The organism is Actinomadura mexicana (genome assembly GCF_900188105.1).
Classification (GTDB): domain Bacteria; phylum Actinomycetota; class Actinomycetes; order Streptosporangiales; family Streptosporangiaceae; genus Spirillospora; species Spirillospora mexicana.
The window spans coordinates 225,461-451,521 of sequence record NZ_FZNP01000005.1; the positions used below are offsets into that span (position 1 = coordinate 225,461).

General features: G+C 72.8%; 204 protein-coding genes, 2 pseudogenes and 4 riboswitches (1 of these 210 cut by a window edge). Of the genes and pseudogenes, 71 read left to right on the top strand and 135 right to left on the bottom strand.

All coding sequences use genetic code 11. The features are described 5' to 3' along the window. Positions 1 to 391, top strand: the 3' portion of a protein-coding gene (locus CHC11_RS14995; protein ID WP_089312322.1) for a TetR/AcrR family transcriptional regulator. It extends 185 nt beyond the left edge of the window; only the last 391 of its 576 coding nucleotides appear in the window; its start codon lies off the left edge, out of view; its stop codon occupies positions 389 to 391. 174 nt (positions 392 to 565) lie between these two features. Here CHC11_RS14995 and aroQ read toward each other — a convergent pair whose 3' ends face one another. The 4 genes from aroQ to aroC are packed head-to-tail and all read right to left on the bottom strand — an operon-like array spanning position 566 to position 3,772. Next, positions 566 to 1,009: a type II 3-dehydroquinate dehydratase gene (gene aroQ / locus CHC11_RS15000; protein ID WP_089312323.1), complete on the bottom strand. Its 444-nt coding sequence runs from the start codon at positions 1,007 to 1,009 to the stop codon at positions 566 to 568. Continuing rightward, entirely contained in the window at positions 1,006 to 2,079 is a 1,074-nt protein-coding gene (aroB, locus tag CHC11_RS15005) for a 3-dehydroquinate synthase (protein ID WP_089312324.1), read from the bottom strand. Before aroB ends, aroQ begins: the two co-directional genes overlap by 4 nt. Then, positions 2,076 to 2,585 carry a shikimate kinase gene (locus CHC11_RS15010; protein ID WP_089312325.1) on the bottom strand — a complete coding sequence of 170 codons (510 nt, stop codon included), beginning with the start codon at positions 2,583 to 2,585 and terminating at the stop codon, positions 2,076 to 2,078. The genes aroB and CHC11_RS15010 overlap by 4 nt, the downstream gene beginning before the upstream one ends. Positions 2,586 to 2,593: 8 nt before the next feature. Further along, the gene (gene aroC / locus CHC11_RS15015; protein WP_089312326.1) at positions 2,594 to 3,772 is read right to left on the bottom strand and encodes a chorismate synthase; all 1,179 of its coding nucleotides are present in this window, start codon (positions 3,770 to 3,772) and stop codon (positions 2,594 to 2,596) included. A 76-nt stretch (positions 3,773 to 3,848) separates the two neighbouring features. Here aroC and CHC11_RS15020 point away from each other — a divergent pair, with 76 nt between their 5' ends. Next, entirely contained in the window at positions 3,849 to 4,910 is a 1,062-nt protein-coding gene (locus CHC11_RS15020) for a DUF2332 domain-containing protein (RefSeq protein WP_089312327.1), read from the top strand. Between the two features lie 22 nt (positions 4,911 to 4,932). On the opposite strand, the gene CHC11_RS15025 is transcribed toward CHC11_RS15020, so the two are convergent. The 10 genes from CHC11_RS15025 to CHC11_RS15070 form a co-directional block, all read right to left on the bottom strand. Then, on the bottom strand, positions 4,933 to 5,685 hold the full coding sequence (locus tag CHC11_RS15025) for a phytanoyl-CoA dioxygenase family protein (protein WP_089312328.1): 753 nt from the start codon (positions 5,683 to 5,685) through the stop codon (positions 4,933 to 4,935). Between the two features lie 73 nt (positions 5,686 to 5,758). Next, on the bottom strand, positions 5,759 to 6,454 hold the full coding sequence (locus CHC11_RS15030; protein ID WP_089312329.1) for an SseB family protein: 696 nt from the start codon (positions 6,452 to 6,454) through the stop codon (positions 5,759 to 5,761). A gap of 71 nt (positions 6,455 to 6,525) precedes the next feature. Beyond that, on the bottom strand, positions 6,526 to 7,638 hold the full coding sequence (gene bar, locus CHC11_RS15035; RefSeq protein ID WP_245919235.1) for a barbiturase: 1,113 nt from the start codon (positions 7,636 to 7,638) through the stop codon (positions 6,526 to 6,528). 159 nt (positions 7,639 to 7,797) lie between these two features. After that, positions 7,798 to 8,961: a pyridoxal phosphate-dependent aminotransferase gene (locus CHC11_RS15040; RefSeq protein WP_089312330.1), complete on the bottom strand. Its 1,164-nt coding sequence runs from the start codon at positions 8,959 to 8,961 to the stop codon at positions 7,798 to 7,800. Positions 8,962 to 9,079: 118 nt separating this feature from the next. Continuing rightward, on the bottom strand, positions 9,080 to 9,685 hold the full coding sequence (locus CHC11_RS15045) for a response regulator transcription factor (protein WP_089312331.1): 606 nt from the start codon (positions 9,683 to 9,685) through the stop codon (positions 9,080 to 9,082). Further along, the gene (locus CHC11_RS15050; RefSeq protein WP_089312332.1) at positions 9,682 to 10,995 is read right to left on the bottom strand and encodes a sensor histidine kinase; all 1,314 of its coding nucleotides are present in this window, start codon (positions 10,993 to 10,995) and stop codon (positions 9,682 to 9,684) included. The genes CHC11_RS15045 and CHC11_RS15050 overlap by 4 nt, the downstream gene beginning before the upstream one ends. Before the next feature lie 48 nt (positions 10,996 to 11,043). Further along, entirely contained in the window at positions 11,044 to 11,838 is a 795-nt protein-coding gene (locus CHC11_RS15055; RefSeq protein ID WP_089312333.1) for an ABC transporter permease, read from the bottom strand. Further along, positions 11,835 to 12,779 carry an ABC transporter ATP-binding protein gene (locus tag CHC11_RS15060; RefSeq protein WP_089312334.1) on the bottom strand — a complete coding sequence of 315 codons (945 nt, stop codon included), beginning with the start codon at positions 12,777 to 12,779 and terminating at the stop codon, positions 11,835 to 11,837. The genes CHC11_RS15055 and CHC11_RS15060 overlap by 4 nt, the downstream gene beginning before the upstream one ends. A gap of 142 nt (positions 12,780 to 12,921) precedes the next feature. After that, positions 12,922 to 14,319 carry an acyl-CoA synthetase gene (locus CHC11_RS15065; RefSeq protein ID WP_089312335.1) on the bottom strand — a complete coding sequence of 466 codons (1,398 nt, stop codon included), beginning with the start codon at positions 14,317 to 14,319 and terminating at the stop codon, positions 12,922 to 12,924. Continuing rightward, positions 14,319 to 15,485, bottom strand: a complete 1,167-nt coding sequence (locus CHC11_RS15070; protein WP_089312336.1) for a CaiB/BaiF CoA transferase family protein — start codon at positions 15,483 to 15,485, stop codon at positions 14,319 to 14,321. The genes CHC11_RS15065 and CHC11_RS15070 overlap by 1 nt, the downstream gene beginning before the upstream one ends. An 86-nt stretch (positions 15,486 to 15,571) precedes the next feature. On the opposite strand from CHC11_RS15070, the gene CHC11_RS15075 reads away from it, so the two are divergent. After that, the gene (locus tag CHC11_RS15075) at positions 15,572 to 16,216 is read left to right on the top strand and encodes a uridine kinase family protein (RefSeq protein WP_179278857.1); all 645 of its coding nucleotides are present in this window, start codon (positions 15,572 to 15,574) and stop codon (positions 16,214 to 16,216) included. Here the strand turns inward: CHC11_RS15075 and CHC11_RS15080 are convergent. After that, the gene (locus tag CHC11_RS15080; protein ID WP_089312337.1) at positions 16,213 to 17,427 is read right to left on the bottom strand and encodes a phospholipase D-like domain-containing protein; all 1,215 of its coding nucleotides are present in this window, start codon (positions 17,425 to 17,427) and stop codon (positions 16,213 to 16,215) included. The two genes, CHC11_RS15075 and CHC11_RS15080, sit on opposite strands and share 4 nt — an antisense overlap. Positions 17,428 to 17,748: 321 nt before the next feature. Beyond that, the gene (locus CHC11_RS43430) at positions 17,749 to 17,877 is read right to left on the bottom strand and encodes a hypothetical protein (RefSeq protein WP_281258322.1); all 129 of its coding nucleotides are present in this window, start codon (positions 17,875 to 17,877) and stop codon (positions 17,749 to 17,751) included. A 174-nt stretch (positions 17,878 to 18,051) separates the two neighbouring features. On the opposite strand from CHC11_RS43430, the gene CHC11_RS15085 reads away from it, so the two are divergent. Next, entirely contained in the window at positions 18,052 to 21,966 is a 3,915-nt protein-coding gene (locus tag CHC11_RS15085) for a CHAT domain-containing protein (RefSeq protein WP_143227071.1), read from the top strand. 109 nt (positions 21,967 to 22,075) lie between these two features. Here CHC11_RS15085 and CHC11_RS15090 read toward each other — a convergent pair whose 3' ends face one another. Both CHC11_RS15090 and CHC11_RS15095 read right to left on the bottom strand, forming a co-directional pair. Next, entirely contained in the window at positions 22,076 to 22,261 is a 186-nt protein-coding gene (locus tag CHC11_RS15090) for a DUF397 domain-containing protein (protein ID WP_089312339.1), read from the bottom strand. After that, positions 22,258 to 23,073: a helix-turn-helix domain-containing protein gene (locus tag CHC11_RS15095; protein WP_179278858.1), complete on the bottom strand. Its 816-nt coding sequence runs from the start codon at positions 23,071 to 23,073 to the stop codon at positions 22,258 to 22,260. Before CHC11_RS15095 ends, CHC11_RS15090 begins: the two co-directional genes overlap by 4 nt. A 103-nt stretch (positions 23,074 to 23,176) precedes the next feature. Between CHC11_RS15095 and CHC11_RS15100 the strand changes: the two genes are divergently transcribed. Next, positions 23,177 to 23,602 (top strand): ATP-binding protein, encoded by a 426-nt coding sequence (locus CHC11_RS15100; RefSeq protein ID WP_179278859.1) that lies wholly within the window; start codon positions 23,177 to 23,179, stop codon positions 23,600 to 23,602. A gap of 138 nt (positions 23,603 to 23,740) precedes the next feature. On the opposite strand, the gene CHC11_RS15105 is transcribed toward CHC11_RS15100, so the two are convergent. Continuing rightward, the gene (locus CHC11_RS15105; protein ID WP_089312342.1) at positions 23,741 to 24,214 is read right to left on the bottom strand and encodes a hypothetical protein; all 474 of its coding nucleotides are present in this window, start codon (positions 24,212 to 24,214) and stop codon (positions 23,741 to 23,743) included. Positions 24,215 to 24,333: 119 nt separating this feature from the next. On the opposite strand from CHC11_RS15105, the gene CHC11_RS15110 reads away from it, so the two are divergent. Next, positions 24,334 to 24,693 carry a hypothetical protein gene (locus tag CHC11_RS15110; RefSeq protein WP_143227073.1) on the top strand — a complete coding sequence of 120 codons (360 nt, stop codon included), beginning with the start codon at positions 24,334 to 24,336 and terminating at the stop codon, positions 24,691 to 24,693. Between the two features lie 7 nt (positions 24,694 to 24,700). Here the strand turns inward: CHC11_RS15110 and CHC11_RS15115 are convergent, their stop codons facing one another. Together CHC11_RS15115 and CHC11_RS15120 are read right to left on the bottom strand one after the other, a co-directional pair. Then, positions 24,701 to 26,548 carry a hydantoinase B/oxoprolinase family protein gene (locus CHC11_RS15115; RefSeq protein WP_089312344.1) on the bottom strand — a complete coding sequence of 616 codons (1,848 nt, stop codon included), beginning with the start codon at positions 26,546 to 26,548 and terminating at the stop codon, positions 24,701 to 24,703. Beyond that, a complete protein-coding gene (locus CHC11_RS15120; RefSeq protein ID WP_089312345.1) occupies positions 26,545 to 28,584 on the bottom strand; it encodes a hydantoinase/oxoprolinase family protein in 2,040 nt (679 codons plus the stop codon). Before CHC11_RS15120 ends, CHC11_RS15115 begins: the two co-directional genes overlap by 4 nt. A 143-nt stretch (positions 28,585 to 28,727) precedes the next feature. Between CHC11_RS15120 and CHC11_RS15125 the strand changes: the two genes are divergently transcribed. Then, positions 28,728 to 29,102: an FKBP-type peptidyl-prolyl cis-trans isomerase gene (locus CHC11_RS15125; RefSeq protein ID WP_089312346.1), complete on the top strand. Its 375-nt coding sequence runs from the start codon at positions 28,728 to 28,730 to the stop codon at positions 29,100 to 29,102. Between the two features lie 84 nt (positions 29,103 to 29,186). Here CHC11_RS15125 and CHC11_RS15130 read toward each other — a convergent pair whose 3' ends face one another. Beyond that, complete coding sequence (locus tag CHC11_RS15130; protein WP_089312347.1) at positions 29,187 to 29,822, bottom strand: SRPBCC family protein; 636 nt, start codon at positions 29,820 to 29,822, stop codon at positions 29,187 to 29,189. Positions 29,823 to 30,058: 236 nt separating this feature from the next. Here CHC11_RS15130 and CHC11_RS15135 point away from each other — a divergent pair, with 236 nt between their 5' ends. Continuing rightward, positions 30,059 to 30,904 carry a polysaccharide deacetylase family protein gene (locus CHC11_RS15135; RefSeq protein ID WP_089312348.1) on the top strand — a complete coding sequence of 282 codons (846 nt, stop codon included), beginning with the start codon at positions 30,059 to 30,061 and terminating at the stop codon, positions 30,902 to 30,904. Positions 30,905 to 31,053: 149 nt separating this feature from the next. On the opposite strand, the gene cutA is transcribed toward CHC11_RS15135, so the two are convergent. The 5 genes from cutA to CHC11_RS15160 form a co-directional block, all read right to left on the bottom strand. Then, a complete protein-coding gene (gene cutA, locus CHC11_RS15140) occupies positions 31,054 to 33,468 on the bottom strand; it encodes an aerobic carbon-monoxide dehydrogenase large subunit (RefSeq protein WP_089312349.1) in 2,415 nt (804 codons plus the stop codon). Beyond that, complete coding sequence (locus CHC11_RS15145) at positions 33,469 to 34,089, bottom strand: (2Fe-2S)-binding protein (protein ID WP_089312350.1); 621 nt, start codon at positions 34,087 to 34,089, stop codon at positions 33,469 to 33,471. Continuing rightward, on the bottom strand, positions 34,089 to 34,952 hold the full coding sequence (locus tag CHC11_RS15150; RefSeq protein WP_089312351.1) for an FAD binding domain-containing protein: 864 nt from the start codon (positions 34,950 to 34,952) through the stop codon (positions 34,089 to 34,091). The genes CHC11_RS15145 and CHC11_RS15150 overlap by 1 nt, the downstream gene beginning before the upstream one ends. Positions 34,953 to 34,964: 12 nt before the next feature. Continuing rightward, on the bottom strand, positions 34,965 to 36,443 hold the full coding sequence (locus tag CHC11_RS15155; RefSeq protein ID WP_089312352.1) for a uracil-xanthine permease family protein: 1,479 nt from the start codon (positions 36,441 to 36,443) through the stop codon (positions 34,965 to 34,967). Positions 36,444 to 36,655: 212 nt separating this feature from the next. Next, positions 36,656 to 38,419, bottom strand: a complete 1,764-nt coding sequence (locus CHC11_RS15160) for a PucR family transcriptional regulator (RefSeq protein WP_089312353.1) — start codon at positions 38,417 to 38,419, stop codon at positions 36,656 to 36,658. Positions 38,420 to 38,631: 212 nt separating this feature from the next. Between CHC11_RS15160 and CHC11_RS15165 the strand changes: the two genes are divergently transcribed. From CHC11_RS15165 to CHC11_RS15185, 5 genes are all read left to right on the top strand, one after another. After that, the gene (locus CHC11_RS15165) at positions 38,632 to 39,552 is read left to right on the top strand and encodes an oxamate carbamoyltransferase subunit AllH family protein (protein WP_245919237.1); all 921 of its coding nucleotides are present in this window, start codon (positions 38,632 to 38,634) and stop codon (positions 39,550 to 39,552) included. Then, on the top strand, positions 39,549 to 41,018 hold the full coding sequence (locus CHC11_RS15170) for an AllF/FdrA family protein (RefSeq protein ID WP_089312355.1): 1,470 nt from the start codon (positions 39,549 to 39,551) through the stop codon (positions 41,016 to 41,018). Before CHC11_RS15165 ends, CHC11_RS15170 begins: the two co-directional genes overlap by 4 nt. Then, the gene (locus CHC11_RS15175) at positions 41,015 to 42,442 is read left to right on the top strand and encodes a YlbE family protein (protein ID WP_089312356.1); all 1,428 of its coding nucleotides are present in this window, start codon (positions 41,015 to 41,017) and stop codon (positions 42,440 to 42,442) included. The genes CHC11_RS15170 and CHC11_RS15175 overlap by 4 nt, the downstream gene beginning before the upstream one ends. Positions 42,443 to 42,512: 70 nt before the next feature. Further along, on the top strand, positions 42,513 to 43,436 hold the full coding sequence (locus CHC11_RS15180) for an aldose 1-epimerase family protein (protein WP_089312357.1): 924 nt from the start codon (positions 42,513 to 42,515) through the stop codon (positions 43,434 to 43,436). Positions 43,437 to 43,485: 49 nt separating this feature from the next. Beyond that, positions 43,486 to 44,709: a DUF6986 family protein gene (locus CHC11_RS15185; protein WP_089312358.1), complete on the top strand. Its 1,224-nt coding sequence runs from the start codon at positions 43,486 to 43,488 to the stop codon at positions 44,707 to 44,709. Here the strand turns inward: CHC11_RS15185 and CHC11_RS15190 are convergent. Genes CHC11_RS15190 through CHC11_RS15205 form a run of 4 tightly spaced genes read right to left on the bottom strand, consistent with a single transcriptional unit; the run spans position 44,639 to position 48,451 of the window. Next, positions 44,639 to 45,280, bottom strand: coding sequence for a nucleotidyltransferase family protein (locus CHC11_RS15190; protein WP_089312359.1), 642 nt, complete (start codon positions 45,278 to 45,280; stop codon positions 44,639 to 44,641). The genes CHC11_RS15185 and CHC11_RS15190 overlap by 71 nt on opposite strands. Before the next feature lie 18 nt (positions 45,281 to 45,298). Further along, positions 45,299 to 46,423, bottom strand: a complete 1,125-nt coding sequence (locus CHC11_RS15195) for an XdhC family protein (protein WP_089312360.1) — start codon at positions 46,421 to 46,423, stop codon at positions 45,299 to 45,301. Continuing rightward, on the bottom strand, positions 46,416 to 47,534 hold the full coding sequence (locus CHC11_RS15200) for a vWA domain-containing protein (RefSeq protein ID WP_342749985.1): 1,119 nt from the start codon (positions 47,532 to 47,534) through the stop codon (positions 46,416 to 46,418). The genes CHC11_RS15195 and CHC11_RS15200 overlap by 8 nt, the downstream gene beginning before the upstream one ends. A gap of 2 nt (positions 47,535 to 47,536) precedes the next feature. Beyond that, positions 47,537 to 48,451, bottom strand: coding sequence for an AAA family ATPase (locus tag CHC11_RS15205; protein ID WP_425427314.1), 915 nt, complete (start codon positions 48,449 to 48,451; stop codon positions 47,537 to 47,539). A 170-nt stretch (positions 48,452 to 48,621) separates the two neighbouring features. Here CHC11_RS15205 and CHC11_RS15210 point away from each other — a divergent pair, with 170 nt between their 5' ends. From CHC11_RS15210 to CHC11_RS15220, 3 genes are read left to right on the top strand one after another with little or no spacing between them, the layout of a single operon-like run. Continuing rightward, positions 48,622 to 49,884, top strand: coding sequence for a sulfite oxidase (locus CHC11_RS15210; protein ID WP_089312362.1), 1,263 nt, complete (start codon positions 48,622 to 48,624; stop codon positions 49,882 to 49,884). Between the two features lie 10 nt (positions 49,885 to 49,894). Beyond that, complete coding sequence (locus CHC11_RS15215; protein ID WP_089312363.1) at positions 49,895 to 51,295, top strand: selenium-binding protein SBP56-related protein; 1,401 nt, start codon at positions 49,895 to 49,897, stop codon at positions 51,293 to 51,295. After that, positions 51,292 to 51,930: a hypothetical protein gene (locus tag CHC11_RS15220; RefSeq protein WP_089312364.1), complete on the top strand. Its 639-nt coding sequence runs from the start codon at positions 51,292 to 51,294 to the stop codon at positions 51,928 to 51,930. The genes CHC11_RS15215 and CHC11_RS15220 overlap by 4 nt, the downstream gene beginning before the upstream one ends. Positions 51,931 to 51,965: 35 nt before the next feature. Here the strand turns inward: CHC11_RS15220 and CHC11_RS15225 are convergent, their stop codons facing one another. The 10 genes from CHC11_RS15225 to CHC11_RS15265 form a co-directional block, all read right to left on the bottom strand. Then, positions 51,966 to 52,412: a PH domain-containing protein gene (locus tag CHC11_RS15225; protein ID WP_245919239.1), complete on the bottom strand. Its 447-nt coding sequence runs from the start codon at positions 52,410 to 52,412 to the stop codon at positions 51,966 to 51,968. Beyond that, positions 52,405 to 53,280 (bottom strand): ATP phosphoribosyltransferase, encoded by an 876-nt coding sequence (gene hisG, locus CHC11_RS15230; protein WP_089312365.1) that lies wholly within the window; start codon positions 53,278 to 53,280, stop codon positions 52,405 to 52,407. The genes CHC11_RS15225 and hisG overlap by 8 nt, the downstream gene beginning before the upstream one ends. Positions 53,281 to 53,345: 65 nt before the next feature. Next, positions 53,346 to 53,858, bottom strand: coding sequence for a 6,7-dimethyl-8-ribityllumazine synthase (ribH, locus tag CHC11_RS15235; RefSeq protein WP_089312366.1), 513 nt, complete (start codon positions 53,856 to 53,858; stop codon positions 53,346 to 53,348). Next, positions 53,855 to 55,159, bottom strand: a complete 1,305-nt coding sequence (locus tag CHC11_RS15240) for a bifunctional 3,4-dihydroxy-2-butanone-4-phosphate synthase/GTP cyclohydrolase II (RefSeq protein ID WP_089312367.1) — start codon at positions 55,157 to 55,159, stop codon at positions 53,855 to 53,857. The genes ribH and CHC11_RS15240 overlap by 4 nt, the downstream gene beginning before the upstream one ends. Continuing rightward, a complete protein-coding gene (pnuC, locus tag CHC11_RS15245; protein WP_089312368.1) occupies positions 55,156 to 55,797 on the bottom strand; it encodes a nicotinamide riboside transporter PnuC in 642 nt (213 codons plus the stop codon). The genes CHC11_RS15240 and pnuC overlap by 4 nt, the downstream gene beginning before the upstream one ends. Then, positions 55,794 to 56,387: a riboflavin synthase gene (locus tag CHC11_RS15250; protein WP_089312369.1), complete on the bottom strand. Its 594-nt coding sequence runs from the start codon at positions 56,385 to 56,387 to the stop codon at positions 55,794 to 55,796. Before CHC11_RS15250 ends, pnuC begins: the two co-directional genes overlap by 4 nt. A gap of 72 nt (positions 56,388 to 56,459) precedes the next feature. Further along, positions 56,460 to 56,590, bottom strand: a riboswitch (FMN riboswitch). Between the two features lie 149 nt (positions 56,591 to 56,739). Beyond that, positions 56,740 to 58,284, bottom strand: a complete 1,545-nt coding sequence (locus CHC11_RS15255; protein WP_089312370.1) for a serine/threonine-protein kinase — start codon at positions 58,282 to 58,284, stop codon at positions 56,740 to 56,742. A gap of 76 nt (positions 58,285 to 58,360) precedes the next feature. Next, positions 58,361 to 58,564, bottom strand: a complete 204-nt coding sequence (locus CHC11_RS15260; RefSeq protein WP_281258324.1) for a helix-turn-helix domain-containing protein — start codon at positions 58,562 to 58,564, stop codon at positions 58,361 to 58,363. Further along, on the bottom strand, positions 58,543 to 58,956 hold the full coding sequence (locus tag CHC11_RS40330; protein ID WP_143227074.1) for a hypothetical protein: 414 nt from the start codon (positions 58,954 to 58,956) through the stop codon (positions 58,543 to 58,545). Before CHC11_RS40330 ends, CHC11_RS15260 begins: the two co-directional genes overlap by 22 nt. Before the next feature lie 250 nt (positions 58,957 to 59,206). Then, entirely contained in the window at positions 59,207 to 59,989 is a 783-nt protein-coding gene (locus tag CHC11_RS15265) for an ATP-binding protein (protein WP_143227075.1), read from the bottom strand. Positions 59,990 to 60,169: 180 nt separating this feature from the next. Here CHC11_RS15265 and CHC11_RS15270 point away from each other — a divergent pair, with 180 nt between their 5' ends. Together CHC11_RS15270 and CHC11_RS15275 are read left to right on the top strand one after the other, a co-directional pair. Then, a complete protein-coding gene (locus tag CHC11_RS15270) occupies positions 60,170 to 61,027 on the top strand; it encodes a helix-turn-helix domain-containing protein (protein WP_089312373.1) in 858 nt (285 codons plus the stop codon). 21 nt (positions 61,028 to 61,048) lie between these two features. Then, positions 61,049 to 61,291 (top strand): DUF397 domain-containing protein, encoded by a 243-nt coding sequence (locus CHC11_RS15275; protein ID WP_218826101.1) that lies wholly within the window; start codon positions 61,049 to 61,051, stop codon positions 61,289 to 61,291. 95 nt (positions 61,292 to 61,386) lie between these two features. On the opposite strand, the gene CHC11_RS15280 is transcribed toward CHC11_RS15275, so the two are convergent. From CHC11_RS15280 to CHC11_RS15300, 6 genes are all read right to left on the bottom strand, one after another. Then, positions 61,387 to 61,896: an NUDIX domain-containing protein gene (locus CHC11_RS15280; RefSeq protein ID WP_089312375.1), complete on the bottom strand. Its 510-nt coding sequence runs from the start codon at positions 61,894 to 61,896 to the stop codon at positions 61,387 to 61,389. Then, a complete protein-coding gene (locus tag CHC11_RS15285) occupies positions 61,893 to 62,822 on the bottom strand; it encodes a hypothetical protein (protein ID WP_089312376.1) in 930 nt (309 codons plus the stop codon). The genes CHC11_RS15280 and CHC11_RS15285 overlap by 4 nt, the downstream gene beginning before the upstream one ends. A 140-nt stretch (positions 62,823 to 62,962) precedes the next feature. After that, positions 62,963 to 66,169, bottom strand: coding sequence for a type I restriction endonuclease subunit R (locus tag CHC11_RS15290; protein WP_089312377.1), 3,207 nt, complete (start codon positions 66,167 to 66,169; stop codon positions 62,963 to 62,965). Next, positions 66,166 to 67,380 carry a restriction endonuclease subunit S domain-containing protein gene (locus CHC11_RS40335; protein ID WP_143227076.1) on the bottom strand — a complete coding sequence of 405 codons (1,215 nt, stop codon included), beginning with the start codon at positions 67,378 to 67,380 and terminating at the stop codon, positions 66,166 to 66,168. The genes CHC11_RS15290 and CHC11_RS40335 overlap by 4 nt, the downstream gene beginning before the upstream one ends. Then, positions 67,377 to 69,371, bottom strand: coding sequence for a type I restriction-modification system subunit M (locus CHC11_RS15295; RefSeq protein WP_089312601.1), 1,995 nt, complete (start codon positions 69,369 to 69,371; stop codon positions 67,377 to 67,379). Before CHC11_RS15295 ends, CHC11_RS40335 begins: the two co-directional genes overlap by 4 nt. Before the next feature lie 2 nt (positions 69,372 to 69,373). After that, entirely contained in the window at positions 69,374 to 71,365 is a 1,992-nt protein-coding gene (locus tag CHC11_RS15300) for an N-6 DNA methylase (RefSeq protein ID WP_245919299.1), read from the bottom strand. A gap of 244 nt (positions 71,366 to 71,609) precedes the next feature. Here CHC11_RS15300 and CHC11_RS15305 point away from each other — a divergent pair, with 244 nt between their 5' ends. Together CHC11_RS15305 and CHC11_RS15310 are read left to right on the top strand one after the other, a co-directional pair. Then, complete coding sequence (locus tag CHC11_RS15305; protein WP_089312379.1) at positions 71,610 to 74,450, top strand: TrlF family AAA-like ATPase; 2,841 nt, start codon at positions 71,610 to 71,612, stop codon at positions 74,448 to 74,450. A gap of 144 nt (positions 74,451 to 74,594) precedes the next feature. After that, positions 74,595 to 76,103 carry a P-loop ATPase, Sll1717 family gene (locus CHC11_RS15310; protein WP_218826102.1) on the top strand — a complete coding sequence of 503 codons (1,509 nt, stop codon included), beginning with the start codon at positions 74,595 to 74,597 and terminating at the stop codon, positions 76,101 to 76,103. A 10-nt stretch (positions 76,104 to 76,113) separates the two neighbouring features. On the opposite strand, the gene CHC11_RS15315 is transcribed toward CHC11_RS15310, so the two are convergent. The 8 genes from CHC11_RS15315 to CHC11_RS15350 all read right to left on the bottom strand — a co-directional run bounded on the left by CHC11_RS15315 (position 76,114) and on the right by CHC11_RS15350 (position 85,585). Then, positions 76,114 to 76,752, bottom strand: coding sequence for an HAD-IA family hydrolase (locus CHC11_RS15315; protein ID WP_089312380.1), 639 nt, complete (start codon positions 76,750 to 76,752; stop codon positions 76,114 to 76,116). Positions 76,753 to 76,850: 98 nt separating this feature from the next. Next, positions 76,851 to 77,528 (bottom strand): ribulose-phosphate 3-epimerase, encoded by a 678-nt coding sequence (gene rpe, locus CHC11_RS15320; protein ID WP_089312381.1) that lies wholly within the window; start codon positions 77,526 to 77,528, stop codon positions 76,851 to 76,853. Positions 77,529 to 77,540: 12 nt separating this feature from the next. Beyond that, positions 77,541 to 78,455, bottom strand: a complete 915-nt coding sequence (locus CHC11_RS15325; RefSeq protein WP_179278860.1) for a phosphatase PAP2 family protein — start codon at positions 78,453 to 78,455, stop codon at positions 77,541 to 77,543. 52 nt (positions 78,456 to 78,507) lie between these two features. Then, positions 78,508 to 79,914, bottom strand: a complete 1,407-nt coding sequence (locus CHC11_RS15330; protein ID WP_089312383.1) for an RsmB/NOP family class I SAM-dependent RNA methyltransferase — start codon at positions 79,912 to 79,914, stop codon at positions 78,508 to 78,510. Next, positions 79,914 to 80,840: a methionyl-tRNA formyltransferase gene (fmt, locus tag CHC11_RS15335; RefSeq protein WP_089312384.1), complete on the bottom strand. Its 927-nt coding sequence runs from the start codon at positions 80,838 to 80,840 to the stop codon at positions 79,914 to 79,916. The genes CHC11_RS15330 and fmt overlap by 1 nt, the downstream gene beginning before the upstream one ends. Then, positions 80,841 to 81,386, bottom strand: a complete 546-nt coding sequence (gene def, locus CHC11_RS15340; RefSeq protein WP_089312385.1) for a peptide deformylase — start codon at positions 81,384 to 81,386, stop codon at positions 80,841 to 80,843. A 128-nt stretch (positions 81,387 to 81,514) separates the two neighbouring features. Continuing rightward, positions 81,515 to 83,323: a hypothetical protein gene (locus CHC11_RS15345; protein WP_089312386.1), complete on the bottom strand. Its 1,809-nt coding sequence runs from the start codon at positions 83,321 to 83,323 to the stop codon at positions 81,515 to 81,517. Between the two features lie 192 nt (positions 83,324 to 83,515). After that, positions 83,516 to 85,585 carry a primosomal protein N' gene (locus tag CHC11_RS15350; RefSeq protein ID WP_089312387.1) on the bottom strand — a complete coding sequence of 690 codons (2,070 nt, stop codon included), beginning with the start codon at positions 85,583 to 85,585 and terminating at the stop codon, positions 83,516 to 83,518. A 248-nt stretch (positions 85,586 to 85,833) separates the two neighbouring features. On the opposite strand from CHC11_RS15350, the gene CHC11_RS15355 reads away from it, so the two are divergent. Next, positions 85,834 to 87,387: a hypothetical protein gene (locus CHC11_RS15355; RefSeq protein WP_089312388.1), complete on the top strand. Its 1,554-nt coding sequence runs from the start codon at positions 85,834 to 85,836 to the stop codon at positions 87,385 to 87,387. A gap of 250 nt (positions 87,388 to 87,637) precedes the next feature. Here CHC11_RS15355 and metK read toward each other — a convergent pair whose 3' ends face one another. The 13 genes and pseudogenes from metK to pyrR form a co-directional block, all read right to left on the bottom strand. Beyond that, on the bottom strand, positions 87,638 to 88,831 hold the full coding sequence (metK, locus tag CHC11_RS15360) for a methionine adenosyltransferase (RefSeq protein WP_089312389.1): 1,194 nt from the start codon (positions 88,829 to 88,831) through the stop codon (positions 87,638 to 87,640). Positions 88,832 to 88,956: 125 nt separating this feature from the next. Further along, positions 88,957 to 90,198 carry a bifunctional phosphopantothenoylcysteine decarboxylase/phosphopantothenate--cysteine ligase CoaBC gene (gene coaBC, locus CHC11_RS15365; RefSeq protein WP_089312390.1) on the bottom strand — a complete coding sequence of 414 codons (1,242 nt, stop codon included), beginning with the start codon at positions 90,196 to 90,198 and terminating at the stop codon, positions 88,957 to 88,959. A gap of 157 nt (positions 90,199 to 90,355) precedes the next feature. Beyond that, on the bottom strand, positions 90,356 to 90,610 hold the full coding sequence (gene rpoZ, locus CHC11_RS15370; protein ID WP_089312391.1) for a DNA-directed RNA polymerase subunit omega: 255 nt from the start codon (positions 90,608 to 90,610) through the stop codon (positions 90,356 to 90,358). 27 nt (positions 90,611 to 90,637) lie between these two features. After that, a complete protein-coding gene (gene gmk / locus CHC11_RS15375) occupies positions 90,638 to 91,204 on the bottom strand; it encodes a guanylate kinase (protein ID WP_089312392.1) in 567 nt (188 codons plus the stop codon). 115 nt (positions 91,205 to 91,319) lie between these two features. Further along, positions 91,320 to 91,647 (bottom strand): annotated as a pseudogene (gene mihF, locus CHC11_RS15380) (integration host factor, actinobacterial type). A 771-nt stretch (positions 91,648 to 92,418) separates the two neighbouring features. Beyond that, the gene (pyrF, locus tag CHC11_RS15385) at positions 92,419 to 93,120 is read right to left on the bottom strand and encodes an orotidine-5'-phosphate decarboxylase (protein ID WP_089312393.1); all 702 of its coding nucleotides are present in this window, start codon (positions 93,118 to 93,120) and stop codon (positions 92,419 to 92,421) included. Next, the gene (locus CHC11_RS15390; RefSeq protein WP_089312394.1) at positions 93,117 to 94,097 is read right to left on the bottom strand and encodes a dihydroorotate dehydrogenase; all 981 of its coding nucleotides are present in this window, start codon (positions 94,095 to 94,097) and stop codon (positions 93,117 to 93,119) included. Before CHC11_RS15390 ends, pyrF begins: the two co-directional genes overlap by 4 nt. Next, positions 94,094 to 94,981, bottom strand: a complete 888-nt coding sequence (locus CHC11_RS15395; RefSeq protein WP_089312395.1) for an iron-sulfur cluster-binding protein — start codon at positions 94,979 to 94,981, stop codon at positions 94,094 to 94,096. The genes CHC11_RS15390 and CHC11_RS15395 overlap by 4 nt, the downstream gene beginning before the upstream one ends. A 166-nt stretch (positions 94,982 to 95,147) precedes the next feature. Further along, positions 95,148 to 98,456: pseudogene (gene carB, locus CHC11_RS15400) on the bottom strand (carbamoyl-phosphate synthase large subunit); the annotation flags it as partial. Continuing rightward, positions 98,456 to 99,574 (bottom strand): glutamine-hydrolyzing carbamoyl-phosphate synthase small subunit, encoded by a 1,119-nt coding sequence (gene carA, locus CHC11_RS15405; protein ID WP_089312396.1) that lies wholly within the window; start codon positions 99,572 to 99,574, stop codon positions 98,456 to 98,458. The pseudogene carB and the gene carA, both read right to left, overlap by 1 nt. Continuing rightward, entirely contained in the window at positions 99,571 to 100,857 is a 1,287-nt protein-coding gene (locus tag CHC11_RS15410; protein WP_089312397.1) for a dihydroorotase, read from the bottom strand. The genes carA and CHC11_RS15410 overlap by 4 nt, the downstream gene beginning before the upstream one ends. Further along, positions 100,854 to 101,795, bottom strand: coding sequence for an aspartate carbamoyltransferase catalytic subunit (locus tag CHC11_RS15415; protein ID WP_089312398.1), 942 nt, complete (start codon positions 101,793 to 101,795; stop codon positions 100,854 to 100,856). Before CHC11_RS15415 ends, CHC11_RS15410 begins: the two co-directional genes overlap by 4 nt. Continuing rightward, on the bottom strand, positions 101,792 to 102,382 hold the full coding sequence (pyrR, locus tag CHC11_RS15420; RefSeq protein ID WP_089312399.1) for a bifunctional pyr operon transcriptional regulator/uracil phosphoribosyltransferase PyrR: 591 nt from the start codon (positions 102,380 to 102,382) through the stop codon (positions 101,792 to 101,794). Before pyrR ends, CHC11_RS15415 begins: the two co-directional genes overlap by 4 nt. 406 nt (positions 102,383 to 102,788) lie before the next feature. On the opposite strand from pyrR, the gene bldD reads away from it, so the two are divergent. Then, positions 102,789 to 103,283, top strand: coding sequence for a transcriptional regulator BldD (gene bldD / locus CHC11_RS15425; protein WP_021597992.1), 495 nt, complete (start codon positions 102,789 to 102,791; stop codon positions 103,281 to 103,283). Between the two features lie 72 nt (positions 103,284 to 103,355). Here the strand turns inward: bldD and CHC11_RS15430 are convergent, their stop codons facing one another. From CHC11_RS15430 to CHC11_RS15445, 4 genes are all read right to left on the bottom strand, one after another. Next, positions 103,356 to 104,777 carry an MFS transporter gene (locus tag CHC11_RS15430; protein ID WP_245919244.1) on the bottom strand — a complete coding sequence of 474 codons (1,422 nt, stop codon included), beginning with the start codon at positions 104,775 to 104,777 and terminating at the stop codon, positions 103,356 to 103,358. Between the two features lie 216 nt (positions 104,778 to 104,993). Next, complete coding sequence (locus tag CHC11_RS15435) at positions 104,994 to 106,181, bottom strand: CoA transferase (RefSeq protein WP_089312400.1); 1,188 nt, start codon at positions 106,179 to 106,181, stop codon at positions 104,994 to 104,996. A 200-nt stretch (positions 106,182 to 106,381) separates the two neighbouring features. Then, complete coding sequence (locus CHC11_RS15440; protein WP_089312401.1) at positions 106,382 to 106,885, bottom strand: SAV_6107 family HEPN domain-containing protein; 504 nt, start codon at positions 106,883 to 106,885, stop codon at positions 106,382 to 106,384. A 260-nt stretch (positions 106,886 to 107,145) separates the two neighbouring features. Beyond that, positions 107,146 to 107,934, bottom strand: a complete 789-nt coding sequence (locus tag CHC11_RS15445) for a L,D-transpeptidase family protein (protein WP_089312402.1) — start codon at positions 107,932 to 107,934, stop codon at positions 107,146 to 107,148. 23 nt (positions 107,935 to 107,957) lie between these two features. Here CHC11_RS15445 and CHC11_RS15450 point away from each other — a divergent pair, with 23 nt between their 5' ends. From CHC11_RS15450 to CHC11_RS15470, 5 genes are read left to right on the top strand one after another with little or no spacing between them, the layout of a single operon-like run. After that, positions 107,958 to 108,422, top strand: coding sequence for a YbaK/EbsC family protein (locus CHC11_RS15450; protein WP_089312403.1), 465 nt, complete (start codon positions 107,958 to 107,960; stop codon positions 108,420 to 108,422). Continuing rightward, on the top strand, positions 108,422 to 108,772 hold the full coding sequence (locus tag CHC11_RS15455) for an arsenate reductase family protein (protein WP_089312404.1): 351 nt from the start codon (positions 108,422 to 108,424) through the stop codon (positions 108,770 to 108,772). Before CHC11_RS15450 ends, CHC11_RS15455 begins: the two co-directional genes overlap by 1 nt. A gap of 55 nt (positions 108,773 to 108,827) precedes the next feature. After that, on the top strand, positions 108,828 to 109,670 hold the full coding sequence (locus tag CHC11_RS15460; RefSeq protein WP_089312405.1) for a hypothetical protein: 843 nt from the start codon (positions 108,828 to 108,830) through the stop codon (positions 109,668 to 109,670). A gap of 9 nt (positions 109,671 to 109,679) precedes the next feature. Then, positions 109,680 to 110,012 (top strand): hypothetical protein, encoded by a 333-nt coding sequence (locus CHC11_RS15465; protein WP_089312406.1) that lies wholly within the window; start codon positions 109,680 to 109,682, stop codon positions 110,010 to 110,012. Between the two features lie 10 nt (positions 110,013 to 110,022). Continuing rightward, positions 110,023 to 110,625, top strand: coding sequence for a GNAT family N-acetyltransferase (locus CHC11_RS15470; protein WP_089312407.1), 603 nt, complete (start codon positions 110,023 to 110,025; stop codon positions 110,623 to 110,625). Here CHC11_RS15470 and metF read toward each other — a convergent pair. Continuing rightward, positions 110,562 to 111,497: a methylenetetrahydrofolate reductase [NAD(P)H] gene (gene metF / locus CHC11_RS15475; protein WP_089312408.1), complete on the bottom strand. Its 936-nt coding sequence runs from the start codon at positions 111,495 to 111,497 to the stop codon at positions 110,562 to 110,564. The two genes, CHC11_RS15470 and metF, sit on opposite strands and share 64 nt — an antisense overlap. A gap of 199 nt (positions 111,498 to 111,696) precedes the next feature. Here metF and CHC11_RS15480 point away from each other — a divergent pair, with 199 nt between their 5' ends. From CHC11_RS15480 to CHC11_RS15495, 4 genes are all read left to right on the top strand, one after another. Continuing rightward, positions 111,697 to 112,749 carry a polyprenyl synthetase family protein gene (locus CHC11_RS15480; protein ID WP_089312409.1) on the top strand — a complete coding sequence of 351 codons (1,053 nt, stop codon included), beginning with the start codon at positions 111,697 to 111,699 and terminating at the stop codon, positions 112,747 to 112,749. A gap of 93 nt (positions 112,750 to 112,842) precedes the next feature. After that, positions 112,843 to 113,427: a carboxymuconolactone decarboxylase family protein gene (locus CHC11_RS15485; RefSeq protein ID WP_089312410.1), complete on the top strand. Its 585-nt coding sequence runs from the start codon at positions 112,843 to 112,845 to the stop codon at positions 113,425 to 113,427. Then, entirely contained in the window at positions 113,424 to 115,577 is a 2,154-nt protein-coding gene (locus tag CHC11_RS15490; protein ID WP_089312411.1) for a beta-glucosidase family protein, read from the top strand. The genes CHC11_RS15485 and CHC11_RS15490 overlap by 4 nt, the downstream gene beginning before the upstream one ends. A 91-nt stretch (positions 115,578 to 115,668) precedes the next feature. After that, the gene (locus CHC11_RS15495; protein ID WP_245919245.1) at positions 115,669 to 116,757 is read left to right on the top strand and encodes a serine/threonine-protein kinase; all 1,089 of its coding nucleotides are present in this window, start codon (positions 115,669 to 115,671) and stop codon (positions 116,755 to 116,757) included. 13 nt (positions 116,758 to 116,770) lie between these two features. On the opposite strand, the gene CHC11_RS41325 is transcribed toward CHC11_RS15495, so the two are convergent. From CHC11_RS41325 to CHC11_RS15510, 4 genes are all read right to left on the bottom strand, one after another. Then, a complete protein-coding gene (locus CHC11_RS41325) occupies positions 116,771 to 116,929 on the bottom strand; it encodes a hypothetical protein (RefSeq protein ID WP_179278861.1) in 159 nt (52 codons plus the stop codon). Positions 116,930 to 116,990: 61 nt separating this feature from the next. Then, positions 116,991 to 117,677 (bottom strand): thiamine phosphate synthase, encoded by a 687-nt coding sequence (gene thiE, locus CHC11_RS15500; protein ID WP_089312413.1) that lies wholly within the window; start codon positions 117,675 to 117,677, stop codon positions 116,991 to 116,993. A gap of 108 nt (positions 117,678 to 117,785) precedes the next feature. Next, positions 117,786 to 118,160, bottom strand: coding sequence for an Rv2175c family DNA-binding protein (locus CHC11_RS15505; RefSeq protein WP_089312604.1), 375 nt, complete (start codon positions 118,158 to 118,160; stop codon positions 117,786 to 117,788). Between the two features lie 58 nt (positions 118,161 to 118,218). Then, positions 118,219 to 119,454, bottom strand: a complete 1,236-nt coding sequence (locus tag CHC11_RS15510) for an NAD(P)/FAD-dependent oxidoreductase (RefSeq protein WP_089312605.1) — start codon at positions 119,452 to 119,454, stop codon at positions 118,219 to 118,221. Positions 119,455 to 119,546: 92 nt separating this feature from the next. Beyond that, positions 119,547 to 119,660, top strand: a riboswitch (TPP riboswitch). Between CHC11_RS15510 and thiO the strand changes: the two genes are divergently transcribed. The 6 genes from thiO (at position 119,650) to CHC11_RS15540 (ending at position 125,714) form a co-directional block, all read left to right on the top strand. After that, on the top strand, positions 119,650 to 120,777 hold the full coding sequence (gene thiO, locus CHC11_RS15515; RefSeq protein WP_089312414.1) for a glycine oxidase ThiO: 1,128 nt from the start codon (positions 119,650 to 119,652) through the stop codon (positions 120,775 to 120,777). It overlaps the preceding riboswitch by 11 nt. Continuing rightward, positions 120,774 to 120,974, top strand: a complete 201-nt coding sequence (gene thiS, locus CHC11_RS15520; RefSeq protein WP_089312415.1) for a sulfur carrier protein ThiS — start codon at positions 120,774 to 120,776, stop codon at positions 120,972 to 120,974. The genes thiO and thiS overlap by 4 nt, the downstream gene beginning before the upstream one ends. Positions 120,975 to 120,976: 2 nt before the next feature. Then, a complete protein-coding gene (locus CHC11_RS15525; RefSeq protein ID WP_281258325.1) occupies positions 120,977 to 121,774 on the top strand; it encodes a thiazole synthase in 798 nt (265 codons plus the stop codon). A 137-nt stretch (positions 121,775 to 121,911) separates the two neighbouring features. Further along, entirely contained in the window at positions 121,912 to 122,883 is a 972-nt protein-coding gene (locus CHC11_RS15530) for a DMT family transporter (RefSeq protein ID WP_089312416.1), read from the top strand. A 36-nt stretch (positions 122,884 to 122,919) separates the two neighbouring features. Further along, complete coding sequence (gene pknB / locus CHC11_RS15535) at positions 122,920 to 124,842, top strand: Stk1 family PASTA domain-containing Ser/Thr kinase (RefSeq protein ID WP_089312417.1); 1,923 nt, start codon at positions 122,920 to 122,922, stop codon at positions 124,840 to 124,842. Positions 124,843 to 124,862: 20 nt separating this feature from the next. Then, the gene (locus CHC11_RS15540; RefSeq protein ID WP_089312418.1) at positions 124,863 to 125,714 is read left to right on the top strand and encodes a deoxyribonuclease IV; all 852 of its coding nucleotides are present in this window, start codon (positions 124,863 to 124,865) and stop codon (positions 125,712 to 125,714) included. Positions 125,715 to 126,599: 885 nt separating this feature from the next. Here CHC11_RS15540 and CHC11_RS15545 read toward each other — a convergent pair. From CHC11_RS15545 to CHC11_RS15565, 5 genes are all read right to left on the bottom strand, one after another. After that, on the bottom strand, positions 126,600 to 128,303 hold the full coding sequence (locus CHC11_RS15545) for a sodium:solute symporter family transporter (protein WP_089312419.1): 1,704 nt from the start codon (positions 128,301 to 128,303) through the stop codon (positions 126,600 to 126,602). Further along, positions 128,300 to 128,755, bottom strand: a complete 456-nt coding sequence (locus CHC11_RS15550) for a hypothetical protein (RefSeq protein ID WP_089312420.1) — start codon at positions 128,753 to 128,755, stop codon at positions 128,300 to 128,302. The genes CHC11_RS15545 and CHC11_RS15550 overlap by 4 nt, the downstream gene beginning before the upstream one ends. Then, positions 128,745 to 129,542: a LytR/AlgR family response regulator transcription factor gene (locus CHC11_RS15555; protein ID WP_089312421.1), complete on the bottom strand. Its 798-nt coding sequence runs from the start codon at positions 129,540 to 129,542 to the stop codon at positions 128,745 to 128,747. The genes CHC11_RS15550 and CHC11_RS15555 overlap by 11 nt, the downstream gene beginning before the upstream one ends. A gap of 77 nt (positions 129,543 to 129,619) precedes the next feature. Then, complete coding sequence (locus CHC11_RS15560; protein ID WP_089312422.1) at positions 129,620 to 130,975, bottom strand: histidine kinase; 1,356 nt, start codon at positions 130,973 to 130,975, stop codon at positions 129,620 to 129,622. A gap of 124 nt (positions 130,976 to 131,099) precedes the next feature. Next, the gene (locus tag CHC11_RS15565) at positions 131,100 to 131,723 is read right to left on the bottom strand and encodes a sulfite oxidase-like oxidoreductase (RefSeq protein WP_089312423.1); all 624 of its coding nucleotides are present in this window, start codon (positions 131,721 to 131,723) and stop codon (positions 131,100 to 131,102) included. Positions 131,724 to 131,978: 255 nt separating this feature from the next. Here CHC11_RS15565 and aroF point away from each other — a divergent pair, with 255 nt between their 5' ends. From aroF to CHC11_RS15580, 3 genes are all read left to right on the top strand, one after another. Continuing rightward, the gene (gene aroF / locus CHC11_RS15570) at positions 131,979 to 133,025 is read left to right on the top strand and encodes a 3-deoxy-7-phosphoheptulonate synthase (RefSeq protein WP_089312424.1); all 1,047 of its coding nucleotides are present in this window, start codon (positions 131,979 to 131,981) and stop codon (positions 133,023 to 133,025) included. A gap of 222 nt (positions 133,026 to 133,247) precedes the next feature. Beyond that, on the top strand, positions 133,248 to 134,237 hold the full coding sequence (locus CHC11_RS15575; RefSeq protein ID WP_089312425.1) for a DMT family transporter: 990 nt from the start codon (positions 133,248 to 133,250) through the stop codon (positions 134,235 to 134,237). Between the two features lie 40 nt (positions 134,238 to 134,277). Beyond that, positions 134,278 to 135,180, top strand: a complete 903-nt coding sequence (locus CHC11_RS15580; RefSeq protein WP_143227077.1) for a DUF5954 family protein — start codon at positions 134,278 to 134,280, stop codon at positions 135,178 to 135,180. A 54-nt stretch (positions 135,181 to 135,234) separates the two neighbouring features. Here CHC11_RS15580 and thiI read toward each other — a convergent pair whose 3' ends face one another. From thiI to CHC11_RS15620, 8 genes are all read right to left on the bottom strand, one after another. After that, the gene (gene thiI / locus CHC11_RS15585; RefSeq protein WP_089312427.1) at positions 135,235 to 136,476 is read right to left on the bottom strand and encodes a tRNA uracil 4-sulfurtransferase ThiI; all 1,242 of its coding nucleotides are present in this window, start codon (positions 136,474 to 136,476) and stop codon (positions 135,235 to 135,237) included. A 102-nt stretch (positions 136,477 to 136,578) separates the two neighbouring features. Further along, positions 136,579 to 137,604, bottom strand: a complete 1,026-nt coding sequence (locus CHC11_RS15590) for a 6-phosphofructokinase (protein ID WP_089312428.1) — start codon at positions 137,602 to 137,604, stop codon at positions 136,579 to 136,581. Between the two features lie 168 nt (positions 137,605 to 137,772). Beyond that, on the bottom strand, positions 137,773 to 138,222 hold the full coding sequence (locus CHC11_RS15595) for an SCO6045 C-terminal-like domain-containing protein (RefSeq protein ID WP_089312429.1): 450 nt from the start codon (positions 138,220 to 138,222) through the stop codon (positions 137,773 to 137,775). A gap of 13 nt (positions 138,223 to 138,235) precedes the next feature. Further along, a complete protein-coding gene (locus tag CHC11_RS15600; RefSeq protein ID WP_089312430.1) occupies positions 138,236 to 139,045 on the bottom strand; it encodes an MbnB/TglH/ChrH family RiPP precursor modification enzyme in 810 nt (269 codons plus the stop codon). A gap of 1 nt (position 139,046) precedes the next feature. Further along, positions 139,047 to 140,060: a TIGR04222 domain-containing membrane protein gene (locus tag CHC11_RS41330; protein ID WP_089312431.1), complete on the bottom strand. Its 1,014-nt coding sequence runs from the start codon at positions 140,058 to 140,060 to the stop codon at positions 139,047 to 139,049. 70 nt (positions 140,061 to 140,130) lie between these two features. Beyond that, positions 140,131 to 140,769, bottom strand: a complete 639-nt coding sequence (locus CHC11_RS15610) for a response regulator (RefSeq protein WP_089312607.1) — start codon at positions 140,767 to 140,769, stop codon at positions 140,131 to 140,133. Positions 140,770 to 140,804: 35 nt separating this feature from the next. Further along, positions 140,805 to 141,989, bottom strand: a complete 1,185-nt coding sequence (macS, locus tag CHC11_RS15615) for a MacS family sensor histidine kinase (RefSeq protein WP_245919246.1) — start codon at positions 141,987 to 141,989, stop codon at positions 140,805 to 140,807. Then, positions 141,976 to 142,710 carry a lysophospholipid acyltransferase family protein gene (locus tag CHC11_RS15620; RefSeq protein WP_089312432.1) on the bottom strand — a complete coding sequence of 245 codons (735 nt, stop codon included), beginning with the start codon at positions 142,708 to 142,710 and terminating at the stop codon, positions 141,976 to 141,978. The genes macS and CHC11_RS15620 overlap by 14 nt, the downstream gene beginning before the upstream one ends. A 369-nt stretch (positions 142,711 to 143,079) precedes the next feature. Between CHC11_RS15620 and CHC11_RS15625 the strand changes: the two genes are divergently transcribed. Continuing rightward, positions 143,080 to 143,940: a hypothetical protein gene (locus CHC11_RS15625; RefSeq protein WP_089312433.1), complete on the top strand. Its 861-nt coding sequence runs from the start codon at positions 143,080 to 143,082 to the stop codon at positions 143,938 to 143,940. Here CHC11_RS15625 and CHC11_RS15630 read toward each other — a convergent pair. From CHC11_RS15630 to CHC11_RS15655, 6 genes are all read right to left on the bottom strand, one after another. Then, the gene (locus CHC11_RS15630) at positions 143,937 to 144,632 is read right to left on the bottom strand and encodes an endonuclease/exonuclease/phosphatase family protein (protein ID WP_089312434.1); all 696 of its coding nucleotides are present in this window, start codon (positions 144,630 to 144,632) and stop codon (positions 143,937 to 143,939) included. The two genes, CHC11_RS15625 and CHC11_RS15630, sit on opposite strands and share 4 nt — an antisense overlap. A 2-nt stretch (positions 144,633 to 144,634) precedes the next feature. Then, a complete protein-coding gene (locus tag CHC11_RS15635) occupies positions 144,635 to 145,603 on the bottom strand; it encodes an ROK family glucokinase (protein WP_089312435.1) in 969 nt (322 codons plus the stop codon). A gap of 49 nt (positions 145,604 to 145,652) precedes the next feature. Further along, positions 145,653 to 146,162: a hypothetical protein gene (locus tag CHC11_RS15640; RefSeq protein ID WP_089312436.1), complete on the bottom strand. Its 510-nt coding sequence runs from the start codon at positions 146,160 to 146,162 to the stop codon at positions 145,653 to 145,655. 77 nt (positions 146,163 to 146,239) lie between these two features. Further along, complete coding sequence (locus CHC11_RS15645) at positions 146,240 to 146,674, bottom strand: SRPBCC family protein (RefSeq protein ID WP_089312437.1); 435 nt, start codon at positions 146,672 to 146,674, stop codon at positions 146,240 to 146,242. A gap of 62 nt (positions 146,675 to 146,736) precedes the next feature. Next, positions 146,737 to 147,504 (bottom strand): metallophosphoesterase family protein, encoded by a 768-nt coding sequence (locus tag CHC11_RS15650; RefSeq protein WP_089312438.1) that lies wholly within the window; start codon positions 147,502 to 147,504, stop codon positions 146,737 to 146,739. A 96-nt stretch (positions 147,505 to 147,600) separates the two neighbouring features. Next, on the bottom strand, positions 147,601 to 148,296 hold the full coding sequence (locus CHC11_RS15655; protein WP_089312439.1) for a copper homeostasis protein CutC: 696 nt from the start codon (positions 148,294 to 148,296) through the stop codon (positions 147,601 to 147,603). Positions 148,297 to 148,531: 235 nt separating this feature from the next. Here CHC11_RS15655 and CHC11_RS15660 point away from each other — a divergent pair, with 235 nt between their 5' ends. Continuing rightward, complete coding sequence (locus CHC11_RS15660) at positions 148,532 to 150,322, top strand: AMP-dependent synthetase/ligase (RefSeq protein ID WP_089312440.1); 1,791 nt, start codon at positions 148,532 to 148,534, stop codon at positions 150,320 to 150,322. A 19-nt stretch (positions 150,323 to 150,341) separates the two neighbouring features. Here the strand turns inward: CHC11_RS15660 and CHC11_RS15665 are convergent, their stop codons facing one another. From CHC11_RS15665 to ctaE, 11 genes are all read right to left on the bottom strand, one after another. Next, positions 150,342 to 151,028 (bottom strand): NAD(P)H-binding protein, encoded by a 687-nt coding sequence (locus CHC11_RS15665; RefSeq protein WP_089312441.1) that lies wholly within the window; start codon positions 151,026 to 151,028, stop codon positions 150,342 to 150,344. A 69-nt stretch (positions 151,029 to 151,097) separates the two neighbouring features. Then, complete coding sequence (locus CHC11_RS15670) at positions 151,098 to 152,474, bottom strand: DUF1996 domain-containing protein (RefSeq protein WP_089312442.1); 1,377 nt, start codon at positions 152,472 to 152,474, stop codon at positions 151,098 to 151,100. Positions 152,475 to 152,504: 30 nt separating this feature from the next. Further along, entirely contained in the window at positions 152,505 to 153,137 is a 633-nt protein-coding gene (locus tag CHC11_RS15675) for a DUF4142 domain-containing protein (protein ID WP_245919248.1), read from the bottom strand. Positions 153,138 to 153,265: 128 nt separating this feature from the next. Further along, positions 153,266 to 154,777, bottom strand: coding sequence for an NADH-quinone oxidoreductase subunit NuoF family protein (locus CHC11_RS15680; RefSeq protein ID WP_089312443.1), 1,512 nt, complete (start codon positions 154,775 to 154,777; stop codon positions 153,266 to 153,268). After that, entirely contained in the window at positions 154,774 to 155,760 is a 987-nt protein-coding gene (locus CHC11_RS15685; RefSeq protein WP_143227078.1) for a ferric reductase-like transmembrane domain-containing protein, read from the bottom strand. Before CHC11_RS15685 ends, CHC11_RS15680 begins: the two co-directional genes overlap by 4 nt. A 16-nt stretch (positions 155,761 to 155,776) precedes the next feature. Continuing rightward, positions 155,777 to 157,780 carry a peptidoglycan DD-metalloendopeptidase family protein gene (locus tag CHC11_RS15690; protein ID WP_089312445.1) on the bottom strand — a complete coding sequence of 668 codons (2,004 nt, stop codon included), beginning with the start codon at positions 157,778 to 157,780 and terminating at the stop codon, positions 155,777 to 155,779. 921 nt (positions 157,781 to 158,701) lie between these two features. Then, complete coding sequence (locus CHC11_RS15695) at positions 158,702 to 159,829, bottom strand: glycosyltransferase family 4 protein (protein WP_089312446.1); 1,128 nt, start codon at positions 159,827 to 159,829, stop codon at positions 158,702 to 158,704. A gap of 70 nt (positions 159,830 to 159,899) precedes the next feature. After that, positions 159,900 to 161,534 carry a cytochrome bc1 complex cytochrome b subunit gene (qcrB, locus tag CHC11_RS15700; protein ID WP_089312447.1) on the bottom strand — a complete coding sequence of 545 codons (1,635 nt, stop codon included), beginning with the start codon at positions 161,532 to 161,534 and terminating at the stop codon, positions 159,900 to 159,902. After that, positions 161,531 to 162,628: a cytochrome bc1 complex Rieske iron-sulfur subunit gene (gene qcrA, locus CHC11_RS15705; protein WP_089312448.1), complete on the bottom strand. Its 1,098-nt coding sequence runs from the start codon at positions 162,626 to 162,628 to the stop codon at positions 161,531 to 161,533. The genes qcrB and qcrA overlap by 4 nt, the downstream gene beginning before the upstream one ends. After that, complete coding sequence (gene qcrC, locus CHC11_RS15710; protein ID WP_089312449.1) at positions 162,625 to 163,536, bottom strand: cytochrome bc1 complex diheme cytochrome c subunit; 912 nt, start codon at positions 163,534 to 163,536, stop codon at positions 162,625 to 162,627. Before qcrC ends, qcrA begins: the two co-directional genes overlap by 4 nt. 44 nt (positions 163,537 to 163,580) lie before the next feature. Further along, positions 163,581 to 164,228 carry an aa3-type cytochrome oxidase subunit III gene (ctaE, locus tag CHC11_RS15715; RefSeq protein ID WP_089312450.1) on the bottom strand — a complete coding sequence of 216 codons (648 nt, stop codon included), beginning with the start codon at positions 164,226 to 164,228 and terminating at the stop codon, positions 163,581 to 163,583. Between the two features lie 100 nt (positions 164,229 to 164,328). Here ctaE and CHC11_RS15720 point away from each other — a divergent pair, with 100 nt between their 5' ends. Then, positions 164,329 to 164,751: a response regulator transcription factor gene (locus CHC11_RS15720; RefSeq protein WP_089312451.1), complete on the top strand. Its 423-nt coding sequence runs from the start codon at positions 164,329 to 164,331 to the stop codon at positions 164,749 to 164,751. A gap of 87 nt (positions 164,752 to 164,838) precedes the next feature. Further along, positions 164,839 to 165,888 (top strand): anthranilate phosphoribosyltransferase, encoded by a 1,050-nt coding sequence (gene trpD, locus CHC11_RS15725; RefSeq protein ID WP_089312452.1) that lies wholly within the window; start codon positions 164,839 to 164,841, stop codon positions 165,886 to 165,888. A gap of 34 nt (positions 165,889 to 165,922) precedes the next feature. On the opposite strand, the gene CHC11_RS15730 is transcribed toward trpD, so the two are convergent. The 4 genes from CHC11_RS15730 to CHC11_RS15745 are packed head-to-tail and all read right to left on the bottom strand — an operon-like array spanning position 165,923 to position 169,935. Continuing rightward, complete coding sequence (locus CHC11_RS15730) at positions 165,923 to 166,732, bottom strand: ABC transporter permease (protein WP_089312453.1); 810 nt, start codon at positions 166,730 to 166,732, stop codon at positions 165,923 to 165,925. Continuing rightward, positions 166,732 to 167,664 carry an ABC transporter permease gene (locus CHC11_RS15735; protein ID WP_218826104.1) on the bottom strand — a complete coding sequence of 311 codons (933 nt, stop codon included), beginning with the start codon at positions 167,662 to 167,664 and terminating at the stop codon, positions 166,732 to 166,734. Before CHC11_RS15735 ends, CHC11_RS15730 begins: the two co-directional genes overlap by 1 nt. Then, positions 167,643 to 168,851 carry an ABC transporter substrate-binding protein gene (locus tag CHC11_RS15740; protein WP_218826105.1) on the bottom strand — a complete coding sequence of 403 codons (1,209 nt, stop codon included), beginning with the start codon at positions 168,849 to 168,851 and terminating at the stop codon, positions 167,643 to 167,645. Before CHC11_RS15740 ends, CHC11_RS15735 begins: the two co-directional genes overlap by 22 nt. Before the next feature lie 49 nt (positions 168,852 to 168,900). Beyond that, the gene (locus CHC11_RS15745) at positions 168,901 to 169,935 is read right to left on the bottom strand and encodes an ABC transporter ATP-binding protein (protein ID WP_089312455.1); all 1,035 of its coding nucleotides are present in this window, start codon (positions 169,933 to 169,935) and stop codon (positions 168,901 to 168,903) included. Positions 169,936 to 170,013: 78 nt separating this feature from the next. On the opposite strand from CHC11_RS15745, the gene CHC11_RS15750 reads away from it, so the two are divergent. Continuing rightward, positions 170,014 to 170,733 carry a FadR/GntR family transcriptional regulator gene (locus CHC11_RS15750; RefSeq protein ID WP_089312456.1) on the top strand — a complete coding sequence of 240 codons (720 nt, stop codon included), beginning with the start codon at positions 170,014 to 170,016 and terminating at the stop codon, positions 170,731 to 170,733. Between the two features lie 18 nt (positions 170,734 to 170,751). Further along, positions 170,752 to 171,453, top strand: coding sequence for a PDC sensor domain-containing protein (locus tag CHC11_RS15755; RefSeq protein ID WP_089312457.1), 702 nt, complete (start codon positions 170,752 to 170,754; stop codon positions 171,451 to 171,453). 27 nt (positions 171,454 to 171,480) lie between these two features. Here CHC11_RS15755 and CHC11_RS15760 read toward each other — a convergent pair whose 3' ends face one another. From CHC11_RS15760 to CHC11_RS15770, 3 genes are all read right to left on the bottom strand, one after another. Continuing rightward, entirely contained in the window at positions 171,481 to 171,768 is a 288-nt protein-coding gene (locus tag CHC11_RS15760) for an Lrp/AsnC family transcriptional regulator (protein ID WP_089312458.1), read from the bottom strand. A 111-nt stretch (positions 171,769 to 171,879) separates the two neighbouring features. Further along, a complete protein-coding gene (locus tag CHC11_RS15765) occupies positions 171,880 to 172,629 on the bottom strand; it encodes a rhomboid family intramembrane serine protease (protein WP_089312459.1) in 750 nt (249 codons plus the stop codon). A 34-nt stretch (positions 172,630 to 172,663) separates the two neighbouring features. After that, complete coding sequence (locus CHC11_RS15770; RefSeq protein ID WP_089312460.1) at positions 172,664 to 174,499, bottom strand: DEDD exonuclease domain-containing protein; 1,836 nt, start codon at positions 174,497 to 174,499, stop codon at positions 172,664 to 172,666. A gap of 303 nt (positions 174,500 to 174,802) precedes the next feature. On the opposite strand from CHC11_RS15770, the gene CHC11_RS15775 reads away from it, so the two are divergent. The 5 genes from CHC11_RS15775 (at position 174,803) to CHC11_RS15795 (ending at position 181,915) form a co-directional block, all read left to right on the top strand. Next, entirely contained in the window at positions 174,803 to 176,068 is a 1,266-nt protein-coding gene (locus CHC11_RS15775; protein ID WP_245919250.1) for an NYN domain-containing protein, read from the top strand. Between the two features lie 276 nt (positions 176,069 to 176,344). Further along, positions 176,345 to 177,292, top strand: a complete 948-nt coding sequence (locus CHC11_RS43435) for a C40 family peptidase (RefSeq protein ID WP_281258327.1) — start codon at positions 176,345 to 176,347, stop codon at positions 177,290 to 177,292. Positions 177,293 to 177,787: 495 nt separating this feature from the next. Continuing rightward, positions 177,788 to 177,986: riboswitch (cyclic di-AMP (ydaO/yuaA leader) on the top strand. Between the two features lie 133 nt (positions 177,987 to 178,119). Continuing rightward, positions 178,120 to 178,274: riboswitch (cyclic di-AMP (ydaO/yuaA leader) on the top strand. A gap of 9 nt (positions 178,275 to 178,283) precedes the next feature. Then, on the top strand, positions 178,284 to 179,150 hold the full coding sequence (locus CHC11_RS15785; RefSeq protein ID WP_089312461.1) for a CHAP domain-containing protein: 867 nt from the start codon (positions 178,284 to 178,286) through the stop codon (positions 179,148 to 179,150). 39 nt (positions 179,151 to 179,189) lie between these two features. After that, positions 179,190 to 180,464, top strand: coding sequence for a hypothetical protein (locus CHC11_RS41335; protein WP_089312462.1), 1,275 nt, complete (start codon positions 179,190 to 179,192; stop codon positions 180,462 to 180,464). Then, positions 180,461 to 181,915, top strand: coding sequence for a M48 family metallopeptidase (locus CHC11_RS15795; protein WP_089312463.1), 1,455 nt, complete (start codon positions 180,461 to 180,463; stop codon positions 181,913 to 181,915). Before CHC11_RS41335 ends, CHC11_RS15795 begins: the two co-directional genes overlap by 4 nt. 7 nt (positions 181,916 to 181,922) lie before the next feature. Here the strand turns inward: CHC11_RS15795 and CHC11_RS15800 are convergent, their stop codons facing one another. The 4 genes from CHC11_RS15800 to ctaC all read right to left on the bottom strand — a co-directional run bounded on the left by CHC11_RS15800 (position 181,923) and on the right by ctaC (position 186,246). Next, a complete protein-coding gene (locus CHC11_RS15800) occupies positions 181,923 to 183,161 on the bottom strand; it encodes a L,D-transpeptidase (RefSeq protein ID WP_245919251.1) in 1,239 nt (412 codons plus the stop codon). Positions 183,162 to 183,340: 179 nt separating this feature from the next. Next, a complete protein-coding gene (locus CHC11_RS15805) occupies positions 183,341 to 183,751 on the bottom strand; it encodes a cytochrome c oxidase subunit 4 (protein WP_089312465.1) in 411 nt (136 codons plus the stop codon). A gap of 3 nt (positions 183,752 to 183,754) precedes the next feature. Then, a complete protein-coding gene (gene ctaD, locus CHC11_RS15810) occupies positions 183,755 to 185,422 on the bottom strand; it encodes an aa3-type cytochrome oxidase subunit I (RefSeq protein WP_089312466.1) in 1,668 nt (555 codons plus the stop codon). After that, positions 185,419 to 186,246: an aa3-type cytochrome oxidase subunit II gene (gene ctaC / locus CHC11_RS15815; RefSeq protein ID WP_483860525.1), complete on the bottom strand. Its 828-nt coding sequence runs from the start codon at positions 186,244 to 186,246 to the stop codon at positions 185,419 to 185,421. The genes ctaD and ctaC overlap by 4 nt, the downstream gene beginning before the upstream one ends. A 127-nt stretch (positions 186,247 to 186,373) precedes the next feature. Here ctaC and CHC11_RS15820 point away from each other — a divergent pair, with 127 nt between their 5' ends. Both CHC11_RS15820 and CHC11_RS15825 read left to right on the top strand, forming a co-directional pair. Next, a complete protein-coding gene (locus CHC11_RS15820) occupies positions 186,374 to 187,552 on the top strand; it encodes a cysteine desulfurase family protein (RefSeq protein ID WP_089312468.1) in 1,179 nt (392 codons plus the stop codon). Next, positions 187,549 to 187,857 carry a sulfurtransferase TusA family protein gene (locus CHC11_RS15825; RefSeq protein WP_089312469.1) on the top strand — a complete coding sequence of 103 codons (309 nt, stop codon included), beginning with the start codon at positions 187,549 to 187,551 and terminating at the stop codon, positions 187,855 to 187,857. Before CHC11_RS15820 ends, CHC11_RS15825 begins: the two co-directional genes overlap by 4 nt. A 117-nt stretch (positions 187,858 to 187,974) precedes the next feature. On the opposite strand, the gene CHC11_RS15830 is transcribed toward CHC11_RS15825, so the two are convergent. Next, on the bottom strand, positions 187,975 to 188,961 hold the full coding sequence (locus CHC11_RS15830) for a carbohydrate kinase family protein (RefSeq protein WP_089312613.1): 987 nt from the start codon (positions 188,959 to 188,961) through the stop codon (positions 187,975 to 187,977). A 209-nt stretch (positions 188,962 to 189,170) separates the two neighbouring features. After that, the gene (locus CHC11_RS15835) at positions 189,171 to 189,533 is read right to left on the bottom strand and encodes a HesB/IscA family protein (protein WP_026405700.1); all 363 of its coding nucleotides are present in this window, start codon (positions 189,531 to 189,533) and stop codon (positions 189,171 to 189,173) included. Positions 189,534 to 189,768: 235 nt separating this feature from the next. On the opposite strand from CHC11_RS15835, the gene nadA reads away from it, so the two are divergent. Further along, entirely contained in the window at positions 189,769 to 190,923 is a 1,155-nt protein-coding gene (nadA, locus tag CHC11_RS15840) for a quinolinate synthase NadA (RefSeq protein ID WP_089312470.1), read from the top strand. A gap of 27 nt (positions 190,924 to 190,950) precedes the next feature. Here the strand turns inward: nadA and pspAB are convergent, their stop codons facing one another. The 4 genes from pspAB to CHC11_RS15860 form a co-directional block, all read right to left on the bottom strand. Then, complete coding sequence (gene pspAB, locus CHC11_RS15845) at positions 190,951 to 191,556, bottom strand: PspA-associated protein PspAB (protein ID WP_089312471.1); 606 nt, start codon at positions 191,554 to 191,556, stop codon at positions 190,951 to 190,953. A gap of 3 nt (positions 191,557 to 191,559) precedes the next feature. Beyond that, the gene (gene htpX, locus CHC11_RS15850; RefSeq protein ID WP_089312472.1) at positions 191,560 to 192,477 is read right to left on the bottom strand and encodes a zinc metalloprotease HtpX; all 918 of its coding nucleotides are present in this window, start codon (positions 192,475 to 192,477) and stop codon (positions 191,560 to 191,562) included. A 131-nt stretch (positions 192,478 to 192,608) separates the two neighbouring features. After that, on the bottom strand, positions 192,609 to 192,887 hold the full coding sequence (pspAA, locus tag CHC11_RS15855; protein WP_089312473.1) for a PspA-associated protein PspAA: 279 nt from the start codon (positions 192,885 to 192,887) through the stop codon (positions 192,609 to 192,611). Continuing rightward, positions 192,884 to 193,690, bottom strand: coding sequence for a PspA/IM30 family protein (locus CHC11_RS15860; RefSeq protein WP_218826107.1), 807 nt, complete (start codon positions 193,688 to 193,690; stop codon positions 192,884 to 192,886). The genes pspAA and CHC11_RS15860 overlap by 4 nt, the downstream gene beginning before the upstream one ends. A gap of 133 nt (positions 193,691 to 193,823) precedes the next feature. Here CHC11_RS15860 and CHC11_RS15865 point away from each other — a divergent pair, with 133 nt between their 5' ends. Together CHC11_RS15865 and CHC11_RS15870 are read left to right on the top strand one after the other, a co-directional pair. Next, on the top strand, positions 193,824 to 194,399 hold the full coding sequence (locus tag CHC11_RS15865) for a DUF3043 domain-containing protein (RefSeq protein ID WP_245919255.1): 576 nt from the start codon (positions 193,824 to 193,826) through the stop codon (positions 194,397 to 194,399). 118 nt (positions 194,400 to 194,517) lie between these two features. Continuing rightward, positions 194,518 to 195,519, top strand: a complete 1,002-nt coding sequence (locus CHC11_RS15870; RefSeq protein ID WP_089312476.1) for an aldo/keto reductase family protein — start codon at positions 194,518 to 194,520, stop codon at positions 195,517 to 195,519. A gap of 63 nt (positions 195,520 to 195,582) precedes the next feature. Here CHC11_RS15870 and CHC11_RS15875 read toward each other — a convergent pair whose 3' ends face one another. Further along, positions 195,583 to 195,780: a hypothetical protein gene (locus CHC11_RS15875; RefSeq protein WP_089312477.1), complete on the bottom strand. Its 198-nt coding sequence runs from the start codon at positions 195,778 to 195,780 to the stop codon at positions 195,583 to 195,585. A gap of 37 nt (positions 195,781 to 195,817) precedes the next feature. Further along, a complete protein-coding gene (locus CHC11_RS15880; RefSeq protein ID WP_143227079.1) occupies positions 195,818 to 196,732 on the bottom strand; it encodes a DsbA family protein in 915 nt (304 codons plus the stop codon). Positions 196,733 to 196,799: 67 nt separating this feature from the next. Here CHC11_RS15880 and CHC11_RS15885 point away from each other — a divergent pair, with 67 nt between their 5' ends. From CHC11_RS15885 to lipB, 8 genes are all read left to right on the top strand, one after another. Then, positions 196,800 to 197,744, top strand: a complete 945-nt coding sequence (locus tag CHC11_RS15885; protein ID WP_089312479.1) for a bifunctional adenosylcobinamide kinase/adenosylcobinamide-phosphate guanylyltransferase — start codon at positions 196,800 to 196,802, stop codon at positions 197,742 to 197,744. Between the two features lie 16 nt (positions 197,745 to 197,760). Then, entirely contained in the window at positions 197,761 to 198,519 is a 759-nt protein-coding gene (locus tag CHC11_RS15890; RefSeq protein WP_089312480.1) for an adenosylcobinamide-GDP ribazoletransferase, read from the top strand. A gap of 72 nt (positions 198,520 to 198,591) precedes the next feature. Beyond that, a complete protein-coding gene (locus CHC11_RS15895) occupies positions 198,592 to 200,124 on the top strand; it encodes a leucyl aminopeptidase (protein WP_089312481.1) in 1,533 nt (510 codons plus the stop codon). 160 nt (positions 200,125 to 200,284) lie between these two features. Next, complete coding sequence (gene lpdA, locus CHC11_RS15900; RefSeq protein WP_089312482.1) at positions 200,285 to 201,676, top strand: dihydrolipoyl dehydrogenase; 1,392 nt, start codon at positions 200,285 to 200,287, stop codon at positions 201,674 to 201,676. A gap of 36 nt (positions 201,677 to 201,712) precedes the next feature. Beyond that, positions 201,713 to 203,194, top strand: coding sequence for a 2-oxoglutarate dehydrogenase, E2 component, dihydrolipoamide succinyltransferase (gene sucB, locus CHC11_RS15905; RefSeq protein ID WP_089312483.1), 1,482 nt, complete (start codon positions 201,713 to 201,715; stop codon positions 203,192 to 203,194). 127 nt (positions 203,195 to 203,321) lie between these two features. Next, entirely contained in the window at positions 203,322 to 204,209 is an 888-nt protein-coding gene (locus CHC11_RS15910) for a TIGR01777 family oxidoreductase (RefSeq protein ID WP_089312484.1), read from the top strand. A gap of 85 nt (positions 204,210 to 204,294) precedes the next feature. After that, positions 204,295 to 205,032, top strand: coding sequence for a Type 1 glutamine amidotransferase-like domain-containing protein (locus tag CHC11_RS15915; RefSeq protein ID WP_089312485.1), 738 nt, complete (start codon positions 204,295 to 204,297; stop codon positions 205,030 to 205,032). Positions 205,033 to 205,069: 37 nt separating this feature from the next. Next, entirely contained in the window at positions 205,070 to 205,783 is a 714-nt protein-coding gene (lipB, locus tag CHC11_RS15920; RefSeq protein WP_245919257.1) for a lipoyl(octanoyl) transferase LipB, read from the top strand. Here the strand turns inward: lipB and CHC11_RS15925 are convergent. Next, on the bottom strand, positions 205,765 to 206,265 hold the full coding sequence (locus CHC11_RS15925; RefSeq protein WP_089312486.1) for a YfbM family protein: 501 nt from the start codon (positions 206,263 to 206,265) through the stop codon (positions 205,765 to 205,767). The two genes, lipB and CHC11_RS15925, sit on opposite strands and share 19 nt — an antisense overlap. A 206-nt stretch (positions 206,266 to 206,471) precedes the next feature. Here CHC11_RS15925 and lipA point away from each other — a divergent pair, with 206 nt between their 5' ends. Together lipA and CHC11_RS15935 are read left to right on the top strand one after the other, a co-directional pair. After that, the gene (gene lipA, locus CHC11_RS15930) at positions 206,472 to 207,398 is read left to right on the top strand and encodes a lipoyl synthase (RefSeq protein WP_089312487.1); all 927 of its coding nucleotides are present in this window, start codon (positions 206,472 to 206,474) and stop codon (positions 207,396 to 207,398) included. Positions 207,399 to 207,444: 46 nt separating this feature from the next. Then, positions 207,445 to 208,140 carry a DUF4191 domain-containing protein gene (locus CHC11_RS15935; protein WP_089312488.1) on the top strand — a complete coding sequence of 232 codons (696 nt, stop codon included), beginning with the start codon at positions 207,445 to 207,447 and terminating at the stop codon, positions 208,138 to 208,140. Positions 208,141 to 208,206: 66 nt separating this feature from the next. On the opposite strand, the gene CHC11_RS15940 is transcribed toward CHC11_RS15935, so the two are convergent. After that, the gene (locus CHC11_RS15940) at positions 208,207 to 208,683 is read right to left on the bottom strand and encodes an RDD family protein (RefSeq protein ID WP_089312489.1); all 477 of its coding nucleotides are present in this window, start codon (positions 208,681 to 208,683) and stop codon (positions 208,207 to 208,209) included. 154 nt (positions 208,684 to 208,837) lie between these two features. Here CHC11_RS15940 and glnA (CHC11_RS15945) point away from each other — a divergent pair, with 154 nt between their 5' ends. Further along, complete coding sequence (gene glnA / locus CHC11_RS15945; protein ID WP_089312490.1) at positions 208,838 to 210,262, top strand: type I glutamate--ammonia ligase; 1,425 nt, start codon at positions 208,838 to 208,840, stop codon at positions 210,260 to 210,262. A gap of 200 nt (positions 210,263 to 210,462) precedes the next feature. Here glnA (CHC11_RS15945) and CHC11_RS15950 read toward each other — a convergent pair whose 3' ends face one another. The 3 genes from CHC11_RS15950 to CHC11_RS15960 all read right to left on the bottom strand — a co-directional run bounded on the left by CHC11_RS15950 (position 210,463) and on the right by CHC11_RS15960 (position 213,923). Beyond that, positions 210,463 to 211,629: a hypothetical protein gene (locus CHC11_RS15950; RefSeq protein WP_089312491.1), complete on the bottom strand. Its 1,167-nt coding sequence runs from the start codon at positions 211,627 to 211,629 to the stop codon at positions 210,463 to 210,465. Between the two features lie 316 nt (positions 211,630 to 211,945). Next, positions 211,946 to 212,620: a hypothetical protein gene (locus CHC11_RS15955; protein WP_089312492.1), complete on the bottom strand. Its 675-nt coding sequence runs from the start codon at positions 212,618 to 212,620 to the stop codon at positions 211,946 to 211,948. An 82-nt stretch (positions 212,621 to 212,702) separates the two neighbouring features. Continuing rightward, positions 212,703 to 213,923, bottom strand: coding sequence for a helix-turn-helix domain-containing protein (locus tag CHC11_RS15960; RefSeq protein WP_342749986.1), 1,221 nt, complete (start codon positions 213,921 to 213,923; stop codon positions 212,703 to 212,705). A 148-nt stretch (positions 213,924 to 214,071) separates the two neighbouring features. On the opposite strand from CHC11_RS15960, the gene CHC11_RS15965 reads away from it, so the two are divergent. The 3 genes from CHC11_RS15965 (at position 214,072) to CHC11_RS15975 (ending at position 217,949) form a co-directional block, all read left to right on the top strand. Beyond that, positions 214,072 to 215,205 (top strand): Fic family protein, encoded by a 1,134-nt coding sequence (locus CHC11_RS15965; RefSeq protein ID WP_089312494.1) that lies wholly within the window; start codon positions 214,072 to 214,074, stop codon positions 215,203 to 215,205. A 154-nt stretch (positions 215,206 to 215,359) separates the two neighbouring features. Further along, positions 215,360 to 217,495 (top strand): DEAD/DEAH box helicase, encoded by a 2,136-nt coding sequence (locus tag CHC11_RS15970; RefSeq protein WP_089312495.1) that lies wholly within the window; start codon positions 215,360 to 215,362, stop codon positions 217,493 to 217,495. A 61-nt stretch (positions 217,496 to 217,556) separates the two neighbouring features. Next, a complete protein-coding gene (locus tag CHC11_RS15975; protein ID WP_089312496.1) occupies positions 217,557 to 217,949 on the top strand; it encodes an OsmC family protein in 393 nt (130 codons plus the stop codon). 122 nt (positions 217,950 to 218,071) lie between these two features. On the opposite strand, the gene CHC11_RS15980 is transcribed toward CHC11_RS15975, so the two are convergent. Continuing rightward, positions 218,072 to 218,662: a hypothetical protein gene (locus CHC11_RS15980; RefSeq protein WP_089312497.1), complete on the bottom strand. Its 591-nt coding sequence runs from the start codon at positions 218,660 to 218,662 to the stop codon at positions 218,072 to 218,074. A gap of 210 nt (positions 218,663 to 218,872) precedes the next feature. Next, positions 218,873 to 220,204: an alpha/beta hydrolase gene (locus tag CHC11_RS15985; protein WP_218826108.1), complete on the bottom strand. Its 1,332-nt coding sequence runs from the start codon at positions 220,202 to 220,204 to the stop codon at positions 218,873 to 218,875. A 515-nt stretch (positions 220,205 to 220,719) separates the two neighbouring features. Here CHC11_RS15985 and CHC11_RS15990 point away from each other — a divergent pair. Next, entirely contained in the window at positions 220,720 to 221,580 is an 861-nt protein-coding gene (locus tag CHC11_RS15990; protein ID WP_089312499.1) for a phosphatase PAP2 family protein, read from the top strand. Here the strand turns inward: CHC11_RS15990 and CHC11_RS15995 are convergent. Continuing rightward, on the bottom strand, positions 221,565 to 224,603 hold the full coding sequence (locus tag CHC11_RS15995) for a bifunctional [glutamine synthetase] adenylyltransferase/[glutamine synthetase]-adenylyl-L-tyrosine phosphorylase (RefSeq protein ID WP_089312500.1): 3,039 nt from the start codon (positions 224,601 to 224,603) through the stop codon (positions 221,565 to 221,567). The genes CHC11_RS15990 and CHC11_RS15995 overlap by 16 nt on opposite strands. A 28-nt stretch (positions 224,604 to 224,631) precedes the next feature. Further along, a complete protein-coding gene (gene glnA / locus CHC11_RS16000) occupies positions 224,632 to 225,993 on the bottom strand; it encodes a type I glutamate--ammonia ligase (protein WP_089312501.1) in 1,362 nt (453 codons plus the stop codon). Positions 225,994 to 226,061 lie beyond the last annotated feature (68 nt).

The following is a 226,061-nucleotide window of genomic DNA, read 5'->3' on the forward strand; positions in this document are numbered from 1 at the left end:
GTTCCTCAACGCCGGCATCCTCGCCGCCACCGAGGGCGGCGACGCCGCGTCCGCCGTGGACGCCTTCGTGGGCTGGTGGCGGCAGGTCCTGATCAAGAGCGAGTTCCGGGCCGGCTGCCCCGTCGTCGCCGTCACCGTCGAGTCCCACGACGACGCCCCGCAGCTCGCCGCGGCCGCCGCGGCGGCGTTCGGGCGCTGGCAGGACACCCTCGCCACCGGGCTCGGCAACGCCGGCGTCCCCGACGACCGCGCGTCCCGCCTGGCCCGCCTCATCGTCGCGGCCGTCGAGGGCGCCACCATCCTGTGCCGCGCCCACCGCGACGTCGCCCCGCTGGACGACGTCGTCGCCGAGCTCAAGGACATGGCCCGCGGCGCGGCCGCGGAGGGCTGAAGCCTGTCTCGAACTGGCCTCGACCACACGCGCGAACGCGTGACCTGCCTGGTGCGGCGAAGCCGGAGGCGAGCGGCACCGGGCAGATCGCGAAGCGATGCCGCGTTCGCCCAGCCCCGGTCACGCAGCGAGCCGCCAGGCGAGCGAAGTGGGCCGGGACTGCGTGAACACAGGCTAGGAGTTCTCGGCGACCAGCTCGGCCACGGCCTGGAGGGCGAGGACGTAGGACAGGGTGCCGAAGCCGGCGATGGTGCCGGTGGCGACGCCGGCGACGACGGAGTTGTGGCGGAACTCCTCGCGGGCGGCCGGGTTGGTGATGTGGACCTCGATGAGCGGGGCGGTGCGCTGGGCGACCGCGTCCCGCAGCGCGTAGGAGTAGTGCGTGAACGCGGCCGGGTTCAGCACGACGGGGACGCGCTCGTCGGCGGCCTCGTGCAGCCAGCGCATCATCTCGGCCTCGTCGTCGGTCTGCCGGACCTCGACGTGCAGTTCGAGGCGGCGGCCGGCGTCGCGGCAGACGGCGACCAGGTCGTCGAAGCTGGCCCTCCCGTAGGTGTCGGGCTCGCGGACGCCGAGGCGGCGCAGGTTCGGACCGTTCAGGACGAGGACGCGGGTCATCGGGCGATCTCCCGGTAGGCGGCGGCGAGCAGCTCCTCGTCCGGGCCCTCGAGGCGGCCCGGCTCGGCGATGCCGTCGAGGACGACGAACCGGAGCGTGGCGCCCCGCGACTTCTTGTCGATGGTCATGGTGGCGCGCAGGCCGGGCCAGTCGGCGGCGTAGGAGACGGGCAGGCCCACGGACGCAAGGACGTCCCGGTGCCGCTGGACGGCGTCGGCGGGCAGCCGCCCGGCGAGGCGGGACAGCTCGGCGGCGTACACCATGCCGATCGCGACGGCGTGGCCGTGGCGGAACCGGTAGTCCTCGTTCTTCTCGATGGCGTGCGCGAGGGTGTGGCCGTAGTTCAGGATCTCGCGGAGACCGCTCTCCCTCAGGTCGGCCGACACGACGCCGGCCTTGACCCGCACGGCCCGCTCGACCAGTTCGCGGGTGTGCGGGCCGTCGGGGGCCGCGGCGCCCTTCGGGTCGCTCTCGACCAGGGCGAGGATCTCCGGGTCGGCGATGAACCCGGCCTTGATGATCTCGGCGAGGCCGCTGACGTAGTCCTCGCGCGGCATCGTCACCAGCGTGGCCAGGTCGCACAGGACGCCGGCGGGCGGGTGGAACGCGCCGACGAGGTTCTTGCCCTCGGGGACGTTGATGCCGGTCTTGCCGCCGACCGCCGCGTCCACCATGCCGAGCAGCGTCGTCGGGACGAGCACCGCCCGCACGCCGCGCAGCCACGAGGCCGCCGCGAAACCGGCGAGGTCGGTGGTGGCGCCGCCGCCGACGCCGACGACGACGTCCGTCCGGGTCATGCCGAGGCGGGCGAACGACGACCACAGCCCGGCCAGGACGCCGACCTCCTTGGCGGCCTCGCCGTCCGGGACGGGCAGCGCGTGCACGGCGTACCCGGCCTCGCCGAGCGCCCCGCACACGGGGCGGGCGATCTCCGGCAGCCCCTGCGCGTGGACTACGGCGACGGTCCGGGCCCGGTCTCCGATCATGGCGGGCAGTTCACCGAGGACGCCCGTCCCGATGACGACGTCGTAGGGGTCGGCGCCGCCGACGTGCACCCGCGCCGGCGTCACGCGTCCCCCTCCAGGGCCTTCACGACCTCTTCGACGATGTCGGCGGGCTCGCGGCCGTCGGTGTCGACGTGCACCGCGCCGAGCCGCTCGTAGATCGGGAGCCGCTCCTCCAGGAGCTTGCGCATCTGGCTGCGCGGGTTCAGCACGAGCAGCGGCCGCGCCGACGCCAGGCCGACCCGCTTGATCGCCTCCGCCAGGCCGACCCGCAGGTAGATCACGGTGTGCCCGGCGAGCAGGTCCTGCGTCTCGGCCGCGAGGACGGCGCCGCCGCCGAGCGAGACGACGCCCTCGTGCCCGGCCAGCGCCTCGGCGACGGCGGCGCGCTCCAGCTCGCGGAAGCGCTCCTCGCCGTCGTCGATGAAGATCTCGCCGATCGGCTTGCCCACCGCCCGTTCGACGTCGGCGTCGGTGTCGCGCAGCGTGACGCCGAGACGGTCGGCGAGCGCGCCGCCGATCGTGGACTTGCCCGAGCCGGGCGGCCCGATGATGACTGCCTTCGGTCGCATGGCACCGCTCACTTGATCGTCAGAGAGGACAGGTATCCGCGCAGGTTGCGGGCGGTCTCCTCGGCGGAGTCGCCGCCGAACTTCTCCAGCGCCGCGTCCGCGAGGACGAGCGCGACCATCGCCTCGGCGACCACCCCGGCGGCCGGGACGGCCGTCACGTCGCTGCGCTGGTTGATCGCCTTGGCGGGCTCGCCGGTCGTGACGTCGATCGTGTCGAGCCGCCGCGGGACGGTCGAGATCGGCTTCATCGCGGCGCGCACCCGCAGCACCTCGCCGGTGGTCATGCCGCCCTCGACGCCGCCGGCCCGGTTGGTGCGGCGGCGGATCCCGCCCGGGGTCGCGTCGATCTCGTCGTGCGCCCGCGAGCCGGGCCGCCGCGCGGTGGTGAACCCGTCGCCGAGCTCCACGCCCTTGATCGCCTGGATGCCCATGAGGATGCCGGCGAGCCGGGAGTCCAGGCGCCGGTCCCAGTGGACGTGGCTGCCGAGGCCGGGCGGGAGCCCGTAGGCGACGACCTCCACCACGCCGCCGAGGGTGTCGCCGGCCTTCTTGGTCTCGTCGATGTGCGCGACCATCCGCGCCGACGCCTCGTCGTCGAAGCAGCGCACCGGGCTCTGGTCGACCCGCGCCAGGTCGCCGGGCTCCGGCAGGACGCCCTCGGGGGCCTCGACCTCGCCCAGCGCGATCACGTGGCTCAGGACGTCCACGCCGAGGGCCTGCTGGAGGAACGCCTTGGCGACGGTGCCGAGCGCGACCCGCGCGGCCGTCTCGCGCGCGCTCGCCCGCTCCAGGACGGGCCGGGCGTCGTCGAAGCCGTACTTCTGCATGCCGACCAGGTCGGCGTGGCCGGGCCTCGGCTGCGACAGCGGGGCGTTCCTGGCCTGGGCCGCGAGGACGTCGGCGTCCACGGGGTCGGCCGACATGACCGTCTCCCACTTGGGCCATTCGGTGTTGCCGACCTCGATCGCGACCGGCCCGCCGAGCGTCACCCCGTGCCGGACGCCGCCGACGATCGTGACCTGGTCCTGCTCGAACTTCATCCGGGCGCCCCGCCCGTGGCCGAGCCTGCGGCGGCGCAGCTCCTCGGCGATGTCGCCCGAGGTCACGCGCACACCGGCCGGCAGCCCCTCCACGATCGCGGTCAGGGCCGGGCCATGGGACTCCCCCGCGGTCAACCATCGCAGCATGGGACGAATCCTATTGACTGCGCGCACCCGCCCGTGACGGCGTCCAGCATCTGAGAGGCTCGTCGCGGAGGTGGCGATGAGGAGAACCGGTGCGGAGAAGGCCGAGACGAAGCGTGCGCTGCTGGCCCAGGCGCGGGCATCCGCGCAGCTGGGGTCGCCGATGTACGCCGAGCTGCTCACGCGGGCGGCGGACGATCCGGGCAGGGCCGTGACGGGGGTGCTCGGGGAGCGCACGGGGAGCGGCTACATCCTGGGCATGCTGGGGACGGTGCACCGGCTCGTCCTCGCGGGACGGGCGCCGGACCTGGCCGCCCACTACCCGACCGCCGGCGGGACGGAGGATCCGCTGGAAGCCTGGCCCGCGTTCCGGGACGTGCTGGCCGAGCACGCGGACGAGATCCGCGAGGGCCTCCTCGACCCGCCGCAGACCAACGAGGTCGGGCGGGCGGCGCCGCTCGTCGGCGGACTCTGCACGGTCGCGGACGCCTGCCGCCCCGCGCGTACCGCGCCCGAGTCCCTGCCGATCAGGCTGCTGGAGATCGGGGCCAGCGCGGGCCTGAACCTGCGCGCCGACCGCTTCCGGTTCCTGCACGAGAGCGGCGCCTACGGGCCGGAGTCGCCGGTCGTCCTGCCGGACGCCTGGCGGGGGCTCCCCCCGGTGGGGGCGCCGCTCGCCATCACCGAGCGGCGGGGATGCGACCCGAACCCGCTCGACACGACCTCGCCCGCCGGGCGGCAGCGGCTCCTGTCGTACGTGTGGCCCGACCAGGCGGCGCGGGTGGCGCGGCTGCGGGCGGCCTTCGAGGTCGCCGCGCGGGTCCCCGCGACGGTCGTGAAGGCCGGCGCGGCGGACTTCCTGGAGGGGCTGGCCCCAGAGCAGGGCGTCGCCACGGTCGTGTGGCACTCGACGATGCGCGCGTACATGTCGCAGGACGAGGCCGCGAGCGTCGACCGGAGCATCGAGCGGGCCGGGGCGGCGGCCACCCCCGACGCGCCCGTGGCGCACCTGTCGTTCGAGGGGCGCGACGCCTCGCGGCTCCACGTCCTGCACGTCGTGACGCTGCGGCTGTGGCCGGGCGGGGAACCGGTGATCCTCGGCGAGGGCCCGTCCCACGGCCTGCCCACCACCTGGTTCTAGCCGCCGCGCCCTCGGCCGGGTGTCAGGACCGCCCGAGTCCGCGGTCGATCGCGACCCGCACGGGGGACGACGGCGGAAGCGGCCCCGCCGGGAACAGGGGCGGCTGCGCCATGAACCGGGGGGTGGTGCCCCGGTGCGCCTGCGCTGCGTGCACCAGGAACGGATGGCACAGGTACACGTCGCCCGCCCGCCCCGTGGCGGAGGCGAGCGGGCGGTGCTCGGTCGCCGGGACGGCCTTGGCCGCAAGGTCCATGAACGCGAGGCCCGCCTCCCCCGCGGGCTCCAGGATCGGCGGGACGTCCAGGTGGGAGCCGACGCGGATGCGGGTCGGCCCGTCGTCCTCCCCCACGTCGGAGAACAGGAACAGCATCAGCAGCGCCCGGCCCTTCGACGCGACGTTCACCCGGTAGGACATGAAGTCGGCCGGATCGTCGCCGGGGAAGCTCGCGTCGATGTGCCAGCCGTCGTCTCCGGGCGGCTGATCGCTGGGGAACCGCACCGGGAACGTGCCGAGGCCGCCGCGCGGCAGCCAGGCGCCCTTCCCGACGACGGCGTCGAACGCGGCGCGCAAGGGGCCGGTGTTCGCGGCTGCTCGGAACGGCTCCTCGGCGTGGTCGCCGAGGAGCACGACCGGGCGCGTCCACGTCGCGGGATCGTCGGGGTCGCAGCCGGTGTCGCGCCACAGGATGTCGCGGCAGGCGGCGGCCGACTCCCGGGAGAACGCCTGTTCCACCCGGACGTACCCGCGAGCGAGGAAGGAGTCGACGTCGATCATGGCGCCAGTGTCGCAGAGCCGCCGCAATGGACACCAGCGATTTACCGCCCCCCCCGGCTCACCCGCCCGGGGGCTACCTGCGGAGCACGTTCAGTTCGACGCCGCCGACGATCCGGCCGCGCAGCAGCTCGGCGAGGCGGTCGGAGACCCGCTGGACGGTGCCGCGCTCGTCGTGCCCGGGGACGACGGCGAACCGGACGGCGATCTCCGCGGAGGTGCCCTCGACGACGCGGACGCCGCTGACGGAGGGGTCGGAGCCGAACGCGGCCTCGACCACGGCGAGGATGTCGGGGTCCTCGTGGGGCGGCGGAACGGGGCGGCCGTCGGCGAGCAGGTGCAGGCGCAGCCCGTCCACGGCGAACGGGACCGGACCCGCCACGTCCACGACCAGGGCGTCCGCGCCCTCGTCGAGGGCGGCGCGGCAGGCGTCGCCGGCCCGCACCGCGACGGGGCGGGCGTCGGCGCGCCACGCCTTCATCGTCTCGGTGCAGGTGAAGCCGAGGACGCCGCGCCGCCCGTCGTCGCCGATCAGGGTGGGCAGCGCCATGTCGCTCGACTTCTCCCGCCGCAGCTCTCCGGGGGCGGCGGGCTCCTCCTCGGTGAGGACGGCGACGACCGGCACCAGCAGCCGCGCGCCCTGGAGCCGCCGCAGCACCGTGTGGACGCCGACGCGGCCGGACGCGTACCCGGCGAGCGCCTCGCACAACCGGGGATCGGCGCTTCCGTCGTCCCCGGGGAACTGCGGTTCGGGAATGGTCAGTCCGGACACGCCAGGAAGGCTATAACCTCCGGCGCCCACAAGGGGCTACTCCACGGATACTCTCCGCGTCCCCGGCGCCCTCAGCCGAGGTCGGCGATGGCCGCGACGGTACCGCCGCCGGACGGCCCCTGGTGCACGGCCGCGACCGACACGAACACCGCCGGGTCGCCGGTGACGGACGCGGCGACGCCGCCGACGCACGCCTTGATCTGCCGGTGCCAGTGCACGTCGGAGTCGTCCAGCATGATGTTGCGGCGGCCCCGGACCGAGCCGCCCGGGTCGGCCTCGCACTTGACGAACACGTTGACGAGCCGGTCGCCGAGGTCGCAGGTGCGGGGCCGTTCGGGCAGGTCCAGGCCCGTCGACCGGACGGCGTCCCAGATCCCGTCGGCGTCGAGCGCGTCCTTCATCACACCGTGCCCGGCCCGGTACCGGCCGCCGATGCCGCGCACGTTGCCGACGACCACGATCTGCGCCCGGTCCAGTTCCACGCCGGACGAGCACGACGCCACCGACGAGTACAGCGCCAGGTCCCGGTGGATCTGCTCGGCGGACGGCGCCTCGATCTCGCCGAGCGCGACGGCGATGCCGAGCGCGGTCGTGGAGTTGGAGATGTCCATCGACTTGAGGGTGTCCTCGGTGACCACGTCGCGGCCGCGGGCCTTCGCGTCGTTGATCGTGTCGAGGGTGAGCAGCGGCGTCTTGGTCTGCACGTAGTGGACGTCGGCCGGGTCGTCGATCCCGGCGGCCTTCATGGCCTCGCGGACGCCGGCGGCGACGGTCTCCACCATCGCGGGACGGCCGATGTCCTCGGGCAGGATGACCTCGCTCATCGCGACGCCGACCGACAGCCGCGGCTCGCCGGAGGCGGGGACGCGGGCGGGGTCGGCGGTCGCGAAGACGGTCGCGTGCGGGCTGAGCACCCCGTCCGTGCCGCCCGACCACACCAGCGGGACCCGCGCCACCTCGTCCGCCGTCCGGGTGCCCCTGGCGAGGAGCACCTCGCGGAACGCCCGGTCGGCCAGCAGCCGCGTGTAGTCGTTCACGCCGCCGTTCCCCTCGGTCTTGCCGACGACGGCCAGGACGCGGTCGGCCTCCAGGACGCCGTCGTCGATCAGCCGGGCCAGCCCGGACGCGTCGGTCACGCTCTCGATGGGGATCTTGCGGACTTCGATCGGATCGGGCACCGTCATCGCTCCTCACCTGCCGTGTCGACCGGTCTGTACCCCGGGTCACGGGACGGAAGCTAACCCGCGCGGCGGCCGCCGCTCACGGGCGAATTCCGCCCAACGAACGCCGTTTCTTCGGCAGGTTCCGGCGGTGCTCCACGGCGCACGTGCCGCGGGGGCCCCTCAGTGGAGGCGCGCGAGCCGGCTTACGGCCTCGTCGATGACCTCGTCCTTCTTGCAGAACGCGAACCGGACGAAGTGGGCGCCCGCCTCGGCGTGGTCGTAGAACACCTGGCTCGGGATCGCGACGACGCCCGCCTTCTCCGGCAGGGCGCGGGCCAGTTCCCTGCCGTCGGTGAAGCCGAGCGGGCGGATGTCGGCCTGCACGAAGTAAGTGCCCTGCGGACGGTAGGTCGTGAACCCGGCGGTTTCGAGGCCGGTGATGAGCCGGTCCCGCTTGGCCTGGAGCGAGCTGCGCAGCTCCTCCACCCACGGGATCTCGTTGCGCAGCGCGTACGCGGCGGCCCGCTGGTAGGGGGCGCTGACCGCGTAGGTGAGGAACTGCTTCACGGTCTGGACGGCCCGGATGTAGGGGGCGGGCGCCGTCACCCACCCGGTCTTCCATCCGGTGACGGAGAACGACTTGCCCGCGGACGACACCGACACCGTCCGCTCGCGCATGCCGTCGAGCGTCGCGAGCGGGATGTGCTCGGTCCCGTCGAACGTCAGGTACTCGTACACCTCGTCGGTGATCGCCACCAGGTCGCGCTCCCGGCAGACGTCCGCGATGGCCTCCAGCTCGTCCCGCGTGAACACGGTGCCGGCCGGGTTGTGCGGCGAGTTCACCAGGATCGCCCGGGTGCGCGGGCCGACGGCGGCGCGCAGCTCGTCCGGGTCGAAGGTGAAGCGCCCCTCCACCGGGCGCAGCGTGACGGGCCTGCGCACGGCCCCGGCGAGCGCGATCACGGCCGCGTAGGAGTCGTAGTACGGCTCGAACACGACGACCTCGTCGCCCGGCCCCGCCAGCGACAGCACCGACGCGGCGATCCCCTCGGTGGCCCCGACCGTCACGAACACCTCGGTCGCCGGATCGAACGACAGCCCGTACCGCTCCAGCCGCTGCGCCGCCACCGCCTCCCGGAGCTCGCCGAGCCCCGGGCCCGGCGGGTACTGGTTCGCACCCGCCCGGATCGCCTCGACGGCGACGTCCAGCATGGGTCGCGGACCATGGGAGTCCGGGAACCCCTGGCCGAGATTGATCGATCCCGTCGAGACGGCCAGTGCGGACATCTCGGCGAAGATGGTCTCGCCGAATCCCCGCATGCGCTCGACCAGTGGCTCACTCACGCGTCAAGGTTAGACGCCCGGCATCCCCGCGTGCGCGGGGAGCACGGCCCCGCCCCGTCGGGGAACCCCCGTCCGCGCGGAGAGCGCGGTTCTCCCGCATCTCGCCCTTCGGAGCGTGTCAGATCCAGCCCATGTCGATCGCGGCGCGGGCGGCGCGGATGCGGGTGGGTTCGCCCATCTTCGCCATGGCGGTGGACAGGTAATTGCGGACGGTGCCCTCGGACAGGTGCAGATCGGCCGCGATGCGGGCGGTCTCGGCGCCGGCCCCGGCGAGGCGCAGGACGTCGCGCTCGCGCTCGGAGAGCGGGTTGTCCCCGGCGGCCATCGCGCTGGCGGCCAGCTCGGCGTCCAGGTACCGGCCACCACCGTGGATCTTGCGGATGGCGCTGGCGAGCTCGTCGGTGGGGGCGTCCTTGGCGACGAAGCCGCGGACCCCGGCGGACATGGCGCGGCGCAGGTAGCCCGGGCGGCCGAAGCTCGTGAGGATGCACACCGCGCAGCGGGCGCCGGAGGCGTGCAGCTCCTCGGCGACGGCGAGGCCGTCCGCGCCCGGCATCTCGATGTCGAGGACGGCCACGTCCGGGTCGTGCGCGGCGACCGCGGCGGCGACCTGGTCGCCGCGGCCGACCTCGGCGACGACCTCCAGGTCGGACTCCAGTCCGAGGAGGGCGGCGACGGCGCCGCGGATGAGGTGCTCGTCGTCGGCGAGCAGGACGCGGATCACGCGGGCCTCCCGGCCGGGAGCGGCCGGCCGGCGTCCGTCCCGGGCCCGCTCCGACCGCCTCCCGCCGGACCGCCCCCGCCCGGCCCGTGCACGGGCGGGAGCGGGACGGCGGCGCGCAGCAGGAACCCGTCGCGGCCGTGCCGGCCCGCGGTGATCTCGCCGCCGAGCACGGCGACGCGTTCGGTGAGGCCGGTGAGGCCCGAGCCCGCGGCGGTCTCGGCGCCGCGGACGCCGTCGTTGCGCATCTCCAGGACCACGGAGTCACCGTAGGGGGCGTCGCCGGGACCGGAGTCGCCGTACACGCCGAGGCCGATCGCGCAGTTCCTCGCCTCGCTGTGCTTGATGACGTTGGTGGCGCCCTCGCGGATCACCCAGGCGAGCACCGAGCGGACCTCCGGCGGCAGGCCGTCCGGCAGGCGGCCGATCTCGCAGCGCACCCCGGCGGCCTCCAGCACGGCCCGGACCCCGGCCAGCTCGGCGTCCAGTTCGACGGCCCGGTAGCCGCGGACGGCGGCGCGGACCTCCCGGAGGGCCTCCCTCGCCGCGCGCTGGACGTCGGCCATCTCGGCGCCCGCCCGGCCGGGGTCGTCGCGCACCGTCCGCCTGGCCAGCTCGCTCTTCACCGCGATGAGGGACAGGCTGTGGCCGAGCAGATCGTGCAGGTCCCGGGAGAAGCGGAGCCGCTCCTCGGTGACCGCGAGCCGGGCGAGGGCGTCGCGGGCCGCGTAGGCCTCCTGGTGCAGCTCCCACATGCGCCGCTGGTACCGGTTGACGAACACGACGAACCCGCAGACCGCGGTGTACAGCGCGCACATCACCGGGAAGATCCCGTACCAGGGGGCGTCGCCCTCGGGGTACAGGCGCTCCGCGGCGAGCGTGGCGACCGCCCCGCAGTACGCGCCGGTGCCCGCGCACAGCGCGACGATCCGCCCCCGCCCCATCGGCAGCAGCACCACGGCCGAGACCCAGAAGACGGGGATGACGCTGAACCACGGGCCGGTGAGCATCATCAGGCTCAACGCGGCGGCGACGACGCCGCTGCCCACGACCACGCGCCTGGACACGGCGCCTTCGAGGCCCGCCCGGACGAGACGCGCGTAGCACCAGGCGAGCACCGCGAGCCCCGCGACGACCGCGACGAGGACGGGCACGCCGGCGTCGCCGTTGGTGTAGGCGTCTTCGAGCCCGCACAGGCTCGGCAGGATGAAGCCCACGGCGGCGAACATGAACGAGCGGTACGTCACCCGCCGGTACCGCTCCAGCTTGCGGGCGGCCTGTTCCTCGATGTCCGCCGTGGTCGCGACCGCCATGTCCTGGTTCCTCCTCGCATCGCACTGTAATGGTGGGTCCGCGGTGCGTCAGGCGCGGCGCGGCTCCCACCGGAACCAGCGGGTGGCCAGCACGCGGCCGAACACGCCCCAGAAGGCCAGGACGAGGAAGGGCCGGACGCAGCTGAGCCAGCCCTCGGCGAGGCCGACGGACGGGTGGCCGGGGCGGTGCACGAAGTCCTGGCCGAAGTACCCCGTCCGGACGATCTCCACGACCGGGCTGAGCGGGACCCACCGGCACGCCTCCCGGACCCAGCCGGGCAGGCCGTCCACCGGGAACATGACGCCGGCCCCGAGCATGCAGCCGAACATGATCGGCAGGACGGTGAGCTGCGCCAGCTCCGCGTTCGGGGTGATCCCCGAGACGGCGAACGCCAGCGTCGCGAACACGGCGGCGCCGCCCGCGAGCCCGGCCAGCACCAGGACGGGGTCGGCGGGGACCGTGCCGCCCATCGCGGCGCCGAGCAGGACCAGCAGCGCGACGGCCTGCACCGCGTACAGCGCGGCCGCGGTGAGGACGCTGCCCGCGGTGATCTCCGCGTCCGAGAGGGCGGTGCCGCGCAGCCGCTTGAGCGTGCGGTCCTCGCGGCGGGCGGTGAGCACGTTGACGAGGTTCATGAAGACGGCGAAGACCAGGAAGAACCCCAGGTGGCCGGTGCCCTGCAGGAGGGCGCCGTCCACGCCGTCGATCCTCTCGCCGCGGACCGGGAGGAGCATGGCCGCGAACAGGACCGGCAGGCCGGCGGCGGTGAACAGGGCCGTCCGGTTCCGCCAGAGCAGGGTGAGGTCGAGCCGGGCGACGCGCAGCACGGCGGTGGCGTTCATCGGGAGGCTCCTTCGGCGGTGCGCAGGAAGACGTCTTCGAGGGAGGCGCTGCGCGCCCGCAGGCCGTCCAGCCGGACGCCCTCCTCGTCGGCCCAGCGCAGCAGCTCGTAGAGCCCCGCCTGGAGCCCGGGGTCGTCGCCGTCGCGGGAAGGTACGGCGTAGGACGCGACGGCGTGCCCGCCCTCCACCCGGACGTCGGCGCGGACGCCCCGCAGAGGGGGCAGTTCGGCGACCTGGAGGCGCTGGGGCAGCCGGAAGTCGATGCGGTCGCCGTGCCCGGCGACGACGTCGGCGACCGTGCCGGTCGCCTCGATCCGGCCGCGGTGCAGGATCGCGAGCCGGTCGGCGAGGTGCTCGGCCTCCTCCAGGTAGTGGGTGGTGAGGAGCACGGCCGTGCCGCCGGCCACCACCTCCTTGACGATGTCCCAGGTCGCGCGCCGGGCCTCGGGGTCCATGCCGCTCGTCGGCTCGTCCAGGAACAGGACGTCGGGCCTGCCGAGCAGGGCCAGCGCGAGGTCGAGGCGGCGCTTCTGGCCGCCGGAGAGCTGCCGCACCCGAACGCCCGCCTTCTCGGCGAGGCCCGCCAGGGCGACGGCCTCGTCGCGCCCGCGCGCGGAGGGGGTGAAGCCGCGCCAGTGCTCGACGGTCTCGGCCACGGTGAGGTCGGCGAAGAAGCCGCCGTCCTGCAGCATGATGCCCATGCGCGGGCGGACCTTGCGGCGCTCGCGGTGCGGGTCGTGGCCGAGGACCCGGACCGTGCCCTCGTGAACGGTCCGGTGCCCCTCCAGCGTTTCGAGGGTGGTGGTCTTGCCCGCGCCGTTGGTGCCGAGCAGCGCGAACAGCTCCCCCGCCGCGACGTCGAACGAGATGCCGGCGACGGCCTCGAAGTCCCCGTAGCGCTGCCGGAGGCCGTCGACGCTGATGGCTGGGTCCGTCTTCATGCCTCCAGCGTCGCGACCGCGCGGGCGCCCCGGTAGAAGCGCGTGTCACCGGTTCCGGCGGCGCGCCGTCAGGTGATCGGCGTGACAGGTGTCAGACGTTCGCCCGCGACCTGGTCCGGCCCGTCCTCGCCGAGCTCCTCCCCTAGAGCTCGCTCAGGCGGGTCTTGACGACCTTGCCCATGGCGTTGCGGGGCAGGGAGGCGACCAGGTGGACGACGCGGGGCCGCTTGTGCACCGACAGGCGCTCGGCCACGAAGTCGGCGAGCTGCCTCTCCCCGACCCCGTCGGCGACGACGTAGGCGGTGACCTGCTCACCGAGGTCGTCGTGCGGAGTGCCGACGACGGCGGCCTCCCGCACGGCGGGGTGGGCGAGCAGCGCGTTCTCGACCTCGCCCGCGCCGATCCGGTAACCACCGCTCTTGATGAGGTCGGTGGACGCGCGCCCGACGATCCGGTGCCAGCCGTCCGGGCCGATCGTGGCGATGTCGCCGGTGCGGAAGAAGCCGTCCGGCGTGAACGACCTCGCGGTCGCCTCGGGCCGGTTGAGGTACCCCTGGAACAGCAGCGGCGCGCGGACGTGCAGCTCACCGGGAGTCTCCCCGTCCAGCGGGACCGCCGTGCCGTCCTCGGAGGCCAGGCGGGTCTCGACGCCGGGCAGCGGCGTGCCGACCTGGCCGGGGCGCCGGTCGCCCTCCGCGCGGGCGCTGATCGTGATGAGGGTCTCGGTCATCCCGTACCGCTCGACCGGGCGGTGCCCGGTGAGGGCCGAGAGCCGCTCGAAGACGGGCACGGGCAGCGGCGCGCTGCCGGAGACGAGCAGCCGCGCCCCGCGCAGGGCCTCGGCCGTCGACGGGTCCGCCGCCGTCCTCGACCAGACGGTGGGGACGCCGAAGAACAGGCTGCCGCCGTCGTCCTGCGCCGCCGCGGCGTACAGCTCCGGCTTGGGGCGCCCGGTGTGGACGAGGGGCGAACCGACCCGCAGGGGCCCGAGCACGCCGAGGACGAGCCCGTGCACGTGGAACAGCGGAAGCCCGTGGACCAGGACGTCGCCGGGCGTCCAGGCCCAGGCCTCGGCGAGGGCGTCGAGCCCGGCGGCGATGGCGCTCCGCGAGATCAGCACGCCCTTCGGCGCGCCCGTCGTCCCGCTCGTATAGAGGATCAGGGCGGTCGCGCCGGGAGAGACCTCCTCGTCCCCGCCGCTCCCGTGGCGCGGCAGCCAGTTGACCGGAAGGAGCGGCGGCTCCCTGCCGGAGACCTCCGTCCCTCCGTCCGCGAGGATCATGCTCGCGCCGGAGTCGCCGAGGATGTGCGCGCGCTCGGAGGGGCCGGAGTCGGGAGGCAGCGGCACCACGGGGACGCCCGCGAGGAGGCCGCCCACGACCGCCGCGACCGTCTCCAGGGACGCCGTGGCGTGCACGGCGACGGCGTCCGCGCCCCGGATCTCCGCGGCGACGGCGGACGCCCATCCGAGCAGCTCGTCGCGCGGCAGCTCCCGTCCGGCGATCCGCACCGGGCCGCCCGTCCCGCCGAGCAGATCCATCACTCGCCCCTCTCCTCGTTCTCCCGTTCGCCGAGCCAGGCCATGACCGCGCCGGTGTGCTCGCCGAGCAGCGGCGGCGCGGTGTGCTCGCGCGGCGGCGCGCCGTCGAAGCGCAGCGGCGGCCCCGGCAGCTCGATCGGGCCGAGCCGCGGGTGGTCCACCTCGATGACCAGGCCCTGCGAGCGGGTCTGCTCCCACTCGTACACCTCGTCGATCGACCGGATCGCCCCCGCCGGGACGCCCGCCTCGCCGAACCGCGCGAGCCAGGCGTCGCGCGTGCCGGTCGCGAGGACCCGCTCGATGTCGGCGGTCAGCTCGGCGCGCCGGCCCGCGCGGTCGGGGATCGTCGCGTAGCGGGCGTCGTCCGGGTCCAGGCCGACGATCGGCGCGAACCTGCGCCACAGGCTCTGGTTGGCGACGCCGATCTGGAGCTGCCCGTCCTCGCAGCGGAACGTCCCGTACGGGGCGATGGACGGGTGGTCGTTGCCGACCGACTCGGGGACCTCCCGGGCGACGGTCCAGCGGGTCCCCTGGAACATGTGGGCGCCCACCACCGACGCCAGCAGCGAGGTGCGGACGACGGTCCCGCGCCCGGTGCGGGTCCGCTCGTAGAGGGCGGCCAGCACGCCCGCGACGCCGTTGCCCGCGGCGAGGATGTCGGCGATCGACAGGCCGACCTTGCTCGGCGTGCCGGGCGGCCCCGTCACGCTCATGATGCCCGCCTCGCCCTGCACGATCGCGTCGTAGCCGGGCCGCCCGCCCTCGGGCCCGTCGTGCCCGAACCCGGTGATCGACAGGACGATCAGCGCCGGGTTCAGCTCGTGCAGCCGCTCCACGGGGAAGCCGAGCCGGTCGAGCACGCCGGTGCGGAAGTTCTCCACCAGCACGTCGGCGTGCCGGACGAGCCGGGCGAGGACGTCCCGGCCCTCGTCCGACTTCAGGTCGAGGGTGATCGACTCCTTGTTCCGGTTGATCGACAGGTAGTAGGTGCTCACCTGGTCCGCGCCCGCGAACGGCGGGCCCCAGCCCCGGGTCTCGTCGCCGGCCCCGGGCTGCTCGACCTTGATCACGCGGGCGCCGAGGTCGGCGAGCGCCATCGTGGCCTGCGGGCCCGCCACGACGCGGCTGAGGTCGACGATCACGACGCCTTCGAGCGGTCCGGGCAACGGACGTTCTCCTTCTGCGGGCTCTGGGGGGCGGCTCCGTCCGGGCGGCTGCTCCCCGGGGGCCGGTACCTGGAAGTATGCCGTCCGTGCCGCAGTCTGCCGCGTCGTCCCCCGGTGGGGCCCGCTCCAGCGTGACCTACCCCGCGCTCGCCGCGCGGCTGCTCGCGCTGCCGCCGTCCTGCGGCCCGGTGCGGATCGTCGCGGTGGACGGCCCGAGCGGCGCGGGCAAGTCCACGTTCGCGGGCCACCTGGCGGAGGTCCTGGTCGGCGCCCCGGTCGTCCGGTCGGACGATTTCCGGGTGCCGTGGGACGCCGACCCGCTCACCTGGTGGCGCCCGCTGCGGCACGCGGTGCTCGGCCCGCTGCGGGACGGGCGCCCCGCCGTGCTGCGCCGCTACGACTGGCACCACGACCGCTACGGCCCCGAGGAGAGCATCCCGCCCGCGCCCGTCCTGATCATCGAGGGTGTGGGCTCCGCCTGGGCGAAGGCGCCCGCCGCGTACCGGATCTGGATCGACGCGCCGTACGGCCTGCGCCGCGCCCGCGCCCTCGACCGGGACGGCCCCGAGTACGCCGGGGCCTGGGAGGACTGGGCCGTCCGCGAGCAGGACCACTTCACCGCCGACGCCACCGTCGACCGCTGCGACCTCCTCGTGGACGGCACCGCCTTCACCCCGCACCGCTTCACGGTCCACCCCCGGAACGCCGGAAGACCGGTCCCCGAGGCTTAGAGGAAACGGCGGAGGGGCGTGATCGACGCCTCCTTGGCGCGCTGCGTCACCGAACGCCGGGCCCACCGCGCGTGGTCGACCCGCTCGCTGCGGGTCAGGTCATCGTCGAAATGGGCGTCCAGGGTCGCGGTCAGATCTTCGTCGATCACGGCGAGCATGACCTCCTCGTCGTGGTCCATCGACCGCCGGTTGAAGTTCGTGGACCCGATGAGCGAGACCATTCCGTCCATGGTGAGGATTTTCGTGTGCAGCATCGACGGCTGGAACTGGTGAATGCGCACACCGCACTTCAAAAGGTCCTCATAATGGCGCTGGCTCGCCAGTCGGCTCACGCGCTTGTCGGCGTGCGGGCCGGGGAGGAGCATTTCCACCTCGACACCGCGCGCGACGGTCTCGCACAGCAGATCGACGAAGTAGTCGTCGGGGGCGAAATAGGCGGAGGCCACTCGCAGCCGCCGCTCGGCCAACTGGAGGACGACGCGGAGGAGGGTCTGCATGTCCTGCCAGCCGACGCTGGCCGACCCCCGCACCACCTGCACCACGGCGTCCCCGGCCGGTTCATGGCCGGTGAAACTGTCGCGGTCGTCGAACAGGACTTCGTGGCACTCGGCCCAGTTCTGCGCGAACGCGGCCGCGATACCGTCCACCGCGGGCCCGCGGACCTGGAAATGGCTGTCGCGCCACTCGCTCTCGTCGCGGGCGTCGCCGCCCCACTCCTCGGCGATGCCGACCCCTCCGGTGAAGGCCACCTGCTCGTCCACCACCAGCACCTTCCGGTGGCAGCGGTGGTTCTGCTTGAACGGCGACACGTACACGGGCTTGCGGAACCAGGCGACCGTCACGCCCGCCCGCTCCATCTGCTCCACCAGGTCCTTCTCGATCTGCCAGGCGCCGATGCCGTCCAGGAGCAACCGGACCCGCACCCCGTCGCGGGCGCGCTCGGACAACGCGTCGGCGAACCGGTGGGCGATGTCCCCGCGCCAGTACACGTAGGTCATCATGTCGATGGTGCGACGCGCTCCGGCGATCTCCTCCAGCATCCGCGGGAAGATCTCGTCCCCGTTGCGCAGGGGCGTCACGGCGTTGCCCTCCGTCGCCGCCACACCGATCAGCCGCTCCAGGGCGCGGCGGATCCGGTGCGCGCGGTCGTCGGACGCAGAGGCGAGCAGGTCGTCTCCGGGGGGCGTCGGCTCCTGCTGCGACACGGTCATCTGCTGTCTTCTCCTCACGCCAAGGCCGGCGACCGACGGACTCGTGCGGTCACTCCGAAAGCACGAAAGCGATCGCCGCTCGGCCGAGATGCGTCCCCCCGGATTCGCGTTTCATGCCGCCGCGCCGTGCTCTGAGAGCGAATGCACATCATTTCCCGCCACCCGATGCACGCATCCGAATACCGAGCGTACCGCCGCCCGGCCATGGTCCTCACCGCGCCACTGAAAGGTGCCCGGCCAGGAAGACCAGCCACCCGGAAACCGGAACGAAATGCGAACCGTCCCCGCCGGGCGCGGCCGTCGAGCCCCCGCCTTTCAAGATCAGCAGTGGCGGCCCACCCACAGGACGGTCAGCGTGATCACCGCGCCTCCGGCGGCTCCGGACGCGCCCTGGACGGCGGCGATGAGGGCGAGGCGGGCGAGGCGGCGCAGGAGCAGACGGTCGAACACGGTGGTCTCCCTTCGGCGGGCCCCGGTCCTCGTCGCCGGGGCGCTGCCTGAAGTGGGCCCGTCCGGCCGGTTATCCGGATCGCCCCGAACGCCGGGGCGACCGCGGGCATAGTGGACTGCCGGCCCGGCGGGGAATATCCGGAGGACCTCCGATCCGGACGGGAGGGGAGCTTCGTGGGCGAGCCGACAGACGCGACCGGCCGGTACGCGGCGGCGCTGCGCCGACTCCACGAAGCGGCCGGGTCACCGACCGGCGGGGCCATCGAACGGCAGGCGGCGGCCCAGCTCCCCCCGCGGAAGATCACTCCCCAGTCGTGGAGCGACTGGCGCAACGGCCGGAACGTACCGTCCCAGCAGGCCGTCGCCGCCTTTCTCATCGGCCACCTGCGCAACCTGGCGCGGCGGCGCGGCGCGGACCGGGGCGTGCCCTCGGACCAGTGGTGGGAGGAGACGCGCAGGGCCGCGCTGGCCGAGCGCCGCAGTGGGCCCGGTCGTGGCGGACGCCCCGCACAGGCGCACCCCACCGTGTTCCCGGGCCTGGTCAGGGAGGCGACGCTGCGGATAGACCGGGAGACCGTCTCGTACGGGCACGCCGGTGAGGTCCCGCTCGCCGAGCACCCGCGCCGGGAGGCCGACCACGGCCTTGAGGGCCTGCTGTGGCGTCTGGCCCGAGCACGGGCACGCGGGACCACCGGCACCGTGGTCCGGCAGGACGCCCTGGTCCGCGAGACGGGCCGGAAACTGGGCTCGGTCTTCCTCGACGGCCCCGCGGGAGATGCGCTGGCCGCCGGGTCTGCGACCGCGGCGCGGGAACGGAGCGTCCTCCGCCTGGGCGTCGACGTGGCCGAGGATCTCTTCGACCTGCCCTGGGAGACGCTGGTCCTGCCCGGCCATGACCTCCCCCTCGTACTGACCCCCGGGGTCGAGATGCACCGGCTCGTTCCGGGGCCGCCCGCGGCGCGCACGGCGACGGCCGCCCCGCTGCGGATCCTGGCGGTCGTGGCGAGTCCCGACGGGCAGGACGGCGGCGCACTGCTCGACATGGAGCGGGAACTGCGAACCATCCTGGACGCCGTGGAGCCGGCGAAACGGCATGCGGCCGCGTACGTGCGCGTCCTCAACGAGGGGACGCTGGCCTCGGTTCACGAGGCGCTCCGCCAGGAGCGGTTCCACGTCCTGCACATCTCGTGCCATGCCCGGCCAGGCTTTCTCGCCCTGGAGGACAGGAACGGCCGGGTCGACACGGTGTCCGCCGCGAGGCTCGCCGAAGCCGTCCCGCGCGGCGGCGAGGTCCCGCTGATCGTCCTGTCCGGATGCTCCACGGCCCTCGGCGGGGAGGTGGTCACGGGACTCGCCCGGGGGCTGGTCGACGCGGGCATGCCCATGGTGCTCGCGATGACGGCGCCCGTCTCCGACCAGTACGCCACCCGGCTCGCCGCGGCGCTCTACCGGGGGCTCGCCCTGCACCCGCGCCCCGAGGTGCCGGCCGCCCTGTCGGAAGCCAGGCGCGAGCTGACCGAAGGCCGCGACTCGGGCGAGTGGGCGACCTCCGCGTTGTTCATGCGCGGCCCGTCCCGGCCGCTCTACGACGTCGCCCACGGGGTGGACACCGGTGTCGCCCCGCCCCGGCCCGTACTCCTCGATCCCGCGGTCGTCGTCCGGGGCACCGGCGAGTTCGTCGGACGTCGCACCGAGATCCGAACCCTGCTGAGGGCGTTGCGGGGCGGGTCCCCCGGCGTGCTGATCCAGGGGCTCGGCGGAGTCGGCAAGACCGTCCTGGCGGCGGAGCTCGTGTCCCGGCTCGGCGCGGAGGCGGGGCTGGTCGTCTCGACGTCCGGCCGGACCAGCCCCGATCAGATCCTGGCGGAGACCGCCGGCCGGCTCCTGGCCTCCACGGCACGGGACGGGGACGGGGCCGCGCCCCTGCGGAACCTGGCCGGCTTCATCGAAGGGCCCGCCAACGACATCGGCGGATCATGGCGGGTCAGGCTCGGCGCGCTCGCCGGCCTGATCGGCGAGTCGCCGGTCACCCTGCTGCTCGACAACTTCGAGGAGAACCTCGTCTCGGCCACCGAGCACTCCTTCCTGGACGAGGAGCTCGCCGCTTTCATGGCCGCTTGGACGTCGGCCGGGGGGCGCCTGATCGTCACCTGCCGGTACCCCGTCGACCTTCCCGGCGGGGCACTGCGCACCCTCCACCTCGGGCCGCTGCTCCTCGCCGAGGCGCGCAAGCTCATGTGGCGGCTGCCCGGCCTGGACGCCCTTCCGATCGAGGACAGGCAGCGGGCGTGGGCGAACGTGGGCGGCCATCCGAGGACGCTGGAGTACGTCGACGCGCTCCTCAGGTCGGGCCGGGCGAACTTCCCGGACATCACGCGCCGCTTGGAAGCCCTGCCGCCCCGGTCTCCGGAGGCCGGCCGCCCCGGGGCCGCACCGAACACCGCGGGCCCGAGCCTCGACACCGCGATGGCGGAGGCCATCACGCTCGCGGTCGCCGAAACGCTGCTGAGCGACCTCGTCGACTCGCTCGACCCGCTCGCCCAGATCGTCCTGGCCGGCGCGTCGGTCTTCCGGCTCCCCTGCACCCGGGCCGGCCTGGCCTGGCTGTGCAGCCCGCCGGAGAACGAGCGCGACACGATCGTGGCGCACCACTCCGGACTCCTGGAGGAGCTCCGCAGGGAGCGGCCCGACGCGGAACTCGAAGACCTCGGACTGACCCCCGAGGAAACCGGCCAGATCCGCTCGATGATGACGGGGGCCATCAGCCTTCCCCAGGGCCCTGCCGGGCTGGACCAGGCGATCCGGTCGCTGGTCGACCTCAGTCTCGTCGTGCGCATCGAGACCGACGAACCTTCGCAGGCCCTCTATCTGACGCACCGGTGGACCGCGTCCACCCTGCAGCGGCTCCTGGCGGACGGCGACTCCACCGATCTCGTACGGAGGGCCCATCTGGCGGCCACCGGATACTGGTGGGCCGTGGGCCACCACGAACCGATCAGAGAGGTCGCCTGGCTGGAGAAGAGGCACCATCTCCACGCGGCGGGCGACCTCGACGGAGCGCTGTCGGCAACGGGCGATCTCGCCATCCGCCTGCGGCACAGGGGCGCGCACGCTCTGGCGGGATCCCTGCTGCTGGAGACGCTCGGCTGGTTCCCGGAACCGGACCTCCGGCGGGCGAAGACCCTAGATGCCCTCTCGCTGAACGCCGAGGACCTGGACGACCTCACGAAGGCGCGAGACTTCACCGAGGAGTCTCGCGAGATCAACGAGCGGGAGGACGACCGCGAGGGTCTCCTCGCCAATTTCCACCGGCTCGCCCGGCTCACCAGGATGCAGGGTGACTACGAAGAGGCGGCCCGGTGGAACGACAGGAGCCGGGATCTGGCGGAGGACCTGAACGACCGGTACATGCTGGCCAACACCTACCACGAGTCCAGTCTTCTCGCCGAGCACCGGGCCTCGTTCGAGGATGCCCTGACCTGGGCCCGGCGCGCCCTGGACCTCCGGCTCGCCATCGACGACCGGCGCGGAGTGGGGGCGAGCCACCACCTGCTCGGTGTCATCACCCATCAGCAGCGTGCGCTCGACAGCGCGCACGGCTGGTTCCAGAAAGCCCTGGACGTCGCCCTGACCTCCGGCTACCGCTCCGACGAGGCGGTCGCCTACCACGAGCTAGGCCTGATCGCCCAGGAACGGGGCGACCTCGACGGCGCGGTGACGTGGACGCGCAAGGGCGTCGTCCTGAACGAGCAGATCGGCGGCAGGACGAATCTCTCCGCCGGTTACTACCAGCTCGGGAGCATCGCCTTCACACGGGAGGAACCCGACGAGGCCCTGCACTGGTTCACTCGGTCGCTCGCCCTGTCGGACCAGGCCGGCGACCAGATGGGCTCCGCGGACACCCGACTCGCCCTCGGCGTGCTCGCCGAGGCCCGGGGCGCACTCGACGAGGCGTACGACCTGTTCGCGCAGGCCCATGCGACATACGAGGCCCTCGGCCACGCGCCCCGGGCCGCCGGGACCGCAGCGGACCTGGCCCGCGTCGTGGCCGCGAGGCAGAGCCGTGATGCCGGGCAGGCCACGCGCTGAAGCGCGACGCGATGTTCACCGACCTGATCAAGACCGGACCCGGCGTCCAGGCACAGGTGTCCGACGGCACCTGACGCACAGGAGGCCGGACGGCTCAATGCCGCAGGCCCTAGCCCTGCTTGAGCCGGGCAAGCAAGGCACCGAACTCGGCCGCGGTCAGAGCGAGGTGACCGCCGTCCGGGTCCTTCGAGTCGCGCACGCCGATCCCCGCCCCAGGCGCAAGGCGCCCCAGCTCAACGCAGTGCTCGTCGTTAACCCCGCTGCTGTGCGTACTTTTGCGCCACCGAACGCTCATGTGTACTGCTCCAAGTACTGTTCGACCAATGCGCGTGAAGCGTCTTCTGGGAGAGCCTTTGCGCCGATACGATCAAACATAGCCCATAGCTTCCTTATCTCGCCGGGCGTCTCGATCAGGCGTCCGCCGTACTGGGCACCCGCGTAAGCGACGTCGCGGTCCTCCATGCTGATGATCTGAAAAGGACCGTCGAAGCCCTCGTGAGCACCCGCTGATGGTGGGATGAATCGAATGATGATGTTCGGGAGATCCATCATCTGCCGCAGGTGCGCGAGCTGCGCCTTCATGACTCCCCGGCCACCAACACTGGAGCCGAGCGCTCCCTCGTCCAAGACCACGTAGAAGAACGGTGGCTCCTCACGTTCGAGCAGGGCCTGCTGACGAGCCAGTCGTCTGGCGAAGGTGTCGTCGGTGTCACCCGGCGCGCCGGCCACGGTCAGGGCGCGCATGTACTGCTCGGTCTGAAACGGACGGGGAATCGTCTTGCCGTGGTAGAGCCTGATGCTGTCCGCCCGTTCCTCATAGCGCATAAATTGGCGACCCCAGTCAGGGTCGTGAGAGTTTCGGGCATACCAGAGCAAAAGCTGTAAAAGCGGCCCTGTGGCGTACTTTGCGTCCAGCTTCACCAATTGGTCCTCTTGTGGACGCTGCCGACCTGCTTCGATGTTCGAAACAGTGGAGCGCGCCACTCCAATGATCTTCCCGCACTGAGTCAGCGAAAGTCCCTCTCGTTCCCGCAGAAACCGCAGGTAGAAGGCCAGAAAGTGCCACAGCGAGGCCCTGGGCTCAAGGGGGTCGCGGACGATCGGCATCGTGACTCCTGTTTGGTCTATTTTCCCTAACACTTGAAGGCTAGAAGGCGTCCGTGATCCTTGCCATGGGAAATCGAAAACCGAAGCGAGGGCGGAGATGAGGATGGCCACGGCGAACGGGGATTTGATCATTCCGCTGATGGGGTCGGCGGCGGCGGTGGGGCTGGCGCGGACGCTGGCGGGGGCGCGATTCCGCAAATGGGGTTATTCGCACGTTCTCGACGACGCCTTGCTCATCGTCTCGGAACTCGTCACCAATGCGGTCGATCGGACGCCGCACGCGGAGTTGCGGCTCCAGGTCAGCAGGGACGTGCAGGGGGTCATCGTCGCCGTGTGGGACGGGGCGTCCGACCTCCCCAGAGCCCGGCCGAAGGTCGAGCTCACCCTCGACGACCTCGACCTGTCCGAGGAGGCGTTCGACGACAACGGCGGTTGGGGGCTGCACATCGTCCGGGCACTGTCCGCCGCGTGCGGGGCGATGCGCGACCCCTGTGGGGGAAAGTGGGTCTGGGCCCGAATCATCCCGTAGAGGGGAGAGCCGTGAAGCCCGATGAATGCGCACTTCTGTCGGTCATCGAGGCGGGCAGAACAGCGGAGTTCGGTCCCGATGGTCTGGTATTGGCCGAGACGTCGCGCCGGAATTGTGATTCCGACCCCCGCTCGGGGCTCATGGATCGACTTTCAGAGGTCCGAAGTCACCGCTGGTGGGCCGCACCGCGTCCTCGTGCTGCTGAGGGTCCGCCTTGATGCGTGCGGTGGCACGCCATCCGACGATCACCTCGTTGAGGGACGTGTCGAGCTCGAGCTCGGCCGCGTCCGAGAGGGCATCGACGAGTTCCACGGTGAAGGCGCGGACCTCCTCGGTGCTCAGATGACGCACCCACGGGAACACGTCCGGCATGGCGAGCAGCAGCTCGCGGGCGCCTGGGTCGTGCTTCATGAGCGCGATGAAGATCCGTGACGCGGTGGCCAGCGTCTCGTCGCGCCGCTCTTCGCGTTCGGCGGCCGTGAGGTAGAAGTCCGGTGCGTCGCGATGGGTGACGCGCACCCGCCCCAGCCGGGAGGCCCGCTCCGCGACGGCCCGCGGGTTGCGGGACAGATCGGAGAAGGTGACCGAGTCTGGACGGGACTTGGTGCTCATAACCGAGAGGCTATCAGATCGTATTCTGAATTCGGATGGCCATACGGGCCTGGATAGGCTGGCCGCCCTGAATGATGGCCTCGGGGCGGGTCCGGCGGAGCGCGGATGGCGGGTGGACCATGATCATCGAAGTGGATCGCGGCAGCGTGGCCGCGGGGGACGACGTCCTGCCGCATGCCCAGAGGGTCGACGTGCCGCCCGAGACCTCGTTGGGCGAGGTGGTCGCGGGGCTGCTGGAACGGCGTTTCCTCGCCATGATCGCCGGTGGGCGGGCGACGTGGATTCTCGTGGCCGATCGTCCGCTGGCGGTCGTGGCGCAGCAGTGGGACGAGCCACGCTTCCTCGTGGACGCGTCGCGGCCGATCAGCTCTTTCGGCGGTGACGGGGGAAGGGTCTCGCTCATGTTCCGGTACTGGATGCAGAACGACCCCGACCACGTCTTCGCCGAGCTCGCCGCCGGGCGCGAACCCGAGCGGTAGGGCGCCCTCAGCGGTCGAGGGAGTCGACGTCGGCGGAGGTGGCGCCGCCGGAGAGTACGGGGTAGCCGGGGCCGCGGTCGAAGAACGGGACCGGGCCGCGTTCGGCGCGCAGGCGTGCGCGGAGGGTCTCGGTCGCCTCGGCGTCCACGGAGCGGTCGGCCGGCACGGCGCCCTCGGCGAGGACGACGCCGTAGTCGTCGCGTGCGCCGGCCGGGGAGACCTTGCCGTCGCGGACGTCGGCGGCCACGCGGGCCGGGTCGCGGTTCAGCGGGTCTCCCCAGCCGCCCCCGCCGGTCGTGCGGATGCGGATGACCTGCCCGGCGCGGACGGGCCGGTCGTCGACGAGGCCGTCCATCTCCTCGCCGTCGATGTCGACGCGGAACGGGCGTCCCGCGCGGCCGCCGTTGACGCCCCAGCACGACAGGATGGAGCGGTCGGCGATCGACATGTAGCGGGCGTCGCGGAGCATCCGGATGTGCTTGTCGTAGCCGAGGCCGCCGCGGTGCTCCCCCGGCCCGCCCGAGTCGACGGCGAGGCCGAGGCGTTCGACGACGAACGGCCAGCGGGCCTCGGCGAACTCGGCGGGGATGTTGCGCGAGTCGGGCACGACGTGGATGGTGTCCTCGCCGTCGGCGTGGTAGCGGCCGCCGGAGCCGCCGCCGAGCACCTCCCGCATCAGGTAGGGGCCGCGGTCGTCCTCGCCGTAGACGCCCGTGTAGCGGATCGTCTCCTGGTCGGCGGGCATCCGGCCGCCCGTCGCCTTGGCCAGCACGCCCGCGAGGACACCCAGCAGCCGCAGGATGACGAACGTGCGGGCGTTGGTCGGGGCGGGGAACACGGGCGTGAGCAGGGTGCCCTTCTCCGGGAACCGCATCTCGATGAGCGGCACCACGCCCTCGTTGACGTCGAGTTCGGCGGCCCGCTCGGGGGTGTCGGCGAGGTTGCGCAGGACGGGCGCCAGCCACTTCTTCAGGAACACCCCGCCCGAGTAGTCCCCGGCGTGGTTGATGGGCCCCTTGGCCTGCGGGGACGTCCCGGTGAAGTCGATGACGAGCGGGACGGCGGCCGCCTTGTCGACCGTCAAGGTGATGCGCTGGGCGTGCAGGCGGGGCGGGTCCACGCCGTCGTGCTCGGCGTAGTCCTCCCACACGAACGTCCCGTCCGGGATCTTGGCGAGCAGTTCGCGGCGGAACGTCTCGGTGGTCCGGTCGATGATCGCGTCGAAGCACGCCTCGACGGCGGCGCGGCCGTAGCGGGCGAACAGCTCGCCGAGGCGGCGTGCGCCCATCAGGCACGCCGAGCACTCGGCGTCCAGGTCGCCGGCGAGCGAGTCGGGCATCCGCGAGTTGCGGGTCATGATGGCGAGCGCCGCGCGGTTCGGCACGCCCCGGTCCCACAGCTTGATCGGAGGGACCATCAGGCCCTCCTCGAACGCGCTGCGGGCGTGGCTCGGCATCGACCCGGGGACGGCGCCGCCGATGTCGTCGTGGTGGCCGAACGCCTGGACGAACGCGACCACCTCGTCCTCGTGGAACACCGGGACCGTCACGCACAGGTCGGGCAGGTGCCCGATGCCGCCTTCGGACAGGTAGACGTCGTTGTGGAAGAACACGTCGCCGGGCCGCATCTCCTCCGGCGGGAAGTCGCGGGCGACCGGCTGGACGAGCGCCGAGTAGGACCGTCCGGTCAGCTTGCGCAGGCGGCGGTCGTGGATCCCGGCGCGGAAGTCGTGCGCGTCGCGGATCATCGGCGAGCGGGCGGTGCGGGCGATGGCCGTCTCGACCTCGCGCTCCACCGACGCCAGCGTCCCCTCGACGATCTCCAGCAGGATCGGGTCGTTCGCGGGGCCGGTCACCGGGTCACCACCAGGTTGCCGTGGCCGTCGAGGGTCGCCGTGAAGCCGGGGTGCAGCGGGAGCGTGGAGCCGAACTCCTCGATGACGGCCGGACCCTCGACGGTGTCGCCGGGCGCGAGTTTCTCGCGCCGGTAGACGGCCGCCTCCTCCCACGCGTCGAAGTAGACGTTCCGGCTGCCGGTGCGGGCCCGCGACGGGTCGCCGTCCCCGGGCGGACGCTCGGTCAGGCGCGGCCGTTCGATGGGTCCGATGCCGGAGACCCGCAGGTTGACCCATTCGACCGGATGACGCGGGTCGTCCCGGTAGCAGTACCCGTAGAGGGCCTCGTGCGCGTCGTGGAAGCGGCGGACGACCTCGGCGCGCAGCCCCTCGTCCGGCGGGCCGGCGGGGGCCGCGACGCCCACCTCGAACGCCTGGCCGTAGTAGCGCAGGTCGGCGGAGCGGGCGAAGCGGCGGCGGTCCGCGGGGAACCCCTCGCGGGCCAGGGCCTGCGCGGCCTCGGCCTCGAGGTCGGCGTAGACGCCGGCGAGGAGCGCGGGGTCGAGCTCGGCGTCGCGGACGACGCGGGTCCGGACGTGGTCGTTCTTCACGTCCACCGTGAGCAGCCCGAACGCCGACAGGTTGCCGGGGTTCTCCGGGACGACGGCGGCGGGCAGGGCGAGGACGTCGAGCAGCCGGCACGCCAGCAGGGGCCCGGAGCCGCCGAACGCGACGAGCGGGTAGTCGCGCACGTCCAGGCCGCGCTTCACGGTGATCTGCCGGATGGCGTTGGCCTGGTTCCACGCCGAGATCTCCAGGATCCCGGCGGCGGCCCGCTCGACCGGCAGGCCGAGATCCCGGGCGAGGGCCGCCAGGCCCCGGCGGGCGGCGGCGGCGTCCAGGGGGACCTCGCCGCCCAGCAGGTGCGGCGGGATGCGGCCGAGGACGGCGTGCGCGTCGGTCACCGTGACCTCGGCGCCGCCGCGCCCGTAGCACAGCGGGCCGGGGTCGGCCCCGGCGCTGCGCGGCCCGACCTTCAGCGCGCCCTCGGGCGAGCGCCACGCGACCGACCCGCCGCCCGCGCCGACGGTGACGATGTCGATCATCGGGATCCTGACGGGGTGGCGGCCGATGGACCCCTCGGTGGTGAGCGTGGGCTCGCCGTCCAGGACGACCGCGACGTCGGTGGACGTCCCGCCGCCGTCCAGCGTCACCACCGAGCCGTGCCCGCTGCGCGCGACCACGAACGCCGCGCCGAGCGCCCCGGCCGCCGGACCGGACAGCACGGTCGTGATCGGCTGCCGCGCCACCTCGTCCGCCGACAGGACGCCGCCGTTGCTCTTCATCACCAGCGGCCGCGACGCGACGCGCTCGGCGATCCGCGCGAGGTAGCCGTTCATCGCGGGCTTGACGGCGGCGTCGACGAGCGTCGTCACCGCCCGCTCGTACTCGCGGTACTCGCGCAGCACCTCGCACGACAGCGACACGACCGCGTCCGGGTGCTCGCGGGCCAGCACGTCCCGCATCGCCAGCTCGTGGGACGGATCGGCGTAGGAGTGCAGGAAGCACACCCCGATCGCGAGGACGCCCTGGTCGCGGAACCAGCGGGCCGCCGCGACCGCCGACTCCTCGTCGAACGGGCGCAGCTCCGCGCCGGTGTGGTCGAGCCGTCCGCCGACCGCCCGCACCCGGTGCGCGGGGACGATCCGCGGCGGCTTCACCCAGAAGTAGCTGTTGCCGTAGCCGTCCGGGACGCTCTGCCTGGCGATCTCCAGGAGGGACTCGAACCCCTCGGTGGTGACGAACCCGAGGTCGTCGATCCGGTCCTCCAGGAGCCGGTTCGTCGCGACCGTCGTGCCGTGCGACAGCGCCGCGACGTCCCGCGGCCCGGCGCCGGTCAGCCGGAGGATCTTGGCGACGCCGTCGGCGAACCCCTCGGCGGGGTCGGCGGGCGTCGAGGGCGTCTTGGTGGTGACGAGGGCCCCGTCCCCGTCCAGCGCGACGACGTCGGTGAACGTCCCGCCCGTGTCGATGCCGATCCGCAGCCGCCTCACCATGAACAGAGGTCTACCGGACGCCGGCCACCTGCGAAACCGTCGCAATCTGCCAACGGGAGCGTCGTTCTTTCGTGGCCCGCGTGCGGATAGGCTGAGCAGCTCTGTTCTGTCCTCACATCTGACGAGACCGCTGGAGCCCGTTCATGGCGCTTGAACGCCCCGAGATCGACTTCCCCGAGGGCCAGCCGCCCGCCTACCTCGACATCACCGACATCACCGAGGGCGACGGCCCGGAGGCCGTCAAGGGCTCGCAGGTGTCGATGCACTACGTCGGCGTTTCGTGGTCGACCGGCGAGGAGTTCGACGCGTCCTGGAACCGCGGCGGCACGCTTGACTTCGAGCTCGGTTCCGGCCGCGTCATCAAGGGCTGGGACATGGGCATCGCCGGGATGAAGGTCGGCGGCCGCCGCAAGCTCGTCATCCCGCCGCACCTGGCCTACGGCGACCGCAGCCCGAGCCCCGCCATCAAGCCCGGCGAGACGCTCATCTTCGTCGTCGACCTGGTCGGCGTCGGATAGCAGGCGGCCGGCCGCCGTGAACGGCGGGTGCCCTGGGCGGCAGAGCCCCGGGGTGCCCGCCGTCGCCGTCTCCGGCCGGGCGTGTCAGTGGGAGCGCCGGCCGATGAGGTAGCCGACCGCGACGCCCGCGAGGGCGACCGCTCCGCCGGTTCCGAACGCGACGGCCATCGGGAGCCAGGCGGGGGGCGGGGCCGCGGCCGCGGCGCGTCCCGGGTACACGGTCCCGGCGGCGGTCGGGGCGGCCGGGGCCGCGGGCACCGGTTCCGCCGCCGGGGACGGCGCGAGGGCCGTGAGGTCGCGTTCGACGGCGGCGAAGAACTCGCCCGCGGTGCGCTTGGCGACGCTGCCGAGCATCCGCTGCCCGACGCCGCCGACCATCCCGCCGACGACCGCGTCCGCGTCGTAGTCGATCCGGGTCGCGCCGTCGCCGTCCGACAGCCGGACGCGGACCGTGGCGTCCACCGTGCCGGGCGCGCCCTGGCCGCGGGCGCGCAGCACGAACGAGCGCGGCGGGTCGGGGTCGGCCAGCTCGACCTGCCCCACGTAGGTGCCCTGGATCGACGCGACGCCCGCGGTGACCGTCATGCGGTAGGTGCCGTCCCCCCTCTCCTCCAGGGAGCGGCACCCGGGGATCGTCCTCGCCAGGACGGCCGGGTCCTGGAGCGCGTCCCAGACGCGGTCGAGCGGAGCGGCGACGCTGGCACTGCCGGTGAGCTGCATGACCCGACTTTAGAGAACCCCGCCGCCTCCCCGAACGGCAACTTCTGCCGAGTACACGCCGAGGAATGGGCAGATGCACTCCCGACGGCTCTGGGAATGGTCAGATATGTCCGCCAGGTTGTGCGCGGGCGCGAACCCCGGTCCCCGCTCGCGCGTCAACCGATGCGGACCCCTCAGCACGCTGGGAACCGCACGCCTGAGAACCGCACCCCCCGAGCGAACGGAGTACGCGGCCGATGCCAGGGAAGACGCCCGTAGTCGCCATGGTCGCCGCCGGAGTGTTCGGCCTGGCGGCGGGCGGCTGGCCCGTCGTGACCGCCGGGCTGGGCGGCGAGTCCGGCCCGTCCATGCGGACGCAGCTCGCCTCCGTGCTCGACGACCAGCGGTGGGCGACGCCCAAGCCCGGGTCCTGGACGATGCCGCAGCCCGCCGCGAACGGCCTGCCGCCCGTCATCAAGCAGATCCAGACGCAGGAGCGCGTCGTCTTCCTGACCATCGACGACGGCTACACCTACGACTCGGAGTTCGTGAACCTGGTCCGCAAGGAGAAGGTCCCCATCCTGACGTTCCTGACCTCCACCTACATCAAGGGGCAGGGACAGTACTTCTGGGCCATGCGCAACGCGGGCTCGCAGATGGAGAACCACACCGTCACGCACCCCAACATGGCGACGCTGAGCGCCGAGGCGCAGAAGAAGCAGATCTGCGACTCCTCGGACGCCATCCAGAAGCAGTACGGGCACCGGCCGCAGATCTTCCGTCCGCCGTTCGGGAGCTACAACCAGACCACCCTGCAGGTCGCCAAGGAGTGCGGCATCAGGTCGGTGCTGCTGTGGTCGGCGGAGTTCTACAACGGCACCTCCGGGCCCGGCGTCGGCTACAACGGCTTCGCGCGCGCCGATGGCGCCAAGGGGTTCAAGCCCGGCGACATCGTCCTCATGCACTACCGCAAGGGGCTCGCCCAGGAGTTCCAGATGATCCTCGGCTGGATCAGGCAGGCCGGCTTCCGGCCCGCCGCCGTGCAGAACTATTTGCCGCGGTCGCTCGGCGGAAATGCCCCTGACCAGCCGTCCCACGCCTGAAAGCGACCTTCCCGGAGGAAACCCGGTTGGGCCGGAGGCCCGGGGCGGTCTGTGCCTAAGGTCAACACGCTGGCGGGGTCGAGGTCCCCTGCTTTCCCGAGCCGGCCCCGCCAGCCCCGAACGGGCCAGGCCCCGGGAACGACCCGGCCTCAGGTGAGGTCGGCGCCCTCGCGGACGCGCAGCGACGGGTCGTCCGCGGCGCGCAACCGGAGCGTGTACAGGTCGTCCGGGGACAGCGGCATCGCGTCCACCCGGATCCCCTCCGCGTCCTCGACCGCCGACGCGATCACCGCCGACACCGGGATGACGCCGGCCTCCCCCGCGCCCTTGATGCCGAGCGGGTTCAGCGGCGACGGCGTCTCCAGATGGTCGGTCTCGATGCGCGGGACCTCCGTCGCGTACGGCATCAGGAAGTCCATGAACGAGGCGTTGAGCAGCTGCCCCGACTCGTCGTACACCATCCGCTCGTACAGCGCGCCGCCGACGCCCTGCGCGACGCCGCCGTGGATCTGGCCCTCCACCACCATCGGGTTGATGAGCCGCCCGCAGTCGTGCACGACCGCGTACCGCAGGATCGCGACCTCGGCCGTGTCCGGGTCGACCTCCACGATCGCGGCGTGCGCGCCGGAGGCGAACGTCGAGCGCACCGGCGAGTAGTAGTCGCGGCCCTCCAGGCCGGGCTCGTCCCCCGGCGCGACGGGCGGCTCGGTGACCGGGCGCCCCACCGCGAACTGCGTCGCCGCCGCGGCCTCCTCGTCGAACGCGTACCGCAGCGGGTTGGACAGCACCGCCACCGTCCGCAGCGGGACGGCCGCCGACCGGTCGCCGCGCACGTGCACCACCCCGCCGGTGATCTCCAGGTCCTCCGGGTCGGCCTCCAGGGCCTCCCCCGCGATGCGCAGCGCCTTGCCGCGGACCTTCCGGCACGCCAGCGCGATCGCGTTGCCGCTCATCACCGCCGCGCGGGACGCGAACGTGCCGACCGCGTACCCGAACCGCCGGGTGTCGCCCGTCGTGACGTGCACGTCCTCGATGGGGACGCCCAGCTCGGCGGCGGCGATCTGCGCGAACACGGTCTCGTGGCCCTGGCCCTGCGAGGTGAGCCCGGTCGACACGTGCACCCGCCCCGCGGTGTCGATCTCGACGTGCCCGCCCTCGTAGGGGCCGACGCCCGTGCCCTCCACGTAGACGCCGAGGCCGATGCCGAGACGGCGCCCGCGGGACGCGGCGGCGGCGCGCTCGGCCTCGAAGCCGTCCCAGCCGACGAGCTCGCGGATCCTGCGGAGCAGCTCGGGGTAGTTCCCCGAGTCGTAGATCAGCGGGCGGCCGTCCTGGAACGTCAGGCCCTGGTCGTAGGGGAACTCGTCCGGCTGGATCACGTTGGCGGCGCGCACGTCGGCGCGGTCGAGGCCGAGGTGGCGCGCGATGCGGTCCATCGTGCGCTCCATGCAGAACACCCCCTGCGGGCGGCCCGCGCCCCGGTACGGGGTGACGATGAGGGTGGTGGTGTAGAGGCTGACGACCTCCGCCCGGTACGCGCCGATCTTGTAGGGGCCGAGGAGCTGGGTGGAGGTGACGATCGGGATGATGATCCCGTACGGGGTGTAGGCGCCGTGGTCGTGCAGGATCCGCACGTCCAGGCCGAGGACGCGGCCCTCGCCGTCGAAGCCGACGCGCACGTCCTGCAGCTGCCCGCGCTCGTGCGCGGCGGAGACGAAGTGCTCGCGGCGGTCCTCGGTCCACTTGATCTCGCGGTCCAGCAGCCGCGCCGCCCACGGCACGAGGACCTCCTCCGGCCACGGGTGGACGATCTTCACGCCGAAGCCGCCGCCGACGTCCGGCGCGATCACCTCGACCTTGCCGTTCGGCAGCCCGAGCCGCGCCGCGATCGCCGCCCGCACGCTGGTGGAGGCCTGCGTGGAGGAGTACACGCGCAGCGACCCGTCGTCGGCGTCCCACCGCGCGTAGACGCCGCGGCCCTCCAGGGGCATGGACGCGCTGCGCTCGATGGAGAGCCGGAACTCCAGCACGTGCGGCGCGGCGTCGATCGCGGCGGCGGCGTCGCCGTTCTCCTGCACCAGGACGGCGCCCACGTTGCCGGGCACGTCGTCGTGGACCAGGTGCTCGGCGCACTCCGCCTTCTCGATGCCGACGACGGGAGGCAGCGGCTCGTACTCCACGCGGATGCGCTCGACGGCGTCCTCGGCCAGGTAGCGGTCCCGGGCCACGACCATCGCGACGGGCTCGCCGACGTGCCGGACGACGTCGCGGGCGAGCGGGTACCCGGTGCGGCCGTGGGTCAGCGCGGGGTGCGGGATGAGCAGCGGCAGCGGGTCCCCGACCTTCCCGGGCAGGTCCTCCCAGGTGTAGACGGCGACCAGGCCGTCGACGTCCAGCGCCTCCGACACGTCGACGTCGACGATCCGGGCGTGCGCGTGCGGAGAGCGCACGAACGCCGCCGCGAGCGCGTCCCGCCCGAGGTCGTCGAGGTAGCGGCCGCGGCCGGTGAGGAGCCTGGCGTCCTCGCGCCGCTCGACCGGTTCACCGAAGACCCGGGTGCCCATTCACGACTCCTCAGCTGTCTCGTCGCCGGGGGACGACCCCCAGCACCCCCCGGACCCGCTGTGTTCGTTGCGGGGGGACGACCCCCCGCACCCCCCGGACCCGCTGTGTTCGTTGCGGGGGGACGACCCCCCGCACCCCCCGGACCCGCTGAGCAGGTCGGCGGCGCGGTGCACCGACTTGACGATGTTCTGGTAGCCGGTGCAGCGGCACAGGTTCCCCGAGATCCCCTCCAGGACCTGGTCCCGCGTCGGGCGCGGCGTCTCCCGCAGCAGCGCCGTGACGGTGCAGAGGAAGCCGGGCGTGCAGAACCCGCACTGGAGCCCGTGGCACTCGCGGAACGCGCGCTGCACCGGCGACGGCGTCCCGTCCGGCGCGGCGAGCCCCTCGACGGTGGTGACGTCGTGGCCCGCTGCGGTGACGGCGAACATCAGGCACGACCGCACCGGGTCCCCGTCCAGCAGGACGGTGCAGCAGCCGCAGACGCCGTGCTCGCAGCCGACGTGCGTGCCGGTGAGCCCGAGGTCGTGCCGCAGCAGGTCCGACAGCAGCCGCCGCGCCGGAACGCGGGCCGTGCGGTGCGTCCCGTTGACGGTCAGCGCGACCTCGAAGCTCTCGGCCATCAGTCCCCCGCCCTCCGCAGCGCCTCGGCCGCGGCCGCGTTCAGGGCGCGCTCGGCCAGCACGCCGGTCAGGTGGCGCCGGTAGCCGGCGCCCGCGTGGATGTCGGGTTCGGGGTCGATCCGCTCCCGGACGTGCGCGGCCGCCGCCGCCCAGTCGCCGCGGGGCCCGGCGGCGCCGGTCAGGTCGAGGACGAGCGGCGTCGGCGCGATGCCGAGGAACCCCGCCCGCGCGGAGGCGACCCGCAGGTCCTCGTCGAGGCCGACGACGGCGGCGACGCCGCTGAGCGCGTAGTCGCCGTGCCGCCGCGCCGTCTCGGCGAACGCGGTGCCGGTGCGGGGCGGCGCGGCCGGGAAGAACGCCGAGACGGCCAGCTCGCCGGGTTCCAGCGCCGACTCCAGCGGCCCGCGGAAGAACGCGGCGGCCGGGATGGTGCGGCGGCCCCGCGCCGACGCCGCCTCGACCGTCCCGCCGAGGACGGCCAGCACCGCGGGCATCTCGGCGGCGGGGTCGGCGTGGGCGAGGCTGCCGACGACCGTCCCCCGGTTGCGGATCACGGGGTGCGCGACGTGCCGGAGCGCCCGGCCGAGCAGCGGCTGCACGGCCGCCGCCTCCGCCGAGCGCTCCACCCGCGCGTGCCGGGCGAGCGCGCCGACCCGCACGCCCTGGTCGCCGACGTGCAGCGTGTCCAGCTCCGCGACGCGGTTGATGTCGACGAGGTCCGACGGCGCGGCCAGCCGCATGTTCAGCAGCGGGATGAGGCTCTGCCCGCCCGCCAGGACCTTCCCGCCGGGCGCGGCGGCCAGCGCGTCCAGGGCCCCGCCGAGCGTGCCCGGCGCGTGGTACCCGAACGGAGGTGGTTTCACCGCGCCGCTCCGTCAGCTCGCATCGTTCCTCGGTGTACCCGCTTCGGGCGGCTCGTGCCCGGAGTGCCTGACGGGGCCGCCGATCTCCTCCTCCGCCGGGGCGATGACCCCGCCGCCGGTGTCCTCCGGACGGCGCAGCACGTTCAGGACGTGGTACCCGACCAGGACGGCGATGGTGCCGAGCGCGATGCCCTGGAGCGGGAAGTCGTCGGTGACCTGCAGTGTCACGTTCCCGATCGCCAGGATGATCGCGGCCGCCACCGGGACGAGGTTGACCGGGTCGGCGAAGTCGACCCGGTTCTCGATCCAGATCTTCGCGCCGAGCAGCCCGATCATCCCGTAGAGGACGACGGTGATGCCGCCGAGGACGCCGCCCGGCGTCGCGGCGACGAGGGCCCCGAACTTCGGGCACAGCCCGAACAGGACCGCCACGACGGCGGCGACGAAGTAGGCGGCCGTGGAGTAGATCCGGGTCGCGGCCATGACGCCGATGTTCTCGGCGTAGGTGGTGGTGGGCGAGCCGCCCACCGCGGTGGCGAGGGCGGTGCCGACGCCGTCCGCGGCGATGGCCCGGCCGAGGACCGGGTCCAGGTCGTCGTGCGTCATCGCCGCGACGGCCTTGACGTGCCCGGTGTTCTCCGCGATCAGCGCGATGACGGCGGGCAGCGCCAGCAGGATCGCCGAGGTCTTGAAGTCCGGGGCGTGCAGGTCGGGGAACCCGAACCAGTCGGCGGCCCTGACGTTCGTGAAGTTCACCCGCTCGTGCGGGAACGCGGTGGCGATGCAGTAGGGGCCCTCGGCCGCGCACGGCCTGCCCGCCCCGTCCAGCAGGTTCTGGCCCGGCAGCACGGAGGTGATCTTGCCCGCGGCGGCGTCGAGGAGCCACGACAGGACGAAGCCGAACACCAGCGCCAGCAGGATCGTGATCCGCGCCCAGAACCCCCGCAGCAGCACCGCGCAGAGCACCGCGAACGCCAGCGTCGCCAGCGCCGTCCACTGGTCCTGCGGCCAGTACACGGTGGCGACGACCGGGGCCAGGTTGAATCCGATCAGCATCACCACGGCGCCGGTGACCACCGGGGGGAACACCTTGTGGATGACCTCGCCGCCCACGACGTGGATGAGCACGCCGACCGCCGCGAGCACCAGGCCCGCGACGAAGATCGCTCCGGTGACGGTGGCGCTGTCGCCGCCCGCCGCGCGGATCGCCGCGACTGCGCCGACGAACGAGGCGCTCGTCCCGAGGTAGCTCGGCACCCGGCCGCCCACGATCAGCAGGAACAGGATCGTCGCGATCCCGGACATCATGATCGCCAGGTTCGGGTCCAGGCCCATCACGACCGGGAACACGAACGTCGCCCCGAACATCGCGACCACGTGCTGGGCGCCGATGCCCGCGGTCCGCGGCCACGACAGCCGCTCGTCCGGCCTCACGACCTCCCCGGGCGGCGGCGTCCGCCCGTCCCCGTGCAGCTTCCAGCCGATCACCATCGGGGGTCCTCCTGCTCAGCCGGCCGCGTTCGCGCGGGCCTGTCATGCGGGCAAGGTAGATCTACCCTGTCGGGCGGGCATCGGCGACATCTGCCAAACCCCGCGCCCAGGATTGGGAGGACCGGCCGGTGCGCCGGCGGGCCGATCCGGTCGGCGGCCCTCCGGGCGTTCCGGTGCGGCGTCCCGGGGCGACCGGGACGGCGGGACTACCCTCAGATACCCCGCATGCGCAGGACGTGAAGGGCGAGGGTGAGGTTGAGTCGCAGATGGGCGTCCTCGGTGAACGCTCCGAGCATCCTTTCCAGCTTCCCTATGCGGTACCGCAGGGTGTTGTAGTGGAAGTGCAGCCGGCGCGCCGTCTCGGCGACGTTGAGGTTCGTCTCCAGCAGCACCTGGAGGGTGCGGCGCAGGTCCACCAGCTCCGGCTCGTCGTCGGCGGCGAGGTCGCCCAGCGTCTCGCGGACGAACGCGTGCAGCTCCTCGGGGTCGGAGACGAGGCTCAGCAGCCGGTACACGCCGAGCTGGTCGAAGTGCGCCCGCGCGCCCGCGCCGTTGAGCTGGCGCCCGACCCGCACGGCCTTCACCGCCTGCTCGTAGGCCTCGGGCAGCGCGGCCGGCGACGCCACCGTCCGGCTGATGCCGGTGGAGAACGTCCGCCGCACCGGCAGGTGCTCGGCGAAGATCGACGAAGCCTCCTTGACCATCGCCTGGACCGGGCCCGCCGTCCACTCGGCGGGGTCGTCGCCCTCGGCGCCGACGATCGCCACGACCTCGTGGGCGAAGCTCGCGACGGCCGCGCCCCGGTCGTGCCGCCGGACGGCCGTCGCCCACGCGGCGGCGAGCCGCTCCTGCGCGGCCCGCTCCTCGGCGCCGCGGACACCGCGCGGACCTCCGTCGGGCTCGGCCGCCTTGCCGCGGCCCTTCCCCTCGGCCTCCTGGGCCACGGCTCCGCGCGGGCGCCCGTCCAGTTCGGCGACGACCACCATCATCGGGCGGTCCAGGTCCCAGCCGAACCCGCCGCAGTGCGCGACGACCCGGTCGTCGCCGCCCGCGCGCCCCGCGAGGATGTCGCGCAGGAAGTCGGCGCGGTACTTGCTCTCCACGGCCGCGACGGCCTGCTGCTTGGTCACCACGAGCGCGGCGACGGTCGCGGCGCGCTCCAGGATGCCGAGGTCGGTGCCGCGCAGGGTGCCGCCGGGGCTGAACGCGACGATCCGGCCGTGGTCGAAGCCGCCCGCCATCACGGGCACGACCAGGTGGTCGCCGGTGCCGTGCGCGCCGATGATGCCGCAGCCGCCGCGGCCGCACGCCGCCTGCCGGCCCGCGTCGAAGGCCCGCATCGCCTGGACGTGCTCGTCGGGACCGGCGCCCGCGAGCACCCGCTGCTCGCCGTCCAGCACCACGACCGCCACGTCCAGCAGCGTCGCGACCTCGTCGACGACCTCCTGGAGGCCGCCGCCGCACAGCACGATCTGGACGAGCGCCCGGTGCACCTCCTCGGTGCGGGCGAGGACGGCCGCCTGCCGGTTCAAGATGTCGGTCAGCACCTGGTTCAGGATGTCGTCGAAGCCGACGTCGTTCGGGAGCAGGATCAGGGGGAAGCCGCGCCGGTCCGCCTGCGCGATCATCTCGGCGGGCAGCGAGTCCAGGTAGCGGCCGAGCTTGATGGCCAGCGCGGCCAGGCCGCGCTCGTCCAGGTCGGACACCAGGTTGTCGAGCGACTGGGGGGTGTTGCGGAGGGGGTAGCCGGTGGTCAGCAGCAGTTCGTTCGGTTTGACCCACGACAGGATGTCGGGGACCTCCATCACGTTCAGCCGCTGGACGACGCGTTCGAGTCCGGCTCGTCCGGCGATGAGGCGGGCGCCGTTCAGGGTGCTGACGCCGAGGACCTCGCCGACCGAGAGGCCGTAGGTCAGTGTTCCGGTACTCGCGAGCCTGAGGGCCGGTGGGCCCGGGTCCGCAGTGGTGTAACTCATGCCAGGGGTCACCTCGCCTTTTGGTGCGTACATCGCCCGTGACGGCGTGATCGCTACCGGTTCCTGATCAACACTGACAACAAAGACGAACGATGACAACCATCCTTGGCAGAATTATCCATACGTCCCATGCCGGGCCCGTTCTACCGTCATGCCGGAGGCCGGGCCGCCCGCACGCCGTGCGGCCGCCGACACCGGCCTCGGGAGGATCCGTGACCGCTCTCGTCCGCGACCCGATCCGGCTCCCGGCCCGCCCCGCGGGACGGCCCCCCGCCGCCGGCGCCGCGAGCCTCGCGCTGCGGCCGCTGCTCGACCCGCCGCGCCGCCCGGCCCGCGTCATCGCGGTGTTCCCGGCCGCCCTGTACCTGGAGATGCGGGGAGGCCCCGAGCCGCGCGTGCTCGCCGTCGTCACCTCCGACGCGGGACGCCTGCCGAACGCGGTGGTGGTCGTCGCCACCCGCCGCGAGCACCCGTTCCGCTCCGTCCGCGAGGGCGCGGACGCGTTCGTCGGTGACGGCCGGATCGAGGCGGAGGGCCTCACCGTGCGCGTGCGCCGCTGGTGGGACCCCTCGCCCGCGCTCGGGGGGCTGCGGCCGGACGCGCTCGCCGGGGGCGTGCGCGCCCTGGAGGCCGAGCTGACCGCGGCGGGGGCGCTCACCGCCGCCGGGCCGTCGGGCGGCGGCCTCGCCGGGCATCCCGACCCGGACGCGCTCGCCGCGGCCTGCGCCGCCGGAGACCTCGCGGGCGCCGTGGAGGCGGCCGAGCGGATCGTGGGCCTCGGCCCCGGGCTGACGCCGACCGGCGACGACATCCTGTGCGGCCTGCTGGTCGCGCTGCGGCTGGTCGGCGGCGCCGTCCGGCACGGCGGGGCGGTGCGGCTGGCCGACTGGCTCGGCGCGGCCGTCACCGCCGACGCGGGCACCCGCACCACCGCGCTGGCCGCGACGCTGCTGCACTGCGCGGCGGCGGGCCACGCGGGCGCCGAGGTGGCCGCCGTCCTGCGCGGCGTCGCGGGCCACGAACCGCCGCAGGCCGCCGTCCGCCGCCTGCTGGCGGTGGGCCACACCTCGGGCACGGACCTCGCGCACGGCGTCCTCGCCGGGTGCCGCGCCGCCCTCGGAGGGCGCGTATGAGGGACTGGGTCGAGGTGCGGCGGGGGGGCTACCACGATTCGGTCACGCTGATGCGGGTGAGCCGGCGGTTGTCGGAGCGGGCGGGCGTCGCCGGCGCGATGGTCGCGATGGGCACCGGGCTGAACCGCGAGATGTTCGGCCGCATGGGCTTCGCCGTGCCGGACGAGGCCGGGCCCGACGACCTCGTCGTGGCGATCCGGGTCGAGGACGAAGGGCCGGACGGAGCCGGGCTGGACGAGGCCAGGGGGGCGCTGGAGGGGTTCCTGCGCGAGGCGTCCCGCCCGCCCGCGCACGCGGGGGTGCTCGGGGCGCCGGCCCCGGCCAGGACGACCGGGTCCGCCGCGGCCCGCGGCGACGCGACCGTGGCGCTGCTGTCGGTGCCGGGGCCGCACGTCTTCCCCGAGGCGATGGACGCCCTGGACGCCGGCCTCAACGTGATGATCTTCAGCGACAACGTGCCGGTCGCGCAGGAGATCACGCTGAAGGAGGCGGCGGCGCGCCGCGGGCTGATCGTGATGGGCCCGGACTGCGGGACGGCCGTGATCGGCGGCGCGGGCCTGGGGTTCGCCAACGCGGTGCGGCCCGGCCCGGTGGGCGTCGTCGCCGCGTCCGGGACGGGTGCGCAGCAGCTGATGTGCCTGCTGGACGCCGCGGGCGCCGGCGTCAGCCACGTGCTCGGCGTCGGCGGCCGGGACCTGTCGCCCGAGGTGAGCGGGCGGTCGGCGCTGGCGGCGCTGGCCGCGCTGGACGCCGACCCGGCGACCGAACTGATCGTGCTGGTGTCCAAGCCGCCCGCGCCGCAGGTGCTGGACCTGATCCGGGAGGCGGCGCGGCGCCTGGACACCCCCGTGGTGTTCGCGCTGCCGCTGCCCGGCGAGGACGACCTGACGCGGGCCGCGGAGAAGGCGCTGAGGGCGCTCGGCCGGCCCGTCCCGGCCTGGCCGCGCTGGACCTCGCCGCGCGGTGCCGCGCCCGTGTCCGGGCGGGCGCTGCGCGGCCTGTTCGCGGGCGGGACGCTGCGCGACGAGGCCGAGATGATCGCGCGGGACGTGCTCGGCTGGGAGCCGGCGGCGCGCGGCCACCGGTTCACCGACTTCGGCGACGACGCCTACACGCGCGGCCGCGCGCACCCGATGATCGACCCGACGCTGCGGCTGGAGGCCCTGCGCGCCGAGGCCGCCGACGACGGCTGCGGCGTCCTGCTCCTGGACGTGGTGCTCGGGTACGGTGCCGAGCCCGATCCGGCCGCCGCGATCGCCCCGGCCGTCGCCGCCGCGCTGCGGGACCGTCCCGACCTCGCCGTCGTGGTGTCGCTGTGCGGGACGCCCGCCGACCCGCAGGACCGCGACCGGCAGGCCGTGGCGCTGTGCGAGGCGGGCGCCGACGTCTTCGCCTCCAACGCGCAGGCGACCCGGCACGCCCTCGCGCTGGTGGACGGGTCGATCGCCGAAGGGACGCCCCGATGAGCGACCGCCGGGACACGCACCGTGCGCACCGGCTGGGCGGGCTGCTCTCCCGCGAGCCGGGCGTCGTCGCCACCGGGGTGGAGGTGCTCGCGAGCGCGCTCGCCGACCAGGCCGTCCCGGTGGAGGCCGTCGACTGGCGGCCGCCGCCCGCCGGGACGGAGTCCGCGCTGGCGGCGGTCCTCGGCGACCCCGGCCACGCCGAGGCCAACGCGCGCGCCGTCCAGCGGATGGTGACGGCGCGCCCGCACCTGGTCGACGTGCGCCCCGCGCGCGAGGTGCTCGGCCTGGAGCCGGGGACGTTCCTGCACGCGGGCCCGCCGCTGGAGTGGGACCGCGCGTCCGGCCCGATGCGCGGCGCCCTCGTCGGCGCGATGCTCCTCGAAGGGCTCGCCGAGACGCCGCGCGGCGCCGAGCGCCGGCTGGAGCGCGGCGCGGCGGTGTTCGAGCCGTGCCACCACCACGCCGCGGTCGGCCCGATGGCGGGCGTCGTCAGCCCGTCCATGTGGATGCTCGTGGTCGAGGACGCCGAGCACGGCGGGACCTCCTACTGCTCGCTCAACGAGGGCCTCGGGAAGGTGCTGCGGTACGGGGCCTACGGGCCGGAGGTGATCGAGCGGCTGGCGTGGATGGGCGAGGTGCTCGGCCCGGCGCTGCGGGAGGCCGTGCGGCGGCACGGGCCGGTCGACCTGATGGCGCTCATCGCGCAGGCCCTGCAGATGGGCGACGAGTTGCACAACCGCAACCGGGCGGCGACGTCGCTGCTGCTGCGCGAGCTCGCGCCCGCGCTCGCGGCGGCAGAGGAGGTGCCCCGCGCGAGGGCCGCCGAGGCGCTGAGGTTCGCTGCGGGCAACGACCACTTCTTCCTGAACGCGGGGATGGCGGCGGCGAAGGCGTGCGCGGACGCGGCCCGCGGCGTGCCGGGTTCCAGCCTCGTCGTGGCGATGGCCCGCAACGGCACCGACTTCGGCATCCAGGTGTCGGGGACGGGCGACCGCTGGTTCACCGGCCCCGCCGGCGTCCCGGACGGCCTCTACCTCGGCGGCTACGGCCCGGACGACGCCAACCCCGACATCGGCGACTCGGCGATCACCGAGACGGCCGGGATGGGCGGGTTCGCGCTCGCCGCCGCGCCCGCGATCGTCCGGTTCGTGGGCGGCGAGGTCCCGGACGCGGTCGCCGCGACCCAGCGGATGTACGAGATCACCCTCGCCGAGCACCCGGTGCTGCAGATCCCGCTGCTGTCGTTCCGCGGCACCCCGGTGGGCGTGGACGTCGCCCGCGTCGTCCGCACCGGGATCCTGCCCGTCATCGACACCGGCATCGCCGGGCGGGAGGCCGGCACGGGCCAGGTCGGCGCCGGCCTGGTCGAGCCGCCGGCGAACGTGTTCACCGACGCCCTGCACGCCCTCGCGGAGACCGCGTAGCGGTCGCGGCGCGGCGCGGCCGCCGCGGGTGGGGCGCCGCCGGCGCGGCGCCGGGGGTAACGTCGCCCGCATGAGCGAGTCGATCACCGGGGAGCAGTCCGCCCTGACGGGCGAGCAGTTCGCCCTGAGCGCGGGGCACTACCAGGCCGTCGTCACCGAGTCGGGCGCGAGCCTGCGCGAGCTGACCCACCAGGGGCGCCCGCTGGTGCTGACGCACGGCGCCGACGAGCCGGCCCCCGCCGCGCTCGGGCACCTGCTCGTCCCGTGGCCGAACCGCATCGACCGCGGCCGCTACGAGTACGGCGGCGAGGCGCACCGGCTCGACGTGTCCGAGCCCGACCGGGACTGCGCGATCCACGGGCTCGTCCGCTGGGCGTCGTGGACGGCCGCCGAGCACGAGCCCGACCGGGTGCGGCTCACGCACCGGCTGCTCGGCACGCCCGGGTACCCGTTCCGCCTCGACCTGGAGGCCGAGTACACCCTCGACGCCGCCGAGGGACTGCGCGTGCGGATGACCGCGCGCAACGCCGGGACGAGGACCGCCCCCTACGGCCATGGCGCGCACCCCTACCTGACGGTCGGCGAACCCATCGACGGCTGCACGGTCACGCTGGGCGCCGACCGGTACCTCCCGGTGGACGACCGGATGGTCCCGTCCGGGCCGTCCCTGGACGTCACCGGCACCCGGTACGACCTGCGCACCGGGCCCGTGTTCGGCGACCGGCGGATCGACAACGCGTTCACCGGGCTCAACCGCGACGGCCGCGGCCGCACGTGGGTGACCCTGTCCGGCGGCCGCACGGTCCGGCTCTGGGCCGACGAGGCGCACCCGTGGATGGAGGTCTACACCGCCGACAACGCCCCGCGGCCGCGCACGGGGCTCGGCGTCGAGCCCATGACGTGCCCGCCCAACGCGTTCGTGTCCGGGGAGGGCGTCGTGGACCTCGAACCGGGCGCGGCGTTCAGCGGAACCTGGGGGATCCAGGCGTCCTGATCACCCGGGATGGTTCCCTAGCCGGTGGCGGTTGGGGGATCATTGCGGGGTGAACCTCAGCGTCTCCTCCTACGACGATCTGTCCGCGCGCATCGCCGCCGTCCGCGACGCCCACGGGGAGCGCTTCCCCGGCGGCGCCGAAGGCCGCCAACCGGTCCACACGGTGTACGTCCCCGCGGACCGGTTCTCCCGCTCGACGCCCGCCGACTTCGGCGCCGAGGCGCTGCGGCTGCTGAACACCCACACGCCGGGCGCCGGGTCGTTCGGCGCGGCGTTCGGGCTCGATCCGGAGCTCGCCGGTCCGGTGCGGGAGCGCGTCGCGGCGAAGCTGGCCGCCGAGCCGGTGGAGGACGTCCGGATCGACTTCGAGGACGGCTACGGGGTGCGCGACGACCAGGAGGAGGACGCCCACGTCGAGCAGGTCGTCGAGGCGGTCGGGGCCGCGTACCAGGTGAAGGGCCTGCCGCACTACTGGGGGCTGCGGGTCAAGTCGTTCACCGACGGCGGCCACGAGCGCGCGATGCGGACGCTGGACGGCTTCCTCACCGCGCTGCGCGACCGGCTCGGCCGGCTGCCCGGCGGGTTCACCATCACCTTCCCCAAGGTGACCTCGATCGACCACATCAAGCTGTTCGTGGAGTTCCTGGACCGGCTGGAGACCTCGCTCGGTCTGCCGCAGGGCATCCTGCGGTTCGAGGTCCAGATCGAGACGCCGCAGGCGCTGATCGACGACGAGGAGGACCGGACCGGGCTCCAGTCCTTCGTCACCGAGGCGCAGGGCCGCATCACCGCCGCCCACTTCGGCGTGTTCGACTACACCGCCGCGCTCGGGCTGCCGCCGCACGAGCAGCGGCTCGACCACCCCGCCTGCGACTTCGCCCGGCACATCATGCAGGTGTCGCTGGCGGGCACCGGGGTGCGGCTGTCGGACGGCTCCACCAACATCATCCCCCGCAACGACGGGCCCGACGAGGTCAACGCCGCGTGGGCCACGCACGCCGCGCACGTCCGGCACTCGCTGGCGCACGGCTTCTACCAGGGCTGGGACCTGCATCCCGCGCACCTGCCGAGCCGGTACGCGGCGGTGTACGCCTTCCACCTGGGCGGCGTCGACGACGTGATCGGACGGGTCCGCGCCTGGCACGAGCAGGCGGCGGGGCACGCGAGCGGCGTCCTGGACGAGCCCGCCACGATCAGGGCGCTCACCGCCCGGCTGCGCCGTGCGGTCGACTGCGGGGCGCTGGACGAGAGCGTCCTTCCCGCGGGCGCCTGAGCGCCGCCAGGTCCTCGGGGGTGTCGATGTCGTCGGGTGCGGCGACGTCGTCGCACGGGACGGGCGTCACCAGCTCCGGACGGGCGCGCAGGTAGCCGCGCGCCCCCTGGTCGCCGACCGCCGCCTCGGCGACGCCGGCGAGATGCCCGGCGCCCAGCAGGACGGGGTTGCGCGGCGCTCCCCCGTAGGTGGCGACCGCGATGCCGGCGCCCTCCTCGAACGCGGCGATCAGCCGCTCGACGGCGGCGGGCGTCACCAGGGGCTGGTCGACCAGCGCGACGACCACGGCGGGGCAGCCGGGCGGCAGCGCGGCGAGCCCGGCGCGCAGGGACGAGCCCATGCCCTCGCGCCAGTCGGGGTTGGGGACGACGACGGCGCCGATGACCTCGATCTGCGCGGCGCCCGCCACCACCAGGACCGGGGAGCACCCCCCGTCCCGCAGCGTGCGGACGCCTCGGTCGACGAGCCGCTCGCCGTCCAGCTCCAGCGTCGCCTTGGGCCGCCCGAGGCGGCGGCCCTCCCCCGCCGCGAGCAGCAGGCCGGCCGGTGACTCCTCACTGCGCAACGTCATCCCGCGAGGGTAGTGCGGTCAGCCCGGCTCGGCGTGGATCCGGCCGCTGGTGTCGGAGAGCGGGCGGCCGGAACCGCCCCAGCGCAGCTGGACCAGCTCCGCCGCGATCGACACGGCCGTCTCCTCCGGCGTGCGGGCCCCGAGGTCCAGGCCGATCGGCGAGCGCAGCCGGGCCAGCTCGGCGCCGGACAGGCCCGCCTCGCGGAGCCGCGCCGTCCGGTCGTCGTGGGTGCGGCGCGAGCCCATCGCGCCGACGTAACCGGCACCGGTGCGCAGCGCCACCTCCAGCAGCGGCACGTCGAACTTGGGGTCGTGGGTGAGGACGCAGATCGCCGTCCGCCCGTCGATGGCGTCGCGCGTCTCCTCCAGGAACCTGTGCGGCCACTTCACCACGACCTCGTCGGCCTCGGGGAACCGCTTGGACGTCGCGAACACCGGCCGCGCGTCGCACACCGTCACGTGGTAGCCGAGGAACTTGCCGATCCGGGCGACGGCCGCCGCGAAGTCGATCGCGCCGAACACCAGCAGCCGCGGCGGCGGCGCGAAGGAGTGCACGAAGACGGTGAGGTCGTCGAGCCGCCGCTCCCCCTCCGGCCCGTAGTGCCGCTGGCCGGTGAGGCCCTGGGCGAGCATGCCGCGCGCGTCGTCGTCCACCGCCGCGTCGAGCCGGGCCGCGTGCGGGGCGCCGGGCGCCAGGGACCCGGACGCGCGGTCGGTCCAGACCACGCGGCGGGCGCCGATCCGCCCGGGCCCGGCCACGACGGTGGCGACCGCGACCGGCTCGCGCGCCCCGATGGCGGCGGCGACGTCCGCGAACTCGGGGAAGGTGTCCGGGCCGACGGGCTCCACCAGCACGTCCAGAATCCCGCCGCAGGTCAGGCCGACGGCGAACGCGTCGTCGTCGCTCACCCCGTACCGCTGGACGACGGGTTCACCGGTCTCCAGGACCGTCCGCCCCAGCTCGTACACGGCGCCCTCGACGCACCCGCCGGACACGCTGCCCGCGACCTCCCCGTCCGGCGAGACCGCCATCGCCGCCCCCGGCGGGCGCGGCGCGCTGCGGAAGGTGTTCACGACGGTCGCGAGCGCGAACGTCCGCCCGGACCCGTACCAGCCGGCGATGTCACCGAGCACGTCACGCATGAGCCCTCCCCTTTCCGGCGCCCGCGACGAGGCGGGCCAGCTCCTCCAGAGCGGCCAGGCTGTGCCCGGAGGCGAAGTCGTCCACGTGCGGGAGCGCCGCGGCCATACCCGCCGTGAGCGGCTCGTACCCGGGCCGCGCCTTGTGCGGGTTCGCCCACACCACCCGGTGCGCGAGCCGGTGCAGCCGCGCCATCTGCGCGCCGAGCAGGCCGGCGTCGCCGCGCTCCCACCCGTCCGAGGCGATCACCACGACCGCGCCGCGCGCCAGCCCCCGCTGCCCGAACCGGTCGAGGAACTCCTTCAGCTCCTCGCCGAGCCGCGTGCCGCCGCTCCAGTCCGGGATGGCCGCGGACGCCGCCGCCATCGCCGCGTCCGGGTCGCGGTGCCGCAGCTCCCGGGTGAGGCGGGTGAGGCGCGTCCCGGCGCTGAACACCTCGACGCCCCTCCCGCCCGAGCGCGCGGCGGCGTGCGCGAACCGCAGCAGCGCGTCGGCGTAGGGGCTCATCGACCCGCTGACGTCCACGAGCAGCACGACCCGGCGCGGCCGGGTGCGGTGGCTCCGGCGCCGGAGCAGGGACGTCTCGCCGCCGCGCCGCAGCGTCTCCCGGACGGTGCGCGCCGGGTCGAGCCGCCCGGTCGGCGTCGGCGCGAACCGCCGCGACCTGCGCCGCTCGGCCCCCGCGTCCAGCAGGGCGATGAGCCGCGCGACCTCGGCGCGCTCCGCGGCGCCGAGCCGCGCGACGTCGCGGTCGCGGAGCACCTCGACGTCGCTGGCCGTGGCCGCCTCCAGCTCCTGCGGCTCCTGCCCGCCGCCGCGCCCGCCCGGCTCCGCCACCGGCACCCGGCGCACCACGACGGGCGGCGGCCTGCGCCCCGGACGGGCGGTCGCGCCGGAGAAGTACGCGGCGAAGCAGCGGTCGTAGCGGGCGAGGTCGCCGGGGTCGGAGCACAGGGTGAGCCGGCCCGCCCAGTACACGTCGCGGGCGTCGAGCACGTCGAGGTGGCCGAGCGCGGCGAGCATCGCCTGGACGCGCTCGGGATCGGCCGCCCCGCCCGCCGCGCGCACCGTCCTGGCGAAGCCGACCATCGTCTCGGTGACGTCCCGGTCCACGGCTAACCCCCGTCGAGCAGGGCCTCAAGGCCGGCCGCGCCACCGCCGCCGAGCACGCGCTGCTGGTCCTCGCGGTACTTCAGGACGGCGCCGAGCGTCACCGCCGCCGTCCCCGGGTCGAGGTCGCGGACGCCGAGGGCCACGAGCGCCTCCGTCCAGTCCAGGGACTCGGCGACGCCCGGCGGCTTCAGCAGGTCGGTCTCGCGCATCCGCTGCGCGGCCCGCGCCACCTGCCCGGCCAGCCGCTCCGCCGCGTCCGGCAGCCGGCGCCTGATGATCGCGACCTCGCGGTCGAAGGAGGGATGCTCCAGCCAGTGGTACAGGCAGCGGCGCTTCAGCGCGTCGTGGACCTCGCGGGTGCGGTTGGAGGTCACCACGACCACCGGCGGCCGCTCGGCCCGGATCGTGCCGAGCTCGGGGACGGTGATCGAGAAGTCGCTGAGGACTTCGAGCAGGAAGGCCTCGAACTCGTCGTCGGCGCGGTCCAGCTCGTCGACGAGCAGCACGCTGGGGGACGTCTCCAGCGCCTGGAGCAGCGGCCGCGCCAGCAGGAAGCGCCGGTCGTAGAGCTCGCCCTCCAGCCGCGACACGTCGCTGACGCCCGCGGCCTCCGCCGCGCGCAGGTGCAGCAGCTGGCGGGGGAAGTCCCAGTCGTAGAGGGCCTGCGAGGCGTCGAGCCCCTCGTAGCACTGCAACCGGATCAGCGGCGCGCCGAGGCCCCGCGCGAGCGTCTTGGCCAGCTCGGTCTTGCCGACTCCGGCCTCCCCCTCCAGGAACAGGGGCCGCCCCATCCGCAGCGCGAGGAAGCAGGCGGTGGCGAGCCCCTCGTCGCACAGGTAGCCATGCCTGTCGAGCAGGCCCGCGAGCTCCGCGGGCGAACCGACCTGGTCCACGGTCATCGGCGCCGCCTCCCCCACGGATCACAGGCTACTCAGCCCGAGACCCGAGTCACACTTCCGGCCGGCATGGGTCCGGGTCGGCCGGTCGCCCGGATTGCCATGTTCTGCGATTCCCACCCCCGCGCAATAATCTGTAAAAGCAGTAGGGAAAGTTGACTTTTGGACGCGGGCTCAGCAGCATCGGACCCATGCGAAGCGGTGACCCCGGCGAGCGGCCCCATGGGGACGACCTGACCGACGAGGCGACCTACGAGCACGTCCGATTCCCGTCCCGGAGGGGACTGCTGCGGCTGTCGGCAGGGGCCGGGCTGACCGCCGGCCTCTCCGCGGCCCTCGGCCCGCCGCCCGCGGCCGCCGCGACCGGCATCGTGAAGCCGCTGCCCCCCGAGCTGTTCATCCCGCAGGGCACGAACGCCGAGATGCGGTGGGAGGCCATGCGCGGGCAGGGGTACCTCACTCCCGCCGACCGGTTCTTCGTCCGCAACCATGTCGCCACGCCGCTCGTCGACGCGCGCACCTGGCGGCTGAGGCTGTGGGGCACGGGCCTGCGCGGCGCGCCCACCGAGGACCGTCCCGTCGAGTTCACCTACGAGGACCTCCTCCGGCTCCCGGCGGAGGAGGTCACCGCGTTCATCGAGTGCACGGGCAACGCGCGCGGGTTCTACACCTCCCAGCAGGGCCAGGAGGTGTCGGGGACGCCCTGGCGGCTGGGCGCGGTCGGCGTGGCCCGCTGGCGCGGCGTCCGCCTGGCGACCGTCCTGCGTCGCGCAGGTGTCACCCCTGAGGCCGTGGACATCATGCCGCGCGGGCTGGACGCTGAGTTCGTGGACAAGGGCGAGAACCTCGGCCGCGTGCGGCGGCCCCTTCCGATCGCGAAGGCCATGAAGGACGCGCTCCTCGCCTACGGGATGAACGGCGCTCCCCTGCCGCCCGACCACGGCCATCCGGTGCGCCTGGTCGTGCCCTCGTGGGCGGGCATCGCGTCCATCAAGTGGCTGGGAGACATCCAGGTGGCCGACGAGCCGCTCTTCTCACCGTGGAACACCCGCTACTACCGGCTCTTCGGGCCCGGCCACCCCGAGGAGGGGTCGGCGCCCCTGACCCGCATGAACGTCAAGTCCGCCTTCGAGCTGCCCTGGGACGCCTCGCTGCCCGCGCGCCCGCACGTCCTGCACGGCCGGTCCTGGTCGGGCAACGGCCGGATCCGGCACACTGAGGTCAGCGTGGACGGCGGACGGACGTGGCGCCGCGCCCGCCTGCGGGACCGCCACCCCGGTCCCCGCGGATGGGTCCGCTGGGAGCTGCCGTGGCGTCCCGGACGGCCGGGCCGGTACGAGCTCCTGGCCCGCGCGACCGACGAGACCGGCGCCACCCAGCCCGCGACCGCCCCCTACAACACGCTCGGCTATCTCTTCGGCGCCGTCGTACGGCACCCGGTCACCATCACCTGAAAGGGCCCCCATGCCGCTGTGGAAGCCAGACCCGACGTTCTACGCGTCCCCGCGCGAAGCCGCCTCCGCGCCGCCGGAGAAGCTCGCCTACGTCGCGGCGTTCGACCGGGCGGCGGAGAAGGCGGACGCGATCGCGGTGCTCGACGTGGACCCCGGCTCCGCCTCCTACGGCTCCGTGGTGGGATGGACCGAGCTGCCCTATGTCGGCGACGAGCTGCACCACTTCGGATGGAACGCGTGCAGCAGCGCCCTGTGCCCCGGCTCCCCGCACCCGCACGTCGAGCGCCGGTACCTGATCGTCCCGGGGCTGCGGTCGTCGCGGGTGTACGTCATCGACACCAAGGACGACCCGGCCGCCCCGAAGATCGTCAAGACGCTGGAGCCGGACGAGCTGGCCAAGCGCGCCGGGTACTCGCGCCCGCACACCGTCCACTGCGGGCCGGAGGGCCTCTACCTGACGGCCCTCGGCGGGGCGAACGGCGAGGACGGCCCGGGCGGGATCGCGCTGCTCGACCACACCTCGTTCGAGGTGCTCGGGCGCTGGGAGGTCGACCGGGGCCCGCAGCACTTCGCCTACGACGCCTGGTGGCACATCGCGCACGACGTGCTCGTCGCGTCCGAGTGGGGCACACCGTCCATGATCGAGGACGGTGTCGTCGGCGAGCTGCTGCTCGGCCGCAAGTACGGTCACTCGCTGAACTTCTTCGACCTGCGCAAGCGCAAGCACGTCCAGACGGTCGACCTCGGGGACGAGCACCAGATGGTCCTGGAGCTGCGTCCCGCGCACGACCCGACGAAGCTGTACGGGTTCGCGGGCGTGGTCGTCAGCGTCGAGGACCTGTCGGCGTCGGTGTGGGTCTGGCACCGCGACGGCGACCGGTGGGCCGCGACGAAGGTGATCACGATCCCCGCCGAGCCGGCCGACCCGGACGCCCTGCCGCCCGTCATCCGGCCGTTCGGAGCCGTGCCCCCGCTCGTGACGGACATCGACCTGTCCGTGGACGACCAGTGGCTGTACGTCTCGTGCTGGGGCACCGGCGAGCTGAAGCGCTACGACGTCGGCGACCCGTTCCACCCGGTCGAGGCGGGCTCGGTGCGCATCGGCGGCATCGTCGGCCGGACCCCGCACCCCGCCGACCCCGGACGCCCCCTCGCGGGCGGGCCGCAGATGGTGGAGGTCAGCCGCGACGGCAAGCGCGTCTACGTCACCAACTCGCTCTACGGCTCCTGGGACGACCAGTTCTACCCCGACGGCGTCGGCGCGTGGATGGCCAAACTGGACTCCACCCCGGACGGCTTCTCGTTCGACGAGCGGTTCTTCCCCAACGGCGAGGACTTCCGCGGCCGCCGCCCGCACCAGACGCGCCTCCAGGGCGGCGACGCCTCCTCGGACTCCTACTGCTATCCGTGAACGACGGATCGCTCGCCGCACTCGTCGCGCTCGGCGCGTTCCACGGCCTCAACCCGGCCATGGGATGGCTGTTCGCCGTGGCCCGCGGACTCCAGGAGCGCAGCCGCTCCCTCGTGCTGCAGTCGCTCCCGGCCATCGCCGCGGGCCACGCCGCCTCCGTCGGCGCCGTCGCCGTCCTGGTCGCCCTCACCCGCTCCGTCGTCGCGACCCGCGCGGTCGCGATCGGCGGCGGGGCCGTGCTCGTCGGGTTCGGCCTGTGGCGGCTGCTGTCGCGGCGGCACTTCCGGTGGGTCGGCATGCGGATCTCGCTGTGGCAGCTCGCCGGCTGGTCGTTCCTGATGTCGTCGGTGCACGGCGCGGGCCTGATGCTGCTGCCCGTGCTCACCGCCTCCGGGACGGCCCCGGCGGGCCACGACCACGGTTTGGCGTCGTCCTCCGGCAGCGCCCTGTCGACCGGGGTGTTCGTCACCGCCGTGCACACCCTGTCGATGTTCGCCGTGGCCGGCGTGATCGCCGTGCTCGTCTACGAGGTCGTCGGCCTGGCCGTCCTGCGCCGCGCCTGGTTCGACCTCGACCGCCTCTGGGCCGTCGCCCTCATAGGAGCCGGCACCATCACCGCCTTCACCGCCTGGTGACCCCCGGGCACGGTCCGGGCGGGCAGGCGACGGCGTCAGGCGGGGTCGGGCGCTTCGCCCCGGGTGTGGAGGAGGGCGCGGAGTTCGGCGAGCTGGTGGGCGGCGCGGGCCTTCTCGGCGCCGTTGATGCCCATGGCGGGGAGGGAGGTGCCGTCGGCCAGGTCGAGGGTGGGCCACGGGTCGCCCGTCGTCATGGAGACGTCGACGACCTCGGGCCATTCGAGGCGGCGGGTGCGGAAGGCGTTGACGACCGTGAGACCGGACTCGTCGGCGCCGACGCGGCAGCGGGCCAGCATGTGCAGGACCCAGGCGACCACCGCACCGAAGGCGACCATCAGGACACGGTCGAACATCTTGAACTGCGGCGCCACCACCACGGCGAGCGCGACCATGCCGAGCACGATCACGCCCGCCGTGGTGTAGGCGACGAGCCGGGTGGTGCGGGGGCGCCACACCGCCGGCAGGGCCGGGACGTCAGTCAACGATCTTCGCGATGGGGATCTCGAGGATGTCGTGGGCGCCCGCCGCCTTCAGCGCCGGGATCAGCGTGTTGACGCCGCGCTTGGCGACCACCGACTCCACGGCGTTGGACTCGCCGCCGGCGAGCGAGGTGACCGTGGGCGAGGACATCGCGGGCATGATGTCCAGGACCTTCTGCAGGTCGCCGTGCGCGACGTTCAGCTTCAGCAGCACCTTGCCGCGGGCGCGGATCACGCCCTGCAGCAGCAGGGAGATGTCCTCCATCGCGGCGCGCTTCTCGGCGTCCTCGTAGGCCTCGCGGTTCGCGACCAGCTCGGTGTAGCTGGTCAGGAGCGTGTCGAGGATGCGCAGGCCGTTCTTGCGCAGCGACGAGCCCGTCTCGGTGAGGTCGACGATCACGTCGACGATGTCGGGCACCTTCGCCTCGGTCGCGCCGTAGGACGGGACGACCGTGGCCTTGACGCCGTGCCTGTCGAGGTACCGCTTGGTCATCGCCGGGAACTCGGTGGAGATCCGCACGCCCTCCGGCAGGTCCGCCACCGTCCGCCAGGGCGCGCCGTCCGGCACCGCCATGATCACGCGGACCGGGTTGGAGGTCGCCTTGGAGTACTTCAGCTCGCCGAGGCTGACGACCTCGGCGTCGGTCTCGGTGATCCAGTCGCGGCCGGTGATGCCGAGGTCGAACAGGCCCTGTTCGAGGTAGGTCGGGATCTCCTGCGGCCGCAGGACCCGGACGCGGTCGATGCGGGGGTCGTCGATGGAGGCGCGGTAGTCGCGGTCCGAGGCGCGCTGGACGGTGAGGTCGGCGGCGTCGAACAGCTGCATGGTCGCCTTCTCCAGCGACCCCTTGGGCAGAACGAGTGACAGCACGGATGAGCCTTTCATGACGATGGGTACGGATACCGGGACGTTCGGGAGCTCTGGCGCTCCCCCGCCTAGGAGCCCAGATGCTCCAGGCCGTGCCCGGCGTGACCGTGATGCCGCAGACCTCGCAGGGTCAGTGCCGTGTCGAGTGCGGCCACAGTCGCCTCCCATCCCTTGTCCTCGGAGCTGCCCGGCAGCCCGCTGCGTTCCAGTGCCTGCTCAATGGTGTCACAGGTGAGCACTCCGTTGCCCACCGGAGTCGACTCGTCCAGCGCGACGCGGGTCACACCGGCGGTCACCGAGTCGCACACGTAGTCGAAATGGGCGGTGGCGCCCCGGACGACCACCCCGAGGCAGACGACGGCGTCGAGATCGCGGGCCATCTGCTGGGCGATCACGGGCAGTTCGAGCGCGCCGGCGACGCGGGCCACGACCGGCTCGTCCACGCCGCACGCCTTCGCCGCGGCGAGCGCCCGCTCCAGCAGCCGGTCGGTGACCGCCTCGTGCCAGCGGGTGCACACGATGCCGAGCGCGAGCCCGGCCGCGTCGACCGTGATGTCCTCGGGGCGTCCCGCGCCGCTCATGAGAGTCCCTCGCTCTGGTGGTCCAGTTCGATCTGGTGTCCGAGGCGGTCGCGCTTGACCGTCAGGTAGCGCCGGTTGTGCTCGGTGACGATGACGGGCATGGCCTCGCGCCCCCGCACCTCCACCCCGAAACCGCCCAGCCCCCGGAGCTTGTCCGGGTTGTTGGTGAGCACCCGCACCGAGCGTACGCCCAGCTCGCGCAGCATGTGGGCGGCGTTGGAGTACTCGCGCGCGTCGGCGGGCAGCCCCAGCTCCAGGTTGGCGTCGACGGTGTCGGAGCCGTTGTCCTGGAGGGCGTACGCCTGGAGCTTGGCGAGCAGGCCGATCCCGCGCCCCTCGTGCCCGCGCAGGTAGAGCACGATGCCGCGCCCCTCAACGGCGATCCGCTCCATGGCGGCGTCGAGCTGGGTTCCGCAGTCGCAGCGCTCGGAGTGCAGGACATCGCCGGTGAGGCACTCGGAGTGGGCCCTGACCAGGACGTCCTCGCCGTCGCCTATCTCACCGAGCACGAGCGCGATGTGCTCCCCGCCGTCGATGGCGCTGGAGAACCCGACCGCGCGCCACATCCCGAACCGGTTCGGCAGACCTGTTTCGACGACGCGGGTCACCATCGCCTCGGTGCGCCTGCGGTGCTCGGCGAGCTGCTCGATGGAGATGAGCCTGAGGCCGTGCTCCTTCGCGAAGACCTGGAGCTCGGGCAGGCGCGCCATGGTGCCGTCCTCGTTCACCACCTCGGCGAGGACGCCGGCCGGGGAGAGCCCGGCGAGCCTGGCAAGGTCGACGGCGGCCTCGGTGTGGCCGCGCCGGCGCAGGACGCCGCCCTCGCGGTAGCGCAGCGGGAAGATGTGGCCGGGACGGACGAAGTCGCCGGGCTCGGACGCCGAGTCGCACAGCGTGCGGATCGTCCGCGCCCGGTCGGCGGCGGAGATGCCGGTGGTGACGCCGAGCCGGGCGTCCACGCTGACCGTGTACGCGGTGCGCATGCGCTCGGTGTTCTGCGCGGTCATCGGCGGGATGTGCAGCCGGTCGAGGTCGGCGCCCTCCATGGGGACGCAGATGACGCCGCTGGTGTAGCGGATCGTGAAGGTCAGCAGCTCGGGCGTCGCCTTCGACGCCGCGAAGATGATGTCGCCCTCGTTCTCGCGGTCCTCGTCGTCGACGACCACGACGGGCAGGCCCGCCGCGATGTCGGCGACCGCCGATTCGATGGAGTCGAAGATCCCCGTGCCGTCGATACCCGTGTTGTTGAGCTCCGTGTCGTTGAGCTCCGTGTCGTTGAGCACCGTGTCGTTGCCGCTCATGCGGTCACCGCCTTTTGCGTGGAGTTGCGCCCGGCCCGGGACTCCCGGAGCCAGTTCCTGAACCCGACCATCACCATCACGAAGAAGATCCCGTAGACCGCGCCGGAGACGTACAGCCCGGACTTGAGCGCCAGCGGCACCCCGACCAGGTCGACCAGCACCCAGACGATCCAGAAGTCGACGAGCGCGCGGCTCTGCGCGAAGGTCGCGACCGCGCTGCCGACGAAGATGTAGGCGTTCGCCCACGGCGACCAGGCGACCTTCAGCCAGTCGAGGTGCACGAACAGTTCGGCGACCACGGCCGTGCCGACCACGAGGGCGCCGAGCAGCACGGCGCGCTCCTTGAGCGTCGCCTGCCGGACGACCAGCCCGTCGGACTCGTGCCGTCCACGGGTCCACATGAACCACCCGTAGAGGGCGAGCCCGCAGAACAGGATCTGCTTGAGCGCGTTCCCCGGGACGTGCGCGTGCAGCGAGGCCGCGAGCAGCAGGAGGGCGCCGACCAGTTGCACCGGCCAGGTCCAGAGGGTCTTGCGCATGGCGAGCCAGACCACGGCGAGCGACAGGACGTTGCCGGCGAGATCGGTCCACAGGATGTGCTCGCCGAAGACCTCGAAACCCGCGCCGAGCCAGCTCACGACCGGTCTCCCAGCATGCGCTCGACGTACTTGGCGACGACGTCGACCTCGAGGTTCACCGGGTCGCCGGGCCGCTTGTGACCGAGGGTGGTCAGCGCGAGCGTCGTCGGGATGAGGGCGACGCTGAACCGGTCGGCGCCCGCCTCGACGACGGTCAGGCTGATCCCGTCCACGGTGATCGAGCCCTTGTCGACCAGGTAGCGGCTCAGGTCGGCGGGAAGGGACACCGTCACCACGTCCCACCGCTCCCCCGGCTCGCGGGAGATGATCGCGCCGACGCCGTCGACGTGGCCCTGGACGAGGTGGCCGCCGAGCCGGTCCGACAGCCGCACGGGACGTTCAAGGTTGACCTTGGAGCCCGGCTCCAGCACGCCCAGGCTGGACTTGTCGAGCGTCTCCTTGATGACGTCGGCGGTGAAGACCCCGTCCTCGACGTCCACCACGGTGAGGCAGACGCCGTTGACGGCGATCGACGCGCCGTGCACGGCGTCCTGGACGACCAGCGGCCCGCGGACCGCGAGCGCGACCGAGTCCCCCTGGGGTTCGATCGCCACGATCTCGCCGAGCTCCTCGACGATGCCGGTGAACATCTCCCGGGCCTCCTAGATCAGTGGCTCCGGGGGACGTACGTGCGTCCGAATACACCCCTGGCCAGGGGTGTACCGCGCGCTGCCTCCCATCCGGACTTTCACCGTCGGTCCCGGAGTTCCACCGGGTCAACCGGCCGATGGGTTCGGCCGGGTCGCGGACTGTCACCGCCGGTTCGGAATTTCACCGACCCCGGAGCACGCGTTCATGCTTTGCCAACCAGTGTGCCACGCATTCCCTTCCGCGCCCGTGTGGCCATCGCCACAGCACCACCGATCCCCTTCGCCTACCCCGGCGCCGGGCCTGGGGTGACCGCTTTCCCGCCCGCCCCAGCGGCGCGCCGGTCCCCAGGGGTCAGTCCTCGTACTCGCGGAGCTTCGCGAGGTAGGCGTCCACCTCACGGACCTCCGGTGAGCTTTCGCCGTACCGCAGGACGATCGCCGGCCGCAGTTCCTCGAACGTCGTCATGGCCTCACGGACGCGGCCGCCTCTCGCATGCAGGACTCCCACCTGCTTCCGCATGTCCTCGGCCCGCCCGTCCTCGGGGCCCGCGGGCACCCAGTGCGAGAGGAGATCGGCGAACGAGGCGAGGGCCGTGGTGTCCTCGCCAAGGGCTGCGCGGCAGGTCGCCATGTAGTACCGACAGTCGAGGACGGCGCGGCCCATCTCGCCGTACGTGGCCAGGAACGTCGGTTCCGCCGCCTCGAACTCGGCGAGCGCCCGGCGGTGCGAATCGGCGAGGAACAGCACGTTCGCGAGGCCGAAGCGCACCTCGGCGGCCAGCAGCGCGTCGTGGCCCGACCGTCCGATGGCAGCGGTGAGCACGTCCACCGCCTGGGAGAACTGATCGTTGGCGACGAGGCGCTGCGCCTCCTCCATAGCGCGGTCCGCCTCGTCCGCCGTCAGCGGGCGGACATCTCGCGACGGGGCCGGGGAGGGCGCCACCCGCTTCCGGGGCGCGGCAGCCATCGGACGAACGAACGGCAGCGCAGGGTCGAGGTCGTCCCTGGAAGCACCGTCTCCGCCTTCACGGGCGTACGGAAGGAGCACCTCGTACACGGCGGCGGCGTCCGGCCGCTTCTCCGGTGGCTTGGCCAGCATGGCGCTCACGAGCCGGACGATGGGCGGCGGCACTCCCGGGCGGAGGTCGCTGACCGGCGTGGCCGAAGCGTGCACATGCTGGTGCAGCACCGACTGGGTGGGCGTTTCCTCGAACGGGAGCCTGCCGGTCAGGAGTTCGTGCAGCACGCAGCCCAGCGAGTAGATGTCCGCGGGCGGCCCGACCCCGTTGGAGAGGCATTGCTCGGGCGACATATAAGGCGGCGTGCCGACCGTCTGCCCGGCCAGCGTGAGCTCCGGAACGGCGCCACCGCCCAAAAGCCTCGCGATGCCGAAGTCGAGGACCTTCACGATCCCGCCGGGCGTGATGTACACGTTGCGCGGCTTGATGTCGCGATGGACGACGGAGACGCGGTGAACCTCCACCAGCGTCGCGGCGATCTGCGCGCCGATGGCGGCGGCCCAGGCGACGGAGGGCGGATAGTCCTGATCTTCGTGTGCGCTGATCTCGTCGGCCAGCTCGGCTCCGGCCAGCAGCTGCATCACGACGTACAGCTCTCCGGTATCCGGTTCCTGCCCCGCATCGTGGACGGCCGGGATGCCGAGAGAGTCGAGCGCCGCCGTGGTGCGCACCTCCCGCAGGAACCGCAGCCGGGCGATCTCCTGGTCCTCCAGCAGGGCGCTGCCGGACGGGCTCGGCTGCTTCATCAGCTTGACCGCGACACGCCTGTCCAGAACCGTGTCGTATCCGGCCCAGACCTCCCCCATACCGCCCTGGCCGAGCGGCTTGTCCAGCCGGTATCGACCGGCGATCACCCGTCCCCAAGCGGCATCGGTCATAGCAGTCAAGCTTGACAGTTGCCGTCAATTCTTCACAAGCAGAATGCCATCTTCGGCGGCGAAGGCCGTGGAGAAATCAAACCGCCGTTCCGGGTGGTTTCGGCCGACGATGCTCGCGTTCGAGCAGTCCCATCACGTCGGAGTGGTAAAAACGCAGCCTTCCCGATGGCGTCCGCGTGTAGGGAAGGAGTCCCCTCTCGGCCCAACCGATCACCGTCGAGCGGGCCACCCTGAAGATTCTGGCGACCTCGACGGAACTCAGCAATCCGGGATCGTCCACGTACCCCTCCGGAGAAATCGGGAACGAGCAGGCCGTTCCTCGGTCGAGCGACCGTTGAGGATCACCGGTTCACCGCGCTGGTACCGCCGGTACTGGACGATCAGGTCGGGTTCCGGGAGCAGCGGCCACCGGCTCATCCGTCCGTGCATCTTGTCGATGAGCAGCACCGTCTCCGTGTCCGGCACCGGAATCCGTGGTGGCTCGGGCAGGCGCACTCGCACGCCCCTGGCGACATAGAAGGCGCCGAGGTCGGCGAGCGCGACGAGCCGCCGCGGACCACCCGAGGGCGGCCGGTTGAAGTGGGCATCGGCACGTGTCCACGCGGCGCCGCGGTTGAGCGGAGTGCGTACTCCGGGCCCATACGACGCGAGCGCGGCGGCAACGCGACGCACGGTCGGGCAGGGGGCCGCCGTCCCACACGCCGGGCATCCGGCCTGCCCGCGCCCGGCATCGCGGGACGGTGCGCGTCCAGGACATCGGCGAGCGCCGCGATCGCGGCCGCCAGAATCCGGCGCGATCCTTGGATCGGTCCGGCAGCCGAGTCGCCCGTTCCGTGTCGGGCGAGGTCCACAAGGGCCGTGTCCCGAGCATCACGGATAAGCATCTCCAAGTGCTCATGGAGATCACCTTGGGAACGGGTCGTCATCGGCCACCTGCTTCGGATACGACGCCGTGCTCGTGGTGGCAGACGACCTCGTCGGCGACATCGTGCAGATCCGCGAACGGCCGGCACGCGTAGGCGTCGCGTGCACCCGGCCGGATCCGCCACCTGAACACGCCGGGCGGCTCGGACCACACCGTCAGGCCCCGCATCGTGACCACGGAACGGTCCGAACCGTGGTGGCAGCGCGTGCCGTCCAGCCCCCTGGCCATCAGCAGTCGGCGCAGCACCACGGCCGCCTCCCGCGGAAGCGGACGGGGCCGGTGAGGCTGCGCGCACATCCGGGCGACCGGGACGCAGAACCAGGTCGCCTTGCCCGGTACCGGCAACGGTCCCAGCCTGGACCGTGTTCGATGCCAGCCCCACGCTGACGAGAGGGCATCGACGACCGCGATCCCCCGGCCGTTCTCCGCCCACGTGCCGTACTTCTTCGCGGGACGCGTCCACCCGGGATTCGGATCGAAGACCTTGAACACGAGCTGACTCTCCGGCGTGACCCGGTGGTAGGCCCACAGCTCCAGCACGCGCCGTCCAGGCAACGGCTCCGTGAAGGCCGTGACGCCGCCGATGCCATGCCGGAGGCCGTTCGTCACAAGCTCCGATGCCGCGAGCATGACGTCTTCGACGAGTCCGCCCGGCGCCTTGGCCGCCGTCAGCGCCGCCCGCAGGTGCGCGCGAGCCACACCGGCGCATGTCTCGTCGGCGGGCAGCGGCCACGCCGAACACCCGCCGAGTACCAGATCAGGGAGATGGCCGTGAGCCATGGGGGTCTCCTCTACGCGAGGGATCTATGCCCGAAGCAGCAAGATCGTTCCGTAATCGACTGCGAACGCTGCGTTACGAGCTAGATAATGAACTCACTCTGACCTAGATCGCAATGCTAACTGACATAGATAATCTAGATTCTTGCGATCGTGATCCCAGATAACCACAGAAAGGAAGACATGGACATGGCGGACATTCGTGCCGGTGGCTACAGCCCGACGATCAGAAAGCGCGCCCTCAGCCAGAAACTGGTGGATCTTCGGAAACAGTGCGGTATGACGACGGCCCAGGTATGCAGGCAACTCAACTGGAGTCACACGAAGCTCAACTACATCGAAAAGGCCAAATGGGTCGAACCGAGCAGCGACGCCGTCGCCGACCTCTGCGAGCTATATGGGGTCGAAGGCAGCGACCGCGACGCCCTGATCCAGCTCACCCGGGAGGCCCGCCAGCGCGGTTGGTGGCGCAAGTACAACGACGTGTTCGTCAGCGAGTTGCCCGGCTTCGAGGCTGGCGCATCCCACATCCGCACGTTCCAGAACACCGTCGTGCCAGGTCTTCTTCAGGTTCCCAGCTACGTCGAGCTGATCACCAGGGCCAACGGCTACCAAGATGAGGCAGAGATCAGACGCCGAGTGGAAGCGCGACTGGAACGGCAGAAGATCCTCATGCGCGGCAGGGTCCCTTGCCGTCTCCACGCGATCATCGATGAGAACGCCATCTTGCGCATCAACAATGCAGAAGTGCGCGCTGAACAGCTGCTACACCTCATCCGCGCGACGGACCGCCGAAACATCGATCTTCAGGTCCTCCGCATCGCGGACGGTGTCTATCGAGAAGCTGGCGAGGTGTTCACCTACCTCACGTTCCCTGACGCGGCCGAACGCGACATCGTCTACCTGGAGACCAGCATCGACAACCGGATGCTGGAGGAGACGGACGAGCTTGAGCGCTATATGGTCAGGTTTGACCGTTTGTGCGCTGCGGCCCTCGATAGCGCGAAGACACGCGCCTACTTGGCGCAACAGCTTGAGTGAGGCGAGATGGATACATCGCGGATGAGGTGGCACAAGAGCAGCCGTTCGCAAGACTGCGGGGAAGAGTGCGTCGAAGTTGCGCCGCTCTGGAGGAAGAGCAGCCGTTCGCTCGGCAACAACGAAGAGTGCGTCGAAGTTGCAGGGCTTGCTGAGGCTGTACTGATCCGTGATAGCAAAGACTCGACCGGCCCCATGCACAAAGTCACATCGCCCGCGTTCCGGAACCTGATCAACAAGATCAAGAGCGGTGAGCTCGACCTGTAGGACCCGAGCGTTGAGTTGCGGCGTGTTGCCCCAGTCCGCAAGTCGTCGAGGGCGACCCACCGCAAGTCAACGAGGCGGGGGCGAGCCCCGTGCGGTCAGCGCGGGGCGGGTTCCTCGCTCGGGTCGTCGGCGTGGTTGAAGTACTTGGCCAGGTAGTACCGGTACATGGCGCCGGTGGCGGGCGGGACCTCTCCCCACTTCTTGACGGTCTGATAGCCGGAGAAGTGGTCAGCGTTGATCTCGATGTCGATTGAGGACGCGCTCACGACGTAGCCGGTGGAGAGGTCCTGCCGCTCGTGCTCGGTCTTGAACCTGCCGACGTACTGGCCGAGGAAGCGTTTGCCGTCCACATCGACGTCCAGGCCGAGTTCGTCCTCGGCGATGCGGGCGATGACGTCGTCGATGCCCTCCGGCTTGAACATGCGCAGGCCGGGGAGTGCCCACTTATTCTGGTAGGGCGCGATGGTGCGTCGGACGAGCACGACGCCGCCGTCCTCCGGAAGTTCCACGACGAGGTCGAACGTGGGGATCACCGCGTATTCGAGGATGCCCTCGAAGACCTCTCTCGGGGCGAACTTCACCTCTGGGCGCTTGCGCGACGTCATGGCAGATTCCTCTCAAGGGCCTGCGCAGCCGTGCGCCAGACCTGGTCGTTGTCGGGCAGGACGATGGCGTTCTCGACCAGTTCTATCGTGCGGGCCCGGCTCCCCGTCCTCGGATCATGTGCGATGTCGCCTACCCGAAACAGCATCTGGAAAGCGGCAGGCCGGGAACGAAGTTGGTCCACGAGTTCCCGGAGGACATCCTTGTCCTGGAAGATCAGGCCGAGCGCCCGGGTGCCGGTGCCGTGGGTGCCGCCAAAGCTGATCACTGCGCGACCATCGTCCAGCGCGACGGGTGAGAGATAGTTCCGGAGTTTGGTCACGAGGAGATAGTCCTCCAGGAGAACGCCGTCCTCGTCGACTCGCGGCACGAAGCTGCGACCAGGGCCCTGGATACGCCAATTGGGCCGCTCAACCATGCCCCGTCCCGCGACGAAACGCCGAGCGACAGCTCCCTCGGCAACCTGGTTCTTGGAGAGGACCCATCGGTAAGGCAGGTCCACCGGTGCATCACCCAGGGCCAGCGAATCGGCGTCCCCATCGGGCTCGTAGCCGAACAGGACGCGGGAGAGCCCTTCCGCCGTCGGGCTACCGATCAGCACCAGGTCATGCGTGACGTGCGCGCGTATCTCGTCCTCGATCCGCAGGCGCCCCGCCTGTTGGGCCCGGATGTAGTCATTCCCGCTCGCCGCGACGAGACCATGGAGGTTGTCGGGATGAAGGGACTCGTTGTAGAGGACGTGCCGTGAGTCATGCCGGTAGGCGACCATCCGGCCCTGATGCAGGCCGAGGGCCTCCTTGGCGACGTCTGCCTGCTGCCGCAACCTGGCAGTTCTCTTCATCCATTTCGACGCGCTGGACGACACGGTCACCAAGCCACTGGCTCCGGCCACTTCGGACGCGATCGTCAGTACCGCGCTGATGTCCACGCCGGCCCCCGGGTCGACTGGCGCACGTCGGGTCGTGCTCGTAGAACTATCTTCGACCGGATGCGCCAACAACGCACGAAAACGGACAGAACACGCGCACTTCGCTGGCTGGCGGTCGGTATTCGGAAGAGCCCGGACGTTCAGCCTTCCGTTGGCTCGTTGCCTCTTCGACGGAGCCGCTGTTCGGCCTCTCGGCGTGCCGGACGACGGATCAGGTCGTAGGCCTGCTTGCGCGCGACATGGGTGAAGACCTCCTTGAATTCGGGATCTTCACCGAAGAAGCGCCGCACGAGCGTGTCGTTGGCCTTGGCTCGCTCCCCCACTACTCGGCGCAGGTGCCTGTCGAAGACCTGGCCGAACTTGTCGATATCGTCGTTGGCGAGCCCGGCCTGCTGGATCGCATGGTTTTCAGCGAGCGCCACGACCTGCTGCCCGTACCAGATCTGGTCACCAGTATCGAGGCCCCAGCCGAACCGGTCGTTGATCTCCGCGATCACCTGGCCCAGTGGAACCTCCTCCTCGTCCCGGGCGCTTCCGCCGCCTTCGGGTGAGAATGCGGGGAGCACGACGGCGCCTTCCGGCTCGACGCCGGCATCCCCTTCGCCGGAACGGACGATCCGCAGATGGGTCAGATCAACCGGCCCGATGTCGACACCGCCGCCTGATCCCGGCTGGATCCGGTTGGCGAGGAACGAGCCGTAGCGGTACAGCCCTTCGAGATCGAGGTCGGCGAAACCGGCGATCTGCGACAGGTAGCTGTAGGCACGGATGAACTGGTCCAGCGACTTCCGGAAACCGTCCGCCGCTTCGAGGTCCGTTTCGAGGAGGCGGTCATAGCGGTCGCGGGCGGGATCGGTCAATCTGATGAGCTGCGCGTGGGCCTGCTCGATCTGCTGGCGGGTCGTACCGGACTGTTCCGCCTCGGCTTGGACACGGGCGAAGGCCGCGATCTCAGTGTCGTCGAGCAGCTGATAGCCCTTGACGTCCCGCTCCTTGACGTAGAGCAGGTTGGGGTCGGCAGGTTCGGCGTTCGCCTCCTCGAAGTAAGGCTTGAACGCCTTCTGGATCGACTCGGCGTCGTTGGCGAAGTCCAGGACCCAGACATCGTCCTGCGTCTTGAGCGGGTGTACGCGGTTGAGTCGCGACAGCGTCTGGACCGCGGCGACGCCATCGAGCTTCTTGTCCACGTACATCGCGGTGAGCAACGGCTCGTCGAAGCCGGTCTGGTACTTGTCGGCGACCACGAGTATCCGGTACTCGGCCTGATCCCGCGTCGCCGCGTGCGGGTCGTCGGCCTTCACATAGCCGAACCGCGCCGGCAGCTGGCTGGGCGGAAACCCGTTGAGCTTCGCTTCGGTGTAGTCGATGCCGTCGATCGAGAGAGTGTCGGAGAACGCGACCAGCGCGCCGCAGTCCGCGAACTCTCGCTTGTCGACGTAGGAGCGGATCGCCTGGTAGAGCACGACGGCCTGCTTACGCGACGCCGTGACCACCATCGCCTTCGCCCGCCCGGACAGCCTGGGCATGATGTGCTCGCGATAGTGATCAACGATGATCTGGGCCTGCTGATCGACAGCGGCAGGGTTGAGCTTGACCGCCCTCACCAGTGCAGCCCGGGCCTTGCGTGCGTCGACCGTCCGCTCGGGCTCGTCCACGGCCGCATTGCGCAGCCGGAAGTAGGTGTCGTATGTGCTGTACTTGCGCAGCACGTCGAGGATGAAGCCCTCGGAGATCGCCTGCCGCATGGAGTAGGTGTGGAACGGCTCCATCTTCCGCGTCACCGGACTCCGCTGCCCGAACAGGTTCAGTGTCTTGTCCTTGGGCGTGGCAGTGAACGCGAAGTAGGAGAGATTCGGGTGCTTACCTCGCGCACTGGCGGAAGCTGTCAGAACATCCTGCTCGTCGTCCTCGCCCTGCCCGAGAAGCTTCTTCACCGCGTCGGCCGAACTGCCGGACTGCGACGAGTGCGCCTCGTCCACCACGATCGCGTACCGCCGCCCCGGCATGTCGGCGATCTTGTCCTGGACGAACGAGAACTTCTGCTGCGTCGTGATGATGATCCGAGCCTCGGCCCCGGTCAGCGCCTCCGCGAGCTGAGCCGAATCGTTGTCGATGCGATGGACGACACCGGCCACGTGATCGAACTGGTGAATCGTGTCCTGTAGCTGCTTGTCCAGGACAAGGCGGTCGGTCATCACGATCACCTTGTCGAACACGAGCTGGTTCTGCTCCAGCCCCTTCGCCCGTCCACCCGCGGAGATCTCCCGCGGATCCTCGGGCGTGTGCAAGGACGACAGCCGATGCACCAGCCAAGCAATCGAATTCGACTTCCCAGACCCCGCCGAATGCATCACCAGGTAGTTCTCTCCGGCGCCATTCCGCGCGGCGTGACCCGTCAGTCGACGCACCACGTCCCACTGGTGATAGCGCGGAAAGATCAACGGCTTCCGGTGCGCATCACCACGCTTGGAGACCGGCGCCCGCCCCTTCTTGATGCTCTCGTCCGCGACGTGCAGAAAGCGGCCGATCAGCTCAAGCCAGGCATCTCGCTGCCACACTTTCTCCCACAGGTAGGAGGTGCGGTAAGTCCCCGGAGGAGCATCGGCCGGCAACGGCGGATTGCCTGCCTCGCCTCTCTCACCGGCCCCGCCGCTCCCAAGGTTGAACGGCAGGAACCGTGTCTCCTCCCCCGCCAGCCGTGTCGCCAGAAAAACGAGGTCCTGGTCAATGGCAAAGTGCACGAGGGTCCGCCGCGCGAACAACAACTCTTTCGGATCCCGCGTCTCCCGATACTGCCGCTTGCAGTCTTCGACGTTGGATTTGGTGCCCTGATTCTTCAACTCCGCCGTCGCGACCGGAATCCCGTTGAGGAACAAGGCCACGTCCAAGCGTTTGAGCGGGTCCTTCGCGGAGTATCCGAGCTGCCTGACGACCGTCAGCCGGTTCTGTTCGTACTGATCGAGCGCGCCAGCGGCCAGCGTGTGACTCGGCCGGAAGAACGCCAACTTGATAAGGACGCCCTGGTCTTTCACCCCGTGCCGCAGAACCTCCAGCGCACCCCGGTCATCGATCTGCCGTGCGACGAGCTTCCCGAACTCCCGCATCGCAACATCGACCGCAGAGTTCTGATCGAGAGACCCTGGCCGGTACTCCTCACGCACGCCGCGCCGCCGAAGAAGTTCGTTCCACTCATCGATCTGCGTAGCACCGATGAAGGTGAACATCTCCCCGGTGTCGAGCCCGAGCTCCCGGTCATAGTGACCGGCCAGCCCCCGCTCCCACCCGGACCGGAGCATCGCCGACTCGATGGCGTCCTCGAACGGCTCCTCAGCGTGCGCAGCCTTCATTCCCGAAACCCTCGCGCGGTCGTCACATCCATCTGCCCTGTAACGGCCGCCGTAACCAACGCCCGCTTCCGCTCCTCCAGCAGCTCCAACTGCCGCTCAATCGCCAAACGAAGCTCTGCCGCTCGCGCCTGCGACTCCCGCATCATGCCCACGACCCTCCGTTGCTCTTCGAGAGGTACAGCAGGAATGGGCCATTCTTTTATTTCACCGACTTTGAGATTGGCCATGGATTGCGAGGTTCCATGAGAGGCAGCGCCGCACAGGGCTCGCACTCGACTGCCCGCAGCCATCTGCGACAAAAATTCTTTGTCCAAACCTGAAGTCACTTCGACCCGAAAAATCTTATCGCAGAGCAGAAGCTGTGCGCGGGGGTTGCGCGCCACCGTGACCGCTCCCACCAAGAGTGGCGTATTTGCTCGAGTGACAAGCAGATCACCATCCCTTACTTCGAACCTATGCTCCGGATAGAGATCATCAGGCAACCGTTTGTTCTCACCCGAATGAAATTGACCACCTTTGACAGCACTGACCTTCAGAACTCCCCATTCGCCCCCCACAGCCTCCACATTGTCACACTGCGGACTAACACCCTGCTCAACTCGAAGTATAAAACGCCTGAACGGAAGACACCCGTACCTTGCACTCAATCTATCAATCTCGAGATCAAGAAAGGCTCGCTCACGCTCCACAACCCTATCGACCACCCGTCCGTGAAGCAGGGCCAGACGGTCAATCCGAGCAACTTCTGCATCAAGGAATTCGGCGATCCGCCGCTGCTCAGCCGAGACGGGCAGTGTCACCTTAATGTCCGCGAGGTCTTCCCAATAGAGACGCCATTGAGCCGGGCGGATACCCTTCGATCGGGCCCCATACTCAGCAATAAGTGGTTTGGACCGGAGCAAATAGTGCAAGAACGGACCGTAAACACGCGAGTCGACGGTGCAGACCAGATAGTCCGGACTGACAATTCCCTCATAAGAGGAAACACCCAGCGACCCTTGCCAAGCCTTCATTTTGTTGATGACAAGGTCACCAGGCTTCACAACCTGGTAGCGCGTTAGATCAAGCGGTGTCTTGTTAAAGTTGTCATCCCTGGACGCCTTCGGGATGACACCGTGGTCACGATAGACCGACAGAACCTCAAACTCAGGCCGATTGGCCTCCTCTTGAGGACGAAGTAGATAGCGAAGGTGAACTACCTCTTCAGTCATTTCGTCACCTCGGAGAGGAGGTGCTGGATCTGGGATTCCAGTTCCTTCAGTTCGGCGTCGATCTCCTCGAGAGGACGGGGTGGCTTGTACACATAAAAATGGCGAGTGAAAGGGATCTCGTAGCCGATCTTGGCGCGGGTCTTCTCGCCGGTCTTGGGGTCCTTGACCTCGGCTATCCAGGCGTCGGAGACGTGGGGGCGGACCTCGCGTTTGAAGTACTCGTCGATGTCCTCCTTGAGGGGGACGTTCTCGTTGTCACGCAGGTCGGGGTCGGGAAGCGGCTCGCCCTTCTTGGTCTGGAGTTCGCCTTCGGGGTCGCTGACGGCGACGACGTTCCAGATCGCCTTGTCGACCGAGGTTCCCGGCCAGGCGATGCCGGCCTCGGCCGCGGCCACGAGCAAGTCGTGCTTGGCTTCGGCTCGGGTCGGCCAGGTGGTGCCGATGAACGGCTTGAGCGCGTCCAGGAGGGCTTCGCGGTCGGCGTACTTGGCGAAGGGCTTGGCCTCGGCGAGTACCGCAAGAATGTCCTCGGTGATCTCGAAGCGCTGGCGCAGGGGACGGTCGATGGTGATGCGCTGGTAGCCGAAGTCCTCGTTATCGAAGATCTTCACCTTGCGATGGCCGGGGTGGTCTGCATCCTTGGCCGCCTCGAACGCTACGCGGTAGAGACGGCTGATCTCATCGATGTGCTCGTCCGGAATGTACTTGCGCTTCTCCCCCATCGACTTGCGCATCTTGGCCCAGTTGTCGCGGGCGTCCAGAAGGACGACCTTCCCCTGGTGCTCCTTGTCCTTGCGGTTGGACAGGATCCAGATGTAGGTGGAGATCCCGGTGTTGTGGAAGATCTGGTCGGGGAGGGCGACGATCGTCTCCAGCAGGTCGCGTTCCAGGATCCAGCGGCGGATCTCCGACTCACCCGACCCGGCGCCGCCGGTGAACAGCGGCGAGCCGTTGAGGACGATGCCGATGCGGCTGCCGCCGTCCGCCGGGGCGCGCATCTTCGAGATCATGTGCTGGAGGAACAGGAACGAGCCGTCGTTGATCCTGGGCAGGCCTGCGCCGAACCGGCCGGAGTGGCGCAGGACCTCGTGCTCGCGGCGGACCTTCTCCTCGATCTTCTTCCAGTCCACGCCGAACGGCGGGTTCGCGAGCATGTAGTCGAAGGTGCGCCCGCTGTAGTGGTCGTCGGTGAAGGAGTTGCCGAGCTTGATGTTCGCGGGGTCCTGCCCCTTGATCATCATGTCGGACCGGCAGATCGCGTACGACTCCTCGTTGAGTTCCTGGCCGAAGAGCTCGACGTTGACGCCCTCGGTCTGCGCCCGGATGTGCTCCTCGGAGGCGCTGAGCATCCCGCCCGTCCCGCACGCCGGGTCGTAGATGTTGATCACGTCGCCGGGCTGGAGGCGACCGAGGTCGGGGGCGAGCAGCAGGTTGACCATGAGCTTGATGACCTCGCGGGCCGTGAAGTGCTCACCCGCGGTCTCATTGGAGGTGTCCGCGAACCTGCGGATGAGATCCTCGAAGACGAAACCCATCTGGTGGTTGTTGACGTCCTCCGGGCTCAGCGGAAACCCGGCGAACGCCTGGACGACCTTGTAGAGCAGCTTGCGGGAGTTCAGGACTTCCACGCGCTGGCGGAAGTCGTACTTGTCCAGGATCTCGGCGGCCTCGGCGGTGAAGCCGTTGATGTAGTCGACGAGGTTCATGTGGACCTCGTTCACGTCGGACGCGATCGTCGCGAAGTTCTGCTTCGAGCGGTTGAAGAACTTCAGGCCCAACTCGTCGCAGATGAGCTCGTCCTTGTCGGGGAAGTCGTACAGCCTGTCCTTCTCCTCGACGAGCTTGCGGGTCGGCTCCAGGACGTAGTCCATCCGGCGCAGCACCGTGAACGGCAAAATGATCTTGCCGTACTCCGAGCGCTTGTACTCGCCGCGGAGCAGGTCGGCGACCTTCCAGACGAGACCTGCCAGCTGGGATTCCGTGGTCGCCAACGTCACATGCCTTTCGGTTCTTGGTGGGGGGCCGGGACGAAGGCCCCGGACGTGAGGCCATCCTGCGCCAGCCGTACGACATCCTGGCCGACCCGGACCGTCCGCTGCAGGAGGTCCGCGAACTCGGCGAGCTTCCGGAACTCCGCGCCGTACCTGCGCTGCTCGGCGAGCGGCAACCTCGGGATCATGGCGCGGCGCGGGTCGAAGCGGAAGGTTCCGGTACCGGTCACCGCTTGGCGGACGTTCTGCTCGCTGTGCAGGAACCCCGCGACGAAGTCAGGATCGAGCACGGTCTGGTCGCAGCGGATGAGATGCCGGTCGGGGGTGGGCCCGTCAAGGCCGAGGGTCGACTCCTTGCGGACGACGACGGGCCTTTCACTGGGATCGAGAACAGGGACGAGGATGTCGCCGACCTCCAGATCGATCCGCATCCGGGGGAGTTCTCGGTTGAGGATGACGTCCAGTGCCTGGGCTTTGACGAGTTCCGAAAGCGACACCATGGGCCAGTCGGCCGGAACGTCCGCTCTGGACATCCTCGGTGGCTGCTGCTTGGACAGACACCCGAGGACGGGTGTCAACTCGTTCACCGCCTCCTCATGTGCCCGGACGAGATCGTCCTCGTCGCGCTGGACGTACCGCGCCGGCGTCAGGTCGACATCGTCATCGAGGAGTTCGATGACAGGGACCTTCGCGCTGACACCGGGCTCGTCCTCGTACTGGTGCCACCAGTCGCCCTCGATCTCCCGCACGCGCTCGCGGTCGAAGCGGGAGCCGTCGATCATGCGAACGCACGTCGCGGGCCCGATGGCTCCGCTGATCTCGCCGTCATCGTCTATGTATCCCGTGCTCGGGCGTATGAGCACCCACAGATGCAGCCCGAGCGAATGGCCTCCGGCAAGGCCCGGAGGCAACGCGATGACCTCCCGCAGAGCGCCGCGCCGGAGCATCTCACCGCGGATCCGGCGTCCCGAGCGGCGGGCCGCGGCGGCGATCGGCATGGCGACGATCGCGATCCCACCCGGTCGGATATGCGCGTAGCAGTGCTGCAACCAGGCGAGCTCAGGCTCCGCACGAGGCGGCAGCCCGAACTCCCACCGGGCGTCGTAGCCGAGTTCATCGTGGCCCCACTCGCGGTCCCCGGTCGGCGGGTCGCACACGACGACGGCCGCGCCGTCCGGTCCACCCGGCGTTCCGGCGAACTGGTCGTTCCGCAGCGAGTCGCCCTGCCGGATGATCTCCGGCCCGACTCCGCACCACTGGATGCGATACCAAGCGATACGTGCCACCGCAGGATCGCGTTCCTGCCCGGCCCTGGACCCCCCGATGCCGAGCTTCTTGCCAAGCGCCTGGAGGAGGTTCCCCGTCCCGCAGGACGGGTCGAAGACGGCTCCGTCCAATACGGGCGGAACCATGGCCGCGATGACGGTCGCGAGGTCGAGCGGTGTCACGACGATGGCGCGGTCTGTGGAGTCGACGTAGCGGCTGTGTAGATCCTCGAAGATCTGTTCCGGGATACCCTCGCGCGCCATCTCCACGAGCAACCGCCACGTGGGGACCTGATCCGGTCGCAACCCGTCCGCGAACGGGCTCCCCCCGGGAATCCGGCCTTGCGTCACGAAAGAGGCCACGGCCTCGGGCAACCGCTCCGCCAGCTCCTCGTCGGGCAGGACGGCAAGGTCTTCCCATGCGCTTCGCGTGTCCCCCACGAAGGCGAGAAGGACCGCGACGTCCGCCAGCGTATCGACGAGCCGCCGGTCGTCGCCATAGGACCTGAGCCGCTGCCAAAGGCGATCAGTGGCCGGTATGGCGCGGAGCTTTCCCCGATCACGCAACCACGTCTCCACCTCGGCCAGAGCGAACAGCGGTTTGACCGAGGAGCCGCCCGCCGGCGCCGGGAAGTCCCGGTGCCGACGCCGCCAGTTGCTCACCGCGGACCGCTCGACTCCGGCCAGCCGGGCGATCTCCGCTCCGCTCACGAGCGACCCGTCACCCATCGCCACGCCCTCCCTCGTCCGTGTGCGACATCCTAGACCGAGCCGTCTTGTTAGCGCGAGTCGACGGAATCAAGTTGTTAGCGTCGCGCACACATGCTTCACTGGCTTAGCGCGACCGACTGGCAACGGAGCGAGTTCACACTAGCCCCACGGTTCCCCCCTGTCGGCCGAGTTTCAGAGTCACCGGCCTTGTCCGTCCCGAACTCGCCGCCGCCGCGTGGCGCTCGTCCTGAAGGAGCCGCCTATGTCCCGCTGGTTCAAGTGCGACCTGCAGGTCGGAACCCCCGCGTGGGGCTTCACCCTCCCGTGCGACACCACGTACGACTTCGACGATCCGGCCGACCGGGAGGCCTTCTCGGATCGCTACATGGCCGCGCTGAAGGAGCGCGGCATCGAGGTCATCGCCTTGGCCGAGCATCACTCCGCCAACTGGCTGGACGATCTGCAGGAGGCGGGAGAGCGCGCCGGGATCACGGTCTTCCCCGGCGTGGAGGTGACGACCGGCAGCGGAGCCGACGGCGTCCACCTGATCCTCATCGGCGGCCTGGAGAAGACCGCCCAGGACATCGATTACCTGCTGGACGTCTGCTGCGGCTTCGACAGGGACCGGCATCCCCGGTTCGATCCGCGGACGAACAAGCCGGCTCCGGCGCGCAAGTCAATCGACGACCTGCTGGAGACGGTTCCTCCCGGGTGGCTGGTGATCGCGCCGCACGCACTCAGCGAAAACGGCATCGCGTCGGGGAAGAGCATCGAAGGATCCCTTCGCTGGAAGGCGATGCACCATGATCGCCTCTCGGCTCTCGATGTCGGCCGGGGTGACGACGAGAAGCAGCCCCCCGGCGGCAAGACCTGGAACCAGCGCTTCAGGGCGCGCGACCTCGACTACCTCCCCGCGGTCAAGCGACTGGCGTACGTCAGCACGTCCGATGCCTACCGCCTGGAGTCGCTAGGGACGCGCTTCACGTGGATCCGTATGGAGGAGCCGACGCTGGAGGGGCTGCGGCAGGCGTTCCTCGACTTCGGCTCCCGCATCCTGCGCGACTGCGACGAGCGGCTCAAGAACATGCCGGCCGGCGACCCGAACCGCGTCGAGCACAGCTGGTTGCAGAGGCTGCACCTGGGCGGGACCCTGGGCAACTCCAAGGACGCGCTGACCCTGGAGTTCACCCCCGGTCTGAACGTGATCATCGGTGGGCGCGGCGCGGGCAAGTCGACCGTCGTTTCGGGGATCCGTCAGATCTACGGAGATGTAGAGGGCCTTCCGGAAGGGCTCAGCAAGGAGGCGAAAGCGTTCCAGGACCGCGTGTTCGGCCGCGCCGACCTTACGTGCGTTCACCGACTGCCGGTATCCGGAGAGGAACAGGCGGCTCTGTGGAGCAAGGCCGAGGGACAGCGCACCGCTCGCGGCGGACAATTGACGCCGACCACGTTCCCTGTGCGCGTATTCGCCCAGAAGGAGTTGTTCGAGCGGGTCGCGGGCGACGCCGACGACGTGCACTCCTCGTCCCGCAACTTGCTGAAGCTGGTGGACGAGGCACTGGATGCCTCGGGCACGCAACCGGTCGCCGCGTTCGAAGCAACGCTCGCCCAGGGCCAGAACTCCCTGACGTCCCGTATCACGGAACGGCTGCAGGCCGAACGTGAGGTCGGACAACTGGACGCCCTGCGTGCCCGGACAGGAGAACTGAGCCGCCAGGTGGAACACCTCGACGACCCCGCAACGCAGGAGCGCCGAGGGCGAAACGAGCAAATCAATCAGGAACACAGGGACCTCGAAGCCCACGCGGAAAGCCTACGCATAGTGATCACAGAGCTGGAGAAGTCGACCAACGCGCTTCTGCCTCCCACCCAGCCCAGCGCCGTGGACGGCCCCCCAGTCGGCGTCCCCGGTGAGCACTACGCAGAGCTGGGCAGGATCCGCACCGCCCTGCGCACTTCCGTGCTGGAGGCCGTGGCGAAGGCCGCACGGGAGGCCGATGCCGCCAAGGACGCCCGCCGCTCCGGCGAGTGGGCGGACCGGGTCCGCGCAGCTCGGGAGGACGACAAGGCGTACCAGGCGGAACTTGCCGAACTCGGAGTGGACACAGCGGCCTACCTGAGCCTGCGGGAGGACCTCGCGCAGATGATGGGCCGTATCCGGGCACTGGAAGCAAGCGCACGAAAGCTGCCGTCCCTGCGCCAGCAGGAGGCGTACGCCGCCGAAGAACTCGACGTCACACACGACAACCGCCGGCGGCTGCGGCAGCACTTTCTGGGTGAGATCGCACGACGGAGCGGAACGCTGCGGTTCGCTTTCCAGCAGCACGGCGATTGGGGAGGCTGGGAACGGGACGTCCGCACTCTTCTTGGCCTTCGCTCCGACGGCTACATCGAGGAGGTGCGTTCGCTGGCCAGATGGCTCTGGGACTGCGCCGAGGAATCGACGAGCAATCGGGTGCGGACCTGGCGGACCGCTCTCATCGACAACGACTTCAACCCCGTGAGCCGGGAGCTGCCGCTCCGCTCCGCCTGGTGGACGAAGCTCACCCAGCTCGATCAGGCGGTCCGAATTCGCCTGTGCTCCTTGCTGGCCGATGACGTTGTGGTCATGAAGTTCCTGCGGGAGGGCGGGGCCCCGGAAAAGGCGGCCGACTGGCAGGAGGTGACCCAGGGATCACCTGGCCAGCGGAGCGCCGCGATGCTCAGCTTCGTCTTCCATCAGGGCGAAGAGCCTCTCGTCCTCGACCAGCCCGAAGACGATCTCGACACCACCCTGATCTCCGAGCTGATCGTCGCGCAGTTGCGTGGCAGCCGGTGGCGGAGGCAGATCATCGTCGTGACCCACAACGCCAACATCCCGGTGCTCGGCGACGCCGACCGCGTCATCGTCCTGGAGAACACGGACGGCTCCATCCGTATTCGCAACTCCACGAGGCCGCACATGGGCTCCATCGACGTGCAGGAGGTCAGGACTGACATCCAGAACGTCATGGAGGGGGGCGTCAGCGCGTTCGTCATGCGCGAGCGCAAGTACGACAACGAACTCAGCAACTACCGGAAGGACGCTGCGAGCATGCAGCAGGGCAAAGCCATGCGGTCCTGATGCCGGTGGTGCACGGACTGACGCGGAAGCGGGCGTGGGCGGAAGCACATGATCCGGATGGGGCCTCGGCAAAGGTTGTCGGGCGGTGGAAGCGGGGTGAAACTTGTTGGCGAACACCCCCGCCGTCCAATTCCGGGAAGGCTCATGGCGAAATTCAACCTGTCGCCCAAGATCCTTGACGTTCTCGACTTCGGCACGCCGTCCGCGGAGCGCGACATCTCCCGGGGGCTGGAGAAGTACTTCGTGGAGTCCGCGGCCTACAACCGCGTCCGGTCCGGCGCGAAGACGATCCTGATGGGCAACCGCGGGGCCGGGAAGAGCGCGATCTTCAAGGTGCTGGCCAAGCGGGAGCGCGCCGCCGGCAGCCACGTGCTCGAACTGTCGCCCGAGGACTACTCCTACGAGCTGCTCAGCTCCACCATGGCGGCGGAGAGCGCGGGCTCGTGGGCCAAGCAGGGCGCCTACGCCGCCGCGTGGAAGTACCTGATCCACGTGCTGGTCATGAAGGCGCTCGCGCGCAAGGGGATGCGGCTCACCAAGAACGGCGGCCGGCAGATCCACAACTACATCCGGGACAGCCACGGCGCCCAGCAGCTCGGTCCCCTGTCGCTGCTGGTCTCCTACCTCAAGCGGCTGGAGGCCGTGAAGATCGGGCCGATCGAGGCCGGCGTGCGGACCCGCGAGCTGGACCGCCTCTACCAGCTGGAGGAGATCCAGAGCCTGCTGCCGGCGCTGCGCAAGGTGCTGGACAACCAGCGGGTGGTGGTGCTCGTGGACGAGCTGGACCGCGGCTGGGACTCCTCCGAGGACGCCAAGGCGTTCGTGTCCGGGCTGTTCCAGGCGTGCGTGTCCATCAACGCGCTGCACCCGAACCTGCGCGTCTACATCTCGCTGCGGCAGGAGCTGTACGACGACATCCCCGCCCTGTACGACGACGCGCAGAAGCACCGGGACCTGCTGGAGAAGATCTCCTGGTCGGAGGACTCGCTGCTCGAGATGATCGCCAGGCGGATCCGGCACTCGGCCCACGAGAACGGCTTCGCCGTGGACGCCCTCGAACGCGCCGGGGACCGGGCCTGCTGGTCGGCGGTCTTCGCGCCGCCGCCGCCGGGCAGGGGGCGGGACGGGTCGTTCGGCTACATGGTCGACCGGACGCTGTACCGGCCGAGGGAGCTCATCCAGTTCTGCTCGGAGGCGCTGGAGCAGGCCAGGGCCCGGCGCTCCAAGCTCCCCGTGCCGTACTCGGCGATCGAGCGGTCGGAGTACGGCTACTCCACCGAACGGACGAAGGACATCGCCGCCGAGTACCGCTCCCAGTACCCCGGGCTGCTGAGCGTGTTCGAGGTGTTCCGCAGCCGTCCCCCGGTGTTCGCCCGCGACGAGCTGGAACTGCTCTGCCTGGAGCTGGCCTGCGGCGACGTCCCCACGCACCGGACCGGGTCGTGGCTTCCCTCGTGCGACCCGAACGAGCTGATCGAGATCCTGTGGCGGGCGGGCCTGTTGACGGCGCGGGCGTCCGCGGAGGGTCGGTTCCTCGGCAGCCACCAGGTCCAGCACCTCAACCTGGCGGCCGTGCGCCGGTTCCGCGTCCACGCGATGTTCCACGCCTCGCTCGGCATCGAAGCCGCGGGGGCCGGGAACACCGGCGGTTGAACCGGAACGCTCAGCCGACGGTGAGGCGCAGGCCGGCCGGGGTGGCCCGCACGCGGCTCAGGTCCTGGACGACGTGGTGGGCCGCGGTCAACGACTCCTCGGGGTGGCTGGTGACCAGTGCGAGGACGGTGGCCCCGGCCGCGCGGCCCGCGGCGATCCCGGCGGGGGCGTCCTCGACGACCACGCACGCGGACGGCTCCACGCCCAGGCGGCGCGCCGCCTGGAGGTAGCCGGACGGGTCGGGCTTGCCGTCCGGGACGTCCTCGGCGGTCACCACGATGGGCGGGGAGGGGACACCGGCCACTCCGGTGCGCACCTTGAGCTGCGCCCGGTCCATGGACGTGACGAAGGCGTGGGGCAGGCCGCTCATGTCCGCCAGCAGTTCCAGGGCACCGGGCAGGGCGATGATGCCGTCGGTGCTGGTCGCCTCCAGGGCGTCCAGACGCGCGGTGGCCTCCCGGACCTGGTCGGCCGGGAGGAACTCGGCGACGCGGTCGCTCGTGCGGCGGCCGTGGGCGCCCGCCATGAACACGTCCGGGTCGATGCCGTACTCGGCGGCCCATTCACGGCCCGCGCGCTCGACGAGGGGCGTCGAGTCGACGAGGGTGCCGTCCACGTCGAACAGGACGGCGGCGCAGGGCAGGGTCATCGCGGGGGGACGACCCCCCGCACCCCCCGCCCGCTCCGCGGGGCCGTTCATCGCGGGGGGACGACCCCCCGCACCCCCCGCCCGCTCCGCAGGGCCGTTCACCAGTCCGCCTTGGCCGTCGCCTCTTCGGCCTGGGCACGGAGCCTGCGGACGGCCTCGGCCGGGTCGTCGGCCCCGTAGACGGCGCTGCCGGCGACGAACACGTCCGCGCCCGCCTCCGCGCAGCGCTCGATCGTCTCGGCGCTGACGCCGCCGTCCACCTGCAGCCAGACGGGCAGGTCGCGGCCCTTGATGAGCTCCCGCGCGCGGCGGACCTTCGGCAGGACGACGTCCAGGAACCTCTGGCCGCCGAAACCGGGCTCGACGGTCATCAGCAGGAGCATGTCGATCTCGCCGAGGAGGTCTTCGAAGCCGTCCACCGGGGTGGCCGGGTTGACGCCCAGCCCCGCACGCGCGCCGGCGGCCCGGATGGCCCGCAGGGTGCGGATGGGCGCCTTCGCCGCCTCGGCGTGGATGGTGACGCTCCCGGCTCCGGCCTCGGCGTACTGCGGCGCCCAGCGGTCGGGGTCCTCGATCATCAGATGGCAGTCGAGGGGCAGCGCGCTGCTCCTGAGCAGCGCCTGCACGATGGGCAGTCCCAGGGTGAGGTTCGGGACGAAGTGGTTGTCCATCACGTCGACGTGGACCCAGTCGGCGGAGTCGGCGACGCGCGCGACGTCCTCGGCCAGGCGGGCGAAGTCGGCGGACAGGATGCTGGGTGCGATCTGAGGAGCCATGATGCCCCGAGTCTATTGGCGCAGCCCCGCCCGATCGTCCCCCGCCTGGGTGAGGCCCGGGGTGGGCCGGGCCGCCAGGCGCAGGCGGACGAAGACCTCCGGAGCGCCCGCCGTCACCCACAGCACGAGCAGCGCCTGGACGGCGAACGCCTGGACCAGGCCGGCCCCCTCGAAGAAGGCGATGACCGCCGCCCCCGCGAGGCCGACGGGGAGGCGCGCCAGGCGGTGCCAGGCCCTGCCGCCCGGCTCGAACCAGCCGCGCCAGGCGACCAGGGACAGGCCCATCAGGAGGCCGCAGAGAGCGCCGGACGCCTGCGCCGAAGCGGTCAGCGTGACGGGCTCGGCGACGCCTCCGGCCGCCCGGACGGCCTCCGCCCACGCCTGGGGCCACCGCCAGTCCCGGAGCGGCCGGGCCGCACCCCAGGACGCCGCGAACATCAGCAGGGAGAGCGCCAGGGAGAGCGCCAGTTGCACGGCCAGATGCCGCCGCCGCCACCACGGCACGGCGATGGGCTCCAGCCCGAGGGCGGCGACCAGGAAGACCAGGCCGACGCCCCAGCCCGCCAGTACCTGCCCTGTCGAGTGGACGCCCAGGTAGACGCGGGACGCCCCGATCAGGAAGATGACGGCCGCGGCGCCCGCCCACAGGTACCACCGTCTGGTCTGGGCGGCGAGGAAGCCCCAGCCCGCGACGCTGTTCTGGGCGTGGCCGGACGGCATCCCGAAGGACGTCAGCGACTGCCTGCCCTGGACGGACGGGTCCGTCCAGTACGGGCGGGGGGCGTGGAAGACCAGCTTGAGGAGCGAGTTGACGACCGCGCCGAACAGCAGCACGACGGCGGCCCTCGCGGCCTGACGCGGCGCCACGCACCAGAACAGCGCCAGGAGCAGCGGGACGTAGAAGGCCGCGCTGCCCAGGTACGACATGAAGACCATGAAGCCGGTCAGCAGAGAGCCTCCCCCGGGTCAGGTGCGGCGGTCAGGTACGGCGGAGCAGCGCCAGGAACATCGCGTCCGTGCCGTGGCGGTGCGGCCAGAACTGGGCGTACGGGCCGTCCCCCAGCCCGGTGAGGCCGGGAGCGATCGCCGCCAGGACGGCGGGTGCGTCGAGTCGCTCGACGTCCTCGCGCTTGCGCAGGACGTCGTCCACCACCACGCGGGTCTCCGCCAGGTGGGGCGAGCAGGTGACGTAGGCGACCACGCCGCCGGGGCGGACGGACTCCAGTGCCGCGGCGAGCAGCTTCCGCTGGAGCGGCCCGAGTTCGGCGACCGACTCGGGGCCCCGGCGCCAGCGCGCCTCGGGGCGGCGGCGGAGCGCGCCCAGGCCGGTGCAGGGAGCGTCCACCATGACGCGGTCGAACGAGGCCGGACGCCAGGCGGGAGCGGTGCCGTCGGCGGCGACCACACCCGTGCGGTCGTCGACCGCGCGCCGGACGAGCCCGGCCCTGTGCGGCTGGACGTCCGCGGCGAGAAGTCGGGCCTCGCGCTGGGCGGCGAGGGCCGACAGAAGCCCGGCCTTGCCCCCGGGGCCGGCGCAGAGGTCGGCCCAACGTGCGTCCGGGCCGACCAGGGGAGCTTCGGCCAGCGCCAGGGCGACCATCTGGCTGGCCTCGTCCTGGACGGCGGCGCGCCCGTCGCGGACGGCATCGATACCCGCCGGGTCGCCCTCGGTCAGAAAGGCGCCGTAGGGCGAGTACGGGGCGGGCTCCGCGCCCGCGCCGTACAGCTCTTCAAGAGTCGCCCGGCCGGGCCGGGCGACCAGTGTCACGCGGGGGCGGGCGTTGTCGGCCGCGAGGAGTGCGTCGATCTCGGCCGGCCCGACGGCGTCCCGCATGGCGGACACGATCCACTTCGGGTGGCTGTGGGCGATCGACAGGCGCGTCGTGGCGTCGGCGTCGGCGGGCGCCACGATCCGCAGCCAGGCGTCCATGTCGCGCATGGCGACCTTGCGGAGCACCGCGTTGGCGAACTTGGCCTGCCCCGGACCGGAGACCGAGCGGGCCAGTTCCACGGTCGTCGCCACGGCGGCGTGCGGCGGGATGCGGGTGGCGAGGACCTGGTGGGTGCCGAGGCGCAGGACGTCGAGGAGGGGCGCGTCGATACGGCGCAGTTCGCGGTCGCTGCACAGCGCGAGCACCGCGTCGTAGGTCCCCCTGCCGCGCAGGGTCCCGTACGTCAACTCGGTGGCGAGGGCGGCGTCGCGGCCGGTCAGGCCGCGGTCGCGCAGGCGCGAGGGGAGCAGGAGGTTCGCGTAGGCGTCGCGGGTCTCCACCGCCCGGATCACGTCGAACGCGGTACGGCGGACGAGGTCCTGGGGGCGGCCCGTCTTGCGGGGACCGCCCGGTCGGCGGTTCGGGGCGCGGTGGCGGTTGCGGGCAGGTGGCATCAGTGCAGGGCGTCCTTGCCGATGAGGTTGAGGCCGCGGACCCAGTCGGCGGCGGCCATGCGGCGCTTGCCCTGCGGCTGCACCTCGCCGAGCGCGACGGGATGCGTGGCCGTGCCGACCAGCACCTCGTTCCTGCCCGCGCTGAGCGCGCCGGGCGGCAGCGCGGCGGCGTCGGGCACCGGACGGACGGGGCCGAGCTTGACCCGCGTGTCGCGGAAGTTCGTCCACGCGCCCGGCGCCGGGGTGCAGGCGCGGATCAGGCGGTCGATGTGCAGAGCCGGGCTCTTCCAGTCGACGTGGCCGTCCTCGGGGGTCAGCTTCGCCGCGTGGGACACCCCCTCGGTCGGCTGGGGCCGGGGCTCCAGGACGCCCGCCTCGATGCCGTTCATGGTGTCCAGCAGGAGGTCCGCGCCGGCGACGGCCAGCCGTCCCAGCAGGTCGCCGGTGGTGTCGTCCGGCCGGATCGGCTCGGTGAGCACCCCGTAGACCGGGCCGGTGTCCAGGCCCTCCTCGATCTGGAACGTGGCCGCGCCGGTCACGTCGTCCCCGTGCAGGATCGAGCGCTGCACCGGGGCGGCCCCGCGCCAGGCGGGCAGCAGCGAGAAGTGCAGGTTCACCCAGCCGTGCCGGGGGATGTCCAGGGCCTCGCGGGGCAGGAGGGCGCCGTAGGCGACCACCGGGCAGCAGTCCGGCGCGATCTCCCGGAGCCGGTCGAGGAACCCGGGGTCGCGGACCTTGGCGGGCTTGAGCACCTCGACGCCGGCCTCGGCGGCGAGCGAGGCGACCGGGCTGGCGCTCAGATGCCTCCCGCGCCCCGACCGCCCGTCGGGCCGGGTCACGACCGCCGCGACCTCGTGCGAGGACCCCAGGAGGGCCGTCAGGGCCGGGAGCGCCGTCTCGGGCGTCCCGGCGAAGACCAGCCGCATCTAGATCGCCTTCCCGAGGGTGCGGTGCGGCGACTCCTTCACGACGGGGGCCGGGTCGCCGAACCACTCGGCCTCCCGGATCGCCTTCATCGCGGCCTTGCGCTGCTCGGCGTCCATCCGGTCGATGAAGATGATCCCGTCGAGGTGGTCGGTCTCGTGCTGGACGCAGCGGGCCAGCAGGTGGGTGCCCTCCAGGGTGATCGGCTCACCGTGCATGTTGAAGCCCTTCGCCACCACCCCGAGGGCGCGGGGGGTGGGGAACGCCAGGCCGGGCAGGGAGAGGCAGCCCTCGTCGTCGGTCTCCTGCTCGTCCGACAGGTCGAGCGTCGGATTGACCACGTGCCCCAGGCGGTCGTCGACGTAGTAGGTGAACACGCGCAGCCCGACGCCGAGCTGGGGCGCGGCCAGGCCCGCACCGGGGGCGTCGATCATCGTGTCGGTGAGGTCCTTGACGAGCTGGCGCAGCTCCTTGTCGAAGTCCTTCACCGGCTCCGCGGGCGTGCGCAGCACGGGGTCGCCGAAGAGGCGGATGGGCTTGACGGCCAACGGGGACTCCGTTTCCTGCGAATGTCGCTGATCACTGCGGGCGCCGCCCGGTCACTCCGGGCGCCGCCGACTACTGGGACGCGCCCTCAAGTCTACGGAGGCGCGGGCCCTGAACATTCACGCCATGTTCACACACCGCGGTGCGCGCTCTGGCGCGCCGAACGCGCCTTGTACGCGGCGGTGCGGGCGGCCTTGGCCGTCGCCTTGTCGGGGTGGTGGGCGCCCAGTGCCTCCAGGACGTCGGCCACACCGGGATGATGGGTGCGCCAGAGCTCGTCCACCATGGTCTTCATCTCGGCCCCGGGCGGCGTGTCGACGAGCGCCGCCTCGACCGCCTCCTCCGGCTCGGCGGTCTCCAGCATTCCGGCGACCGTGTCCACGAACACCCAGAGGTACTCCTCACGGGCCAGTTCCCGCCCCGCGGGGTCGCCGGCGGCGTTCAGCCACATCACGGCATAGGGCGCCACGAGCGGGTGCTCCTGCGCGGCGCGGACCACTCCGGCGGCCTCGGGGCCGACGCGGTGCAGGACGGCGGCGGCGAGGTTGCGGGCGCCGGGGCCGCCGGTCCGCATGACGTCCAGCAGGTCGGCGGCGGCGTCCTTGGGGTCGTGGGACCCCAGCCAGCCGTCGATCTCCTCGTCGGCGGCGTCCGGCCGGTACCAGGTGAGCCCCGCGACGAGCTCGGACGCGCGGGCGCCGGCCAGCTCGCCGATGACGGGGGCGCTGAACCCGTCCGCGAGGAGCAGCTCCCGGACGGCCCACACCCCGAGCGGCGTCAGCACGCGTCCCGCGCCGGACGTCTCGATGACGCCCCAGTCGCCGAGGGTCGCCAGCTCCAGCGCGAGGGCGTCCGCCGCGAGCGCGTACATGGTGTCGGCGTCGGTGAGGTCGTAGGCCTCCTCGATGTGGCCCAGCAGCGCCTCGGCGAGGGTTTCGGGTCCTGCCGGCTCCTCCTGCTCGTACAGGTGGATGAGGACGCCGGTCAGCTCGTTCTGGACGAGTTCGACCGCGTCCAGGCCGTCGGCGTAGTCGTGGCCGGGCACGACGACGGCGTCGAACAGCGGCAGCCAGGCGCTGAGCAGCGCCGCGTCGTCGCCGGACTCCAGGCCCGGCAGCGCGGGGCCGGGGACGGCGCGGCCGCCCCCCGCGTCGATCACCTTGGCCTCGACGGCGGCCCACCACAGCCGCTCCAGAGCGCCGTCGTCCTCCATCTGCCCGTGGCGGCGCGGCGAGTCGAGGCCGAGGGCGCGGCGGGCGGCCTCGGCGTCGGGCTCGGTGAGCGCGCCGTGCTCGGTCAGCGGCCGCTCGCCCGTCCAGCGGGCCAGGGCCAGGACCGCCCCGGTGAGGCCGGACCGCCGCGCCGCGTCCGCGACCTCGGCCCGCGGCGCCAGCCGGACGGGAGGGACCGCCAGCTCCCCTGCCTGCCGCAGGTACTCCTCGGTGCGGGCGAAGCGCTCCTCTTCCGGCTGCGCCTCGAAGTCGCGCACCCACGCGTCGACCGCGTCCTGGTCGTCCAGGTCGATCCCGTCGCCCTGCATCAGCCCGGCGACGACCTCGGCGGCCGCCTGCCGCTCCTCGCCGTCGACGGCGGCGACGACCTCGGCGAACTCGGGGCCGGTCCGGTCGATCTCCGCCTCCAGCCCGCCGGCGGCCGCGGCGGGGACGGCGCCGGTGTCGCGCAGGTAGGCGACGACCCGGCGGAGGGCGTCCAGGATGGTCGGGACGTCGTCGCGCCCGGCGACCACGGACTCGGGGAAGACCTCCAGGAGCAGCTCGCGGACGTGCCGCGGCTCCAGCGCCTCCGGGCCCGCGAGGCCCATCTCCTCCCGCGCCAGGTCGAGCAGGATGCGGACGCCCTGCTCGTCCAGCGCCTCGCCGCGTTCGTCCGACCACCGCCGCAGGTCGCCCGCGATGGTCTCCACCCAGTTGTCGGCCACGCCAGAACCCTATTGGTCAGCCGAGTTCCCCGGGGTCGGTTGACACCCACCTCGTCGGCCGAGTCCCCACGGCCGGTCGAGTCCCACGCTGGTCGAGCCCCACAGGGTCAAGCCCAGACCGACGGTCGAGTTCCACGCGGTGGTCGGAGCTTCACAGGGTCGCGCCCACGCGGACAGTCGAGTCCCACACGGTCAGATCAGTTCCAGGGGGTCGATCTGGACGCGTACGGTCTCCGTCGCCTTGCGTGCGCTGCGTACGCCCTGGGCTTCCTTCAGCGCGCGCGCCAGGGCGTTTCCTGCGGCGCGGGGTACTCGTACCAGTGCGCGCTCCTTGTCCTGGGCCTCCGGGCCCGCCTGCGGGACGGGAACGGGCCCGAGGATCTCCGCGTCGTCGGGCAACCGGGTGTCGGACAGCAGCTCCCGTATGGCGGCCGGGGACGCGGTCAGCGACGCCATGCGCGCGGCGGGCGGGAAGCCCACTTCCCTGCGCTCGGCCAGTTCCCGCTCCGCGTACGTGACCGGATCCCAGCGCACGAGCGCCTGGACCTCCGGCAGCGCCCCCTCGGCCGCCACGACCACCGGGCCCTGCGGGCGGACGAGCGACGCCGCGTTCATCCAGCGCCTCAGCGTCTCCTCACCGGCGCGCAGGTCCGGCCGTCCGAGGAGGACCCAGCCGTCCAGCAGCAGCGCGGCCAGATACCCGCTCTCCGCCGGAGGCTCGGCCCCGGGCGTCGCCACCACGAGGGCCCGTTCCGGGCCGACCCGGTCGAGGACGGCCTCGCGGCCCGAGGTGCGCACGGGCACGCCGGGGAAAGCGCGGCCGAGTTCCTCCGCCGTGCGTTTGGCGCCCACCACGACGGCGCGCACCTGGAAGAAGCCGCACTCGGGGCAGTGCCAGTCGCCCGCGATGTGGCCGCACCAGCCGCAGTACGGGGCCGCGTGCGACGAGGCGAGCGCCAGCGGCCCCTGGCACGTCTGGCAGCGCGCCGGTGTGCGGCACCTCCCGCAGGCGATGCCGGGGACGTACCCGCGCCTCGGCACCTGGACGAGAACGGGCCCGCTCTCCAGCGCCTGCCGGGCGGCCTCGAACGCGACGTTCGGCAGGCGCGCGGTGCGGGCGGCGGCGTCCCGGGCGAGCTGGGCGTCCTCCCCCACGTAGCGGACGCGCGGCATCCTCGCCCGGACGCGGTTCCTGTCGGCGGCGAGCGCGTGGGCCCAGCCGGTCTCCACGAGCTGTGTCGCGTCGGTCGTCCGGGTGAACCCGCCGATCAGGGCGCCGGCCCCCGACCGGTGCGCGCGCAGGGCGAGCACGTCGCGGGGATGCGGATACGGCGCGTGCGGCTCGGCGTGGACGTCGTCGCCGTCGTCCCACAGCACGACCAGCCCCAGGTCTGCGACGGGCGCGAACATGGCGGCGCGGGTGCCGACGACCGCCCGCGCCTTGCCGCGCAGGACGGCGAGCCATCTCCGGTAGCGCTCCGCCGGGCCCAGCTCCGCCGTCAGGGCGACGTGCAGCCCCTCCCCCAGCTCCGCCTCCAGCGCCGCGTCGACCCGCGCCACGTCGCGCCCGTCGGCGACCACGACGAGCGCGCCGCGCCCGCCGCTCAACGTGGCGGCGACCGCGCGTGCGATGGCCGCCGTCCGGTCGGGGCCGGGCAGCGCCGTCCACACGGCCCGCGGCGCCCTCCCGCCGGCGAGCGCGCTCACGAACGACTCCCCCGCCGGGTACTCCCGCCACACGCCGGCGTCGGGCGCCTCGGGCAGGGCGGGGGCGGTCTCCTCCACGGGCTCGGCCTCGGCGCGGGCGTGCCGGGGAGGGACGGCGAGCCGCATGACGTCCGCGAACGTGCCCGCGTAGCGGTCGGCCACCTCCCGCACCAGCGCGACGATCTCCGGGGTCAGGACGGGCTCGGGCGAGGTCACCCGCTCCAGGAACAGCAGCTTGCCGCCGTGGCCGCTCTCGGCGACCCGCTCCAGGAGGAAGCCGTCGACGAGCTGGCCCGCGAAGCGCACCCGGACGCGGCAGCCCGGGACCGCCTTGTCGTCGAGCTCGGCGGGCACGAGGTAGTCGAAGGGGCGGTCCAGGTGCGGGAGCGACATGTCGACCGCGATCCGCGCGACGGGCAGCTCCGCGGCCGGGCGGCGCGCCCCCTTCTTCCCCGACTTCGCGGGTGTTCCGGGCTTGTTCGGCTTGGCGGCGACCGCGCCCGGAAGGGCGTCCAGCCCCGGGATCAGGTCCGTTCCCCCGCCGTCCTTCGTCACGCCCCCGTCCTACCAGATCGATCCGACAGCCCGACTCGCGCGCTAGGGTTGGTCCGTTTGAACGGTGCGCGTCCTCCGGCCCATTGGCCGAGGCCCGTCCGCACCCTCGCCGTCCGACGAGCCCTGCAGGCGATGTGACCACAGCTCATGCCCATGAGCGGACGGACTCCCCCAACAGCAACGGGGCGTCACGCCGTTCCCCAGGCCCCTCAGCCACCACCCGGTGGAAGAAGCGGGCACGCCACCCCGTGGTCGCCGCCACGCTGGCCGCCGCCGTCCTGCACCTGGTGTGGGGCCTGCTCCTCGCGACCGAGGGCGGCGACCTCGCGGCACAGGCCGCGTGGACGGACTTCGCCTGGAAGCACCCCGGCGCGGCCTACAGCTTCGCCTGGTACGGCGGGATGCACCCCGCCTCCTACAGCCTCATGTCGCCGTACCTGATGGCGCTGTTCGGCATCCGCACGATCGCGGTGATCACGGGCACGTTCTGCGCCACGCTCACCGCGTACCTGCTCAAGCAGTTCCGGGCCCCGGTCGCGCTGCCCGCCTCGCTCTGGGCCGCCTTCGCGCTGTCCTGCAACGCCGCCTCCGGCCGCGTCACGTTCGGCCTGGGGCTGATGTTCGCGCTGATGGCGACCATCGTGGCGTTCACCCCGCGGGGGACGCCCGCCCTGCGCGCCGCGGCGATGATCGTGCTGAGCGTGCTGGCCTCGCTCGCGAGCCCCGTCGCCGGCCTGTTCCTGCTGGTGCTGGCCGCCGCGCTCTTCCTGACCGGACGCCGCCGCGCCGGCGTCTGCGTCGCCGTGGGCCTCCCCGTCGTGGTGGGCACGACCAGCCTGCTCTTCCCGTTCAGCGGCGTCCAGCCGATCTCCCTGGACGCGATCGTGCTGCCCGCCGTCACCAGCGTCGCCGCGATCCTGCTCTGCGCGCCGAAGGGCTGGAGGCTCGTCCGGACCGGCGCCGCCGTCTACCTTGCCGGGATCGTGCTGACCTGGCTGATCCCCTCCCCCATCGGCAGCAACGTCGAACGCCTCTCGCTGCTGTTCGGCGGCATGTTCCTGCTGTCGGCCGTCGCGCGCGCACACGGACGGCTCCGGATCGCCGTGCTGTCGCTGGCGTTCATCGTGACGGCGTCCTGGCAGGTCGTGAAGCCCGTCGACGACCTCATCCACACCGAGCCCGCGGCCACCGCCGCCGACCACGCCCGCGGCCTCGTCTCCGAGCTGGGCGCCGTCGGCGCGGGCGACGCGCGCATCGAGGTCGTCCCGCTGCGCTCCCACTGGGAGTCCTCCGGCCTCAGCCGCCACTTCGCGCTCGCCCGCGGCTGGAACCGCCAGGTCGACGCCGAACGCCACGGGCTGTTCTACGAGAAGGGCGCGCTGACGCCCGCCTCGTACCGCGACTGGCTGGGCAAGTGGGCCGTCCGGTACGTCGTCCTGCCCGAGCAGGAGGTCGACTGGTCGGCGCAGGAGGAGGCCGCCCTCGTCGAAGGCGGCCAGCCGTACCTGACGGAGATCTGGCGGGACGAGCACTGGCGGCTGTTCCGCGTGGCGAGCCCCACGCCGCTCGTCGACCGGCCCGCGTCCGTCGGCACGCTCGACTCCGGCAAGCTCGTCGTCGACATGCCCTCGCCCGGGTCCGTCCTGGTACGCGTCTCCTGGTCCCCCTGGCTGAGCGCGACGGGCGGGGACGCCTGCCTGGCGCGCGCGGGCGAGTTCGTCCGGCTGGAGGCGCGCACCCCCGGCCGCTACACCATCGCCGCCCGCTACGGCCTGCACCGCGGCAACCACTGCGCCCGCTGACCCCGCCGTCCCGCCTGCACAGCACGACCGCAAAGTGCGGTCCGCGCTGCGCCCGCCCTACGCCACCGGGGCCCTGGAACCGCCACCCCGGCACAGGCTCAGGACACGCACAGGATCAGGGCAGGCACAGGCGTAGGCAGGCACAGGCGTAGAACACGGACAGGCGTAGAACACGGACAGGCGTGAACAAGCACAGGCGCGCGAAGAAGGGCCCCGGGTTGTTCCGGGGCCCTTCTTCGCGGAAGACCGGTTACAGGCCGGCGGCGGAGGCCAGGTCCTTGGCGCGGTCGGTCGACTCCCAGGAGAAGTCGGGCTCCTCGCGGCCGAAATGGCCGTAGGCGGCCGTCTGCTGGTAGATCGGGCGGAGCAGGTCCAGGTCGCGGACGATCGCGGCCGGGCGCAGGTCGAAGACGTCCCCGATCGCCTTCTCGATCTTCTCGGGGGCGACCTTCTCCGTGCCGAACGTCTCGACGAACACCCCGACCGGGTGGGCCTTGCCGATCGCGTAGGCGACCTGCACCTCGGCGCGGTCGGCGAGCTGCGCGGCGACGATGTTCTTGGCGACCCAGCGCATCGCGTACGCGGCGGAGCGGTCCACCTTGGACGGGTCCTTGCCGGAGAACGCGCCGCCGCCGTGCCGGGCCATGCCGCCGTAGGTGTCCACGATGATCTTGCGGCCGGTGAGGCCGGCGTCGCCCATCGGGCCGCCGATCTCGAAGCGGCCGGTGGGGTTCACCAGCAGCCGGTAGTTCTCGGTGTCGAGCTCGAACTCGGCGAGCACCGGGTCGACGACGTGCTCCTTGACGTCCGGGCCCAGCAGCTCCTTCAGGTCGATGTCGGGAGCGTGCTGGCTGGACACCACGACGGTGTCGAGGCGGACGCCGCGGTCGCCGTCGTACTCGATGGTGACCTGGGTCTTGCCGTCGGGGCGCAGGTACGGCACGTCGCCGCTCTTGCGGACCGCCGACAGCCGCCGGGCGAGCCGGTGCGCCAGCGTGATCGGCAGCGGCATCAGCTCGGGGGTCTCGTTGGTGGCGTAGCCGAACATCAGGCCCTGGTCGCCGGCGCCCTGCCGGTCCAGGTCGTCGACGCCCTCGCCCTCGCGGGTCTCGTAGGCGTCGTCCACGCCCTGCGCGATGTCGGGCGACTGCGCGCCGATGGACACCGACACGCCGCAGGAGTGGCCGTCGAAGCCTTTCTTGGACGAGTCGTAGCCGATCTCCAGGATCTTCTCCCGGATCACGCCCGGGATGTCCACATAGGTCTCGGTGGTGACCTCACCGGCCACATGCACCTGACCCGTCGTGATCATCGTCTCGACGGCGACCCGGCTCTTCGGATCGTCCTTGAGCATCGAGTCGAGGATCGCGTCGCTGATCTGGTCCGCGATCTTGTCCGGGTGACCTTCGGTCACCGACTCGGAGGTGAACAGGCGGCGAGACACGTACGTGAACTCCTTGCAGCGGCTGCTGACTGACGTCGCAGAACGGATTCTTTGTCGAGTTCGGCGAGGGACGCCGCCCCCCGCCATGGCTTCCCCACGATGTTAGGGCCAGAAGTCTAGCGGGCTCAGCGCCCTTCACCCTGACGTACATCTGACGGCGTGCGCTCCAGCCGCGCGGCGACGAGATCCCACACGACCTCGGCCAGCGCCTCCTTGGCCCCGCGCGGCACCTCGGTCCGCGACCCGTCGGCGCCGAGGACGACCGCGGCGTTGTCGGGGCGGCCGAAGGTCAGGTTCTCGCCGACCTGGTTGACGACGAGAAGGTCGCAGCCCTTCCGGGCGAGCTTGGCCTGGCCGTTGGCGAGGACGTCGTCGGTCTCGGCCGCGAATCCCACGACGACCTGGCCCTGCCTCCGGATCCTGCCCAGCTCGGCCAGGATGTCGGGGTTCTTGACGAGCCGGATCGGCTCGGGCTCCGCCCCCTCGGTTTTCTTGATCTTGGAGCCGCGGTAGCCGGCCGGGCGGAAGTCGGCGACGGCGGCGGCCATCACGACCGCGTCGGCCGATCCGGCGGCCTCCACGACGGCCTTGCGCATCTCCTCGGCCGATCCGACGGCGACGGTCTCGGCGCCCGCCGGGTCGGGCAGCGCGACGTTCGCCGAGACGAGCGTCACGCGGGCGCCGCGGGCCGCGGCCGTCCTGGCGAGCGCGTAGCCCTGCAGGCCCGACGAGCGGTTCCCGATGAAGCGGACGGGGTCGATGGCCTCCCGGGTGCCCCCGGCGGAGACGACCACGTGCCGTCCGGCGAGGTCGCGCCCGGCGGCGCCGCGGGCCAGCACGTGCCGGGCGACCTCGAACAGCTCGGCGGGGTCGGGCAGCCGGCCGGGCCCGGTGTCCTTGCCCGTGAGGCGCCCGGACGCGGGCTCGACGACGACGGCGCCGCGCTCCCGCAGGGTCGCCACGTTGGCCTGCGTGGCCGGGTGCTGCCACATCTCGGTGTGCATCGCGGGCGCGAACACGACGGGGCAGCGGGCGGTGAGCAGGGTGTTGGTCAGCAGGTCGTCGGCGAGGCCGTGGGCGGCCCTGGCGAGCAGGTCGGCGGTGGCCGGGGCGACGAACACCAGGTCGGCCTGCTGCCCGAGCCGGACGTGCGGGACCTCGGCGACGCCGTCCCAGACCTGCGGGGACACCGGCTTGCCGGACAGGGCGGCCCAGGTGGGCTCCCCGACGAAGCGGAGCGCGTCCGCGGTCGGCACGACGGTGACGTCGTGGCCCGACTCGGTGAGCCGCCGGAGCAGCTCGCACGCCTTGTACGCGGCGATGCCGGCGCTCACTCCGAGCACGACGCGCGGCTTGGGGGAGGTCATACGGCCCACGATCCCATCACGTACCGCCCGCTCTCCCCCCGGGGGTGCGGGTATCCGCTCCGGGGGCCAGCGGGGTGACCATCAGTGGCCACCGCGGACGCGGCCATCGGCGAGGGCGGCCGCGGTCCGGTGAGCGGCACGGCCTGCCCGGGGAGCCTCAGCCCTCGATGGGCTCGGCGTTCAGGAGGCCCTCACGCGTCTCGCGGAGCGCGATCGACAGCGGCTTCTCCTGGACCTGCGTCTCGACGAGCGGGCCGACGTACTCCAGCAGGCCCTCGCCCAGCTGGGCGTAGTAGGCGTTGATCTGCCGGGCGCGCTTGGCCGCGATGCTCACGAGGCCGTACTTGGTGTCGACGACATCGAGGAGCTCGTCGATCGAAGGGTTGGTGATGCCCTCGTTGCTGGCTGCCACTCGGTGGCCTTCCGTAGATTGAACAGGCTACTGGTCAGCCATCAAGGCTAGCAGCTCGTCGCACACGTCCTGCACGGACGTGTTGACGAGCGTGACGTCGAACTCCTTCTCGGCGGCGAGTTCGACGCGGGCCGCGTCGAGGCGGCGCTCGATCACCTCGGGGGGCTCGGTGCCGCGGCCGGTGAGCCGGCGGACGAGCTCCTCCCAGCTGGGGGGAGCGAGGAACACCAGTCGCGCCTCGGACATGGACCGCCGGACCTGCCTGGCACCCTGCAGGTCGATCTCCAGGAGCACCGGCTCGCCGCGGGCGAGGCGTTCCTCGACGGGCCGGCGCGGGGTTCCGTAGCGGTTGCCCGCGAACTCGGCCCATTCGAGGAGCTGCCCCTCGGCGACGAGCCGGTCGAAACCGGCGTCGTCGACGAAGAAGTACTGCACACCGTCGGTCTCACCCGGGCGGGGAGCCCGGGTGGTCACCGAGACCGACAGCCACACCCGGGGGTGTGAGCGCCGGATCTCGGCGACGACCGTGCTCTTGCCGACGCCCGACGGCCCGGACAGGACCGTCAGCCGCCGCGCGAGCGGGCCATGCGGCACGGAGCCTTCCGGCGCAGCTATGGGTGCGCCGGAGCCGGGCGGGATGGTGCCGTCCTCGGGTCGCCCCGAGCCGGCCGCGGCGGCCTGGCCGCCGCGCCCGCCCGTGAGTCGCGCGTCAGCGGTTCGCACTTCCGCCGAACTCACGCTCCAGGGATGCGCGCTGGTTGGCGCCGAGGCCCCGCACACGGCGGGACTCGGCGATGCCCAGGCGCTCCATGATCTGCTTCGCACGGACCTTGCCCACACCGGGCAGCGATTCCAGGAGGGCCGACACCTTCATCTTTCCGATGACGTCGTCGGCCTGACCTTCTTTGAGAACCTCGGCGAGCGAGGTTCCCCCCGTGCTTCAGCTTGTTCTTAACCTCGGCCCGCTCCTTGCGCGCCTTGGCAGCCTTCTCAAGGGCTGCGGCGCGCTGTTCGGGGGTTAGGGGCGGAAGAGCCACGCCGGGTCACCTCAGGTTTCCACTCGACGGAGTCGGACGGGTTGGGAAACTAGCGAGTTCACCACCCATAAGGCAACGTGAAGTGCCGTTTAGCCCGCCACAAATTCACGAAAATCACTCCCCGGAGTGTCCTGAATACAGAGTGTACCCAACTCGGGCCCCTCAGCGCCGCACCCCCTTGCTTTGCTGGGACTTTCGCATGATCGTGAAAATCCGCCCATTTGGACCACATATGTGGCACCCGGTACCGCCTCCCCGCTGCGCTTCGCGCCCCCGGACGGCCGGGCCGCCGCGATCCCGCCACCGCCCCCCGGGGCCCCGCCGGGGCGCCGCGGCGGGCCGTCCCACAAATGATCCCGACCGAGTGACACTCGTCACGCCACGCCGTTCCGCACGTCGCCCCGGCACCGTTACTGTCATCCTCGACAACACCCGCCAAGATCGTCCGCTCGGCCCGGAGGACACCCGCACCGCACCAGCTCCCCCCAGCCCGCCGCCAGGGCGCCCCATGGACGCGGAGACGCCGGCCGTCCCGTCCGGAGACTCCCCCCGGTCCGGAATCGCCCCTCCGCGTGAACGAGTTCACCGTTCGGCACGTATCGCAATGCGGCGACTCCGTCCCCGCATTCTCAAGCGACTAAAACCACAATCGCCGATCGCGCGTGCCACAAAACTCACACACAAAGCGGTTCTGCGCCCGCGCACCAATGGCGTGCCGAGCATGTCCCCGCGCGGGCGGCCGTGCCCACTCGGGGGGTCGCCCGGCCGCGTTCAGGGCGTGCCGGCGGACGTGCGGCGCAGCGCGGCGGCGATGGCGGCCGCGGCGGCGCCGGGGTCGGGGGCGGCGGTGATGGGGCGGCCGATGACCAGCAGGTCGGCGCCGGCGGCCAGCGCGTCCTCGGGAGTGGCGACGCGGGCCTGGTCCTGGTTGCCGGAGCCGGCGGGGCGGACGCCGGGCGTGATCAGCGTGATGTCCGGGCCGACCTCGGCGCGGACGGCGGCGGCCTCCTGCGGGGAGCACACGAGGGCCTGAGCGCCCGCCTCGACGGCGAGGACGGCGAGGCGGCGGACGGCGTCCGGGGCGGGGCCCGCGAGGCCGAGGGCGGCGAGATCGGCGTCCCCGAGGGACGTCAGGACCGTCACCGCGGCGATCTTGGTGGTGGGGACGGCCTGCACCGCCTCGCGGATCATCGCTGGCCCCCCGGCGGCGTGCACGGTCAGGTAGGCCGGCTTGAGGCGCGCCACGGCGCGGGCGGCGCCGCGGACGGTCGCGGGGATGTCGTGCAGCTTGAGGTCGAGGAACACCTGGACGCGGCTGGCGCCCCGCACGCTGGCGACGACGTCCGGCCCGTACCGCAGGTACAGCTCCAGGCCCACCTTGACGGTGGAGACGTGCGGCGTGACCAGGGTGGCCCAGCGCGCGGCCGTCTCCAGGTCGGGCGCGTCCAGCGCGACGGCGATGGGGGCGGTCACAGCTTCTCCTTCTCGGGTTCTTGCCGGCGCACCTGGGGCGGGACGTACCCGGCGGGCTTGTGCGCGAGGCCGACGGCGTCGGCGAGGCGGCCGATGCGGCGGGCCGCAAGCGCCTCCTCCAGTTCGCGCAGGACGCGCGGGCCGGCCGCGGGGTCGTGGAACAGGGCGGTGCCGACGGCGACGGCGGAGGCTCCGGCGAGGATGAACTCCAGGGCGTCCAGGCCGGTGGCGATGCCGCCGACGCCGATGATGGGGGTGGCGGGCAGCGCGGCGTGCACCTGGTAGACGCAGCGGACCGCGACCGGCCGCACGGCGGGCCCGGACAGGCCGCCGGACACGCCCGTGAGGGCCGGACGCAGCGTCTGCGGGTCGATCGCCATGGCCTCCATGGTGTTGATCAGGGTGAGGCCGTCGGCGCCCGCGTCGACGCAGGCGAGCGCGATGGTGGCGATGTCGGTCACGTCGGGGGCGAGCTTGGCGAAGACCGGGACGCCGGGCCGGGCGTGCGCGCGCACGGCCCGCACGACGGACGCGGCGGCGGCCGGGTGCCAGCCGAACATGCGGCCGCGGTCCTCGACGTTGGGGCAGGCGACGTTGACCTCGATCGCGGCGACGCCCGGGACGTTGCGGAGGCGGCGCGCGAGGGCGCCGTACTCCTCGACGCTGCTGCCCGCGACCGACACGATCGTGCGGACCTCCTGCTCGATGAGCCAGGGCAGGTCACGTTCCAGGAAGGTCTCCACGCCGGGACCGGGCAGGCCCATGGCGGTCAGGAGGCCGCTCGGGGTCTCGGTCACACGCGGTGTGGGGCGTCCCGCGCGCGCTTGGGCCATCACCGACGTCGTGACGAACGCGCCGAGGCGGGTGAGGTCGAAGAACTGGGCGAGCTCCCGTCCCGTCCCACCGCACCCGGAGGCCGTCAGGACGGGATTGGGCAGCTCCAGTGGCCCGAGTGTGGTCGTGACCCGGTCGCTCACTGCGAGCCCCCTTCAGAGACGCTCAGGACGCGCGGCGCGCCGAGCGCGTCGAACGGGATGGTTCCGAGGTCGCCCCAGCGGACGCGGTCGCCGCGCAGGACGGGGCCGTCAGCGCATGCGCGGACCATGCGGGTCACGCCGTCCTCGCCGTGGACGGGGAGCATGCACGTCATGCACACGCCGATGCCGCAGGCGCCCGTCCGCTGGAGGAACTCCTCGACCGACACCTGCGAGGGCAGGCCGAAGTCGCCGGCGATCTGGGTGACGGAGCGGAGCAGGGCCGTGGGGCCGCAGCCGTAGACGACGTCCGCGCCCGTCTCCTCGATCACGCGGGGCAGCACGTCGCGGACGGTGCCCCGCTCCCCCATCGACCCGTCCTCGGTGACGACGGCCGAGCTGTCGCCGATGCGCTGGGCCATGCGGGACCCGAACACCTGCCGGGCGGAGGCGCCCGCGAGCACGAAGTGCACCCGGCAGCCGCGCCGCAGCAGCGTGTCGGCCAGCGCGAACACGGCCGCGCCGCCGGGCCCGCCGCCGACGAGCAGGCAGGTGACGGGGTCGCGGGGAAGCCGGAACGGGCGGCCGAGCGGCCCGACGAGGTCGATCTGATCGCGGGAGCGGCGGCCGGCGAGCCAGGCGGTGCCGGGCTCGGTGTCGGCGAACACCAGTTCGACGGTGCCGCCGTAGTCGGACTTGACCTCGTGCACCCCGATGCACCGGCGCACCAGGCGGGAGGTGTGCTCGCCGCCCACGGCGAGCGCGACGAACTGGCCGGGCCTGAACCGCTCGGCGATGGCCGGGGCCACCAGCGTCATCGCGCGGTAGTCCTGCACCTGGCGGACCGTCAGAACCGTCGCCGAGGTCTGCACCGGCGTGTCGGACACCCGTCTCCCTCTCCTCATCGCGTGCGCCGGGCGGGCCGGGCGGCGTCCCCGCCCGGCCCGCCCGGTCCTGTCAGCCGGGCGGCACGGTGCCGTCCCCGTCCGGGGCCGCCGCGCCGTGCGCGCCGTCCGCGCCGTCCGCGCCGAGAGCGCCGGCGCGGCCGTGCGCGCCGCTGAGCCGCTCGGCGTGCTCCTGGAGGGAGCGGACGCCGACCTGGCCTCCGGCGACGGCCTCGATGCCCTGCACTGCCGCCGCGAGCCCCTGGACGGTCGTCACGCACGGTACGCCCCGCAGCACGGCCGCGGTACGGATCTCGTAACCGTCGAGCCGCGGCCCGGACTGGCCGGGGCTGCCGAAGGGAGTGTTGACGATGAGGTCGACCTCGCCGTCCAGGACGCGCCGCACGATCGTGGGCTCGCCGGACGGGCCCGGACCCTCGCTGTGCTTGCGCACGATCTTGGCACGCACGCCGTTGCGGCGCAGGACCTCCGCGGTCCCTTCCGTGGCAAGAATCTCAAAGCCCAGGTCAGCCAGGCGCTTCACGGGGAACACCATGTGCCGTTTGTCGCGGTTCGCCACGGACACGAACGCGCGCCCCTTGGTCGGCAGCGACCCGTAGGCGGCCTGCTGCGACTTGGCGAACGCGGTGCCGAACACCTCGTCGATGCCCATGACCTCGCCGGTGGAGCGCATCTCGGGGCCGAGGACGATGTCGACGCCCTGCCCGTGCTCGTTGCGGAACCGGTCGAACGGCAGGACGGCCTCCTTGACCGCGATCGGCGCGTCCAGCGGCAGGGTCCCGCCGTCGCCGGCCTCGGGCAGGATGCCCTCGGCGCGCAGCTCGGCGATGGTCGTGCCCATCATCACGCGCGCCGCCGCCTTGGCGAGCGGCACGGCGGTCGCCTTGGAGACGAACGGCACCGTGCGGGAGGCCCGCGGGTTCGCCTCCAGCACGTACAGGACGCCCGCGGACAGCGCGTACTGGACGTTCATCAGCCCGCGCACGCCGACGCCGCGCGCGAGCGCCTCCGTCGACTCGCGGATGCGGCGGATGTCGTCGTGGCCCAGCGTGATGGGCGGCAGGGCGCACGCCGAGTCGCCGGAGTGGATGCCGGCCTCCTCGATGTGCTCCATCACGCCGCCGAGGTACAGCTCCTCGCCGTCGAACAGGGCGTCCACGTCGATCTCGATGGCCTCGTCCAGGAAGCGGTCGACCAGCACGGGGTGCTCGGGGCTCGCCTCGGTGGCGCGGGCCATGTACGACTCCAGCGTGGCGTCGTCGTACACGATCTCCATGCCGCGCCCGCCCAGCACGTAGGACGGGCGGACGAGGACGGGGTAGCCGATCTCGGCGGCGATCTCCCGGGCGTCCTGGTAGGACGTGGCCGTGCCGTGCTTGGGGGCGAGCAGGCCCGCCCTGTGCAGGACGCGTCCGAACGCCCCGCGCTCCTCGGCGAGGTGGATGCTCTCCGGCGAGGTGCCCACGATCGGCACGCCGGCGTCCTTCAGCTTCTGGGCGAGCCCGAGGGGCGTCTGGCCGCCGAGCTGGACGATGACGCCCGCGACCTCGCCGGACTGCTGCTCCGCGTAGACGGCCTCCAGGACGTCCTCCAGCGTGAGGGGCTCGAAGTAGAGCCGGTCGGAGGTGTCGTAGTCGGTGGAGACCGTCTCGGGGTTGCAGTTGATCATCACGGTCTCGTAGCCCGCCTCGGCCAGCGTGAACGACGCGTGGACGCAGGAGTAGTCGAACTCGACGCCCTGGCCGATGCGGTTGGGGCCGCTGCCCAGGATGATGACCTTCGGCTTGGCCCCCGGCGGTACCTCGGTCTCCTCGTCGTAGGCGGAGTAGAGGTAGGGCGTCTGCGCCGCGAACTCGGCGGCGCAGGTGTCCACGGTCAGGTAGACCGGCCGGACGCCGAGGGCGTGCCGCAGCTCGCGCACGACCTCTTCGGAGAGGTTGCGCAGCTCGCCGATCTGCGTGTCGGAGAACCCGTGCCGCTTGGCGCGCAGCAGCTTGTCCCTGGTGAGCGCGTCGTCGGAGGTGCGGATCTCCTCCGCGACCTCGTTGATGGCGGCGATCTGGTCCAGGAACCAGGGGTCGATGCCGGTCGCCTCGTAGAGCTCCTCGACGGTGGCTCCGGCCCAGAGCGCGCGCTGGACCTCCCTGAGCCGCCCGTCGTGGGGGCGCCGTGCCGACTCGACGAGCTCGGCGGCGTCGGCGTCGCCCGCCCAGCTGAACGAGGTGTTCTTCTGTTCGAGGGACCGCAGGGCCTTCTGCAGGGCCTCGGTGAAGCACCGCCCGATGGCCATGGCCTCGCCCACGGACTTCATGTGCGTGGTGAGCGTGCCGTCGGCGCCGGGGAACTTCTCGAACGCGAACCGGGGCACCTTCACCACGACGTAGTCGAGCGTCGGCTCGAACGAGGCGGGCGTCTCGCGGGTGATGTCGTTCGGGATCTCGTCCAGCGTGTACCCGATGGCCAGCTTCGCCGCGATCTTGGCGATGGGGAAGCCGGTGGCCTTGGAGGCCAGGGCCGAGGACCGCGACACCCGCGGGTTCATCTCGATGACGATCATCCGGCCGGTGCCGGGGTGCACGGCGAACTGGATGTTGCAGCCGCCGGTGTCGACGCCGACCTCGCGGATCACCGCGATCGCGACGTCCCGCATGTTCTGGTACTCGCGGTCGGTCAGCGTCAGCGCGGGCGCGACCGTGATCGAGTCGCCGGTGTGCACCCCCATCGGGTCGAGGTTCTCGATCGAGCACACGATCACCACGTTGTCGTGGCGGTCGCGCATGACCTCCAGCTCGTACTCCTTCCAGCCGAGGATCGACTCCTCCAGGAGCACCTCGCCGGTCGGGGACGCGTCGAGCCCGGCCCCGGCGATGCGGCGCAGGTCGTCCTCGTCGTGGGCGAAGCCGGAGCCTCGCCCGCCCATCGTGAAGGACGGCCGGACGACGAGGGGGTAGCCGAGCTCGCCCGCGGCCGCCAGGCAGTCCGGCATCGAGTGGCAGATGACCGACCGGGCGGACTCGGCGTTCAGGCCCTGCTCGCGGGCGACCTTGGCGACGACCTCCTTGAACCGCTCCCGGTTCTCCCCGGCCTGGATCGCGTCCACGTCGGCGCCGATCAGCTCGACCCCGTACTTGGCCAGGACGCCGCCCTCGTAGAGCGCGATGGCGGTGTTGAGGGCCGTCTGGCCGCCGAGGGTGGGCAGCAGCGCGTCCGGCCGCTCCCTGGCGATGATCTTCTCGACCACCTCCGGGGTGATCGGCTCGACGTAGGTGGCGTCGGCGAACTCGGGGTCGGTCATGATCGTGGCCGGGTTGCTGTTCACCAGCGTCACCCGCAGGCCCTCGGCCCGGAGCACCCGGCACGCCTGGGTCCCGGAGTAGTCGAACTCGCACGCCTGCCCGATGACGATCGGCCCGGAGCCGATCACCAGGACGGAGTTCAGGTCTTCGCGGCGCGGCATTACCTCGACGCCTCCATCAGATCGCAGAAACGGTCGAAGAGCCCGGAGGCGTCGTGCGGGCCGGCCGCGGCCTCCGGGTGGTACTGGACGCTGAACGCCGGGCGCTCCAGCAGCCTCAGCCCCTCGACGCACCCGTCGTTCAGGTTGACGTGGCTGACCTCGCCGGGCCCGTAGGGGGTGTCGAAGGGCGCGTCGGCGGGCGCGTCCACGGCGAACCCGTGGTTGTGCGCCGACACGTCGACCTTGCCGGTCGTCCGGTCCTGGACGGGCTGGTTGATACCGCGGTGGCCGAACCTCAGCTTGTAGGTGCCGAGGCCGAGCGCGCGGCCGAAGATCTGGTTGCCGAAGCAGATCCCGAAGAACGGCGTTCCGGTGTCGAGGACGCCCTTCAGCGCGTCCACGGCGTAGCCCGCGGCGGCCGGGTCGCCCGGGCCGTTGGAGAAGAACACGCCGTCGGGGGCGAGGGCGAGGATGTCCTCGGCCGTGCTGGTCGCCGGCAGGACGTGCACCTCGCAGCCCCGCTCGGACATCCGGTACGGGGTCATCGACTTGATGCCGAGGTCCACGGCCGCGACCGTGTAGCGCTTCCCGCCCCGCGCCGGGACGACGTAGGGCTCCCGGGTGGAGACGTCCCGGGCCAGGTCGGCGCCCTCCATGGAGGGGCTCTGCCGGACACGCTCGACGAGCGCGTCCGCTCCGGCAAGGGCGGCGTCCGCGCCGCTGAAGATGCCGGCGCGCATCGCGCCCCGGTCGCGCAGGTGCCGCGTCAGGGCCCGCGTGCCGGGCATGGCGATGCCCACCACGCCCTGCTCGCGCAGCGCGGAGCCGAGCGAGCCCGTGGCGCGCCAGTTGGACGCCACGCGGGCGGGCTCGCGCACCACGTAGCCGGCCACCTGGATGCGGCGCGACTCGGGGTCCTCGGCGTTGACGCCGGTGTTGCCGATGTGCGGGGACGTCATCGCCACGATCTGGCGCGCGTACGAGGGGTCGGTCAGGGTCTCCTGGTAGCCGGTCATGCCGGTGTTGAAGACCATCTCGCCGAAGGTCTCCCCCTCGGCCCCGTACGCGACTCCGCGGAACACCCTGCCGTCTTCCAGAACGAGCAGAGCAGGGTTCATTGGAGCTTCCCTTCGAGGACGGTCGGCTTGCCGCGCAGGAACGTCGCGACGACCCGGCCGGGCAGCTCCAGCCCCGCGAACGGGGTGTTGCGGCTCTTGGAGGTCAGCGCGGAGGGGTCCACGGCGCGGCGCGGCGACGGGTCGTACAGCGTGATGTTGGCGGGCGATCCTGCCTCCAGCGGACGACCCTGTCCGGAAAGGCGGCCGATGCGGGCGGGGCGGACCGACATGCGGTCGGCGACCCCGGCCCAGTCGAGCAGGCCGGTCTCGACCATGGCCTCCTGGACGACCGGCAGCGCCGTCTCCAGGCCGATCATGCCCATGGCCGCCACGGCCCACTCGGTCTCCTTGGCCTCGACCGGGTGCGGGGCGTGGTCGGTGGCGACGCAGTCGATCGTCCCGTCGGCGAGGGCGTGCCGCAGCGCGGTGACGTCGTCGGCGGTGCGCAGCGGCGGGTTGACCTTGAAGATCGGGTCGTAGGACCCGGCCTTGGCGTCGTTCAGCAGCAGGTGGTGCGGGGTGACCTCGGCGGTCACCGGGCAGCCCTTGCTCTTGGCCCAGCGGATGATCTCCACCGATCCGGCCGTGGAGACGTGGCACACGTGCAGCCGCGACCCGACGTGCTGGGCGAGCAGCACGTCCCGGGCGATGATCGCCTCCTCGGCGACGGCGGGCCAGCCGCGCAGGCCGAGCGCCGCGGACATCTCGCCCTCGTTCACCTGGGCGCCCTCGGTGAGGCGCGGCTCCTGGGCGTGCTGGGCCACGACGCCGTCGAAGGCCTTCACGTACTCCAGGGCCCGGCGCATGATGACCGCGTCCGACACGCAGTGCCCGTCGTCGGAGAACACCCGCACCCCGGCGGCGGAGTCGGCCATCGCGCCCAGCTCGGCGAGCTGCTCGCCGGCGATGCCGCGCGTGACGGCCCCGACCGGCTGGACGTCGCAGTACCCGGCCTCGCGCCCGAGGCGCCACACCTGCTCCACCACGCCCGCCGTGTCGGCGACGGGGTCGGTGTTGGCCATCGCGTGGACGGCCGTGTACCCGCCCATCGCGGCGGCCCGCGTGCCGGACTCGACGGTCTCGGCGTCCTCGCGGCCCGGCTCGCGCAGGTGGGTGTGCAGGTCGACGAGACCGGGCAGGGCCACCAGCCCGCCGGCGTCGACGACCTCGGCGCCGGCCTCGTCCAGGCCGGTCCCGACCGCGGCGATGGCGCCGTCGCGGACGAGGATGTCGGCGGCCTCGCCGCCGAGGATCCGCGCGCCCTTGATGATGTGGGTGCTCACTGGGGGACCTCCTGGCCGATGGCGGGCTCGGAGCCTCCGAGCAGCAGGTAGAGGACGGCCATGCGCGCGCTGACGCCGTTGGCGACCTGCTCGACGATCGTGGAGCGGACCGAGTCGGCGACCTCGGCGGCGATCTCGACGCCGCGGTTCATCGGCCCGGGGTGCATGACGATGGCGTGGTCGGGCAGCTCGGCCATGCGCTCGGCGTCCAGCCCGTAGCGGCGGCTGTACTCGCGCACCGTCGGGAAGTAGGCGGCGTTCATGCGCTCCTGCTGGACGCGCAGCATCATGATCACGTCGCTCTTCGGGATGACGGCGTCCAGGTCGTAGGACACCGAGCAGGGCCAGGTGTCGATCGCGACCGGCAGCAGCGTCGGCGGCGCGACCACGGTGACGTCGGCGCCGAGCGTGTCCAGCAGCAGGACGTTGGATCGTGCCACGCGGCTGTGCAGCACGTCGCCGACGATCGTGACCTTGCGGCCCTCCAGGTCGCCGAGGCGCTTGCGCATCGTGAACGCGTCCAGGAGCGCCTGCGTGGGGTGCTCGTGGGTGCCGTCGCCGGCGTTGACCACGCTGCCCTGCACCCAGCCGGCCAGCCGGTGCGGCGCCCCGGAGGCGTTGTGCCGGATGACGACGCCGTCCGCGCCCATCGCCTCCAGCGTGAGCGCCGTGTCCTTCAGGCTCTCGCCCTTGGAGACGCTGGAGCCCTTGGCGGAGAAGTTGATCACATCGGCCGACAGCCGCTTGGCCGCGGCCTCGAACGAGATCCGGGTGCGGGTGGAGTCCTCGAAGAAGAGGTTGACGACCGTCCGGCCGCGCAGCGTCGGCAGCTTCTTGATGGAGCGGCCCGCGATCCGCGCGAGCTCCTCGGCCGTGTCGAGGACGAGCAGCGCGTCGTCGCGGCTGAGGTCGGCGGCGGAGATCAGATGGCGGTTCATTCGGCACCCCCCGTCGGGCCGAGCAGCACCGCGTCGCGCCCGTCGTTCTCGTCCAGCAGGACCTTCACGGTCTCGCGCATGGAGGTGGGCAGGTTCTTGCCCACGTAGTCGGCGCGGATCGGCAGCTGCCGGTGCCCGCGGTCCACCAGCACCGCCAGCTGGACGGCGCGGGGCCGGCCGAGGTCGTTCAGCGAGTCCAGTGCGGCGCGCACCGTCCGCCCGGAGAACAGCACGTCGTCGACGAGCACGACGACCCTGTCGTCGATCCCCTCGGCGGGCAGCTCCGTGCGGCCGAGGGCGCGGGCGGGCCGCATCCGCAGGTCGTCCCGGTACATGGTCACGTCGAGCGAGCCCCAGGGCACCGGGCGGCCCTCGACCTCGCGCAGCGCCCCCGCGAGCCGTTCGGCCAGCGTCACGCCGCGGGTCTGGATGCCGAGCAGCAGGACGTCGTGGCCGCCCTTGGTCCGCTCGAGGATCTCGTGTGCGATGCGGGTCAGCGCGCGCCGGATGTCGGGACCCTCCAGAACGGCCTTGGGCCGGGGGTCACCGTCCGCCACGCGATGCTCCTGCCTGGAGGCAGCGTTCATCGCCGAAAACCTCCTTCCCCGCCTCACGGGACGGGCCTTAAAGGATGTCGTGTCCCCCACACGTTAGCAGCCGGTCCCGCCTGCCCGGCACCCGACCCGGTCCACGTCTTCGCAGGTGAGAGGGGTCACATTCGGAGACCTCCCGAGGGCCGCGCGGCCGCGCGGCCGGCCCGCCGCACCCCCGCCCGCACGGGGCGGACGCGATCCGGACGGCCCGGATCGAGTCCTGCGGATTCGACCGCTTTTTTCCAATCAGCTTGACCTGGGGCCCTACCCGTTTTACCGTCACTGTCCGTAACCATCCCCGGGGACAGACTCCTGAGGCCCCCTGGCTTCGCGAATCTGTCTCCACCCGGTGACAAGCCGGGGTCCGACGACGACGAAAGTGAGCCTGGGGGGCCGCAGAATGCCGTCTGAATATGCAAAGGCTCTCGGCGCGCGCCTGCGCGCCATCCGCACCCAGCAGGGCCTGTCCCTGCACGGCGTGGAGGAGAAGTCACGCGGCCGCTGGAAGGCCGTCGTCGTGGGTTCGTACGAGCGGGGCGACCGCGCCGTCACCGTTCAGAAGCTGGCCGAGCTCGCCGATTTCTACGGCGTGCCGGTTTCCGAGTTGCTGCCCGGCGGAGCCGCGCCGAGCCCGCTCGGGCCTACACCCAAGCTCGTGATCGATCTAGAGCGGTTGCAGCAGCTTCCGAAAGACAAGGCCGGTCCTCTCGCCCGCTACGCCGCGACGATCCAGAGCCAGCGGGGCGACTACAACGGAAAGGTCCTGTCCATCCGTCAGGAGGACCTGCGTTCACTCGCGGTCATCTATGACAAGTCCCCGACCGAGCTCACCGAGGAGCTGATCGGCTGGGGCGTCCTCGACCCGGAGGCGCGCCGCGCCGTCGAGTCGTTCTGATGTTCCACCGCACCACCTGAGTCACCGCACCACCTGAGTCACCGCACGACCTGAGTCACCGCACCACCTGAGTCACCGCACGACCGGGACGGGGTCCGGCACCGCGCCGGGCCCCGTTCCGCGTGGGGTCCGCCGCCCCGGGCGCGGGACGAGCAGGGCCAGCGGGAGGACGGCCGCCATGACGGCGGCGCTCACCGCGAACCCGGCGGAGAACCCGCCCTCGCCGGGGAGGGCGACGACGATGACCGCGCTGACCTGCGTCCCGAGGGACGCGCCGACGGTGCGGAGCAGCGTGTTGATGCCGGTGGCCACGCCGGTCTCCCCCGGCGGGACGGCGGCGACCACCAGGGTCGCCACGGCGGCGTAGGCGAAGCCCAGGCCGACGCCCCGCGCCAGGCCGCCGACGTAGAGGTGCCACATGGCGCCGTGCTCGACCGCCACGAACGCGTAGCCGAGGCCGGTCAGCACCGCGCCGCCGAGCAGCACCGCGCGGGAGCCGACGCGCCGGTCGAGCAGGCCCGCCGTCATGCCCGCGACGGTCATGCCGACGCTGGCGGGAAGCTGGAGCAGCGCCGCCTGCGTGGCCGTCCCGCCGAAGCCGTACCCGGTGTCCCCGGGGAGCTGGACGAGCAGGGGGAACAGCAGCCCGCCCGCCATCAGCGCGTAGCCGGACAGGAGCGAGGCGGCGTTCGCCGTCCATACCCCGCGGACCCGCATGAGGCGCAGGTCGATCAGGGGCTCGCAGACGCGGCCCTCCACCCACAGCCAGGCGCCGGCCGACGCGAGCGCGAGCGCCAGCAGCCCGAGGACGCCGGGGGACGTCCAGCCCCAGTCCATCCCCTCGGTGAGGGCGGTGAGCGCGGCCACGAGCCAGGCGGCGAAGAGGGCCGCCCCCCACCAGTCGACGCGCGCCGCGCGGGGCAACCCGTCCCGGCGTCCGGCCGGAACGATCCACCAGGCGAGGACGACGCCGGGCACCAGGCCGACGACCGGCACCCACAGCAGCCACCGCCAGCCGAGGAGGTCGATGATCGGACCGGCCAGGCACCACGACACGGCGCCGCCGAGGCCCAGCATGGACGACATGAGGCCGACGGCCGGGGCCCGCCGGGCGGGCGGGAGCACGTCCCGGATGATCATGTACGCCAGGGGGAAGACGCCGCCGCCGACGCCGCTGAGGACGCGCCCCGCGAGCATGACCGGCACCGTCGCGGCCAGCGCCGCGACGACCGTCCCGGCGGTGGCGACGGCGAGCACGGCGAGCAGCACGCGGCGCGCCCCGTACAGGTCGCCGAGCCGTCCGACCACCGGCGTGGCGACGGCCGCGGACAGCGTCATCGCCGTGAGCGCCCACGCCGCTCCCGCCGGGGTCGTGTGCAGGCCGTGCTGGATCTGCGGCAGGGCGGGCGTCACCACCGCCATCGAGAGCGAGTACGCCATCACGCCGAGGAAGGCCAGCAGCGGGACCAGCCCGCGCCCGCCCCGCCCCGCCACCGTGCCCTCCCGGAGTTCGCCCCCCTGACAATCTCATACCGGGACGAACCACCCGCTCCCCCCATGCGGGGGGACCCGAATCGGTCCCGGGCGGGAGGACCGGCCACACCCGCGGTCGGGTTCGTCCCCCTCCCCCCGTGGCCTGGGCGCCGCTCCTGGCCGCCCTTGCGGTCGCCTACCGGCGGCGCCGCCGGCCGCCCCGCACGCCCGCGCGCGTCACGAACCCATGATCGCCCCACTGGCCCGCAGGGCCTCGACGCGCTCGGCGGGCAGGGCCAGGACGTCCCGGAGCACCTCGTCCGTGTGCTCGCCGAGGGTGGGGGCCGGGACCGGGGGCGGGGAGGTCTCACCGAGCCGCACGGGAGAGCCCGGAGCCAGGTGCGGGCCCACGCCCGGCTGGTCGAGCGGCGCCATGAGGGGCTCGTCCCGCAGCCCGGCGGCCACCTCCGCGAAGTCGCGGTAGCGGGACCACAGGACGGACGTCCGCTCCAGGCCGTCCGCGACCTGCTCGCAGGTGCGGCAGGCGAACCAGGACGCGAGCACGCCGCCGAGCGCCTCGCGGTGGGCGTAGCGGTCGCCGGCGCGGCGGAGGTCGGCGCCCAGGGCGCGTTCGAGGGCCTCGACCACCTCGCCGAGGCCGGTCGCCTCCACCAGGTCGTGCCAGTGCCGGGCGGTGAGGACCGCGACCATCACCCGTCCGTCGGCCGTGGCGAAGTCGCGCCCGAAGTCGCCGAAGAGGTGGTTGCCCAGGCGCGCTCTGGGCTCGCCGAGCTGAGCCTCTGCGAGGTACCCGAGGTTCCCTGCGGTGGCCAGGGCGACGTCCTGCAACGCGACCTGGACCCGCCGGCCCTCTCCGGTGCGCGACCGGTGCCGTTCCGCCGCCAGCAGCCCGACGGCCATGTACAGGCCGCACGCCACGTCCCACGCGGGCAGCGCGTGGTTGACGGGCGCCGCCAGGCCCGCGGGTCCCGTGAGCGACGGGAAGCCCGCGGCGGCGTTCACCGTGTAGTCGACGGCGTTGCCGCCTGCCCGCGTCCCCTGGAGCCGGACGTGGATCAGGTCGGGCCGCGCGGCCTTCAGCTCCTCGTAGGACAGCCCTTTCCGCGGCGGCGCGTTGGTCAGGACGACACCGCCGTCCGCGACGAGCCCGGCGACCAGCTCGCGGCCTTCGGGCGAGCGCAGGTCGACGGCGACCGACCGCTTGCCCTTGTTCAGCCCGGCCCAGTACAGGCTGCGCCCGGACGGGGCGAGCGGCCACCGGTCGATGTCGGGCCCGCCGCCGATCTGGTCCACGCGGATGACGTCAGCGCCGAGCTGCGCCAGGGTCATCCCGCCCAGCGGCGCCGCGACGAAGCTGGACAGCTCGATGACGCGCATCCCGTCCAGCGGCAGTAGGTCGGTCATCCGGCCATGTCTACCAACCGCCCCTCGCCCGCGCGGGAAGCGGGGTGGGACCGCGCCGGAGGGGCCGGCTCGGGGGTCGCGGCCCCCGCCGGCGCGATCGGTCCGGCCGCCGGAGGGGGGACGCCGCTCCCCATGGCGGGACGGCGTCCCCGGCCTCCGGCGGGGGCCGGCCCGGGGAGGGGGGCGGCCTCCGGAGTGGCTCAGCCGGCTTCGGGGACGGGGAGCGTGGGCTGCCCGTCGACGCCGAGGGTGTCCTCGACGAGGGTGACGAAGACCTCGGCGTCGTGCAGGAGCTCCTCCGCATCGCGCGGGGTGACGGCGCGCGGCAGGCCCGCCTCGGCGGCGGCGCGCTTGTCGGCGCCGGCGGCGAAGAAGGCGGCCCACTCGCGCAGGGCGGGCTCGGCCTCGGGCAGCAGCACCCAGACGCTGCGCGGACGGCCGCGGCGGTGGGTCTCCAGAGGTTCCTTGGACGCCAGGACCGCGGCGGCCGCGCGCAGCGCCGCCAGGTGGGCGCACACGTAGCGGACGGCGGGCGAGGTGGCCTCGGCCGCCTCGGCGAGGCCCATGCGGGCGGCGTGCAACTGCCCGACGGCCGTGTGCGCCGGGCGCGGCGCGGGCATCGGGCGGTGGCGTGGGCGAGGACTGGGGGACGGGACGGACTGGGCTGCGGAGTGGACTCCGCGTGCGGTCATCGTTCCGGACATGTCTGCCTCCTTCCGGGGCTCGGGCCGGCCGGGCGGAGAGCTTCCCCTCACTCCGCCCGGCCGTCCGTCCCGCCGAAACACCGCGAACGGCGGGGACGTCGCCCTGGCGCGGGCCGCGAGTCCCGCACCACATCGAACATAAGTTCGACGCGCTTCACAGTAAACCGCCCTGACGGCGATTCGTCAACGTGTTCGAACGCGTGTCTTGTTTCGCAGGTCAGCGGGCTTGACAGCGGCCCGGACGCGGCTCCCGCGGGGGGCTAGCGAGGGCGCCTGACATGCACGGGGACGCCCGTGCCGACGAGGTCCGGAAAATACCCGGCGATGTGCATCGGCATGCGGACGCAGCCGTGCGAAGCGGGGTTCATGGGCACGTCCAGGGCGCCGTGGAAGGCGATGCCGCCGTTGAAGTAGACGGGGTTGTAGAGCTGCCCCAGCGGCGAGGTCTCCCAGCCGGAGGCGCGGCGTCCGGTCCGGAAGTCGCCCGTGCCGGTGGTGGCGTAGCGGCAGCGCGCGACGGTGGCGCCCCGGTCCTTGGCGCAGTAGTACTCCCCCGAGCCCGACGACACGTGCGTGATGAGCCGCGGCCTGCCGTCCTTGTAGAGGACGAGGTACTGGCGCTTCAGATCCACGTCGACGCGGTTCTTCTCGCGCTTCCTGGCCACCGGCCGCGGCTCTTCAGGAGCGTCCAGTGCCTTCCAGAACGAGGCGGAGAGGGTGCTCTTCTGCTTGAGACGGTTCACCGCCTGGAACGCCCACACGGCCGTCTGCGTGGACGGTCCGTACTTCCCGTCCGCCTTCCCGGGGTCGTAGTGCAGTGCCTTGAGGCGGCGCTGGAGCGCCTGGACGTCCGGCCCCTTGGCCCCCGGTTTCAGCTTGCGGTGGGTGGGGCTCGGTGTGGGCGTCGCCGGCGTCTTGGACGGCGTTCCCTTCGGCGACCCCTTCGACGGGGCGGGCCCCGCCGCGTCGATGTCGTTGCAGCCCGTCAGGACGACGGCCGCGACCAGCAGAACCGCGCTCTTCCGCACGTCGATCGCTCTCCCTCGCATGCGCTGACCTTAAAGTTCTACCCATGCATCCGAATGCCGAAATCGTCGCGAAGGCTCTGCTCGACCTGGGCGCGACAGGAGCGATCGTCGAGCTGCCCGACTCCGCGAGGACGGCGCAGGCCGCCGCCGACCAGCTGGGCTGCGAGGTCGGCGCGATCGCCAACAGCCTGGTGTTCGACGCCGACGGGTCGCCGCTGCTGGTGATGACCAGCGGTGCGCACCGCGTCGACACGGTGAAGGTCGCGGCGCTGGTGGGCGCGGCGAGGGTGCGGCGGGCGTCGCCGGAGTTCGTCCGGGAGGCGACCGGCCAGCCGATCGGGGGCGTCGCGCCGGTCGGCCATCCGGAGCCGATCCGCACGCTGGTGGACGTCTGGCTGGACCGGTACGACGAGGTGTGGGCGGCGGGCGGGCACCCGCACACCGTCTTCCCCACGTCGTACGGCGAACTTCTGAGGATCACCGGGGGGACCCCGGCGGAGGTGGAGTGATGGAACTCTGGCACAACCCGCGCTGCTCGAAGAGCCGCGCCGCCAAGGCCGCGCTGGACGAGGCGGGCGTGCGGTACACCGAGCGCCGCTACCTGGACGAGCCGCCCACGGCGCAGGAACTGGACGAGGTCCTCACCCGGATCGGCGCCGAGCCGTGGGACGTGGCGCGGCTGGAGGAGCCGGTCGCCAAGGAGCTCGGGCTCAGGGACCTCGAACACGACCGGGCCCGCTGGATCGAGGTCATGGCGGCGAACCCGGCGCTGATCCAGCGTCCGATCGTCGTGGCGGACGAGACCGCCGTCGTGGCGCGCGACGCCGAATCGGTGCGCAAGGCCCTCGACAGCCAGTGACACCGGTGTGATTCTGGGGAGTCGGGAAACGGCGCGGGGTGAGCACGGAGGGGTGATGGCGACGCAGATGCGGACGGGTCCGGCGGCGCGCGACCCGGAGTTCCGGGGGATCGACCCGCCCGCGCTCAACCAGGTCATCAGGCAGCTCCAGGACGCGCAGAACGCGATCCAGGGATGGCTGAACGGCCACCGCCCGCCGCCCGGCGTCTCCACGGCCGGGTACCGGCAGGCCGACGAGGTGGCGCGGTGGGCCGCCGAGCAGCTCGGGATGCTGACGCGCCGGTACAACTTCGCGGTCACCCATCCCTCCCCTGGCGGTGGCATCGACATGCCGGCGGCGCCCACCCCGGCTCCGGCGCCGCGGAAGACCGGCGGAGGCCCGGTGGGGACGCCGCGCCCGGTGCAGGCGCCGCCGCACCGGGCCTCGCCCGCGAAGGCGACGCCGCGGCCGACCCCGCACGGCGCCGGCGACATCGGCAGCTTTCCCGACCGGCCGGCCGCCGCCCGGGCCGCCAAGGCCGACGCGCTGGCCGTGGCGGCGTCCGTCCAGCACGGCCGGCCCGTCCCGGACTCGGTGTGGAGGCACCTGAAGGCCGACGCCGGCGACCCCGACTACACCGAGAAGCTGTACGAGCGTCTCGGCCCGGCGGCAGCCGCCGATCTGCTGAAGGCCGCCCAGGGGGACAAGGCGAGGCTGGCGGCCGTGCAGCACTCCCTCGGCACGTCCAGCCACCATCTGACGATGGACGTGAAGTGGCTGCGCGCCTTCCTGGTCGAGGCCGGCCATGCCGGGGTCCGTCCCGTCGCCGTGCAGGTGCTCCTGGGGGCCGACATGAGCGGCCGCACGCGCGAGGCCATCGCCAGGCTCGACCTGCATCCGTCCACCGCCACCGCCTGAGAGGTCGCCATGGCCGCTCCACCTCCTCCCGGCAGCCTGCCCCCGCCGATCACGGGCGCCGCGTCGGCCCGGCTGTCGCCGGCCGAGCAGCCGAATCCGGAGTACCAGCAGCTCTACCGGGCGTACGCGGACGCCTACGGCAGCATCGACCGGCTCCGCCAGGCACTGGACGGCCCCGTGAAGACGCTGGGCGGGACGGACGCGTGGCTCGGCCCCGAAGCGCGGGAGTGGGGCGGGCAGCTCGACACCAGCCGCGGAACGCTGCGGAAGGCCGCCGACCGGATCCTCTGGGACCTCTACGATCGGCTTTCCGTCACCCAGCGGACCATCGCGCGGGTCTAGTCTCTGTCGGGTGAGGGACCCGAAGCTCCGCGAGATCGACGAACGCGCCTTCCTACGCAGGCTGAGCCCCATGCTCGACGTGTACGCGGCCGCGATGGAGCCGCCGAACGAGCAGCTCCCGGGCCGGCACACCATCATGGAGCGGCATGCCTCGTATCCGGGGTTCCGCGCGTTCGTGGTCGAGCGGCGCGGCGCGCTGCCCGTCATGCCGGCGCCGGTCCAGGGGTTCGGCTACGGATTCCACGGGGCGCGCGGCCAGTGGTGGCACGACGTCGTCCACCAGGCGCTGTCCGACCGGCAGGGGCCCGAGCACGCCGACTCGTGGCTGGAGGACGCCTTCGAGGTCGCCGAACTGCACGTCCATCCCCAGGCGCAGGGCAGGGGCTTCGGCCGGACGCTGCTCAGCGCGCTGTGCGAGGGGCGGCCGGAGCGGACGGTCGTGCTGTCGACGCTCGACAGGAGACCGGACACCCCGGCGCGCCGCCTCTACCGTTCGGTCGGCATGGTCGACCTGCTGGCCGACTTCGAGTTCCCGGGCGGCGGGCCCCGCTACGCGGTGATGGGCGGGACGCTGCCCCTGGCGCCGTACCCGGCGCCGTCCAGCAGCGAGTAGACCTCGCGCGTCGCGGTCGACTGGTTGAACGTGATGAAGTGGATCCCCGGCGCGCCCTGCTCGAGCAGCTCGCAGCACAGCTCGGCGGCGTGCTCGATGCCGAGCCTGCGGACGGCCTCCGGATCGTCGGCGACGGCCTCGAACCGGGCCCTGACCTCGGGCGGGAACGGCGCGCCCGACAGCTGCTCGGACCGCTCGATCGTGCTGAGCCGGGTGACCGGCATGATGCCGGGCAGGATCGGCACGTCGCAGCCGGCGGCGTCGACGCGGTCGCGCAGCCGGAAGTAGTCCTCGGCGCGGAAGAACATCTGGGTGATCGCGTAGTCGGCGCCGGCCCGGCACTTGGCCACGAAGTGGCGGGTGTCGCTCTCGATGTCGCGCGAGCGCGGGTGCTTGTAGGGGAACGCGGCGACGCCGACGCTGAAGTCGCCGTAGGAGCGGATCATCCGGACCAGCTCGGCGGCGTACTCGACCCCGTCCGGGTGCTTGACCCACTCCCCCATCGGGTCGCCGGGCGGGTCGCCGCGCAGCGCCAGGACGTTGCGGACGCCGACGGCGGCGAACCGGCCGATCAGGTTGCGCAGCTCGGCCTGGGAGTGGTTCACGGCGGTGAAGTGCGCGACCGGCGTGAGGGTGGTGTCGGTGGCGATGCGCTCGACGATGTCGACGGTCGTGTCGCGGGTGCCGCCGCCCGCGCCGTAGGTGACCGACACGAACGTCGGGTGCAGGGACTCCAGCTCGCGGATCGTACGCCACAGGTTCCGCGCGCCCTTGTCGGTCTTGGGCGGGAAGAACTCGAACGAGAACGAGCGCTCGCCCGAAGCGAGCAGTTCTCGGACGGTGGGGGGCCTGTCGGGGCGTACGCGTCGCATTCCCCAAGCCTACAGAAGCGCCGCCCGAGCGGACCGGAGCCGCGGGAGACGCGCGGGAGCCGAGGGCACCGCCCGGGGCCGCCGATCCGCGTGATGCTCGCCACACCCGACGTGTGTTATGCCCGTATTTCTGAAGATCTAGTGACATCTCCCGCTTGTGCCGGAGGGTGGAAAGCACCCAGGTGGATACGATCTCGGCATGTCGACCACCCGGATCCGCAAGGAGGTCGACGAGGCGCTGCTGGCCTTCGTCGACCGCCGGCGCCCCGCGCTGCGCGCCATCAGCGAGGATCTCGCACCGCTGCTGTCGGCCCTGGACGCCCTGCTCGGCGGCGGGAAGCGGCTGCGTCCCGCCTTCTGCTACTGGGGGTGGCGCGCGGCGGGCGGCGAGGACGGGCCCGGCATCGTGGCCGCCGCCGCGTCCCTGGAGCTGCTCCAGGCGAGCGCGCTGATCCACGACGACGTGATGGACTCCAGCGACACCCGGCGCGGCCAGCCGTCCGCCCACCGGCGGTTCGAGGCGCTGCACCGCGCGCAGGCGTGGCCGGGCGACGCCGAGTCCTTCGGCGGGGGCGCCGCCATCCTGCTCGGCGACCTGTGCCTCGCCTGGTCGGGCGAGATGTTCGAGACCTCCGGGCTGGACGGCGCGAGCAGGCTGCGCGGCCGGGCGGTCTACGACCTGATGCGCACCGAGGTCATGTGCGGCCAGTACCTCGACATGCTGGAGGGGACGCGCCGCCAGGCGAACGTCGCGACGGCGCTGCGCGTGGTGGAGTACAAGAGCGCCAAGTACACGATCGAGCGCCCGCTGCACCTCGGCGCGGCCCTGGCCGGCGCCCGCCCCGACGTGGCGCCCGCGCTCACCGGCTACGGCCTGCCGCTCGGCATCGCCTTCCAGCTCCGCGACGACGTGCTGGGCGTGTTCGGCGACCCGGCCGAGACCGGCAAGCCCGCCGGCGACGACCTGCGCGAGGGCAAGCGGACCGTCCTGGTCGCGCTCACTTTGGAACGTGCCTCCGCCGCCCAGGCCGCGGCACTGGAGCGCCGCCTCGGCGACCCGGCGCTGGACCGCCCCGGCGTGGACGAGCTGCGCGCCCTCATCGAGGAGACCGGGGGCCTCGCCGCGTGCGAGGCCATGATCGAGCGCTACCTGCGCGAGGCGGAGAAGGCCCTGGAGACGGCCCCCATCACCGCCGGCGCCCGGGAGGCGCTGGCGGAGCTCGCGGTGGCGGCCACCACGCGCAGCACGTGAGCCCCCCGTCGCACGCGCCTCCCGTGACACGATTCGGCCAAGTTTCCCCGGCGCACTAGAACTTTCCCACTGATTGGTGGCACAAATGTCGCCATGTGCGCCGACACCCCAGGAGACCGCGTCCCGCGCTTCGACCCGCTCCCCGAGGAGGAGTGGGACGACGTGGTCAGGGCCGTGACCCAGACGATCGGGCCCCTCAACGTCATCACCACGCTCGCCCGGCACCCGGAGCTCTTCCGGTCGTGGATCGGGTTCGGCTCCATGCTGCTGATGAACGGGACGCTGGGCGCCCGCGACCGCGAGCTGGCGATCCTGCGCACGGCGCACCACCGGTCCTGCGCGTACGAGTGGGACCACCACCGGCGGGTCGCGCTGGACGCGGGGCTCACCGAGGACGAGATCGCCGCGCTCCGCGAGGATCCGGACGCGCACGGCTGGAGCGACGACGACCGCATGGTGCTCGCCGCCGCGGACGAGCTGCACGAGCGCGGCACGATCAGCGACGCGACGTGGACGGAGCTGGCCACGCGCTTCGGGGAGCACCAGCTGATCGAGCTGGTGATGCTGATCGGCCACTACCACATGGTCGCCTTCGCGCTGAACGCCCTGCGGGTCCAGAACGAGGACGACGGCCCGCACGGCGATCACGTCCCGCGCGAGGAGGGGACGGGCCGATGAGGCCGGGACGCGGGCTGCCGGCGGCGCTCGCGGTCGCCTCCGCGCTGGCGCTGACGGCGGGACTGACCGCGGCGTCCGCGCCCGGCGAGGCGCTGGCGGCGGCCGGGCGCTGCGGCGACCCGGCCCGGCGGCCGTGGTGCGACGCCGCACTGGCGCCCGACCGGCGGGCGGCTCTGCTGCTGCCGCGGATGACCGGCGACGAGAAGATCTCCATGCTCGCGTCGGACGATCCGTTCGGCGGGCCGCTCGGCGGTTTCTTCGAGAACGCGCACGCCGACACCGCCGACGGGATCGACCGGCTCGGCATCCCGCCGGTCCGCATGGCCGACGGCCCCGCCGGCGTCCGGCAGGGCAGGGCGACGGCGCTGCCCGCGCCGATCGCGCTCGCGGCGGCCTTCGACCCGGAGGCGGCCCGGCTGTACGGCGGGACGGTCGCGTGGGAGGCCAGGCACCGGGGCAACGACCTGGTCTTCGGCCCGACCGTGGACGTCCTGCGCACGCCCCGCAACGGCCGGACGTTCGAGGGGTTCGGCGAGGACCCCTACCTGTCGGCGACCCTCGGCGTGCCGTGGATCCGGGGCGCGCAGGCGCAGGGCGTGATGACCTCGGTCAAGCACATGGCCGTCTACGCGCAGGAGACCGACCGGCTGTCGCTCGGCATGAACGTCGACCCGCGCACGCTCCGCGAGATCTACCTGCCGCCGTTCGAGGCCGCGGTGAAGGACGCGGGCGCCGCGACGGTGATGTGCGGGTTCGGCAGGCTGAACGGCCGGTGGGCCTGCCAGGACGGCGCCGTCCTCAACGGGATCCTGCGGTCGGAGTGGGGGTTCACGGGGTTCGTCCCGTCCGACCACACCGCCGTGCAGGACGCCGCCGGCGCCGCCGGCGGCGGGCTGGACATGGAACTGCCCTTCGGCATGAAGTACAACGCGCTCCTCCTGAAGCTGGCCGTCGCGCAGAACAAGGTCACGCAGGCCGACATCGACGCGCACGTCCGCAACATCCTGCGGACGATGTTCAGGTTCGGGGTGTTCGACCGGCAGGCGTACCCCAACGACCTCAGCCGCGCCGACCGGACGGCGAGCCGGAACGCCGCCCGGGTCGTCGAGGAGGGCGGGATCACGCTGCTGAAGAACGACGGCGTCCTCCCGCTCCGGGCCCCGAGGTCGATCGCGCTGATCGGGCGGGCCGCGCGGCAGAGCCCGAGCGGCTTCGGCTCGGCGAAGGTCGTCCCGTTCGCGACCGTGAGCGCACAGGACGGCATCTCCCGCCGCGCGGGTTCCGGAACCGAGGTGACCTACCACGACGGCGACGACCGCGGGGGCGCCGCCGCCGCGGCCCGCGCCGCCGACCTCGCCGTCGTGTTCGCGACCGACAGCCAAGGCGAGTTCTTCGACAAGTCCTGCCTGACACTGCAATGCGGGGAGCCGCTCAGGGGCGACCAGGACGGGCTGATCTCCGAGGTCGCCAAGGCCAACCCCAACACGGTCGTCGTGCTGAACACGGGCGGGCCCGTCCTGACGCCCTGGGCCGGGCAGGTGCGGGGCATCGTCGAGGCCTGGTACCCGGGTCAGGAGGCAGGGGACGCCTTGGCCCGCGTCCTGTACGGGGACGTGGACCCCGGCGGGCGGCTTCCCGTGACGTTCCCCGTCAACGAGAACGACGCGCCCGCGTCCGGGAACCCGGCGCAGTACCCCGGTCTCGACAAGACCACCACGTTCTCCGAGGGCGTCATGGTCGGCTACCGGCATTACGACGCGAAGGGCATCGCGCCCCGGTTCCCGTTCGGACACGGCCTGTCCTACACGACGTTCGCCTACGGCGGACTGGTCGCGACCTCCAAGTCCGTGCAGGTGACCGTCACCAACACCGGGCGCCGCGCCGGGGTCGCCGTGCCGCAGCTGTACGTCGGGATGCCGTCGCCGGGCGCGGAGGTCCCGCAACCGCCCAAGCAGCTCAAGGGGTACGCCAAGGTCGCCCTCGCGCCCGGGCGGAGCGCGAAGGTGACGTTCCCGCTGTCGTCGCGCTCGTTCGCCTACTGGAACGAGGAGGCGAAGGCGTGGAAGGTCGCCGCCGGCTGCTACAAGATCATGGTGGGCGAGTCGTCCCGGCGGATCGTCGGCACCGCGGCGCTCGGGACGTGCCGCTGACGGCGAAGATCGCGGTTCCCCTGCCCTGCGTCCCGATTACGCGGTACAAATGTGGAGATCTTCGTCCGCCCCCGCCGAGTCGGAGTCCCCAGTGCCGCACGACACCTCCCGCGGGAGGACGGATCCCCATCCCCCGCGTTCCCCTTCCGCCCGCCCCGGCCGCGCCGCCCGCGCCGGCCAGCCCCACGGCGCGCACACCGGCCGCCCGGCCAAGGCGCACCCGGGGCCGGGCCGAATCCAGGCCCGGCCCGCGCACGGCCGCGACCACCGGTCCGGCACCCCGCTCGGCCCCGACGACCCGCGCGGCCTCGGCGGCTACACGCTGCTCGGGCGCCTCGGCGAGGGCGGCCAGGGCATCGTCTACCTCGGCCGGGACGGCGACGGCGGGCTCGTCACCGTCAAGCTGCTGCGCGGCGGCGTGGCCGCCGGGCAGCGGGCGCGCAGCCGCTTCGCCAAGGAGGCCGACGCGGCCCTGCGGGTCTCCGGGCGGCACACCGCGCGCGTCCTGGACGCCGACATGACCGGCGACCGCCCCTACATCGTCAGCGAGTTCGTCGAGGGGCCCTCGCTCCAGCACGTCGTCGCCGACCGCGGCCCGCTCACCCCGCCGCGGCTCCGCAAGCTCGCGCTGCGGACCGCCGCCGCGCTGGCGGCCATCCACCGCGCCGGCATCGTGCACCGCGACTTCAAGCCCGGCAACGTGCTGCTCGGCCCGGACGGCGCCAAGGTCATCGACTTCGGCATCGCCCGCACCGCCGACGCGACCCCGCTGACCACCGGCCCGGTCGGGACGCCCGCCTACATGGCGCCCGAGCAGATCGAGGACGAGCCGGTCGGGCCGCCCGCCGACGTGTTCGCGTGGGGCGCCGCGATGGTGTTCGCCGCGACGGGGCGCCCGCCGTTCGGCACCGGGCCGAGCGCGGCCGTCATGCGGCGCGTGACGTCCCGCAAGCCCGAACTCGGCGACATGCAGGGCCCGCTGCGCGAACTCGCGGCCCGCTGCCTGGACAAGAACCCCGCCGCACGCCCGACCGCGTCGCAGATCGTCCGGGCGCTGCGCGAGGGCCAGGCACCGGCGCCGAAGCCGCGCCCGACGCGGATCCCGCGCTACCGGTGGCGGATGATGGTCGCGCTCGGCGCCGTCGTGGCGGCCGGGTTCCTCCTCGGCGTCCTGACCTGATCCGGACGGCCGCTCACCAGTGCGGGGGGCGGTCCTCCAGCAGGCGCGCGTCGTCGTCGCCGGTGCGCCACTCGCCCCACCCGGCGTCGGTGTCGTCGGACGTCTGGTCCGGCAGGACGTCGAGGTCGTCGTCCAGGTCGACCGTGCGGTCGTCGTCGGGTCCCACGCTCATGATCCCCATTGTCCGCGATGGGGCCGCGGCCCGCACCGTGATCCGCGTCAAACCGGGCCGATCAGACCGTGCCGGGCGGCCGGGCGGCCAGCCGGCGTGCGAACTGCGCCGCGGCGGCGCCCGGGTCGTCGGCCTCGGTGATCGCCCGGACCACCACGACGCGCTCCGCGCCCGCGGCGAGGACCTCGTCCACGGTGCCGAGGTCGATGCCGCCGATCGCGAACCAGGGACGCGCGACGCGCTGCGCCGCGACGTACTCCAGCAGCTTCGGGCCGGGGGCGGGGCGGCCGGGCTTGGTCGGCGTGGGCCACACCGGGCCCGCGCAGAAGTAGTCGGCACCGGGCTCGGCGGCCGCCGCCGACGCCTGCTCGCCGGAGTGCGTCGACCGGCCGATCAGCATGTCGCCGCCGACGATCTCGCGGGCGGCGGGCACCGGCAGGTCGTCCTGGCCGAGGTGCAGCACGTCGGCGCCCACCGCGTGCGCGACGTCGGCCCGGTCGTTGACGGCCAGCAGCGCCCCGTGCCGCTCGCACGCCGCCCGGAACACCTCCAGGTAGGCCGTCTCCTGCCGTGCCTCCAGCCCCTTCTGGCGGAGCTGGACGATGTCGACGCCGCCCGCGAGCACGGCGTCGAGGAAGGCTGGCAGGTCCCCCTGGCGCTCCCGGGCGTCCGTGCAGAGGTAGAGGCGGGCGCGGCTCAGCCGGGCGCGCAGCGCGACGGCGCGCTCGGTGGGGAGGTGCCTGGACACGGCCGGGGAACGTCCTTTCCACAGATGACCACGGGGTCGCGCGCGCGGTGACCCGCCGCGCGCGACCCCGCGATCGTGTCACGTGCGTCGTGCGCCGCCGGCGGCGGCCTAGAAGGCGAGCGCCTGGGCGCGGCGGCGGACCTCGGTGCCCCGGTTCTCGGTGAGCGCGTCCACCGGCGTTCCCGGCAGGGTGTCGTCGGCCGTGAACAGCCACCGGATCGTCTCGGAGTCGTCGAACCCGGCGTCCGACAGGAGGGTGAGCGTGCCGGGAAGACCCTTGATGACCTGGCCGTCCTTGATGAAGGCCGCGGGCACCATCGGCTCCCCGCCGCGGCGCACCGCGAGGATGCGGTGCTCGTGGATGAGCTGCTTGATCCGGTTGGGCTTGATCCCGAGTCTGTCGGCGGCCTCCCGGAGGGTGAGCCACTCGCCGGCCAGGGCGTCGGTGCGGGGGTCCAGTGCGCTGTCAACGGTTGCGTGCATCTGCGTCACGCCCCCTTGCTACCACGCCTTCGGAAGAATCAAACCCGCTGCGCAGCCGTTACGTCCCCGACGATCGCTCTGCGCGAACAGCCTGCCGGACGGGCACGTCCGGATCGGCGATCGCCTCCGGATCCACCGGCGTCCCGGCGGCGATCACGCGCCTCGCCTGCACCAGGTCGCGGGGCCGGCCGACGGTGAGGATCGCGTCGAGGCGGTCGCCGGTCAGCCACGCCACCGCCCATCCGGGGTCGGACGGGTCGCCCCTGCGCACGAGCCGCTCGGACGCCGAGTGGTCGCCCGCGTACTGGACCATGCGCCCGAACTGCTCCGACCAGAAGTACGGGGCGGCGTCGTACACGGCTTCCCGACCGAGGAGGGTCGCGGCGGCGACCTCGGGGGCGTTCAGCGCGGCGTCCCAGTGCTCGACGAGGAGCCGGCGCCCGTAGCGGTGCGACCACCAGGCGGCGCAGTCGCCGACCGCCACGACGTCCGGGCGCAGCGCTCCGGCGTCCTCCTCGCCCATGTAGGTCCGGAACGAGCCGTCGGTGACGACGCCGCGTTCCAGCAGCAGCCCGGAGCCCTCCAGCCACGACAGGACCGGCCGCACGCCGACGCCGACGACCACCTCGTCGGCGTCGACGCGACCGCCCCCGGCGAGGGCGAGGCCGCCGTCGCGCACCTCCGCGACCTTGACCCCGGTCCGCAGCTCGACGCCGGCCTCGGCGTACCAGGGGGCGGTGAGCGCGCCGACCTGCGGCCCGATCGCGCCCGCCAGCGGGGTGTCGGCCGCCTCCACGACGGTGACCGCGCAGCCCCGGCGGGCAGCGGTGGTGGCGACCTCGGCGCCGATCCAGCCCGCGCCGACGATCACGATCCGGGCGCCCGCGATGAGCCGGGCGCGCAGCTCGCGGGCCTCGTCGATCGTGCGCAGCACGTGCTGGCGCCCCTCCCCCGGCAGCGTGATCGGGGCGGCGCCGGTCGCGATCACGAGCCCGTCGAAGGGCAGGTCGCCCGCCGTGGACGTCACCGTTCCGCCGCGTCCGGGCTCGTCCAGCCGCAGGCCGGTGGCGCGCTCGCCGAGCAGCAGCTCGCAGCGCAGCGCGTCCCAGTCGGCGTCGACGGTCGTGTCGTCGGACTCGCCCGCGAGGACGGCCTTCGACAGCGGCGGCCGGTCGTAGGGCCGGTGCCGCTCCGCCGACACGAGGGTCAGCGCGCCCTCGTACCCCTTGCTCCGCAGGGCTTCCGCGGCGCGCACGCCGGCCAGCCCGCCACCCACGACGATGACCCTCTCCATGGAGGTCACCCTAACGGGCGGCGATCTGGGGATGGACAGGTGTCCAGGCAGTTGCCCGGTTCGCCGAGGTCGTAAGGTGGGGGCAGCAGAACAGCACAGAGCGCGGGAGTCCGGTGCGACCGGGCTGAGAGGGCGGCTGAACGGGCCGCCGACCGCCACGACCTGATCCGGATCATGCCGGCGAAGGGAGCGCGCATGCAGATCGTCATCATCGGCGCCGGGGTGATCGGCCTGGCCACCGCCTGGCGCACCGCCGCCGGCGGCGCCGCCGTCACCCTCGTCGATCCCGCGCCCGCGTCGGGGGCCTCCTCCGTGGCGGCGGGCATGCTCACCCCGGTCAGCGAGCTGACCTACGGCGAGGAGCCGCTGCTGCGGCTCGGCCTCGCCTCCCGCGACCGGTACGGCGCCTTCGTCGCCGAACTGGAGGAGCTGACCGGCCTGGAGACCGGCTACCGCACCGACGGGATCATCGAGGTCGCGTTCGACTCCGACGACCTGCGGCACCTGGACGACCTGCGCCGCTTCCAGGAGGATCTGGGCATCCCCGCCGAGGCGCTCACCGGCCGCGAGTGCCGGCGGCTGGAGCCGATGCTCGCGCCCGGCGTGCGCGGCGGCCTGCTCGCCCCCGAGGACGGCTCGGTCGACCCCCGCCGGCTCACCCCGGCGCTGCTGGCGGCGTGCGACCGGCTGGGGGTCCGGCTCGTCCGGCGGCGGGCCGAGCGCGTCGTCGTCGAGGACGACGCCGCCGCCGGCGTGGGCCTGGACGACGGCACCGTGATCCGCGCGGACCGGGTGCTGCTGGCCGCCGGGCCGTGGTCGGGCGACATCGGCGGCCTGCCTCCCGGGACCGTTCCACCGGTCCGCCCGGTCAAGGGCCAGGTGATCCGGCTGCGCACCCGCGCGCCGTTCCTGCGGCGGTCGACCCGCGGCCTCGTGCGGGGGTCGTCGGTCTACCTGGTGCCGCGCGCGGACGGGGAGATCGTCCTCGGCGCCACGCAGGAGGAGCTGGGGTTCGACACGCGCGTCACCGCCGGCGGGCTGTGGGAGCTGCTGCGCGACGCCCGCGAGCTGCTGCCCGGCATCACCGAGCTGGAGTTCGCCGAGGTCACCGCCGGGCTGCGGCCCGGCTCCCCCGACAACGCGCCCGTGATGGGCCCGACCGCGCTGCCCGGGCTGCTCGTGGGCACCGGGCACTTCCGCAACGGCATCCTGCTCACGCCGGTGAGCGCCGACATCCTGTCCGCGATGCTGCTGGACGGGCCCGTCCCCGAGGTCGCCGGGCCGTTCGCCCCCGACCGCTTCTCCCCCGAGGTGAGCGCATGAAGGTGATCGTCAACGGTGAGCCCCGCGAGCTGCCCGACGGCGCGAGCGTGGCCGAGGTCGTCGCGTCCGTCACGGCCGCCGCGACGGGCGTGGCGGCGGCGCTGAACGACGAGGTCGTCCGGCGCGCGGAGTGGGAGGCCACGCCCCTGCGGGACGCCGACCGCATCGAAGTGCTGACCGCGGTCCAGGGAGGTTGAGGATGAACACCGGAAAAGTGGACTCCGAAGGCATGGACGGGCTGGTCATCGCGGGCGAGGAGCTCGGCTCGCGGCTGATCATGGGAACGGGCGGCGCGCCGAGCATGACGGTGCTGCGCGAGGCGCTGACCGCGTCCGGGACCGGGCTCACCACGGTCGCGATGCGCAGGGTGGACCCGACCGCGCGCGGCTCGGTGCTGGACCTGCTGACCGAGTGCGGCATCCGGGTGCTGCCGAACACCGCCGGCTGCTTCACCGCGGGCGAGGCCGTCCTGACCGCCAAGCTCGCCCGGGAGGCGCTCGGGACGAACTGGGTCAAGCTAGAGGTGATCGCCGACGAGCGCACGTTGCTGCCCGACCCGATCGAGCTGGTCGAGGCCGCCGAGCAGCTCGTCGACGACGGGTTCGTCGTCCTGCCCTACACCAGCGACGACCCGGTCCTGGCGCACCGGCTGGAGCAGATCGGCTGCGCGGCCGTGATGCCGCTCGGCTCCCCGATCGGGTCGGGCCTCGGCATCCGCAACCCGCACAACATCGAGCTGATCGTCGAGCGCGCGACCGTCCCGGTGATCCTGGACGCGGGGCTCGGCACGGCGTCCGACGCGGCGCTGGCCATGGAGCTCGGCTGCGACGCCGTGCTCCTCGCGACCGCCGTCACCCGCGCGCAGTCCCCGGCGCGGATGGCCGCCGCGATGCGGCACGCGGTGGAGGGCGGACGGCTCGCGCGGCTCGCCGGGCGCATCCCCAAGCGCCGCTACGCCCAGGCGTCCTCCCCGTTCGACGGGCTCGCGACGTCGTAGCGATGCTAAAGCCCCACATGTAGAAATATTCGCTGGACCTGAAAAGTCGCGCGCCACCAGACTGGGCGCATACCGGGGCGCAACCCCACAGATCGCTTCGGTGTTGATGGAAGCGTCCCCTCCCTAAGGTGCGTGACATGCAGAAGGACAGCGGCGCGCGCGCGAACAAGCTCGCGGTGGCGGCGGCGACGGTCACGGTGGTCTTCTGGGCCTCGGCCTTCGTCGCCATCCGCAGCGCGGGCGCCGAGTACAGCCCCGGCGCCCTCGCCCTCGGCCGCCTCCTGTCCGGAACGGTCGTGCTGGGGGCGCTCTGGCTCGTGCGCGGCGAGGGACTGCCGCCCAGGGCCGCCTGGCCCGGCATCGTCACCGCAGGCGTCCTGTGGTTCGGCGCCTACATGGTCGTACTGAACTGGGGCGAGCAGCTGGTGGACGCGGGCACCGCCGCCCTCGTCGTCAACATCGGGCCGATCCTCATCGCGCTCCTCGGCGGCTGGCTGCTGAAGGAGGGCCTGTCGTCCCGGCTGGTGCTCGGCATGGCCGTGTCGTTCGCCGGCGCCGCCGTCGTCGGGCTGTCGATGTCGGGCGACGGCCGCTCGTCCGTCGGCGGGGTGCTGCTCTGCCTGGCCGCCGCCGTCACCTACGCGGCGGGCGTCGTCGCCCAGAAGCCGGCCCTGAGGCACGCGTCGGCGCTGCAGTTCACCACGTTCGCCTGCGCGATCGGCACGGTCGCCTGCCTGCCGTTCTCCGGGCAGCTCGTCTCGGAGGCCGCGAAGGCCCCCGCGGGCGCCACCCTCAACGTGGTCTACCTGGGCGTCTTCCCGACCGCGGTCGCCTTCACGACCTGGGGATACGCCCTCGCCCGCACGACCGCCGGGAAGATGGGCGCCACCACCTACGCCGCGCCCGCCCTCGTCGTCGGGATGTCGTGGCTGTTCCTCGACGAGGTGCCCGGCCTGGTCACCCTCGGCGGCGGGCTGCTGTGCCTCGCCGGCGTGGCCGTCTCCCGCAGCACGCGGACGCTGCGCCGCCGCGTCCCGCCCGTCACTCCCGAACCGGGCGCCCCGGAGGCGTCACCCTCCGGGCTCATCGATGCTCATACTCGCGACTGATGAGATCCATGCGGATTCGCCCGTAAACTCGCACCGATGGACACGACGGTTGCTGATCCACTCGTCGGGCGCGTGCTCGACGGGCGCTACCGCATTGAGTCCCGCATCGCGCGCGGCGGCATGGCCACGGTCTACCTCGCGCGCGACCTCAGGCTCGACCGCATCATCGCGATCAAGGTGATGCACGCCGGCCTCGCCTCCGACGAGGACTTCGTCGCCCGCTTCATCGGCGAGGCCAAGGCCGCCGCGGCGCTGTCCCACCCCAACGTCGTCGCCGTCTACGACCAGCGCACCGACGGCGAGCACGTCTTCCTCGTGATGGAGTACGTCGCCGGCCGCACCCTGCGCGACGCGCTGAACTCGCTCGGGCGGCTCGGCCCCCGCGCCGCGCTGGAGATCATGCAGCCGGTGCTGGCCGCGCTCGGCGCCGCGCACCGGGCCGGGCTCGTGCACCGCGACGTCAAGCCCGAGAACGTGCTGATCACCGAGGACGGCCAGGTCAAGGTCGCCGACTTCGGCCTGGCGCGGGCCGAGACCGCCAGCAAGATGACCAAGACCGGCATGATCATCGGGACGGTCGGCTACCTGGCGCCCGAGCAGGTGCTGTCCGGCAACGCCGACGTCCGCTCCGACGTCTACGCCGCCGGGACCATGCTGTTCGAACTGATCACCGGGCGGCTGCCGCACCAGGGCGACACGCCCCTGGCCGTCGCCTACAAGCACGTGAACGAGACGGTGCCGCCGCCCTCCAGCGTCGTCCCCGGCATCCCCCGGCAGGTGGACGCCCTGGTCACCGACGCCACGAGCCACGACCCGGCGCGCCGTCCGCAGGACGCGAACCAGTACCTGGCCGAGGTCGCCGAGGTGTTCGGCGGCCTGCCCCGCGACTTCGACCGCCGCGTCGAGGAGTCGTCCCGCAACGCCACGAGCGTGCTGGAGGCCCCGCCCGCCCACGGCCGCACCGCCCTCATGGACGCCGAGACCCTGGCGCCCGAGTACGCGGCGCGCCCGACCAGGACCGACCGCGCCCTCGGGGCGCTGACCGGCCGCTACGTCCTGATCGCCATCGGCCTGATCGCGGCGGTCATCCTCGGCTGGGCCGTCTGGTACCAGACGTCCGGCCAGTACGAGCACGTCCCGTCCTCGATCATCGGGATGAAGGTCGCCGACGCCCGCGACCAGCTGGAGTCCGACGGCCTGGACGTGCGCACCGCCAAGGCCGTCTACAGCGACCGCGTCCACAAGGGCGGCGTCGCCAAGTCCGACCCGCCCGCCGGAGCACGCCTCGCCAAGGGCCAGGCGGTCACCCTCACGCCGTCCCGGGGCATCACGCCCCGCGAGGTGCCCGACGTCGGGGGCAAGTCCCTCGCCGACGCCAAGAAGACCCTGGAGGACAAGGGCTTCACCGTCGGCCGGACGAGCACCACCCCCTCGCAGACCGTCTCCAAGGGCGACGTCATCAGCACCGACCCGGACGCGGGCGAGAAGCAGTCCCCCGACGAGCCCGTCTCCGTCGTCGTCTCCACGGGGATGTCGATGCCCGGCCTCGTCGGCCAGAACGGCGACTCCGCCGCCAACCAGCTGCGCTCCATGGGCCTGGACGTCACCGTCCAGAAGAAGCAGGTGAGCGGCAAGGACCCCAATACGGTGATCGACCAGGACCCGTCCGAGGGCACCGGCGTCTCCCGCGGAGACAAGGTCACCATCGTCGTCAACAAGCGCGACTGCATCGTCGACGCGGGGCCCTTCCAGTTCGGCTGCGACGACGGCGACGGCAACCAGAACGTCCCCGTCCCGGACCTGACCGGCCGCCGCGTCAGCGAGGCCAAGCGCGCCCTGGAGGACTCCGGCTTCCGCGTGAACGTGACGGGTTTCGGAGGCGACGTCGTCCGCTTCCAGTCGCCCAGCAGCGGCGAGGCCCGGCGCGGCTCCACCATCACGATCGTCCGGGGCCCCTGACCGGCTAGTCTGAACGCGCCATGACCTCACCCATCAGCCCCGTCGGGGCGCACGTCCCCGTGGCCGGCGGCCTCGCCACCGGCGGCCTGAAGTACGCCGCCGAGATCGGCGCCGAGGCGGTCCAGGTCTTCGTCTCCAATCCCCGCGGCTGGGCCCTGCCCGAGGGAAGGCCGGCAGAGGACGCCAAGCTCCGGGACGGGGCCATCCCCGTCTACGTCCACGCCCCGTACCTGGTCAACCTCGGTTCCCCCACCCCGGAGACGCTCGACAAGTCCCTCGCGGCCGTCCGCCACTCCCTGACCCGGGGCCGCGCCATCGGCGCCCGCGGCGTCGTCGTCCACACCGGCTCCGCCGTCACCCGGACCTACGACGAGGCCATGGCCCAGGTCCGCGAGCACGTCCTGCCGCTCCTGGACGAGATTCCCGAGGACGGCCCCGACCTGCTGCTGGAGCCCATGGCCGGCCAGAACAACATGCTCTGCGCCAAGGTCCAGGACCTGGCCCCGTTCTTCGAGCGCCTCGACCACCACCCGAAGCTCGGCGTGTGCTTCGACACCTGCCACGCCTTCGCCGCCGGCCACGACCTGGCGGCCCCGGGCGGCGCCAAGGACACCCTCGACGCCCTGGTCGCCGCCGTGGGCGAGGGCCGCCTGAAACTGGTCCACGCCAACGACTCCAAGGACGCCTGCGCCTCCGCCAAGGACCGCCACGAGAACATCGGCGCCGGCCAGATAGGCGAACCCCCCTTCGCCGACCTCTTCCGCCACCCCGCCACAGCCGGCGTCCCGTTCATCATCGAAACCCCCGGCCGAGCCCCCGCCCCCCACGCCGAAGACATAAAAACCCTGAAACGCCTAAGAGACACCCCCTGACGCCGAGCCCGCCTTCGGCGGCAAGAAACCCGTCAGAGCCCAGCGGCTGGCACAGCAACCCCGCAGCGTCCCTCGAACACATCGCGTCCGAAGGCAGTTCCGAGCCTGCGAGAAACCGATCGCGCAGCGAGCCGCAAGGCGAGCCCCCCACGCAAACCCTCACCCACCACCGCGGAGACCTCAGCCCCACAACAACCCCGCGACAACCTGGGGACCGCGATCGCGTCCGAAGGCAGATTCAAGCGAAGCAAGAATCTGATCGCGCAGCGAGCCGCCAGGCGAGCCCCCCACGCGCACTCCCACCCACCACCGCGGAGACCTCAGCCCCACAGCAACCCCGCGACAACCTGGGGACCGCGATCGCGTCCGAAGGCAGTTTCGAGCCTGCGAGAAACTGATCGCGCAGCGAGCCGCCAGGCGAGCCGGAGCGATGCCAGCGATCGCCCGCTTTTATCGACGATGGAGGGCCGCCAGGCCCGAAGGAGGAGAAAAAAGCAATAAATAAAGACTCGAGCGCCGCTGAACAACCCCCCGACTGTTCAGCGACGCCCGAGCCACAGGTCGCGGGATCCCACCCCCCCGGTACGGGATCCTGCGACTCACGATCCGGCGTGTGTCGCCGGATCTCCGGATTTGCTCTTGTGGGAGGGTTCGCGGCCGGGGGCCGCCCGCCCCTCCTCGGGCGGTGTGACGTGTGGTGCCACTGAGAACATTAGAGGGGGTCGCCGTCCCTGGACACAGGGACGGCGCGGCTTTCGATGAACGGTGTGTAGTCAGAGTTATACGGAGCGTAGTCATCGGATGAGCGGTCTCTGCGGCGGGACGAGCGGTCCGGGGCCCCTGTGCGGCGGGCGGGGCGCCGTCGCGAACCGTTCATAACGGGACTCAGCGGGCGAACACGTCCTCTGGAAGGTGCAGTTTCGTCAGGGCGCGGTCGGCGCGGCGGGGGACGCGGCGGCGGGTCAGGAGCGAGACCGCGACCATGACGGCGAACGCGGCGGGGGCGATCAGGGCGGCGGGTTCGGCCACGGCGGCGGCGGGCCAGCCCGTGAGGGGGACCTCGTACAGGTGCAGGACGCCGGACGCGACGGCTAGGCCGGTGCCGACGAGCAGGCCGGCGGCGGCGCCGGCGGCGGTCAGGCCGCGCCACCAGATGGCGAGCAGGAGGAGCGGGCACAGGGAGCACGCCGACACGCAGAGGGCCAGGGCGACGAGGCCGGCGGCGCCCTGCGTCCCGATCCTCGGGAGCAGGGCGAGCGGGACGGCGAGCGCGAACAGAGTGGCGATGCGGAAGGAGCCGACGCCGCTGCGGCGGGCGCACTGCGTGACCGTGCCGGCGATGGTGACGACGAGGCCGCAGGAGGTGGAGATGAACGCGGCGAAGGCGCCGAGGGTGATGAGCCCGGTGAGCAGCGCGCCGGCCGGTCCGGGGATGCGCTGGGGCAGCAGCAGGACGGTCGCGTCGGTGTCGCCGGTCATCAGCAGTTCGGGCGAGTAGAGGCGCCCCATGGACGCGTAGACGGCGGGGAAGAAGTAGAAGAGCGCGAGGAGGACCGGTACCAGGGCGGCCGTGCGGCGGGCGGTGCTTCCGCTCGGGTTGGTGTAGAAGCGGATGAGGATGTGGGGCAGCCCCATGGTGCCGAGCAGGATGCCCAGGAGCGCCGAGTACGTGCGGTAGAAGCCGTGTTCCTCGCCACGGCCGAAGGGGGTGGCCCAGGTCTCGCCGGTCTGGACGGGCAGGCGTTCGGCATGGGGCACCGGCGCGCCGGCAGGGAAGACCACCTCGGCGCCGGGGCCGAGGGTGTGCCGGCCCGCGGCGAGGGTCATCGCCCCGCCGCCGTGGCGGACGCCGTCCACGCGTCCCCGGGCGGTGACGAGGACGCCGGCCGGAGCGGTGACCGCGACCTCGGTGCTCACGTGGACCCGGGTGGTGTGCGCGAAGCGCGCGGGCCCGTCACCGACGGGGTCGGGGCGGCCGTCCATCTGCCACATGGCCAGCAGGGCCAGGGCGGGCACGGAGAAGGCGACCAGTTTCACCCAGAACTGGATGCTCTGGACGGCGGTGATGCTGCACATCCCGCCGGAGGCGACGAGCAGCAGCGTGACCGCGACGACGACCGCCCAGCCCGCCCACACCGGGGCGCCGGTCATCACGCGCAGGGTCACGCCGGCGCCCTGGAACTGCGGCAGCAGGTAGAACCAGCCGATGAAGCAGACGCAGCAGGTGACGATGCGCCGCACGGCCGGGGAGCCGAGCCTCCACTCGGCGAAGTCGGAGACGGTGTAGGCGCCTGACCTGCGCAGGGGTGCGGTGACGAACGCCAGGAGCAGGACGTGTCCGGCGGTCGCCGCGACCGGCAGCCACAGCATGTCGGCGCCGTAGGCGAGCACCAGCCCGGCGGTGCCGAGGAACGCGGCGGCGGAGAGGTACTCGCCGCTGATCGCCGAGGCGTTCCGCCAGGGGGTGACGCCCCGGGAGGCGACCATGAGGGCGGAGGCGGTGCAGGCGGAGCGGCGGTCGCACGCGCCGAACGCGGCGGTCGCCACCAGCAGCGCCAGGAGCCCCGCCGCCACGGCCACGGCGGTCATCGCCGGCCCGCCGGTCGCCCGAGGTCGCGTTCGGCGCGCTCGGCGCGGCCGAGCTGGCGGAACGACGCCGCGACCCAGACCGGCTGGATGCCGAACGCGAGGACGAGCCAGGGCAGCGGGACGCCGTGCACGCGGGCCCGCGCCACCGCCGGGACGATCACCATCAGCGCCGGGAGCGCCGTCACCACGGTCATGACGAACGCGCCGGTGCCGAGGGCGGTGCGCAGCTGGGCGCGGATGAGGAGGCGGATCTCGGCGGCGCCGATCGGCGGGCCGGGCACGAGCGGGTCGGACCGGGACGGGTCGGTATCGGGCGGATCGGGGTCCGCCGGGCCGGCCGCGGGCGCCGCGGTCTCGGTGGCCTGGGCCGTGCCCTGCGCCGCGCCCTCCGGCGGCGCGCCGGGGCGGACGGCCGCCGCTCCCGCCACCGTGTCGCGGCGTTCATCGGTCATCGCGGCCCTCCCCCGGGTCTGCGGCGTCCTCGTCCGACTGGTGGAACCTGCGGACGAGCAGGTCCCGGACCTCGCGGGTGTGGCGGCGGCTGACCTGCAGGAGCTCGTCCCCGATCTGGACGGCGGCGCGGCCGCCGTCGAAGCGCAGCTCGGTGATGTGCGCGGCCGCGACGAGGGTGCTGCGGTGGATCCGGATGAACCCCGCGCCCTCCCACCGCTTGGAGAGCGCCGACAGCGGCATGCGGACCAGGTACCCGCCGTCGGCGGTGTGCAGCCGCACGTAGTCGCCCTGCGCCTCGACGTGGGTCACGGCCCGGCGGGACACCAGCCGCGTCCGCCCGCCGAGCTCGACGGGGATCATCTCGTCGTCGGGGTCGGGGGAGGCCTCCCCGGCGGGCGGGGCCGGCCGGCGCACGGCCGCCGCCACGCGCCGGACGGACTCGGCCAGCCGCTCCGGGCGGACGGGCTTCAGCAGGTAGTCGAGCGCGCCGAGCTCGTAGGCGGTGACGGCGCAGTCGTCGTGCGCGGTCACGAACACCACGTGCGGGGGCGCGGCAAACGCGGTCAGCAGCCGGGTGAAGTCGAGCCCGTCGAGGCCCGGCATGCGGATGTCGAGGAACACGGCGTCGAGGCGCTCGCCCTCGACGAGCATCCGGCTCAGGTCGCGGAGCGCGGCCGAGGCGTCTGCGGCGCCGGTGACCCGCCCGATCCGCGGGTCCTTGCTGAGCAGGTAGGTCAGCTCCTCCAGGGCCGGGCGTTCATCGTCGACGGCGAGGACGTGAAGCATGAGGGCGACTTTGCCGCGATTACCGTCTGTCCGCAATCGGTTCCGAAAAGTGAGTGGCGTGTCGCCCGGATCGCGCCTCAGTCGGGAAAGACGCCCGGACGGTACTTCGGGACGCGCAATTTGACCTTTGTTCCGGCGCCGAGCGCTGTCTCGACGGTGAGGCCGTACTCGTCCCCGTAGACCTGGCGCATGCGCGCGTCGACGTTGGCGAGGCCGATGCCGGGGCCGCCGCCCTCCGACCGGTCGTGGGTGGCGACGCTCCCCCAGCCGGTGGGCCCGGGACGCCCGAGAGGCGCCGAGAGGATCTCTTCGAGCCGCTCGGGATCCATGCCGATCCCGTCGTCCTCGATGCTGATCGCGGCCTCGGCGCCCGAGTCGCGGGCCACGATCGAGATGTGGAACGCCCGGCGCCCCCCGGCCATGCCGTGCCGGACAGCGTTCTCGACGAGCGGCTGGAGCGCGAGGAACGGGACGGCGACCGGCAGCACCTCGGGCGCGACCTCGACCTCGCACCGCAGCCGCTCACCGAACCTGGCGCGCTCCAGAAGCAGGTAGCGGTCGATCGAGCGCAGTTCGTCGGCGAGCGTGGTGAAGTCGCGCGGGTTGCGGAACGAGTAGCGGGCGAAGTCGGCGAAGTCCAGCAGCAGGCCGCGGGCCCGCTCGGGGTCGGTGCGGACGAACGAGGCGATCGTGGTCAGCGAGTTGTAGACGAAGTGGGGCGAGATCTGCGCGCGCAGCGCGCGCATCTCGGCCTCGGCGAGGCGGACGCGGACCGAGTCCAGCCCGGCGAGTTCGAGCTGGCCGGTGACGAGCCGGGCCGCCTCCCCGACCGCGCGGACCCGCGCGGTGGACGGGCTCGGCCAGTACGCGGCCAGCGTGCCCTCGACGCGGCCCTCGACGGTGAGGGGGGCGATCATCGCCGCCCGGACGCCGCAGTGCGGGTCGCCGCAGGCGAGCGGCTCCGGCGTGATGACCCGGGGCCTTCCGGAGGTCAGGACGGGCAGCGCGTGCGCGACGGCCTCGCCAGCGTGGGCGCCGCGGCCGGCGCCGTCCCAGGCCAGCAGTCGCGGCGCGTCCCGCGTTCCGTCGCCCGGCTTGTCGGGTCCGTCGGGTCCGTCGAAATCGTCCGGGTGGTCGGGGTCGTCAGGGTCGTCGGGGTCGTCGGGCGGGCGGACCGCCACGATCGCGACCGCCTCGGCGCCGAGCAGCGAGCGCAGCAGCCGGGTCGCCCTGCGCGCCGCGTCGCCGGTGAGCCCGGCCCGCAGCGGGGGCGCGGCGTGCGCGATCAGGTGCAGGGCGGCGAGGGCGGCCGCCTCCGCCGGATCGGCCGGCCCCCGCCGCGGCAGGAGGCACCACCGGCGCGGCGCCCAGACCCCGCTGGCCCCGGCTGCCGCGGCGCACACCACGACATCTGTGACGGACGGTAGGTCCATGGAAACTTACGGTAATGGCTATCATCGCCGCGGGTGCGCCTGTTGCCGATTTACCGAGGTCTCGAATGGGACACGCTCGGCCCGCCGGAAGGCCGGTACCAGCGGACCAATCGCGGCCGACCGGTCACAGCGGGGGCGACTCGCCCTCGTCCTCCTGGTATGAGTAGCGCTGCTCCCGCCACGGGTCGGCGACGTTGTGGTAGCCGCGCTCCTCCCAGAAGCCCCGGCGGTCCTTCACCAGGTACTCCACGCCCCGGACCCACTTCACGCTCTTCCAGGCGTACAGGTGCGGGATGACGATGCGGACGGGGAAGCCGTGGTCGGGGGTGAGGCGCTCGCCGTCGCGGTGGGTGGCGAACATCGTCCCGTCGGTGAGGAAGTCGCTCATCCGGATGTTGGCGCTGTAGCCGTACTCGGCCCAGACCATGACGTGCGTGACGTCCGGCGCGGGCGGCGCCAGCCCGATGATCTCCGCGCCGGGGACGCCCCGCCACTCGTTGTCCGGGATGGTGAACTTGGTGACGCAGTGGAAGTCGGCGACCCAGGCGGCCTTCGGCAGCGCGTCGAACTCGTCCCAGGTCCAGCGGTGCTGCTCCCCCGACTCGGTGGCGCCGAACACCCGGAAGTCCCAGTCCTTGGGACGGAACTTCGGCACGGGACCGTAGTGCAGGACGGGCCAGCCCCGGGGGACGTACTGCCCGGGCGGCAGTTCGCCCGGGCGGGGCGCGGACTGTTCGGGGTGGGTCATGACGCGGCCATCCTGCCATCCGGAGTGAGCTGAGCCATATCCGGGGTGCGTGCGGCCCGCGCGCCCGGACATCGGCTACGCTTGCCCCATGCGCAGCGTCGTGTATTTCTTCTGGCCCGACCAGCCCGGACGGCTGGTCTGCCAGACGCTGCGCTGACAGACCACGAAGGCGAAAGCCCCGGGCCGGCCGGCCCGGGGCTTTCGCCGTTCCGGGACCGGCCGGCCTCCCGGGGCCTTGAGGAGAGGCAGCAACCCATGGTCGTCGTCATGGCCCCGGAGGCCAGCGAAGCGGATGTCAGAGCCGTCGTCTCACTGGTCGAGACGGCGGGAGGCGACGCCTTCGTCAGCCGCGGAGTGGAGCGGACCATCGTCGGGCTGGTGGGCGACGTCCAGCAGTTCGGCTCGCTGAACCTGCGCGGGATGCGCGGCGTCAGCGACGTCATCCGCATCTCGGCGCCCTACAAGCTGGTGAGCCGCGAGAACCACGCCGAGCGGTCGGTCGTGCGGGTCGGCGGGGTGCCGATCGGCCCCGGCACCATGACGCTGATCGCCGGCCCGTGCGCGGTGGAGACCCCCGAGCAGACCCTCGGCGCGGCGCAGATGGCGCAGGCCGCCGGGGCGACGCTGCTGCGCGGCGGTGCGTTCAAGCCGCGCACGTCGCCGTACGCGTTCCAGGGACTCGGGGAGGCCGGGCTGCGCATCCTCGCGGACGTCCGCGAGGAGACCGGCATGCCGATCGTCACCGAGGTCGTGGACGCCGGCGACGTCGAGCTCGTCGCCTCCTACGCCGACATGCTGCAGATCGGCACCCGCAACGCGCAGAACTTCGCCCTGCTGCAGGCCGCCGGCGAGTCCGGCAGGCCGGTCATGCTGAAGCGCGGGATGAACGGGACGATCGAGGAGTGGCTGATGGCCGCCGAGTACGTCGCGCAGCGCGGCAACCTCGACATCGTGCTGTGCGAGCGGGGCATCCGCACCTTCGAGCGGGCGACCCGCAACACCCTCGACATCTCCGCGGTGCCGGTGGCGCAGCGCCTCTCCCACCTGCCGGTCATCGTGGACCCGTCGCACTCGGGGGGCAGCCGCGACCTCGTCCTGCCGCTGACCCGCGCGGCGATCGCGGTCGGCGCCGACGGTGTGATCATCGACGTGCACCCGCACCCGGAGACCGCCCTGTGCGACGGCCCGCAGGCTCTGGTGGACGGGGACCTGCGCGAGCTCGCCAAGCTCGTGCGCGACCTGCCCCCGATCGTCGGCCGCTCCCTCACCAGGAGCGAGGACCCCGACGCCGTGCCCGCCTGACCCGCCCGGCCCGGTGAGCGTCCCGCCGGACATGGAGCGGGTATCGTTGCGAACCATGGCTTACTGGGCACCCGATTGCGGACCGCCGCGCTCCTGACGGGGCGCGGCGACCGCATTCCCTGCTGATCCGGCACGGCCCGGCGCGATCACGCGCCCGGCCGTGCCGTCCTGCGCCCCGAATCCGGATCTCTCCTTCCGATTCGAGCCCAGGAGCCTCCTTCCGTGTCACAGAACACCTCCCTTGGCCGCGCGTCCGGAAAGCCCGCGCGGTCCCGTGCCCGGCGCGGCGGCGCCGACGTCCTGCTGGCGGCGACCCTGTGGGGCACGACCGGCACAGTCCGCACGTTCGCGGACGGCGCGTCCCCGTACTCGGTCGCCGCGATCCGCATCATCATCGGCGGCCTCGTGCTGCTGGCCCTCGCCGCTCTCACGCGCGGCGGCGCGGGGCTGCGCCACCTGGTGGCGGACCGCCGCAACCTGCCGCTCGTCGGCCTCGGGGCGGTCGCCGTCACCGTGTACCAGACGGCGTTCTTCGTCGCCGCCGGGCGCACCGGCGTCGCGGTCGGCACCGTCGTCACGATCGGCAGCGCGCCCGTGTTCACCGGCGTGATCGGGCTGCTGGCGCGCAGGTCCGTGCCGACCGGGCGGTGGACGCTCGCCACGGCGGGGGCCGTCGCGGGCTGCGCGCTGCTCGCCGGCGGCGGCCGGGACGCGGGCGCGGAGCCGCTCGGCATCGGGCTGGCCCTGCTGTCCGGGCTGTCGTACGCGGTGTACGCGACGGTGGCGTCCGTCCTCATCACCCGGGGCGAGCAGGACCGGGCCGTCGCCGCGGCGCTGTTCGGCACGGCGGCCCTCCCGCTGCTCCCCGTGCTGCTCGCCGGGCCGACGGGCTGGCTGCTCACCGGGAGCGGCGCGCTCATCGCGCTCTACCTCGGCGTGATCACCACGGGCGGCGGCTACCTGCTGTTCGCCCGGGGCCTGCGCACGACGCCCGCGACGACGGCGACGACCCTGACGCTCGCGGAGCCGGCGGTGGCGGCGGTGCTCGGCACGGTCGTGCTGGGCGAGCGGCTGGGCGGCGCGGCGCTGGGCGGCCTCGTGCTGCTGGCGGCGAGCCTGGTGGTCCTCGTGGCGCCCGCCCGGCGGCGCGGCCGCAGCGGAGGCGCGCGGGGCCCCGGCGGAGGCGCACAGGGCGGTAACGAAATGGTCTGAACCGTTGGCCGGGCGAGGCGCGGCGAGGATGATGACCGGCATGACGACGGGAGATGGTGACGCCGGGGGGCGGCTGTTCCCGGAGGACCTCGACGGCGTCGACCCGGTCGCCGCGGTGCTGCTGGCGGACGCCCGCCGCGCCCTCGCCGCCTACCCGGAGCTGGTGGCCCTCGGCGCCGTGTACACCGCCGCCGAGCGGGTTCCGGGCGGCTGGCAGGTCGTGTGCCCGTTCGACCCGCTGCCGCAGGGCGCGCGCGAGATCCTCGCCGACCATCTGGAGGACCGGGCCGGGCCGGGCTCCGGTGCGCGGGCGCGCGACCTGGCGGCCGCGGCCAGGACGCTGCGGCGCGAGCCGGCCGACGAGGTGATCGCGGGCGGGCGGCGGTTCCGGATCGTGCGGATCGAGCAGCTGGCCCGCACCGGCCCGGACGGGCCCGAGCCGCCCCGCCCGACGGACCTGGACCCGCTGCCGGCGGGCGGCCGCGTCCCGCCCGCGCGGGCGGGCGAGCTGCTGCCGGACGACGGCCCGGCGTCCGACCTCGCGACCGCCGAGCTGCTGTGCCAGGTGCTGGACGCCGCGGCGGCCACGGGCAGCGAGCCGTCCGGCGCGTTCCTCACCCCGGTCGCGCTGGCGCCCGCGTTCACCGTCGCCGAGCGCGGCGAGCGGCGCTGGCGGCCCGTGGGGCGCCTGTACGACGCGCCGCAGCAGGCCCGCGACTCGCTGGCCACCTACTTCAGGCACGTGGTGCCCGCGGTGGAGAGCCCCGCCGAGGCCGACGTCGCCCGGTTCGCCGAGGCGGCGGAACTGATGGAGGACGACAGCCGCCGCAACGGCATCGCCGTCGCGGGCCGCCGCTTCCGCATCGTCCGCATCGAGCGGATCACCCTGATGGGCCCGGACGGCCCGGAGCCGCCGCGCCCTACGGACTTCGACGCCCGCTAGCGACGCCCGCCGCCCCGCCCCGCGCCTGCGGGCGGCGGGCGGCGGGCGGCCGGATCAGGCGGCCGGGTCGCCGTAGGCGGGGCGGTGCTCCTGGACGGACGCGGCGAGCTGGTCGGCGAGCTCGCCGACGTCGAGGCGCTTCTCGATCTGCCGCAGGTCGCCGATCTTGGCCCGGGTCTCGGCGCGGCGGGGGGCGAGCAGGGTGCAGCAGTCCTCGTCGGGAAGCTCGGAGATCGTCAGGGTGCGGATCCGGCGCGCCTGGTCCATGATCTCGACCTTGTCCATGCCGACGAGGGGCCGCAGGACGGGCAGCTCGACGGCGTCGTCCAGCGCGGTGATGTTGGCGAGGGTCTGGCTGGACACCTGGCCGAGCGCGTCGCCGGTGATCAGCGCGGAGCCGCGCAGCCGCCGGGCGAGGACCTCCCCGGTGCGCAGCATCAGCCGCCGCTGCGCGATCACCGCGAGCCGGTCGGCGCCGGACGACTTGATCTGCTGCTGCGCCTTGCCGAACGGCACGACGAACAGCCGGGACCCGGTCTGGAACTTGTCCAGCTCGCGGACCAGCGCGTACGCCTTGTAGATCGACTCGGGGCCGGTGAACGGCATGCCGGAGAAGTGCAGGTAGTCGACCCGCAGGCCGCGGCGCATCATCCGGTACGCGGCGACGGGCGAGTCGATGCCGCCGGACATCAGCACGAGGCCGCGGCCGCTCATCCCGACGGGCAGGCCGCCCTGCCCGGCCAGGCCGCCGGAGTAGACGAACACCTCGTCGCGGTCGACCTCGATCGACAGGGTGTGCTCGGGGTTCTTCAGCCGGACGGGCTGGCCGTAGCGGGCGCTGACGAGCGTGCCGATGTGCCGGTCGAGCTCGGTGGAGGTCATCGGGAACCGCTTGTCGCGGCGCCGGGACCGGATGGCGAACGTGCCGGTCCGCCCGTCCATGAGCTCCAGGGCAGCGCGCTCGACGCTGGCGAGGTCCTTGCCGACCCGCCAGGCGCGGTGCGCCCACACGATGCCCATGACGTCGGTGATCCGCTGCGCGACCCGCTCCATGGTGGCCAGGTCGGCGTCGTGCTTGCGGACGATGAACACGCCGTGGCGCCGGACGACGTCCACCCGGGCGACCGGCCGGACGGCGGTGCGCACGTTGTCGGCGAGGCGGCGCTCGAACTGCTCGCGGTTCTTGCCCTTGAGGACGACCTCGCCCAGTTTGAGCAGCACGCATGGCTCGCCGTCGACCGGCGACTGCTCCCGGACGTCCGCCGCGGTGCCGGGCGCGGTGTCGAGCGTGGTCATGCGTGATCCTCCTGGCGGGAACAGGTAAAGAGAGGACCTCCAGTGTGGCCCAGAGAGGCCAACACCGCGACCCGCATTCCCTGTTCCCGCCCGGCGGGACGATCAGCCGAAGAAGACCTCGGCCTCGGAGTAGCGCTCCAGCGGGACGGTCTTGAGCTCCTTGGTCGCCTCGTCGAGGCCGACGCGGACGATGTCGGTGCCCTGGAGGGCGACCATCTTGCCGTAGTCGCCGTCCTTGACCGCGTCGATCGCCTGGAGGCCGAAGCGGGTCGCGAGGACGCGGTCGAACGCGGTGGGGGTGCCGCCGCGCTGGATGTGCCCGAGCACGGTGGCGCGGGCCTCCTTGCCGGTGCGCTTCTCGATCTCGTCGGCGAGGGCCTGCCCGATGCCGCCGAGCCGGACGTGCCCGAACGCGTCCCGCTCCCCGGTCTGCAGCCGCATCTGCCCGTCGACGGGGTGCGCGCCCTCCGACACCACGATGATCGGGGCGTAGCGGGTCTTGAACCGGCTCTCCACGTACTGGCAGACCTTCTCGATGTCGAAGGGCCGCTCGGGGATGAGGATGACGTTGGCGCCGGCGGCCATGCCGACGTGCAGCGCGATCCAGCCCGCGTGCCGGCCCATGACCTCGCAGATCAGCGCGCGGTGGTGGCTCTCGGCGGTGGTGTGCAGCCGGTCGACGGCCTCCATGCCGATGTTCACCGCGGTGTCGAACCCGAACGTGTAGTCGGTCGCGTTCAGGTCGTTGTCGATCGTCTTGGGGACGCCGACGACGTTGACGCCGTTGGCGTACAGCTCGCTCGCGACGCCGAGGGTGTCCTCGCCGCCGATGGCGATCAGCGCGTCCACGCCGAGGCCCGCGAGGTTGTCCTTGATCCGCTCGACGCCGCCCTCGACCTTGACCGGGTTGGTCCGCGAGGACCCGAGGATCGTCCCGCCGCGGGGCAGGATCCCGCGCACGGCCTGGACGTCGAGGGCCACGGTGTCGCCTTCGAGGGGCCCGCGCCAGCCGGCCCGGAAGCCGACGAACTCGTACCCGTAGACCTGGACGCCCTTGCGGACGACCGCGCGGATCACCGCGTTCAGGCCGGGGCAGTCTCCGCCTCCGGTCAGCACTCCGACGCGCATGCCGTCACCTTCTCCCGCCACCGGGCTCCTCCCTTGGTCCACGTTCACAGACTAGTCGTCGCACGCGGCGGCACGGGCCCTTCGCCGAGTGTCCCGGCGCGCCGCCATTGGTCTAGACCATAGCCCGTGGCGGGGGCCCGCGGCACTTCGTTCGCGGGGACGGCGCCCTCAGCCGGACGGGTCCCGGCCGAAGACGCGGACCCGCCCCCGGAAGACCACCGCCGCTCCCCCCGGCACGCGCCGCACCGCCGCACCGCGCGGGCGCGGCGGATCCTGCCCGTCATAGGACCACCGGACCTCGGCCAGCGCGAGTTCCCGCGCCGCGCCGGCGGCGAGCCGGTCCCGGTCGTCGCGCGCGAAGTCCCAGCCGTCCCGGAAGGAGCCGCGCGCCGGGCGCTCGGCGGCCCACGCCGCGAAGGCCGCCTTCCAGGACGTCCCGTACGAGGCGGCCAGCACCGGCCAGGCGCGGGCGACCTCGCCCGCCCGCTTGAGCAGGATGCCGTGCGCGGCGGCCCGCACCGCCTCGGCGTCGAATCCCTCCGGCATGGGCCCGCCCGCCGTCATGGCCCGGACGAGCGCCTCCTGCGCCGCGGCGAGCCCGGCGTCGAATCCGCTCATGCTTCGTGCCCGCTCATGTGACGGGCGCCAGTCCGGAGGCCGCGGCGACGGCGTCCAGCTCGGCGCGCAGCTCCGCCGCGGGAGGGTAGCGGCCGTCGCGCTCCAGCAGGAGGCCGGGCGGGCGGTGCCGCGCGCACAGCTCGGCGACCAGGTCCAGCACCTCGGCGGGGACGGCGGCGGTGTGCGTGTCGTGGTACCGCCCGCCCTCCTGCGAGCCGCCGGCGACGTGGCAGTAGGCGATGCGGTCCAGGGGCAGGCGGTCGAGGAGGTCCGCGGGGTCCTCGCCCCGGTTGCGCGCGTTGGCGTACACGTTGGCGACGTCCAGCAGCAGGAGGGCGCCGGTGCGCTCCAGCAGCTCGGTGAGGAAGTCGGCCTCGGTGTACTCGGCGTCCGGCCAGTCGAAGAGCGCGGCGATGGGCTCGACGGCCAGCGGGACGGGCAGCTCCGCCTGCGTCCGGCGGATGTTGGCGGTCAGGGCGTCCAGCGCGGCCCGGGTGCGCGGCACCGGCAGCAGATGCCCCGCCTCGACGCCGCCCGCGCGGACGAACGCGACGTGCTCGCTCGCCAGCGGCGCGCCGAGCGCCTCGGCGCAGGCCGCCAGGTGCGCGACGCGCTCGGCGGCCACGGGCTCGGCGCCGCCGAGCGACAGCCGCACCCCGTGCGGGACGATCCGCGCGCCGCGGTCGCGCAGCGCGAGCAGCTCGGGGGCGGGACCCGCCGGGTGCACCGACTCGGCGATCACCTCGGTGAAGCGCAGCCCCGGCAGCGCGCCGACGAACCCGGCGATCTCGGGGCGCCAGCCGATCCCCACGCCCAGCCGCATCTCAGCTCCCTCCGCCGCAGCCGCCGCCCCCACCGCAACCGCTCCCCCCGCCGCAACCGCTCCCCCCGCCGCAGCCGCTCCCGCTCCCGCCGCCGCACGAGCCGCCGCCTCCGCAGGAGGAGGACGAGCACACCGCGGCGGTCGGGGAGCAGGTGAAAGTCACGGGGTCACCGGAGGAGGCCGAGGAGCCGCCGGCGGAGGCCACGGTCCCGCCCATCTCCAGGTACCGGCCGAGCCCCACGGTCTGGGCGAACGCCGGGTCGAGCGCCATGAGCGCGGCCGTGCCGAACAGCGCCACCCCCATCAGCGCGGCGGGGGCGGGCAGCCCCGGGCAGGACGGTCCGTTCGCCGGGTCGAGGGCGGGCTGGGACTCCCTGAGCCGCTCGACGGCCCGCTCGCCCTCCCGCGTCCGCTCGGCGCCCCGACCGAGGGTGAGGGCGCCGAAACCGAGGCCGGTCAGCGCGGCCAGCGGAACCACCTTGGCCGGCAACCCGTCGAAGGCGTCACTCACGACGAAGGCGGCGAAGCCGAGGAGGATCCATCCGTACATGACCAGCTGGAGGCGGTGCAGCCGGCGGCGCCCTGCCGGCCCGAGCACCATCCCCTGCCCGGCGAGCCCGTCGCGGAGCCGGCGGAGCGCCGCGCGCACGCCCGGCTCGGCGGTGACCTGCGCGAGCGTCTCGGCCCGCAGGTAGGCGATCGCCCAGAAGACCGCTGTGTCCAGGAGCGTCCCGGCCGCGCGCGAGTCGTCCCCGGGCGGCTCGACGGCCAGCAGCCGGCCGTCGGCGTAGGCGTCGACCGCGCCGTCCAGCCGCAGCGCCGTGACCGAGGCGGCGATCGCGTGGCGCCCCCCGCCGTTCAGATAGGCGACCTCGTACGGATGCAGCTCGCGCGTGGGGGGCGTACCCCGCAGCACCGCGGCCCGGATCCTTCGCAGGAGGGCCAGCAGCCCCAGCCCGACCAGGAGGTGGGCCGCGAGTAACCACAGTTGGGGGCCCAGGATCTCGTCCGCCATGACGTGCTCCCGTCGCGATGCGCTTCTACCCGGTTCGACGCGGGCGCCGCCACGGCGGTTCACCCCCGCGCTACTCCTCCTCGTCGAGACCCTTCTCGATGGCGTAGCGGACGAGTTCGACGCGGTTGTGGAGCTGGAGCTTGCCGAGGGTGTTCTGCACGTGGTTCTGCACCGTCCGGTGGGACAGGACGAGGCGCTGCGCGATCTGCTTGTACGTCAGCCCCTTCGCGACGAGGCGCAGCACCTCGGTCTCGCGCTCGGTCAGCCGCGGCGCGTCGTCGTCCTCGCGGGCGGGGGCGGCGGCGAGGCGGCGGTACTCGCCGAGGACGAGCCCGGCGAGGCCCGGGGTGAAGACGGCGTCGCCCTCGCCGGTCCGCCGGACGGCGTCGAGGAACTCCTCGCGGGCCGCGGACTTGAGCAGGTAGCCGGTCGCGCCCGCCTTCACCGCCTCCAGGACGTCCTGCTGCTCGCCGCTCGCCGACAGCACCAGCACGCGGACGGGCGGGTCGGCGGCGGCGAGGCGCCGGGTCACCTCCACCCCCCCGAGGTCGGGCAGCTGGAGGTCGACCACGGCGACCTGCGGGCGCGCGGCGGCCGCGATGCGGACGGCGGCGCGGCCCTCCCCCGCGGTCGCGACCACGTCGTGGCCGACCTCGGCCAGGTCGCGGGCCACCGCCTCGCGCCACATCGGGTGGTCGTCCACGACCATGACCCGCAGGGGCCTGAGGGGAACGTCGCTCACGGTCACACCCTAGCCCGCGGCACGGTCATCTCGACCTCGGTCCCGTCGCCCTCCGCGGAGACGATCGACACGGTGCCGCCGAGGTCGGCGATGCGGCCGCGGATGGACTGGGCGACGCCGAGCCGCCCGTCCGCCGCCGCCCGGTCCAGCCGCCCGGGGGGCATGCCCGGGCCGTCGTCGCGGACGCTGACGGTGACCGTGCCCTCCCCGTCCTCCAGCAGGACCCACGCGCGTGCGCCGTCGCCGCAGTGCCGCCGGACGTTGTCCAGGGCCGCCGCCACCGCCGCCTCGACCTCCCCGGCGGCCTGCGCCGGCAGCCGCACCTCCGTTGCGGGCGTCGAGACCGTCACGGAGGTGGAGGCGTGCCCGGTGAGCAGCGGGCGCAGGTCCGTCCCCGCGCCGGGGGCGGCCGCGGGCGGCGCCGCCGGGCCCGCGCCGACGAGGGAGCGCAGCGCCGCCTCCTGCTCGCCCGCGAGGCGGCCGAGCTCGGCCGCCTCGCCGCCGAGCTCGCCGCCGCGCCGCTGCACCATCGCCAGGACCTGCAGTACCGAGTCGTGGATGCGGCGCGCCAGCCGTTCCCGCTCGCGGGTCGCCGCCTCCAGCTCGACGGCCCGCGCCAGCCGCGCCTCCGCCTCCCGCGCCAGCCGCACGACGTGCCCGACGACGAGGCCGGCGAGGAACAGCAGCACGATGCCGTTGAACGTAGTGCCGCCGATGCCGCCGCTCGTCCCGGCGACCGCGTGCACCAGCAGGTTCGCGGCGGCCAGGACGGCCGCGGCGGCGATGCCGGCCCGCCGCCCGCCGACGACCGCCCACGCCAGCACCGCGGCCGCCACCCACGACACCGGCAGCGTCGGGCGTCCGGCGGCGATGTTCTCGGACGTCTCCACCCACGCCGTCGCCAGCACGCACCCCGCCGCGACGGCGAGGTCGGCGGCCGGCAGCACCCGGCCGCGGCGCCCCGGGCCGCCGGAGGCGAACGCGGCGGGCACGAAGGCGAACGACGCGTAGCCGGTCCATCCGGCCATGACGGCGAGGACCGCCCATCCGCCGAGCGGGTGGGCGTAGCCGCCGGAGTTCATGGCGATCACGACCGCCGCGTAGCACAGGGCCAGCCCGCGGTAGACGGCCACGGCCCGCCACAGGGCGGTCTCCAGGCCCGTCCCGCGCGGCTCAGCCGCCGTCACTCAGCCCTCCGTCGTCCTCGACCGGGCGCGCCCGCTTGCCGGCCATCTCGGCCTTCACCTCGGCGGCGTACCGGTCGACGTACTCCTGTTCCGACAGCTTCCTGATCGCCATCATGATCTCGTCGGTGATCTCGCGGAGCACCTCGTGGTCGTCCTCGCGGCCGTAGTGGCGGGAGAAGTCGAGGGGCTCGCCGAAACGGACGCCCGGCCGGATCCCGAGCCGCGGGTACGGCCGGCCGGGCGGCATCAGCTCGAACGTGTTGACCATCGCCATCGGGATCACCGGCACGCGCGACTTCAGCGCCAGCCGCGCGACCCCCGTCTTGCCGCGGTACAGCCGGTTGTCGGGGGCCCGGGTGCCCTCGGGGTAGATGCCGAGCAGCCGGCCCTCGGCGAGGATCCGCAGCCCGGTCTGCAGCGCCGCCTCGGCCGCCGAGCCGCCGGTCCGGTCGACCGGCACCACCCCGACGCCGGTGAAGAAGCCCTTGCTGAGCAGGCCCTTGATCCCCCTGCCGGTGAAGTAGTCCTCCTTGCCGATGAAGTAGATCGGGCGCATCAGGGGCAGCGGGCCGAAGAAGTGGTCGGCGAACGACTGGTGGTTGCTCACCATCAGCGCCGGCCCGCGCTTCGGGACGTTGCGCACCCCCCGGTTCCGCGGCCACCACAGCAGGTACATGACCGGGGAGAGGACGATCCTCAGCAGGATCCAGAACCAGAGCATCGTATGCGGGTACCTTTCCCTCGGACCGGACGCCCCCGCGCGGGCGTGCCCCGGTCCTGGCCGACGGGGATGATGGGACATCCTCCCACTGTCCGTCCCGCCGATCTACCGACCGGTACCCGTCACCGGAACCCGGTCGCGCCCCGGCGGCGGGCCGGGAATAACCGTAGGCTCGGAGCGGTAAATCTCAATCGGGTGCGCCGGGGGGCTTGTCCCGGGCGGCGCAGCGAATACCGTGGGACACACGTTTCGGGGTGTCAGGGAGTGCCTCCGCACGGGGGCGACCGGGCATCACATGTCAATGGGGGGAGCGGAGGCCGCCATGCCGGTGCTGTCGGTCACGCCGGAGTCGTCGAAGGAGCCGGCCCCGTGAATCGCCGTGGCAATGGACTGTCAGCGGAGACCTACGCCCCACTGGTCGACCTCGCGCCGCATCTCGCGGACGCGATGCTGTCGGCGCTCGGCGAGGCGGGCGTGGCGGCCTACGCGGCGTCCCCGTCCGGCCTGCCGGAGATCGCCGAGGCGGCCGCGGAGCCGGTCGCCGGCGACGTCCTCGACCGGCTGTACGTGGACGTCGAGATGAAACCGGCCGCCGAGGGCATCCTGCGCGTGCACCTCGCCCGGCTGCGCGAGGCCTCCGCCCGCGGTTCCGACGGCGAGCGCGAGGGCGCCGAGCTCGCCGACGCCGACCCGCTCGGCGCCGACCGGCCGGACGCCGCGGAGCGCGCCGGCACCGGCCTCGCCGACCCGGGCAAGGGCCAGGCGGGCGGCGCCGCCGACCGCGACGAGGACGCCATCTGGGCCGAGATCGTCGCCGGGTACGACGCCGTCCCCGAGGGCGACGAGGTCCCCTGGCCCGACGAGGAGAACATCGGCGAGCCCGCCGGCCCCCGGGGCGAGGGCGAGGACCGCACCGGGCGGCTGCCCCGCGCCCGCGTGATCAAGCCGGCCGACGAGCCGTCGTCCCCGGCCGGCGACGACGATGACGACGAGGGGCACTACGTCCCGCCGCCTCCCCCGCCGCTGCCGAGCGCCGACCCGCTCACCAAGGGCGCCTGGATCGCGCTGATCGGCGGCCCCGTCTACCTGCTGGTCACCGTCATCCTCGACTGGGAGGTCCCCGGCTGGGCCGCCTTCCTGGCCGTCGCCGCGTTCATCGGCGGCTTCGTCACCCTCGTCCTGCGCATGGGCGACGAGCCCCGCGATCCCGACGACGGGGCCGTCGTCTAGGGCAGCGCCAGCTCGGCCAGTACGGGCCGGTGGTCGGTGGCCAGGGGATGGTCGCCGGCGTCGTCGGGCGGTACCCCGCACGCGATGATCCGCACGGCCGGGTCGGCGAAGACGCCGTCGATGCGGCGCTTCGGGTCGCGCGCGGTGAAGGTGCGTTCCCCGCCCGCCGGAGCGGTCGCGTGGCAGTCCTGGAAGCGGTCGGTCAGCAGCGACCAGGAGGGGCCGCCAGGCTCCTCGTTGACGTCGCCCGCGAGGACCACCGGGGCGCCGTGGCGGTCGCGGGCGCGGTCCAGGTGGGCGAGGATCTCGTGGACGTGCCGCAGGCGCGGGCCGCCCGCCAGGTCCAGGTGGGTGCTCGCGGCGATCAGGCGGGCGCCGCCGACCTCCAGGACGGCGATCGCGAGGGCACGGCGGTGCAGGCCCGGGTCCGGGGTGAGCAGGTGGAACTCGCGGGCCACGCGGCGCACCCGCGGCGCGGCGAGGACGGCGAGGCCGCAGGCCCGTCGCCCGGCCGCGATCCGCAGGCCGCACGCCCGCGCCAGGCGGCGGCGCTGCAGCCGCCACCCCCAGAAGCGCGGGACCTCCTGCACGCACACCACGTCCGGGGCGTTCGCACGGACGACGCGGGCCACGGCGGCCGGGTCGTCGCGCAGCGACCGGACGTTGTAGGAGAGCAGCCGGACGGCGGCCACGCCTAGACGATCACGTCCTGGAACGGGCGGACGCGGGCCAGGTCGGCGGCGCCGACGATGCCCGCCGCGGAGCCCAGCTCCGCGATCCGGATGTCGGGCAGCGGGCGGTGGCCGCGGCCGGTCAGGGCGTCCTCGAACGCGGCGCGGATCGGGTCGAGCAGCAGGTCGCCGGCGTCCGAAAGGCCGCCGCCGATGATGAAGGCGCCCGGATCGAGGATCGCGCTGAGGTCGGCCAGGCCCTGGCCCGCCCAGTGCGCGATCGTCCTGAAGCACTCCAGCGCCGCCTTGTCGCCCTCCCGGGCCGCCTGCGACACCTCGGGGCCGCTGATGCCCTCGGGCCGCCCGTCGCCGAGCTCCAGCAGGCGCCCAGCCATCGCGGGCGCCACCCGGGCCAGGTCGCGCGCCTCGTGCACGAGGGCGTTGCCGCTGGCGTACTGCTCCCAGCAGCCGCGGTTGCCGCAGCCGCAGCGGCGCCCGTCCGGGACGACCCGGAAGTGCCCCATCTCCGCGCCGATGCCGAACCGGCCCCGGTAAAGCTCGCCGTTGATGATGATGCCGCCGCCGATGCCGGTGCCGAGGGCCACCAGGACGAGGAAGTTCTCGCCGCGCCCGGCGCCGAACCGGGCCTCGCCCCACGCGGTGGCGTTGCCGTCGTTCTCCACGACGACGGGCAGCCCGACGAGGCTCTCCACCTTCTCCTTGATCGGCTCGTCGCGCCAGGCGAGGTTCGGCGCGAACAGCACGGTGGAGCGGGTCTCGTCGACGAAGCCCGCCGTGCCGAGCCCGACCGCCGAGACCGCCTCGTACTTGCTCTTGAGCAGGTCGACGACCTCGGCGATGGTCTCGGCGGTCTCCTTGGGGTTGGTCGTGGGAGTCGGCCGGCGGACCTTCTCCAGGATCGTCCCCCGGTCGTCGACGACCCCCGCGGCCACCTTCGTGCCGCCCACATCCACGCCGATGGTCAGGGCCATGTAACCCTTCCTCCTCCTCGCGTCGCCCCTGGCTGGAGCCACTCCCGCTCTACCCGATGTCGATGGGGCCGCCGGTGGCGGCCGACCACGGGTCGCCCGGATCGGGACGTTCCGACCGATCCGACGTACCCGCCCGCGCGCCCTCCGACGCCTCCGGCGGCCCCGTCCGGCCGGACCGCCGCGTCCGGTGGGACTCCTGCGCCCGGTCGGACGCGCGGGTCCGCTCGAACGCCGCCACGACGTCCAGCGCGGCGGCGACCAGGGACTGCCCGGCCTCGCGCAGGTGCCGTCCCACGTCGCCGCCGGACTCCCGCTTGATCGCGATGGCCCGGCAGACCGGGCAGTCGCGGCACTCGGGGGCGCCGGTGGCGATGTGCGGCCCGCGCGCCTCCCCGGCCGGCCCGCCGGGCGGCTCGTCGGCGATGGCACGGTCCCATACGTCCCCGGCCGGCTCGTCCCGGCCCGCGCGCTCGTCCCGGCCGCCGCCGCCCACCCGCCTGATCAGCGCGTCGACGAGCTTGGCCGCCTCGTCCAGGACGTCGCCCGACTGGTCGCTCATGTCTCCATCTTCCATCCGTCGTCGGCGTGAACGGTATCGCCTCCGCGCCGTGTTCAGGCCACCACCCGCGGGCGGGCTCAGCCCTCCACGTGACGCTTGAGGCCCTTGAGGGCGGAGTCGGTGATCCGCTTCTCGCCCTTGCGCTTCACCATGCCGATCATGGGGATGCGGACGTCCACGGCCAGCTCGTAGGTCACCTCGGTGACGCCGTCCTCCTCGGCCAGGGCGTAGGTGCCGTGCAGCCCCGTGACGACCGTGCCCGGCTCCACCAGCTCCCACGTCACCCGGTCGTCGCCCTCCCAGGTGTAGGCGAGCCCGACGGTGTCGCTGAACGGGCCGCCGTCGAACGTGAGGCGGGCGCGGGCGGCCCGGCCGTCCTCGCCCCTCTCCTGCACGGTGAACTCGCGGATGCCGCTCGCCCACTCCGGGTACGCCTCGAGATCGGCGATCACCGCCATGATCTCGGACCTCCCGGCCTTGACCGTGATGGAGGTACTCGTGCGGTCCGCCATCTGCGTCTCCCTCCGGCTCGCCCCGAACCCCTGCGGGCCCGCTGTCCCTAGAGAAGTATGGTTCACACCGTCAGGACGTAGGGCACACCGCGCACGCGGAAGTGCCCGACGTTCACGCATTCGGTGCGGCCGATGCGGGTCCGGCTCGCGAGCGGCTGGTGGACGTGCCCGAACAGAACGTACTTCGGCTGCGTGCGGTGGATCGCCTCCAGGACCGCCTCGCTGCCGCGCTCGAACCTGCGCGCCACGGTGTCGTACAGCAGTTCGGGGACGGCGGGCGGGATGTGGCAGCACAGCACGTCCACCGCGCCGACCGCCTCGACCTTGGCCGCGTAGGCGTCCTCGTCCAGCTCGTAGGGGGTGCGGTACTCGGTGCGCAGGCCGCCCCCGACGAACCCGAACCGCAGGCCGCCGATCTCGGTGGTCTGGCCGTCCAGGACGTGGTGGCCGTCGCGCAGGTGCGCGTCCCACAGCCGGGGGACGTCGACGTTGCCGTAGGTCAGGTACGCCGGGGCGGGCATGGCCGCGAACAGCTCGGCGTACTGGCGGTTCACGGCCCGTTCGATGTGCGGCCGGGCGTCCCCCTCCAGCGAGGCCCACAGGCCCCGGGAGAACTCGCGGGCCTCGTCGAAGCGCTTCTCGGTGCGCAGCCCGATGAAGCGGTCCGCGTTGTCCTGGCCGAACAGGTCGGCGAAGATCCCCTGCCCGTGGTCGTGGTAGTCGATGAACAGGATCAGGTCGCCCAGGCAGATGAGGGCGTCCGCACCGTCCGCCGCGCCCGCCAGCGCGTCCGCGCGGCCGTGGACGTCGCTCACCACATGGATCCTCATGAACCGAATGTAATAGTGCTGACCGCCGGAGTGAACGGGCGGGTCGCGGCGGACGGCGCTCCTTCGGTCCTTGAAGGCACGGCCGGCGAGAAGCCGTCAGCCGGCGGCGGCCGCCACGAGGGTGCGCCACTCGCGCACCAGGACGGGGTCCACCCGCGCGTCCCAGTCGCCGTCCGGTCGCACGGCCGTGCCCACGTGGAACGCGGTGACGCCCGCGGCGGCGAGGACGGCGACGTGCTTGCGGCGCAGCCCGCCCCCGGCCATGATCATCTTGGCGGCGGCGGGGTCCTCGGCCGCGCGCCGGACGAGGACGTCGACCCCCGCGTCCACGCCCCGGGCCGAGCCCGCCGTCAGCACCGTGTCCAGGCGGCCGCCGAACGCGCGGACGGCGCCCCACGCCTGGGCGGGGTCGGCGGCGTGGTCCAGCGCCCGGTGGAAGGTCCAGGGCAGCGGGTCGGTGTCGGCGGCGAGCTTGCCGGTGGCGCCCGCGTCGACGTGCCCGGAGGAGTCGAGGAAGCCGAGCACGAACCCGTCGGCGCCCGCGTCGGCGAGGCCCGCCGCGGCGCGCCGCAGCCGGTCCAGTTCGGCCCCGGTGGTGCGGAACCCCGCGTTCGCGCGCAGCATCACCCGCATCGGCACGGACGTGGCCTCGCGGATGGCCGCGACGAGGTCGGGGTCGGGGGTGAGCCCGTCCGCGGCCATGTCGGCGACGACCTCGATGCGGTCGGCGCCGCCCTCCTGCGCCGCGCGCGCGTCGGCCACGGTCAGCGCGATCACTTCGAGCAGCGGCATGGCGACCCCCGGAACCCGTTTGCGTTGTGCGACCGGCTCAAGGGTAGGCGACCCGGCGGCGCGCGCCGGGGGCCGACGGGCGGTCTTTGCCGTGCCGTTAACCGGCGCGGTTCGCGGCGCGATTACTACTCGTGGGTATCATGCGGCAACGGAGGAGTTCGCGCGCTCAGGCCGGACGGCCCGGTGCGCCGCGGGGCTCCCCGCCGTCCTCGTAGACCGACGACAGGAGTGGGCCGTGCGCGAGTTCAGCGTCCCCGCGATGGTGGAGGTACCCGACTCCGCCACTCTGACCGACGCGCCCTTCACCCGGGCCGTCGAAGAGCCGGGCCGGATCGTGCTGCGCCGCAGGAGCGGCGACGCGTGGAGCGCCGTCACCGCGGCGGAGTTCGCCGCCGAGACGGCCGGGGTCGCCAAGGGCCTGGCCGCCGCCGGCGTCGGGCCCGGCGACCGGGTGTGCCTGCTGTCGCGGACCCGCTACGAGTGGACGGTCCTGGACTACGCGATCTGGGCGGCGGGCGCGGTCTCCGTCCCGATCTACGAGACGTCCTCCGCCGAGCAGATCGAGTGGATCGTCGGCGACTCCGGGGCCACGGCCGTGTTCGCCGAGACCGCGGCGCACGTGGCGACCGTCGAGGAGATCCGGGACCGGCTCCCCGGGCTGGCGCACGTGTGGGGCATCGACGCGGGCGGGGTCGCGGAGGTCACCCGGCTCGGCGCGGACGTCGGCGACGACGTCGTCGAGGAGCGCCGCCGGTCCCGCTCCGCCGCGGACATCGCCACGCTCGTCTACACCTCCGGCACCACCGGGCGCCCCAAGGGCTGCGAGATCACCCACGGGAACCTGGTGGCGACCGCCCGCAACGCCGTGCAGGGGGCGATCGCCGAGATCGCCGTCGAGGGCAGTTCCACCCTGCTGTTCCTGCCGCTGGCGCACGTGTTCGCCCGGCTGATCGAGGTCGCCACCATCGAGGGCGGCATCGTGCTCGGGCACAGCGACGTCCCGAACCTGCTGCCGGACCTGGCCTCGTTCCGGCCGACGTTCCTGCTCGCCGTCCCGCGCGTGTTCGAGAAGGTCTACAACGGCGCCGAGCAGAAGGCCGCGGCCGACGGCAAGGGCAAGATCTTCAAAACGGCGGCCGAGACCGCGGTGGCCTACAGCCGGGCCCTGGACGACGGCGGCCCCGGCTTCGGGCTGAAGGCCCGGCACAAGGTCTTCGACGTGCTCGTGTACCGCAAGCTGCGCGCCGCGGTCGGCGGCAGGGTGCAGTACGCGGTGTCCGGCGGCGCCGCGCTCGGCGAGCGCCTCGGGCACTTCTTCCGCGGTGTCGGCATCACGATCCTGGAGGGCTACGGCCTCACCGAGACGACCGCGCCCGCCGCCGTCAACCGGCCCTCCGCCCTCAAGATCGGCACGGTGGGCCCGCCGATCCCCGGCGTCGACGTGCGCATCGCCGAGGACGGCGAGGTCCTCGTGCGCGGCGTCAACGTCCTGCGCGGCTACTGGAACAACGAGACCGCCACCAAGGAGGCCCTGGAGGACGGCTGGCTCCACACCGGCGACCTCGGCTCCCTCGACGAGGAGGGCTTCCTGAGCATCACCGGCCGGAAGAAGGAGATCCTGGTCACCGCGGCGGGCAAGAACGTGGCGCCGGCCCCGCTGGAGGACCGGCTCCGCGCGCACCCGCTGATCAGCCAGTGCCTCGTCGTCGGCGACGGCCGCAAGTTCATCAGCGCGCTCGTCACCCTGGACGAGGAGGCGCTCGGCCCGTGGAAGGCCCGGCACGGCAAGCCCGAGGCGATGACGGTGGACGAGCTGCGCCGCGACCCCGACCTCGTCGCCGAGATCGAGGCCGCGGTCGCCGACGCCAACAGGTCGGTCAGCCACGCCGAGGCGATCAAGAAGCACGTCGTCCTCGGCGTCGACTTCACCGAGGAGGCCGGCCACATGACGCCGAGCCTGAAGGTGAAGCGCAACGTGGTGATGAAGGACTTCGCCGACGAGATCGACGCCCTCTACACCGGCTGAGCCGGGGCGCCCCGCGCGGTCAGGCGCCCGGCCCGCCGCCGGGCGCGGGGCGCAGGGCGGCGACGGCGTCCTCGACCGGGGTGGAGCCGTTGAGCAGGTCCAGCGTGTGGCGCCCGACGTCGCCGGCGTCCAGCAGCGCCGCGACCACCGCCGCCACGTCGTCGCGGGTGACCGCGCCGTGCCCGATCGGCGGCTCGGCCAGCGCCACCAGGCCGGTGGGCGGGTCGTCGGTGAGGCGGCCCGGCCGCAGGATCAGCCAGTCCAGGGCGTCGCGGCGCCGCAGGTCGTCCTCGGCCTCGCCCTTGGCCCTGATGTAGGCCTCCCAGACCTCGTCGCGCCCGGGCGCGGGCGGCTCGCCGGCGCCCATCGCGGAGATCTGCACGAAGCCGCGGACGCCCGCGCGCTCGGCCGCGTCCGCCGCCAGCACCGCGGCGCCGCGGTCGACGGTGTCCTTGCGCGCCACGCCGCTGCCCGGGCCCGCCCCGGCGGCGAACACGACGGCGTCCGCACCGGTCAGGTGGCCGGCGACCTCGTCGGCGGTCGCCGACTCCAGGTCGCACACGACCGGCCCGGCGCCGGCGTCCCGGACGTCCCCGGCGTGGCCGGGGTTGCGGATGATGCTCAGCACGGTGTCCCCCCGTGCGGCCAGCAGCCGGGACAGCCGCAGCGCGATCTGCCCGTGCCCGCCCGCGATCACGATGTTCATGCCGCGATCGTAGGACGCCGGAGACCCGGACGCGCGGACGCGCGCCCGGGTCCCGCGGACCCGTTCCGCTCAGCGGCGGCGCCCGATCCGCGTCCCGGCCCTGGCGCCGTTGATCGCTTTGACCGCCTTGGCCATCAGCTGGTCGTCCATCACGTTGATGAGGTCGCCGTGGTCGGTCACCGGGTCGTGGCCCGATTCGGGAAAGCTGTCCAGCGCGAACGCCAGCGGCTTGGCCGGCACGTTGTAGGCCAGGGTCATCCGCAGCTGCGGCACGGCCTTGGTGCCCTGCGGGCACTGCCCCGTCCGCGGGTCCGCGAACTGGATGTGGTCGCGGTGGTTGGCGCTGTCGGTGTTCTGACCGTCCCAGCAGCTCGGGAAGTTGAGCACGCGCTCCACCTTGCTGCCCCGCGGGCACAGCGGGTACTTGTCGGTGAACGCCCGGTTCTCGAAGCCGCTGCACGTCCAGCTCGCGTGCGCGTTCTTCAGGCCGTTCGTCACGGCCTTGGCGTCACCGGTGGCGACGCGGATGAAACGCGGCATCGCGGTCACCTTGGCGCGCGGGTTGCCGAGGTACTGGATCTTCACGCTCGACGGGGTGACGATGCTGCCGACGTTGCCGTCCGCCTGGCTCTGCTGCGCCCGGTCCGATCCGTCCTGCCCGCCGCGGAGGCGGATCACCGGCCAGAAGTAGGCCGACTTGTCGCCGTTGGTGCAGGTCGTCCCGGCGGCGGCGAAGGTCTCGTCGGTGGAGAACGCGTTCGTGTCGAGGTTGCCGACGTAGTCGTGGATGTGATGCGCGCCGTTCACGACGCCCGGGGCCGCGAGCACGTTGTCGGGGTTGCTGTGGGCCTGGCCCTTGTTCACGCCGCAGCTGGACGCGAACACGCCGGTCGAGGCCTGGCGGCCGCGGCGGGGCTGCTGCACACGCGGCGCCTTGCGGATGTCGACGAACTGGTCCGCGCGCAGGCTCGGATTCGTCGGGGTCTGGTTGCCCTGACCGCCGTTCTGCCCGCCGTTCTGCCCGCCGTTCTGCCCGCCGTTCTGGCCGCCGTTCTGCTGACCGCCGTCGCCTATCGGGCCGCCGTCGCCCATCTGGCCGCCGTCACCCATCTGACTGCCATCGCCCATCTGACCGCCATCGCCCATCTGACCGCCGTCGCCCATCTGACCGCCGGGCTGCTGGCCGCCCTGAGGGTCGGTCGGGGGATCGGTCGACGGGGCGGCCGACGGATCGGCCGGCGGGGCGCTCGGCGCGTTCGTCTGGCCGACGCCCTGGAAGTTCGGAATGCCGGTGCCGCCGTCGGCGGGCCGGGCCGGGTAGGCGGCCGGATTCGCCGCCCCGGGGGTGTTCTGCTGCGCCGCCGCGCCGGGGGTCCCCTGGCAGGCCGTCGCGACCAGGGTGAGCGCCGGGATCAACGCGGCGAAGGCTTTCTTCTTTCGTCCCATCGGAAAACTGCTCCCTTTGCGGGGTGTACGTCAGTGCAGAGCGCGCCTGGGAACCAGGCCCGTGCTCTCCAGCAGCGACATGTGCGTGTTGACGAATTTCAGGCACCGTTCGGCGAATGCGCGGATCTCGGTGTTCTCGGTCGCCGCGCGCACCTTGGCGATGACGGTGAAGACCTGCCCGTGGGCGGCACGCAACCGCAGCACGAACGTCTTGTCATAGTCGGTGCCGTATTTTCCCGACATCTCCCTCAGCCAGCTCTTCTGGCTGCCGTTGGGCTCGTTGGGAAGGAGCACGCCCAGTTTCTGCGCCTCGGCGCGGGTGTCGGCGTCCAGCTGCAGGTGCTGGCGCATGATGATCTCGCCGACCTCCTTCACCCGGGGGCTGGCCGCGCGCTGCGCGGCCTGCTGTCCCGCGGGCATCTCCCAGAGGCCGGCCTGCCGGACCTTGACCAGGAGCTGCCTGTCCAGAGTGCTGAGCCGGCCCCAGCGGGTGTTGACGGTGCCACCGAGGTTCGCCGCGCCGCTCGCGGGTGTGCCGACCGGGCTCATGACGACCGCGAAGGCCGCCACGACGGCGGCCACGGCCGCCAGCACCAGCAGCAGGCGTCCCTTGCCGAGGCGCGGGAGCTTGCGCTTTCCGGCGGTTCCGTAGGATTTCCTCAAGGGCTCTCGTCCCTCCTTTCAAGGATCTCTCGACGGACCCGGCGCGGGTTCGTCCGGAGATACGCACCGGACCGCCCGCCGGGTTCAAAGATGTCCACCTGTTGTCAATTTTTCTCTGCGCGGCGCATTCAGCGACGCAAGGGCGCACCGGGAACTCCGCCGACGACGCGGAGCGCCAATGCGGGGCACATCGCGACCGCCTTCTGAACGTCCTTCTCCATCCACGAGGGAATGTCGGTGCCGAGCACGACGGGAAAGCCGTACCGGTCGAGCTGGATCAGCTCGGGCACGAGATAGGCGCACAGGCCGTGCCCGTCGCACCGGCTCCAGTCGATCGCGACCCGCCCCTCCGTGCCGTCCGGCACGGGCAGCGGCAGGATGCCGTAGGTCGACTGGCCGCACCCGCCGCCCCACCGGTGCGTGTCGATGTCGGCGGTGAAGGCCTCCATCGCCGACAGGACGAACCTGGCCGTCCCGTCGGGGTGGGTGCAGGCGCCGCGGCCCCGGCCGACGCCGGCGGCGCGGCGCACGTCCTCCACCGTCCCGGCCCCCTCGGTGAGCGCCATCAGGGACCGGACGACGTCGGGCAGCCCGAGCCGGCACGGCCCGCACTGCCCGGCGGACTGCGCCGCGAGGTAGGAGGCGATCCGCGTGATCTCGCCGAGCGGGCAGGTGCCCTGGGTGAGCGGCAGGATGATCCCGGCGCCCACCGTCCCGCCGACGCGCCGCATCCCGGCACGCGACAGCACCGCCCGCGACACCGCGCCCTGGCCGAGCCACATCCCGTGGTAGCCGCCGACGAGCACGCCGGGCGACGACGGCACGTCGCAGTGGTCGAGGACGGCCCGCAGCGGCGTGCCGAGCGGCGCCTCCACGACCTGCGTCCCGCCGATCGTCAGCAGCGTGGTGCCCGGCTCGTCCTCCGTCCCGGCCGAGGCGTACAGGTCGGGGCCGAGCGAGACGAGGACCGCGAGCTGCGCGAACGTCTCGGTGTTGGACAGCAGGGTCGGGAAGCCGTCCACCCCCGAGTCGGAGGCGCGGACCTTGACGCCCGGCGGGATCGGCGTCTCCCCGTTGATCGCGCGGATCACCGCGCCGCTCTCCCCCGAGATGAACCGCTCGGTCAGCCGCACGACCCGGGCCGGCATCCGCCGCTCGCTGATCGCGGCGCGGACCGACCGGGCGGCCTCGTCGCTCTCGACGGCCAGCACGATCCGCTGGGTGCCGAGCGCGTTCGCCGCGATCTGCGCGCCGTCGAGCACCAGGTGCGGGGCCCGGCCGAGCAGGACCTTGTCCTTGGCGCTGCCGGGCTCGCCCTCGGCGCCGTTCACCACCACCACGACGTCCTCGCTGGACCCGCGCTCGTCGCCCTTCTCGCCGGGCAGCAGCGCGGTCCGGTCGGCGGTCGGGTGGTTGACCCGCGCCGCGACCGCCATCAGCTTGCGGGCGAACGGGAACCCCGCCCCGCCGCGTCCCCTCAGGTCGACCTGCTCGGCCATGCGCACCAGGTCGTCCAGCGCCGGCGCGCGGAGCCTGCCGTGCACCGCCAGGTGCCGGTCGAGGTCCAGCCGGTCGAACCGGTCGAACCCGAGCGTCAGCCGCGGCCCGCCGATGTTGGAGACCGTGACGGTCGAGGTCATCGGATGACCTCGGTGTCGCGGCCCTGCCCGGTCACGGGCATGCCGCGCGGATCCGCGACGGTCTGCCGGGAGCCCCCGAAGTCGCGCGGGTCGTCGAAGTCCCGCCGGCCGCCGAAGTCCCGGCGGCCCCCGAAGTCCCGGCGGCCCCCGAAGTCGCGCGCGTCGTCGAAGTCGCCCGAGTCGTCGAAGTCGCGCGGATCGTCGAAGCGGTCCTCCCCCGCCCGGACGCGCGACCGCGCGGCGGCGCGGCCCTTCTCGTGCTCCCGCGCCGCCATGGCGCGCCGGTCGCGGCGGCGGCCCGCGCCGTCCGGCAGCGAGTACGCCCCGACCTCCTCGCCGGCCAGGTGGACGTCCCGCGGCTTGATCACCACGACCATGCGGGTGACCAGGGCGAGCACGACGAACACCACGCTCATCACGTAGCTGAGCACGACCCACGGCGCCGCGGCCCGCCCGGCGATCAGGCCGTGCACGATCGCGAGCGGCCAGGACACGTAGGCGACGGCGTGCATCGACCGCCACACCCAGGCCTTGCCCCGCAGCGCGAACCGCGCCCGCATCAGCCCGGTGACCACGATGAGGAGCATCAGGTCGAGGGCGATGGTGCCGAGGCCGATCGCGCCGCCGTCCGGCACGACGATCTGGACGGGCAGCGCGAGGCCGCTCATCACCTTCACCGTGACGTGCGCGACCAGCATCGCCGTCGCGACGACGGCGGAGGCGCGGTGCACCGCCTGGGCGAGCACCCGGTGGCGGATCTTCAGGATGAGGCGCTCGGTGGCCAGCAGCCCGCTCATCACCGCGGTGGTCAGCGCGACCAGCGCGAAGACGCCGGCGTAGAAGCTGAGGAAGTACTGCACGTTCGCGACCGCGACGGCGCCCTGCGGGGTCGCCGCGCCGACCAGCACCAGCACCGCGCCGGCGAGCACCACGCGCAGCGCCCAGGTGGGCACCGCGGGATCATCACTGTTGCGAATTCGCACCGCTCGGACTCCTCTTCTAGGTGGCGGCCGGCGCCGGGGGGTCGCCCGGTCCGGCGCCGTCCTCCGGCTTCTTGCCGGGAGACGGCGATGACGACGGAGAGTCGTCCGCGGCGGGGACCGGGCCGAGGTTGGCCAACAGCCCCCCGGGAAGCACCTGCAGGACTCCGCGTTCGGCGAAGCCGAGGAGCGGCTTGGCGCGCTCGCGCAACGTCCAGCCGCCGACCTCGGCGCCGTCGAGCGGGACCGCCCCGCCGCCGCGGCGCAGCCCGAACGCGACCTCGGCGCGGGGCGCGGCCGCCCCGCCGCAGGGCCGGGCGGTGCCGGTGCGGCCGAGCGCGTCGCCCCGCGCGACCACGCTGCCGTCGCGCAGCTCGGTCACGCTCCGCATCCCGTAGTAGGTGGACGCGAGGCCGCTCGGGTGGATCACCATGACCACCGCGCCGGCCTGGCTGGAGCAGAACCGGTAGAGGCGTCCGCCGCCGGCCGCCAGGACGCGCCCGTCGCCGCCGGAGAACGCCAGCGACGCCAGCGGGCGCGAGGACGTGGTGTCGTCGGAGGTCGTCATCGACCACGCCTGGCCGATCTTCCAGGGCAGCATCAGCCGGTCGCCCGCGCGCGTCCCGTTGACGAGCGTGGTGGCCTGCGCGGCGCTGAGCGCGCCGTACCTGCGCAGGAGCCGCGACTCCGCCGGCGACATGAGGTTCGCGGGGGCGGCTCCGAGGAGCGCGGCGAACGCCGTCGCGCCCGACAGGCCGACCTGCCACTGCCGGCCCGTCCAGTGCGCGGCGTAGAAGGAGAGCTCGGGGCCGGCCGCGCTGGCCTCGGGAACCGGGATCGCACTGGTGCCGAAGACCCAGGTCCGGTCGGCGCTCTGGCGGGTGGCGCCCACGAACGGCTGCCGTGTCAGCGCCGTCCCGTAGGCCTGCCGCGCCGCGGCGCCCCGCTGCGCCAGCGTCAACTTGCGGACCTGCGTGGCGAGGACCCCGAGGTCGGGTCCCGCCGGAACGGTCGCCGTGCCGCCGCCGGCCCCCGGCCGCTGCTGGGGCTGCTGGGGTCGCGCGGGCGTGCCGGTGCCGGGCTTCGGCGGCCTGATCGCGCGCTGCGAGCCGACCGGCCCCGAGGAGCCGCCGACGGGTCCGCCGTCGAGCAGGGCCCGCTCGGCGATGCCCAGCAGGGACAGCCCGACCGCGGTGGACAGGACGATCGCGCCGATGCTCAGCCGGTCGGCGGGCCGCCTGCCGCGGCGCGGCGTCGCCTTCGGCCCGGGACGCGGCGGCGACTGGCGCCGCCGCTGCTCCGGTCGAGCGGGCCGCCGCTGGGGGCCGCCCCGCCCCGCGCGGGACGGCTCCGCACGGCGGGCACGCCCGCCCCGCGCCGGGAACTCGCGGGACCGATCCCCGCCGGACGGTGCCGCACGCCCGCCGAGCCCCTCGATCCTGGCATCGAACCTCTCGGTGCGTCCGTCGCGCGGCTTGCCGCGGGCGGCAGAACGCTCCGTCCGGGCATCCCGCCGGCCGTTGCGCGCGTCGAACTGCTCGGTGCGCGGGTCCCGCCCCCCACTCCTGGGATCACGAGACTCACCCCGCCGCTCCGACCCCTCGCTCCGGGCATCCGAGCGCTCCGTTCGCGCGTCCCGCCTCGTGCGGGCGGCGTAGCCCGCGGGGTCGTAGCTGCCGCGCGCGTCGAAACGCTCGGCCCCCGCGTCGTCGCGCCGTTCGGGCGGCTCCGGCCACTGCGCCCGGGGGCGCGACCGCTCGGATCCCTTGCCGGAACGGCGCGCGCGGGCCTTGGCCTCGCGCCGCTTGATCTCGCGCCGCGACGGCTCGCGCCGCGGCGATCTGCGCCCCCGCTCGGACCAGTCCGGCTGCTCCGACCACCAGGACCCTTCGGGCCACTGGGGGTCCTCGGACCAGAGCCCCTGCTTGGGCTCGGGTCTTGCGGACGGGCGCGCGGGCGTCTCAGCCCACGGTGAAGCATGCGTTTGGCTCCGGGACGCATGCCCGTAATCGCGTCGCGCCATGCCCTCTCCTGTGGAGGAGACGGAGAGCACGGCGAACGCCGACGAAGTTCCGCGCCGCCGGGCCTGTCACCCGGCGGCCGTCCTGCTGAGACATGACGGGACCGCGGTGTCGGAGCCCGCTCGCTCCCACCACGATCCCGAACGGATTCTTACGAATCCGCTCGAACACTCCGGGAGCATACGCCCCCGAAGCCACTTGGATGTTAGTCGGTGCCAAAAAAGGCCGATGAGCCTTGTCCCGCGGCGCTTGCGCTCCTCACCTGTACGCACGGAGGCCGCCGCGGGTTCACGCCTCCGGGCGCGAGGCGCCGGCACCCCTCCCACCTGGGCGTATCGGCTTTTCGGGGGACGGCGGCTTAGTGATGGCTGATCCGCTCATTAAGGGCGGGTTAACGGTAACGCCGCAGCCCGCCGGCGGCTCTAACTTCGGGAACGTCAGCGACCGTGGACGCAGAAAGCGGCAGGAGGTGCCCCTATGACACGATCACCGCGGCACGGGATCGTCCCGGGGGGCGGCCGTGCCTTCCGCGCGTCCACGGCCGGGCACCGTCGCGGGGCCGGGCCCCACGGTGCCGGATGCCGGGGCCGTGCCCCGCGCTCCCGTCCACGCGGACCCGATCCGTTCCCGCCGGCCGGCCCACGCGGCGCGCCCGTCTCCAGGTCCTCCCCCACGAGGGCGCAGGGCGGGCCGGCGAAGGATCACCCCCACCCCGCCTCGGCAGGGGCGGCCCGCGTGGAACCGGTCTCCGGGGGCGGGGCATGCGCCCACGGCGCCGTTCCGGGCCCGGGCGCCCTCGGGTGCCCGGGCCCGGAACGGCGCGCCGAGGATTCGGCGCGTTCAGGCGCCACTGAGCCGCCGTCCCCAGGGCGAGGACCCGCCTACGGCGCGGGGGCGGGTCCTCGCCCTGGGGACGGTGTCGGTCAGGGCGCCAGCAGGTTCCCCAGGCGGCTCGCCTGGACGTCCCAGCGCCACTCCCGTTCGATCCAGGCGCGGCCCTTCTCGCCCATGGCGCGGGCTCGGTCCGGATCCGAGAGCAGGCTGCTCACGGCTTCGGCGATGTCGGGGACGGAGCGGCCCGGCACCACGAGGCCCGTCTCGCCGTCCAGCACGGCGTCGGGGGCGCCGCCCGAATCGCCCGCCACGACCGGGAGTCCGGTCGCGGACGCCTCCAGGTACACGATGCCGAGCCCTTCGACGTCCAGGCCGCGGCGGCGGGTGCGGCAGGGCATCGCGAAGACGTCGCCCGCGTCGAAGTGGGCGGGCAGCTCCTCCCAGGGGACGCCGCCGGTGAAGACGACCGAACGGCCGACGCCGAGGGACGCGGCGAGGCGTTCCAGGTCGCCGCGGTAGGGTCCGCCGCCGACGAGGAGCAGCGCGGCGTCCGGAACGGACTCCAGGACGCGGGGCCAGGCGCGGAGCAGGGCGTCCTGCCCCTTGCGCGGGACCAGGCGGGACACGCACACCGCCACCGGACGGCCGGCCAGCCCGTGCCGCTCCCGGATCCGCTCCCCGCCCGCGCCCCGATGGAAGAGCGACTCGTCGACCCCGGGCGCGAGCCGGGCCATCCGCGCCGCCGCCTCGGGCGACAGCGCCTTCGCCATCCGGGAGCGGGTGTACTCGCCGAGGTAGGTCAGGACGTCGACGCCGTCTCCGATGCGGCCCAGCAGGGTGCGCGCCACCGGCAGCGACGCCCAGCCGGCCTCGTGCCCGTGCGTGATCCCGACGAGCCGCCGCGCGCCGCGGCGCCGCAGCGCCGGGGCCAGCAGGCCGAGCGGCGCCGCCGCCCCGAACACGACCGAGTCGCAGCGCTCCGCGCGCAGCACGTCCGCGGCCCGGCGCAGCACGCCCGGCTCCGGCAGCATGAGGGAGCCCGGATGCCGGACGACGGGGAAGGGCTGCGCCGCGTCGAACCTCGCGGCCCCCTTCCAGGCGGGGGCGTAGACGACGACCGAACCGGGCGGGCGCCGCACGGCGAGGCCGTGCACGAACGCCTGGATGCCGCCCGGCCGCGGCGGGAAGTCGTTGGTGACGAACAGCGTCCTGGTCATCGCCGGCCGCCCGGCACGCGCAAGGGCCCGCCACCGGCGGTGCGGTGACGGGCCCCCGATGCGCGGACGGTCAGTGCCTGACCTCGTGCGAGGTGGCGCCGCCCTCGATCTCGGCCTGCTCGCCGTGCGGGTGCTCGTGCTCCTCGACGGGGACGTCGTCGAACGTCCACGCGCGGTTGAGGCGCGAGCGCAGGTGCCCGATCGGGCCCTTGGTGCCGGGCGCCGGGATGCCCTTGGCGTCCCGGGCCGGGGCCTCGGGCCGGGCGTTCTCCTTGGAGAGCAGGACGTGCCGCTCCTCGTCGCGCGGCGCCTCGTGCCGCTCGGAGAACTTCCCGTCCGGCGACATCATGACCACGCCGCTCTCCACGCCGTGCCCGACGACGTCGGCGTCCCTGCGCTGCAGGCCCAGGCAGATCCGCTTGGTGATGACGAACGCCAGGATCGGCCCGAGGAAGAACGTGACCCGGAAGAACCACGTCGTGGCGAACAGCGACACGTGGAACTTCTCCGCGATGACGTCGTTGGCGCCGGCGAGCCACAGCAGCCCGTAGAAGGTGACCGCGGCGAGGCCCGTCGCCGTGCGGACCGGGGCGTTGCGCGGGCGGTCGTTCACGTGGTGGTGGCGCTTGTCGCCCGTCACCCACTGCTCGACGAACGGCCAGGCGGCCGCGCCGCCGAACACGATGCCGAGCGGCACCAGCGCCGGGATCAGCACGTTGAAGCTGACCGTGTGGCCCCAGGCGGAGACCTCCCAGTTCGGCATGATGCGCAGCGCGCCCTCCAGGACGCCCATGTACCAGTCGGGCTGGGAGGCCGAGGAGATCGCGCCGGGGTCGTACGGGCCGAACAGCCAGATCGGGTTGATCTGGGCGAACGCGCCGAGCAGCGCCAGGACGCCGAAGGTGAACAGGAAGTAGGCGCCCGTCTTGGCCATGAAGACCGGGTAGAACGGGTAGCCGTACACCTGCTGCTCGGTCTGGTGCTTGACCGGCATCGCCGTGTGCTTCTGCACCCACATGATCATCATGTGGGCGGTGACCATGCCGAGCAGCAGGCCCGGGATCAGCAGGATGTGCAGCATGTACAGGCGCGGGACGATGTCCTGGCCGGGGAACTCGCCGCCGAACAGGAACATGTAGATGTAGGTGCCGACCACCGGGATCGACTCCGCGACGCCCTGCGTGATGCGCAGGCCGGTGCCGGACAGCAGGTCGTCGGGCAGCGAGTACCCGAACAGGCCCTCCAGCATGCCCAGCGTGAACATGCCGATGCCGATCAGCCAGTTCAGCTCGCGCGGCTTGCGGTAGGCGCCGGTGAAGAACACGCGCAGCATGTGCGCGAGGATCGACGCCATGAACAGGATCGCGGCCCAGTGGTGGATCTGCCGCATGAGCAGGCCGCCGCGCACGTCGAACGTGATGTGCAGCGTCGAGGCGTAGGCCTCGGACATCTTCACGCCCTGCAGCTTCGTGTACGAGCCGTCGTACACGGTCTCCGTCATGCTCGGCTGGAACCAGAGCGTCAGGAACGTCCCGGTCAGCAGCAGGATGATGAAGGAGTACAGGGCGATCTCGCCCAGCATGAAGGACCAGTGGTCCGGAAAGACCTTCTTCATGTTCCGCTTGAAGAAGGTGGTGGAGCCGAGGCGGTCGTCGAGGAACGTCAGCGGCGCCTCGACCGCCTTCGGGGCTGTCGCCTCGCTCATCCGCGCTCCCAGAAGCTCGGTCCGACGGGTTCGTGGTAGTCGCTCGTGGCGATGAGGTACCCGTCCTCCACGGACAGCGGCAGCTGCGGCAGCGGCCGCGCCGCGGGCCCGAAGATCACCTTCGCCGCGTCGGTGGCGTCGAAGGTCGACTGGTGGCACGGGCACAGGATGTGGTGCGTGGTCTGCTCGTACAGGGCCGCGGGGCAGCCGACGTGCGTGCACACCTTGGAGTAGGCGACGATCCCGTTGACGTGCCAGTTCTCGCGGCCCTTGGCGGGCTTGAACTGCTCCGCGGGGATGTTGATGAGGATGGTGACGGCCTTGGCGTTCTGGGTCAGCACCTGGTCCTCGGGGAGCTCCTCCTCGATCCCCTCGGGCAGGACGGTGATCATCGAGCCCGGGGAGGAGAAGTCGCTGACCCGCAGCGGCTTGTTGGTGCCGTCCACGACCAGGCGGGCGCCCTTCTTGCCCTCCGCGCGCGCCTTCTTGACGGCCTCGCCCCAGTAGGTGTGGCGGAGCCGCTTCTCCGGCAGCGGGCCGAGGTCGCGCAGCAGCACCAGCGGGGCCAGGCCGAGCGGGGCGGCGGCGAGCAGCAGCGTGCGGCGCAGCAGGGGCCGCCTGGTGATGCCGCTGTCGTCGGCGCCTTCCAGGAAGTCCTCGGTGAAGGCCGCCCGGGTCTCCTCGCTGGCGGCCATCTCGTGCCGCTCCTGCACGATCGGCTTGCTGGTCATCAGCCGGCGCACCCAGATGGTGACGCCGAAGGCCATCGCGAGGAACGACAGCGCCATCAGGCCGCCGAGCCACAGGTTGCTCTCGCGCGCCCGGGTGACGCCGTGCATGCCGCCGTCGCGGCCGCTCCAGCCGATGAAATAGGCGATGAACGCCACGCTGGCGGCGAACGCGACCAGGAAGAGCGTCGCGACGATCCGCTCGGCGCGCTTGGCCGACGCCTCGTCGAGCTGGTCTCCCACGCCCGCCGGCGCCGAGATGTCGTCCTCGGCCAGCAGTGCCTTCTCCCGCGCGGGGGACGGCGTGCCGATCACGCGTTCGCGCGGGCCGGGCCGGCCCGCCGTGTCCTTGTTGTCGTCGCTCATGACTTCTTCAGCTTCTTCGGCTTCTTCGCGGTGATCCACATGGCGGCCAGTACCAGCAGGCCGATGCCGACCAGCCAGCCGGCCAGTCCCTCCGACACCGGGCCGATGCGGCCGAGGCCGTTACCGCCGGGGTTCGGCTCCTCGCGCGTCTGGACGAGGTAGGCGATGATCGCCTGCTTGTCCGTCGGCGTGAGCGTGGTGTCGTTGAACACCGGCATCGCCTGCGGGCCGGTCAGCATGGCCTCGTACATCTGGGTGGGCGTGACTTCGGGGTTCGACAGCGAGGGCGCGTACTTGCCGCCGGTCAGCGCGCCGCCCTGGCCGGTGAAGTTGTGGCACTGCGCGCAGTTGGTGCGGAACAGCTTCCCGCCGAGCGCGACGTTGCCGGTCTTCGGGTCCACCGCCGACGCCGGGGGGACCGCCGGACCGCCGCCGAGCGAGGAGACGTAGGCGCTGAGGTCGGACAGGTTCTTCTCGGCCTGCGCCTTCTGCTTCTCGGCCGCCTCCCGCTTGTCCTTCTCCTCGAAGTCGGTCTTGATCGAGGTGTTGAACTGGGGGATCGGCTCCTTGCGCGGAATCTGCGCGCCGGGGTTGCCCGCCGGCATGCGGCCCGAGCCGACCTGGAAGTCGACGGCCGCGGCGCCGACGCCGATGAGGCTCGGGGCGATCGGGTTGCCCTTGGCGTCCTTGGTGCCCTCGGCGTTCAGCCCGTGGCAGCTCGCACAGTTCTTGTTGAAGAGCTGCTGGCCGTTCTTCAGGTCCTGCGCCGCCTGGGCGGTGGTCTGCGCCTCGGCGCGGTCAGTCCGCGGCGAGAAGCCGGCGTAGATCGCGCCGATCGCCGCCAGGGCCGCCAGCACGACGGCGTAGCCCGCCCACGGGCGCCGTCGCCATGCGGTGATCCTTTTCACGGAAGTCCCCGTTCGGGTCATGTCGGTCGGGTCGGTCGGGTCGTTCAGAGGTCGAGCAGGTAGACGACCGAGAACAGGCCGATCCACACCACGTCGACGAAGTGCCAGTAATAGGAGACGACGATCGCGCTCGTCGCCTGCTCGTGCGTCCACCGCTTCGCGGCGTAGGTGCGTCCCAGGAGGAACAGGAACGCGACGAGGCCGCCGACGACGTGCAGGCCGTGGAAGCCGGTGGCCAGGTAGAAGACCGAGCCGTAGGCCGAGGACGAGAAGGTGAGGCCGTCCTTGGAGACCAGCTGGGAGTACTCGAAGCCCTGGCCGGCGACGAAGTAGGCGCCCATCAGGAACGAGAGCACGTACCACTCGCGCAGGCCCCAGCGCGCCACGTTGAACACGCTTCCGTCACGTCCGACCTTGCCCGCCTCGGCCTTGAACACGCCCATCTGGCAGGTCACCGAGGACAGCACCAGAACGGTCGTGTTGATCGCCGAGAGCGGCAGGTCCAGCGGGGCGCCCGGCCAGGCGTGGTGGCCGGACTGGCCGATCGTCACAGAGCGGATCGTAAAGAACATCGCGAACAGCGCCGCGAAGAACATCAGCTCGGACGACAGCCAAACGATCGTCCCCACGCTGACCAGATTGGGACGGTTCGCCCGTGCGTGAGGTGTTGTCTCTATCGCGGATGCTGTCACGCCAGCATTATTGCGCCCCTATCCAGTGAGTGACGCATGACCCCCCTTCTAGAGTTCCCCGAGCGTGTCACCAGTGCCGCGACCCGGTACCCTCACGTGCATGAGCAGCGCCCCGGAGAGCCCGATGAAGATCCTCGTCTACAGCGACGACGCGAACACCCGCGCCGAGATCCGGATGGCGATCGGGCGCCGGCCCGCCGCCGACCTCCCGAAGGTCGAGTTCGAGGAGTGCGCCACCCAGCCGGCCGTCGTGGCGCGGCTCGACCGGGGCGGCGTCGACGTCCTGATCGTCGACGGCGAGGCGCAGCCCGCGGGCGGTCTCGGCGTGTGCCGGCAGGCCAAGGACGAGGTGTACGACTGCCCGCCCGTCCTGGCGGTCATCGGCCGCCGCGACGACGGCTGGCTCGCCACCTGGTCGCGCGCCGACGCCGTGGTGGGCCTGCCCATCGATCCGATGGGCCTCGCGAACGCCCTCGCCGGCCTCATGCGGCAGCGCCTCAAGAACCGCCTGCCGGCCCTGTAGCCCGCACAGAGCACCGCACCCCGCAGGGCACCACACCCCTGCGGGGCAGCACCCCTACGACGCACTCACCACGACCCTGTAGGCGACATGGACGCGCGCACCAGCTGGCCCGCACTGCTCAACGCCCTCGTGTCGGGCGACTCGCTGTCCAGCGAGGAGACCTCCTGGGCCATGAACAGCATCATGTCCGGCGATGCCACCGACGTGCAGATCGCGGGCTTCGCGGTGGCGCTGCGCGCCAAGGGGGAGACGGTCGAGGAGGTCACCGGCCTTGCCAGGGGCATGATGGACAACGCCACGCCCATCGAGGTGCCCGGCCGCATCGCCGACCTCGTCGGGACGGGCGGCGACCGCGGCCACACCGTCAACATCTCCACGATGGCCGCCGTGGTCGCGGCCGCGGCGGGCGTGCGGGTCGTCAAGCACGGCAACCGGGCCGCGTCGTCCTCGTGCGGCGCCGCGGACCTGCTGGAGCACCTCGGCGTCGCGATCGACCTGTCCCCCGAGGCCACCGCGCGGGTCGCCGACGAGATCGGCATCACGTTCTGCTTCGCGCCGCTCTACCACCCGGCGCTGAAGTACGCCTCGCGCACCCGCAGCGAGCTGGGCACGCCCACGGTCTTCAACTTCCTCGGCCCGCTGACGAACCCGGCGCGCCCCCTGGCCCAGGCCGTCGGGGTCTTCCACCCGCGGATGGCGGGCGTGATGGCGGGCGTGTTCGCCTCGCGCGGCTGCTCCTCGCTGGTGTTCCGGGGCGACGACGGGCTGGACGAGCTGACCACCACGGGCACCTCCACGGTGTGGGTCGTGCGCGACGGGACGGCCACGGAGACGACCTTCGACCCCTCCGACCTCGGCATCCCGCCGGCGAAGCCGGAGGACCTGCGCGGCGCCGACGCGGTGTTCAACGGGCGGGTGGCGCGCGAGACCTTCACCGGACGGCCGGGGCCCGTCCGCGACATGGTCCTGCTGAACGCCGCCGCGCTCATCACCGCCTACGAGGGGGCGCCGCCCGCCGCCGACCTCACCGCGACGCTGGGGGCCGCCTACGAGCGCGCCGCCGCAGCGGTCGACTCGGGAGGCGCAGCCACCCTCCTCGACCGCTGGGTCGACACCTCCCGGCGCCTGCGGGGCTGACGCTCACACCCCGCGCACAGCGCTCACGGCCCGCTCACGCGACGCCGCGGGCGCCGCTGGACAGCCGCTGCGCGATCCAGATCGGGACGACCGACAGCACGATCAGGGCGGCGGCGAGCACGTTGACGACCGGGGCCTGGTTGGGCCGGAACAGGTTGTTGAAGATCCAGATCGGCAGCGTCTCGGTGCCCGGCCCGGCGGTGAACGTGGTCACGATGATCTCGTCGAAGGACAGCGCGAACGACAGCAGCCCCCCGGCGAGCAGCGCCGAGCGGAGCGCCGGGAACGTGACGTGCCAGAACGTCTGGAACGTGTCGGCGCCGAGGTCGGCGGACGCCTCCTCCAGGCTGGTGCCCGTGCGCCGCAGCCGGGCGAGCACGTTGTTGAAGATCGTGACGACGCAGAACGTGGCATGCCCGACGATCACGGTGAACAGGCCGAGCCCGATCCCGAGCGGCTTCAGCACGACCTGGAAGGCGTTGCTGAGCGCGATTCCGGTGACGATGCCGGGCAGCGCGATCGGCAGCACGACCACCAGCGACACCGCCTCGCGTCCGAAGAAGCGGTACCGCGACACCGCGAACGCCGCCATGCTGCCGAGGACGAGCGCGGCGGCCGTCGCGCCGAGGCCCGCCTTGACGCTGGTGAGGACGGCCTGCCGGGCGCCCTCGTTGTGCAGCGCCCGCGACCACCAGCGCCCGGTGAACCCGGGCGGCGGCCAGCCGAAGGTGGTGTCGGCGTTGAAGGAGTTGACCAGGACGACCAGCAGCGGCACGTAGATGACGGCGAGGCCGAGGAACATCACGACGCGCAGGGCGATCCGCGCGGCGGGCGAGAGGGTCATCACAGCTCCCTGAGCGCGCCGGTGCGGCGGGCCGCGGCGAGGTAGCCGAGCATCACCACCACCGGGATCGTGGCGACCGCCGCCGCGAACGGCAGGTTGTTGGCGGCGCCGATGTTGTCGTAGACGACGTTGCCGAGCAGCTGGCTCCGGCCGCCGACGATCTTCACGGTGATGTAGTCGCCGAGCGACAGCGAGAACGTGAAGATCGATCCGGCCACCAGCGAGGGGAACACCAGCGGCAGCACGACGGACCGCAGCGTGCGCAGCGGACGGGCGCCGAGGTCGCCGGAGGCGTCCAGCAGCGAGTCCGGCAGCCGCTCCAGGCCCGCGTAGATCGGCAGGATCATGTACGGCAGCCACAGATAGGCCAGCACGAGCACGGTCGCGGTGAGGCCGTAGCCGGGGCTGGAGAGCCCGAACGGCCCCAGCACCTGGTCGACCAGGCCGCCCTCCGACAGCATCACCCGCCACGCGTAGGCCTTGACGAGGTAGGCGGCCCACAGCGGCGCCAGGATCGCGATCACCAGGTAGGGCCGGTGCCGCGGCCTGGCGACCTTGGCCATGTACAGCGCCATCGGGAAGCCGATCGCGGTGTCGATGAGGGTGACGGCCGCCGCGACGCCGAGGCTGCGCAGCGCGACCGTCCGGTAGACCGGCTCGTCGGCCAGGGTCTGGAAGTTGGCGAGCGTGAACTGCCGGACGACCTCGCCGGTGAAGACGTCGGTCGTCCAGAACGCGGTCAGGAAGATCGCGGCGAGCGCGCCGAGGTAGACGACGACCAGCCAGGCGAGCGGCGCCGACAGCAGCAGCGACAGGCGCAGCCGCGGGCGGCGGTGCAGCAGGGCCGCCGCCCGGCGCCGGAGACCCGGCGCCGGGCGGCCGTCCTTCCCGCCGGTGAGGGCGGAGCCGGTCATCCCTTGATCGCGGTCCACGCCTGGGTCCACTTGGAGTAGTCGACGCACTTGACGTCCTTGCGCCCGTCGAGGCACTGCGCGATCGGCGTCGTCCAGAAGTGCACCTGGGAGAAGTAGTTCTCGTCGGTGGCGTGGAAGGTGTCGCAGAACGACTTGTCCGCGGTCTCCCGGCACGCCTTCGCGTTCGCCGGGGCCTCACCGAACCACTCGGCGACCTGCGCGTTGGCCTTGGGCGAGACGATCCAGTCCAGCCACTTGTAGGCGCAGTTGGGGTGCTTGGACTTCGCGCCGACCATCCAGGTGTCCGACCAGCCGGTGGAGCCCTCCTTGGGCAGGGTCACCTTGACCGGGGCCTTCTCGCCCTGCGCGAGGTTGGCGATGACCTGCCAGGTCGTCCCGAGGACGGAGTCGCCGCTCTTGAACGCCTGGACCTCCTTGGTGTAGTCGGACCAGTACTCGCCGACGAGCCCGCGCTGGGTCTTCAGCAGCTCGACGGCCGCGTCGAACTGCTTCTGGTCGAGCGCGTACGGGTTCTTGATGCCGAGCTCGGGCTTGGCCGACTTCAGGTAGAGGGCGGCGTCGGCGATGTAGATCGGCGAGTCATAGGCGGTGATCTTCCCCTTGTACGGGGAGTTGGCGTCGAACACCGCGCCCCACGAGTCGGGGGCCGTCTTGACCTTGTCGGTGCGCCACATGAGCAGGTTGGCGCCGCGGCCGTGCGGGATGCCGTAGGCGACGTTGTTCACCGAGTTCCACGGCTTCATCTTCAGCCCGGCGAACACGTCGGCGTAGTTCGGCACGAGCCCGGTGTTGACCGGCGCGACCGTCCCGGAGGCGATCAGCCGCAGCGAGGCGTCGCCGGAGGCGGAGACCGCGTCGTACTCGCCGGTCTTCATCAGGGTGACCATCTCGTCGGACGTGCCGGCGACCTTGGTGTTGACCTTGCAGCCGGTCTGCTTCTCGAACGGGGTGACCCAGTCGACCTTGGGGTCGTTGGAGCCGTCCTCGGCGTACCCGGCCCAGGCGACCAGGTTGACCTGGCCCTCGCCCTGGCCGAGCGACTTCTGCACCGGCACCTTGGGGACCGGGAAGCCGCCCTGCCCGGCTCCGGTCGCCTTGTCGCCCGAGTCGCCGCCGCAGGCGGCGGCCGCCAGTCCGATCGCCAGCGTCGCCGCGGCGGCGGCCGCCATGCGCGTGGACCACATGGGGAACTCCTTATTGTGGGGGTTTTTTCGGGGGTCTGTTAGGGGTGGCTCAGGGGGCGGGCGCCGGCGTGGAGCCGGCGCCCGACACGTGGAACTCGTGCGCCTCGTGCCAGCTGATCCGGACGCGCGCGCCGCGCCGGCCCAGCACGTCCATGGAGGAGGTCCGCAGGTTCTGCTGCAGCGCGACGACCCGGTCCCCCGACTCCAGGTCGATCACGAAGCGGGTGACCGCGCCGGCGTAGACGACCTCGGCGACCGTGCCGAGCGCCTGCCGGTCCCCCGCGTCCGGCCCGCCCGCCTCCACCGCGCCGCCGTCCTCGTGGACGTGGATCTTCTCCGGCCGCACGCAGACGTCGCCGATGCGGTTGGTCGTCCCGACGAAGCCGGCCACGAACTCGGTGGCGGGACGCTCGTACACCTCGGCCGGCGTGCCGACCTGCTGGACCCTGCCGCCGTCCAGGACCGCGATCCGGTCGCTGAGGGTCAGCGCCTCCTCCTGGTCGTGGGTGACGAACACGAAGGTGATGCCGGCCCTCCGCTGGATGCTCTTCAGCTCGACCTGCATCTCCTCGCGCAGCTTCAGGTCGAGCGCGCCGAGCGGCTCGTCCAGCAGCAGCACCTTCGGCTCGTTCACCAGCGCCCGGGCGAGCGCGACCCGCTGGCGCTGGCCGCCCGACAGCTCGGCGGGGCGGCGCGCCTGCATCCCGTCGAGCCGGACGCTGCGCAGCGCCTCCAGCGCCCGCTCCCGGCGCCTGGCCTTCGGCACCCTCCGCACCTTCAGGCCGTACTCGACGTTGCGGAGCACGTCCAGGTGCGGGAAGAGCGCGTAGTCCTGGAAGACGGTGTTGACGTCGCGGTCGAACGGCGCGAGCCCCGTCACGTCCCTGCCGCCGAGTTCGATCGTTCCAGATGTCGCTCGCTCGAAGCCCGCGATGAGCCGCAGCACGGTCGTCTTCCCCGACCCGGACGGCCCGAGCATCGAGAAGAACTCGCCGTCCCCGATGTCGAGGTCGACGCCCGCCACCGCCTCGACGGCACCGAAAGTCTTGCGCAGATCGCGGATCCTCACCGCTGAAGCCGGCATGACCGAAAACATATGGAGTCAGAGGTTTAAGTTCAAGTGATGTTCCGGTATCACTGTGTCGACACCGGGAGGGGGCCCATGGACAGCGCGCACCTCGTCGTGTTCGCTCCCGTCGACAACACCGCGCGGGTGCACGCGGTCGTGCGGCGCCTGAGCGACGCGATCGCGCTCGGCCTCCTCGCGGACGGCGAGCAGCTGCCCAGTGAGACCGACCTGTCGGCATTTCTCGGTGTTTCGACGGTCACACTACGCGAAGCGCTGATGGCCTTGCGTCAGCAAGGGCTCATCGAGACCCGCCGGGGGCGCGGCGGCGGCAGCTTCGTCCGGGCTCCCACCAGGGCGTTCGATCTCGACGAGCGGCTTCGTTCGCTCAGCGCGGAAGAGCTCCGCGATCTCGGCGACCACTACGCCGCCATCGCCGGGGCCGCCGCGCGGCTCGCCGCCGGGCGGTCGCTGCCCGGCGACGTCCGGCGGCTGCGGCGGTCGCTGGAGGAGATGGCCGGGGCGGGCCCCTCCGGCGCCGGGATGTGCCGGCTGGACGGCCGGCTCCACCTGGAGGTCGCCGCCGCCTCCCAGTCCGGCCGGCTCACCCGGGAGGAGATCCGGCTCCAGGCCGAGATCGGGCCGCTGGTCTGGGCCGTGCACGACCTGCCCGAACGGCGCGGCCGCGTCGACGCCGAACACGCCCGGCTCGTCGAGGCGATCGAGGCCGCCGACGGCGCCGGAGCGCGCGATGTAGCTGAAAGTCACGTCTCGAATGCGGTAGAACGTCTGATTGAACGACGTCTCGCGCTCTGAGACCCCGAGGGGGGACCCATGCCCGCCGAGCCACCGGCCGTCGGCGCGGCGGCGGCACACGTCCGCGCGACCCTGGACGGCGTCTTCACCACCGTGGCGCAGGTGCGCGACGCGACGGCGCGGTGCCTGGAGGACGTCCACCGCGCCGGGCGCGCCCCCGCCAGCGCCGACCTCGCCGCGCTGCGCCCGCTGCTGTTCTCCCGGCTCGGCCCGATCGTCTGCGGCCTGGGGTTCATCGCCGCGCCTGGCCTGCTCGCCGACGCCGCCTGGTACATGGAGTGGTGGCAGACCGGCCCGGCCGGGCGGCCGTCCCAGCTGCTGCGCGACCTGAACCCCGAGAGCAGCGTCCTGTACGACTACACCGGCTGGGAGTGGTTCACGGAGCCGCGGAGCGGCGCCGAGAAGACCGTCTGCGGCCCCTACGTCGACTACCTGTGCAGCGACGAGTACGTCCTGACCCTGTCGGCGCCGGTACGCGTCGGCGGCGCGTTCGCGGGCGTCGCGGCCGCCGACGTGTTCGCCCGGACGTTCGAGAACGAGGTCGTCCCGGCGCTGCGGGAGATCCCCGCGCCCGCGTTCGTCGTCAACGCCCCCGGCCGCGTGATGGCCTCCAACACCGCCAGCTGGCCCCCGGGCGCCGTGTACCGCGAGGTGCCCGGCTACGCCGCCCGCCCCTGCGGGGGCGGCATCGACCGCATCGCCCTCGTCGTCGGCCGCTAGTAGCCGCGCCCGGCCGCGGTCCCGGGATCAGTCGGCGTCGGGGAGGCCGAGGGAGAACGCCTGCTCCAGGTCGTGCTGGGAGTAGGTGCGGAACGCGATGTGGGTCTCGGTGCCGGCGATGCCGGGGACCTTGTTGATGCGGCCCGGGATCACGTCGTTGAGCTCCTCGTGGCGCCGCACCCGGACCATCACCATGAGGTCGTGGTCGCCGGTGACGGAGTACACCTCGCTGACGCCGTCCAGCGCGGCGATCGTCTCGGCCACCTCGTGGATGCGCGCGACGTCGGCCTTGACGAACACGATCGCAGTGACCACTGCACCCCTCCCCCACAGAACGGACGCTCCGACCCTACCGGGGAGGCCGCCGGCGCGTGCGCGAGGGGACGCCCCGGTCCAGAGGCCGGCCGCGGGCGGTCGCTGGCCCGGTCAGCCGCGGCTCAGCGCGGCCAGGCGGTGGGCCGGGCCGGCGCGGCGGGCCAGGAGCGCGAACACCACGCCCGCCACGAAGCCGTAGATGTGCGCGGTGTAGGCGACGTTGCTCTTCTCGTCGCCCAGGGACAGCCACTGCAGGACGAACCAGTAGCCGAGCACCACCCACACCGGCAGGCGGATGACGATGACCGGCGGCACCCAGCTGACGACGCGGCCCCGCGGGTTGAGGATCACGTAGGCGCCCATCACCCCGGCGATCGCGCCGGACGCGCCGATGAGCGGGACGGTGGAGCCGGGCGAGGTCCACGCGAACCCGTAGACGGCGACGAGCCCGAACGCCAGGTAGGCGAGCAGGTAGCGCCACCGGCCGAGCCGGTCCTCCACCCCCATGCCGACGACGAACAGGAAGACCAGGTTGCCGAGCAGGTGCAGGGCACTGGAGTGCAGGAACATCGAGGTGAACGCCGTCGTCCAGGGCGCCTTGCGGAAGCCCGCCGGCCCGCAGTCGTGCACGACCCCGGTCGGCAGCGGCTGCTGGTCGCCGGTGGTCAGCTCCTTCGGCACGGCGCCGTACTCGAACGTGAAGTGCGTCGCCTTGCACTCGCGGACCGAGCCCTCGCCGTACCAGGTGGCGAAGTTCGACATCGGGGTGAGGAGGAAGACCACCACGTTGACGGCGATCAGCAGGTAGGTCACCCAGGGAACGCGCCGCGCAGGCTGACTGTCGTAGAGAGGCAGTGCCATGCGGGGTCGTCCTCCGGTTGCCGGGTGTACCCCGTCACCTTAGTGGGCGGCGGGGCCCGCGCCGGGCCTCCTCGGGCCGCTCGTAGCTCCGGTCGTAGCCCTTGTCGATCCACTCGCGCAGCCCCTCGGCGCCGTGCAGCGGGCACGTCCACGGACCGTCGACCTCGACCAGGCGGACGCCGGGCAGGTCGAGCCAGCGCAGGACGCACTCCATCTCCTCGGCGGTCGCGCCCTGCGAGGGGGGCGCGCCGAGCGCGACGCCGCCGGGCGCCTCCCCGGAGGGCGGGAACACCGTCTCGGCGGTCGCGATGAGCGCGTCGACGTAGGGCCGGGGCCGGGCGTTCGGCGGGACGGTCCCGGCGGCGGCGAGCCGGCCGTAGCGCACGACCGACAGCTCCCAGCCGCCGTCGAAGGCGGGTCGGGCGGCCACGAGCTGGGGCAGCCGGGCCAGCGACGCGAGCCGCTGCCCGCGCGCGGCGGCCCGGACGAACGCGGCGAGCCGGTCGCGCTGGGCGGCGGCCTCCTCGTAGCGCAGCTCGGAGGCCAGCCGGTCGATGCGGACCTGCGCGGCGGCCACCACGGGCCGCACGTCGCCCTCCATGATGGAGCGGGCCGTCCCGGCGTGGAGGGCGTAGGCGTCGGCGGACTCGCGGCCGACGCAGGGCGCGCCGCACCGGCCGAGGTCGGCGAGGGCGCACGACCGCGCCTTGCCGCGCTCCACCAGCCGGAGCGTCAGCCGCTGGGTGCACTGCCGCAGCGGCACGGCCTCGTGGAGCGCGGCGCGGGCCTCCTCGGCCTGCCGCCGCGAGGAGATCGGCCCGAGGTAGCGGGCGCCGTCGGCGCGGCACTCCCGCACGATGGACAGCCGCGGGAACGGCTCCACGGTCAGCTTCAGCCAGATCGCCCGCTCGGGGAACTTGGAGCGGCGGTTGTAGCGCGGCTTGTGCTCGGCGATCAACCGCAGCTCGCGGACCTCGGCCTCCAGCCCCGTGGCGCACACGATGGTGCGGACGTTCTCGGCGAGGCCGACCATCTCCCGGACGCGCCAGCGCGTCTCCGAGCCGGTGAAGTAGCTGCGCACGCGCGAGCGAAGGTCGCCGCTCTTGCCCACGTAGAGCACCTCGCCGGCGTGGTCCTCGAACAGGTAGACGCCGGGGGTGGAGGGGACGTCGTCGGCGAGGTGCCGCTTGCGGCGCTGCTCGGGGGTGGGCGCCTTGGCGAAGCCGCGCATCTCCTCCAGCGAGGTGACGCCGAACGAGCCGAGCCGCTCGATCAGGCCGTGCAGCACCTCCACGGTGGCGCGGGCGTCGGCGAGGGCCCGGTGCGTCGGCTCGTTGGACGTCCGGAAGAAGCGGGCCAGCGTGCCGAGCTTGCAGTTGGGCACCTCGTCGCGGGACAGCACGCGCCGCGCCAGGTCGACGGTGTCGACGACCGCGAACGCGGGCCAGGCGTAGCCGTTCGCGGCGCACGCGGCCTTGAGGAAGCCGATGTCGAACGAGGCGTTGTGCGCGACGAGGACGCAGCCGCGCGCGAACTCCAGGAACGCCGGCAGCACCGACTCGATCCGCGGCGCGGCCGTCACCATCGCCGTGGTGATGCCGGTCAGCGCGGTGATGAACGGCGGGACCGGTCCGCCCGGATCGACCAGCGTGCCGAGCTCGCCGAGCTCCTCTCCGCCGCGCACCTTCACCGCGCCGATCTCGGTGATGGCCGAGTCGGCCGCCGAACCGCCGGTCGTCTCCAGGTCGACCACCACGAAGGTGACGTCGCGGAGCGGGGTGCCGAGGTCGTCCAGGGTGCCCTGGACGCCGTGCCCTTGGACGCCGTGCCCCTGGGCTCCGCGCCCTTGGACACCGTGCGCAGCCGTCATGTGCGCGACCGTAGAGGACCCCACCGACAGAACTTCGTGCCGCTAGGGTTGGGGGGCGCCGGGACGTCCCGCCGGGCGGGGGCCGCGAGGACGGGCGGGAGGCATCCCGCCGGGGGCCGGGCGCGATCCGTCCGATCGCACGTCCGCGCCGGTTAGGGCGGGGAGCGCTCGGGAACACACAGCCCACCGGCGGCGCAGCCCGGAAGGAGCGGGATCATCGACAGCGGTCCCGAGGCGACCCCCGGTGGCGGGGAGCCCGCGCAGAACCCGACCCGCCCGCTGCCCGAGGCGGTGCGGCAGGGCGTGGTGGAGGTCGCCGCCGAGCTGATCGGGTCCCTGCCCGCCGACGAGGTCCCCGTGCCGCTGCGCCGGTTCGCGCGGTTCGAGCGCCGCAAGCGCGCCAGGCTCGCTGGCCAGCACATCGCGGCGGTGCTGGAGAAGGACGGGGAGTTCCGGCGCCGGGTCGCCGTGCCGCTCCGGGAGGCGCAGGCCGACCTGGTGGAGGCGGTCGAGGGCGGGGAGGTGCCGCCCGCGGCCGACCCGGTGCGCGTCGCGGTGCTGGCCTACCTGCTGCGCCCGGCCGGCTGGGCCGGGCTGGTGGAGTCCGCGCGCGAGGAGCTGGCGCGCTCGGCGACCGCGTCGGAGGAGCAGGAGGCCGAGCGCCGCATCGCCGCGCTGAAGGCCGAGCTGGCCGCCACCCGCGACGCCCGCGGCGCCGAGCTGGCCAAGCTGCGCACCGAGCTGCGCGAGACCAAGGCCGAGGTCGCGGAGCTGCGCCGCAAGCTGCACGAGGCGCGCACCCGGTTCCGGGCCGCGGAGGAACGCGCCCACGCGGTCGCGGCGGAGACCGATCGCCGGCTCGCCGCCGCGCGCGAGTCGACCGCCGCGTCGGAGAAGGAGCTGCGCAGGCTGCGCGCCCGGGCCGCGCGTGCGGAGGAGGCGGCGGAGGCCGCCAAGCGGGCCGCGCGCGAGGGGCGCAACGTCGACGACGTGCGGCTGCGGATGCTGCTGGACGCGCTCGTGGACGCGGCGCAGGGCGTCCGCCGGGAGCTGGCCCTGCCCTCCACCATCGGCCGTCCCGCGGACGCGGTGGGCGGGCTGGAGCCGGACCGGCTGGCGCACCGCGCGCTGCCCGGACGGGCCCTGTCCGACAGCGACCCGCAGCTGCTGGACCGGCTGCTGACGCTTCCGCAGGTGCACCTGGTGGTGGACGGCTACAACGTCACCAAGACCGGGTACGGGGAGCTGCCGCTGGCCGACCAGCGCAGCCGGCTGCTGTCGGGGCTCGGCGGGCTCGCCGCGCAGACGCGCGCCGAGGTGACGTGCGTGTTCGACGGCGCGGCGCTGGACGCGCCGGTCGCCATCGCGGCGCCGCGCGGGGTGCGGGTGCTGTTCAGCCACCCGGGGCAGACGGCCGACGAGCTGATCGGCGAGCTCGTGCGGGCCGAGCCGCCGGGCCGGTCGGTGGTCGTGGTGTCGTCCGACCGGGAGGTGGCCGACGCCGCGCGGCGCGCCAGCGCGCGCCCCTGCCCGTCCTCCCTGCTGCTGCGCAGGCTGGGCCGCTCCTAAGGTGCCCATAAGGCTCCGATAAGGCAGACCTCGCCGTAAGTGATCATGTCGTCACTGAAAGTGGACAATATTCATAGATGTCAATCAAAGAGTGATGAATCGGTTGTGACGGCTGTTGCCCCTCGCTAATGTCGGCGGCTGACGTCGTGGACGAGAGGGGCGAAACCGACCGTGGCCAATGATCACATCGGGGCACCGGCGCAGCGGCCTGGCCGCAGGGCAGGCTCTGCGGGCAGAGGCGTCTCACGTCGCCTGGCGGCCGTCGCCGGCCTGACCGTGACGGTCTCCCTGACCTGCTCCCCGGTGGTGGCGCACGCCGAGCCCAAGCCGACCCGGGCGCAGGCCCAGAAGACGCTCGACAAGCTCAACGAGAAGATGGACCAGAAGGTCGAGCAGTTCAACCAGAACCGCGAGAAGCTCAAGGTCGCCAAGAAGAAGTTCGACGCCGCGACCAAGGCGAGCAAGCAGGAGCAGGCCAGCTTCGAGGAGCAGCGGTCCAAGATCGCTACGATGGCGGCCACCGCCTACAAGAACGGTGACTCGGCCGATGTCACCGGCTTCGTCGGCAGCAAGGACCCGCAGTCGATCCTCGACCAGGCGGCCGTCTTCTCGCACCTGTCGCAGGAGCGCAGCTCCCAGCTCACCCAGTTCCTCGCGACCGCTCAGCGGCTCCGCCGCGAGCAGTCCCAGGCGAAGTCCTCCTACGACGAGGTGAAGTCGAAGCAGGACGAACTGAGGAAGCAGAAGCTGGAACTCGACAAGCAGGTGAAGAAGCAGAAGGCGCTCGTGCGCCGGCTCAGCCCGCACACGCCGTCAGGCTCGGGCGGCCCGGGCGGCGGCACCGGCGGCACCTACAACGGCCCGGCCAGCGGGCCGGCCCGCGCGGCGCTCGACTTCGCCTACGCCCAGCTCGGCAAGCCCTACTCCTACGGTGCCGAGGGCCCGAGCTCCTACGACTGCTCCGGCCTGACCATGAAGGCCTGGGCCGCCGCGGGCGTCGGCATCACCCGCACCACCAACTCCCAGTACGCCGCGACCAAGCGGGTGGCCAAGAGCAACCTGCAGCCGGGCGACCTGGTGTTCTTCAGCAGCCTCGGCCACGTCGGCCTCTACGTGGGCGGCGGCAAGATGATCCACGCCCCGCACACCGGCGACGTCGTCAGGATCGCCGACATCACCTCCGGCTACTACCTGAGCAACTACTACGGCGCCGGGCGGCCCTGACGCACCGCCCGCACGCCCCCGCCCCGCGGGCATGACGGGGCCTCACCGACAACGGACCAGGCTTGACCTGGTCCGTTGTTGATTTTGGGGGGGTTTGCCTTCCTTTGGGGTTTTGGTACCTTGTCACCACTCACGGCGCCCTCCAGACGCCGTGGCCCCGCGGCGCCGACCAGGCGCTCCGGCCCCACGCGGCGCATCCAGCACCCGCGTGACGGCGGCGCGATCCACGTGCCGCTCCCCCAGGGCGGCACGCCCCACGTGCCGTCCCGCGGCGCCCGAAGGCGCCGCACGGTCTCGACGCAGACCGACCTGCCCCGTCCACCGTGCGCACGCTCGCAGCGTGCATGGCGCTGAGCGCGAAGCCGCGGTGGCGTACACGGGGGCAGACCCCGGACGGTCCCGGAGACGGGCAGCCGTCCGCCCACAACATCAGGCGCCGCTCGTTCGCACGCGGGAGACAGGTCCCGCGCCGGGCCCCATCTCGCCCCCAGGAGCGCAGCGGCAGCGCCGAATCCGCTTCAGTGCGGAACCGGGGACCCACATCCGCCGGAGTTCGGAGAACGTCTCCGAACGGGCATTCCGGCACCCGGGGTGAATCGGCGCGTCTCTCCCCGCAGTCCGGTGAGAGCCGCCGTAGGGCCACTTCCACGCCCGAACCCGTCAGCTAACCCGGTAGGCGTCTGGAAGAGAAGGAGTGAATTCCGCAGCGTTACCTGGGGCGTGGCCGCCACGCGGCCACGCCCCACCCTCTGCACTCCGCGGGCGTCCCTGCCCGCGAGATTCCCCATCCGAACCGGCGTGCCCGCCCCCGGGCACGTCACCGCCGAGTCCGCGGACCGCCGTGCCCCGCATGAGCGGCCGTCGTGGAACCGGGGACCCACTGCGTCCTTTCAGGGGTGAATCGGCCTGCCTTCGCGGCCGTAGGGCGGCTTCCACGCCCGAACCCGTCAGCTAACCCGGTAGGCGGCATGGAAGTCGAGGAGATCCCCCCGTGCCACGCGCGCACTGCAAGAAGACCCCCGGCAGGCACCGCAAGCCGAACTCCCTGTCCCTCACGTGGCGGACGACCGGCGGCGTGGTCGTCGGCGCCGCCGTGCTCGGCACCGCCGCGGCCACCGCGCAGGCGTCGGTCCTGCCGTTCGGCTCCGCCCCGGCGAGGCCCGCCGCCGCGGCCGACCTGGCCCCGGGCCTGGCGGCGCACGGCGACCCGTCCGGGCGCACGTCCGGCTCCGGCCGCACGTCCGGCCGCACGTCCGGCCGCACGTCCAAGGACGGGCCCGGGACCACCCGCCCGAAGGCACCGGCGAAGAACGACGACCGGCCCGAGCAGCCCCGGGCGAAGACCTCCGGGAAGGCCGCCGCGAAGTCGCGGCCCACCGCCGCGCAGGCCATCGCCCTCGCCCGCTCGCAGGTCGGCGTCGAGGAGGACGGCGGCGGCGAGACCAAGTTCCAGGAGTGGTACATGTCCACGTCCCGCGCGCGGGAGACGCTCGCGCGCGACGGCGGCTCCCTCGGCGGCTACGGCGACGCGAACTGGTGCGACATGTTCGTCTCCTGGGTGGGCGAGCAGATCGGATTCAGCGACCAGGTCGGCAGCGACGCCTGGACGGTCGCCCACGCCCGCTGGTTCCAGGAGCACGGCCGCTGGGGCACCGAGCCGAGGCCCGGCGCGATCGTCTTCTTCGCGTGGGACGGCGGCGAGTCCGTCGACGACATCCAGCACGTCGGCATGGTGATCGAGAAGGTCGACGACGGCGCGATCGAGACCGTCGAGGGCAACGCCGACAACGCCGTCCGGATAAAGGAACGTTCCACAGACGTCGTCGTCGGCTACGGCTACCCGGACTACCGGTCGTGACGGCACCCCCCGTCCCGCGCCCTGCATAGGATCGCGCCCATGGAGGAAGGCCCCCGGCAGGAGGATCCCGTGACGCGGCGCAGGGCCCTCGCCCTCGGCGCGGGCGGGGTCGCCGTCCTCCTCGCCGGAGGCGCCGGCCTGGCGGGCTCGCGCTCCGGCGGCGGGGCGGCGGGCACCGGCGCGGCCGGCGCCCCCACCTCCCGGGACACCGGGACGTTCAGCCCGGACACGGCCGCCGCCGTGCTCGCCAACCGCGCCCGCGCCGTCCGCGACGGCGACCGCATGGCGTTCCTCGCCACGGTCGGCGCCGCCCCCGCCGCCTTCCAGGACGCCCAGTCCCGCGTGTACGGGAACCTCCGGAAGCTCCCCCTGGAAGGCTGGCGGGAGCGCATCGCCGGCACCGAGGCCATGGACGGCGGGACCGCCGTCGTCCGCGTCGAGGTGCGCTACCGGCTGCGCGGCTTCGACCGGGGCGACGTGGCCCGCACCCGCTACCTCACGCTGGCCCCCCGGGCCGGGACGTGGACGATCGTCGGCGACGGGACGTCCCGCGGCCTCGCCGACGACACCGACATCTGGGACTGCGGCCCCCTGACGGTGGTCAGGGGCCGCGCCGGCCTCGTCATCGGCGACGGCGCCGGCCTCGACGGCATCGCCGGGCGGCTGGACGCGGCCGTCCCGGTCGTCACGTCCGTTTTCGGCAAGGGGTGGGCGCAGCGGGTCGTCGCGCTCGTCCCCGCCGACGCGACCCTCGCCTCCGCGCTCGCCGGCCCCGGGCAGAGCCTCGGCCAGATCGCCGCGCTCGCCACCGTGGCCCCGGCCGCCGGGGGCGGCCGCGGCGAGGACCGCGTCATCGTCTCCCCCGGCACCTTCGGCCGCCTCAACGAGCTGGGCCGCGACGTCGTCCTCACCCACGAGCTGACCCACGTCGCCACCGGCGGCGCCCGCGACCGGCGCACGCCGCTGTGGCTGATCGAGGGCTTCGCGGACTACGTCGGCTACCGGCGCGTCAAGATCAGCGCCCGGTCGGCGGCGGGCGAGCTGCGCCGCGAGGTCTCCGCCGGCCGCGCGCCCTCCGCGCTGCCCGCCGCCGACGCCTTCGCCGGCGGCTCCCCCCGCCTCTCCCAGAGCTACCAGGAGGCCTGGCTCGCCTGCCGGATGGTCGCCGACCGGTACGGTGAGGCGGCGCTGGTGCGGCTCTACCGGGCCGCCGGGCGCGCCCCGGAGGCCGCGGCGCTGCGCGACGTGCTCGGCCTCACGCGGGAGCGCTTCACCGCACTGTGGCGCGACTACGTGAAGGAGGAGCTCGCATGAGCGAGGCGGAGACCGACGAGGACCGCGCGGAGGGCGCCGCCGCGGGGGCCCCCGGCGCCGCCCCCGCGCGGCGGCCCCGGATCGCCGCCGCCGTCACCTCCGCCGTGCTCTTCGCCGGGGTCGCGACCGTCCTCGCCAGGACCACGCCGTGGAACCCGCTGCCCGGGCACGTCCCCGGCGGGCGCGTGACACCCGATCCCGCGCTGGACTTCACCCCCGCCGAGATCGCCCGTTCCCGGGCGTTCGACTCGGCCGTCAACCCGCCCGCCTACACCGGGCTCCTCGTCGGCCTCGCCCTGATCCTGCTGCTGGGCTTCACCCCGCTGGGCGCCCGACTCATCGGCTGGGTCACCGCCGGCCGATCCTCCCTCCCGACGGGGGACGACCCCCCACACCCCCCGGGGCGCCCCCGCCGCCGGGGGGTGCGCATCATCCTCGCGATCCTCGCCCTGACCACCCTCCTGCGCGTCGCCGGGCTGCCGTTCGACATCTGGAGCGAGTCCGTGCTGCGCCGGTACGGGCTGTCCACGCAGAGCTGGCCCGCGTGGCTCGTCGACCAGGCGAAGTCCCTCGCCGTCACGTGGGTCATCTACACGATCGCCCTGCTGCTCCTCTACGCCCTCATCCGCCGCCTCCCGCGCTACTGGTGGACCGGCGCCGCCGTGGGCGGGTTCGTCCTCGTCGTCTTGGCCTCGTTCGCCTACCCGCTCGCCGTGGAGCCGCTGTTCAACAAGTTCCACTCGCTGCCGGCGGGGCCGCTGCGCAGCGACCTGCTGGCGATGGCCCGGCGGGACGGCGTGCCCGTCGAGGACGTCCTCGTCGCGGACGCCTCCCGCCGGACGACGTCGCTGAACGCCTACGTGTCCGGGTTCGGCTCCACGCGCCGCATCGTCCTCTACGACACGCTGCTGAAGTCGCCGCCCGCCCAGGTCGAGTCCATCGTCGGGCACGAGCTCGGCCACGCCAAGCGCGACGACGTGCTGTGGGGCACGCTCGTGGGCGCGCTCGGCGTGGCCGGGGCCCTGTGCCTGCTGTACCTGCTGATGACGTCCCCGCGCCTGCTGCGGCGCGCCGGGCTCGATCCCGCCGGGCCCGGCTCCGGCGGGACGGGGCCGGACGCGCCCCGCGGCGGCGGGGCGGCCGATCCGAGGTCCGTCGCGCTCCTCCTCGCGCTCGTGACCGCCGGGACGACGCTCGCCGCCCCCGTCCAGAACCTCGTGAGCCGCCGCATCGAGGCCCGCGCCGACGTGCACGCGCTGGACCTCACCCGCGACCCGTCGACGTTCGTGTCGATGCAGCACGCGCTGTCCGTGCGCAACATCTCCGACCTGGACCCCGACACCGCGGAGTACCTGCTGTGGCTCACGCACCCCTCGGGCCCCGACCGGATCGCCATGGCCCGCGACTGGGCGCGCCTGCACCGCGTCCAGGCCCCGCCGCCGCTTCGCTAGCCGCCGCTCAGTTGCCCTCGGCCCGCTGCTTCTCGGGCGCCTCGGCCTTGGCGCCCCGCTGCGCCGACAGGGTCGCCGCGTCCACGTGCGGAGCCGTCGTGACCGACCGCTTCAGCGCGCTGCCCTTCACCCAGTCCTGCCACTTGACCTGCCAGTACCCCCAGCCGTTCTCCGCCTCCAGCTCCCGGTCGCTGCCGGTCACCGTGATGGGGTCGCCCCGCTGGGAGAGGTTGTAGAACCACTTGGCGTTGGACGGGCTGACGTTGATGCAGCCGTGGCTGACGTTCTCGCTCCCCTGGGATCCCACCGACCACGGCGCGCTGTGGACGTACTCGCCGCTGTCGGAGATCCGCACCGACTTGTAGACGGTCAGGCTGTAGTACCCGGCGCAGCCGGGGCCGCAGCCATCCCACTCCGACGTCATCACGGTCGGGTCCTCCTTGCCCATGGCGAGGTGGACCCCGTTGGTGGTGGTGTACTTGCGTTCCCCGCCGCGCCCCATGCTCGTCGGGATCGTGCGGGCCTTCCTGCCGTTGACCTTCACGACCATCTTGTGGCTGTCCTCGCCGGCCGTGGAGACGTTCGAGTCGCCGATCTTGAAGTCGACGCCGTAGTCCTTCCCGCCGTACACGCCCTGCCCGGTGCGCACACCGCTCAGGTGCGCCTGGAACGACACCTTCGTGTGGGCCGGCCAGTAGCTCCTCGTCCGGAACACCGCTTCCTGGTCGCCGAACCACTTCCAGCCGCCCTCGACGGTCCTGTCGGCGGTGACCTCCAGGGCCCGCTCGACGGCCGCCCGGTCCTTCACCGCACGGGCGAAGTGCACGATGATCGGGATGCCGACGCCGACGGTCTCCTTGTTGAACGGCGCCTCGATCGTGACGTCGTTGGTCTTCTTCACGTCGGCCGTGGAGAAGCCGCTGCGGACCGTGCTGGTCCGGCCGTCCCGGCCGAGGGCGGTGGCGTCGACCGTGTACGCCGTGCCCGGCTTCAGCGTCCACCGGGACCGCCACCGCGTCCGGTCGGCGCTCAGGTCCCCCTCGACCACGCCGTCCTTCGTCGCCACCGTCACGTTCTCGATCGTGCCCTGCCGCGCCTCGACGGCGATGGGGCTGTCCGGCCGCAGCTTGCCGCCGCCCCCGCCCGGCGACACCGCGAGCTTCACCGCTTCCCCGCCGTCCGGCCCGCCGCCTCCGGAACACGCCACCACGCCGGCCCCGACGAGCACGCCGCCGCCGACCAGCACTGCGGCGCACCGCCCCCGGCCACCCGGTCTCGAGCCACTCACCCGCATGTGGACCCCCCGGTCGCTCCACTGGGCTCAGGCCGCTGCCCAGCCCGGTCGCTGGAACGGCACCCAGTGTGTGAAAGGGCCGGTACCCGCAAAAAAGCGGACACCGGCCCCCGATGGGGTTCTTTTACTGATCAGTGGGCGAAATGACCCCGATAGTACTCGAACACCAGACCGACCGACGTGAGGATCGCTGCGGCGGCGCCGAGGATCACCAGCCACCAGCCGAACACGACGCCGAGCGCCACGGCCGTGGCCGACAGCGCCACGAACAGCGGCCACCAGCTGTGCGGGCTGAAGAAGCCCAGCTCGCCCGCCGCGTCCGCGATCTCGCCTTCCGGGTCGTCCTCGTACAGCGGCCCCGCGTTGGCGCGCTCAAGGCGCCGGACCGTGAAGTGGACGTAGAACCCGATGAGCCCGGCGAGGCCGACCGCGAGCGCGAGCGCCGTCGTGCCCGTCCAGTCGTTGGACCAGAGCCAGTACACGACGTCGGTGGCGAGGAAGAAGACCGCGCACCCGTAGAACATGAACGCCTGGACGCGCATCGGCTACTCCCCCTTCGTCCCGGCCAGCTCGCCCTTGGCACCCACGTGCGGGTGGTGCAGGTCGAACGCCGGCCGCTCGGAGCGGATCTTCGGGATCGAGTTGAAGTTGTGCCGCGGCGGCGGGCAGGACGTCGCCCACTCCAGCGAGTTGGAGTAGCCCCACGGGTCGTCGACCTCGACGCGCGTGCCCCGCTTCCACGTGATGTAGAGGTTGTAGAAGAACGGCAGCATCGACGCGCCGAGCACGAACGAGAAGATGCTGGAGATCTCGTTCAGCCCGTGGAACTCGCTCGGGTAGTCCGCGTACCGGCGCGGCATGCCCGCGGCGCCCAGCCAGTGCTGGAGCAGGAACGTGCCGTGGAAGCCGATGAACAGCATCCAGAAGTGGATCTTGCCGAGGGTGTCGTTCAGCATCTTGCCGGTGAACTTCGGCCACCAGAAGTAGAAGCCGGCGAACATCGCGAAGACCACGGTGCCGAACACGACGTAGTGGAAGTGCGCCACGACGAAGTAGGAGTCCGACAGCTGGAAGTCCATCGGCGGCGAGGCCAGGATGACGCCGGTGAGCCCGCCGAACAGGAACGTCACGAGGAAGCCCAGCGACCACAGCATCGGCGACTCGAACGTCAACTGCCCTCGCCAGATGGTCCCCACCCAGTTGAAGAACTTCACCCCCGTGGGAACGGCGATGAGGAACGTCATGAAGGAGAAGAACGGCAGCAGCACCTGGCCGGTGACGAACATGTGGTGCGCCCACACGGTGATGGACAGGCCCGCGATGGTGATGGTCGCGAAGACCAGGCCGATGTAGCCGAAGACGGGCTTGCGGCTGAACACCGGGAGGATCTCGGTCACGATGCCGAAGAACGGCAAGGCGATGATGTAGACCTCCGGGTGGCCGAAGAACCAGAACAGGTGCTGCCACAGCAGCGCACCGCCGTGCGCGGCGTCGAAGATGTGCGCGCCGAGCTTGCGGTCGGCCTCCAGCGCCAGCAGCGCGGCGGCGAGGACCGGGAACGCCAGCAGCACGAGGATCGAGGTGAGCAGCGCGTTCCAGGTGAAGATCGGCATCCGGAACATCGTCATGCCCGGCGCCCGCATGCACAGGATCGTGGTGATGAAGTTGACCGCGCCCATGATGGTGCCGAAGCCCGACATCGCCAGGCCCATCACCCACATGTCGCCGCCGACGCCCGGCGAGCGGACCGCGTCCGACAGCGGGGCGTAGGCGAACCAGCCGAAGCTTGCCGCGCCGCCCGGGGTCAGGAAGCCCGCGATGACGATCAGGCTGCCGAACAGGAACAGCCAGTACGCCAGCATGTTCAGCCGGGGGAACGCCACGTCGGGCGCGCCGATCTGCAGCGGCATGATGACGTTGGTGAAGCCCGCGAACAGCGGCGTCGCGAACATCAGCAGCATGATCGTGCCGTGCATGGTGAACAGCTGGTTGTACTGCTCGTTGCTGACGAACTGCAGGCCCGGCTCGAACAGCTCCATCCGGATCAGCAGCGCGAGCACGCCGCCGAACAGGAACATCACGAACGAGGTGATCAGGTAGAGGTAGCCGATCACCTTGTGGTCGGTGGACGACATCCAGGAGGCGATGATGCGCCCCTTGCTCGTCCGCGGCGCGGCGATCGGCGCGCTCGGTGCGTGACTCGTGGCGGTCACTTGGCACCTCCCGCGGCCAGTGCTTGCTTCGAATCGGCGATGAACTTCTGGTACTGCTCCGGGGTCACGACCTTGAGCTGGAACAGCATCCGGCTGTGGTCGACGCCGCAGAGCTCGGCGCAGCGGCCCTCATAGGTACCGAGCTTGTTCGCCGTGAACTCGAACTCGTTGTCGTAGCCCGGCATGACGTCCTTCTTGTAGATCAGTGCCGGCACCCAGAACGAGTGGATGACGTCGTTGGCGTGCAGCCGCACTCGCACCGTCTTGCCCGAGGGGATCGTCATCACCGGCTTGGCGGGGGCGGGCCCGTTCGGGGCGACGGGCTGGCCGACGACGGAGGCGACCGTCTGCTCCTTGCCCGTGGCGTCCTTCTCCTTGTAGTCGAACTGCCAGCTCCACTGGAACCCGATCACGTCGACGACCACCGCGGGATCCTTGGTGGTCTTCTCGACGAAGTTCTCGTCCCTCGCGGTGAAGTAGAACAGGACCGCGATGATGACGAACGGGACCGCCGTGTAGAGGATCTCGATCGGCATGTTGTAGCGGACCTGCGGCGGCAGGTCGTTGGAGCGCTTGCGGTGGAACAGCACCGCCCAGATGATCAAGCCCCAGACCACGGCCCCGACCGCGAACGCCGCGATCCAGGAGCCCTGCCAGAGCTTCAGCATGCGCTCGCCCTGGACGCTGATCGGCTCGGGCATGCCCAGACGGCTGCCGCTGCACGCGGTGGCGGAGAGCGCCAGCAGCCCTAGCGCGCCGGCGCTTTTCAATGCGCGGCGACTGCGCACAGGCGTACGCCGCTCCCTAGAGCGGGTCGGACTCACGGAATGCCTTCCCCACGGATGAAAGCCCGGTCGGCCGGGCGGAGAGATCGGTGTTTACACGTGTGGTGGACACCCTAGCGTGAGGGTCGCCCGCACCCCCGATCGGGTGCCCGGTTAGTGTTCTCACGTGGCAGGACCGAGCACTCCGGACGGCTATTTCGACGCCGCGTCCACCGAGCCGCCGCACCCGGCGGCGCGGGCCGCGCTGGTGGAGGCACTGGACGCGGCCTGGGCCGACCCCGCACGGCTGTACGGGGCGGCCCGCGGCACCCGGATGCTGCTCGACCGGGCACGCGCGCGTGTCGCCGGCGTCCTGGGCGCCCGTGCCGACGAGGTCTCGTTCACGTCCTCGGGCACCCAGGCGGTGCACCTGGCGGTCCTCGGGGGGCTCCAGGCGCGCCGGCGCACCGGGCGGCACCTGGTGGCGAGCGCCGTCGAGCACTCCAGCGTCCTGCACGCCGCCGAGCTGCACGAGCGCGAGGGCGGCGAGGTCACACTCGTCGGGGTCGACCGGACCGGCCGCGTCGACGCCGACGAGTTCGCCGCGGCGCTGCGCCCCGACACCGCGCTGGCCTGCCTGCAGTCGGCCAACCACGAGGTCGGCACCCTCCAGCCCGTCGAGGAGGTCGCGCGGGCCTGCCGCGCGGCCGGCGTGCCGCTGTTCGTCGACGCGGCGCAGTCCCTCGGGCGGGCCGAGGTCCCCGGCGGGTGGTCCTTCCTCGCCGGCAGCGCCCACAAGTGGGGCGGCCCCGCCGGCGTCGGCGTGCTCGCCGTCCGCAAGGGCACCCGGTGGCGCTCGCCGCTGCCGGACGACGAGCGCGAGGCGCGCCGCGTCCCCGGGTTCGAGAACGTCCCCGCCATCTCGGCGGCCGCGGCCGCGCTGGTGGCCTACCGCGCCGACATGGCGGCGGACGCGCCGCGCGTGTCCGCTCTGGTGGACCGCATCCGGACGGAGGTACCGCGGAGCGTCCCCGACGTCGAGGTGATCGGCGACCCGGTCCGCCGGCTCCCCCACCTGGTGACGTTCTCGTGCCTGTACGTGGAGGGCGAGGCGCTGCTGACCGAACTCGACCGGCTGGGTTTCGCCGTTTCCTCCGGCAGCTCCTGCACGGCGGATACGCTGCGTCCGAGCCATGTGCTGGAGGCGATGGGAGTGATTACGCATGGGAACGTGCGGGTATCGCTGCCGCGAGGCGTCGGTTCGGAGGACGTCGGCCGCTTCCTCGCCGCGCTTCCCGACGCCGTCGCCCGCCTCCGCCGGACGACGATGAACACCTTCGAGACAGGGAGGCGGTCGCGCCCATGAGGTTCCGAGGCCGCGCCAGGACCGGCACACCGCCCGTCGACGCGGCGCCGCCCCCCGCGGAGCCGGAGGGCCCGCCGCCCTTCCTCGTCATCGACGCGCTCGGCCGCAAGTGCCCCATCCCGATCATCATGCTGGCCGAGCGGATCCGGGAGGTCCCGGTCGGACAGGTCGTCGCCGTCCTCGCCGACGACGCCGCCGCCCGTACCGACGTCCCCGCCTGGTGCCGCATGAAGTCCCAGGACTTCGTCCGCGAGGAGACCCTCCAGCAGGGCGGCTGGGGCTTCCACATCCGCCGCACGTACTAGCCGCGCGAGAAGCCGGAGACTGCGGAAAGCCGGAGAAAGGGGAAGGCCGCGCCGGTCCGGCGCGGCCTTCTCCGTGTGCCCAGTGTCAGGGGCGGGGGTGCGGGGGTCGAGCGGCCCCTACGGGGTCGGGCAGGCGACGTGGGGCTCCAGGTCGGCCGCGGCGTCGGCGCCGTAGGCGGCCGCGAAGCGGTCGAGGAACGCCCTGCGGCCGAGGGTGTACTCCTGCGGCCCGGCGGCTTCGAGGGCGTGCGCGGCGATGGCGTTGCCCACCTGGGCGGCGCGTTCGAGCGGCAGGCCCCAGGCGGTCGCCGACAGGAAGCCGGCGCGGAACGCGTCGCCGACGCCGGTCGGGTCGACGACGGAGTCGACCTGGACGCAGGGGACGTGCACGCCCTCCTCGCCCTCGCGGTCGATGACGACGCCCTTGGCGCCGAGGGTGGTGACGCGGACGCCGACGCGGGCCAGGATCTCCTCCCCCGACCAGCCGGTCTTCTCCTCTGCCAGAGCCTTCTCGTACTCGTTGCTGAACAGGTAGGCGGCGCCGTCGATGAGGCGGCGGACATCGGCGCCGTCCATCCGGGCGAGCTGCTGCGAGGGGTCGGCGGCGAACGGGATGCCGCGGTCGCGGCACTCGTCGGTGTGCCGCAGCATCGCCTCCGGGTCGTTCGGGCTGACGACGACGAGGTCGAGGCCGCCGACGCGGTCGGCCACGGGCCGCAGCTCGATGGAGCGGGCCTCGCTCATCGCGCCGGCGTAGAACGTGGCGATCTGGTTCTGGTCCTGATCGGTGGTGCACAGGAACCGCGCGGTGTGGTGGATCTCGGACACGTGCACCGAGGCGGTGTCGACCGAGTGCCGTTCGAGCCAGGAGCGGTAGTCGGCGAAGTCGTCGCCGACGGAGCCGACGAGGATGGACTCCCTGCCGAGGCTGCCCATGCCGAAGCAGATGTTGGCGGCGATGCCGCCGCGGCGGATGTCCAGCTCGTCCACCAGGAAGGACAGCGACACCCGGTCGAGCTGGTCGGGCAGGAGCTGGTCGGTGAACCTTCCGGGGAAGGTCATCAGATGGTCTGTCGCAATGGAACCGGTCACGGCGATGCGCACGGCGTCGCTCTCCTCGTCGTGGTCGTCCGGCTGTTTCACCGGCTGTTCGAACCCGTCAGGCTACTCACCATCGCACCACAGATCGCCGCCTCACGACAGTTCGCCGCGGTACCGCCGCGGGGCAGCCCTGAGGGGCGGCCCGGACCCGTGGTCCGGCCCGCCCCTCTTCGGGCCCTACGCTCGACCGGTGCCGGCGCGCTCGGCGCGCGTCAGTTGAAGGAGTCGCCGCAGGCGCAGGAACCCGACGCGTTCGGGTTGTCGATCGTGAAGCCCTGCTTCTCGATCGAGTCCACGAAGTCGATGGTGGCGCCCGTGAGGTAGGGCGCGCTCATCCGGTCGACGCGCACCGACAGGCCGTCGAAGTCCTGGATCTGGTCCCCGTCCATCTCGCGCTCGTCGAAGAAGAGCTGGTAGATCAGACCGGAGCAGCCGCCCGGCTGCACGGCGACACGCAGCGCAAGGTCATCACGGCCCTCCTGCTCAAGCAGGCCCTTGGCCTTCTCGGCGGCGGCGTCGGTGAGGACGACGCCCTGCTGCGTGGTCTCCTGCGTGGTCTCGCCTGAAACCGTCATGTGTTCAGCTCCCGGGTCTCGCTGCGCCGCGCTAGCGGCGGACTGTCGCTTGTCCTCGAAGACGTCTCATGCCTCTTCCCGTAGGACAACGTACCTCGCCACATGGCCATTCCGCTTCTCGGCGGTGTTAACGCCCCGCACGGGTGCGGTCTACGTCACACCGCCAACCCCTCGCCGCATATGCCATTATTAGTCGTCAGAGCGACGATAAGTCCCGTCGCGAAGGGAGACCGCCGTGACCACCCCAGTGCGCGACCTGCCGCTGCTGCTGCTCGGCAGCGGCGCCGACCCCGCGAGCGAACGCGGCGTGGACTGCCCCGGCGAGCTGCCGGCGGCGTCCGACCCCGCCCTCGTCGAGCGGGCCCGTGCCGCCAAGGCGGCGCTCGGCGACCGCGTGTTCGTGCTCGGCCACCACTACCAGCGCGACGAGGTCATCCGGTTCGCGGACGTGACCGGCGACTCGTTCAAGCTGGCCCAGCGGGCCGCGGCCCGCCCCGAGGCGCCCTACATCGTGTTCTGCGGCGTCCACTTCATGGCCGAGTCGGCCGACATCCTGACCGCCGCACACCAGCGGGTGATCCTGCCCGACCTCGGCGCGGGCTGCTCGATGGCCGACATGGCGACCTTCGACCAGGTCGAGGAGTGCTGGGACGTCCTGGAGGACGCCGGGATCGCGGACGACGTCGTCCCCGTCACCTACATGAACTCCTCGGCCGACATCAAGGGCTTCGTCGGGCGGCACGGCGGGGTGGTGTGCACCTCGTCCAACGCCAGGCGCGCCCTCGAGTGGGCCTACGGCAAGGGCAAGAAGGTCCTGTTCCTGCCCGACCAGCACCTCGGCCGCAACACGGCCGTCCTGGAGATGGGCCTCTCGCTGGACGACTGCGTCGTCTACAGCCCGCACCGCCGCGAGGGCGGCCTCACGCACGGCCGGCTGCGGGACGCCAGGATGATCCTCTGGCGGGGCCACTGCTCGGTGCACGGCCGGTTCACCAAGGAGTCGGTGGACGACGTCCGCGCGCGGGTGCCGGGGGTGAACGTCCTCGTCCACCCCGAGTGCCGGCACGAGGTCGTCACGGCCGCCGACCGGATCGGCTCGACCGAGTACATCATCAAGGCGATCGAGGCCGCCGAGCCCGGATCGTCCTGGGCCGTGGGGACGGAGCTGAACCTCGTCCGGCGGCTGGCGAACGCGCACCCGGACAAGAACGTCATGTTCCTCGACAAGGCCGTCTGCTACTGCTCGACGATGAACCGGATCGACCTGCCGCACCTGGTGCTGTCGCTGGAGTCGCTGGCCGCCGGAACGGTCGAGAACGTCATCGAGGTGGACGAGGAGACCGCGCACTACGCCCGCCTCGCCCTCGACCAGATGCTCGCCCTGCCCTGACCGGGCGCGGGCGGGCGCAGGAGGGGATCACAGGCCGGGGGCGCCCCAGACGGGGAACCACCGGCCGAGGTCCTGCTCGAACGGCAGGTCCGCGCCGATCGCGCCGCGCACCTGGAGCTCCAGCGCGTTGTCCCGCCGGGGGGACGGCGGGGCGTGGCCGTCGGGAGGAGACACCGCTCCGGGGAGCGGCGCGAACGGGTAGAAGGTCCCGCGCTTGTAGAGGTAGACGAGCGCGAGGCGGCGGCCGTCCGGCCCCTGGAAACCGACCAGGGAGCACAGCAGGTGCGGGCCGAACCCGCCCGCCTCCAGCGTCGCGTTCACCGCGTGCAGGTCGGTGACGAGGTCGGGCAGCTGGTCGGGCCGCTGCTCGGCGAGCAGCCACGTGTAGCCGTAGGTGTCCGTGCTGATCTGGACCTTGGGCCCCTGGTCGGCGTCCAGCAGCTCCTGGACGTCGGCCTGGAGCCGCGCGAACGCGCCGCCCTCGGCCGCGCGGAAGCACACCGAGCCGAGCCCCGTGGGGGTGAACCCCGTCGCCGCCTCCAGCGTGACGGCCGCGGTCGACAGCCCGAAGATCTGGTCGAGGTCGGGCTTGGCCGGCTTGGACCGGCCGAGCAGGGTGTCCAGGAACCCCACGGATCACACTCCCCTGCTGAGCTGCTCGGAGATCTTCGACAGCTGCGCGAGCCGCCGGTCCAGCGACGGGTGGGTGGAGAACAGCGAGGAGACGCTGAAGCCCCTGCCGAGCGCCGGGGTGAAGAAGAACGCGTTGAACGCCTGCGAGGAGCGCAGGTCGTTGGTCGGGATCCGCGCGATCTCGCCGCTGACCTTCGTCAGCGCGCTGGCCAGGGCGGAGGGGCGGCCGGTCAGCAGCGCGGCGGCGCGGTCGGCCGACAGCTCGCGGTAGCGCGACAGCGCCCGGGTGAGCAGGAAGCTGACCGCGTAGGCGAGCGCGCTGGCCGCGACGACGGCGAGCAGGATCAGCCCGGTGTTCTGGTCGTTGCTGCGGCGCCCGAACCCGCCCCACAGGCCCCACTGGAGCCCGAACCGGGTGATCAGGCCGGCGAGGATGCCGAGGAAGGAGGCGATCGTCATGACCGCGACGTCCTTGTGCGCGACGTGCGCCATCTCGTGCGCGAGCACGCCCTCCAGCTCGACCGGGTCGAGCCGGCGCAGCAGGCCGGTGGTCACGCAGACGACGGCCTTCTTCTGGTTGCGGCCGGTGGCGAACGCGTTCGGCACGTCGGTGTCGGCGATCGCGACCCGCGGCTTCGGGGCGTCCGACATCGCGCAGATGCGGTCGATGACGCCGTGCAGCTCGGGCGCCTCCTGAGGGGAGACGACCCGGCCGTGCATGGCGAACAGCGTCATCCGGTCGGAGAAGAAGTACTGGGCGATGAGGAACAGCACCGCGAAGACCAGCGCGACGCCGGCCCACTTCGGCACGAAAACGAAGAACGCCCCCACGAAGACGACGTAGACCAGCCCCAGCAGGAACATCGTCACGAGCATCCGCGATGTCAGCCCCCGGTCGGAGGCGTAACGCGTCCTGGCCATCCGGCCACCCCCAGTCCTTGCTCCTCTTCACTTGTACGAACGCACAAGGCGCGGGTTTTGTGCCCGGATGTCCATAATGTGACCCGGACCCCGCGGGGTCGTCACGGAGGACGGCCCGAGGCCCCCGCCGGTCAGTCCGGGATGAGGCCCTCGTCTCCCAGCATGGAGCGCACCTCGTCGATGTGCGCGTCCGCCGGGGGCAGGATCAGCTCGGACGGCTCCAGGCTGTCCGCCGGCAGCGGCCTTCCCACCTTGCGGACGTTGTCCAGCAGGGCGTGCAGCGCGGCGCGGAAAGCGGACTCGTCGCCCGACTCGATCGCCGCCTCCAGCTCGGCGTCGAGGGTGTTGAGCGAGGGCAGGGCCTCCTCGGCCACGTCCAGCTGGCCCTCGCCCATCAGGCGGACGATCACTGGGCACCCCCGGGATTCTGCGGCCACGGGGCCTGCTGGGGGGTGTCCTGCTGCTGGTGCGGCTTGGCGGTCGGCGAGCCCTGGTTCAGCTCCTTGGGCGCCGGGCCCTGGCCGAGTTCGGCCTTGAGACGCTCCAGCTCCATGTCGACGCCGGGGCCGGAGCCCATCCGGTCGAGTTCGGCCTGGATGTCGTCCCTCGGACCGGAGAAGTCCTCCAGGGCGCCGGAGGCCAGCAGCTCGTCGATGGCGCCGGCGCGGGCCTTCATCGTGTCGGTCTTCTCCTCGGCGCGCTGGATCGCCAGGCCGACGTCGCCCATCTCCTCGGAGATGCCGGAGAACGCCTCGTTGATCTTGGTCTGCGCCTCGGCGGCCGTGTAGGTCGCCTTGATCGTCTCCTTGCGGGTGCGGAAGGAGTCGACCTTGGCCTGCAGCCGCTGGGACGCGAGCGTGAGCTTCTCCTCCTCGCCCTGCAGCTGCTGGTACTGCCCGCGCAGGTCGCCCAGCTGGCTCTCCAGGCCGGAACGGCGGGTCAGCGCCTCGCGGGCGAGATCCTCGCGGCCCACCTGCAGCGCCTTCTTGCCCTGGTCGGTCAGCTTGCTCTGCTGCTGTTCGAGCTGGTTGATCTGCAACTCGAGACGCTTGCGCGAGGTGGCGACGTCGGCGACCCCGCGACGGACCTTCTGCAGCATCTCCAGCTGGCGCTGGTAGGAGTAATCGAGGGTCTCCCGAGGGTCTTCCATCCGGTCCAGGGCCTTGTTCGCCTTGGACTTGAAGATCATCGACATTCGCTTCATCACGCTCATCGCGCGGCGCCGGTCCCTTCGTGCTGTCGCCTCAGTCGTGAACTGGGCTCAATGACCACTGCTGGGGTTCTTATCACCCTACGCGTTAACGCGCGAGGCAGCCACGATGTTCGCAGCCGGTAGGCTGATCCCTGTGTTCAAGCGTCGTACCCCGGAGGCCCCGCCGGATCCTCCTCAGGTAGTAAAGCCCGGCGGCAAGGGCCGTCCCACGCCCAAGCGCAGCGAGGCCGAGAAGCGCCGTCGGCAGCCGATCACGGCGCCGACGACCCGCAAGGAGGCCTACAAGAAGGTGCGGGAGCGGCAGGCCACCGATCGCGCCAAGGCCCGCCAGGGCATGGCCAAGGGCGACGAGAAGCACCTGCTCAAGCGAGACAGGGGCCCCGTGCGCCGCATGGCCCGCGACTACGTCGACTCGCGCCGCACGGTCGGCTCCTACCTGATGTACGCGATGTTCGCGATCGTGCTGCTCAGCCTGCTGCCGATCCCGGCGGCCCGGCTGCTGGTGCTGTTCGCGCCGCCGCTGCTGCTCGTGGTGGTCTTCGCGGAGGGCTTCCTGCTGAGCCGCGGCATCAAGCGGCTGGCCGCCGAGCGCCACCCCGGCGAGGACGCCAAGGGCGTCGGCATGTACGCCGCGATGCGCGCGATGCAGATCCGCCGGCTGCGGATCCCGAACCCGCGAGTGCGCCTCGGCGAGAAGGACAAGGTCTGAGAAGGCCCGGGGTCTGAGGACCGGGTCCGGGTCCGGGTTCACGTCCGTCGCGGCGCCCGGCGGGAGCGTCCGCCGCGCGCCGCGCACCGACGATCAACGCGGGGCTAGGGTCGGGCCCATGGAGTTCCGAAACCTGGGCCGGAGCGGCCTGAAGATCAGCGAGATCGCGTACGGCAACTGGCTCACCCACGGCTCGCAGGTCGAGGAGGACGCGGCGCGCGCCTGCGTGCGGGCGGCCCTCGACGAGGGCGTGACCACGTTCGACACCGCCGACGTCTACGCCGGAACGCGTGCCGAGGAGGTCCTCGGGCGGGCGCTGAAGGGTCAGCGCCGCGAGGGGCTGGAGATCTTCACCAAGGTCTACTGGCCGACGGGTCCCGGGGTGAACGACCGGGGCCTGTCGCGCAAGCACGTCTTCGAGTCGATCCACGGCTCCCTGCGCCGCCTCGGGACCGACTACGTGGACCTGTACCAGGCCCACCGCTTCGACTACGAGACCCCGCTGGAGGAGACCCTCCGGGCCTTCGACGACCTCGTCCGGCAGGGCAAGGTCCTCTACGTCGGGGTGTCGGAGTGGCGGGCCGAGGAGATCGAGCGCGCCCTGAGGATCGCCGATGAGATGGGCTTCGACCGGATCGTCTCCAGCCAGCCGCAGTACTCGATGCTGTGGCGGGTCATCGAGGAGGAGGTCGTCCCGCTCTGCGAGCGCGAGGGCGTGGGCCAGATCGTCTGGTCGCCGATCGCGCAGGGCGTCCTGACCGGCAAGTACAAGCCGGGGCGGCCGCTGCCGGAGGGGTCGCGCGCCACCGACGACAAGGGCGGCGCCGACATGATCAAGCGCTACCTGGACGACGACCTGCTGACCCGCGTGCAGAACCTGCGGCCGGTCGCGGACGACCTCGGCCTGTCGATGGCGCAGCTCGCGATCGCCTGGACGCTGCAGAACCCGAACGTCTCGGCGGCCATCGTCGGCGCGTCCCGCCCCGAGCAGGTCACCGACAACGTGAGGGCGGCCGGGGTGAAGCTGGAGGCCGACGTGATGAAGCGGATCGACGAGATCCTCGGCGGGACCGTCATCCGCGACCCGGCCAAGACCGTCAGCCCGCGCACGCGCCCCTGAGCCCGGCGGGCACCCGGGGGCCGCGGAGCGCGACGCTGCGCGGCCCTCGCCCTTCCCCGCCGGTCACTCCGGATCGTGCAGGCTCATCCCGTACACGACGCTGTCGCCGTCCAGCAGGGTCACCTTGTCGACCTCGTCGGCGCGCAGCCCCCGCCAGTTCTCCCCCAGCCAGCTCTCCGCGTCCGCCTGGGTGGAGAAGGTCTCCTCCGACATGCCGATCGTCCGCCCGTCGGCCTTCTCCAGCCGCCAGCTCCACGCCATCGCCCTCGACCTCCCTCGTCGCGGTGAGACTAGCCGGTCAGGCGGCGGCCTCTACGGCGCGGCGCAGCGCGTCGGGGCTCTCGGTGTCGGACTGGCTGAGCGTCCGCCCGTTGACCCGCACGCTGGGCGTCCCCTGGATCCCGGACGAGATGTAGCCCTGGCTGACGGTCTTCACGCTGCCGGCGTGGCGCTGGCCCTTCACGCACGACGTGAACTCCTCGCTCGTGAGCCCCAGCGGCTCCGCGAAGGAGAGCAGGTCCCGGGTCAGGTAGCCGGTGGCGTTCTCGTTCTCGGGCTGATGGGCGTAGAGAGCGTCCTGGTAGGACAGCCAGTGGGCGCCGTCGGTGACGCAGCGCAGCGCCGCCGCGGCCCGCAGCGAGTTGTCGTGCGCCGGCTGCGTGCCCTCACCGAAGATCAGCATCGGATGGAAGACGACCTTGGCGCGGCCCTCGACGGCCAACCGCTTGAGCATCGGGTCGTGCCTGCGGTCGAAGGCGCCGCAGGGCGGGCAGGCGAAGTCCTCGTAGATGTCGACGACCGGCGTCGTGACGCCCGGCCTGGCCATGGCGAGGCTCCCGTCCGCGAGGGGCGCGGCCTCCGCGCCGCCGGCGATCTCGCCGACCCTCAGCCGGGCCTCCCCGCCGTCGCCTCCTCCCTCGTCGCCGCCGCTCCGGACGAGGAAGACGAAGACGGCGGCCACCGCCAGCACCAGGACGAGCCCGGCCCCGGCCAGCGCGAGCACCAGGCCGCCGCCGCGACGCCCGCGCGGGGGCGGTGTTCCGAGCGGAGGCGCGGGCATGCCGTGCGGCGGGGGCGGCCCCGGCCGCCATCCGGGGCCCGGGGCCGGTCCCGGCGCGGGACCGCCCGGCGGCACGGGGGGCGGGCCGTAGGGCGGCTGCTGCCCGCCCCGGCCCGGTTGCGGGGGCCAGGGCGCGTTCGGGGGGTTGCCCACCGGAACTCCTCCAGAGGGGACGTGGTGAATCCTCCAGCCCGAGGGTAACCGTAGAGTTCGCGGCGGGATGGACATCGAGCTTCGCGGCGTCGCCGCCGCACAGGGCTGGCCGGCGCCGGGGTGCCGCTGCGCGTCGTGCGGCAGGCTGCGCGCGGCCGGCGTCCGGCACGAGCCGTTCACCGCAGCGCTCGACGGCGTCGCGCTGGAGGACCTGCCGCGGACGGACGTGCCCGGCGGGTACGAGGTCCTCGCGCCCGGCGGAGGGCGTGCACTGGTGGCTGCGGGCCCGGGCGCCAGGCCGGAGCCTTCCGCGGGCGTCGAGTACGAGGCCGTGCTGCTGGACATGGCCGGATCGCCGGACCATCTGGGACACCTGCGCCGCGTCGGCGCCGTGACGCCGGGGACGCGGGTCGTGGCCGTTCACCTGGACCACCGCCTGTCCTCGCCGTCCGAGCTGGAGCGGCGCACGGCCTTCTGGAACCGCCCCGAGCATGGCCCGTTCCGGACGCTGCTCCTCGGCGGAAGCCGGTCGGGCAAGTCGGCCGAGGCGGAGTTGCGCCTGGCCGCGTGCCCGGACGTCCTCTACATCGCGACCGGACCCGTCCGGGACGACGACCCCGAATGGGCCGGGCGCGTCGCCGCGCACCGGCTGCGCCGTCCGGCGTGGTGGCGCACCGCGGAGACGACCGACCTCGCCGGCGCGCTCGCGGCCGCGACCGGCCCGGTGCTGGTGGACGGCATCGGCACCTGGCTCGCGGCCGCGATGTCCGAGACGGACGCCTGGCAGGAGCCGTCGCGGGTGGAGCCGCTCGTGGACGGCCTGGTCGCGGCCTGGCGGGGCACGGCGGCGCGGGTCGTCGCGGTGAGCGACGAGGTCGGCCTGTCGCTGGTGCCGACCACGGCGTCCGGCCGCGCGTTCCGGGACGTCCTCGGCCGGGCCAACCAGCGGCTCGCGGCCGAGTCCGAGGAGGCGGCGCTGGTCGTCGCGGGCCGCGTCATGGAGCTCCGGTGACCCCCGTGGACCGCCGGTGACCGCCGGCCTGCGGCTGGCGGTCACGCTGCTCACCGTCGTCCCGCTGGGCACGGGCCGGGTCGACCGGGACGCCGCGCGCTCGGCGATGCTGCTCGCCCCCGCCGCCGGCCTGATCCCGGGCGGGGCCGCGGCGCTGGTCCTGCTGGCGGGCGGCCCGCTCGGGCTGTCCGGCCTGCTCGCGGCGGCGCTCGCGGTGGCCGCCGCGGCGGCGGTCACCCGCGCCCTGCACCTGGACGGCCTGGCCGACCTCGCCGACGGCCTCGGCAGCGGGCGTCCCGCCGCCGAGGCACTGGCGATCATGAAGCGGTCCGACATCGGCCCGTTCGGCGTCGTCACCCTGTTGCTGACGCTGCTGATCCAGGTGGCCGCGCTGGCGTCGGCGCCGCAGCCCGCCCTCGCCGCGGTCGTCGCGTCGGTCACCGGCCGGCTGGCGCTCGCGTGGGCCTGCCGCACGGGCGTGCCGTCCGCGCGTCCCGGCGGCCTCGGGGCACTGGTGGCGGGCACCGTGCCGACCCGCGCGGCGCTCGCGGCCACGGCCGCCGTCGTGGCGGCCGCGGCGGCCGCGGGCCTGGCCGCCGGCGGCCTCGGCGGCGCCCTGCACGGTGCGGCGGCGGTGGCCGCCGGGCTGGCCGCCGCCCTGCTGGCGCTCCGCCGCGCCGTGCGCCGCCTCGGCGGGGTGACCGGCGACGTGTTCGGCGCCCTCGTCGAGGTCGCCGCGACGGCCGCCCTGATCGCCCTCGCGGCCCTGCCCTGAGAGCGCGGCGTCAGCCGGGCCGCGCCGCCGCGCCGCGCCGCCGCCCGGGCCCGGGACCGCCCCGGGCGGGCAATGCTTGATCCAAAAGGGCGAAACCGGTCACCAGGAGGACTAACATCGGGCTACGTGACGAGCATCAGCCTTGACAGCGCAGACCTGACCGGCCTCGACGTCGACGCGATCGTGATCGGCGTCGCCCCCGCCGAGGCGGGTGCCGCACCGGCCGACGGCGCGCAAGCCCTCGACCGCGCGATGGAGGGCAGGCTCGCGGAGGCGCTGGCCGCGCTCGGCGCCACCGGCAAGGCCGGCGAGGTGACCCGGCTGCCGTCGCTCGGCGCCGTCCCCGCCAAGGTGATCGTGGCCGCCGGGCTGGGCGAGGACCCGTCCGCCGAGGACCTGCGCCGCGCCGCCGGGGCCGCGGTCCGCTCCCTCGCGGGCACCGCCCGGGTCGCGGTCGCGCTCCCCGCCCCGGGCGCCGAGGGCGTCGAGGCCGTCGCGCTGGGCGCGCTGCTCGGCGCCTACTCCTTCGACACCTTCCGCACCGGCGACGGCCGCAAGAGCCCCGTCGAGGAGATCCGCCTGGTCGCGCCCGCGTCCGAGGAGGCCGCCCTCGGGCGCGCCCGCACCCTCGCCGCGTCGGTCACGCTCGTCCGCGACCTGGTGAACACCCCGCCGTCCCACCTGTCCCCCGAGGACTTCGCCGGCGAGGCCGAGCGGGTCGCCGCCGAGACCGGCCTCGCCATCGAGGTACTGGACGAGAAGGCCCTCGTCGAGGGCGGGTACGGCGGCATCGCGGGCGTCGGGCAGGGGTCGGTGAACCCGCCGCGGCTCGTCCGGCTCGCCTACACCCACCCGGAGGCGGCCAAGACGCTCGCCCTCGTCGGCAAGGGCATCACGTTCGACTCCGGCGGCCTGTCCCTCAAGCCGGCCGAAGCGATGGACTGGATGAAGTCCGACATGGGCGGCGCGGCCGCGGTGCTCGGCGCGCTGGCCGCCATCGCCGAACTGCGCCCCGCGGTCAACGTCGTCGGCTACCTCGCCCTCGCCGAGAACATGCCGAGCGGCACCGCGCAGCGCCCGTCCGACGTGCTGCGCATCTACGGCGGCACGACCGTGGAGGTCCTCAACACCGACGCCGAGGGCCGGCTCGTCCTGGCCGACGCCCTCGTCCGCGCGGGCGAGGACTCCCCCGACCTCATCGTGGACGTCGCCACCCTGACCGGCGCGCAGCTCGTCGCCCTCGGCACCCGGACCACCGGCGTCATGGCCAACGACGACGGCGTGCGCGAGAAGGTCGTCGCGGCGGCCGACCGCGCGGGCGAGCCCTCCTGGGGCATGCCGCTGCCCCCGGAGCTGCGCAAGGGCCTCGACTCTGCGGTCGCCGACATCGCCAACATCAGCGGCGAGCGCTGGGGCGGCATGCTGGTCGCCGGGACGTTCCTCAAGGAGTTCGTGCCGGACGGCGTCAAGTGGGCGCACCTGGACATCGCGGGCCCCGCCTTCCACAAGGGCGAGCCGTACGGGTACACGCCGAAGGGCGGCACCGGTGCCGCGGCGCGCACACTGGTCCAGATCGCCGAAGACGTCGCCGCGGGCGTCCTGTAGGGGGCCACGGGAATTCCGCGGGGGCCCTGCCCGCTGTGAGCGGGCAGGGAACAGAATAGGTTTTCTTGTGGCGGTGGGGCGCCCGGGCTGCCGGTCCGCCCCGCCCCGCCCAGGCCGCCGCGATCCACGCGGCGCCACAACCGGGGAAAGGGAGCGTCCAGTGGCCAACAACGGCCCCTTCGACATCGTCGTCCTGGGTGCCGGCAGCGGCGGGTACGCGTGCGCGCTGCGCGCCGCCGAGCTCGGCAGGTCGGTCGCGCTCATCGAGCGGGACGAGTCGCTCGGCGGGACGTGCCTCAACCGCGGCTGCATCCCCACCAAGGCGCTGCTGCACGCGGCCGAGGTGGCGGACCAGTCCCGCGAGGCGGCGAAGTTCGGCGTGAAGACCACCTTCGAGGGCATCGACGTCGCTGGGGTGAACGCCTACAAGGACAAGGTCGTCTCGACGACCGTCAAGGGCCTCACCGGGCTGATCAAGTCCCGGGGCATCGAGGTCGTGCACGGCACCGGGCGGCTGGCCGGCCCCACCGCGGTCGAGGTCGACACCGCCGAGGGCACCCGCCGCATCGAGGGCGGGCACATCGTGCTCGGCACCGGATCGGCGCCGAAGTCGCTGCCCGGCCTGGACATCGACGGCGAGCGCGTCATCTCCAGCGACCACGCGCTGCGGCTGGAGCACGTCCCCGGCTCGGTCGTCATCCTCGGCGGCGGCGTCATCGGCGTCGAGTTCGCCAGCGTGTGGCGCTCGTTCGGCGCCGAGGTCACGATCGTCGAGGCGCTGCCGCACCTGCTCCCGCTGGAGGAGGAGTCCAGCTCCAGGCGGCTGGAGCGCGCCTTCCGCAAGCGCGGCATCAAGTTCGAGCTCGGCACCCGGTTCCAGAGCGCCAAGACGACGCAGGGCGGCGTCTCGGTCACCCTGGAGGACGGCAAGACCATCGACGCGGAGCTCCTGCTCGTGGCGGTGGGCCGCGGGCCGGTCTCCGACGGCATCGGCCTGGCCGAGGCCGGCGTCGAGACCGAGCGCGGGTTCGTCAAGGTCGACGAGTACTGCCGGACGAGCGTCCCCACCGTCTCCGCGGTCGGCGACCTCGTCGCGACCCCCCAGCTGGCCCATGTCGGCTTCGCCGAGGGCATCCTCGTCGCCGAGCGGCTGAGCGGGCTGGCCCCGCCGCCGATCGACTACGACGGCGTCCCTCGCATCACCTACTCCGACCCCGAGGTGGCCTCGGTCGGCATCACGTCCGCCGTGGCCCGTGAGCGCGGGTACGAGATCAAGGAGGTCACCTACGACCTGGCCGGCAACCCCAAGAGCAAGATCCTGGGGACGCAGGGCGAGGTCAAGGTGATCGCGGCCGTGGACGGCCCCGTCCTCGGCCTCCACATGGTCGGCGCACGCGTCGGCGAGCTCATCGCGGAGGGGCAGCTCATCTACAACTGGGAGGCCCTGCCCGGCGAGGTCGCCCAGCTGATCCACCCCCACCCGACCCAGTCCGAGGCGGTCGGCGAGGCGCATCTCGCCCTCGCCGGCAAACCACTGCACGTGCACGGCTGAGAAGCCGCACAAGTATTCCGAAGGAGTCGCTGAGACATGCCGGTCTCCGTCACCATGCCCCAGCTCGGCGAGAGCGTCACCGAGGGCACCGTCACCCGCTGGCTCAAGAAGGAGGGCGAGCGCGTCGAGACCGACGAGCCGCTCCTGGAGGTGTCCACCGACAAGGTCGACACCGAGATCCCCTCCCCCGCCTCGGGCATCCTCACCAGCATCACCGTCGCCGAGGACGAGACCGTCGAGGTCGGCGCCGAGCTGGCCGTCATCGGCGACGAGGGCGAGGCGCCGTCCGGCGGCGGCGCCCCGGCCGCAGAGGAGCAGGAGGCGGAGCCCCGGCAGGAGGCCCCGCAGCAGCAGGAGGAGGAGGCTCCGCAGCAGCCCCAGGCGCAGCAGCAGGCCCCGCCGCCCGCCGCGTGGCCGCCGCCGGCGCAGCAGCAGCCCGCGGCCCCGCCGTCCCCGGCGCCGCAGCCGCAGGCCCAGCAGCCGCCCGCGCCGGCACCGGCGGCGCAGCAGCCCGCCCAGCGGCAGGCGGAGCCGGGCGAGGGCCCGTACGTCACGCCGCTGGTGCGCAAGCTCGCGGCCGAGCACGGCGTGGACCTCGGCGCGATCAAGGGCACCGGCGTCGGCGGCCGCATCCGCAAGCAGGACGTCCTGGAGGCGGCCCGCGCCGCCCAGCAGGCCGCCCAGCAGCAGGCCGCGCCCGCCGCCGCCCCGCCCGCGCCCGCCCCGGCCCAGGCCCCCGCCGGACGGCACGCCGCCCCGGCGCCCGCCGGCGCCCCCGCCGAGCAGATGGCGCTGCGCGGCCGGACCGAGAAGATGTCGCGCATGCGGCAGACGATCGCCCGCCGCATGGTCGAGTCGCTGCAGGTGTCCGCGCAGCTCACCACCGTGGTCGAGGTGGACATCACCAAGATCGCGCGGCTGCGGGAGCAGGCCAGGGCCGACTTCCAGGCCCGCGAGGGCGTCAAGCTGTCGTTCATGCCGTTCTTCGCGCTGGCGACGGTCGAGGCCCTCAAGGCCCACCCGAAGCTGAACGCGGTCATCAACGGCGAGACCAACGAGGTCACCTACCACGAGGTGGAGAACCTCTCCATCGCGGTGGACGTGCCCGAGCGCGGCCTGATGGTCCCGGTCGTGCACAACGCGGGCCAGCTCAACCTGGGCGGCCTCGCGCAGCGGATCGCCGACATCGCCGAGCGCACCCGCACGAACAAGGTGAGCCCGGACGAGCTGGCCGGCGGCACGTTCACGCTGACCAACACCGGCAGCCGCGGCGCCCTGTTCGACACCCCGATCCTCAACCAGCCGCAGGTCGGCATGCTCGGCACCGGCGCCGTCGTCAAGCGCCCGGCCGTCATCGACGACCCGGAGCTGGGCGAGGTCATCGCGGTCCGGTCGATGGTCTACCTGGCGCTGACCTACGACCACCGCCTGATCGACGGCGCGGACGCGGCCCGCTTCCTCGCCACGGTCAAGCACCGCCTGGAGGAGGGCAACTTCGAGGCCGAACTCGGCCTCTGACCCCTGCCGCACGTCCGCCGGACCCCGCCGCGCCCGCAAGGCCGGCGGGGTCCCGCGCGTCCGTGGAAACGCGGGACCTGCCGGACAGTACCGGTGTCCGGCGGCGCCGTCCGCCTACGCTGGTGGTATGAGGGTCACCGTCACGGGCTCGTCGGGCCTCATCGGCTCGGCGCTGGTGCAGTCGCTCCGGCAGGACGGCCACGACGTCGTCCGGCTGGTGCGCAGGGAGCCGTCCCGCCCCGACGAGGCGCGCTGGTCGCCGGCCGACGGCTGCGTCGACAAGGAGTCGCTGGAGGGCGCCGACGCCGTCGTGCACCTGGCGGGCGCGGGGGTCGGCGACCGGCCCTGGACGAAGGCGTACAAGCAGAAGATCCGCGGCAGCCGCCTGGTCGGCACCCGCACGCTCGCCGAGGCGATCGCGGCGGCCTCGCCCCGGCCCCGCGTGCTGGTCTGCGGGTCGGCGATCGGCTACTACGGCGACACCGCCGGCCGGGAGGTCGACGAGGACTCCCCCGCCGGTGAGGGCTTCCTCGCCGGCGTCGTCCGCGACTGGGAGGCCGCCGCCGCGCCCGCGCGCGAGGCCGGGGTCCGGGTCGTGCACCCGCGGACGGGCGTCGTGCTGGCCCGCGAGGGCGGCGTCCTCGGGCGCACCCTCCCGCTGTTCAGGTTCGGCGTCGGCGGCGACCTCGGCGACGGCCGGCAGTGGACGAGCTGGATCTCCCTCCCCGACGAGGTCGCGGCCCTGCGGTTCCTCATCGACACCGGCATCGCCGGGCCGGTCAACCTCACCGCCCCGAACCCGGTGACCAACGACGCCTACACCAAGGCGGTCGGCCGCGCCCTGCACCGTCCGGCGCGGCTGCCGGTCCCGAAGTTCGCGCTGCGCGCCGCCCTCGGCGGCTTCGCCGACGAGGGGCCGCTGGTCAGCCAGCGGGTCCTGCCGCGCCGGCTGCTGGACGCCGGTTTCCGGTTCGCGCACGAGGACGTCGAGTCGGCGATCGCCGCCGTCCTCTGAGCCCCAAGAATCGTCAAAGTCCCGGCCGATCCCGTTCGGTGGCCATACGGTGACAATGAGACGGGACGGCCTACGAGGGGGATGCATGAGCACCGACGGACAGCCGCACATCCTCGCGATCGGCGGGGGCACGTTCGTACCGGACGGCCGCGAGGGGCTCGTCCCCAGCCCGCTGCTGCGCTACGCGTTCGACCTGACCGGCCAGGACCGCCCCCGCGTGTGCTTCCTGACGACCGCCGTCGGCGACGGCGCCGACTACATCGCGCGCTCCTACGCCGCGTTCTCCTCGATGGACGCCGAGGTCAGCCATCTCGCGCTGTTCCCGATGCCGAACGTCGCGGACGTCCGGGCCCACCTGCTCGGCCAGGACCTGCTGTACGTGTCGGGCGGCAGCGTAGCGAACCTGCTGGCGCTGTGGCGGCTGCACGGCCTCGACGAGATCATGCGCGAGGCGTGGCAGGAGGGCGTCGTGCTGTCCGGGCAGAGCGCGGGCGCGCTGTGCTGGCACGCCGGCGGCAACACCGACTCGTTCGGGCCGCAGCTGCGCCCGCTGACCGACGGCCTCGGCCTCCTGCCGTACTCGTGCGGCGTCCACTACGACAGCGACCCCCAGCGGCGCCCGCTGCTCCAGCAGCTCGTCGGCGAGGGGACCCTGCCGGGCGGCTACGCGGCCGACGAGGCGGTGGGCCTGCACTACGTCGGCACCGAGTTCGTGCAGGCCGTCTCCTACCGGCGGGAGGCGGGCGCCTACCGGATCGAGCCGGACGGGCCGGGGACGGCCAAGGAGTACCGGCTGGAGCCCCGGCTGCTCGCCGCCTTCTGAGGAGCGGTCCGGGCGATCACGGCATAAGCTGGCCCGTGTGAGCGATGTGGACGTACGCGAGCTGGTGGTGGTGCACGCGGGGTTCGGCACGGCTGCCGTCCCCTACGAGGACGGGTGGGAGCTGCAGAAGCGCACCCACGCGCTGCGGGTCGACGACGCGATCCCCGACACCGTCCTCCTGCTGGAGCACCGGCCCGTCTACACGGCGGGCAAGCGGACGGAGGCGCTCGACCGCCCGTTCGGCGACCCCGGCGCCCCGGTCGTGGACGTCGACCGCGGCGGGAAGATCACTTGGCACGGACCGGGGCAGCTCACCGGCTACCCGATCGTCCGGCTGCCCGACCCGGTGGACGTCGTCGGCTACGTGCGGCTTTTGGAGCAGATGATGTTGGACGTCTGCGCCGAGCTCGGGCTGGAGACGGAGACGGTGGAGGGCCGCAGCGGCCTGTGGGTCCGCGGGACCCCGGACCGCAAGATCGGCTCGATCGGGATCCGGGTGGCGCGCGGCGTCGCGATGCACGGCTTCATGCTCAACTGCGACAACGACATGGGCTGGTTCGACAAGATCGTCGCCTGCGGGATCCGTGATGTCGGGTCGACCAACCTCAGCCGCGAGCTGGGCCGGGAGGTGACGGTCGCCGAGGTCGTCCCGCTCGTCGAGCGGCGCCTGGCGGCGGCGCTGGGCGCGGCGGAGACCCTGCACCGCACCACGGCGCAGCTCGGGATCCTCGGTCAGGCCATCATCTTGTAGACGGCCTGCCCCTCGGTCGCGGCGAGCCGGAAGAATTCGGCCAGCCCCGCGTAGGCCGGCTGGAAGACCCGCTCCCGGGCGGCGTCGTCCAGGCGCCCGGCGTCCTGGACGCCGGCCCGGACCATCGCGGCCGGGTCGTAGCGCCCGGCGATCGCGGCGAACGGCGTCGCGGCCAGGTGGTCGGCGGCGGGCTTGACCCGCTCGGGGGCGAGGTAGATGACGTCCATGCCGAGCTCGTCGGCGCCGTCCTCGGTGAGCAGCCGGCCGCCGCACACGGCGTCGGCCTCGGGCTGGCGGCCCTCCCACGGGTCGCCGGTGACGAGGTAGTGCATCGCCTGCCACGCCCGGCCGAGCTCGAACTGCGCGCCCGCGGCGCGCCGCCGCCAGTTCGCGTCGCCGAAGACACGGCGCGCGATCCGGCCGGGGTCGGCTTCTCCCTCCAGCACGGGCGGCACCCTGAGGTACGACATTGCCAGACCCACGGTGGTCCTCCTGCTGACGCTGTTGCGTGACGACAGGGAGTCACCCTAGAGAGATCCATTGACGGAGATGACCGAAACACGCGAATCGGCTGCACCGGCGGAGTACCGTCATGCGTTCGAGATCCGTCCGATACGGCTTCGATGCTGCACCCTCCGGCGGGCCGCCGGTGTGCCGGTACCGCTGATCGCGACGTACGCTGGGACGCGTGACGACGGTGACACCTGAGGGACGCAAGCTCCTGCGCGTCGAGGCGCGCAACAGCCAGACCCCGATCGAGCGCAAGCCCGAGTGGATCAAGACCCGGATGCGGATGGGCCCGCAGTACCGCGAGCTCACCGGCCTGGTGAAGTCCGAGGGCCTGCACACGGTGTGCCAGGAGGCCGGCTGTCCCAACATCTTCGAATGCTGGGAGGACCGCGAGGCCACGTTCCTCATCGGCGGCGACCAGTGCACCCGGCGCTGCGACTTCTGCCAGATCGACACCGGCAGGCCCGCCGCGCTGGACCGGGACGAGCCGCGCCGCGTCGCCGAGTCCGTCGCCACGATGGGGCTGAAGTACGCGACCATCACCGGCGTCGCCCGCGACGACCTGGAGGACGGCGGCGCCTGGCTGTACGCCGAGACCGTCCGGCGGATCCACGCGGCGGTCCCCGGTTGCGGCGTCGAGCTGCTGATCCCCGACTTCAACGCCGTCCCGGAGCAGCTCGCCGAGGTGTTCTCGTCCCGGCCGGAGGTGCTCGCGCACAACGTGGAGACCGTCCCGCGGATCTTCAAGCGGATCCGGCCCGGGTTCCGCTACGAGCGCTCCCTGGAGGTCGTCACCCGGGCGCGCGAGGACGGCCTGGTCACCAAGTCGAACCTGATCCTCGGCATGGGCGAGACCCGCGAGGAGGTCTCGCAGGCGCTGCGCGACCTGCACGGGGCGGGCTGCGAGCTCATCACGATCACCCAGTACCTGCGGCCGAGCCCCCGCCACCACCCGGTGGAACGGTGGGTCAAGCCGGAGGAGTTCGTGGAGCTGGCGGCAGAGGCCGAGGAGATCGGCTTCGCGGGCGTGATGTCCGGGCCGCTGGTGCGCTCCAGCTACCGCGCCGGCCGCCTCTACAAGCAGGCCGTCTCCGCGCGCGGCTGACGCCCGGCTGTCGGGACGGCGGCCCGACCGGACTATCCTTGGACCCATGTCGAAAAAGCCCACGGACGGGGCCCAGGACAGTCCAGGGCGCCTCAAGCAGATCCGCATGGTCGCCCAGGTGCTCCGCCAGGCCGACCCGAAGGCCCTGCCGATCGTGTTCGCCTCCGCGATCGGGGCGCTGGTCGTCGTCATCCTCATCGGGCTGCTCATCGGCCAGCTGTGGTTCTTCATCCCGCTGGGCGTCCTCGCCGCGTTCGCCGTCGGCATGATCGTCTTCGGGCAGCTGGCGCAGCGCGCGCAGTACAAGGTGATCGCCGGGCAGCCCGGCGCAGCCGCCGCGATCCTGAAGAACATGCGCGGCAACTGGTCGGTGACCGAGGCGGTCAGCGGCAACCGCAACCTCGACATGGTGCACCGCGCGGTGGGGCGCCCCGGCGTGGTCCTCGTCTCGGAGGGCCCGCGCAGCCGCGTCGGCCCGCTGCTCGGTGCGGAGAAGAAGCGCATCTCCCGCGCCGCCCAGCAGGTGCCGATCTATGACGTGCAGGTGGGCGACGAAGAGGGCCAGGTCCCGGTCGACAAGCTCCAGCGCCACCTGATGAAGCTCCCCCGCAACCTCAGCAAGGGGCAGGTCGCCGAGCTGAACGACCGGCTCCAGGCACTCCCCCGGTCGATGCAGATGCCGAAGGGCCCGATGCCCAGGGGCGCGAAGATGCCGAAGGGCCCGAAGCCCAAAATGCGCTGACGCCCATGGAAAAGCGCCCCCTCCGGGGGCGCTTTCTCGTTTCCGGCCGGCTCTTTCCCGCTCCGGCTAATGGGAGACGACGACCGTGCTGCTCGCCCGGTCGTGCATGCCCCGGTAGTCGCGATCCCAGATCAGCGCGGGAATGACCAGGAGAAGAAGCAGCGTCCTGGCGAGGCTCCAGCCGAGGCCGACGGGCCGCCCGTCCAGCCGGGCGACCCGGATGCCGCACAGCCGCTTGCCGATCGTCGTGCCGAGGAACGCGGTGAGCACCCACGCCTGCAGGCCGAAGATGAGCAGCGTCCACGTGCTGCGCTCGGCGGGATCCCACCCGAACGAGCGCGCGAGCAGGCTCGCCACCAGCATGGAGAGGCCCCAGTCGACGAACAGGGCGAGGAGCCGGCGGCCGTAGGGCGCGACGGAGCCGCTGCCGCTCTCGGGCAGGCCGATCCGCTTGCCGGGCTCGCCGAGGTCCGCCCCGGCCGAGCGCGCCCCGCCGAGCCACGTCTGCGTCCACCGCGGCCCGGCCGCCTTACCACCGCTCATGTCCCTACGCTATCCCGTCCTTCCGGAGGTTCGGACGCGGCTCCCAGGGGGAAGCCCGAAGTGACCCGTAACACAGCGGAAACATACGAGACATGGCCGGGAAACGGCGCCGCCATAACGTGCTGGAAGCCGAGAACCGCCCTGAGGAGGCTGGATGTTCAGCAGCGCCGAAGAGGTCCTGAGCTACATCGGGAACGAAGGTGTGCGATTCGTCGACTGCCGGTTCGTGGACCTGCCGGGCAAGATGCAGCACTTCACCTTCCCCGTCGAGAGCTTCGGCGAGAGCGTCTTCACCGACGGGCTGATGTTCGACGGGTCGTCGGTCCGCGGTTTCCAGGAGATCCACGAGTCCGACATGCTCCTGCTGCCGGACCCGGCCACCGCGGTCCTCGACCCCTTCCGGCAGCACAAGACGCTGATCCTCAACTTCTTCGTGCACGACCCGCTGACCGGTGAGCCCTACAGCCGCGACCCGCGCAACATCGCGCGCAAGGCCCAGGACTACCTGCGCGGCACCGGCATCGCCGACACCTGCTACTTCGGGCCCGAGGCCGAGTTCTACATCTTCGACGACGTCCGCTTCGAGACCAAGCAGAACGCCGGCTACTACTACCTCGACTCCGTCGAGGGCGCCTGGAACACCGGCCGCGAGGAACCCGGCGGCAACCTCGGCGCCAAGCCCCCCTACAAGGGCGGCTACTTCCCCGTCCCGCCGATGGACCACTTCACCGACCTGCGCTCGGAGATGGTGGCGCAGCTCATCGAGTCGGGCATCCACGTCGAGATGCAGCACCACGAGGTCGGCACCGCGGGCCAGGCCGAGATCGACTTCCGCTTCGACACGCTGCTGAAGACGGCCGACAACCTGATGCTCTACAAGTACATCGTGAAGAACGTCGCGCGCGCCGCGGGCAAGACCGTCACGTTCATGCCGAAGCCGATCTTCGGGGACAACGGGTCGGGCATGCACTGCCACCAGTCCCTCTGGAAGGACGGCTCGCCTCTCTTCTACGACGAGGTCGGCTACGCGGGCCTGTCCGACAACGCCCGCTACTACATCGGCGGCCTGCTCAAGCACGCCGCGTCCCTGCTGGCCTTCAGCAACCCCACGGTGAACAGCTACCACCGGCTCGTCCCCGGCTACGAGGCCCCGGTGAACCTGGTCTACTCCCAGCGCAACCGCTCGGCCTGCATCCGCGTCCCGATCACCGGCTCGAACCCGAAGGCCAAGCGCATCGAGTTCCGCGTGCCGGACCCGGCCTGCAACCCCTACCTGGCCTTCTCCGCCATGCTGATGGCCGGCCTGGACGGCATCAAGAACAAGATCGAGCCCGCGGAGCCGGTCGACAAGGACCTCTACGAGCTGCCGCCCGAGGAGGCCCGCGCCATCCCCCAGGTCCCCGGCAGCCTCCCCGAGGTCCTCGCCGCCCTGGAGGCCGACCACGACTACCTGCTGGAAGGCGGCGTCTTCACCCCGGACCTCATCGAGACCTACATCACGATGAAGAACGAGTTCGAGATCGACCCCATCCGCCTGCGCCCCCACCCCCACGAGTTCGAGCTCTATTACGACATTTAAGATCGCCCCAGGTCAGAGCGGGTTTCCGCTCTTCTGGGCCGTCTGTGGGCCGTCGGCCGTGTCCTTCCCCTGGCGGAGAGCGCGGCCGACGGGCCTTTCCTACGGCCGGCACTCGGGCGACGTGCCCAGGACATTCGGGCACACGAAGAAGTGGCCCTTCCCGGAGATCCGGGAAGGGCCACCCTTGCGTGGGACACCGCTTACGCGGCACCCCCGGATGCGTAGACGTCCACGATCGCGGCGAAGTACCGGCCCGTGGCGGCCCGCTTGTCGGACGTGGCCCCGAGGAACCCGTCCCTGAACTTGACCTGGAGCACGGCGCCACGACCGAGACGCCAACCGAGGCGCCGACGCGCCTCGCGAAGTGCCTCGCGCTCCAGCTGCTTCCTGCTGTTCCCCCTGATCGTGTCGTGGAGGGTCAGCACGTGCTCGCCGGCAGGCTCGTCGACCTGCGCGGAACTGCTCAGGATCACCTCGACGTCCACCGAACGGGCGTAGAAGCGGTCCTTGGTCTCGATGTAGTACGGCGTGCTCTGCACGCCGTCCACCCCGTCCCGGAACACCACGCGGTACTCGGCGTCGGGACCGAAGAACTGGCGCGCCTTGTGGAGCACCCTGCGCTCCATCTGCCGCATGCTGTTGCCGGAGACCTCCCCCGCGCGGAACGTCGTGCAAGGCCGCTCGTCGAACTGCGGGGGGCCGCTCAGGACCGCCTCGACGTCCACGTACATGGAGAAGAAGCGGTCCTTGGTGCCCAGGCGTTCGGGCGTCGTGCACACGTCCCTGAACGTGACGCGGAGTTCGGCGTCAGGACCGAAGAACTGACGGCCCTCGTGCCGCGCCCTGCGCTCCATCTCCTCGATGCTGTTCCCCGTGATCACGTCCACGAGGGTGAGCACGCACGTGCGCGTCCCCGCAGCGGCCTGCGGGAACACCGCGATGTCGAACTCCGCGAGGAAGGGGTCGTGCGTCGCGTCCGGACCGGGCGCCTCCTCCACACGGCTGGCCACCACACGGAGCAAGGTGTCAGGGCCGAACAGCCTGCGCGCCTTCACGAACGCCCCGCGCTCCATGTTCCCCATGGCGTTCCCGATGAGACGGAACGTCGTCGCACTGCGGACATGCTCGTCGACCTGCGGTGACGTGGTGCTCATGATCGCCGCGACTTCGATCAGGGAGGTACGGCCAGGCGGGTTGATCCTGCTGCTGACGACGTTGAGCACGGCGTCAGAACCGAAGCAGTCACGCGCCTCGGCAAGGGCCACGTCCGCCATCGCCTCGGGGCGAACCCCGTTGAGCCAGGCAGTGAAGATGACCGTCCTGCCGGTTGCGCCGTCGACTCGCGAGGACTGCTGCATGATCGTCATGGATTTCTCCCGACAGTTTGGGGACGTCACGTCCCTTTGGGTTGTGGGGTCCGAGGACCCTCCTGGTGTTTCGCTAGTAACCGTCCGGCTACGCCTTGGCCTCGCAAGTAGCCCGCCTGTAAGGTCGCCCTCCCCCGGCGGGTGGAGTCTTCCCAGGCCGTCTATGGGCGCGGATCATCGCGACCGAGGTGGCCACCCCTGGGCATCGGTTCTACGACTTCTAGCCCATTCGGTCGCGCTGACCTGGCACGACGTCAGCGCGCCCGTCCCTGGTTCCGGCCCTGTTCCGCGCGAGCGACGAGAACCGCTCGCCGGCTCATGGGCGGGCCAGCAGTCCGGCGAGCGCGACTTCCGCGCCGGTGATGTCCGTGGCCTCGGCGATCGGGTCGCCCCAGTGCGTCCAGAACCAGTCGCGGTCGTTGTCGGTGGGCCGCGCCTCGCAGGTGACCCGCACGGCGCGCGGCGTCCCGCCGCCGTCCGCCGCCACGGTGATCTCGGGGGCGCCGATGTCGACCTTGTAGCCGCGCACGCCCATGCGGCGGGCGAGCGTCGCTAGCTGCGGGTGGAGCTCCAGGCCCAGGAGTCGCGTGATCTTCAGGGCGACCTCGTCCACGGCGGAGAAAGAGCCGAGGCCGTTGCCGGAGTCCCAGATGAACCGCCCCCTGTCGGCGCCGACCGACCGGGCGGTCCCCGTCCGCGTCCTCGTGATGAGGCTGCCGCCGTGCTGGACGACCTTGGCGCCGCGTTCCTCAAGAGCCTTGCCCAGCGCGAGAAGGGCGCGCTCGCAGTCGGCCTCGTCCTGCTTGGCCAGCAGCCCCCGCAACCCGTCGCAGGTACCGGCGCCCAGGACGAGCGCCTTGTCGCCGCCGCCCTCCCGGACCGCACGGTAGGGAAGGGACGGTAGGTCGCCGTACTCGATCGTCCACCCGGGGAACTCCGCTCGTAACGCGGCAAGCCGATCCTCGGCGGCCGGTGATTCTGTGTGACTCATGTGTCACACGATGGAGTCGCCCTGCTTGCTCAGTGTTCCAAGTTGGAACCGGGACGAGGTTGCGGCACAGGGGCCCGGCGGATTAGGTGGTCATGCGTGCGTGGATGCGGCGCAATGGTTCCGGGAGGGTGCGGCGCGCGTCGACCAGATGGGACACCACCGACCGTGCGGTCGGGTGGAAGGTGATCATCTGCGGGGCGATCCGGTCCGCGAACGCGATGCGCCTCTCGGCTCTGGCGAGGTCGCCGACCTCGGTCATGACGCGGGACATGTCGATCTCGTGGTGCGCGCGGCGCTCCGGCGGCAGGCCCGCGAGCGTCTCCTCGCCGATGCGCTGGTCCCGGCGGGCCGCCTCGTCCATGTCACCCAGCTCGACCGCGACCGCCGCCCCGTGGATCGCCACGTTCGCCGCCGTGAACTCCAACCCGTGCACAGGCGCACCCAGCCCACCGCGCCTGACACGCTCGGCCGCCCGCCCGAAGTACTCCCACGCCCGCCCGCCGTCCCCGCCACGAGCGGCACGTGCCGCGACGATCGCGGACCGCAACTCGATCGCCCCCGAGACCTCTCCCGCGTCCGGCCGATCCGCCCGGACACCCGCCGCAGCCCGGTCGAGCAGCGTCAAGGCGGGCCGGTACTGGTCCATGCTCATCATGAGGAGCGCACGCGCCATCATCACCAGGTGAGGCAAGTTCGGGTCGCCGGACCGGCGGGCCGCCTCTGAGCCGCGTTCGAGTAGCGCCAGAGCATCCCCGGTGTAACCGAGTCTGCGTGTGAGGCTGACGGCGTGACCGAATCCGCGGCTCAGTAACAGCCACGCCTGGGGGTCCCCGGTCTCGTGCGCCCAGTAGGTGAGTTCTTCGATCACCGCGGGTAGGCGTCCCGCGAGCTTGGTCAGCTGTGCCTTGTGGATCTGCCTCCCCGCGGTCGCGATCTCGGCCGCGAGCACGTCCAGTGCGCGGGGCGGCCCGGCAAGCTCGGGACCGACGTCAACATAGGCGAGCGTGCGGCGAAGTCCAGGGATGACGGAGTGGACGGCGTAATCGTGACCGTAGACGCGGTAGGGCTGTCCGTAGAGTTCGGAGGGATCGACGCCGAGCGCGGCGGCCGCGGCGGACACAAACGCCGGTGTCGCGACCTTTTTCCCGGTCTCCACTTGGGCGATGTGGCCGCGGCTGTAAACCGACAACTGCGCCAGCCCGGTCTGTGTCAGGCCACGTCTCTTGCGTGCCCTGGCCAGGCGCGTCCCGACAGTTTCGAGAGTTTCGTCGGACATTGGGCCCTGCCCTTCTCCCGGAAGCATCGCAGCTTCCCAGGCTAGGCACGGGGCGGTTCGCGTGTCATGAGACCGCCCACAAGGCCGACGCTGGCGGCCCGAAAAACGACGGAGGCGACCGGTCCGCAGCCAGAGCGTCTTTGACGTGGTGACTATGTCAGAGTATCGTCATCCTATGCTTTATCCGACGCCGGGCCTGACTTCAGAGGACACCCGCGTACTCGACGAGATCGACGAGATGCGCAAGCTCCTGCGGCATCAGGTGCACGGCTCGCCCTCCAGGTGGACGCAGGGTCTGCGGAAGTTCCTCACGGCCGACGCCGTCGCGGCGTCCAACTCCATCGAAGGCTTCAAAGTGGCCACGGTGGACGTCGAAGACCTCATGGAAGGCGAGCGGGACGTCGAGGTCTCAGAGGAGAACCGTGAGGAGACCCTCGCCTACCAGCGGATGATGACGTACATCCAAACCCTTTACGACGTGGAGGACTTCACCTACGGCAAGGGCTTGCTCAACGCCCTGCACTGGATGCTCCAAGGCCATCGCCACACCCCCCGCAAGCCCGCCGGACAGTGGCGCAGGGGCCCCGTCTACGTCACCGATCCCCGGGACCCGAGCATCGCCGCGTATACGGGCCCTGACGCAGACCAAGTCCCCTCACTCATGGAGGAACTGGTCGACTGGCTCAACACCTGCGACGCCCACCCGCTGATCAGGGCGGCGATGGCGCACCTCCACCTGGTCTCCATCCATCCCTGGGCCGACGGAAACGGCCGGATGTCGCGTTCCTTGCAGACCCTGCTGATTGCCCGGGAGGGTGTCCTCGCCCCTGAGTTCTCCTCCATCGAAGCCTGGCTCGGACGGCCGGGCAACACCTGGGACTACTACCGCCAGCTGGCTGACCGCGGCTCGCACTACGTCCCTGACCAGGACGTCTCCGCCTGGATCCGGTTCAATCTCACCGCGTACCACCAGCAGGCGCAGACGGTGCAAGGCCGCCTCCAGCGCGCGGGGAGAATCTGGCAGGTCTTGACGTCGTTCGCGGACAGGACCGGCCGCGACGAGCGCATCGTCACCGCCCTGCACGACGTCGCCATGACCGGACGGGTGCGCCGCCTCCGGTACGAGCGCTCTGAGGCTCTCAGCCTTCAGCAGGCCCAGCGCGACCTCCGTGATCTCGTCGCCGCCGAGGTACTGGCACCCGTCGGGCGCACCCGGGCCCGCTACTACACGGAAGGCCCGCGTTTCCCCGAGGACGCCCTGGAGATCGCGCGCACTCCCATGACTCTCGTCGACCCCTACGCGCCCTGAAGCCCACCGTCATCGCCCGGCGTTGTCGGTGGGGCGGCCTACCGTGGAGGGCTTCACAGATCGGATCGTGCCGGGCGGGCGCCGGGGTGAGGTGACCGTGGCACGCGCGCGGGGGTGGCATCATGTGGGCCGAGCGCGCGGGTTGGGGGTCGGGATGGCGTATGAGGCCAAGGACGTCCTGAGGGGCGGGTACTCGCTGCTGGAGGCCGCGCGGGACCTGGTCGCCGACCATCGGCGGGCGCTCGCCGACGTGCACGCCGCGCTGGCGCCGCTGCGGGCCGAGGCGGCGCGCGAGCAGTTGAAGTCGATCCCCTTGGCCCGGCTGAAGGACGTCACCGACGGGCGGCTCCGGCTCGGGCCGCTGGAGGAGGCCGGGTTCACCAGCGTCGTGGACGTGCTGGACTCGACCCCGTACAAGCTCCAGCTGCTTCCCGGGATCGGGCCCCAGACGGCGCAGCAGCTCCACGCGGCGGCCGGGAGCCTGGCGGAGGCGGCGGAGGGCTCGACGACGGTGCGGATCGACGTCGACCGGCGGGACGAGGCCATGACGCCCGCCGTCGTCGCGCTGCACCGGCTGGTGAACGCGGGGCCGGAGCTGCCGCGGGCGCGCGCGGTCGCCGACGAGGTGGACGAGCGCATCGGGCCGCTGGTGCAGGACGCGCGGCCGGCCGGGTCGTGGTGGCGCAGGCTCCTCACGCCGCCGGCGCGGCGCGAGCGGGCGCGGGTGGCGGTCGGCGAGCTGGCGGAGGCCCTCGCGGGCGAGGAGGCCCGCGGCACCCGGCTGCAGATCTCCCAGGCGTCGGTGGACCTGCTGCGGCCGCACGTGTCGGCGGACGAGGCGTGGATCGACTTCGAGCTGCGCGCGGCCGACTACCAGACCCTCCTGGCCGAGCTCGCGGCGGCCGACCCGGAGCAGGAGGCCGCGGAGGGGTTCCTGCCGGGCGACCTCGCGGCGCGGGTCAAGGCCCAGCCGCTCGACGACGGGTTCCGCCGGGTGTCGCTGCGCGGGTACCAGGCGTTCGGGGCCCGGTTCGCGCTCGTCCAGAAGCGGGTGATCCTGGGCGACGAGATGGGGCTCGGTAAGACGGTCCAGGCGATCGCGGCGATGGCGCATCTGCGGGCGCGGGGCGCGACGCACTTCCTGGTGGCGTGCCCGGCGAGCGTGCTGATCAACTGGGTCCGGGAGATAGAGACCCGCAGCACGATCGCCGCGCACCCGCTGCACGGGTCCGGGCGCGCGGCGGCGCTGCGCAAGTGGGCCGGCGACGGCGGCATCGCCGTGACGACGCTCGCCACGCTGCACTCCCTCAACGTCCCGGAGGACGTGGAGATCGGCATGTTCGTGGTGGACGAGGCCCACTACGCCAAGAACCACGAGACGCGCCGCGCCCGCGCCGTCGCGCAGTGGTGCCGCAGGACGGAGAACGTGCTGTTCCTCACCGGGACGCCGATGGAGAACCGGGTCGAGGAGTTCCGCAGCCTCGTGGCCCACCTGCGGCCCGACGTGGCCGAACGGGTCCGCCCGCACGACGCGGCGATGGGGGCGCGGGCGTTCCGGTCGGCCGTCGCGCCGGTGTACCTGCGGCGCAACCAGCGGGACGTGCTCGTCGAGCTGCCCGAGGTCGTGCACGTGGACGAGCTGGAGGAGTTCAGCCGGGCCGACGCGGCCGCCTACCGCAAGGCCGTGGCGGCGGGGAACTTCATGGCGATGCGCCGGGCGGCCTACGCCGTCCCGAAGAGGTCGGCCAAGCTCGACCGGCTGAGCGAGCTGGTGGTCGAGGCCGCCGAGAACGACCTGAAGGTCGTGGTGTTCTCCTACTTCCGGGACGTGCTGGCCGCCGTCGGGGACGCGCTCGGGCCGCGGGCCCGCGGGCCGATCTCGGGTGAGACGCCGCCGGCGCGGCGGCAGGAGATCGTGGACGCGTTCACCGCCGAGCCGGGGCACGCCGTGCTGCTCGCGCAGATCCAGGCCGGCGGGGTGGGGCTGAACCTGCAGGCGGCGTCGGTGGTGATCCTCTGCGAGCCGCAGGTGAAGCCGACCATGGAGACGCAGGCGATCGCGCGGGCGCACCGGATGGGGCAGGTGCGGACCGTCCAGGTGCACCGGCTGCTCACGCCCCGCAGCGTGGACGAGCGGATGCTGGAGATCCTGCACGTCAAGACCATGCTCTTCGACGAGTACGCGCGGCGCAGCGACCTGGCGGAGCAGACTCCCGACGCGGTCGACATCTCCGAGCGCGACCTGGCCCGGCAGATCGTGGCGCAGGAGCAGGAGAGGCTCGGGACGTAGGGAAGAACGCGGGGTGCGTCCGCGTTCACGCGGGCGGAACCAGCCGATCGAAGGGGATGTCATGGCGGAGGTCAGGGTGGAGCGCACCGAGGACGGCTTCCGGGCCGTCAACGGCCGGGGCGCGGCGGTCGCGATCGGGGACGGGGACGCCGAGGGCGCCTTCACGCCGGTCGAGCTGCTGCTGGCGGCGCTCGGCGGCTGCGAGCTGGTCACCGTCGAGCCGCTGACGGCCAAGCGGGGGCACCGGATGGCGCGGCTCGCCGCGACGGTCCAGGCCGACAAGGTCGCGACGAGCACGCTCGGCACGATCACGGTCACCTACGACGTCGAGCTGCCCGAAGGGGACGACGAGGCCGAGGGCGTCCTGAAGGCCGTGGCCGCGCGCGTCCACGAGAAGTACTGCACCGTCGGCAACGCGCTGCGGGAGCCGATGAAGGTCGACCAGGTCGTTTGACGCGCCCTCCGGCCCGAGGGCCGAGGATTCGGTGGCGGGCGGCCAGGGCGCCGACGGCCCTCGGGCATGCGGCCTCTCCGGGCCGGTCCGAGGGCCGTCGACGTCGACCGGGGTACGAGGGTTCAGGAGGTCGAGATCGGCTTGTAGGTGTGCGCGCCGTTGATCGCCCACATCCGGTACTGCACCTTGGGATGGTTGTAGGTCGCCCCCCACGGGGTGTTCCAGGCCACATCGGCGCTGACCATCACGGTGACGGCCGAGTGCTTCTTGTTGTAGACGATCCTCTCGGGCTTCGGAGCGGCCGTGATCGTCGAAGTCTCGGGCTTGAGGTAACTTCCCGCCCGGACGATCCGCACCTTTTTACCCGTCCAGCAGTATTGGACGCTGGAATGCCACTGGATCTTCTCCAGTTTGGTGAGGCTGTGGTACGGGATGTAGCGGTCGACGGTTCTGCACTGTTCGCGCGCCCGCTTCGAGGCCGACTCGTGGACGGTGCCGCCGCCGGCCTGGTTCTGCTGCTCGGGCTTGGCGGCCGCGGAGGCCGCGATGCCGGAGTGCGCCGCCACTCGCCCGGCCGACGCCTGGGGGGACGCTCCGCCGGACACCACCAGCGCGGTGGCGGCCGCCCCTCCCAGAGCGGTGGCGCCGACGGCCGCGATAAGCGCGGCACGGCGCCGGGACGCGGGCCGGCTCCTGCTGTTCTCCTCGTTCATTCTTCCGCCTTCCGATCACCATTGGTGAATGGTGAATGCATTGGCTCCGGATCGATCAACACGAAGATAGAAGAATTGAACACAGGGCCTGTAGGGCCGTAGGGCCCCGGATTCCTCGTTCGGGGGCCTCGGTCAGGACGGCGGTTCTCGGCCCCCGACGGCGGGCGGAGGTGCCGCCCTGCACGGGTGGGCCCGCCGCGGGTCGGCCCGCTAGCGCCGGCCGCAGGTCGCGCCCGTGGCGGGCACCGTGCCGTGCAGGAGGTAGGCGTGCACCGCCTTGCGGACGCACGGGTCGCCGGTGTCGTAGGAGCCGTGCCCCTCCCCCCGGAGCGTGAGGAGGGTGGCCCGCCCGCCGAGCGCCTCCGTCAGCGCGGACGCCCACGCGTACGGGGTGGCGGGGTCGCCGGTGTTGCCGACGACGAGGATCGGCGCGGCGGACGGGGCGGACACCTCGCGCGCGGCGGGGTCGCCCGGCACCGGCCAGCCAGTGCACTGCAGCAGGCCCCACGCCAGCGACGTCCCGAAGACCGGCGAGGCTTCGCGGAACCGCGGCAGCAGCAGCCGCACGTCGCTCGCGGTGGGCCGGTCGGCACCGTCGGCGCAGGTGATGGCGGTGTTGGCGGCGAAGAGGTTGCTGTAGGTGCCGTCCTGCCGCCGCCCGTTCTGGACGTCGGCGAGCATCAGCAGCAGCGACCCGTCGCGGCGCTTCACCGCGTCGACCAGGCCCTGCGCGAGGTACGGCCAGGCGTCCCGGGAGTAGAGCGCGGCGGCGACGCCGGTGGTGCCGAGGCTCTGGGTGAGCCGGCGCCCGGACGAGGTGCGCAGCGGGCTCCGGTCGAGCCCGGCCAGGAACCGGCCGATGGACGCCACGACGGACGGGCCGTCGGCTCCGAGGGGGCATCCCTTCTTTCCGAGCCGCGCGCAGGCGGCGCCGAAGCCGCCGAGGGCGCGCTGGAACGCGGCCGCCTGCTGGAGGGCCAGGTCCACGCGGCCGAGCCTGGTGTCGACGGCCCCGTCCAGGACGGCCCGCCCCACCCTGGCGGGGAACTGGTGCGCGTAGTTGGCGCCGAGCCAGGTGCCGTAGGAGATGCCGAAGTAGTGCAGCCGCTCGTCGCCGACGGCGGCGCGGACCATGTCGAGGTCGCGGGCGGCGTCGGCGGTGCCGACGTGCGGCAGCAGCCGCCCCGACCGCGCCTCGCACCGGCGCACGTAGTCGGCGCGGCCGGCCGCGTACGCCTGCTCCTCGGCGGCGGTGTCGGGGCTGTCGTCCATGGCGGCGAGCGTGTCCATCCGGCGGTCGTCAGCGCAGGCCACCGGGCTGCTCCGGCCGACGCCGCGGGGGTCGAGGCCGATCAGGTCGTAGCGGGCGCGCAGGTCGGCGTACTGGTCCGCGGCCTGCGCGAGCGTGTCGACACCCTCCCCGCCGGGGCCGCCGAAGTTGAACACCAGCGAGCCGATGCGCCGGCGCGGGTCGGTCGCCGGCACCTTGATCAGCGCGAGTTCGATCTTCTCGCCGGAGGGCCGGGCATGGTCGAGCGGCACCGGGAGCGCCGCGCAGCGCAGCCCGCGGGGCGGCTTGCTCCCGGGCGGCGGGGACGGCAGGCCGGTGCAGCGCCCCCACGACGGCCGGGGGGCCGCCCCGGGCGGGGTGTCGATCCCCGCCCGCCGGGTTTCGCCCGCCGCGGGTGCGGTACCGGTCGCCGCGCGGGGCGACGTGCGCGCGTGGCCCGTCCCTCCGGAGACGGAGAGGAGCGTTAAGGCGACCAGAGTCGCGGCGCCCGCCGGCACCACGCCTGCTATCCCCCGACACCTGGCCATTCGTTCCCCCGATCGCATCGCCTGGAGCGATCGGGACCTACCCATGGCCCTCTATGCTGACTCCTGATCAGTTCCACGGGCTCCGCGCGGGGCGTGAGCGGCGGCGGCATCCCCCGGCGACCCTGAGGCCCTCCCCCGAAAGTCCGGATACCGCGTCAGGGTCGTACTACTCAGGTCTGAGACGAAGACCATTCGTCGCGGTGATCTCATTCAGGGCCCCGGCGGCAAAGATAGGTAGCATGGCTCAATCCGCCCCCCCAGCGGCCCTCAGAAGCGAGGCCGGCGCCACCGGAATACGGCGCCGGGTCATCACCGCGCCCCCCGTCTGGCGTGAGCTCCTGCTGGTCGTTCTCTTCTACACCGGCTATACGCTGACGCGGATCGTCCTGGTTCAGGACGGCACCGGGCCGGCGTTCGCGCACGCCGACGAGATCCTGCGCGCCGAACGCTTCCTGGGGCTGGACGTCGAGCTGCACCTCAACCAGACGCTGCTGACCGTGCCGTGGCTGGCGCGGACCGCGAACGTCTTCTACGCCACGATGCACTTCATCGTGACGCTCGCCACGGTCGTCTGGCTGTACCGCTACCGGCCGCAGCACTACCGGTGGCTCCGCACGTCCATCATGATCGCCACCGGTGTGGCGCTGATCGGCTTCTGGCTCTACCCGCTGGCGCCGCCGAGGTTCCTGCACAGCGAGGGCTTCGTCGACCCGGTGACCGCGCTGCACTCCCTCGGCCTGTACGCCAGCGACGCGTCCGGGAGCCTGACCAACCAGTACGCCGCCATGCCGTCCATGCACGCCGGATGGTCGCTGTGGTGCGGGCTGGTGCTGGTCAGGCTGGCGTCGCAGCGGTGGGCCAAGCTCCTCGGCGTGCTCTACCCCGCGACCACCGTGATCGTGATCCTGTCCACCGCCAACCACTACGTGCTGGACGCGGTGGCGGGCATGGCGCTCATCGGCGGCACGCTGTGGGTCTCCTGGATCCTCTACACGCGCTGCCCCGCCCCGCTCCTCATCGCCAGGGCCCGCGTCGCGCACCGGTTCCACCAGCGGACCGGACGGCGCACAGGCGGCTCCGGGGCTCACTCTGCTCCGTAGAAGGCGCGGTCGACGACGGCGCGGGCGCGGCGGGCGTGCCGGCGGTAGTCCTCCAGAAGGTCGCCCGTCCCGGGGTAGCCGAGGACGCGGGCGACCGAGCTGCGCTCGCGGTGGTGGTCGGTCGGCAGCAGGTCGGACGCGCGGCCCCGCACCAGCATGAGCGAACCCCGGATCCGGGTGGCCATGCACCACGCCTCGGCCAGGGTCTCGGCGTCCTCGGCGTCCAGGAGGCGGGCCTCGACCGCCGCGTCCAGCGCGTCCAGCGTGCGGGTGGTGCGCAGCGCCGGGACCTCGTGGGCGTACCGGAGCTGGAGCAGTTGCGCGACCCACTCCACGTCCGCGAGCCCGCCCGGCCCGAGCTTGGTGTGCAGGCGCCGCTCGACGCCGCGCGGGAGCCGCTCGGACTCCATCCTCGCCTTCAGCCGCCGGATCTGCCGGACGGCGTCCTCGCCGATGCCGCCCTCCGGCCAGCGGACGGGGTCGATCAGCGCGCGGAACCGCTCGCACAGCCCCGGGTCGCCGATCATCGGGTCGGCGCGCAGCAGCGCCTGCGCCTCCCAGGGCTCCGACCAGCGCGCGTAGTAGGCGGCGTAGGACGCGAGCGTGCGCACGAGCGGCCCCTGCCGCCCCTCGGGGCGCAGGTTCGGGTCGATCACCAGCGGCGGGTCCGGGGCGGGCAGGGCGAGGAGGCGGCGCAGCTCCTCGGCGACGGCGTGCGCGGCCCGCCCGGCGGCGCGCTCGTCCGCGCCGGGCAGCGGGTCGTGGACGAACATCACGTCGGCGTCGCTGCCGTAGCCGAGCTCGTGCCCGCCGAACCGGCCCATCGCGACGACCGCCACCCGGGTCGGCAGCGGCCCGCGCGACTCCATCTCGATCTTGTTGACGGCGACCTGGAGAGCGGCCTCGAGGGTGACGGTGGAGATGCCGGTGAGGGCCTCCCCCACCTCCCGGACGTCCACGAGGCCGAGCAGGTCGGCGACGGCCACGCGGAACAGCTCGCGGCGCCGCAGCGCCCGCACCACCCCGGCCGCCTCCTCGGCGGGGCGGCCGCCCGCCCTCCCCTCCTGCCCCGGCCTCCCGCCGGCCCCCTCCCTGTGGCGGCGGACCGCTGCGAGCGCCTCCGCGCGCAGCGCCTCGTACGGGCGCGGCGCCAGGCCGGTGTCGCTGCCCAGCAGGGCGACCGCCTCGGGGGCGCGCAGCAGCAGGTCCGTGGCGTAGCGGCTGGAGCCGAGCACCCAGGCCATCCGCTCGGCGACGGTCACCTCGTCGCGCAGCAGCCGCAGGTACCAGGGGGTGGTGCCGAGGGCGTCGCTGACCTGCCGGAAACCGAGCAGGCCCGCGTCGGGGTCGGGCGCGTCGGCGAACCAGCCGAGCATCACCGGCAGCAGCGTCCGCTGGATCGCGGCCCGCCGCGACACGCCCGCGGTCAGCGCCTCGATGTGCCGCAGCGCGCCCGCCGGATCGGCGTACCCGAGCGCCTCCAGCCGGACCCGGGCCGCCTCCGGGGTGAGCCGGGCCTCCTCCCCGGGCAGCCGCGCGACGGCCCGCAGCAGCGGCCGGTAGAACAGCTTCTCGTGGATGCGGCGGACCTCCCGGGCGTGCCGGCGCCACAGCGCGGTGAACTCCCCCACCGGGTCGGTGCGCAGGCCGAGGGCGCGGCCGAGGCGGCGCAGGCCGGCCTCGTCGTCCGGGACCAGGTGGGTGCGGCGCAGCCGGTGCAGCTGGACGAGGTGCTCCACGCGCCGCAGGAACCGGTACGCCGATGCCAGCGCGGCCGCGTCGTCGCGCGCGACGTAGCCGCCCCGGGACAGGTCGGCCAGGGCGTCCAGCGTGGTCGGGCTGCGGAGCGTCTCGTCGCCGCGGCCGTGGACGAGCTGGAGCAGCTGCACCGCGAACTCGACGTCGCGCAGCCCGCCCGGCCCGAGCTTGAGCTGCCGCTCGGAGTCGGCGGTGCGCTGGTTCAGGTCCGCCTCGACGCGGCGCCGCATGTCCTGGACGTCCTCGACGAAGCTCTCGCCCTCGGCCGCCTTCCACACGATCGGGGTGATCGTGTCGAGGTAGCGGGCGCCGAGGTCGGCGTCGCCCGCGACGGGACGGGCCTTCAGCAGCGCCTGGAACTCCCACGTCTTGGCCCACCGCTCGTAGTAGGCGCGGTGGCTGGCGAGCGTCCGCACGAGCGGCCCGGACTTGCCCTCGGGGCGCAGCGCCGCGTCCACCTCCCAGAGCGCGCCCTCCTCGGTCGTGGCCGAGCAGGCCCGCATCATCGCCGACGCCAGCCGGGTCGCGGTGCGCAGCGCGGCGTCCTCGTCCCGCCCCTCCCGCGCCTCCGCCACGAAGATCACATCGACGTCGCTGACGTAGTTGAGCTCGCGGCCCCCGCACTTGCCCATGCCGATCACGGCGAGCCGGCACGCCTCGTGCCCGGGGACCTCGGCGCGGGCGATCGCGAGGCCGGCCTCCAGCGCGGCGGCGGCGAGGTCGGCCAGTTCGGCGGCGACCTCGGCGATGTCGGCCACGCCGATCAGGTCGCGTCCCGCCAGCGCCAGGAGGCGGCGGCGGTAGGCGACGCGGAGCGCGACGAGCGCGTCCTCGCCGCGCGCCACCGGCTCCCGCGCCGCCGGGTCGGCGCCCACGGCGGCCAGCAGGTCGGCGCGGGGGCTTCCGAGCGGGCCCGCGACGCCGTCGCGCAGCACCCGCCAGTGGTCCGGGTGCCGCGCCAGGTGGTCGCCCAGCGCCGCGCTCACCCCGAGGACCGCGGTCAGCCGCTCCCGCGTCCCCGGCTCGGCGGCCAGCACCGCGCCCAGCTCGCCGCCGGCGCCGGCGAGCAGGCGCAGCAGACCGTCCAGGGCGAGGTCGGGGTCGGCGGTGCCGCCGAGGGCGTCGAGCAGGCCGTCGCCGGGTCCGGCGCCGTCGCGCTCGGCCTCCGCGAGCAGCCGCTCCGCCCGCGCCGCGTGGGTGAACCCGAGCCGCGCCAGGCGTCCGGCGAGCGAGGGACGGCGGTCGGAAGTCCAGGACTCGGTCACAGGACCAACCGTAATCCGGTGGCGGGCCTCAGAGGACGGCCAGCAGCCGCTTCCGTTCGAATTCGGTCACCTGGCGGCGGTAGTCCTCCCACTCCTGGCGCTTGTTGCGCAGGAAGAAGTCGAAGACGTGTTCGCCGAGGACGTCGGCCATCAGCTCGCTGCGCTCCATCGCGCGGATGGCCTCGTCCAGGTTCTGCGGCAGCGGCTCGATGCCGAGGGCGCGCCGCTCGGCCACGGTGAGGGCCCAGACGTCGTCCTCGGCGCCCGGCGGCAGCTCGTAGCCCTCCTCGATCCCCTTGAGCCCGGCGCCGAGGATCGCCGCGAACGCCAGGTAGGGGTTGGCGGCCGTGTCCAGCGACCGGAACTCGATGCGGGTCGAGTGGCCCTTGTGCGGCTTGTACATGGGGACGCGGACCAGCGCGGACCGGTTGTTGTGCCCCCAGCAGATGTAGGACGGGGCCTCTCCCCCGAGGCCCGCCGCGGAGCCGACGTTGCCCCACAGCCGCTTGTAGGAGTTGACCCACTGGTTGCACACGGCGGTGATCTCGGCGGAGTGCCGCAGCAGCCCGGCGATGAACGCCCGCCCCGCCTTGGACAGCTTGAACTCCGCGCCCGGCTCGTAGAAGGCGTTGCGGTCGCCCTCGAACAGCGACATGTGCGTGTGCATGCCCGAGCCGGGGTGCTCGGTGTACGGCTTCGGCATGAAGGAGGCGTGCACGCCCTGCTCCAGCGCGACCTCCTTCATGACCAGCCGGAACGTCATGATGTTGTCGGCGGTGGTGAGCGCGTCGGCGTACCGCAGGTCGATCTCCTGCTGGCCCGGGGCGCCCTCGTGGTGGCTGTACTCCACCGAGATCCCCATCGCCTCCAGCATCGTGATGGCGTTGCGCCGGAAGTCGTGCGCGGCGCTGTGCGGGGTGTGGTCGAAGTAGCCGCCCGCGTCGGCCGGCTCGGGCTCGCGGCCGTCCTCCGGCTTGTCGTTGAGGAGGAAGAACTCGATCTCGGGATGGGTGTAGAAGGTGAACCCGAGGTCGGCGGCCCGCGCCAGGGCGCGCTTGAGGACGTAGCGGGGGTCGGCGAAGCTCGGCGTCCCGTCCGGCATGAGGATGTCGCAGAACATGCGGCCGACGCCCGGCGACTCCGACCGCCAGGGCAGCACCTGGAAGGTGGACGGGTCCGGTTTGGCGATCATGTCGGCCTCGTACACCCGGGCGAAGCCCTCGATCGCCGAGCCGTCGAAGCCGATGCCCTCGCCGAAGGCGCCCTCCAGTTCGGCGGGGGCGACGGCCACCGACTTCAGGAACCCGAGCACGTCGGTGAACCACAGCCGGATGAAGCGGATGTCGCGCTCCTCCAGCGTGCGGAGCACGAACTCCTGCTGACGGTCCAATGCCCTCTCCCTCGGTACTGCCCTGTCGGCGAGACTGCGTTGTCGACGACGCGGGCCCGGCATGCCGG

Bases quoted from the DNA above. Each gene is read 5' to 3' on its own strand.
- aroQ (WP_089312323.1), bottom strand. From the start codon at position 1,009: ATGACCCGCGTCCTCGTCCTGAACGGTCCGAACCTGCGCCGCCTCGGC.
- CHC11_RS15010 (WP_089312325.1), bottom strand. From the start codon at position 2,585: ATGCGACCGAAGGCAGTCATCATCGGGCCGCCCGGCTCGGGCAAGTCC.
- aroC (WP_089312326.1), bottom strand. From the start codon at position 3,772: ATGCTGCGATGGTTGACCGCGGGGGAGTCCCATGGCCCGGCCCTGACC.
- CHC11_RS15020 (WP_089312327.1), top strand. From the start codon at position 3,849: ATGAGGAGAACCGGTGCGGAGAAGGCCGAGACGAAGCGTGCGCTGCTG.
- CHC11_RS15025 (WP_089312328.1), bottom strand. From the start codon at position 5,685: ATGATCGACGTCGACTCCTTCCTCGCTCGCGGGTACGTCCGGGTGGAA.
- bar (WP_245919235.1), bottom strand. From the start codon at position 7,638: ATGACGGTGCCCGATCCGATCGAAGTCCGCAAGATCCCCATCGAGAGC.
- CHC11_RS15050 (WP_089312332.1), bottom strand. From the start codon at position 10,995: ATGGCGGTCGCGACCACGGCGGACATCGAGGAACAGGCCGCCCGCAAG.
- CHC11_RS15055 (WP_089312333.1), bottom strand. From the start codon at position 11,838: ATGAACGCCACCGCCGTGCTGCGCGTCGCCCGGCTCGACCTCACCCTG.
- CHC11_RS15060 (WP_089312334.1), bottom strand. From the start codon at position 12,779: ATGAAGACGGACCCAGCCATCAGCGTCGACGGCCTCCGGCAGCGCTAC.
- CHC11_RS15065 (WP_089312335.1), bottom strand. From the start codon at position 14,319: ATGGATCTGCTCGGCGGGACGGGCGGCCCGGTGCGGATCGCCGGACGG.
- CHC11_RS15080 (WP_089312337.1), bottom strand. From the start codon at position 17,427: ATGACCGTGTCGCAGCAGGAGCCGACGCCCCCCGGAGACGACCTGCTC.
- CHC11_RS15090 (WP_089312339.1), bottom strand. From the start codon at position 22,261: ATGAGCGTTCGGTGGCGCAAAAGTACGCACAGCAGCGGGGTTAACGAC.
- CHC11_RS15095 (WP_179278858.1), bottom strand. From the start codon at position 23,073: ATGCCGATCGTCCGCGACCCCCTTGAGCCCAGGGCCTCGCTGTGGCAC.
- CHC11_RS15100 (WP_179278859.1), top strand. From the start codon at position 23,177: ATGGCCACGGCGAACGGGGATTTGATCATTCCGCTGATGGGGTCGGCG.
- CHC11_RS15105 (WP_089312342.1), bottom strand. From the start codon at position 24,214: ATGAGCACCAAGTCCCGTCCAGACTCGGTCACCTTCTCCGATCTGTCC.
- CHC11_RS15110 (WP_143227073.1), top strand. From the start codon at position 24,334: ATGATCATCGAAGTGGATCGCGGCAGCGTGGCCGCGGGGGACGACGTC.
- CHC11_RS15120 (WP_089312345.1), bottom strand. From the start codon at position 28,584: ATGGTGAGGCGGCTGCGGATCGGCATCGACACGGGCGGGACGTTCACC.
- CHC11_RS15125 (WP_089312346.1), top strand. From the start codon at position 28,728: ATGGCGCTTGAACGCCCCGAGATCGACTTCCCCGAGGGCCAGCCGCCC.
- CHC11_RS15130 (WP_089312347.1), bottom strand. From the start codon at position 29,822: ATGCAGCTCACCGGCAGTGCCAGCGTCGCCGCTCCGCTCGACCGCGTC.
- CHC11_RS15135 (WP_089312348.1), top strand. From the start codon at position 30,059: ATGCCAGGGAAGACGCCCGTAGTCGCCATGGTCGCCGCCGGAGTGTTC.
- cutA (WP_089312349.1), bottom strand. From the start codon at position 33,468: ATGGGCACCCGGGTCTTCGGTGAACCGGTCGAGCGGCGCGAGGACGCC.
- CHC11_RS15145 (WP_089312350.1), bottom strand. From the start codon at position 34,089: ATGGCCGAGAGCTTCGAGGTCGCGCTGACCGTCAACGGGACGCACCGC.
- CHC11_RS15155 (WP_089312352.1), bottom strand. From the start codon at position 36,443: ATGGTGATCGGCTGGAAGCTGCACGGGGACGGGCGGACGCCGCCGCCC.
- CHC11_RS15160 (WP_089312353.1), bottom strand. From the start codon at position 38,419: ATGAGTTACACCACTGCGGACCCGGGCCCACCGGCCCTCAGGCTCGCG.
- CHC11_RS15170 (WP_089312355.1), top strand. From the start codon at position 39,549: ATGAGGGACTGGGTCGAGGTGCGGCGGGGGGGCTACCACGATTCGGTC.
- CHC11_RS15175 (WP_089312356.1), top strand. From the start codon at position 41,015: ATGAGCGACCGCCGGGACACGCACCGTGCGCACCGGCTGGGCGGGCTG.
- CHC11_RS15180 (WP_089312357.1), top strand. From the start codon at position 42,513: ATGAGCGAGTCGATCACCGGGGAGCAGTCCGCCCTGACGGGCGAGCAG.
- CHC11_RS15190 (WP_089312359.1), bottom strand. From the start codon at position 45,280: ATGACGTTGCGCAGTGAGGAGTCACCGGCCGGCCTGCTGCTCGCGGCG.
- CHC11_RS15195 (WP_089312360.1), bottom strand. From the start codon at position 46,423: ATGCGTGACGTGCTCGGTGACATCGCCGGCTGGTACGGGTCCGGGCGG.
- CHC11_RS15210 (WP_089312362.1), top strand. From the start codon at position 48,622: ATGCGAAGCGGTGACCCCGGCGAGCGGCCCCATGGGGACGACCTGACC.
- CHC11_RS15215 (WP_089312363.1), top strand. From the start codon at position 49,895: ATGCCGCTGTGGAAGCCAGACCCGACGTTCTACGCGTCCCCGCGCGAA.
- ribH (WP_089312366.1), bottom strand. From the start codon at position 53,858: ATGAGCGGCGCGGGACGCCCCGAGGACATCACGGTCGACGCGGCCGGG.
- CHC11_RS15240 (WP_089312367.1), bottom strand. From the start codon at position 55,159: ATGAGCGGCAACGACACGGTGCTCAACGACACGGAGCTCAACGACACG.
- CHC11_RS15250 (WP_089312369.1), bottom strand. From the start codon at position 56,387: ATGTTCACCGGCATCGTCGAGGAGCTCGGCGAGATCGTGGCGATCGAA.
- CHC11_RS15255 (WP_089312370.1), bottom strand. From the start codon at position 58,284: ATGACCGATGCCGCTTGGGGACGGGTGATCGCCGGTCGATACCGGCTG.
- CHC11_RS15265 (WP_143227075.1), bottom strand. From the start codon at position 59,989: ATGGCTCACGGCCATCTCCCTGATCTGGTACTCGGCGGGTGTTCGGCG.
- CHC11_RS15270 (WP_089312373.1), top strand. From the start codon at position 60,170: ATGGACATGGCGGACATTCGTGCCGGTGGCTACAGCCCGACGATCAGA.
- CHC11_RS15275 (WP_218826101.1), top strand. From the start codon at position 61,049: ATGAGGTGGCACAAGAGCAGCCGTTCGCAAGACTGCGGGGAAGAGTGC.
- CHC11_RS15280 (WP_089312375.1), bottom strand. From the start codon at position 61,896: ATGACGTCGCGCAAGCGCCCAGAGGTGAAGTTCGCCCCGAGAGAGGTC.
- CHC11_RS15290 (WP_089312377.1), bottom strand. From the start codon at position 66,169: ATGAAGGCTGCGCACGCTGAGGAGCCGTTCGAGGACGCCATCGAGTCG.
- CHC11_RS40335 (WP_143227076.1), bottom strand. From the start codon at position 67,380: ATGACTGAAGAGGTAGTTCACCTTCGCTATCTACTTCGTCCTCAAGAG.
- CHC11_RS15300 (WP_245919299.1), bottom strand. From the start codon at position 71,365: ATGGGTGACGGGTCGCTCGTGAGCGGAGCGGAGATCGCCCGGCTGGCC.
- CHC11_RS15305 (WP_089312379.1), top strand. From the start codon at position 71,610: ATGTCCCGCTGGTTCAAGTGCGACCTGCAGGTCGGAACCCCCGCGTGG.
- CHC11_RS15310 (WP_218826102.1), top strand. From the start codon at position 74,595: ATGGCGAAATTCAACCTGTCGCCCAAGATCCTTGACGTTCTCGACTTC.
- CHC11_RS15315 (WP_089312380.1), bottom strand. From the start codon at position 76,752: ATGACCCTGCCCTGCGCCGCCGTCCTGTTCGACGTGGACGGCACCCTC.
- rpe (WP_089312381.1), bottom strand. From the start codon at position 77,528: ATGGCTCCTCAGATCGCACCCAGCATCCTGTCCGCCGACTTCGCCCGC.
- CHC11_RS15325 (WP_179278860.1), bottom strand. From the start codon at position 78,455: ATGTCGTACCTGGGCAGCGCGGCCTTCTACGTCCCGCTGCTCCTGGCG.
- CHC11_RS15330 (WP_089312383.1), bottom strand. From the start codon at position 79,914: ATGCCACCTGCCCGCAACCGCCACCGCGCCCCGAACCGCCGACCGGGC.
- fmt (WP_089312384.1), bottom strand. From the start codon at position 80,840: ATGCGGCTGGTCTTCGCCGGGACGCCCGAGACGGCGCTCCCGGCCCTG.
- coaBC (WP_089312390.1), bottom strand. From the start codon at position 90,198: ATGACCTCCCCCAAGCCGCGCGTCGTGCTCGGAGTGAGCGCCGGCATC.
- carA (WP_089312396.1), bottom strand. From the start codon at position 99,574: ATGAACCCTGCTCTGCTCGTTCTGGAAGACGGCAGGGTGTTCCGCGGA.
- CHC11_RS15415 (WP_089312398.1), bottom strand. From the start codon at position 101,795: ATGAACCGCCATCTGATCTCCGCCGCCGACCTCAGCCGCGACGACGCG.
- pyrR (WP_089312399.1), bottom strand. From the start codon at position 102,382: ATGAACGCTGCCTCCAGGCAGGAGCATCGCGTGGCGGACGGTGACCCC.
- bldD (WP_021597992.1), top strand. From the start codon at position 102,789: ATGCCGTCTGAATATGCAAAGGCTCTCGGCGCGCGCCTGCGCGCCATC.
- CHC11_RS15435 (WP_089312400.1), bottom strand. From the start codon at position 106,181: ATGACCGACCTACTGCCGCTGGACGGGATGCGCGTCATCGAGCTGTCC.
- CHC11_RS15440 (WP_089312401.1), bottom strand. From the start codon at position 106,885: ATGTCCGGAACGATGACCGCACGCGGAGTCCACTCCGCAGCCCAGTCC.
- CHC11_RS15445 (WP_089312402.1), bottom strand. From the start codon at position 107,934: ATGCGAGGGAGAGCGATCGACGTGCGGAAGAGCGCGGTTCTGCTGGTC.
- CHC11_RS15450 (WP_089312403.1), top strand. From the start codon at position 107,958: ATGCATCCGAATGCCGAAATCGTCGCGAAGGCTCTGCTCGACCTGGGC.
- CHC11_RS15455 (WP_089312404.1), top strand. From the start codon at position 108,422: ATGGAACTCTGGCACAACCCGCGCTGCTCGAAGAGCCGCGCCGCCAAG.
- CHC11_RS15460 (WP_089312405.1), top strand. From the start codon at position 108,828: ATGGCGACGCAGATGCGGACGGGTCCGGCGGCGCGCGACCCGGAGTTC.
- CHC11_RS15465 (WP_089312406.1), top strand. From the start codon at position 109,680: ATGGCCGCTCCACCTCCTCCCGGCAGCCTGCCCCCGCCGATCACGGGC.
- metF (WP_089312408.1), bottom strand. From the start codon at position 111,497: ATGCGACGCGTACGCCCCGACAGGCCCCCCACCGTCCGAGAACTGCTC.
- CHC11_RS15480 (WP_089312409.1), top strand. From the start codon at position 111,697: ATGTCGACCACCCGGATCCGCAAGGAGGTCGACGAGGCGCTGCTGGCC.
- CHC11_RS15485 (WP_089312410.1), top strand. From the start codon at position 112,843: ATGTGCGCCGACACCCCAGGAGACCGCGTCCCGCGCTTCGACCCGCTC.
- CHC11_RS15490 (WP_089312411.1), top strand. From the start codon at position 113,424: ATGAGGCCGGGACGCGGGCTGCCGGCGGCGCTCGCGGTCGCCTCCGCG.
- CHC11_RS41325 (WP_179278861.1), bottom strand. From the start codon at position 116,929: ATGAGCGTGGGACCCGACGACGACCGCACGGTCGACCTGGACGACGAC.
- CHC11_RS15505 (WP_089312604.1), bottom strand. From the start codon at position 118,160: ATGCACGCAACCGTTGACAGCGCACTGGACCCCCGCACCGACGCCCTG.
- CHC11_RS15510 (WP_089312605.1), bottom strand. From the start codon at position 119,454: ATGGAGAGGGTCATCGTCGTGGGTGGCGGGCTGGCCGGCGTGCGCGCC.
- thiO (WP_089312414.1), top strand. From the start codon at position 119,650: ATGCAGATCGTCATCATCGGCGCCGGGGTGATCGGCCTGGCCACCGCC.
- thiS (WP_089312415.1), top strand. From the start codon at position 120,774: ATGAAGGTGATCGTCAACGGTGAGCCCCGCGAGCTGCCCGACGGCGCG.
- CHC11_RS15525 (WP_281258325.1), top strand. From the start codon at position 120,977: ATGAACACCGGAAAAGTGGACTCCGAAGGCATGGACGGGCTGGTCATC.
- CHC11_RS15530 (WP_089312416.1), top strand. From the start codon at position 121,912: ATGCAGAAGGACAGCGGCGCGCGCGCGAACAAGCTCGCGGTGGCGGCG.
- pknB (WP_089312417.1), top strand. From the start codon at position 122,920: ATGGACACGACGGTTGCTGATCCACTCGTCGGGCGCGTGCTCGACGGG.
- CHC11_RS15540 (WP_089312418.1), top strand. From the start codon at position 124,863: ATGACCTCACCCATCAGCCCCGTCGGGGCGCACGTCCCCGTGGCCGGC.
- CHC11_RS15545 (WP_089312419.1), bottom strand. From the start codon at position 128,303: ATGACCGCCGTGGCCGTGGCGGCGGGGCTCCTGGCGCTGCTGGTGGCG.
- CHC11_RS15550 (WP_089312420.1), bottom strand. From the start codon at position 128,755: ATGACCGATGAACGCCGCGACACGGTGGCGGGAGCGGCGGCCGTCCGC.
- CHC11_RS15555 (WP_089312421.1), bottom strand. From the start codon at position 129,542: ATGCTTCACGTCCTCGCCGTCGACGATGAACGCCCGGCCCTGGAGGAG.
- CHC11_RS15560 (WP_089312422.1), bottom strand. From the start codon at position 130,975: ATGGACCTACCGTCCGTCACAGATGTCGTGGTGTGCGCCGCGGCAGCC.
- CHC11_RS15565 (WP_089312423.1), bottom strand. From the start codon at position 131,723: ATGACCCACCCCGAACAGTCCGCGCCCCGCCCGGGCGAACTGCCGCCC.
- aroF (WP_089312424.1), top strand. From the start codon at position 131,979: ATGGTCGTCGTCATGGCCCCGGAGGCCAGCGAAGCGGATGTCAGAGCC.
- CHC11_RS15580 (WP_143227077.1), top strand. From the start codon at position 134,278: ATGACGACGGGAGATGGTGACGCCGGGGGGCGGCTGTTCCCGGAGGAC.
- thiI (WP_089312427.1), bottom strand. From the start codon at position 136,476: ATGACCACGCTCGACACCGCGCCCGGCACCGCGGCGGACGTCCGGGAG.
- CHC11_RS15590 (WP_089312428.1), bottom strand. From the start codon at position 137,604: ATGCGCGTCGGAGTGCTGACCGGAGGCGGAGACTGCCCCGGCCTGAAC.
- CHC11_RS15595 (WP_089312429.1), bottom strand. From the start codon at position 138,222: ATGAGCGGATTCGACGCCGGGCTCGCCGCGGCGCAGGAGGCGCTCGTC.
- CHC11_RS15600 (WP_089312430.1), bottom strand. From the start codon at position 139,045: ATGCGGCTGGGCGTGGGGATCGGCTGGCGCCCCGAGATCGCCGGGTTC.
- CHC11_RS41330 (WP_089312431.1), bottom strand. From the start codon at position 140,060: ATGGCGGACGAGATCCTGGGCCCCCAACTGTGGTTACTCGCGGCCCAC.
- CHC11_RS15610 (WP_089312607.1), bottom strand. From the start codon at position 140,769: ATGGTCGTGGACGACCACCCGATGTGGCGCGAGGCGGTGGCCCGCGAC.
- CHC11_RS15620 (WP_089312432.1), bottom strand. From the start codon at position 142,710: ATGCTCTGGTTCTGGATCCTGCTGAGGATCGTCCTCTCCCCGGTCATG.
- CHC11_RS15635 (WP_089312435.1), bottom strand. From the start codon at position 145,603: ATGGCCCTGACCATCGGCGTGGATGTGGGCGGCACGAAGGTGGCCGCG.
- CHC11_RS15640 (WP_089312436.1), bottom strand. From the start codon at position 146,162: ATGAGCGACCAGTCGGGCGACGTCCTGGACGAGGCGGCCAAGCTCGTC.
- CHC11_RS15645 (WP_089312437.1), bottom strand. From the start codon at position 146,674: ATGGCGGACCGCACGAGTACCTCCATCACGGTCAAGGCCGGGAGGTCC.
- CHC11_RS15650 (WP_089312438.1), bottom strand. From the start codon at position 147,504: ATGAGGATCCATGTGGTGAGCGACGTCCACGGCCGCGCGGACGCGCTG.
- CHC11_RS15655 (WP_089312439.1), bottom strand. From the start codon at position 148,296: ATGCCGCTGCTCGAAGTGATCGCGCTGACCGTGGCCGACGCGCGCGCG.
- CHC11_RS15665 (WP_089312441.1), bottom strand. From the start codon at position 151,028: ATGAACATCGTGATCGCGGGCGGGCACGGGCAGATCGCGCTGCGGCTG.
- CHC11_RS15670 (WP_089312442.1), bottom strand. From the start codon at position 152,474: ATGGGACGAAAGAAGAAAGCCTTCGCCGCGTTGATCCCGGCGCTCACC.
- CHC11_RS15680 (WP_089312443.1), bottom strand. From the start codon at position 154,777: ATGACCTCGACCGTCACGGTCTCCAACATCGGCGGGCCGCGGCTGACG.
- CHC11_RS15690 (WP_089312445.1), bottom strand. From the start codon at position 157,780: ATGGCGCGACGCGATTACGGGCATGCGTCCCGGAGCCAAACGCATGCT.
- CHC11_RS15695 (WP_089312446.1), bottom strand. From the start codon at position 159,829: ATGACCAGGACGCTGTTCGTCACCAACGACTTCCCGCCGCGGCCGGGC.
- qcrB (WP_089312447.1), bottom strand. From the start codon at position 161,534: ATGAGCGAGGCGACAGCCCCGAAGGCGGTCGAGGCGCCGCTGACGTTC.
- qcrA (WP_089312448.1), bottom strand. From the start codon at position 162,628: ATGAGCGACGACAACAAGGACACGGCGGGCCGGCCCGGCCCGCGCGAA.
- CHC11_RS15720 (WP_089312451.1), top strand. From the start codon at position 164,329: ATGAGCAGCGCCCCGGAGAGCCCGATGAAGATCCTCGTCTACAGCGAC.
- trpD (WP_089312452.1), top strand. From the start codon at position 164,839: ATGGACGCGCGCACCAGCTGGCCCGCACTGCTCAACGCCCTCGTGTCG.
- CHC11_RS15730 (WP_089312453.1), bottom strand. From the start codon at position 166,732: ATGACCCTCTCGCCCGCCGCGCGGATCGCCCTGCGCGTCGTGATGTTC.
- CHC11_RS15740 (WP_218826105.1), bottom strand. From the start codon at position 168,851: ATGTGGTCCACGCGCATGGCGGCCGCCGCCGCGGCGACGCTGGCGATC.
- CHC11_RS15745 (WP_089312455.1), bottom strand. From the start codon at position 169,935: ATGCCGGCTTCAGCGGTGAGGATCCGCGATCTGCGCAAGACTTTCGGT.
- CHC11_RS15750 (WP_089312456.1), top strand. From the start codon at position 170,014: ATGGACAGCGCGCACCTCGTCGTGTTCGCTCCCGTCGACAACACCGCG.
- CHC11_RS15755 (WP_089312457.1), top strand. From the start codon at position 170,752: ATGCCCGCCGAGCCACCGGCCGTCGGCGCGGCGGCGGCACACGTCCGC.
- CHC11_RS15765 (WP_089312459.1), bottom strand. From the start codon at position 172,629: ATGGCACTGCCTCTCTACGACAGTCAGCCTGCGCGGCGCGTTCCCTGG.
- CHC11_RS15770 (WP_089312460.1), bottom strand. From the start codon at position 174,499: ATGACGGCTGCGCACGGTGTCCAAGGGCGCGGAGCCCAGGGGCACGGC.
- CHC11_RS41335 (WP_089312462.1), top strand. From the start codon at position 179,190: ATGGAGGAAGGCCCCCGGCAGGAGGATCCCGTGACGCGGCGCAGGGCC.
- CHC11_RS15795 (WP_089312463.1), top strand. From the start codon at position 180,461: ATGAGCGAGGCGGAGACCGACGAGGACCGCGCGGAGGGCGCCGCCGCG.
- CHC11_RS15805 (WP_089312465.1), bottom strand. From the start codon at position 183,751: ATGCGCGTCCAGGCGTTCATGTTCTACGGGTGCGCGGTCTTCTTCCTC.
- CHC11_RS15825 (WP_089312469.1), top strand. From the start codon at position 187,549: ATGAGGTTCCGAGGCCGCGCCAGGACCGGCACACCGCCCGTCGACGCG.
- CHC11_RS15835 (WP_026405700.1), bottom strand. From the start codon at position 189,533: ATGACGGTTTCAGGCGAGACCACGCAGGAGACCACGCAGCAGGGCGTC.
- htpX (WP_089312472.1), bottom strand. From the start codon at position 192,477: ATGGCCAGGACGCGTTACGCCTCCGACCGGGGGCTGACATCGCGGATG.
- CHC11_RS15860 (WP_218826107.1), bottom strand. From the start codon at position 193,690: ATGAGCGTGATGAAGCGAATGTCGATGATCTTCAAGTCCAAGGCGAAC.
- CHC11_RS15870 (WP_089312476.1), top strand. From the start codon at position 194,518: ATGGAGTTCCGAAACCTGGGCCGGAGCGGCCTGAAGATCAGCGAGATC.
- CHC11_RS15875 (WP_089312477.1), bottom strand. From the start codon at position 195,780: ATGGCGTGGAGCTGGCGGCTGGAGAAGGCCGACGGGCGGACGATCGGC.
- CHC11_RS15885 (WP_089312479.1), top strand. From the start codon at position 196,800: ATGGACATCGAGCTTCGCGGCGTCGCCGCCGCACAGGGCTGGCCGGCG.
- CHC11_RS15895 (WP_089312481.1), top strand. From the start codon at position 198,592: ATGCTTGATCCAAAAGGGCGAAACCGGTCACCAGGAGGACTAACATCG.
- sucB (WP_089312483.1), top strand. From the start codon at position 201,713: ATGCCGGTCTCCGTCACCATGCCCCAGCTCGGCGAGAGCGTCACCGAG.
- CHC11_RS15910 (WP_089312484.1), top strand. From the start codon at position 203,322: ATGAGGGTCACCGTCACGGGCTCGTCGGGCCTCATCGGCTCGGCGCTG.
- CHC11_RS15915 (WP_089312485.1), top strand. From the start codon at position 204,295: ATGAGCACCGACGGACAGCCGCACATCCTCGCGATCGGCGGGGGCACG.
- CHC11_RS15935 (WP_089312488.1), top strand. From the start codon at position 207,445: ATGTCGAAAAAGCCCACGGACGGGGCCCAGGACAGTCCAGGGCGCCTC.
- CHC11_RS15940 (WP_089312489.1), bottom strand. From the start codon at position 208,683: ATGAGCGGTGGTAAGGCGGCCGGGCCGCGGTGGACGCAGACGTGGCTC.
- glnA (WP_089312490.1), top strand. From the start codon at position 208,838: ATGTTCAGCAGCGCCGAAGAGGTCCTGAGCTACATCGGGAACGAAGGT.
- CHC11_RS15950 (WP_089312491.1), bottom strand. From the start codon at position 211,629: ATGACGATCATGCAGCAGTCCTCGCGAGTCGACGGCGCAACCGGCAGG.
- CHC11_RS15955 (WP_089312492.1), bottom strand. From the start codon at position 212,620: ATGAGTCACACAGAATCACCGGCCGCCGAGGATCGGCTTGCCGCGTTA.
- CHC11_RS15960 (WP_342749986.1), bottom strand. From the start codon at position 213,923: ATGCTTCCGGGAGAAGGGCAGGGCCCAATGTCCGACGAAACTCTCGAA.
- CHC11_RS15965 (WP_089312494.1), top strand. From the start codon at position 214,072: ATGCTTTATCCGACGCCGGGCCTGACTTCAGAGGACACCCGCGTACTC.
- CHC11_RS15970 (WP_089312495.1), top strand. From the start codon at position 215,360: ATGGCGTATGAGGCCAAGGACGTCCTGAGGGGCGGGTACTCGCTGCTG.
- CHC11_RS15975 (WP_089312496.1), top strand. From the start codon at position 217,557: ATGGCGGAGGTCAGGGTGGAGCGCACCGAGGACGGCTTCCGGGCCGTC.
- CHC11_RS15980 (WP_089312497.1), bottom strand. From the start codon at position 218,662: ATGAACGAGGAGAACAGCAGGAGCCGGCCCGCGTCCCGGCGCCGTGCC.
- CHC11_RS15990 (WP_089312499.1), top strand. From the start codon at position 220,720: ATGGCTCAATCCGCCCCCCCAGCGGCCCTCAGAAGCGAGGCCGGCGCC.